We start from the raw sequence: 220,671 nt of genomic DNA on the forward strand, positions 1-220,671 counted from the left end.
GCCCAGGGCCCGTTCGAAGGATGACCGCCGTGAACGCCAGCGCGGAACTGGTGCTGGATGCGCGCTGCGCGACGGGCGAGAGCCCGGTGTGGCGCGCTGCCGGGCAGGCGCTGTACTGGGCCGACATTCCCCAGGGCGTGCTGCATCGCTGGTCCGCGCAGACCGGCGAGCAGGCGCAGTGGAAGGCCCCCGAGATGGTCGCCTGCATCGCTCCCTGGGCCGGGCAGCCCGGCCGATGGCTTGCCGGTTTGGAAAGCGGCTGGTTCCAGCTCGACCTGCCGCCGGGCGGTGCCGCATCCGGCCCGCTGCAGGCGCAGCGCCTGGCCACGGCCGACCACGCCCGGGCGGGCATGCGCTTCAACGACGGCCGCTGTGACCGCCAGGGACGTTTCATCGCCGGCACCATGCTGCAGGACATGGGCGCCGCCGCCCGCGTGGGCAAGGTGTACCGGTTCGGTGCGCAGGAGCTGGCGGCCGGCGCAGGCACCGACCTGGCGCTGGGCGATTTGATCGTGCCCAACGGCATCGCTTTCAGCCCCGACGGGCGCACGATGTACCTGTCCGATTCGCACCCCCAGGTGCAGGCGATCTGGGCCTTCGACTACGACACCGAGACCGGCACGCCGAGCCGCCGGCGCCTGTTCGCCGACATGAATCCGCTGCCGGGGCGCCCCGATGGCGCGGCGATCGATGTGGATGGCGGCTACTGGATCTGCGGCAACGACGCGGGCCTGGTGCATCGCTTCACGCCCGATGGCCGGCTCGACCGGTCCCTGGCCGTGCCGGTGAAAAAGCCCGCTATGTGCGCCTTCGGCGGCCCGCAGCTCGACACGCTGTATGTCACCTCCATCCGCCCCGCAGGCGTGGACCTGTCGGACCAGCCGTTGGCCGGCGGTGTCTTCGCATTGCGCCCGGGTACGCAGGGCGTGCCGGAGCCAGAATTCACCGCCCCTGTCTGAACGGGGCCTGGGTCCCTCTACCGATTTCTCCCCCAAAACGTATTTCCAACAGCAAAAGAGACGAGGCAGACAAATGAAATTCCTGAAGACCACCCTGGCCACCCTGGCCGCGCTCACACTGGGCTTCGGCGCCGCGCAGGCGACCGAGCTGCGCTCCGCGGACATCCACCCCGACGACTACCCGACCGTGACGGCGGTCAAGTTCATGGGCGAGCGCCTGAAAGCCCTGTCGGGCGGCAAGCACACCATCAAGGTGTTCAACAACGGCGCCCTGGGCAGCGAGAAGGACACCATCGAGCAGGCCAAGATCGGCGCGCTGCAGCTGGTGCGCATCAACATCGGCGCGATGAACAACATCTGCCCCGAGACCGTGGTGCCCACGATGCCGTTCCTGTTCCGCTCGGTCGAGCATCTGCACAAGGTGCTGGACGGCCCGATCGGCGAGGAAATCCTCAAGGCCTGCGAAAAGCAGGGTTTCGTGGGCCTGGCCTACTACGACAGCGGCGCCCGCTCGATGTTCACCGCCAAGAAGCCCGTGCGCAGCTTCGCCGACATGAAGGGCCTGAAAGTGCGCGTGCAGCAGTCCGACCTGTGGGTGTCGATGCTGGAGGCCATGGGCGCCAACGCCACCCCCATGCCCATGGGCGAGGTGTACACCGGCCTCAAGACCGGCCTGATCGACGCGGCCGAGAACAACTACCCCACGTACGAGAGCTCGCGTTCGTTCGAAGTGGCTAAGTACTACACCAAGACCGAGCACTCCATGGCCCCCGAGATGCTGCTGTTCTCCAAGCGCGCCTGGGACCGCCTGTCGCCCGAAGAGCAGGGCTGGATCCGCCAGGCCGCCAAGGAGTCGGTGCCCTACATGCGCAAGCAATGGGCCGAGCGCGAGATCAAGTCGCTGGCGACGGTGAAGGCTGGCGGTGCCGAGATCATCGAAATCGACAAGGCCCCGTTCCAGGCCGCGATGAAGCCCGTGTACGACAAGTTCATCCCGGACGCCAAGCTCAAGGACCTGGTCAAGCGCGTTCAGGACACCCAGTAAGTCCCTTTCCGCCCACTTCCTGAAGTGGGCTTTTTTTGCTCTTAAATCAATAGCATGGTGCCCTAGTGGATATTGCGCCAGGGGCCTTTTTTACTCATAACAACATGTATACCCAAATTTGCCGCACGCTCGCCCGCGTCTGCATGTGGCTGGGCATCCTCGGCCTGGTCGCAGTGATCTGCGCCGTGAGCTGGCAGGTGTTCGGACGCTATGTGCTCAACAACACGCCCACCTGGGCGGAAAGCCTGGCCCTGCTGCTGGTGATCTACGTCACCATGTTCGGCGTGGCGGTGGGCGTGCGCGATGCCGGCCACATCGGGCTGGAATCGTTCCTGGTGCTGGCGCCCGACTGGCTGCGCCTGAAGATGGAATACCTCATCCATGCGCTGGTGCTCGTGTTCGGCGCCGTGATGGCCTACAGCTGCGCGTCGCTCGCGCAGTCGGTGTGGGACTACCGGCTGCCCACGCTGTGGATCTCCGAAGGTTGGAAATACGTGCCGGCCGCGATCGCGGGCGTCCTGATCGTGATGTTCTCGATCGAACACATCATCGCGCTGGCCCAGGGCCGCGAAGTCGAACCTGCCTGGGGCTGAGAAAAACCATGACCGTGCCACTTTTGATCCTGAGCGTGTCGTTCACGCTGTTCCTGCTGCTGGGCGTGCCCGTGGCGTTTTCCATCGGCCTGTCGGCCCTGGCCACCCTGCTGTACGAAGGCCTGCCCCTGGAGGTCGGCTTCCAGCAGATGACCTCGGGCATGGGCATCTTCTCGTTCCTGGCGATTCCATTCTTCATCTTCGCGGGCGAGCTGATGCTGTACGGCGGCATCGCCGACCGCATCGTCAACTTCGCGCGCAACCTGGTGGGCCACGTGCGCGGCGGGCTGGGCATGTCCAACGTGGTGGCCTGCACGCTGTTCGGCGGCGTCTCGGGCTCGCCGGTGGCGGACGTGTCGGCCATGGGCGCCGTGATGATCCCGATGATGAAGAAGGAGGGCTACCACGCCGACTACGCCGTCAACGTGACGACGCACGCGGCGCTGGTGGGGGCGCTCATGCCCACCAGCCACAACCTCATCATCTATTCGCTGGCGGCCGGCGGCAAGGTGTCCATCGCGGCGCTGATCCTCGCGGCGCTGATTCCCGCGCTGGTGCTCACCATCAGCAACCTGGCCGCGGCCTACCTCGTGGCCGTCAAGCGCGGCTACCCCGCGGGCACGTTCCCGGGCTGGCAGATCGTCGGGCGTTCGTTCGCCGCCGCGCTGCCGGGGCTGTTCATCGTCGTGCTGATCCTGGGGGGCATTCTTTCGGGCATCTTCACCGCGACCGAATCGGCGGCCGTGGCCGTGCTGTATGCGCTGGGCCTGACCGTGTTCCTGTACCGCACGTTGAAGTGGGAGCACTTCATCAAGGCGGCCTCGAAGGCGGTGCGCACCACGGGCGTGATCCTGCTGCTGATCGGCATCTCCAGCACCTTCGGCTACCTCATCAGCCTGTACGGCGTGGCCGAACTCACGGGCCAGATGCTGTCGCAGGTGACCAGCACGCCGTGGGTGATCTTCCTGCTGATCAACATCATCCTGTTCGTGCTGGGCACGTTCCTGGACATGGCGGCCACCATCCTGCTGTGCACGCCGATCTTCCTGCCCATCGCCCAGCACTACGGCATGAGCTCGGTGCAGTTCGGCATCGTCATGCTGATCAACTGCGCGCTGGGCCTGAACACGCCGCCCGTGGGCACCACCCAGTTCGTGGGCTGCGCAATCGGCGGCGTGTCGGTGGGCACGGTGATGCGCACGATCTGGCCTTTCTACGGTGCGCTGATCTTCGCGCTGGCCCTGGTGACCTTCGTGCCGGCCTTCTCGACCTGGCTGCCCAGCATGTTCATGGTGGTCAAGTGACCCCGGAAAGAGAGCGATCCATGGCGATTTCTTCTGCCTTCCTGCGCGCGGTGGCGCTGGCCCCCGTGGCCGCCGCCGCGCTGATGGCGGCCAGCGGCGCGGCCTCGGCCGCCACCTGGGTCTATGTGTCGAACGCCGACAGCCAGGACATCTCGGTGTACGAACTGGACCGCGCTGCCGGCCAACTCCAGCCGGTGGAGACCGTGACCGTGGGCGGCCAGGCCATGCCCATGGCGGTCTCACCCAACAAGCGCCAGCTTTACGTGGCGCTGCGCTCGCAGCCTTTTCGCGTGGTGACGCTGGCCATCGATGCGGCCAGCGGCCGCCTGAAGAAGCAGGGCGAGGCCGCCCTGGCGGACAGCATGGCCAACATCGACACCGATGCCACCGGCCGCTGGCTGTTCGCCGCGTCCTACCCGGGCCACAAGATCACCGTCAACAGCATCGACAAGGACGGGCTGGTGGGCGCGGTGCAGCAGCTCATTCCCACGGCGCCCAACGCGCACGCCATCCATGCCGACGCGGCCAACCGCTACGTGTTCGCCACCAGCCTGGGTGGTGACCATCTGTCGAGCTGGCGCTTCGACGCCACCACCGGAAAGCTGACCGCCAACGAGCCGGCGCTGACCGCGGTGGCCCCGGAAAAGGCCGGCCCGCGCCACTTCGTCTGGGACAAGGCGCAGCGGTATATGTACGTGGTGGACGAGCTGGACGCGGCCCTGCACGTGATGGCGTACGACGCCGAGCGCGGCACGCTGCGCGAGGTGCAGCGCACCACCACCTTGCCGCCAGGCTTCACCGGCAAGCCCTGGGCGGCCGACCTGCACCTGTCGCCCGATGGGCGCACGCTGTATGCGTCCGAGCGCACGTCGAGCACGCTGTCCACCTTCCGCGTCGATGCGGCCACCGGGCAGCTCGAGCCGCTCGGCCAGGTGCCGACCGAGAAGTCGCCGCGCGGCTTTGCCGTCGATGCCTCGGGGCGCTTCCTGATCGCGGCGGGGCAGGAATCGCACAGCGTTTCGCTGCACCCCATCGATCCAGCCACCGGCGTGCCGGGCACGCCCACGCGCGTGGCGGCGGGCAAGAACCCCAACTGGGTCGAGATCGTCGACCTGCCGTGAAGTATCGACGCCTTGGTGCTTGGGCACGCATGCGCCTGCCCGCCCGCGCGGCTTTGGGGCCTGGGGCCCGCCGCGCTTCCTGAAAACACGACCGGAGACAAAACCCATGCAAAGAGCGACACAAGACGCCTCCCCCCAGACCCCGCCATCGCGCCGCCGTTTCATGGCCGGCGCGCTGGCCGCCACGGCCACGGGCCTCGCGCAGGCCCAGGCGTTCGACTTCAAGCCGCAGCAGCGCTACCCCGATCCCTCGGTGCAGATCCTGGATCCGTCATTCGCCAAGTACCGCCTGTTCAGCAGCAGCGTGGAGCAGATCGCCACCGGCTTTCGCTGGGTCGAAGGCCCGGTGTGGTTCGGCGATGGGCGCTACCTGCTGTTTTCCGACATTCCCAACAACCGCATCCTGCGCTGGGACGAGGCCACGGGGCAGACCGGCGTGTTCCGCCAGCCCTCCAACTTCTCCAACGGCCTGGGCCGCGACCGCCAGGGCCGGCTACTGGCGTGCGAGCACCTGACCCGCCGCGTGACCCGCACCGAGTACGACGGCAGCATCACCGTGCTGGCCGACCGCTTCGAGGGCAAGCGCCTGAACTCGCCCAACGACATCGTCTGCCCAAGCGACGGCTCGGTCTGGTTCACCGACCCGCCGTTCGGCATCGGCGGCCACTGGGAGGGCGACAAGGCCGTCTCCGAGCTTCCGCATGCGCTGTACCGCATCGATCCGTCCGGCCGGCTGGATCGCGTGCTGGAGGCGCGCTTTCCCAACGGTCTGGCGTTCACGCCGGACGAAAAGCAGCTCTACCTCGTGGCGCGCACCGCCGACAACCGCCGCCAGATCGTGCGCTACGACGTCACCGCCCGCCAGGGTCTGGCCAACCCGACCGTGCTGATCGAGGGCGGGGCGGGCGCGCTGGACGGATTCAAGGTCGATGAAGACGGCAACCTGTGGTGCGGCTGGGGCAGCACGGGCGCGGCCGACTCGGTCGCCGCGGACCTGGACGGCGTGATGGTGTTCAACCCGGCCGGCAAGGCCATCGGCCATATCCGCCTGCCCGAGCGTTGCCCGAACCTCGTGTTCGGCGGCCCCAAGAAAAACCGCCTCTTCATGGCCAGCAGCCACTCGATCTATTCGCTCTACGTGGAAACGCGCGGAGCGGTCTGATTTTTCAAAACCAGGAGACAACGCACATGCAACGCAGAACCTTCATCGCCGCCGCGGCCGCTGCGGCCGCCGCCGGCAGCTTCATCGGCCTGCCCGCCTTCGCGCAGGGCACCTGGCCCACCGGCAAGACCATCACCTACCTCGTGCCGTTCGCGGCCGGCGGCACCACCGACACGCTGGGCCGGCTGATCAGCCAGCAGCTCGGCACCGCCCTGGGCACGACCGTGGTGGTGGACAACAAGGGCGGGGCGGGCGGCAGCGTCGGCTCGGAAATCGCGGCCCGCGCGGCACCGGACGGCTATACGCTGCTGGGCGGCACCATCAGCTCGCACGCCATCAACGTGAGCCTGTACCCGAAGCTGGGCTACGACCCGGTGAAGTCGTTCGCGCCCGTCACGCTCATCGGCACCAACCCGGTGGTGCTGGTGGTGGCGGCCAGCAGCCCCTACAAAACCCTGAAGGACGTGCTGGACGCGGCCCGCGGCAAGTCGGGCGGCCTGTCGTCCGCCTCGGCCGGCACCGGCACCTCGCAGCATCTGGCGCTGGAGCTGCTGGCCTACAAGTCGGGCGTGAAGTTCACCCACGTGCCGTACAAGGGCAGCGGTCCGGCCATCCAGGACGTGATCGGCGGGCAGGTGGACATGATGTTCGACACCACCGTCGTGGCCGCGCCGCACATCCAGAGCGGCAAGCTGCGCGCCATTGCCGTCACCTCGGCCAAGCGCCTGGGCTCGATGCCCGACGTGCCCACCGTGGCCGAATCCGGCTTGAAGGACCTGGCCGACTTCGAGGTGCAGTCGTGGCAGGCCATCTTCGTACCCGCCGGCACGCCCGAGCCGGTCGTGACCCGCCTGCACACCGAGATCCGCAAGATCCTCGCGCAGCCGGACATGCAGACCCGCCTCAAGAGCTTCGGCATGGAGCCGGCCGACATGACGACCGCGCAGATCGCCACCTTCCAGAAGGCCGAAGTCGCCAAGTGGGCGCAGGTGATCAAGGCCGCCAACATCAAGGTGGACTGACACCGCGCGGTGGCGTGACGCGGCCCGGTGCCCTGGCGCCCGGGCCCGCTGCATGCCGGAGAGGAGAGGGGAGGGGATGGGAGACCCGTCCGGCGCATTCGCGCCCATGGCTGACAGGGGCGGTGGTGCCAGCGCGGCACACTGGCCCGCATCGCGGCGCATCCGCCGCGATCGGCACCCCAACACAGCACAGAAGGCAGGTTCTCCCATGCACGCGCGACGCTCCCATCTCCCCCCGTTTTCAACCGCCCGCTGGCCTGTCGCCGTCCTGTGCTGCGCGCTGGCTGGGGCCCTGGCCGGCTGCGGCGATACGGCACGGCTGCCGCCCGAGGCCGGCGTGGGCCCGTCGCCCACGCTGCCCGAACCCCACAAGACCCTGATCCCCACCGTTCACATCGCACCCGCCAAGGGGTGGCCCGACGGCATGCAGCCCACGCCCATGGCGGGCATGCAGGTCACCGCGCTGGCCAAGGGGCTGGACCATCCGCGCTGGGTGTACGTGCTGCCCAACGGCGACGTGCTGGTCGCGGAGAGCAACACGCCGGCCAAGCCCAAGGAAGACCAGGGGCTGGTGAAGAACGTGCGCAACTGGGTCATGGGCAAGGTCATGGGCCGCGCAGGCTCGGGCGCGCCGTCGGCCGACCGCATCACCTTGCTGCGCGACACCGACGGCGATGGCGTTGCGGAAACGCGCAGCGTGTTCCTGCAGGGCCTGCATTCGCCGTTCGGCATGGCGCTGGTGGGGAGCGATTTCTACGTCGCCAACACCGATGCGGTGGTGCGCTTTCCCTACACGGCGGGCCAGACCACCATCACCGCGCCCGCCACCAAGGTGGTGGACCTGCCCGGCCTGCCGTTCAACCACCACTGGACCAAGAACCTCATCGCCAGCCCCGACGGCCGCAAGCTCTATGTGACCGTGGGCTCCAACAGCAACGTGGCCGAGAACGGCATCGAGGCCGAGCAAGGCCGCGCCGCCATCTGGGAGGTGGACCGCGCCAGCGGCACCCACCGCATCTTCGCCAGCGGCCTGCGCAATCCGAACGGCCTGGGCTGGGCCCCCGGCAGCGGCGCGCTGTGGACGGTGGTGAACGAACGCGACGAGATCGGCAGCGACCTCGTGCCCGACTACCTCACCTCGGTGAAGGAGGGCGCGTTCTATGGCTGGCCCTACAGCTACTACGGCCAGCATGTGGATGTGCGGGTGAAGCCACCCCAGCCGGACCAGGTCGCCAAGGCCATCGCACCCGACTATGCGCTGGGCAGCCACGTGGCACCGCTGGGGCTGGCCTTCTCGGGCCCGCCCTCGGCCGGCAACGGGTTGCCGCAGCAACTGGCCCAGGGGGCCTTCGTGGGCCTGCACGGCTCGTGGAACCGCAAGCCGCGCAGTGGCTACAAGGTGGTCTTCGTGCCGTTCGAAAACGGCCAGCCCAAGGGCCAGCCGATCGACGTGCTGACCGGATTCCTCAGCCCCGAAGGCGATGCCTATGGCCGTCCCGTCGGCGTGGCGCTGGATGCGCGCGGCGGGCTGCTGGTGGCCGATGACGTGGGCAACGCCATCTGGCGGGTTTCGGGCACACCCCGATAGGGATGGTGGAGGCTGCTCAGCGCCAGATCGCCTGAATCGGCACGTCGGCGGGCATCATGTTGATGTACTGCACCAGACGGGGCCGCGCACCGCGGTTGGGGCTGGCGCCGTGGGGCAGTGCCTGTTGCCAGATCACCAGATCGCCGGCCCCCGCGCCGATGGGCCGGGCGCCCAGCGCCTGGAAATCCTGCCTGCGCGGATCGGCGTTCGGCGGCAGTCCGGCCAGCCACCCTTCCACCTGGCGGTGAAAGCCCGGCACCACGGTGAGCGCGCCCTGTTCGGGCGGCGTGTCCGTGAGGTACAGGATGCCCTGGGTGCAAAACGGGATGGGTGGCTCCAGGCTCACATCCCAGTGCAGCCCCTGCGCCTGGTAAGGGTGGCCGGGGCGCTCCGGCACATTGAAACCGCAGCGGTCCGTGCTGCGCCACAGGTCGGCGGTGCCCCACAGTTGCGCGAACGCCTTGTGGATGCGCAGCGACCGGCGGTTCGCGTCGAACGCGGGGTGCTGGAACAGTTGCACCATGATGTTGCGCGGGGCGTTGCGGTACCACGATTCGACATCGTCCGGCGTGGCGCCCACCGCCTCCCACACCACTTGCGCCGCGGCGGCGCTGTCGTCGGGCGCCACGGCCTGCCGCACGATCACGTAGCCGTGCTCGTCCCAGTGCGCCAGGTCGTCGGCATCCAGCACGGGCGGCATGGCGTCGACCTGGGCGTGCAGCCAGGCCACGGCGTCGGGCACGGGCCCGCCGTCCACCAGCGCCTGGATGCGGGCGATGGTGGCGGCATCGGGCGCCCCGGCGGTGCGCACGATCCAGTCCTCGAAGTCCGCGAACTCCGGCGCGTGCCACAGCACGTGCTGCATGGTCTGCTCCAGGCCCAGGCCCATTGCCGCGAGCACGATCTGCGTGCGATGGGATTCCGCGTACTCGCCCGTGGGCAGGCCCTGGCGCGCCGCCATCCAGCGGGACCAGCAGCGCTTGAGGTAGGGCACCTGCAAGGCGCCGCGCTCGCCGGGCGGGCAAAGGGAATCGGCTCGGTTCAATGATGGGGTGGTCATGCTGGGAGTTGTGCTTTCAGTTCCGTGTGAGCGCGACACCGCCTGCCAGGCGCTCCGCGACCGACCGGCGCATCGCGGGCGGTGCGTCGGCGATGCGCTCGGGCCATGTCTGCTGGGCCAGGCGCACCGAATCGCGCAGCAGCGCAAGATGGCGCGGCGCCCGCAGCAGGCCGGCGGCCTTGATCAGCCCCTCCATGTCGTCCCATGAAAAGGCGCGCAGGGTTTTGTCGATGGCCCGGTTCACCGCGTACTGGCTTTCGGGCATGCCCTCGAAGAACGCGGCGACGCACACGGGGTCGTACAGCGGCGACAGCTGCGGTGCGCGCCCGTCAGGGTAGACCAGCGCCCAGTTCTTGAGGTGCGCATCGGTGTTGCCCATGAGGATGAAGGCGACCATGCGGGCGAGGAACTCGCGGGTGTCGTGCACGGGCTGGTGGCTCAGGCGGTCCAGCACGCGCAGCATGGTGGCGTAGTCCTGCAGGATGCCCTTGCCGTACTTTTGCCGCGGCGTGTAGCCCAGCACCTGGTTGAACTCTTCCATGTGCACCCGCTGGCCGCCGGGCAGGTGGTCGAACCGCTGCACGGCCAGGATCTCGTCGAAGGGCACGGCATCGGGCAGATCGGCCTCGGCGCGGGTGATGACATCCGCCTGGGCGCAGTCCAGGCCGAGCGCCCGGCACAGCTGGTAGCCGGCGTGTTCGTTGGCCACCAGGTCGGGGTGGGCGGTGGTGGGCAGCTTCAGGATCACGCTGCCGGCCGCGCCCTTGCGGTGCACGGTGTAGCGCCGCCCTTCCTGCACCGCGCTGAACTTGGTGACCACGCCGGGCAGCGAGGCCGCGTCCTCCACGGGGTATTCGACGAAGCCCGGCTCCAGCACGTCCAGGCCCTGGGTGGTGTGCCAGTGGCGAACCACGTCGGGCACGCCGTCCTGTGCGGGTACGGGCTCCACCTCCAGCGCGCCCATCAGATCGTGGCCCGCGGCGGCCAGCAGCTCGAACTCGTCGTCGGGCGTGCAGCCGCGCTCGCGCGCGAGGCGCTCGCGGTTGTGGCCTTCGGGCAGCAGGTTCTGGAAGTACACCGGCCAGCGGCCATCGGTGCGCACCAGCCGGGCGTCGCGCGCCGAAGCCAGGATCTGCTGCGTGGCGGCCTCGGTCTCGCCCTGAAAGCTGAGCGACAGGGTGGGGCGGCCGGGGTCGTTGATGTAGCTGGCATCGAACGACACGCGCAGGATGTCGCCGTACTGCGAGAGGTAGCCGATCGCCATGCGGCCGGCACCCTGGCCGGCCGGGCGGTGCAGGTACAGGCGCAGGTAGCGGATGGAGGTGCTCATGGCGGGTCAGCCGGCCGCGCTCAGCCTTCTTTGCGCAGGCTGTCGATCACCGAAGGCGGGGCATCCACGCCCTGGGGCTGTCCCAGGAATTTGCCGCCCGACTGGATGAAGGCCTGCAGGCTCGGCCGAAGGGTGCTGGGCACGGCGATGATGTCCATTCCCAGCACGCGGGCCATTTCCGTCAGGGTGGAATAGCGGGGGTCCAGGTCGCCCCCTTCGGTGCGCTGCACCGTCATGCGCGAGAGGCCGGCCCGTTCGGCCAGCTCCGCCTGGGTGAGCTGGCTGGCCTTTCGGGCCATGGTCAGGCTGTGGATCAGATCGTTGGTCATGATCCTGTTTATACTCTTTTTTGGCTAAAAGAGTATTCCAAGTTTCACCTGTCGGTGGTTTGGGTGAATCAGATCGCGGCTTTCACCATAAGACCGCCTCCCCGTAAAGCGCCGGCCCCTCAAGGCCGCCGGCTCAGGCGAACGTGTTGACCTGGGTGCCCAGCGCGCCGGAGGTGGCCAGTGCCGGTTGGGGCATCGATTGCTTCATCGACTCGATCAGCAAGGTGGCGGAGGCCTCCTGCGTGTCCAGCGCCTTTTTCAGCACCCGGATGTTCAGGGCATCGGAATTCTTCTGGCTGGCCATGGCCGTTGCGGTGTTGACGACCGACTGGGAAAGCGCGACATCCATGGGGTGCTCCTGTTGGGGCCTCGGGGCGAGGCGAAGGCAAAGACCCCTCCTTTTTCGGCACCCCCGCCCGGAACTGAAGCCCGGGCGGAGGCGAAATATTCAATCGAGCGCGCTGGCCCCATAGGCGGAGCAGGCCGACAGGTCCGAAGCGCTGCCGCTGGGCAGGTGCGAAGCCGCATCGCGCAGCGCGGTGCGCAGGCCTTCCTCCAGGACCGGGTGGTAGAACGGCATGCGCAGCAGGTCCTGCACCGTGAGCGACCGGTCGATGGCCAGCGCCAGCAGATGCGCCATGTGCTCTCCGCTGGGGGCGCAAAGCTCCGAGCCCAGGATGCGGCCGCTTTCGCGCTCCGCATACACGTTCAGGCGGCCCTGGTTGTGCTGCGCCACGCGCGCGCGGCCCTGGCGGGAGAAATCCACCGAGCCCGTCACGAATTCGCCGTCTTTCAGGTCCTTCCAGGCCTGGCCGATCACCGCCGCGTTGGGCTGGGTGAACACGATGGACAGCGGCGTGCGCCGGCGAAAGCATTGCGGCTCGGGTGCCATGGCGTTCAGGGCGGCCATGTGGCCCTCGTCGGAGGCCTCGTGCAGCAGCGGCCGGCGGTCGTCGGCATCGCCGGCCATGAACACGGGCAGGTCCGCGATCTGCATGGTGCGTGCATCCACGGGCGGCTTTCCGTGCGCGTCCAGGGGGATGCCCAGGGTATCGAGGCCGAGGTGTTCGATGTTCGGCCGCCGCCCCATGGCCGCCAGCACCTGGTCCACCACCACCGTGGTGCTGCCGTTGCTGACCTCGATGCCGCCCGGAACTTCGCGCAAGCGGGCCTCCTCGCCCACGCTGACGACGAATTCGTCTTTCAGCACGTCCTTCAGCGTGTCGAGGATGTCGGGATCGGACAGCCCGGCCAGCGATGGCCCGGTCGAGAACGCCGCCACCTCCACGCCCAGCCGCGACAGGGCCTGCGCCAGTTCCGCGCCCAGCGGTCCCAGCCCGATGACCGCCATGCGCGGCCCCAGGGTGGGCTGCTCGAAAAGGGTGTCGGTGGTCAGGATGCGGTCGCCGAACGCCAGCCATTCCTCGGGAATGATGGGGCGCGAGCCAGTGGCGATGATGACGCTGCGTGCGTGGTAGGTATTGCCTCCCACTTCCACCGTGCCCGGGCCGCGCAGCCGCGCGTGGCCCGAAATGCCCTGGTCGCCGACCGCCGATGCCTTCTCGGTGCCCGCCACGAACTCGTCGCGCAGGGCGCGCACGCGCTCCAGCACGGCAGGCATGTCGACGGAGAGGCCGTCCCCGCCGCGCAGGCCGAAGGTGTCGAATGCGTGGCGCCGGTGGTAGGCGTTGGCCGCTTCGATCAGCATCTTGGAGGGCATGCAGCCCACCCGCGCGCAGGTGGTCCCCCAGGGGCCATCGTTGACGATCCGCACGCGGTCGGTGCGTTTGCGAACCTCGCGCAACGCGGCAAGGCCTGCCGATCCCGCGCCGATGATGATGGCGTCCAGGGGTGGGCTCATGGGTCGATCTCCTCAGGGGTGGCGAATGGCTGAGTGTCCCCGGGCCGCAGGGTGGGGCCTGTAGGTGCAGGGCACTTTCGGCGCAGGCGATGGCGGCGTTACGGCGCGATCCAGCCGATCCGGCCCTGGCAGGCGTCGTTCAGCCGCTGCACGAACGCCGCCTCCTGTGGCTGAGGCAACTGGATGCGCACGGCCACCAGCGAGCCGTGGGCCACCTCGCCCAGCGTGGCGCCGGCCGCCTCGACCTCGCGGCGCACCAGGCCCTCCAGGGCGTAGGGCACCTCGCACTGCAGCACCACCATGCGCTGCAGCGGCACCTTCTCGGCCGGCAGCAGCGCCTGCGCGATGGTGTCGGTGTAGGCCCGCACCAGCCCGCCCGCACCCAGCTTGACGCCGCCGAAATAGCGCACCACGGTGGCCAGCACGCCTTCGAGGTCCTGGTGGCGCAGCACCTCCAGCATCGGCCGGCCCGCGGTGCCGCCGGGTTCGCCGTCGTCCACCGCAGCCGACTGGCCGCCCGCCAGCAGCGCCCAGCAGACGTGCGCGGCACCGGGGTGCTGCTGCCACAGCGCATCGACGGTGGCCTGGGCCGACGCGCGGTCCGCCATGGGCTGCACGCAGCCGATGAACCGGCTTTTCTTGATGACCAGTTCGCTGTGGGTGGGGGTTCGCACGGTGTAGGGCATGGGCGGCGGAGCTTAACTGCATGCCGGCTCCATGGACGGCGTTCGGCACAAGGCTTGATGCACCTCAAGGCGCTGCAGGCGCCCCGCACATACGCTCCCTGCATCGCGCTGTTGCGTCGCCCGGCTGCATGGAGCAGCCCGGCAACGCCAGGCGCAAGCACCTGTTTTATGAAGAAGGAAGACCTCATGGCAAACCACTGGAAATTCGCGGCGCTGGCCCTGGTATTGGCGGCTGGCCCCACCTGGGCCGCCGACTGCACGGCCGAGATCGACGGCAACGATGCGATGCAATTCAACAAGGCGACCCTCGCGGTGCCGCAAAGCTGCAAGCAATTCACCGTAAAGCTCAAGCACGTGGGCAAGCTTCCCAAGACCGCCATGGGCCACAACTGGGTGCTGAGCAAGGCCGCCGACCTGCAGGCCGTGGCCACGGACGGCATCGCTGCCGGGGCCGCCAAGAACTACGTGAAGGACGCGGACGCCCGGGTGATCGCGCACACCAAGATCGTGGGCGGCGGCGAGAGCGATTCGGTGACGTTCTCCACCCAGGCGCTCAAGGCCGGCGAGTCGTATGCCTATTTCTGCTCCTTTCCCGGCCATTCCGCGCTGATGAAGGGCACGCTGACGCTGGCGAAATAACCCTTCGCTTCCCGGCGGTGTGGCCGTTGGCACACAAAGGGCGCCCTTTTCGGCGGGCCCTTTTTCGTTGACACGAAACAGTCACCCCGCCGCCATACGCTGGCGGCAACCCCGCATGAAAAGGACCCGCCATGCTTGCCGCTGCGCTGACCCACGTGATGAACGCCATGGTGTTTCCCGCTGCCCTGGCCGGTGCCAACGGGCCGGGCCGTGTGGAGGAGGGCGCCTTGGCCGCTATTCCTACCGCCTGGACCGCCAGAGCCACCGAACTGCACTCGCCCTACGGCGAGCCGCCCGCACCGGATCTGGACCAGCGGGTGCGTGCCTCCGGCGAATGGTGAAGGGCCGATCGGGGCCCGCCACGCCGCGCACCGAGACCGCCGCCAGGCCGCTCGCCACCCGCGGCTGACCCCCTGCGGCGCAGGGCGCGGGCACGCGCCTTGGCCCTCGGTTTCGACAGGAAAGGCCCGAAAGCCTAAAATCGCGGCTTCCCCACGCCTTGCCCTCCATGAACGCCCCCGTTGACGTTTCCTTTTTCGCGCGCGCCGCGAAGCCGCTGACCAGCTATCGCCCGTATTGGGCGAAACGTTTCGGCACGGCCCCGTTCCTGCCCATGAGCCGCACCGAGATGGAGCGCCTCGGCTGGGACAGCTGCGACGTGATCCTGGTGACGGGCGATGCCTACGTCGACCACCCCAGCTTCGGCATGGCCGTGATCGGCCGCACGCTGGAGGCGCAGGGCTTTCGCGTGGGCATCATCGCCCAGCCCGACTGGCAGAGCGCCGATGCCTTCAAGGCCCTGGGCCGCCCCAACCTGTTCTGGGGCGTGACGGCGGGCAACATGGATTCCATGATCAACCGGTACACCGCCGACCGGAAGATCCGCAGCGACGACGCCTACACTCCTGGCGACGTGGGCGGCAAGCGCCCCGACCGCGCGGCCATCGTGTACAGCCAGCGCTGCCGCGAGGCCTACAAGGACGTGCCCATCGTGCTGGGCGGCATCGAAGGCAGCCTGCGCCGCATCGCCCACTACGACTACTGGAGCGACAAGGTGCGCCGCTCCATCGTGGTGGACGCCAAGTGCGATCTGCTGCTGTACGGCAACGCCGAACGCGCGCTCGTCGAAGTGGCCCACCGCCTGGCCGCGCGCGAGCCCGTGGAGCAGATCACCGACGTGCGCGGCACCGCCTTCGTGCGCCGGTCCGACGACGAAACCGGCCAGGGCTGGTTCGAAATCGACTCCACCAGCGTGGACGAGCCCGGCCGCGTCGAGGCGCACGTCAACCCCTACATGACGACCAGCGAGCAGGCCGCCGCCCAAGGCAGCACCTGCAGCAAGGAGGATGCTCCTGATTCAATAGCATCCATGCCAATGGATACTAGGGCGCAAGGGCAAAATGGCTCGAAATCCGCCGAACCCAACCCCGCCATCCAGCCGATGCTGTTCGTGGCCAACCCGAACCTCAAGGCCAAGCTCAAGGTGCCGCCGCGCGAACGCAGCGTGATCCGCCTGCCCAGCTACGAGCAGGTCAAGAGCGATCCGGTGCTCTATGCCCACGCCAACCGGGTACTGCACCTGGAGACCAACCCCGGCAACGCCCGTGCCCTGGTGCAGGCCCACGGCGAAGGGCCGACGGCGCGCGATGTGTGGATCAACCCGCCGCCCATCCCGCTGACCACGGCCGAGATGGACTATGTGTTCGATCTGCCCTACGCGCGCGGCCCGCACCCGAGCTACGCCGACGAGAACGGCAGCCACGACGGCGCGACCAAGATCCCGGCGTGGGAGATGATCCGCTTCAGCGTGAACATCATGCGCGGCTGCTTCGGCGGCTGCACTTTTTGCTCGATCACCGAGCACGAGGGCCGCATCATCCAGAGCCGCTCCGAGGACTCCATCATCCAGGAGATCGAGGACATCCGCGACAAGGTGAGCGGCTTCACCGGCACCATCTCCGACTTAGGGGGGCCCACGGCCAACATGTACCGGCTGGGCTGCAAGAGCCCGGAGATCGAGGCCGCGTGCCGCAAGCCCAGCTGCGTGTACCCGGGCATCTGCCAGAACCTCACGACCGACCACGGCCCGCTCATCAAGATCTACCGCCGCGGCCGCGCGCTCAAGGGCATCAAGAAGATCCTGATCGGCTCCGGCCTGCGCTACGACCTGGCCGTGAAGTCGCCCGAATACGTGAAGGAGCTGGTGCAGCACCACGTGGGCGGCTACCTCAAGATCGCGCCCGAGCACACCGAGCAGGGCCCGCTCACCAAGATGATGAAGCCGGGCATCGGCAGCTATGACAAGTTCAAGCAGATGTTCGAGCAGTTCAGCGAAGAGGCGGGCAAGAAGCAGTTCCTGATCCCGTACTTCATCGCCGCGCACCCCGGCACGAGCGACGAGGACATGATGCACCTGGCCATCTGGCTCAAGAAGAACGGCTTTCGCGCCGACCAGGTGCAGACCTTCTACCCGAGCCCCATGGCCACGGCCACGGCCATGTACCACTCGGGTAAGAACCCGCTGCGCAAGATCGGCCGCGACAGCGAGGCGGTGGACATCGTGCGCGGCGAAAAGCGCCGGCGCCTGCACAAGGCCTTCCTGCGCTACCACGATCCCAACAACTGGCCGCTGCTGCGCGAGGCGCTGAAGACCATGGGCCGGGCCGACCTGATCGGCAACGGCAAGCACCACCTGATCCCGACCTTCCAGCCGATGACGGACGGCAGCTACCAGAGCGCGCGCCGAAAGAACAGCACCGTGGCCCCGGTGGCGCCACAACGCAAGGCGCCGCCGGCCAAGGGCGTGGCATTCAACAAGGCCGCGCAGCAGCCCGTGGCCGGCCGCATGCTGACCCAGCACACCGGCCTGCCGCCCCGCGCCGGCCTAGCCGGCAAGCCCGCCGGCGGGACCCCTTCCGGTAAAACGTTCCGCAAGGGGCGCTGAGCCCTCCGGCGCCGCCGCGCCCGGCCCGCCCGCCGGGGCCGTGCCCTGGACGGCGGCCCGGGGCATCGGTTCCGGGCGGCTGATGGCATGGCCCTGTGCATGGTCCACGCCCATGGCGCGCAGCGCCTCCACGATGGCCGGCGTCTCGGCGAACTCGGCGATCGTCTGCTTGCCCATCACGTGGCCGATGTGGTTGACCATCTCCACCATCGCCCGGTTGGCCGGGTCCTCCAGCATGTCGCGCACCAGGGCGCCGTCGATCTTGAGATAGTCCACTGGCAGATGCCGCAGGTAGGTGAACGAAGACATGCCCGCACCAAAGTCGTCCAGCGCGAAATGGCAGCCCTGCTGCTTGAGCTCGCGGATCAGGCGGATCGCGTTGGGCAGGTGGGCGATGGCCGCGGTCTCGGTCACCTCGAAGCACAGCTGGTTGGCCTGCACGCCGTAGCGGGCCATCTGGTCGCGCAGGTACTCCAGCAGGCTCTCGTCGCCCACGCTGGTGCCGGACAGGTTGATGGCGCACAGCGTGATGGGCCGCTCCTGCGGCTGCTGCCGGCGGCGCTCGGCCAGTGCGGCAAAGGTGTGCTCGACCACCCACCGGTCCAGGGCCTGTGCGAGGCCGAAGCGCTCTGCGGCTGGCACGAATTCGCCAGGGAAGATCGCCTGGCCGCCGTCCCCCTGCAGGCGCAGCAGCACCTCCACATGAATGCCGCCGTCGTTCGGCGCCCGCAGCGGGGCGATCTCCTGCATGTAGAGCTGGAAGCGGTCCTGCTCCAGCGCCTGGCGAATGCGCTGCACCCAGTGCATGTCGTCCAGGTGGCGCGACATGGCCGCGTCCTGTGGCTGGTAGACATAGACCGTGTTGCGCCCGCGCTCCTTGGCGCCGTAGCAGGCCATGTCGGCCACGCGCAGCACCTCCTGCAGGCTGGTGAGGTCGGCCGTCAGGTGCACGAGACCGATGCTCAGGCCCGTGCGCAGGGTGCGGGCACCCCAGGGCAACCGCAGTTCCTGCGCATGGTGGCGGATCTGCTCGGCGATCCGCTCGGCCACCTCCTGGGGGCAATCGTGCAGCAGCACACCGAACTCGTCCCCGCCCAGCCGCGCCAGCGTGTCGCCCTCTCGCAGGCCGCGCTGCAGCATGCGGCAGACCTCGCGCAGCATCTCGTCGCCCGCGGGGTGGCCGCAGGTGTCGTTGATCACCTTGAACTGGTCCAGATCGATGTACAGCAGCGCGCCCGCCACCTCGGAGGACCGCGGCCGCGCCAGCATCTGGCCCAGGCGCCGCTCGAACTCGCGCCGGTTCGCCAGGCCGGTGAGCGTGTCGTGGCTGGCCTGCCACGCAAGCTGCTCCAGATACTGCTGCTCGCGCGTCACGTCGTGCAGCACCAGCACGGCGCCGGCCAAATGGCCCTGGTTCATCAGCGGCGATCCCACCAAAGTGACGGGCACCGTGCTGCCGTCCGGCCGCACGATGCGGTGCGGGTGTTCGTCGTGCAGCCCGACGGTGCCGTGCAGCGCGCGCTCGAGCAGTTGGGTGATGCTGCTGCCGTGGGTGGCGGGTGGCTCGGCGCTGCCGGTGGCCTTGGCGCCGTCTGGGGGGCCCGTGTGCAGCAGTTGCGCCAGCGGCATCCCAAGGCTGTCCTGGCCGGCGCGGGCCAGCAGGCTTTCCGCGGCGGGATTCATGTAGCGCACGTTGCCGTGCAGATCGGTGGTGACGATGCCGTCGCCGATGGCCGCCAGGGTGGTATGCGCCTGTTCGCGCTCGGCCTCCAGCGTGGCCTCGACCTGGCGGCGTTGTCCCATCAACTGGCGGGTGTGCGCCAGGGTCAGGGCGATCAGCGCCAGCACCGTGGCCACGTTCAGCCACAGGAGCCACCCCATGATGCGCCGTGAGCTGTCGCCCATCGCCGCGCTGAAGTCGGTGGCGGCCGGCGTGACGCCGACGTCGATCTCATCGACCTGACGCTGCCAGCGCTGCACCATGTCAGGCGTCACGCCCCCGGCCACATAGCCGGCACGGATCTCGCGCGACAGGGCGTCCAGCCGCTGCAGGTATTCGTCGCCCAGCATCCAGTGCCGGATGGGCTCGCGCAGGATGTCATGGTCCCGGAACAGGTGGAGCATCCAGATCAGCCCCGTCACGTCGCTCGGGTGGTTGCCGCCGCGCAGGAACGCGTCGCGGGCGCCGGCCAGATCAGGCTCGGGGGCCTCGATGAGCAACCGTGCCTCCCGGTCGGCCAGGGGAATCTGCAAGGCCTGCTGGAACTGCTCGTACAAGCGCCCCTCGCCCGTGGCGACGTATTGGCCCAGGTGGTGGATGGCGTCCTTCTGGCCCTTGGTCCACTGGCTCTCGCCTGCGACGAACGCGCGCACGGTGGACAGCACGTACAGGCTGGCGGAGGCCACGACGGCCTGCAGGATCAGGATCGCAATGAAGGGGCCGGTGAGGCCGGACGTCCACGGGCGCCGACGGTTTCCTTGCAGGGGAGTCGGCGTGTCCATGCAGTCACCAGGAAGGAATGCCGATGTTCGGTGGCGGGCGGCGCCAGCCCTGCGGGAAGGCCATGCCCGGCGCCCCCATCGCGAGAGGGGCGCATCCGGCAGACGACGCAGTGAGGCAGGCCATGGCGAACTATATCGGCAGGGGCGCCAAAGTCCAAGGTGCCTTGCCGGTCAGTCCGGTGCATGCTGCTCGCCCGGTCAGGGCACGGGCTGCGGAATCAGGTCCTCGATGATGAGCCGGCGGTAATAGAAAGCGGCTTGCGCGCCGTGCGGCTCCAGCGCGGCCTGCAGGGTTTCCGCGTCGTCGTCGTCACCCACCTTGACCAGCAGGCCATGGTGCCCGGCCGCGGCCAGGTCAGAGATGCGGCGAACGATGGTGCCTTCCGCGCCCACCGAGGGCAGGGGGGTGTCGGCATTGCCCAGCGTGCGCACCACATGCTGCAGGATGGCGTCCGGCGTGGCGTGGGAGATGTCGGTGCGTTCGCCATCGGCCCCCAGGGCTTCGGCGGCATCGCGGGCGTGGGCCTCGTCGGGAAAGAGGGCGAAGACATGGCCGGTAGGGTAGAAGGTGCCGGCCGAGGACGTCATGTCCGGGTCGAGGACAAAGGGCTTCATGGGGTTCCTCTCGCTGTGGATTCAGCGGCCATTGGGCCCGGGCCCAGACGCCGGCGCTGTAGGGCGGGGCAAGGCCGCCGTGTGGGACGCGTCCCAGTCGGGCGTTGCCGGACCGGCGCAGACCCGGCATCGAAATGGCCTGCGGCGCAATGAAATCGCCGGCATGCCGCTACTAAAAACGTAGCAATATGCCCGACTGATGGGCCAGCACCGCGGCCAGCGCGGCGCAGTGCACGGCCACGGTGAGCCAGTAGACCGCGCGGAACGATGCCTTGCTCGACTTGTGCCGCAGCCACTGCTGTGCCCACCACGCGGCCGGCCAGCCGCCCAGCACGGCGAGCAGGTGCAGCCGCTGCTCGCTGGTGCGCCATCCCCCGCTGCGTGCGGCGTCCTTGTCGCTGGCATACACGGCGAAGGTCACCACGTTGACGGCCACCAGGGCCGCCAGCCATCCCGTGGAGATTCGCTGCGTCCAGACGCCCCAGGCCACCAGCGCCAGCCACGCGGCCATCCACGAATAGGCCACGCCATGGTTCGCCGCGGAGGGGGCATCGCGCGAAGGGGGGCGCCGCCGGGCCGGTGGCGACGCAGCGGCGCGTGCCTGGGCGCCTCCGGCAGGTCCACGCTGGTTCGTTTGCCGGGGCGGTGCGCGGCCAGGATCAGTCCGGGCGGGCGGGGCCGATGCCGGGGACGGGGGGCGCGGCCCGCGTCGCGCCACCAACTGAGGACCTCCACCCGCCTGAAACGGCCCGTGGGCGGCCCGCACGGCCATCGCCCGCGGCCCTTTTCCGCCCACATGGATTTCCTCGTACACCACGGCCAGGCCGGGCCGCGGCTCCGACAGGCCCTGCAGGTCCCGCACATGAAAGAACACATCCACGCCCGTATCGCCGCTGCGCAGAAAGCCGAATCCGCGCGTGGCGTCCCAGCGCAGCACCGTGCCTTGCTTTTGCATCGTTCAGTCCAGCGTGTGCAGGGGGATGTCCTCTCCCGTGGCCAGCCCGTCGAGCGTGGCGCGCGTCTGCCCCTGCAAGAACGCTGCGATCGCGGCATGGGTGCCGGGCGCCCGGGGATCGGCCTCTGGCGGCAACCCTGCCGCCCGGGCCAGGCGCGCGAAGAAATGCGGCTCCAGGGCCGCCACCGCCACCCGCCCGTTGACGCAGGCATAGACGCGGTAGCCCGCATGCGCGCCGCCCACATCACCATCCGGCAGGGTCAGGCCCCAGTCGCGTGGCTGGGCCAGCCACTCGGCGGCGTCCGACAGGGCCACGTCGATGCACGCGCCCTGGCCGGACGCGGCGCGCGCCAACTGCACCTGCAGCACGGCCTCGCTGGTCATGAGGGCGCCGCCCATGTCGGCATACAGCGTGGGCGGCAACGTGGTGCCGGTGACCAGCCCTGCATCGGCGAGGTAGGTGAGATCGTGCCCCGGCTCTTCCGCGTGGCTGCCCGGCGCGCCCACGATGCGCACCATCGACAGCCGGGGGTGGCGTGCGTGCAGCGCGTCCCAGCCCAGCCCGAGCTTGGCCAGCGCCGACGGCCGAAACGAGGTGATGAGCACATCGGTGCGCGCCAGTTCCGCCTGCAGCACGGCCTGGCCCGCATCCGTCTTGAGGTGGGCGTGCACCACGCGGACCTGGGCATGCATCGCCGCGTAGGCGGGCGGGCTGTACATCGCCATCGGGTCCGCGCTGGAATGGCCATCGGGCGGTGGCGGCTCCAGCTTCGTGCATTCGGCGCCCAGGCGCTGGCAGCGCAGCAGGGCGGCGGGGCCGGGCAGGTTCAGCGCCAGGCTCAGGAGCCGGACGCCACGCAGAGGCAGCAGGGAAGGTGCAGTCATGGGCGGAAGGCGAGGTGAATGGAAAGCGCGGCGCGGGGTGGAACAATGCATGGCCCAGGCCGGCCGTGGAACGTGGCGAACCGGCCGGAACTTCGGCCCACCGTGCCGCTCCGTCCCGCGGTTATACAAAATCCCATTCCATTGCCCCTTTCGCATGCAACGCAGAACGTCCGTGGCCGCCCTGGCCGGCTTTGCCACCCTTCCAGGAGCTTTCCTCATGTCGCCCTTGTCCAGCGCTGCCACGGCCAACGCCCTGGAGCGGCTCAAGCCCTCGCCGCGCATGCCGGTGCTGTTCGTGGGCCACGGCAGTCCGATGAACGCCATCGAGGACAACGCTTGGCGCCGGGCTTGGCAGAGCATGGGCACCGAGTTGCGGGCGCGCGGCACGCCACCGCAGTTGATCCTGTGTATCTCGGCGCACTGGCTCACCCGGGGCGGGTGGCAGCTGACGGGCATGGCCGCCCCGCGCACCATTCACGATTTCGGTGGGTTCCCACAGGCGCTGTTCGACCAGCAGTACCCCGCGCCGGGCGCACCGGTGGTCGCCGCGGGCCTGGCGGGCGAGTTGCGGTCGCCGGCCACGGGCCAGCCGCTGGGGGTGGATGCGGGCGAGTGGGGCCTGGACCATGGCACCTGGTCGGTGCTCAAGCCCATGTACCCGGCGGCGGACATCCCCGTGCTGCAGCTCAGCATGGACTACGGCGGCCCGCCGGCTGAGCACTATGCGCTGGGCCGGCAACTGCGCAGGCTGCGCGAGCGCGGCGTGCTCATCGTGGGCAGTGGCAACATCGTGCACAACCTGCGCGTCACCCGCCGGGGCACGGCGCCCACCGAGGCATACGACTGGGCGGTGGAGTTCGACATCGTGGTGCAGAACCAGATCAAGCAGGGCGAGCTGGATGCGCTGCAGCACTTTCAGCGGCTGGGCCCGGTCGCGCAGCAGGCCCACCCCAGCCACGAGCACTACCTGCCGCTCCTGTATGCCGCCGCCGCGGCTGATGCGCGCGAAATGCCGCGCTTCTTCAACACCGGCTACCAGTCGGCCTCGATCTCGATGCGGTCGGTGCTGTGGGGTTGATTGCTATATTATTTATAGCGATATGCCCTAGAAGATATTGCGCTGGAGGCCTGAAACACCCTTAATAAAAAACCGCCCGAAGGCGGTTTTTTATTGGCGGCCGGGGCAGGGGGTCATACCACCTTGGCGATCGACTGGCAGACGTAGTCGATGTTCTTGCTGTTGAGCGCGGCCACGCACATGCGGCCGGTGTCGGTGCCGTACACGCCGAACTCGCTGCGCAGGCGCACCATCTGGTCCTTGGACAGGCCGGAGTAGCTGAACATGCCGATCTGCTGCGTGATGAACGACATGTCCTGCTTCACGCCGGCCGCCTTCAGGCCGTCCACGAGCTTCTGGCGCATGGCCTTGATGCGCACGCGCATCTCGCCCAGTTCCTTTTCCCACAGCGCGCGCAGCTCGGGGTTGCCCAACACGGCCGCCACCACCGCGCCACCGTGGATGGGCGGGTTGGAGTAGTTGGTGCGGATGGCGATCTTGAGCTGGCTCAGCACGCGGCCGGCTTCTTCCTTGTCGGCGCACAGCACCGACAGGCCGCCCACGCGCTCGCCGTACAGGCTGAAGCTCTTGCTGAACGAGGTGGACACGAAGAAATTCAGGCCGGCGGCGACGAACTTGCCGATCACCGCGCCGTCTTCGGCGATGCCGTGGCCGAAGCCCTGGTAGGCCATGTCCAGGAAAGGCGTCAGGCCCTTGGCCTTGACCACCGCGATCACCTGGTCCCACTGCTCGGGCGTGATGTCGTAGCCGGTGGGGTTGTGGCAGCAGGCATGCAGCACGACGATGGTGCCGGCCGCGGCCGCGTTCAGGCTGGCGAGCATGCCGTCGAAGTTGACACCGCGCTTGGCCGCGTCGTAGTAGGCGTAGGTATCGACCGTGAAGTCGGCGTTGGTGAACAGCGCGCGGTGGTTTTCCCAGCTGGGGTCGGAAATCAGCACCTTCGCATCGGGGCTGACCTTCTTCAGGAAGTCGGCGCCGATCTTGAGGCCGCCCGTGCCGCCGATGGCCTGCACCGTGGCCACGCGGCCGGAGGTGACGGGCTCGCTGTCCGCGCCGAACACCAGGGCCTTGACCGCATTGTCATAGGCCACGATGCCGTCGATGGGCAGGTAGCCGCGGGCGGCGGGCTTTTCCATCATGGCCTTTTCGGCGGCCTGGACACATTGCAACAGGGGCAGCTTGCCGTTGTCGTCGAAATACACACCCACGCCCAGATTGACCTTGTGGGGGTTGGTGTCCGCGTTGTATTGCTCATTTAGACCCAGGATCGGGTCGCGGGGGGCCATTTCGACGGCGGTGAACAGAGACATTGAATAGTCCTTGGAGGTTGGAAAACTGACGTTGCGCCCCAAGCTGCGATAGGCTTTCGGGTCAACCGCCGATTTTAGCGGCCCATGCAAGCGAGTCGCCCCCACACCATGCACCCAGTCATCACCGAACCCGTGACCGGCCAGTTCGTCAGCTTCGCGGACTCGCCGTTCGAGTTGTACCAGCCGTATCCCCCCGCGGGCGACCAGCCCGAGGCCATCGAAAAGCTCGTGGAAGGGGTCAGGGACGGCGAGGTCTTCCAGACCCTGCTGGGGGTAACCGGCTCCGGCAAGACGTTCACCATGGCCAACGTGATCGCGCGGATGGGGCGTCCGGCCATCGTTTTCGCGCCCAACAAGACCCTGGCCGCCCAGCTCTACAGCGAGTTCCGCGAGTTCTTCCCGAAGAACGCCGTGGAGTATTTCGTGAGCTATTACGACTATTACCAGCCCGAAGCCTATGTGCCGCAGCGCGATCTCTTCATCGAGAAGGATTCCGCGATCAACGAGCACATTGAGCAGATGCGCCTGTCGTGCACCAAGAGCCTGATGGAGCGGCGCGATGTGGTGATCGTCGCCACCGTGTCGGCGATCTACGGCATCGGCGAGCCCGAAAGCTACCACCGCATGGTGATGACGCTGCGCGTAGGCGACAAGCTCAGCCAGCGCGACGTGATCGGGCAGCTCATCCGCATGCAGTACCAGCGCAACGAGCAGGACTTCAGCCGCGGCAAGTTCCGCGTGCGCGGCGACACCATCGACGTGTTTCCGGCCGAGCACTCCGAGCTGGCGATCCGCATCGAACTGTTCGACGACGAGATCGAAAGCCTGCAGTTGTTCGACCCACTCACCGGCCGCGTCAAGCAGAAGATCCCGCGCTTCACGGTGTACCCGAGCAGCCACTACGTGACCCCGCGCGACAAGGTGCTGACGGCGGTGGAGACCATCAAGCTCGAACTGGCCGAGCGCCTGGGGCAGTTCGTGTCCGAAGGCAAGCTGGTGGAAGCGCAGCGCCTGGAGCAGCGCACCCGGTTCGACCTGGAAATGCTCAGCGAAGTGGGGCACTGCAAGGGCATCGAGAACTACACCCGCCACCTGTCGGGCGCTGCGCCGGGCGATCCGCCCAGCACCCTCACGGACTACCTGCCCAGCGATGCGCTCATGTTCCTGGACGAGAGCCACCAGATGATCGGCCAGCTCAACGCCATGTACAGCGGAGACCGCTCGCGCAAGACCACGCTGGTCGAGTACGGCTTCCGGCTGCCGTCCGCACTGGACAACCGCCCGCTCAAGTTCGAGGAATTCGAGACGCGCATGCGCCAGGTGATCTTCGTGTCCGCCACGCCGGCCGATTACGAAAAGACCCATTCCGGCCAGGTGGTGGACCAGGTGGTACGCCCCACCGGGCTGATCGATCCCGAGGTCGAAGTGCGCCCCGCCACCCATCAGGTGGACGACGTGCTGCAGGAGATCCGCATCCGCGTGGACAAGGCCGAGCGCGTGCTCATCACGACGCTGACCAAGCGGATGGCCGAGCAGTTGACCGACTACCTGAGCGACAACGGCGTGAAGGTGCGCTACCTGCACTCGGACATCGACACGGTCGAGCGCGTGGAAATCATCCGCGACCTGCGGCTGGGCGCCTTCGACGTGCTGGTGGGGATCAACCTGCTGCGAGAGGGGCTCGACATTCCCGAGGTCTCGCTGGTGGCGATCCTCGACGCCGACAAGGAAGGCTTCCTGCGGGCCGAGCGCAGCCTGATCCAGACCATCGGCCGCGCCGCGCGCAATCTGAACGGCAAGGCCATCCTGTACGCCGATCGGGTGACCGAGTCCATGAAAAAAGCCATCGGCGAAACGGAACGCCGGCGCATCAAGCAGATCGCACACAACGAGGAAAAGGGAATCACGCCCCGCAGCATCGTCAAGCAGGTGAGAGACCTGATCGATGGGGTGTACAGCGAGAAGGCTGGCAAGGACGCCGAACGGCTGGAGCAGGAATCGATGCGCCGTGCCCAGGTGGAAGACATGTCCGAAAAGGATGTGGCCCGGGAAATCAAGCGGCTGGAAAAGCTCATGCTGGAGCATGCCCGCAACCTGGAGTTCGAACGGGCCGCCCGTGTGCGGGACCAGTTGGGCCAATTGAAATCGCAGGCGTTCGGGGCCTCCGGGGGCGACCAAGTGGCGCTGTAACGGCCAAGTTGGCGACGGTTGGGGAGGAAAGGTGACTGATGGGTTTTGTTACCCGACAAAAACAATAGGGATTTGTGCTATACTTGGGTGAAACACTCAACAAAACAGCCCAACGATGAAGGGCTCCCAAAGTCTCTTCGCTTTCATGCGAGAGGTGCACGGAGTTAGGGGCGGAGACGGTGCCTCAGGCGGCAATCATGTTGCCTCGGGGCGTTTCTATAACGGACAAGCCTGACGACAAGGAGCTTGCGATGCGTCTCACTACCAAAGGCCGTTTTGCGGTCACTGCCATGATCGATCTGGCCCTGCGCCAGAACAATGGCCCCGTCACTTTGGCGGCAATCAGCCAGCGGCAACAAATTTCGCTCTCCTACCTGGAGCAGCTTTTCGGCAAGTTGCGCCGGCATGAATTGGTCGAATCCACCCGTGGCCCCGGCGGCGGCTACACGCTGGCCCGCAAGGCGGCGGACATCACCGTGGCGGACATCATCGTCTCGGTGGACGAGCCCATTGATGCCACCCAGTGCGGCGGCAAGGAAAATTGCCTGGGTGAAGCCGGCCGTTGCATGACGCATGAACTGTGGGCGTCGCTCAACCAGCGCATGGTCGAGTTTCTGGACTCTGTCACGCTTCAGAAGCTGGTGGACGACCAATTGGCCAAGGGCGTTCAGATCGAAGACAAGCCCGTCGTGCGCCGTGCCATCTCGACCACGCCGGTCGTGAAGCCGATTCGCGTCAATGCGCCCAACTCGGTTTTCGCGTTGGGCAACGTGTTCGCCAAGTCGTGAGTGGATGCCCGGCTTTGGCCGGGCAGTCGCATACGCCGGATTTTGACTTCTGACTCTCGCCAGCCAGACCCCCTTACTGAGCCAGCCATGGACATGACCCCCCACTTTCCCATCTATCTCGACTACGGTGCCACCACGCCAGTGGACCCGAGGGTCGTGGATGCCATGATTCCATGGTTGCGCGAGCATTTCGGCAACCCGGCTTCACGGAGCCACGCCTGGGGTTGGGAGGCGGAAGAGGCCGTTGAAAAAGCCCGTGTGGAAGTTGCTCGCCTGATCAATGCAGACCCGCGTGAGATCGTCTGGACGAGCGGCGCCACCGAGTCCAACAACCTGGCCATCAAGGGTGCAGGGCAGTTCTACAAAGGCAAGGGCAAACACCTGATCACGGTGAAGACCGAGCACAAGGCCGTGCTGGACACCATGCGCGAGATGGAGCGCCAAGGCTTCGAAGTCACCTACCTGGACGTGCAGGAAAACGGCCTGCTCGATTTCGAGGTGCTCAAAGCGGCCATTCGCCCAGACACCATCCTGTTGAGCGTCATGTTCGTGAACAACGAAATCGGGGTGATCCAGGACCTGCCGGCGATCGGTGCCCTGTGCCGTGAAAAGGGCATCATCTTCCACGTGGATGCTGCGCAAGCCACGGGCAAGGTGGACATCGATCTTTCGACGCTGCCTGTCGATCTGATGAGCCTGGCCTCCCACAAGACATATGGCCCCAAGGGCATTGGCGCGCTGTATGTGCGGCGCAAGCCCCGCGTGCGGCTGGAAGCGCAGATGCATGGCGGTGGGCATGAGCGCGGGATGCGTTCCGGCACATTGCCGACCCATCAGATCGTGGGCATGGGAGAGGCTTTCCGCATCGCCCGCGAAGAGATGGCGCAGGATCTGGCAAAAGCCAAGGCACTGCAAAAGCGCCTGCTCGATGGTTTGCACGACATCGAGCAGGTGTTCGTGAACGGCGACATGGAGCGCCGTGTGCCGCACAACCTGAACATCAGCTTCAACTACGTCGAAGGCGAGTCGCTGATCATGGGCATCAAGGGCCTGGCGGTGTCGTCGGGCTCTGCCTGCACTTCCGCCAGCCTGGAACCCAGCTACGTACTGCGCGCTCTGGGCCGCAGCGACGAGCTGGCACACAGCAGCCTGCGCATGACGATCGGCCGCTTCACCACAGAAGAAGAGATCGACTACGCGGTATCCACCATCCGACACAACGTGGCCAAGCTGCGCGAGTTGAGCCCTTTGTGGGAAATGTACAAGGACGGCGTTGACATCAGCGCCATCCAGTGGGCCGCCCATTGATGGCGTCGGTCAGCAGATTCAAGAGGTAAACATCATGGCTTATTCAGACAAAGTGATCGACCATTACGAGAACCCCCGCAATGTGGGCTCGTTCGACAAGGGCGACGATTCGGTGGGTACCGGCATGGTGGGCGCACCGGCGTGCGGCGACGTGATGAAGCTGCAGATCAAGGTCAACCCCGAAACCGGTGTGATCGAAGATGCCCGCTTCAAGACGTATGGCTGCGGTTCGGCGATTGCATCGTCGTCCCTGGTCACGGAATGGGTGAAAGGCAAGACGCTGGATGAGGCGGCTGCCCTCAAGAATGCGGAAATTGCGCAAGAACTGGCCTTGCCTCCGGTCAAGATCCATTGCTCCATCCTGGCGGAAGACGCGATCAAGGCGGCCGTGCAAGACTACAAGGCCAAGCACACCGCTATGGCCGCTGCCTGAACGGGGCGAGGTGACATGGCGATCACATTGACCGAAGCTGCGGCCCGACATGTGAGCCGCTATCTCTCCCGTCGCGGCAAGGGCGTCGGGGTTCGGCTGGGCGTGAAGACGACGGGCTGCTCCGGCTTGGCTTACAAGCTGGAATATGTGGACGAACAGGGCCCGGAAGACATGGTGTTCGAAGACCATGGCGTGAAGGTGCTCATCGATCCCAAGAGCCTGGCCTACATCGATGGCACCCAGTTGGATTTCGTGCGCGAGGGGTTGAACGAAGGCTTCAGATTCAACAATCCCAACGAGCGCGACCGGTGTGGCTGCGGAGAGAGCTTCCGGGTTTGACCTTTCCATCCACGCTGGTTGCAGTGAACCGCCAACGCGTTCCGTGCTGGCGGTTTTTTTCTTGACATGAACCTTCAATCCGACGACTTCGAACTCTTCGGCGTGCCACGCCAATTCGCGCAGGATCGCCCGGCCCTGGATGCCCGTTGGAAAGAGTTGCAGCGCGAAGCCCATCCTGATCGATTTGCCATGCATGGCCCCTCGGCGCAACGCCTGGCAATGCAATGGTCGGTGCGCATCAACGAGGCATACCAACGCATCAAGGACCCCCTCAAGCGCGCGGCCTATTTGTGCGAACTGGGCGGCGCGTCGATCCGGGCCGAAGACAACACGGCCATGCCCACTGATTTTCTGATGCAGCAGATGGAATGGCGCGAGGCGCTCGACGACGCAGTGGATCCTTCTTCGTTCGATGCGCTGGAGCAAGCCGTTCGAGACGCGCGCGCTACGGCCCTGCAGCGGTGCGAGCAGCTTTTGGATGGGCAGCGCGACTACGCTGCCGCCGCGAACGAAGTCAGAGCCCTCATGTTCATTGCGCGATTTGCCGACGATATCGACCGCCGCAGAGACGCACTGGGACAATAGCGCCTGCCTTTATTGATTGATCGATCGAATGGATGCGGCAGCCAGTGCATGCCGCCTCCCACCTAGAAAAAGACCCCATGGCGCTTTTGCAGATTTCAGAACCCGGCCAATCCCCCGATCCGCACCAGCGGCGCATTGCCGTGGGCATCGATTTGGGCACCACCCATTCCCTGGTGGCGGCTGTGCGCAACGGCGTGGCCGAGTGCCTCCCCGACAACCAGGGTCGTGTGTTGCTGCCGTCTGTCGTTCGCTACTTGGCAGAAGGCCGTCGCCAGATCGGCTACGAAGCGGTGGCAGCCCAGGCGCAGGACGCGGGCAATACCATTGCCTCAGCCAAGCGGTTCATGGGGCGCAGCCTGCAGGATATTGCCCATCCCGAAAAGCTCCCCTACGACTTTGTCGAAGCGCAGGATGAAGGCGGCGGTGGCATGGTCTCTCTGAAAACCGTGGACGGCGCCAAGTCGGCGGTGGAGGTCAGCGCGGAGATCCTGGCGACATTGCGCTTCCGTGCCGAAGATAGCTTTGACGACGAGATTTTCGGTGCGGTCATCACCGTCCCGGCTTATTTCGATGATGCGCAGCGCCAAGCCACCAAGGACGCAGCGCGTTTGGCGGGCTTGAATCTGCTGCGGCTCATCAACGAGCCGACTGCCGCCGCCATTGCCTACGGCCTCGACAATGCCAGCGAAGGCGTCTATGCGGTGTATGACCTCGGTGGGGGTACGTTCGATGTGTCGATCCTGCGGCTGACCCAAGGGGTGTTCGAAGTGATCGCCACGGGAGGCGACTCGGCTCTGGGTGGCGACGACTACGACGCGGCGCTGGCCGACTGGGTGCTTCAGCAGCAGGGCCTGGTGGCTGCCACCGCCCGAGACAAGGCCGCCGTTCGGCTGGCCGCCCGCGCATGCAAGGAGGCGCTCAGCGCTGCCGAGACTGCAGCCTTCGTTGCCGAGGTGTCCGGCGCGAGCATTGACGTCGCCGTGCACCGGGCCGATCTGGAAGCGGCCACGGCGCCACTCACCCAGCGTTCAATTGCGGCGGCGCGCCGCACCCTTCGCGATGCGCAGCTGTCTCCCGAAGAGGTGCAAGGCGTGGTCATGGTGGGTGGCTCCACGCGCATGCCGCAAGTGCAGCGCGCAGTGCAAGCGTTCTTCGGAACGGAACCACTGAACAACCTGAATCCGGACGAGGTCGTCGCACTGGGTGCCGCCCTTCAGGCCAACCAGTTGGCGGGCAACAATCCATCGGGCGACATGCTGCTGCTGGACGTGATTCCTTTGTCGCTCGGCATCGAAACCATGGGCGGACTGGTCGAGCGCATCGTGTCTCGCAACGAAACCATTCCCACCGCCAAGGCGCAGGACTTCACCACGTACAAGGACGGCCAGACCGCCCTGGCCATTCATGTGGTGCAAGGCGAACGCGATTTGGTGGCGGATTGCCGGAGCTTGGCGCGGTTCGAGCTGCGCGGCATTCCACCGATGGCCGCAGGCGCGGCCAGGATCCGGGTCACGTTCACCGTCGATGCCGATGGCCTGCTCAACGTGAGCGCGAAAGAGCAGGGCAGTGGCATCGAAGCGCGCGTCGACGTCAAGCCTTCCTACGGCCTGTCGGACGACCACATTGCACGCATGCTGCAAGAAGGCTTTGCAACGGCCGCGCAGGACATGCGGGCGCGGTCGCTGGTCGAGGCGCGGGTGGATGCCGATCGCATGTTGATGGCCACCCGCAGTGCGCTGGATGCCGATGCCGATCTGCTCGAAACCGACGAACGCGAAACCATTGAAGCACTGATGCTGGCCTTGCAGCAGGCGCGTGAACTGGACGACGCGGCAGCGATCGAGGCGGCGACCCAGGCCCTGGCCCACGGGACCGAGGCATTCGCGGCGCACCGCATGAATCGCGGAATCCAGCAGGCCCTTGGCGGCAAGAACGTGCAAACCCTTTAAACGACGATCCAGCCCCATGCCCGTCATCAAAATACTGCCCCATCCAGAGTACTGCCCTGCGGGCGCCGACATCACGGCGCCTTCCGGTACCTCGATCTGCGAAGCCTTGCTCGACAACGGCATCAAGATCGAGCATGCCTGCGACATGAGTTGTGCCTGCACGACCTGCCATGTGATCGTGCGTGCCGGAGGAGCGTCCCTCAATGAGGCCGAAGAGGAAGAAGAGGACCTGCTCGACCGCGCCTGGGGCCTGGAGCCACAGTCGCGTCTGAGTTGCCAGGCGATTCTTGCCCAGAGCGACGTGACGGTGGAGATCCCCAAGTACACCATCAACCACGCCAAGGAGAACCACTGATGTCGCGTCAGATCGTTCTGGACACGGAAACCACTGGTCTGTCGGCCGAAGGCGGCGACCGCATCATCGAACTGGGATGCGTGGAGTTGCTGAACCGCAAGCTCACCGGCAACAACCTGCACCTGTATTTCAATCCAGGGCGCGACAGCCATGAAGACGCGCTCAAGGTGCACGGCATCAGCAACGAATTCCTGCGGGACAAGCCGAAGTTTGCGGAGATGGCCGACGACATCCTGCAGTACCTGCAGGGTGCGGAAATCATCATCCACAACGCAGCCTTCGACGTGGGCTTCCTCAACAAGGAACTGGAACTGACGGGCCGCCCGGGCTTCAAGACGTACGTCGAGAGCGTGACCGACACGCTGGTGATGGCCAAGGAGATGTTTCCTGGCAAGCGCAATTCGCTGGATGCCCTGTGCGACCGGCTGGGCGTCGACAATTCCGGCCGCACGCTGCACGGCGCGCTGCTGGATGCGGAACTGCTGGCTGATGTCTACATCAACCTGACGCGCGGGCAGGACCCGTTGCTGATCTCTGACGAAGAGAGCGACACCAAATCCGGCATTCGTGTGGCGCCGATCGATCTGAGCGCGCTGGTCTTGCAGGTGCTCACCGCCAGCGAACAGGAACTGTCGTTGCACGAGGAGACGCTGGCCCATATCGACAAAGCCAGTGGTGGAAAAACAATTTGGCGAATTGAGTCTTCGGTCGAAAAAGCTGTGCAATAATCATGGGCTTGTCGCAAGACAACACGGGTGATTAGCTCAGCGGTAGAGCACTGCCTTCACACGGCAGGGGTCACATGTTCGATCCATGTATCACCCACCAGTGTTTTTTTGAACCAGAAGTGCGTCGCATGGCTGATTCAATGGGTGATTAGCTCAGCGGTAGAGCACTGCCTTCACACGGCAGGGGTCACATGTTCGATCCATGTATCACCCACCACATCAACCCCTGCAGGCTTTGTCTGCAGGGGTTTTTTGTTGCCTGCTTCGCGATGGATGGGGCCTCGCCGGATGCCCGCCGCCAACGCGTTCGGCGCGCTGCGTTCGGCCACAATCGATGGTTTCGATTCCCGAGGCCGCCAGACGATGCTCACCTTTCACAATCCCCTGCACAACGCCCATGCCCCGGTGCATGAGTTCTTTCGCGGCGAACGGGTGCCGTGCTTCGAGAAGCCGGCGCGCCAGGATTATGTGGAGCAACGTTTGAAAGAGTGCGGCCACGCGCTCTTGGCACCCAATGTCGACAGCGCTGCCGTGTTGAAGCAAATTCATGCGGAGCGGTATCTGTCGTTCCTGCAGACCGCGTGGCAGCAGTGGCTGGCGCAAGACCCGGCGAATGCCGCTGTGCAGCCGTTTCCCTCCGTGTGGCCGGTTCGCACCTTGCGGTCGGACATCGAACCCGCGAATTTCACGGCGCGCTATGGTCTGTATTCCATGGACAACGGAACTCCGCTGGCCGAAGGCACCTGGGCCGCGGCCAAGGCGGGCGCGGACGCGGCTGCCAGTGCCGCGTCCGCGGTGGCCAGCGGTGCCGCGGGTGCATCGTTTTGCGTGACGCGGCCGCCCGGCCACCATGCGGGGCCGGACTTCATGGGAGGCTACTGTTTCCTCAACAATGCGGCCGTCGCAGCCCAGACGCTGCGCAACTCCGGCATGCCTCGCGTGGCGGTGCTGGATGTGGACTACCACCACGGCAATGGCACCCAAAGCATTTTTTACGAGCGTTCGGATGTGCTGTTCATCAGCATCCATGGCGACCCAATGACTGAATACCCTTTTTATCTGGGCCATGCGGACGAGACCGGCCACGGCGCCGGAGCAGGCTTCAACCTGAATCTTCCGCTGCCCGCCGGCACCGGGTTCGACGCATGGTTTGCCGCATTGGAAAAGGCCTGCGTGGCCATCCTGGCTTACGGGCCGCAGGCGGTGGTGGTCTCCCTGGGCTTGGATACGTTCGAGGGGGATCCCATCTCCCGCTTCTCCTTGGCATCCCGGGACTTTTCTCGGATCGGGCAGCGCCTGGCACAACTGAACCTGCCGACCGTGTTCGTGCTGGAAGGCGGCTATGCCGCCGCAGAGCTGGGTCTCAACGCAGTGAACGTGATCGATGGGTTCGAAGCGCAAGGCAGGCAGTCATCATGACCGAGTCGGTGGATTGCGTTGTCGTTGGCGCGGGGGTGGTGGGCCTGGCCGTTGCGCGCGCCCTGGCCCTGCGGGGCCGCGAGGTGCTGGTGCTCGAAGCCGCCAATGCGATTGGCACGGGAACCAGCTCCCGCAACAGCGAAGTGGTGCATGCGGGGATCTATTACCCCCCAGGATCGCTCAAGGCCCGGCTGTGCGTGCAGGGCCGCGACATGCTCTACGCGTATTGCGAGGCAAGGGGCATCGCGCACCGGCGCTGCGGCAAGCTGATCGTTGCCACGTCGGACGAGCAGCGGGCATCGCTGGAAAGCATCCAGCAAAAGGCGCATGCCAATGGCGTCACCGACCTGCAATGGCTGACGCGGGAGCAGGCCCGGGCGTTGGAGCCCGCGCTGGAATGCGTGGCCGCATTGCTGTCGCCCAGCACCGGCATCGTGGACAGCCATGCCTTCATGCTCTCGCTCCAAGGCGATCTGGAGAACCAGGGTGGCATCGTGGCACTGAATTCGCCTCTGGCGCATGCAGTACTAGGGGGTGATGCTATCGTTTTGGAAGCGAGCGACGGTACGCGCTTGGGTGCCCGCACGCTGGTGAATGCCGCAGGCCTGCAGGCGCCCGATCTGGCCAAGCGGTTCCATGGGCTCGATCCGCGCCATGTGCCAACGGCCCGGTACGCAAAGGGCAGTTACTTCACGCTGACGGGCGCATCGCCGTTTTCCCGCTTGATCTACCCCGTTCCCGAAGCGGCTGGCCTGGGCGTGCACCTGACACTGGACATGGGACGCCAAGCCAAGTTCGGTCCCGACGTGGAGTGGGTGGGCTCGGCTGACGACCTGTCGGTCGATCCTGCGCGCGGCGAGGCGTTCTATGCGGAGGTTCGCCGGTACTGGCCCGGCCTGCGGGATGGCGCTCTGGTGCCTGGCTATGCAGGCATTCGGCCCAAGATCCACGGGCCGGGCGAGCCCGCAGCGGACTTTTGCATCCAAGGCCCTGAAACGCATGGCATGGGTGGGCTCATCCAGCTGTTCGGCATCGAGTCGCCAGGCCTTACCAGTGCGCTGGCGTTGGGCGAGCATGTCGCAGATCAAGTCTCCCGCTGACTTTCTCATCCAAGCGGCCATGGCCTACGGCCGTATGTAAAGCGTGTGACTAAGATGGGGCATCCGCCTACAGCCCGGCTGTATGGGGCGGATTACCTTTATTCCATGCTATGAAAGGCTCTTCATGACTTCTGCATCCAACACGCTTTCTTCCGCGCAAAACGAACTGGAAAAGCTGGTTTCTGACTTGCGTGGCCTTTTGTCCAGCAAGGACCTGGACAGCGTTCCGGAAATCAAGCAACTGCGCCAGCGCCTGGACGATGGCATCCACTCGGTGCGTGACTCCGCTGTGCGCGCTGCCCAGGATGCCGCCTACCAAGCCAAGGAAGCCGCCCGCGCCGCTGACCAATACGCCCATGACGAACCTTGGCGTGTGGCCACCGCTGCCCTGGCAGCAGGTGCCTTGGTCGGCTTCTTGCTGGCTCGCCGCTGATCCCCGTTAAAAACAATGACCTGATGGCTCAAGAGAGGCTCGCATGAATTGGTTGGCACTTCTGGGATTGGACGGTTGGGTTGCGCGATGGCGCGCTGCCGTCATCGAAGGGGCCATTGCTGCGGAAGACCGGCTGGATCTGGTGAGGCTCGAATGGGCCGAGCAGAAGCGGCGCTTGGGCTTGATGGTCATGCTGGTGGTTGCCGTGGGCGGTCTCACGGTCGTCACCCTGGTGCTCGCGTCACTCGCCGTGCTGGTGCAATTTTGGGATTCACCCCAGCGCACGATGGTGGGCTGGCTGGTGGCGGGCACCTGGCTGGTGCTGTGGGCCGGTGCCTTGATCGGATTGATCTCGGTGGCCAAGCAGGCGGGCAACGCTTTCGTGCTGACGCGGCAAGAACTGGCTCAGGATTGGCGTGATATCAAGGAAAGGCTCTGAACCCATGACTTCCACATCGCAAGATGGATCCGCTTCCTTGAGCGATCGCCAGCAAAAGGTTTTAGAGCGCATCGCCATGCAACGTCAGCGCGTGCGCGCACGGCGCGCCGCTCGATCGCAGGCCATGCAGGTGCAGGCCGCACAAGACCAACGGCAAGCTGCTGACTCAGACACTTCGATGACCATCCGGCTACTCGCCTTCGCGCGATCGCATCCGGCCGCTGTTGCCGTGGTGGCCGGACTGGCGGTGGTGGCGGGGCCAGCCCGGCTGATTCGGTGGGCGGGTCTGGCCATGCCGCTGATCATGCAGATGCGGCGTTGAGGCCGCGCCTCGCACGCGTCGTAAGCCTTGCGTGGAACATTCGAAAGGACCCTGTTGGGTCCTTTTTGCATTGGCTTCAGCGCATGGCCTTGATCGCCCGGGCTGCCTGCGGAACCAGCGAAGGGCCTTGGTAGATGAGGCCGGTGTAGATCTGCACCACATCGGCGCCCGCCTTGATCTTGCTCACCGCGTCGTCCGCACTCAGAATGCCGCCCACGCCAATGATCGGAAATTGCGGCCCCAGTGCCTGCCGCAATTGGCGGATCACCCGATTGCTGGCTTCCAGCACCGGCGCGCCGCTGAGCCCGCCAGTTTCCTCGGCATGCTGCATTCCTTTGACGGCATCGCGGGCGATCGTGGTGTTGGTGGCCACGACGCCATCCATCCCGTGGCGCTGCAGTGTGGCCGCAATCAGCTCAACCTGGGCCGCGTCCAGATCGGGGGCGATCTTGACGAACACTGGTACGCGGCGCGGAGCGCCCTGTGCGTTGGCATGGCGCTGGGCAAGGGCTTCTCGCCGCTCGGCGATGGCGCCCAGCAGTGCATCCAAGGCCTCATCGCTCTGCAAGGCGCGAAGGTTTTGTGTGTTCGGTGAACTGATGTTCACCGTGACGTAGTCCGCATGGGGATAAACGCCGTCCAGGCAGGCCAGGTAGTCCGCAGTGGCGTTCTCGATCGGCGTGGTGGCGTTCTTCCCGATGTTCAATCCCAGCAACATGGGGTGTTTGCGCGCCTGGGTGCGAAAGCGCGCCTGCTGCACATTGTGCAGGAAAGCGTCCAGCCCTTCGTTGTTGAACCCCAAGCGGTTGATGAGCGCGTTGGCCTGCGGCAGCCGGAACATGCGTGGCTTGGGGTTGCCCGGCTGGCCCTTGGGCGTGACGGTGCCGACCTCGACGAAACCGAAGCCCATGGCACCCAGTGCGTCGATGCAGCGGGCGTTCTTGTCGAGGCCCGCGGCCAACCCGACCCGGTTGGGAAAGGTCACGCCTGCCAGCGTCACGGGGTCGTCCACGGTGTCGTTGCACCAGGCCCATTGCAAGGGCGTGCGTTGGCCGCGCGACAGCATGTCCATGGTCATGTCGTGGGCGGCTTCGGCATCCATGCCGAAAAGAAGAGGACGGGCGAGGGCGTAGGGGATCAAGGACATGGGGATAATTCGGTGAACTACTCCCGATTTTCCCCCATGACGACACCCTCACCCCTCACCCAAGAAGAACTCAAGGCGCTGGTCGGCCAGGCGGCCCTGCAATACGTCGTGCCTGGCGAGATCGTCGGCGTCGGCACCGGCTCCACGGTGAACCATTTCATCACCGCGCTGGCCACCATCAAAGACCGTATCCGGGGCGCCGTGTCCAGTTCCGAGGCCAGCACCCAGCGGCTGAAGGCCTTGGGGATCCCCGTGTTCGATGCGAACGAAGTCGAGTCCCTGGCGGTCTACATCGACGGCGCCGACGAGATCGACGGCCAGGGCCACATGGTCAAGGGCGGCGGCGCTGCGCTCACGCGCGAAAAGATCGTGGCGGCGCTGGCCCGGCAGTTCGTGTGCATTGCCGACGAGTCGAAGCGGGTGGATGCACTGGGCCAGTTTCCGCTGCCCGTGGAAGTGATTCCCATGGCGGCACAGCAGATTGCCCGCCGCTTCGCGGCCCTGGGCGGCCAAGCCACGCTGCGCCAGAAAGACGGCGCGCCTTTGGTGACGGACAACCAGCAGCACATTCTGGATGTGCGTGGTTTGCGCATCACCGATCCACTGGCTTTCGAGTCGGAGGTGAACCAGTGGCCGGGCGTTGTGACCGTGGGCGTGTTCGCGCACCAGAAAGCCCATGTGTGCCTGCTGGGCACGGCGCAGGGCGTGCGCACCGTTCAATACTGAACACCCTCAGGGCCGGGCCGCCGCCGGCCTGATGGCCCAGTACCGAATGGCACTGCAGACCGTTTTGCAATCTGCGGGAGTGACGCCGCGCCCGGCCTGTAGTGCCGGATATTGCGTCAGAACGTGATGCCTGCCGGGTTGCTTGGCGTTCTGCCACCATTGCCGCTCGGTGCGGCGGGGCGTGGTGCTTCGGCCGGCGCGGCAGGTGCCGCCGCCGCTGCGGGGGTTGCCGGCTTGGCGGCGACCATCGGTGCCGCAGGGGCGCGGCGATAGTTCGGAGGCAGCTGCGATTGCTTGGGGTAGCCTGCCGCGTCCAGGTACTGCACCCACTCGCTGTCCGAAAAGCCGACGAGCTGTTGCGAGCCGATGGTGCCGAACGGCAGGTTGGTCGAGCCGCTGAGGCGCTTGAGCGCATCGGCATCTTCTTCGGTGTTCACCGTGCGTTCGGTGAATGGTACGCCGCGGTTCACCAGCAGGTTGCGCGCGCTCACGCAAGGCGCGCAGTCATTGCCGGTATAGAGCGTGACCGGAAAACGGGTGGTGACCTGCTGCAGTTCATAAGGCAGGGCCGGGCCGCTGGCACGGCCGCCGCCGACCTGGGCCGGTGGCGTCTTGGCATCGGGCGCGCGGTCCGAGAAGGTCACCTTGCCATCGGGGCCGACGATGCGGTACACCTGCTGTGCCTGGGCGGGCAGGGCGGTCACGGCCAGGAAGGTCGAAGCCAGCGCGAGGGCAAAGAGCGGTTGCTTCATGTCGTAGGACTCCAAAGGGAACAGTCTCGGGTATCGATGGGCTCAGGCGTTGCCGGCCATGCCCTGGTGGCGCAGCAGCGCATCCAGGCTGGGCGCGCGGCCGCGGAACGCCTTGAACGACTCCATGGCCGGGCGGCTGCCGCCCGCTTCCAGAATGGCCTGGCGGTAGCGGCGCCCGGTCTCGGCGCTGGGCAGGCCGTCCGCGCCGGCCGTCTCCTCGAACGCGGCGTAAGCGTCCGCGCTGAGCACTTCGGCCCATTTGTAGCTGTAGTAGCCTGCGGCATACCCGCCTGCGAAGATGTGGCTGAAGGTGTGGGCGGTGCGGCTGAAGGCCGGCGGCGTCAGCACCGACACCTCGCTGCGGACCTGGGCCAGAAGGGGCATGAAGTCCTGCGACGGGTCGTGCGAGGTGTGCAGCAGCATGTCGAACAGTGCGAATTCGATCTGCCGCAGCGTGCCCATGCCGCTCTGGAAATTCTTCGCCGCGATCATCTTGTCGAACAGCGCGCGCGGCAGCGGCTCGCCAGTTTCCACATGGGCGGTCATGTGCTTGAGCACGTCCCACTCCCAGCAGAAGTTTTCCATGAACTGGCTGGGCAACTCGACCGCATCCCATTCGACGCCGCTGATGCCCGAGACATCGCGCTCGTTGATCTGGGTGAGCATGTGGTGCAGGCCGTGGCCGAACTCGTGGAACAGCGTGATGACGTCGTCGTGCGTCAGCAGCGGCGGCGCGCCGTTCACGCCTTCAGCGAAGTTGCACACCAGGTGCGCCACGGGGGTTTGCAGCTTGCCCGTGTCGGGGCGCAGCCAGCGGGTGCGCACATCGTCCATCCAGGCGCCGCCGCGTTTGCCGTTGCGCGCCGGCTGGTCCAGGTAGAACTGGCCCACGAGCTCCGTGCCGCGCTCGATGCGGTAGAACTCCACGGCCGGGTTCCAGACGGGCGCGCTGTCGCGGCGAATGGCCACTTCGAACAGCGTCTCAACGATCTTGAACAGGCCGGCCAAGGCCTTGGGCGCGGTGAAATACTGTTTGACCTCCTGCTCGCTGAAGGCGTAGCGCGCTTCCTTGAGCTTCTCGGAGATGTAGGGCCAGTCCCAGGCCTGCGGATCGGCAATGCCGAGATCCTTCGCGGCGAACTCGCGCATGTCGGCGACGTCTTTTTCGGCGTAGGGCCGGGCACGGCGGGCCAGGTCACGCAGGAAATCGATCACCTCCTGGGGCGAGTCGGCCATCTTGGCGACGACCGACACCTCGCCGAAATTGGCGTAGCCCAGCAACTGGGCCTCTTCCTTGCGCAGGGCAAGGATCTCGCGGATGAGGGCGCTGTTGTCGAAGCGTTTGGCATCGCCTTCGGCCTGGTCCGAGGCGCGGGTGACATAGGCGCGGTACAGCGTTTCGCGCAAGGCGCTGCTGCGGGCGAACTGCATCACCGGCAGGTAGCAAGGCATCTTGAGGGTGAGCTTGTAGCCGGCCTTGCCCTCGGCTTGCGCGGCGGCCAGTGCGGCCTGCTTTACGTCGTCTGGCAGCCCGTCGAGCTCGTCTTCCCGGGCGTAGTAGGCGAAGGCGTCGGTGGCGTCGAGCGCGTTTTCGCTGAACTTCTGGCTGAGTTCCGCCTGGCGTTCCTGGATTTGCGCGAATCGTTCGCGCGCCGGGCCCTGCAGCTCGGCGCCCGACAGCACGAAGTTGCGCACGGCGTTGCGCAAGGCCTGGCGCTGCTCGGTGTTCAGCGTCTGCGGATCGATGGCTTTGTACTTGGCGTACAGGCGCTCATCGGCGCCCAGGCGGGTCCAGAACTCGGTGACGCGGGGCAGGGCCTCGTTGTAGGCCGCGCGCAGTTCGGGGGTGTCGGCCACGCTGTTGAGGTGGCTCACCGCGCCCCAGGAGCGCCCCAGCGCTTCGGTCGCGACATCCAGCACCTGGGCAATCGATTCCCATCGCGCCGGAAAGTCGGGCGCCGTGACGGTTTCCAGTGCCGCGCTCGCACGTTGCAGCAGCACATCGACCGCCGGAGCCACGTCGCTGGGCTGGATGCGGTCGAACAGGGGGAGGTCGGAGGGGGCGAGGAGGGGATTGCTCATGCGCGGATAGATGGCGTTGGATGGGTCAGGTTCAAGCCGGCCGTGGCAGCAAAAATGGTCAGGCGGCTGCGCGCTCCGCGGCTTCGAGCGTGTTGACGAGCAGCATGGTGATGGTCATGGGGCCGACGCCGCCGGGCACGGGCGTGATCCAGCCGGCCACCTCGCTCACGCCGGCGAAGTCCACGTCGCCGCAGAGCTTGCCTTCGTCGTTGCGGTTCATGCCCACGTCGATCACCACCGCGCCGGGCTTGACCATGTCGGCCGTGAGCACGTTGCGCTTGCCCACGGCGGCCACGATCACGTCCGCCTGCAGGGTCTGCGCCTTCAAATCTTGCGTGGCGCTGTGGCACACGGTCACGGTGGCGTTCTTTTGCAGCAGCATGAGCGCCATCGGCTTGCCCACGATGTTGCTGCGGCCGATGACCACCGCATGCTTGCCCTGCAGCGAGTAGCCGATGGATTCGAGCATCTTCATGCAGCCATAGGGCGTGCAGGGCCAGAAACCGGGCATGCCGGTCATGAGCGCGCCGGCGCTGGCGATGTGAAAGCCGTCCACGTCCTTGGCGGGCGAGATCGCCTCGATGACCTTCTGCGCGTCGATGTGCGCGGGCAGCGGCAACTGCACCAGGATGCCGTGGATGGCCGGGTCGTTGTTCAGGGCCTCGACGCGGGCGAGCAGCTCGGCCTCGCTCATCGTGGCATCGTACTTTTCCAGCACCGAATGCAGCCCGCTGTCCTCGCAGGCCTTGACCTTGTTGCGCACGTAGACCTGGCTGGCAGGGTTGTCGCCCACCAGCACCACGGCCAGGCCGGGGACGGTGCCGCGCGCTTTCAGGGCCGCGGCGCGCTGGGCCACTTCGGTGCGCAGTTGGCGGGAGAGGGCGTTGCCGTCGATCAGTTGGGCTGTCATTCGTCGAGAAACTCAGGTTGGCAATGAAAACGGCTGCCTGCCGGCGGTTTGATTGTGCTGGCAGCTATCAAATCAGGAGCAATCAGCCTTTGGGCGCATTCTGGCCGAGGGCGATCTTGAGCAGGTCGGCCACGGTGTTGGCGTTCAGCTTTTCCATGATGTTGGCGCGGTGCGCCTCCACGGTCTTGATGCTGATGCCCAGGTCGTCGGCGATCTGCTTGTTCAGGCGGCCGGCGACGATGCGCTCCAGCACCTGGGCTTCACGGCCGGTGAGCTTGGACAGCAGGGCGTCGCGGCTGGCGGCCTGCTGGTGGCCGGCGAACGATTCGCGCGCCCGGTCGAGCATGCGGTCCACCAGGCCCACGAGCTCTTCCTCGTTGAACGGCTTCTGGATGAAATCGAGCGCGCCTTTCTTCATGGTGTTGACGGCCATGGGCACGTCGCCGTGGCCGGTGATGAAGACGACGGGCAGGGGGGACTTGCGTTCGAGGAGCCGGTCCTGCAGTTCCAGGCCGGTCATGCCGCCCATGCGGATGTCCACGATGAGGCAGGCGACTTCGCGGGGGTCGTAGCGCGAGAGGAAGGATTCCGCCGAATCAAAGCAGCGCACCCGATAGTCCTTGCCTTCCAGCAACCACTGCAGGGAGTCGCGGACGGCTTCGTCGTCATCCACGACGTAGACGGTGCCTTTTTTCGGAATCAAGCTCATGCAGGGGTCCTTGGATGTGATGCGTTTGCTACAGAATTCGTAGTGGCATCCGCAGGCTGCGCCAGCGGAAGCCAGAAGGAGAACCGGCAGCCGGTGACCTCCGGGCCATTGTAGAGGTTCTCCGCCTGCATCCTCCCCTGGTGGGACTCGACGATGCTGCGGCACAGGTTCAGGCCCATGCCCATGCCTTCCTGCTTGGTGGAGAAGAAGGCCTCGAACAGATGCTCCAGCACTTCGGGGGCCAGGCCCTTGCCGGTGTCCTGCACCGTGAACTCGATCACCTCGCGGCCTTCGAGCTGGCGGGGAACGACACGCAGCTCCACGCTGCGCCGGGGCGGCGGGCGCTGGGCGTGCTCGATGGACTCGGCGCCGTTCTTCATCAGGTTGACCAGCACCTGCTCGATCAGGATGGTGTCGGCCATCACCTGGGGCAGCCGCGCCGCCACGTAGTGGGTCAGGCGCACGTTGTGCCGGCGCAGTTCGATGTCGGCCAGCTCGACCGCCTCGCTGACCATGGTGTGGACGTCCGCCAGGGCGCGGTTGGGCTCGCTGCGCTTCACGAAGGCGCGGATGCGCTGGATGATCTGCCCCGCCCGCTGCGCCTGGTGGGCGGTCTTTTGCAGCGCGGACAGCAGCGCCTCTTCGGTGATCTGTCCGCTTTCGATGCGCGAGACCATGCCGCTGCAGTAGTTGCTGATGGCGGTGAGCGGCTGGTTCAGTTCGTGCGCCACGCTGGAGGCCATCTCGCCCATGGTGATGAGCCGGCTGACCGACTGGGCGCGCTCGGCCTGCCGCGCGGCCTGTTCCTCGGCCTGGCGGCGCGGCGTGATGTCGGTGGCAATCACCATCTGGGCCAGTCGTCCGTCCACCCAGTTCAGGTAGCGCGATCGCACTTCGAGCCACTTGCCGAGGTCCGGCAGGTAGATCTCGGCGTTTTCGGACCGGGCGCTGGTGAGCGGGTCGGTGGGCAGGCCCATCAGTCCGTCCTCGTCGTCCATGCCGCGCGCGCTGGCGGTGGTGGAGGGCAGCACGCCCGCCTGCGCGACCAGTTGCAGATGCCCGCCCGTCTGCGAGCCGAACCACTGGCGGTACAGCTTGTTGGCGAACAGCAGTTCCTCGCTGCCCAGCGGCGCGACCGACACCGAGGCATCGAGGGACTCCAGCACGATGGTGAAGCGCTCGTGCGATGCGGACAGCTGCTCGCGCACGCGATTGGGCTCGGTGATGTCGGTCATCGACGTCATCCAGCCGGTCTGATGGCCATGGGCGTCGATCAGGGGCGAGACATACAGGCGCGCGTCGAACAGCGTGCCGCTCTTGCGCTTGACCCGCACCTGGAACCCGCCCAGCGTGACCTTGCCACTCAGCTCGTCGCGCAGCTTGGCGTGCAGCGCCTCGTGGTCGCTCTCGGGCCAATAGGTGTAGGGCGGCGACTGGCCGACCAAATCGGCCTCGTTCCAGCCCGTCATCTGGCAGAACGCGGCGTTCACGTAGGTGATGCGCCCCTGCATGTCCAGGGCGCGCATGCCGGTGAGGATGGAGTTTTCCATCGCCCGGCGGAAGTTGGTTTCGGCCACCAGCGCCTGCTGGGCCTGCATGCGCCGGCGGGTGTGGCGCCAGGTGGCGATCAGCAGCCAGGCCGTCATGGCGCTCAGCGTGCCCACCAGCCAGAACAGCCCGCTGCCCACCACGCCGAGCGAGGTGCGGTAGGCCTGCGCGCGAAGCACGAGGCCGTTGCCCACGGGCGAGACCGGCACCTCGTATTCGTTGGCGCGCGCGGTCCACGGCAGCAGCCCGGAGGCGCTGCGCGGCGTGAGCGCGCTGCCCGCCAGCACCTGGTCGCGCCCATCCAGCATGGTGACGGCGTAGCGCGCCAGCACCTCGGTCGGCGTGCCGTAGCGCAGCAGGCTGTCGATGGAATATTCCGCCAGCACCACGCCGGTGAACTTGCCCTGCGCGGCCAGCGGCACCTGCAGCTGCAGCAGCGGGGCGGTTTCGCCTTCGGTGCCGTTGGGCTGGGCGTACACGGGCTGCTGCAGGTCCCGGGCGAGGCTGAAGGTGTCGGCGGTGTCGCCGTTCTTGAGCACCTCGCCCGCCACGCGCAACTGGCCGCTGGTGACGGTGGGCGCCGCATGGCTGGCGCGGATGCGGCGGCGGTCGTCGATCCAGCTGATGGCCTGCAGTTCAGGGTACTGGCTGATGAGGCCCTCGGCACGCGCCACGAAGTCGGCGCGCTCCAGGTCCTGGTTGGAGAGGTCGCGCGCGATGCGCATGATCTGCTCCTGCCGCTCCAGCAGGCGCAGCCGCACGCGCTGCTGCGCGTATTCCACATCGCGCTTGAGGGCTTCCTGCTCGCGCTCGCCTTCTTCCATGCGCAAATACCAGAACGCCGCCACGATGGCCGCCAGGAACATCAGCACGGCGGCCAGTGGCGCCAGGGCCGCGAAGCGGTCCTGGCGGGTGGGGGAAAGGCTGCGCCACCAGGTGCGCCACCAGCGCACGGGGGCGACCACGGCGGGCCCGGTGGCCGGGGGCGGAGAAGGCGGACGTTCCATGGGCGGAGTGTAGGGGAGCACTGGAGGCCTTCTTCCGGTATGAAAAATGTGCACTTGCAGCAATATTTTGCATTATGAAAATGAAAAGCACAATTTGAAATACCAAAAAAATATGAGACACTCGCCCGAAATTTCCAACGCCAGCACCCATAAAGGAGACAGGCATGTCAGCTCAGACCGACCCCCAGGCCGGAAACCCGGCGTCGTCCACCCCCGACACCGATCAGCAGGAAACCCGTGAGTGGATGGATGCGCTGAGCGCCGTCATCGACAAGGAAGGTGCAGAGCGCGCCCACTTCCTGATCGAGCAACTGCTCGAACATGCCCGCCAAAGCAGCATCGACCTGCCTTTCTCCGCCAACACCGGCTACGTGAACACCCTGGAGTCGAACCAGGAAGCCCGCTGCCCCGGCAACCTTGAAATCGAAGGCCGCCTGCGCGCCTACATGCGCTGGAACGCCATGGCCATGGTCGTCAAGGCCAACCGCCACCATCCGCCCGAAGGCGGCGACCTGGGCGGCCACATTGGCTCGTTCGCCTCGCTGGCCAACATGTTCGGCGCCGGCTTCAACCACTTCTGGCACGCCGAAAGCGAAAACCACGGCGGCGACCTGCTGTACATCCAGGGCCACGTGTCGCCCGGCATCTACGCCCGCGCTTACCTGGAAGGCCGCCTGTCCGAAGAGCAACTGCTCAACTTCCGCCAGGAAGTGGACGGCAAGGGCCTGTCCAGCTACCCGCACCCCAAGCTGATGCCCGAGTTCTGGCAGTTCCCCACGGTGTCGATGGGCCTGGGCCCGCTGATGGCGATCTACCAGGCGCGCTTTCTCAAGTACCTGCATGCCCGCGGCATCGCCAACACCGAAAACCGCAAAGTCTGGGTGTTCTGCGGCGACGGCGAGATGGACGAGGTCGAATCGCTGGGCGCCATCGGCCTGGCCGCGCGCGAGAACCTCGACAACCTGATCTTCGTCATCAACTGCAACCTGCAGCGCCTGGACGGCCCGGTGCGCGGCAACGGCAAGATCATCCAAGAGCTGGAGAGCGAGTTCCGCGGCTCCGGCTGGAACGTCATCAAGCTGCTGTGGGGCAAGGGCTGGGACGACCTGCTGGCGCGCGACAAGGACGGCGCGCTGCGCAAGATCATGATGGAGTGCAACGACGGGGACTATCAGTCGTTCAAGGCCAACGACGGCGCCTACGTGCGCAAGCACTTCTTCGGCCGCGATCCGCGCACGCTGAAGATGGTCGAGCACATGAGCGACGACGAGATCTGGAACCTGCGCCGCGGCGGCCACGATTCGCAGAAGGTCTACGCCGCCTTCCACGCCGCCAACGAGCACAAGGGCCAGCCCACCGTGCTGCTGGTCAAGACCGTCAAGGGATTCGGCATGGGCAAGATCGGCGAGGGCAAGAACACCGTCCACCAGACCAAGAAGCTCGGCGACGAGGACATCAAGGCCTTCCGCGACCGCTTCAACATCCCGATTCCGGACAGCCAGATCGCCGACCTGCCGTTCTACAAGCCGGCCGACGACACCCCCGAGATGAAGTACCTGCACGAGCGCCGCAAGGCCCTCGGCGGCTACCTGCCCAAGCGCCGCGTGAAGGCCGACGAAAGCTTCACCGTGCCCGCGCTGGAAACGTTCAAGGCCATTCTCGAGCCCACGCCCGAAGGCCGCGAAATCTCCACCACGCAAGCCTACGTGCGCTTTCTCACGCAGTTGCTGCGCGACCAGGCCCTGGGCCCGCGAGTGGTGCCCATCCTGGTGGACGAGGCCCGCACGTTCGGCATGGAAGGCCTGTTCCGCCAGATCGGCATCTACAACCCGCACGGTCAGCAGTACACCCCGGTCGACAAGGACCAGGTCATGTACTACAAGGAAGACAAGGCCGGCCAGATCCTGCAGGAAGGCATCAACGAAGCCGGCGGCATGAGCAGCTGGATCGCGGCCGCCACCTCGTACAGCACCAACAACCGCATCATGGTGCCGTTCTATGTGTACTACTCGATGTTCGGCTTCCAGCGCATCGGCGACCTGGCCTGGGCGGCGGGCGACATGCAGGCGCGCGGCTTCCTGCTGGGCGGCACCTCGGGCCGCACCACGCTGAACGGCGAAGGCCTGCAGCACGAAGACGGCCACAGCCACATCCTGGCCGGCACCATCCCCAACTGCGTGAGCTACGACCCGACGTTCGCCCACGAAGTCGCGGTGATCATGCACGACGGCATGAAGCGCATGGTCGAGCGCCAGGAAAACGTCTTCTACTACCTCACGCTGCTGAACGAAAACTACCCGATGCCCGGCCTGCAGCCCGGCACCGAAGAGCAGATCATCAAGGGCATGTACCTGTGCAAGCAGGCGCCGGCCCTCAAGAAGGACGCCCCCACCGTGCAGCTGCTGGGCAGCGGCACCATCCTGCGGGAATCGTTCTTCGCGCAGGAACTGCTGGAAAAGGACTGGGGCGTGGCCGCTTCCGTGTGGAGCTGCCCGAGCTTCAACGAGCTGACCCGCAACGGCCAGGACGCCGACCGCTGGAACCTGCTGCACCCCACCGAAACGCCGCGCGTGCCGTTCGTGGAAGAGCAGCTGTCCAAGACCACCGGCCCGGTCATCGCCTCCACCGACTACATGAAGGCCTACGCCGAGCAGATCCGCCCCTTCATCCCCAAGGGCCGCGCCTACAAGGTGCTGGGCACCGACGGGTTCGGGCGCAGCGACTTCCGCCGCAAGCTGCGCGAGCACTTCGAGATCAACCGCCATTACATCGTCGTGGCGGCGCTCAAGGGCCTGGCGGACGACGGCGTGGTGCCGGCGGCCAAGGTGGCCGAGGCGATCCAGAAGTACGGCATCAACACCGACAAGATCAACCCGCTCTACGCTTGAACACCGATCGGAGACGCACGGTGAACCCCCACGCTCATATTCATTCGCTGCCCTCCAAGGGGGCACATGCCTCCTTTGAGGCGGCTCGGCAGGAGGCATAAACATGGCATTGGTAGATATCCAGGTCCCGGACATCGGGGATTTCGACGAAGTGGGCGTGATCGAGTTGCTGGTCAAGCCCGGCGACACGGTCAAGGCCGAGCAATCACTCATCACGGTGGAATCGGACAAGGCCTCGATGGAAATCCCGTCGAGCCACGCCGGCGTGGTGAAAGAGCTGAAGGTCGCCGTGGGCGACAAGGTCAAGCAGGGCTCGGTCATCGTGGTGGTCGAAGCCGCCGATGGGGCCGCTGCCGAGTCCAAGCCGGCCCCAGCGCAGGCCGAGGCCGGGCAGGGCGCAGCCCGATCGGCCGCACCCGCGCCCGCCCCGGCTGCGGCGCCTGCCGCCGCCCCGGCACCCGCTCCCGCAGCGTCGGGCCCGGTGGAAGTGCACGTGCCCGACATCGGCGACTTCAAGGACGTGGCCGTCATCGAACTGCTCGTCAAGGTGGGCGACACGGTCAAGGCCGAGCAGTCGCTGTTCACCGTCGAATCCGACAAGGCCTCGATGGAAATCCCGTCGCCCGCGGCCGGTGTGATCAAGGAACTCAAGGTCAAGATCGGCGACAAGCTCAATGTGGGCGATCTCGTGGCGATCATGGAAGGCGCCGCAGGTGCAGCCCCAGCGGCGGCGGCCCCTGCGCCTGCTGCTGCGGCCCCCGCACCGCAGGCCGAGCCGAAAGCATCGGCCGCCGAAGAGGCTGTGCCCCAGGCCAGCGCCAAGCCGGCTGCAGCGCCCGCGCCGCACGCCCCGGGCGCCGCGCCCGTCGGCCTGCCGCACGCCAGCCCCTCGGTGCGCAAGTTCGCCCGCGAACTCGGCGTGCCGCTCGAAGAGCTCAAGGGTTCCGGCCCCAAGGGACGCATCACGCAGGATGACGTGCAGGCCTTCACCAAGCAGGTGATGAGCGGCGCCACCCAGACCAAGGCCCAGGCCGCCAAGGCCCCGGCCGGTGGTGGCGGCTCCGGTGCCGGGCTGGACCTGCTGCCCTGGCCGAAGGTGGACTTCGCCAAGTTCGGCACGGTCGAGCGCAAGGACCTGTCGCGCATCAAGAAGATCAGCGGCGCCAACCTCCACCGCAACTGGGTGATGATTCCCCACGTCACCAACAACGACGAGGCCGACATCACCGAGCTGGAAGCCTTCCGCGTCTCCACCAACAAGGAGAACGAGAAGTCCGGTGTGAAGGTGACCATGCTCGCCTTCGTCATCAAGGCCGTGGTGGCCGCGCTCAAGAAATTCCCCGAGTTCAACACCAGCCTGGACGGCGACACGCTCGTCTACAAGCAGTACTACCACGTCGGCTTCGCGGCGGACACGCCCAACGGCCTCGTGGTGCCGGTGCTGAAGGATGCCGACAAGAAGGGCATCCTCCAGATCAGCCAGGAAATGGGCGAACTGGCCAAGAAGGCCCGCGACGGCAAACTCGGCGCAGCCGACATGCAGGGTGGCTGCATGTCGATCAGCTCGCTGGGCGGCATCGGCGGCACGCACTTCACGCCCATCATCAACGCACCCGAAGTGGCCATCCTCGGCCTCTCCAAGGGTCAGATGAAGCCGGTGTGGGACGGCAAGGCCTTCGTGCCGCGCCTGGTGCTGCCGCTGTCGCTGTCGTACGACCACCGCGTGATCGACGGCGCCAGCGCCGCGCGCTTCAACGCCTACCTCGGCCAAGTGCTGGCGGACTACCGCCGCATCCTGCTGTAAAGGAGCATCCCCTATGGCAGTGATCGACATCAAGGTGCCCGACATCGGCGACTTCGCCGAAGTGGGCGTGATCGAGTTGCTGGTGAAGCCCGGCGACACCATCCAGGCCGAGCAGAGCCTCATCACCGTGGAATCCGACAAGGCATCGATGGAAATCCCGTCGAGCCATGCCGGCGTGGTGAAGGAGCTCAAGGTCAAGATCGGCGACAAGGTCGCGGAAGGCTCCGTGCTGCTCACGCTGGAGGCGTCCGACGCCGCCAGCGCGCCGGCCGCGGCGCCCGCACCTGCAGCGGCGCCTGCGGCAGCTTCCGAGCCAAAACAGGCTCCAGCACAATCAACACCAGGGCATGCTGCTACAAAAAGCGTAGCAACTGCTCCGGCGGCCAGCTACGGCGGCACGGTCGACCTGGATTGCGACGTGCTCGTGCTGGGCGGTGGCCCCGGCGGCTACAGCGCCGCGTTCCGTGCGGCCGACCTGGGCCTCAAGGTGATCGTGGTTGAGCGCTACGCCACCCTGGGCGGTGTCTGCCTCAACGTGGGCTGCATCCCGTCGAAGGCGCTGCTGCACGTGGCGGCGGTGATCGACGAGGTCAGCCACCTGAAGGCGGCGGGCATCGATTTCGGTGCGCCCAAGGTGGACATCGACACGCTGCGCGGCCACAAGGAAAAGGTCATCGGCAAGCTGACGGGCGGCCTCGCGGCCATGGCCAAGATGCGCAAGGTGACCACCGTGCGCGGCGTGGGCCAGTTCGTGGGTGCGAACCACCTCGAAGTGGAAGAGACTACGGGCGCCACGGGCCAGGAGAAGACGGGCAGCAAGAAGGTCATCGCCTTCAAGAACGCCGTCATCGCCGCCGGCTCGCAGGCCGTGCACCTGCCGTTCATGCCCAAGGACCCGCGCGTGGTGGACTCCACCGGCGCGCTGGAACTCAAGGCGGTTCCCAAGCGCATGCTCATCCTGGGCGGCGGCATCATCGGCCTGGAAATGGGCACGGTGTACAGCACGCTCGGCGCGCGCCTGGATGTGGTCGAGATGATGGACGGACTGATGCAGGGCGCCGACCGCGACCTCGTCAAGATCTGGCAGAAGATGAACGCCAAGCGCTTCGACAACATCATGCTCAACACCAAGACGGTGGGCGCCGAAGCCACGCCCGAGGGCATCAAGGTGACGTTCGCCGCGGCGCAAGAGGGCGGCACCGCGCCGGAACCCCAGGTGTACGACCTGGTGCTGCAGGCCGTGGGCCGCACGCCCAACGGCAAGAAGATCGGCGCCGACAAGGCCGGCGTGGCCGTCACCGACCGCGGCTTCATCGACGTGGACATCCAGATGCGCACCAACGTGCCGCACATCTTCGCCATCGGTGACATCGTGGGCCAGCCCATGCTGGCGCACAAGGCGGTGCATGAGGCGCACGTGGCGGCGGAAGTCATCGCCGGCGAACTGCAGGGCAACAAGGAGCTGGCCGCCGCCGCCTTCAACGCCCGCGTGATCCCGAGCGTGGCCTACACCGACCCCGAAGTGGCGTGGGTGGGCCTGACCGAAGACCAGGCCAAGGCGCAAGGCATCAAGGTCAAGAAGGGCCTGTTCCCCTGGACAGCCTCTGGCCGTGCCATCGCCAACGGCCGCGACGAAGGCGTGACCAAGCTGCTGTTCGACGATTCGCCCGAGGCCCATGGCCACGGCCGCATCCTGGGCGGCGGCATGGTCGGCACGCATGCCGGCGACATGATCGGCGAGATCGCCCTGGCGATCGAGATGGGCGCCGATGCGGTGGACATCGGCAAGACGATCCACCCGCACCCCACGCTGGGCGAGAGCATCGGCATGGCGGCGGAGATTGCGCACGGTTCGTGCACGGACGTTCCGCCGCAGAAGAAGTAAGCCCAACCGAGCCGATGGGCTGCTGAAAACGCTACGGATTCAGTAGCTGGCCGCGCAGATTCCGTAAGGGCTGCGCGGCTTTTTGTTTATAAAATTTCCGCTTTTCCGGCAAAGCCGGAAAATCAGAAAGCGGGCCCCAGGCCAACCCGGCACAATCGCAGGCGCATTGAAACCGCAGGGCCCGCGCCAGCCCGGCTGACACGTCTATCGCCTCACCATGCCTCCAACCCCCCCCAGCTACGTCCCGGCACCCGTCACGCCAAGCCCCGCCGTCAAAGAGGAGCAGATTGAATACGGCTTCATCGGCAAGCTCCAGGGCCTCAAGTACGAATACCGCCCCGACATCCGCGACCGTGCCGCACTGGAGCGCAACTTTCGCGAGAAGTTCGAGGCCCTGAACCGCGTGCACCTGACCGATGGCGAATTTGCCCGCCTGCTGGACGAAATTGTCACCCCTGACGTATTCACCGCCGCAAAAACCCTGCGCAGCATCAACGCCTTCACCCGCGAAGACGGCACGCCGCTGAACTACACCCTGGTTAACCTCAAAGACTGGTGCAAGAACACCTTCGAGGTGGTCAACCAGCTGCGCATCAACACCGACAACAGCCACCACCGGTATGACGTGCTCATCCTCATCAACGGCGTGCCGTGCGTGCAGGTGGAGCTGAAAACGCTCACCATCAACCCCCGCCGGGCCATGGAGCAAATCGTTGACTACAAAAACGACCCCGGCAACGGCTACACCAAAACGCTGCTGAGCTTTTTGCAGCTCTTCATCGTCAGCAACCGCACCAACACCTACTACTTCGCCAACAACAACGCCCGGCACTTTGCGTTCAATGCGGACGAGCGGTTTTTGCCCATCTACCAGTTTGCGGACGAACTCAACAAAAAGATCACCCAGCTCGACGAGTTTGCCGACAAGTTCCTGGGTAAATGCACCCTGGGCCAAACCATCAGCCGCTACATGGTGCTGGTGGCGTCAGAGCAAAAGCTGTTGATGATGCGGCCTTACCAGATCTACGCCGTCAAACGTATCGTCGAGTGCATTGCCCAAAACAACGGCAACGGCTACATCTGGCACACCACGGGCAGCGGCAAGACGCTCACGTCCTTCAAAGCGTCCACCCTGCTCAAAGACAACCCCGATGTGGAGAAATGCCTCTTTGTGGTGGACCGCAAAGACCTGGACCGCCAGACCCGCGAGGAATTCAACCGCTTTCAAGAAGGCTGCGTAGAAGAAAACACCAACACCGCCACCCTGGTGCGCCGCCTGCTGTCTGACGACTATGCCGACAAGGTCATCGTCACCACCATCCAAAAGCTGGGCCTGGCGCTGGACGAAAACAGCAAGCGCAACAAGCAGCAAAAGAAGGACGGCAAGGCCACCTACAAAGAACAATTGGCACCGCTGGCCAACAAGCGCATCGTCTTCATCTTTGACGAATGCCACCGCTCGCAGTTTGGCGACAACCACCAGGCCATCAAAGAATTCTTCCCCAAGGCGCAACTGTTTGGCTTTACCGGGACGCCCATTTTTGAGGCCAACTCCAGCCGCACGCAGATTGAGGACGAGCAGGCCTCCATGAAGACCACGGAAGACCTGTTCCAAAAACAACTGCACGCCTACACCATCACCCACGCCATTGAAGACGCCAACGTGTTGCGCTTCCACGTGGACTACTACAAGCCCGAGGGTAAAAACCCACCCAAGCCCGGCGAGGCCCTGGCCAAAAAGGCAGTCATCGAGGCCATTTTGGCCAAGCACGACACTGCCACCGCCCACCGCCGCTTCAACGCCGTGCTGGCCACCGCCAGCATCAACGACGCTATTGAATACCACCGCCTGTTTGACGAAATTCAGCAAACCAAGCAAGCGGCAGACCCCGCCTTTGTGCCGCTTAACATCGCTTGCGTGTTCTCGCCCCCGGCAGAGGGCGATGCCGATGTGCGGCAGATTCAAGAAGACCTGCCCCAAGAAAAAGAAGACAACCGGGTGGACCCCGAGGGCAAAAAAGCCGCCCTCAAAGCCATCCTGGCAAGCTACAACGTCCGCTACGGCACCAACCATTCCATCAGCGAGTTCGACCTGTACTACCAGGGCGTACAAAAGCGCATCAAAGACCACCAGTGGCCTGACGCAGACTTACGCAAGGCTTATCCGGCAGCCCCGCACCACAAAATCGACATCACCATCGTGGTGGACATGCTGCTCACCGGGTTTGACAGCAAATACCTCAACACCCTGTATGTGGACAAAAACCTCAAGCACCACGGCTTGATACAAGCGTTTTCGCGCACCAACCGCGTGCTCAACGGCACCAAGCCCTACGGCAACATCCTCGACTTTCGCCAACAGCAAGCCAATGTGGACGCCGCCATTGCCCTGTTCTCGGGCGAAAAGACGGGCGAGCAAGCGCGCGAGATCTGGCTGGTAGACAAGGCCCCTGTCGTCATCCAAAAGCTCGACGCCGCCGTGCAAAAGCTGGCCGACTTCATGCAAAGCCAGGGCCTGGCCTGCACCCCCGAGGCCGTACACAGCTTGAAGGGCGACGACGCCCGCGCCGCCTTCATTCAAAACTTCAAAGAAGTGCAGCGCCTGAAAACCCAGCTCGACCAATACACCGACCTGACGGAGGACAACGCCACCGCCATCGAACACATCCTGCCCGCCGAGCAGTTGCAAGCCTTTCGCGGTGCTTACCTCGAAACCGCCCAGCGCCTCAAAGCGCAACAAACCCAGCACGACAAAGGCAGCGAAGGGCAGGGCGGCGCAGCAACCGATGCGGTGGACCAGCTCGACTTTGAATTTGTGCTGTTTGCCAGCAGCGTGATCGACTACGACTACATCATGGGCCTCATGTCGCGCTTCTCACAGCAGGGGCTGCAGGGCGGCGGCAAACAAAAGATGACCAAGGACGAGCTGCTGGGCTTGATCTTGTCTGACGCCAAATTCATGAACGAGCGCGAAGACATCGCCGCCTACATCCACACCCTGAAGGCGGGCGAGGGCCTGAGCGAGGCCGCCATCCGCGAGGGCTACACCCAGTTCAAGAAGGAAAAAGACAGCGCCGAGCTTTCCGACATTGCCACTCGCCACCAACTGGCCCCCGCTGCGCTGCAAACCTTTGTGGACGGCATCTTGCAGCGCATGATTTTTGATGGCGAGGCGCTTAGTGATCTGATGGCCCCGCTGGACTTGGGCTGGAAGGCCAGGGCGCAGGCAGAAACGGCGTTGATGAAAGAGCTGGTGCCGCTGCTGCAAAAGCGTGCGCAAGGGCGGGATATTTCGGGGTTGAGCGCGTATGAGTAATACGGATAAGTCGGGGCTGGTGCCTAATCTGCGGTTTCCTGAGTTTTTAACGGCTGAGGGGTGGCAGGTAGCGCCTCTGAGTCAATTGGCAACGCGCACCAAGAAGAAAAATCGCGATCAAACTATTACCCGCGTATTAACCAACTCAGCCGAGTTTGGCGTGGTAGACCAGAGGGACTTTTTCGACAAAGACATTGCTACGCAAGGAAATCTCGAAAGCTATTTCGTCGTTGACCTCGGGAGTTATGTTTACAACCCTCGCATTTCTGCAACGGCACCCGTCGGCCCGATTTCGAAAAATAAAGTCGGAACAGGCGTCATGTCGCCGTTGTATACCGTCTTCAAGTTCGAGAACGATAGCAACGAGTTTTATGAGCATTACTTTAAGACGACAGGCTGGCACACCTATATGCGGCAGGCATCCAGTACAGGCGCACGGCATGATCGAATGGCCATTTCAAGTGATGACTTCATGGCAATGCCTTTGCCAGTGTCGTCGCCCGCTGAGCAACAAAAAATCGCCAACTGCCTGAGTTCCTTGGACGAACTGATCGCCGCGCAAGCCCGCAAAGTGGACGCGCTCAAGACCCATAAAAAAGGGCTGATGCAGCAGCTTTTCCCCCGCGAAGGCGAAACCCAACCGCGTCTGCGGTTTCCTGAATTCAATAACTCAGGATCATGGACGGAGCGTTTGTTGGGAGGCTGCCTTGAGGAGTACCGAGAGAAGTCAACTAAGCAAGATGAATACGAGGTTATGACATCGGCTCGAAGTGGATTAGTGAGACAGCGCGACTATTATGACAACGACCGAATAACTGAGCGCGACAATATTGGATTTAACGTTTTGCCGCCAAGCTACATAACTTATCGAAGTAGAAGCGATGATCGTCAATTCTACTTTAATGAAAACAATTTGGGGATAACCGGAATTGTTAGTGTCTACTACCCAGTATTTCGAATAATTAATGGTTCGAACAGGTATTTCATTGAGCTATTGTCTGCATTCTCTAGGGTCGTTGGAAAATATAGTGTGGGAACTTCGCAAACGGTTCTTTCGCTCAATCAGCTTGGAAAGATAAGACTTCCGTTTCCGCCGACGGTAGAAGAACAACAGAGCATTGCCGACTGCCTCACTTCAGTCGAAACCCTCATCACCGCCGCCACCCAAGAACTAGAAACCCTCAAAACCCACAAGAAAGGGCTGATGCAGCAGCTTTTCCCTTCGCCAGAGGCGCTTGAGGCATGAGCGAGAAACCTAAGATCTATCGCGTCACCAGTCTGAGAGGGCTTGCAACTCGGTTGCGAGATGACCTCAGCAGCGGCAATCAAGATTTTGTGCTGCTCTATGCTTACAACGGCACGGGTAAAACCCGGCTGTCCATGGAATTCAAGGACGCTGGCAAGCGCAAAAACAAGGGTCAGCCTGACACCTTGTATTTCAATGCCTTTACTGAAGACTTGTTTTCTTGGGATAACGATCTGGAGGAAGGCAAAGAGCGGCGGCTGCACATCAATGCGGATTCAAAATTCTTCAAGGGACTGAAGGATTTGGCGCTGGATGAGCGAATTGGTTACTACTTGGGCCGCTACGCCGATTTTCTTTTTGATATTGATTACGACCAGTGGACGATCAGCTTTCGCAAAGGTGAAAATGCTCGCCACATCAAGGTTTCGCGCGGCGAGGAAAATATCTTCATCTGGTGCCTGTTCATGGCCATTTGCGAGCGGGTGATTGATGGGCTGGAAACCTATGCGTGGGTCAAATACCTCTACATTGACGACCCCATTACTTCGCTGGACGACAACAACGCCATCGCTGTAGCCAGCGATTTGGCCAAGCTGCTGCGCAAGGCCAAAGGTAGAACCCGACCAGAGGCTGTGGTGGCTGATGGGCCTGGGGGTGCGGAGAACGCGCCACGCTTGGTGCCTGCGCCCATCAAGGCCGTGGTGTCATCCCACCATGCGCTGTTCTTCAATGTGGTGTGCAACGAACTAAAGAAGGGCACACACAAAAAATACCTGTTGCAGCGGCCTGAACGTGGCACGGTGTACACGCTGCGCGCGACAGACGACACGCCGTTTTTCCATCATGTTTCCATGTTGGCCGAACTGCAAAAGGCTGCGCAAAGCGGCAAGCTCTACACCTACCACTTCAATATGCTGCGCAGCATATTGGAGAAAACGGCGACCTTTTTTGGTCGGGATGATTTTTCGGCCTGTATCCATGGGCTGGACGATGCGGATTTGTTCTCCCGTGCGCTCAATTTGCTCAGCCATGGCAAGTACGACATTTACCAGCCTTCGGAGATGGTGGACGACAACAAGAAGCTGTTCAAAGAAATTCTTCAGGCATTTTTGGGGCGCTATGAGTTCGCGTTACCAGAGATGTTTGGACAGCCTGAACAAAGAGCTGTTGTGCCCCAGACGCCATGAATAATTTGATTCTTTACACCACCGACGACGGCAAGAGCCAAATCCAACTGCGGGCTGACCTAGGTACGGTTTGGCTCACCCAGTTAGAGATGGCCGAGCTGTTTGACGCCACCAAGCAGAACATCTCGCTGCACCTCAAAAACATCATTGAGGACGGCGAATTGGACGCGGCGGCAACTATCAAGGAATCCTTGACAGTTCAAACCGAGGGTACGCGCCAGGTGCAGCGGCCTGTCACGCTCTACAACCTCGACGCCATCCTGGCCGTGGGCTACCGCGTGCGCTCGCCGCGTGGCGTGCAGTTCCGCCGCTGGGCGTCCACGGTGCTCAAGGAGTATCTGGTCAAGGGCTTTGTGCTGGACGACGAGCGGCTGAAGAACCCCGACGGCCGCCCGGACTACTTTGACGAGATGCTGGCGCGCATCCGGGACATTCGGGCCTCGGAAAAGCGCTTTTACCAAAAGGTGCGCGACCTGTTTGCCTTGGCGGCGGACTACGACAAGACGGATGAAGCCACGCAGACCTTTTTTGCGACGGTGCAAAACCTGCTGCTGTATGCGGTGACGCAAAAGACGGCGGCAGAACTCATCGTGAACCGCGCCAACCCTGCCGACCCGCATTTCGGCCTGCTGACCTGGAAGGGCACCCAAGTGCGCAAGCAGGACATTGTGGTGGCCAAAAACTACCTGACCGAAGACGAGGTGGACACCCTGAACCGGCTGGTGGTGATCTTCTTGGAAACGGCAGAGCTGCGCGCAAAGCGGCAAACCATCACCAGCATGGGCTTTTGGCGCGAGAACGTGGGGCAGATCATTGTGTCCAACGGGTTCCCGCTGCTCAGCGGGGCGGGCACCGTCAGCCACGCCCGCATGGAGCAAAAGCTGGAGCCGCTGTATCTGGACTTTGACCAGCGCCGCAAGGCGGAAGACGCCCGTGCCGCCGATGCGCAGGATGAAGCCGAACTAAAGGCGTTGGAAAACACCATCAAAAATCGCCCTAAAAAATGACTGAACAAAACCAAACCAAGCTGGGCAAAACGCTGTGGGCGATTGCCGACCAACTGCGCGGCGCCATGGACGCGGATGACTTCCGCGATTACATGCTGTCGTTCCTGTTTCTGCGCTATCTGTCGGACAACTACGAGGCTGCAGCCAAGAAGGAGCTGAGCAGCGACTACCCCGCACAGATCGACAGCTCGGTATCGACCCCCTTGCAGCTTTGGTACGAAGGCAATCTGGATGATGTGCCCGAGTTTGAAAAGCAGATGCGCCGCAAGGTGCACTACGTGATTGAGCCGCAGCATCTGTGGAGCAGCATTGCCAACATGGCGCGCACGCAAGACGCCGAGTTACTTCACACCTTGCAGGCGGGATTCAAATACATCGAGACCGAATCGTTTCAGAGCACGTTTCAGGGCTTGTTCTCCGAAATCGACTTGGCCTCGCCCAAGCTGGGCAAGAACTACACGGAGCGCAATGCCAAGCTGTGCGCCATCATCCACAAGATCGCCGATGGGCTGGCAGAGTTCTCCAGGGAGATGGACGCGCTGGGCGACGCCTATGAGTACCTGATTGGCCAGTTTGCGGCGGGCTCGGGCAAGAAGGCGGGCGAGTTTTATACGCCGCAGCAAATCTCGGACATCCTCTCCACCATCGTGACGCTGGACAGCCAAGAGCCCAAGACAGGCGTGAAACAGCGGCTGGAAAGCGTGATGGACTTTGCCTGTGGCTCGGGCTCGCTGCTTTTGAACGTGCGCAAGCGCATGGGGCCGCATGGCATTGGCAAGATTTACGGCCAAGAGAAGAACATCACCACCTACAACTTGGCGCGCATGAACATGCTGCTGCACGGGGTGAAGGACACGGAGTTCGAGATCTACCACGGCGACACGCTAGTCAACGACTGGGACATGCTGCGCGAGCTGAACCCGGCCAAAAATCCTGCGTTTGATGCCATCGTGGCTAACCCGCCCTTCAGCTATCGCTGGGAACCCAATGAGGCAATGGCGGACGATGTGCGTTTTAAAAGCCACGGTCTCGCCCCCAAGTCGGCGGCGGACTTTGCCTTTTTGCTGCACGGCTTTCACTTTCTGAAAGACGAAGGCGTGATGGCCATCATCCTGCCGCACGGGGTGCTGTTCCGCGGCGGGGCAGAGGAGCGCATTCGCACCAAGCTGCTGAAGGACGGGCATATTGATACGGTGATTGGTTTGCCATCGAACCTGTTCTATTCCACCGGCATCCCCGTGTGCATCCTGGTGCTGAAGAAGTGCAAGAAGTATGACGATGTGCTGTTCATCAATGCTGCCGAGCACTTCGCCAAGGGTAAGCGCCAGAACCAGCTGACGGATGAGCACATTGCCAAGATCATCAAGACTTACCAGTACCGCGAGGAAGAGCAGCGCTATGCGCGCCGGGTGGAGATGGCCGAGATCGAGAAGAACGATTTCAACCTGAACATCTCGCGCTACATCAGCACGGCGGTGGGCGAGGCGGAGATCGATCTGGCGGCCACGCACGCCCAATTGGTGGAGATTGAAAAATCTATCGCCGAAGCGAAACAAAAGCACAACGCTTTTCTGAAAGAGTTGGGCCTCAGCCCATTGCCATAGGCAGGACCGCGTAACTTGGCTCCAGCCGCACCATCGCCAACGGCCGCGACGAAGGCCTGATCAAGCGAGGTGAATCCGGCGCCGCCGCCGCGCCTGCATCCGGCAAGGCAGCTTCGGCTGCCTTTTTTCATGGGCCGGAAGGTCGGGATTCGCTGGGACGCAGGCGCCGAGGGGCCGCCAGCGGCGGCCTATCATGGGTCGAAGTTCGGGCCAGGCGCAACAATGCACTTGCCGCCACGCGCTGCGATGGACTCGAATCCACCACAGGAGACATTTCCCCATGCGATTGAAATTCTGCGCGCCGGCCGTTCTGCTGGCGCTGTCCAGCGCCGCCATGGCGGCTTGGCCCGAAAAGCCCATCACCCTGGTCGTGCCCTTCCCACCCGGCCAGGCGACCGACATCTTCGCCCGGGCGCTGGCCGAGAAACTGGGCACCCGCCTGGGGCAGCCGCTGGTGGTGGACAACAAGGCCGGCGCGGGCAGCAACATCGGCACCGAGCAGGTGGTGCGCGCCAAAGCGGACGGCTACACGCTGGTGATGGCCGGCAGCGCGATGGCTGTGAACCAGACGCTGTACCGCAAGGTCAACTTCGATCCGCGCAAGGATCTGCAGGGCATCAGCCTCGTCGCCAAGGTGCCGCTGGTGTTCCTGGCGCACCCCCAGTCCGGCATCAAGACCATGAAAGACTTGGTGGACAAGGCCCGGGCCGAGCCGGGCAAGCTGAGCTATGCCAGCGCGGGCATCGGCGGTACGCAGCACCTGAGCGGGGAAATGGTCAAGGCGCGTGCCAGGATCGAGATCGAACACATTCCCTACAAGGGCAGCGGGCCGGCGCAGGCCGATTTCATCGGCGGGCAGGTGCCCTTGATGGTGGATTCGGTGACGGCGGGCCTGGCCAACATCCAGGCGGGCAAGGCCGTTGCGCTGGGTGTCACCTCTGCCACGCGCTCCAGCCAGTTGCCAAACGTGCCAGCGATCGCCGAAACCGGCCTGCCGGAGTTCAAGGGCTTCGAAGCCGTGGGCTGGCTGGGCCTGATGGCACCGAAGGGCACGCCGCGTGCCATCGTGGACCGCTTGAACCACGAGGTGGTGGACATCCTCTCCAGCGCCGAGATGCAGAAGTTCATCCGCGACCGCGGCTCCGAGCCGTCGCCCAGCACGCCCGAGGCCATGGACCAGTTCGTCGCCCGCGAAATCGTGGAGTGGGGCAAGGCCGTGAAGCAATCCGGCGCGTCGGTGGACTGATCCGGTGCGCTCGCGGGGCGGGCCGGGCAAGGGATGGCCAGGGTGAAAGCGTGAGCAGGCGGCCCTGCGCTTCGGAGTGGCGGCAGTTCGTTGGCGCACCGGCCCGCGAACGCGATGGGTGGGCACGCCAGGGATGGCGGTTGCTATGGAATTGGTAGCTGGTGGGTTCGGGTCGGCAAGTGGCGGAGGGCTTTTCGCCCTGGTTTCTTTGCCACAATCGCACCATGCAACCCTTGCTTGACGCCATCGCCACGATGGCCCTCCCCACGGACGCCCAGCGCATCTTCCACGGACGCGGCGGCCGGTTTCCCGGCTGCGAACATTGGTCGCTGGATGCCTACCCGCCGGTCTTCGTGCTCACCAGCTTCCAGCCCGTGGCCGAAGAAGACCTCGCCACCATCGGCGCCGCATTGCAAAGCCGATGGGAGGCGATCGCGCCGGGCGAGCCGCTGAACTGGGTGTTCCAGTGCCGCCACGAGCCACTGCGGTTGCAGGGCCGCGCAGAAACCAAGCTGATGGCAGGCGCCGTTCCGGACCCGCATGTGGTCACGGAGCAGGGCGCGCGCTTTCGCGTGCACGTGCTCAAGGGGCAGAACCACGGCCTGTTCCTGGACATGGCGGAAGGCCGGCGCTGGGTTCGGCAATGCGTCGCAGCGCACCAGGCACGCGAACCGCGCGGTGCCAAGGTGCTGAACCTGTTCGCCTACACCTGCGCGTTTTCGGTGGTGGCACTGCAGGCGGGCGCCCGGCAGGTGGTGAACGTGGACATGAGCCACGGCGCCATCGCCATCGGGCAGCAGAACCACCAGCTCAATGGACTGACCACGGGCGCAGGCTTTCTGGCCCATGACATCTTCAGTACCTGGGGCAAGATCACGCGCGGCGGCCCCTACGGCCTGGTGATCGTGGACCCGCCCAGCTACCAGAAGGGCAGCTTCGTCGCCACCAAGGACTACGCGCGGCTCATGCGGCGGCTGCCGGACCTGCTGGCGCCGGGCGGGCACGCGCTGCTGTGCCTGAATGCGCCGGAGCTGGGCCTGGATTTCCTGAAAGGGCAGATGCAGGCGCTGGCGCCGGACTTGGCGTTGGTGGAGCGGTTGGCCAACCCCGAGGTGTTCGCGGACGTGCAGGCGGAGCGGGCCCTGAAGGTGCTGGTGTACAAAGCGCCGGATTGATGCCCGGTAGAGGGCCCATGCTTCTGCGCGGGTGGCCGAATCGCCTCGTGGGCGGGCCGCTTCAGCCGCCGCTCTGGATGTAGCGCGTGAGGCCCGCAGCCAACGCGGCGAAGGTGGCAGCGCAGCGCGGGCTCTCGCGCAGGTCCTCATGCATGGCGATCCAGGTGTCCAGCGCGGGCGAAAACACCGGCTGCAGCACGCGCACCAGCGACTTGTCCCGGGCCCCCAACCCGACCTGGCAAGCACCGATGCCGAAGCCTGCCCGGATCGCTGCCAGTTGCGCCAGATCGCTGTCTGCCCGAAACGCGAGCCCGGGGCGAGCGAACACCGGGAATTGCGCCTGCATCCTGCGCAGAAAAGGCGTCTCGTGGTCGAACCCAATCATCGCGTGGCCGGCCAGATCGTCCATCGACTTCGGCACGCCGTGGGCCGCCAGATAGCGCTTGTGCGCATACAGCCCCAGTTCCACAGCACCGATGCGCCTGGCCACCAGGGCCTCCTGCGTGGGCTGGAACATGCGCACGGCAATGTCGGCCTCCCGGTGCAGGAGGTCGTCCGCCGCATTCGACAGCACCAGCTCGATGGTCAGTTGCGGGTGCGCGCTGCGCAGGGCCGACAGGATCGGGGGCAGCACCTCGACCCCGACGATCTCGCTGGCCGTGAGGCGCACCGTGCCGCGCACGCCGGATCCATGGCTGCTGGCCACGCGGCGCAGCGCCGCCGCGGTGGACGCCAGGCCGGCCGCATAGGGTTGCAGCTCCAACGCGGCTTCGGTGGGTTTGAAGCCATCGAACGAGCGCGTGAACAGCTTCAAGGCCAGGGCGTTTTCCAGGCTGTCGACATGGCGGCCGACGGTGGGCTGCGTCAAGCCCATCGCCCGGGCGGCCGCTGACAGCGAACCGGTTTCCAGCACCTGCAGGAAGGTCCGATACCACTCCCAACTCGGTTCGGGATCGGCCATGGTATGCATTGATGAATAGTGGGGATGCGATTTTAGGCAATTTTCTTTGACCCACTCCGCTCGCAAACTGCAGGCTCGCACCGCTGAAGTACCGGCGGTCCAGATTCAGCAGGACATCACCATGCCCCCCATCGCACTCTTCGGCGCCGCAGGCGCCATTGGACAAAGCATCGCCGCTGCGCTTCGCGCCAAAGGCCAGCCCTATCGCGTCGTCGGCCGGACCCGATCCAGCCTGAGCCAGGCTTTCGGCGCCGATCCGCTGGCCGACATCGTGACTTGGAATCCCGACGACCCGGCTTCGGTGCAAGCGGCCGCGTCGGGCGTGGAGACGCTGGTCTACATGGTGGGGGTGAACTACTGGCAGTTCGGGCTGCACCCGGACGTGATGCGCAAGACGCTGGCGGGCGCCATCGCGGCCGGCGTCCGGAACATCGTTCTCATCGGCACGGTGTATCCGTACGGCCGCCCGCGGACACAGCCGGTGCGCGAAGACCACCCCCGGGCGCCGCACACGTTCAAGGGCCGAATGCGCAAGGCACAGGAAGACTTGGTGATGCAAGCCCATGCCGAGGGCCGTATCCGCGCCACGGTGCTGCGCCTGCCGGATTTCTATGGCCCCGGCGTGCAGGCCAGCCTGCTGCATGGGGCTGCGCAGGCCGCCGTGCAGGGCGGCACCGCCGACATGGTGGGGCCCATCGACCGCCCGCACGAGTTCGTTTACGTGCCGGATGTGGGCCCGGTGGTCGTCCAGATGGCGAACACTCCTGCGGCATTCGGCAAGATCTGGAACCTGGGCGGAGCCGGCGTGACCACGCAGCGTGAAATGGTGTCCGAAATGGAGCGCCAGACCGGCAGGGTGCTCAAGCGCAGGGTGGTGGGCAAGACCATGCTGCGCCTGATCGGCCTGTTCAACCCGTTCATGCGCGAGATGGTGGAGATGCACTACCTGCTCACCGACCCGGTGCTCATGGACGACTCGGCCCTGCAGCAACTGCTGGGGCCGATCCACAAGACGCCTTATGCGCAAGGCATCCGGCAAACGCTGGCGGCTGCGGCAGGGCGCGGGGATTGATGCCTGGATCTCTCATGCATGGCGTGCAAGTGGTTCAGACGATGGCCTAGCCCTTGGCGTACAGCACGTCCGAACGCAGCACGTACTTGGTGCCGTCCACCAGCGTGCCGCCTTCGTGCCAGGTGTCGTGGATGAACAAGATGGCCGTACCTTGCCTGGGTTGTATCTGGAAGGTCTTGAAGTCGGTGGCGCCTCCCTCGAAGCCTTCGTTCAGGTACACGAGGAACGTGAGAGCGCTGGTCAGGCCGCCTTCATGCCATGGGCCATCCTTGTGCATCTTGAACCGCTGGCCGGGCGTGTATTGGTAGAAGCGCAGATCCTTGGGCAGGCCCACAGCACGGGCACCCTCGATCTCCGGCAGTTCCACCTGCGACAGCCTGTGCCACAGCAGCGCCACCCAGTCCGGGCTTTCCACCATGGTGCGCTGGTTGTTTCGCACCTGGGGCAGGGGACGGGGTCCACCGTGGGTGCGCACCTCCGCCGCGATGAAACCCGTGTCCTCAGCCAGCTGGATGAGTTGACCGCATTCGGCGGGCGTCAAAAACTGGGGGATGGTGAAAACGCGAGGACTCAGTGTCACCCGATGCATGGTTCGATCTCCGCCAAAAAAACGTCTGAAGCGCAGCCGAAGACCAGCGCGCAGACTGTGTGCTTCGATGGTCTCACAGTGCGTGGAGATGCCGGCTCTGGGCTACTGCACATGCCCATCCGCACTGGCGGCGATGCTGGCTTGCAGCTCGCCAAGGACGGCGCTGAGCCGCTGAAGCGTCTGGGGGTTGTCCTCGGCCTGCGCCTGGTCCATGCCCGTTTCGACGACGGCCTGCGCGCGCTCCGCCAGGTCGCGCCACGCACCCGGCTCCAGCACAGCATGGGCCGCCTGAAGCCAATCGCAAGGGGGCGAATAGGCTGCCGACAGCTTGCGCACGGCGTTGAGCGCAAACGGCGGGCACAGGATGGCCTGCACCGCCACCGAGTGCGCGGTGTGCCGTGGCGTATGGCCGCGTCGCCCCTGCCGCAGGGCCAGCAGCGCGATCCAGAACGCAAACCCGTAGATCAGCGCGAGGCAGCCCAGTTGCGCGGCCTCGCTCGGCCAGAGGAACAGCGCCGCAGGCAGCAGCATGAACAAGGTGGCCCCGAGGCCATACAGCGGCCACGCGAAGCCAGCGAAACCCTTGGCGTGCTGGCGCAGGCTCTCGATCGCCCGCGCATCGCCCGGCAGGTGGACACGCTCCGCGTCCCACCGCAGGGTGTAGACGGGCTGGTGCGGCAGCAGCAAGGCAGGCCAGGCCAGGTAGGCCCAGCGGACCTCGAAACCCTGCGTCGCCAGCAGCCCGTGCCAAACCCGCCGGCCCCGGCGCAGCAAGCCGGCATCTGCGGCCAGCGGCACGCAGGCGTCATACGCGTAGAAGGCGCAGATGGCGAGCATCACCTGCGCTTCGGGGCCCAGCAGCGTGAACACGGGGTGTCAGAGGTTGGCGGTGAGGGGGCCGTAGCGGTCGCGGTGCTCAGGCTTCCTTCTTGCCGCGGCCGAACAATTTGCCGATGGCACCGAAGACAGCGGCCACGCCGACGAGCAGGAACTTCCAGAACGCGGCGATGAAACCGCCGATGACCGTCCACAGGCCCTTCTTGGACGCCACGGCCGCTGCGCCGCCCAGCACCAGTGCACCCAGGCCGATCTTGGCGAGCTTGTCGCCGTTCTTGAATTCGGCGTAGGTCTGGCCGCTGTTGTAGTTGAATCCGGTGAGCACCTGCTTGAACTGCTCGGTGTCCTTCGCGAGGTTTTCGGGATCGGACACGAGGATGGCGCTCATCACGCCGGTGCGGCCCAGGATGCGCGAGGTGTAGTTGATCGCCTGGTGGCCGCTTTCATCGCGCAGGCGCAGGCCCCATTCCAGGCGCTTGCTCTGCGCGTCGTAGTGCGGCTCGACCTGCCAGCCCTCGGTGTACAGGGCCTCCATGCCCAGCTTCTTGCGCTGCTGGTTGCCCTCTGCATCGGCCGCCTTGATGGACGACAGCAGTTCGGGGGCATTGATTTTCTCGTCGTCCTTGATGTAGCCGGTGTCGTCGAACGAGAACACCGCGAACCAGTCCAGCGAGCGCGGGGCGATCAGGTAATGGTTCGGCGTGGGCGGATTGCCATACAGCTGCAGCAGTTTGGCCGTGTCCTTGTCGTCCAAAAAGGCGTATCCCTTCGGGATCTTGACCGTGGCGTTGCTGCCGATTTCGCCCTGGCCCTGGTCGATCCAGTGCAGTGCCTTGACTTGCTCCGCGAGTTTTTCCTGGCGCTGCTGCGATTCCGGCGCCTGGGCCCAAAGGGCCATGGACATGCTGATGCCCACGATGGCCGTAGCCAACGACTTGATCATTTCTTACCCTGTTATGAATTGGTTTTTGGTGTGTGCGCACGGGCCTTGCGCCCAGCCCCAGGCTGGAGCGGACACCTCTGCCGCCCGGCACCAGGGCAAATGTACCCGGTGCGCCGCACCACAAAACCGCTCGGCCTAGGGTAGGAAGATGCCCATGAGCCGTTCGACATTCAAGGGTTTGGTCAGGGCATGACTGAAATCCGGACCGCCCTGGTGCTGCGCCACTTCAGCAACGCTGCCCGACAGGGCGACCAGCACGGGCGCCTTGCCGCCGAGCTTCGCCCGGATCTCACGGGCCACCTGGATGCCGCTCATTCGGGGAAGCATGAGGTCAAGAATGACTACATCGAAATGTCCACTGAGCGCCTGCTCCAGCCCGGACAGGCCGTCGTAAGCTGCCTGCACAGACAAATCGGGATTTCGGATCATCAGCAGTTCGCAGAGCATGTCTGCGGAGTCGCGGTGATCATCGACAACCAGGATGCGTTTGGGCTTCATATTTTCCTGGTAACGGCACACGTTACTTTTCTTCAAGGCCAATCGGAGTATCGCCATGCGCCTTGCGCAGTTCATTCGCCAAGCTCGGGAAGAGATCCTCGCCGAGTCGTTTGCCTATGCAACCCAGATTCCCGCGCTGCAGGGCTCCGCCGCCAGCGTTTTGCGCAACCATCTGCCACTGGTGCTGAACACCATAGCACTGGATCTGGAGCAGCCGCAAAGCCGGGAGCAGTCCATCGACAAATCCCTGGGGCACGCGGCGCCTCCCGCCGAAGAATCGGCTGCGCAGTCCCACGGCACGCTGCGCGCCCGCATTGGGCTGGACATCGAGCAACTGGTGGCCGAATACCGCGTGATCCGCTCCTGCGTGCTGCGGCTGTGGACGGAGGCATGCGAGCCCAATGAGTTCGTCATCCAAGACACGGTGCGTTTCAACGAGGCCATCGACCAGGCGGTCGCGGAATCAGTGGCTTTCCATGCCGCAGAAATTGCCAAATGGCGGCATATTTTTCTAGGGGTGCTGGGCCATGACCTGCGCGGCCCGCTGAACGCCATGATGCTCACCGCAGAGTTGCTGGAGCGGGTCGAGAGCAAGAGCAATGGGCAGGCGATGTACCTGGTCGGCGCGCTGCTGCGCAATGGCCGCCGCCTGAATGCGCTGCTCGACTCGCTGCTCGAATACAACAAGGCCACGCTGGGCGTCGGCATGCAGTTGAATCGCGAGGCGGTCGATCTGGGCGCGGAATGCCAGGAAGAGTTCGAGATGTTGCAGCGGGCCTTTCCCAAACGGCAGATCCAGCTGCAGATCACGGGCGATACGCGCGGCGCCTTCGACAGGTCGCGCGTGCGGCAGGCCGTCTCCAACCTGGTGTCGAACGCGGCGCAGCACAGCCCGGAGGGCAGCGCGGTGGCCGTGATCGTCATAGGCCAGGAGACGGCGGTGGAGATCACCACGGAGAACGTTGCCGATCCGATTCCACAGGACGTGCTGAACACCTTGTTCGATCCCTTGCGGCGCAACGCCAGCGAGGCCGGCGCCTCGTCCGGACACTTGGGCCTGGGCCTGTTCATCGTGCGGGAGATCGCCAGGGCCCACCAGGGCGAGGTAACGGCCACGACGGCGGATGGCGTGATCCGGTTCAGGATGGTGCTGCCCAAATCCCCAAGGACGGCTTGAGGGGCAGGCGCTGTCGGCGAGCCCGGCCGCAAGGGCTCGACGCACCGTTCAGCGGTGACGGCTTGCCGAACTCGCCGATCCGGGCCGGCGCGGGCAGCCTCTGTCAAACATAGCGCCGCTCCAGGGCATCCCATGCGGGCTTGCCCACCAGGCGCTGGCGCTCTGCAAAAGAGGCCACCAAGGCCGGGTCTTCGCCGAGGCGCTTCGTCTCGCGCAGCACGGTGAGCGCTTTCTGCATGCCGGCCACCGCGCCCTGCAGCGCTGCATTGGCATACAGCACGATCCCGTAGCCCAACTGGCCCAGTTCCTCTGCCCCGACGATGGGCGTGCGCCCGCCGATCACCATGTTCATGAGCTGCGGCGTGGCCAGGCGTCCGGGCAGCGCGCGAATGTCCTCGGCCGTGGTGACGGCCTCGATGAACAGAAGATCGGCTCCGGCTTGCGCGAAGCGTTCGGCACGCTCGATGGCCGCCTCCAGGCCCAGCGTTGCGGCCGCGTCGGTGCGCGCCATGATGAGCAGGTCGGGATCGGTGCGCGCATCCACCGCCGCCTTGATCTTGCCGACCGCCTCTTCGCAGGCGATCACCTCCTTGCCGGCAAAGTGCCCGCAGCGCTTGGGCGCGACCTGGTCTTCGAGCTGGATGCAGTCGGCGCCGGCCCGCTCCAGCACGCGCACGGTGTGCCGCACGTTGAGCGCGCTGCCAAAGCCCGTGTCGGCATCGACGATCAGGGGCAGTGCGACCGCGTCGCGGATGCGCGCCGTGTGGTCGGCGATCTCGTGCAGGCCCATGAAGCCCTGGTCCGGCAGGCCGAACCACATGTTGGTCACACCGGCACCGGTGACGTAGAGCGCTTCGAAGCCCAGGTCTTCGACGACCCGGGCCGACAGCGCATTGAAGGCGCCCGGCACCAGCACGCCGCGGCGGGCCTCCACCAGTGCGCGCAGGTGTTTGCGTGGGGTGTGGGCCATGGCGTCAGATCACGTAGAGATCGATGTATTCGTGCACCGGCAGGGCCTCCAGCGTCTGCGCATCGAGCGAGGCCGCCAGGATCGCGTCCTGCTGCTTCGGGGGGAAGCTGCGCGCGAGGTTGCGGCGGAACTTGGCCTCCAGCAGTGGAATGCCTTCGGCGCGCCGGCGCCGGTGGCCGATGGGGTATTCGACCGCCACTTCGGGCAGGGCGCTGCCGTCGTTGAACACCACCGTCAGCGCATTGGCGATGCTGCGCTTTTCCGGGTCGTGGTAGTCGGCGGTGTAGCGGGGGTCTTCCACGCAATGGATCCTGGCGCGCAGCGCGTCGATGCGCGGATCGGCCGCCACGCCGGCTTCATAGTCGGATGCGGTGAGCCGGCCGAAAATCAGCGGCACCGCCACCATGTACTGGATGCAGTGGTCGCGGTCCGCCTCGTTGTTCAGCGGGCCCTGCTTGTCGATGATGCGGATGCAGGCCGCGTGCGTGCGGATGGTGATGCGCTGCACGTCGTCCACGGTCTTGCCTGCGTCCCGCAATTGCTGGTGCAAAGCCATGGCGGCTTCGACCGCGGTCTGGCTGTGGAACTCGGCCGGAAAGCTGATCTTGAACAGCACGTTCTCCGCCACATAACTGCCGTAGGGGCGCTGGAAGCGGAACGGCTGGCCCTTGAAGCACACGTCGTAGAAGCCCCAGGTTTTCGCGGTCAGTGCCGAGGGGCAGCCCATCTCCCCGGTCTGCGCGATCAGCGCCAGACGCACGGCACGGCTGGTGGCGTCACCCGCTGCCCAACTCTTTCGGCTGCCTGCGTTGGGTGCGTGGCGGTAGGTGCGCAGGCTTTGTCCATCGACCCAGGCCAGCGACACGGCGGCCAGCGTCTCGTCACGCGACAGGCCCAGCAACTGGCAGACGACCGCGGTCGACGCCACCTTGACCAGCACCACATGGTCGAGCCCGACCTGGTTGAAGGCGTTTTCCAGCGCGATCACGCCCTGGATCTCGTGGGCCTTGACGATGGCGGTGAGCACGTCGCGCATCACCAGCGGTGGCTTGCCCGCCGCCACGGCGTTGCGGCTGAGCCAGTCGGCCACGGCCAGGATGCCGCCCAGGTTGTCCGACGGATGGCCCCATTCGGCGGCCAGCCAGGTGTCGTTGAAGTCGAGCCAGCGGATCAAAGCACCGATGTTGAACGCGGCCTGCACCGGGTCGAGCTGAAACGGGGTGCCCGGTACCTTGGCGCCGTGGGGTACGGACGTGCCCTTGACGATGGGACCGATGAGCTTGCGCGCCGCGGGGTACTCCAGCGCCTCCAGCCCGCAGCCCAGGGTGTCGATGAGGATGTGGCGGGCGGTGGTGAGCGCGAGGTCCGAGGTCACCTCGTAGCGGAGCGCGTAGTCGACGATATCGACGATGACCTGGTCGTATTCGGGGCGGATGTTGCTGATGGGCGCGGACATGGGGGGCAGGGGTGTCGGGTAGTGGTGAAAAGAAAAGGTGGGATGCGCCAATGCGGCTTCAGGTGCGGTCCGCCAGGGCGACGAAGGCCTGGTCTTCGGGCCCCGTGTAGTTCGCGCTGGGCCGGATGATCTTGTTGTCGATGCGCTGCTCGATCACGTGCGCGGCCCAGCCGCTGGTGCGGGCGATGACGAACAGGGGCGTGAACATGGCCGTGGGCACGCCCATCATGTGGTAGCTCACGGCGCTGAACCAGTCCAGGTTGGGGAACATGTTCTTCGCATCGCGCATCACCGCCTCCAGCCGTTCGGCGATGTCGAACATGCGGGTCGATCCCGCCTCCTGTGACAGGGTTTTGGCCACGCCCTTGATGACCGCGTTGCGCGGATCGCTCACGGTGTAGACCGGGTGCCCAAAACCGATCACCACCTCCTTGGCCTCGACGCGGCGGCGGATGTCGGCCTCGGCTTCGTCGGGGTTGTCGTAGCGCTTCTGGATCTCGAAGGCCACCTCGTTGGCGCCGCCGTGCTTGGGACCGCGCAGCGCGCCGATGGCGCCCGAGATCGACGAATACAGGTCACTGCCGGTGCCGGCGATGACGCGCGCAGTGAAAGTGGAGGCATTGAACTCGTGCTCGGCATACAGGTTGAGCGAGGTGTGCATGGCGCGCTCCCAGCTCGCCGGCGGCTTGCGGCCATGCAGCAGGTGCAGGAAGTGCGCGCCGATGGAGTCGTCATCGGTTTCGACGTCGATGCGCCGGCCCTGGGTGGACCAGTGGTACCAGTACAGCAGCATCGAGCCGAGCGATGCCAGCAGCCGGTCGGCGATGTCGCGCGCGCCGGGCGTGGGGTGCTCGTCCTTTTCTGGCAGGGTGCAGCCCAGCGCCGACACGCCGGTGCGCATCACGTCCATCGGGTGGGCATGCGCGGGGATCTGCTCCAGCGCCGACTTGACGCTGGCCGGCACCCCGCGCATCGCGCGGAGCCGGGCCTTGTAGGCGCGCAGCTCCGCGGTGGTCGGCAGTTTGCAGTGCACCAGCAGGTGGGCAATTTCCTCGAACTCGCAGACCTCGGCGATGTCGAGGATGTCGTAGCCGCGGTAGTGCAGGTCGTTGCCGGTGCGCCCGACGGAGCACAGCGCCGTGTTGCCGGCCGTGACGCCGGACAGCGCCACGGATTTCTTGACGCGGGCGCCGGGGGGGGCGATGGGGGTTGCGAGGGTCATGCGATTTCCTTTGCAAAGGGGAGGGGGTCGGTGGGCAGGGCGGCACCGGAGCGGGGGATGGTTGCGGGGCGCCCGGCGGCGTCCACCGCCACCATTTCGAACACCCCCCGAAGCACCTCCTCCTGCGGACCGCCCAGGGCCTGGGCCAGGCCGGTCACGCAGACGGTCATCGAGCTGCGGCCGACCCGGCTCACGCGGGCTTGCAGCGTGAGCACATGGCCCACCGGCACGGGCGACACGAAGTCGATGCCGGTCACGCTGGCCATCACCACATCCCGCTGAGCCACGCTGCGTCCCACCAGGAACGCCGCTTTGGCCATGGATTGCAGCGCATGGCCTGCGAACAGCGTGCCGTGGTGGTTCGCCTGGCTGGGAAAGACGATGTCCTGGAGCGCGAGGATGGGGCCGCTGGGGGTTGTCATGCTTCGCAATCTACGCACAATGAAGGCATTGATAAAGCACTGAAAAGGCGAAGCTTTGCGAATGAAAAACAGCCAGTTTGCAAATTCTGCGAATTTTTCTTCTGGGTGGCGGGCGACGCGATGAAGAAAACCTTCATGGGCGTGCGCCTGCGCAAGCTGCGCGCCGAGCGCGGCCTGTCCCAGATCGCCATGGCGCAGGCGCTGGGCCTGTCGCCCAGCTACCTGAACCAGCTGGAACAGAACCAACGGCCGCTCACCGTGGCCGTGTTGCTCAAGGTCAGCCGCACGCTCGGGGTGGACGTGCAGCAGTTCTCCGAAGACGAAGAGGCGCGCATGGTGGCGGGCCTTCAGGAGGCGCTGGCGGACAACCCCGGGGGCGAGTCGGTCGCGCTGCCGGAGCTGCGGGAGATCGCCTCGCAGATGCCGGCCGTGGGCCGTGCGTTGCTGGCGCTCCACCGGCGCCACCTCGAAGCCACGCAGCGGCTGGAGGCACTCGCCGTGCGGCTGGGCGATGGCCGGGGGGAAGAAGGGGGGCCGGACAACGGCCAGGCTCCCCTTGCACCCGTGCAGCCCATGGCCTTCGAGCGCGTGCGTGACTTCTTCCTCTCGCACCAGAACTACCTGGATTCCATCGACCGCGCCGCCGAGCAGCTGGCCGCCGAGGCGAAGGCCGAGGGCGGACTGCTGTCCGACTGGCTGGCGCAGCGCCTGCAACAGCAGCACGGCGTGCGCACCGTGCCATCGCAGGACGACATGGGCACGCACCTGCGCAGCTATGACCCGGGCAGCAAGGTGCTGCGGCTGTCCCCGTCGCTCGACCCCGGCCAGATCGCGTTCCAGTTGGGCACGCAGTGGGCGCTGCTGGCGCATTCAACGCTGCTCGATGCGCTGGTGGACCTGCCGGAATTCCGGCACGACCCGCAGGCGCGCGCACTCGCTCGCATCGGCCTGGCCAACTACTTCGCTGGTGCCTTGCTGCTGCCCTACGCCGTGTTTCTGCAGGCCGCCGAAACCACGCGCTACGACATCGACCGGCTGGCGCGGCGCTTCGGGGTGGGCTTCGAAACCATCTGCCACCGGCTCAGCACGCTGCAGCGGCCCGGTGCGCCGGGCGTGCCGTTCTTCTTCATCCGCGTGGACCGGGCCGGCAACATCTCCAAGCGCCAGTCCGCCACCCATTTCCATTTTTCGAAGACGGGTGGCACCTGCCCGCTGTGGAACGTGTACGAGGCGTTTTCGCAGCCCGGCAGGATCCTGCCGCAACTGGCGCGCATGCCGGACGGGCGCAGCTACCTCTGGATCGCCCGGACGGTCTCCACGGGCCAAGGCGGCTTCGGCGCGCCGAGCAAGACCTTTGCGGTGGCCCTGGGCTGCGACATCCGCCATGCGCCCCGGCTGGTCTATTCGCGTGGCATGGACCTGGACGATCCTGAGATCGCCACGCCCATCGGAATGGGCTGCAAGGTGTGCGAACGCATCGGCTGTCCGCAACGGGCCTTTCCATTCCTGGGCCGGCCGCTGGATGTGAGCGAGAACGAAAGCCGCTTCACCCCGTACCCGGCAGGGGACACGGCGGGCCGTGGGTAGCCGCGCACCGTGGCACGGGCCGATGAACGCATCGGCGAACATGGTGCATGCAGTTCGAAGTGAATCTCATTTACCGCATCTCCTATACTGCAGCCTTCACTTGCCTCTTTGCGCCATCGATCCTGCGTTCGCGGGGTCTGGCCATGTCGATGGGCATGGCCCATTCCCCGGTTCAGATTTCCGTGTTCGCGCGCTATTACCGAGAGTTGCTGAGGTTCCTGCAGGGGTCCGTCCAGGATCGCGAGATGGCGGCCGACCTGGCGCAGGAAAGCTATGCGCGGGTGCTGGCCGTGCAGCAGTCGGGCGAGACCATCGCCGAACCCCGGGCGTTTTTGTACCGCACGGCGCGCAACCTCGTCATCGACCAGCACCGCCGCGACGCGGTGCGCGGCCAGCATGCCCCGCTGGAGGGCGACGATGGCTTTGAGCAGGCCGCTCAGGCCCTGGCCGGCCCACGGGCCTGCGAGCCCGAGGTGGCGGCCATGTCATCCCAGACCGTGAACGCTTTGCTGGCTGCCATCGGCGAACTGCCGCTGCGCTGCCGCGAGGCGTTCATCCTGCACAAGTTCGATGGTCTTGCCCAGGCGGACATCGCGCGCCGCATGGGCATCTCGGTGACCATGGTGGAGCGCCACATCCAGCGGGGCATGCAGGCCTGCCGCGATTGCCAGGACCGGCTGGGCGGCTCCCCCCGCGCACCGGCACAGCCCACGCTACCGGAAGGTCCGCGATGACGCGCTGCCCATTCCTGGATCCGCAAGGTTGGGATGGCGCCGTGCCGTGCGTCTACTGCCAGGTACCCTTTTGAAATGTCCATGACCGATCCCCACCGCGCGGCCCCCTCGTCCAGTGACCTCGATACCGAGGCGCTGGCGTGGTTCGCGCGCCTGGACCGGGAACGGGGCGCCGAGCAGAACGCCGAATTCCAGGCCTGGCTGGCCCGGCACCCGGGCCGGCAGGCGGCATTCGCCCGCTGGCAGGCCGACTGGCAGCGGCTGGACCAGTTGCCCGCTGCCGGCGTGGCGCAATTGCGGCGGCAACTGGCGGCCGAGCAGGCACAGGCGGACCGCCAATCCGCGCCGGCGCCCACCGGGCGCAGGGCGTGGCTGCAGGGTTGGTCGGTCCTGGTGCCGCAGGTCGCCGTGGCGGCAGTGGTGGTGCTGATGGCCGGCGGCGGCGGCTATCTGGCCTGGGACCACTGGCAGCAGCAGCCGGTTTTCGTGCAGAACTTCTCGACGGAACGCGGCCAGCAGCTGGACGTGCAGCTGCCCGACGGCAGCCGCCTGCGGCTCGATACCGCCACGCGGCTGGAGGTGGCGCTGTACCGCCAGCGGCGCGAGGTGCGCCTGCCCGAAGGGCAAGCCGTGTTCCAGGTGCAGGGCGACGCCACCCGGCCGTTCGATGTGCTGGCCGGCGCCGTGAAGGTGACGGTGGTGGGCACCCGGTTTTCCGTGCGCCACACCGCCAGCGTGCCCGGCGACAACGGCGTGCGCGTGGCCGTGGAGGAGGGACGGGTGCGCGTGGCGGCGGCTGGCGGCGCCGTGAACCCACCCGGGCAGACTGGCGCGGCCGCGGTGGTGCTCACCGCCGGGCAGCAGGTGTCGGCCGATGCCGCGGGCCGCATGGCGCCGGTCGGCCCGGTGGCGACGGCTGGGGTCGCCCCTTGGCGCGACGGGCGCATCACCTTCGACGATGTGCCGCTGGCGCAGGCTTTGGCGGAGTTCGAGCGCTACGGGCCGACCGGCCTCGTGGTGCGCGATGCGGCCGTGGGCGCGCTGCGCATGACCGGCACCTTCGACCCGCGCCGCCTGGACAACTTCCGGCAGGCGCTGCCCAAGGTGCTGCCGGTGCGCCTGCAGGGCGAGGCGCCGCACACCGAAATCGTCGGGGCGCACTGAGCCGGCCTTGCGCCAGGCGTGCGCGCACGTGCGGTCCGACCCCGGGGACAAGCCACTGAATCGCCTTTCGAAAAAAAGCGCAAAACCCAGGTTGGGGTTTTACCAAGCCATGCGTCTACCTGAGAAGGCTTCTTATTCCCAACCTTCCGGAGATCGTTCGCATGTCCCGTTTTCGTTTCCATCCTGCCCCGTTGGCCGTGGCGGCCGCCCTGGCGCTGGGCGCCTTGCCCACCCATGCCCAGCCGGGGGCCGGTGCGCAGGCTGCGGCATCCGTGCCGGTGGACATCCGCATCGCGGCCCAGCCCCTGGCCCAGGCCCTGGATGCGCTGGCGCGGCAGGCGCGCCTGGAGCTGATGGTGCAGCCCGCACTGGTGGAGGGCAAGGTGGCGCCGGCCGTGCAAGGGCGCCTCACCGCCCGCGAGGCCCTCAACCGCCTGCTGGCGGGCAGCGGGCTGTTCGCGGAGATCGAAGGCACCTCGGTGGTCGTGCGCCGCGTGCCGCAAGGCGCAGGCACGGCCACGCTCGCGCCCGTGACGGTATCGGCCCAGGCCGAGCGTCCGGTGGCGACCGAGCACACGGGCTCGTACACCACGCGCGCCGTCACGGTGGGCAAGGGCGCCCAGGCGCTCAAGGACATTCCCCAGTCGATCAGCGTCGTCACGCGCCAGCTGATGGACGAGCAGAACATCACCTCGGTCTACGACGCGCTCGCCAGCACCACCGGCATCACGCTGGCGCAAAGCCCGCAGGGCGGCAAGTACATCTATTCGCGCGGCTACGACCTGACCACGGTGCAGTACGACGGGGTGCCACTCAACCGCGGCATGTACGGGCGGGCGAGCAACTATTCATCCAGCATGGCGATTGAAGCGCGCCGCGAAAACTGAAGGCTCCGAGCTGTGATAACTCGGAGCCTTTGACGTTTCACCCGGTGCAAAGGAATTACGTTGCGGCGATTGTCGCTCGGAGTTCATCCTCCACTCTGTTGCACGCCACCTCGAAGTAGTGCGGCGACTGCTCGACACCGATAAACCGCTGACCGCGCCGGATCGCGGCAACACCAGTCGAGCCGCTCCCCATGAAGGGGTCCAGGACGAGACCGCCAGGCTGTATCGCTTGGACCAAGCTGTCCATCACACCGAGGGGCTTGCCAGTCAAATGGTGCTTCTCGCGGGGGTTGACGCGCTCGCGCACCATGCCGGGCCAGGGACCACCATGCGTTGCTGGGCTCAGGGGTCCGTTTGTTCCCCACACCACGTACTCGCATTGATGGCGAAAGTAGCCTTTGTGGGGCGCCCTCGCCGAGTCCGTCTTGTCCCACGGAATCAAGCCTCTCCAGACAAAACCGCCGGCCTGAAATGCGTCGGTCAGAGACGGTAGCTGGCGCCAGTCAGTGAAGACCATCGCATAGCCGCCTGGTCGAACCCTGGCCAGGGCCAGCGTCATCCAGTGCGACACCCAAAAGGCCCAACTGCGCGCATCCCGGTTGTCGCCGCCGAAATGGACATTGTGGGCGGCTTGCTGTGCCGGGCCGCTCTGGATGTATTTGGACAAGGGGGACTGCATGCGGTCGCCCCGCACCAGTCCTCCGCTGCTGTAAGGCGGATCGGTTACGAGCCCATCCACCGGCTCCTGCAGTTCCTGCAGCACCTGCAGCGCATCCCCCAGGTACAAGGTGGCCGGGCCGATCGTGCGGCTTTGGATCATATGGTCGCCCTCAGATGCTCGGCGATCCACCGGGCCACGGGAACACAGACCGCGTTTCCGGCCGCCCGAACCTCTCGGTGATCGGTCGCATCCAGTCCGAAGGGAAGCCCTGTAGCTTCAGACACTCCGGCCCGCTCAACCATCGCACCCCGTCCGCCTCGGTGACAGACGAGATTCTCGCAACCGATACCGATGAGGCTGGCTGCATTCTTGGCCAAGAGACAATTGGCAGGCCATCCATCCGCTGGCCGTGACTCTTGCTGCGGGCCAAGCGTGCCAGGTATTGCGTCCACTGGCGCGGCATCAGAAAGCAGCCCAGCGGGGGGTTGTCGTCCAAGACCAGCGACCAGGAAAACCCGGCGGCGACGCTGGGCGACTCCGAAATACTGAGCATCAAGCACCCGCCAGCATCCCACATACCCCCGGTCGGCAAGGGCCTGGAGGACGACGCCAAAGTCTTGCCCACCATTGCTAGTGAGCAGGCCAACGACGTTTTCAAGGACCAGCCACTGGGGCCGTATTTCCTCGACGATGCGGCAGACCTCCCAGAACAGGCCGGTGCGGTTGCCGGCGAGGCCGGCGCGTGCGCCCATGCTGGACACGTCCTGGCATGGGAAGCCGCCGATGAGCACGTCGACGGGGCTGAGGTTGTGGGCGCCGACCTCGCGCACGTCGGCGAACTGCCGGGCGTGCGGGAAGCGCAGCGCGAGCACCTCGCGCAAGTGCGGCTCGATTTCGACCTGCCAGGCCGTGGTGTATCCCGCTTGTTCGAATCCAAGATCAAACCCTCCTATCCCTGCAAACAGACTGCCCACAAGGGGCGATGAGGCCATGGTGGCCGGTGTGCGGCTGCTGGGTGCAGCCAAGGTGCCTTGCGACATGCATAACGCTTTCGTCGTTGGGCGCTCCCTGGCGCTCGGATGGGGGGCTCGCGGCCCTCAGGTGATTCATGGCCCCGCAGCGGGGGCACTTGATGGCGAGGACGGTGTATTCGCCCTCACCGAGTTTGCGGCGGCAGGCGCCGCAGCGGATTTCATTCATTGCAAGCCAGTTTCTACGGTTGAAACATCCGATAGACTCGCCGCACTCCGCGCGGAGTGGCGGGCCTTGTCGGCTTGCAGGCTCGTTCTGCAGGTTGGGGCTCCTGCCGGTGTTACCGCACCGGCAGGGGTCGCCCGTCTTTTAGTGTTGCCTCACCTCGCCTCGGGTCACAGCGTGGCGGCATGCAGGAACAGGCCATCCAGGTCCAGATCGAGGGCCGCGCCCAGTTGAGCGACAAGGGGGCTGTCCCGGCGCACCGTGGGGCGGTAGTCCCATTCGATGCGCGCCCTTGTCCGCGCGGGCTCGGGCATGGCATTGAGCAAGGCCTCCACGGCGGCCAGCTTGTCGTGCTCGTAGAGCGCCAGGCGGGCCTGGCCCATCGAGACCTCCTCGGGCACCCGCACAACCGGCACGGGCGGCACGTAGGGGGCGGGATCGTTGCCCTCGTCGCACCAAGCCAGGTAGGCCACGTAGTCACGGTTTTCCAGGTCAGGAGGGATACACGCCCCATCGTCCGTGCGGATCACGATGGCGGTGTCGGTGAGTTGGTAGGCGGCCATGGTCACAGCTCCGCAGAAATTTCGATGCGCGCATTGCCCGAAAGCAGCGCAAGGCAAGCCTTGCTATCGCTTGCCAGCCCGGCACTGGTGCTCGGGAGGATCACGAAAGCGGACTTGACCCCCGCGGAGCTGACGAACGGTCGGGCCGTGCACGACGCAGTGCCGCCGCCCAGTTGGAACTGGTATTTATCGATATCGCCGGGAAACGTGAGGGTCGGCGATGCGCGTTTTTCTGAGTAGTTGAGAGGCACCCACACCTGGTTGTTGTTGGGGACCATCCCCACCGCATACGTGTAGCCGTTGGCGTTGTTGAGCTGTTCGTAGTAGCGCTTGCACAGGTCGAGTTCCAGGGAGTGCGGCCGGTGTTCGAAGCGGCTGGCAAACGAGCCGCGCTTGAGCTCAAAGCCGGTGATCGCGAAGACATTCCCCGCCGTGTCGAGGCAGTTGACCTGGTTCGGCGAACCCAGGTACAGCGACTCGCGCCAGGCGCCGGCCTGGGTTTGGTAGGTCGCACCCACGCCAAGGCCCCAGCGAACATACAGCCCCGCCCCGTTGGTCGTATTCCAGCCCCCAGTGGTGGGCAAGCCGCCGAAGACCGTGACGGCCTTGGATTCCCACGTGTTCGGCGCGTTGACCGTGTATTCGCCCACGAAGGAACGATCGAAGCTGGCATTGAACAAGGCCAGGCAGTGCACGCCGGCTTTCGCGGACCGCACCATGAACGTCACGGTGAAGGTCACGCCGAACAAGTCGGCGATGTTGTAGCCCTCGATCACTTGCTGCAGCCCTGCCGACTTGGCCCCGGTCATGGCAGCGTCGGCCGTCGTGACCGTCACCCGGGCATTGCGGCGCAGCCCGGCCTCTGGGCCGTCAATGCCTTGCTCCAACGTGACGACAGCGGTCGTGGATGAGCCCGTGAACGTCAGTCGATCCACAGGGTAGTTGCCCGTGGCCACCGTGGCGCCAGTGAAGCTGCTGCCGCGTTGCGCCTGCGCGCAATTGCCGTTGATGAGCCGGTTGCGCAGGGCTGGCTGCGCGCCCGCCTGGTCTAGCGGGAGCCAGTTGGCGGACACGCCCGGCACGTGGGCCTGCACGTCGGCTACAGGCACTTTCAGGAGCCAGATTTGCTGGTCGTGCAAGACGCTGGCAGGCGGCGCCAGCGGGCCGGCCAGGTTCGCCCAGGCGCCCTTGAAGCCCGCCGTCGCCATGGCACTCGCGCTGGCGGCGGCTGCGTCCTGGGCGACCGCATCGGTGGCGGCGCGCAACTGGTTGACCTCATCGCGGGCCGTCACGGTCCACGTCCGGAACGAGGCCAGCCAGTTGCGGAAGCCGGCCAGCCACGCCATGTAGTTGTCGCTCTTGAGGTCGAAAACCTCCTGGCTGTCGTTGCGCCGAGAGGGAATGTCTGCAGCGACAGCAGGGTCGCCCGGGGGCGGCGTCAAAATCATGTGGTGATCTCCAGTCCATTGATGGTGAGGTTGCAGTCCGAGATGCCATGGGTCACCAGCACTTGCTCAAACCCCATGAGGTATCCGTAGGTCATCAGGGCAGTGACGCCACGCGCTCCGATCCAGACGATCGGGCGCTTGCGGAACGCCACGACCTGGGAGCGGGTGCGCTCGTACTGGGTGCCCTGCACCAGCACCTGCAGCTTCATCCAGTCGGAATAGGCGCCATCGGTGACCATCCAGCCGCCCCAGGCATCGCGTTTCTTTTCGCCGAACTCGTCGAAGCCGATCGACGGCCGCCAGTACGTGTTGCCCAGCCACACAGCCCGGCCTGCCACGATCTCGCCGCACCGCGCGATCGCGCCGGGCGACTTGATGCGGACGATGGTCGTGGCCTGCGTATAGGCTGGGAGCCCAGAAATCAACAGGCGCTCGTCGCGCTCGATCGGGTTGAAGAAGTACCCCCAGTGCGAATTGCCCGAGGGGCGCAGCATGGAGACGTCCCCCGAGTCGAAGACCTGGCCGTCATTGGCGTCGATCATCACCACCTGGACGGACGTGGCCCGCACCCCGAAAAGCGCAAGGTCGGTGATGACCCGGCCAGGCTTGAGTTGCACCTCGATCATGTCGGCGCGCTCGGTGTACGAGCCCAGCGATGCGTCGAACATGCGCAGGCGTTCTTCCACGCCGATGGCCTGCCAGGCGCCCGCGCTCGTGGTGCCGCTCAATGCCGGCACGTTGCCGACGTTGTTGTCCTTGAGGCTGCGGTAGATGATGCGGCTGGCGCCATCGATGACCTGCACGCCGCTGGCGTAGCTGGTGGCTGCAGCCCAGGCCGGCAAGGTGCTGGCCGCCACGTTGATGACCATGTTGGCCAACGTGAAAGCGATCGGGGCGATGAACCCCATCCCGCGCGTGTAACCCTGCGGCTCGCTCATGCCGTGACTCCTGTTGTCTCTGTGGTCCGCTGCTTGATGCCGATGGCATCGAGCTTGCGCACGGTGCTGTCCACGCTCTTGATGGACGAAAGCATTTCGCGCTGCAGTGCATAGCTCTGGCTCTGCAGCGCTCCGATCGCCGCCACCACGTCCGCGTTGCTGCCGGTGCCCCAGGGCGTGGAGGCGCCCGGGTTGAACGGGTTGAACCGCGCCGGCAGGACCAACTCGTCCTTGTGGATGCGGGCGGGCATGTCGTAGGGCACGCGGTTGATGCCCACATCGAACGCGGGCAGGTTGGAGCCCACCAGCGCCTGGACCTTCGCCCAGTCAGCCTCCCAGAACCCACTCAAGCGCGACATGTCCCGCAACGTGGCGCCCTTGGCTTCCATCGCCGCCATCAGGCCCGCCAGGTCCTCGGTGCCGTCGAAGGAGTGGTAGGTCGGGGCCAGGGAATCCAGGCGGGCGATCAGTGTCTTGTCGGTGATCGGAGACCGTCCCACCCCGGCGGTTGCCAAGTACATAAGGTCGACGTACCGGGCCTGGGCCGCAGGGGTCGTGCCATCGCCGCTGTTGCCACTCGTGCCGCCGAAGACAGCGCCCCCGGAGTTCGATCCGCTGGTGGGCACGGTGGCGCCGGGCTTTTCGGTGACCAGGGCCGCGTGGAAGTTGCGCACGGCCGTGGCGGTGTCCAGGATGCCGATGTACTGCCCACGCGCAATGTCCAGGGCGTCCTTGTTGGACTTGAGCAGCTGGTCCAGGCGATCGGCCTCGGCCTTGCTGGCATTGAGCAGCAATTCTTCGGTGGACAGCTGCGCCTGGCCGAGGTCGCCCATGGTGTCCAGCTTGTTGGCCAGCATGAGCTGGGCCGCCTCGTAGTCCAGGCGGTTCGTGAAGGCGCGCTCCGTGATGCCTCCCCGCGCCGCGGTGATCGCCTCGGCGAGCTTGCCGCCCTCGTTGGCACGCTGGCCCGAGCGCAGCGCGGCCAGGGCCTGGTCGATCGCCGCATTGCCTTCGGCGGCCTGCAGGGCGGCGGTGGCCGCGACCTGGCCGCGCAGTTCGCGCGCCTGGTTGCGGGCGAGCTCGACCAGTTCCTTGGCCGACGCCACCCGGGCCTCGCGCAACTCGATCTCGGCTTGCACGGCCTCTTGCGCCGCGCTGATGGACTTCTCCAACACCGCATAGGCTTTGTCGGTGGCTGCGGTGCGGGCTTCCTCGGCCTGGCGGCGTTCCTCTTCGGCCTTTCGTGCTGCCTCCGCAGCGTCCTCGGCCTTGTAGATCTCGATCACCATCGCTGCGAGCGCGGGATTGAGATTGAGCAGTGCGTAGTACTCCTGCAGGCGGCGCAAGTCCAGGGCCTCGCGGTCCTTGCCCTGCGCGATCAAGAGGCGCTGTTCCAGGTCGCGGCCCTTGTCCGCGATCTGCGCCTGGCGCTCGGCATTGCGGCGCGCCACCTCTTCGGCGGACACCGTGACGCTGGCGAAGGTGCCTTCCAGCGCCAGCAGCATGGCGATGGCCTTGCGGCCGGCTTCGGTGCTGTCGTCCTGTGCCTCGATCATGGCGCGCAGCTGGGCGCGGGCGTCGTCGGCGTTGATGTCCGGCAACGTGAGGTCCAACGAGGCGAGCTGCTCGGCCATCATCCGCTGGGCGTTGGCCCGGCGCTCTTCCTCCGAGAAGTAGTTGGCGTAGTAGCTGGACAGGCGGCCCTGCAGCTGCTCGAAGCCACCGCTCAACTCCGCGATGCCCGAGGCCGCATCGAAGCTCATATCCGCCAGGGAGGTGAGGCCCATGGCGTTGACGGCATCCTTGAACGCATTCACGCCCGCGATCTGCGTGTTGATGGCCGTCAGCAGCTGGTCCACGGCCTCGGATGTCATGGCCTCGGCGTTCTTGCCATCAACCATCTTCCGGATCACCTCGGGCCCATCGGTGACCTTTTGGAGCGCCTGGATCGCCGACTGCTTGAGATCGAGCGAGAAGTTTTCGACGGCGGTCTTGTAGTCCGGGCTGCGCGTCGAAAACACCTCGTAGAGGGTGCCCGCGTAGTTGTCGCCTTCGCCGCTTTCCCCGAATGAGGCGCCGTTGCTGAGCTTGCCGCCGACGTAGTTGCCGCCCCGGTCCTTGGAGCTTGTCTCGAAGCCGCCGAAGAAGTCCGTGAGGCGGACGGCGCTACCGATGCCCTTGAGCATCTCATTGATGCCCTTGGCGGTACCGGAGATGGCCTGGCGGATCGTGTCCTCGTCGTTGACCTTGTCGCCTTCCAGGCGGTAGGCCTCGCCGTCCGTGAGGCCGATGCGCTGGCCTCCGGAGAAATCGCGGTCGTACTGTTGCCCGACATAGGTGTACGACTGGCCGCGGCGGTTGTTGGTGACCGAGCCGTCGAAGGCCACGCCGAACTGGCCCCCGGTCCTCGTTTCGCCCTTGAACGAACTGGCCAGGCCGGCCAGGGCCGCGATGCCCGCGAGCGCCCAGCCCCAGCCCGGCACGGCGGCCAGCATGTTGCCGACGCCCATCATCCCGGTGGCCCCGGCCGTGGTGGGCCCGGCCAGGCCCGCGGCGAGGGACGCGCCCTGGTAGCCGGCCATCAACTGGGTGGCACCGGAGCCGATGGACATGAGCGAGCCCGCGTTGTTCAGCAGGCCCATCGCGCCGCCGCCAGAGCCGCCACCCAGGCCCAGGCTGTTGAGAGCGCTGCCCACCACGCCGTTGATGACCAGAGAGACGGGCTGCATGATGGCGCTGATGACCGGGCGCAGCACCAGCGTGTCGAACATGTTCTTCGTGCTGTCCGCGAGATTGCGGAAGAAACCTTTGCCGGCCTCGGCGCCGCGCATCAGGGCATCGGTCAGGCTGCGATTGATCTCGTCGGAGCCCTTCGCCCAGTCCGCCTGGATGATCTTGGCTGCAGCCGCTTCGCTCTCCGTGCGCTTGGCTCGCTCGAAGATGGCCCGCTGTTCCGCCTTGCTTTCCTCGGAGGCGCTCGACCGCTCCACCTCCGCCAGTGCCTTGGCGTATTTCAGTTCGATCTGGCGCTGGGCAACGACTTTTTCCCGCTCCAGGGCGGTCATGCCGGAAAGCGCCAGCTCGTCCGCATAGACCTGGGCAAGCTCCTGCGCAGAGCGCAGCATTTCCTCGGCACGGGCCATGCCGGCCTTGCCGTCGCCGTCCTGGAGCGTTGCGACGTATTCCCTCTGAGCCGCGGTCTTCTCGCGCAGACTCGCCACGAACCGGGGATTGAATTTGTCGGAGTTCTCCGCCTCCCGAAGCCTGTTCTCCAGCGTTGCGAGCGTCACCGCCTCGATGGCGGTCTTGCTCTTGCCGTACACCGAATTGGCCGCTTCCTGCTGCAGGGCGCGTTCCCTGATCGATTGCGCGTCTTTGTAGTTCGCATCGATCTGTGATTCCTGCGCAGCGATGGAGCCCTTGAGTCCCTCATTGGTGCGCAGTTGCACGCCCAGCGCATCCGCCGTCGCCTGCATCTCCCTGAGCTTGGCGACGGTCTTTGCATCGGTGGCCAGCTTGATCTGCTCGGCCAGGCGCAGCGATTCGCGCTCCCCCGCGTTGAGTTCATCGGCCTGGGCGCCGTTGGTCACCAGCTGCTGGTAATAGGCCCGCGCCGCGTCCAGCTGGGCATTGAGCGCGGCCACCTGGCCATCGGTGGCCGAGATGCCGCCCGCGGCCTTGGGGTCCTTGTACTTCTCCCGAATCGCCGCCAGCCGCTCGCGCAGGCCGGCCTCGGTGATGAGGCCCAAGGTAAGTAGCTGCTGCCCCTCCGCCTCGGCCTTGCGAATCTCTTCGTCGCGCTTGGCCGCCTTGCTGCGGAAGGCATCGCCCTGTTTGTCCCACTCGATGTACAGCCGCTCGTTCGCGGCGCGCTGGGCCTGGGCCTCGGCTCCGCGCTTCATCATGCGTTCCTGCTCCTGCAGGAGGCCGATCTCTTCGCGCAAGCGCGCGTTGCCCTTTTCCCAGTTGCTGCGCACACCTTCGTTCAGCGGGCCGCGCTGCATGCGGTCGGCCAGGTCAGCGCGCTTGCTGTCCAACTGGGTGAGCATCGTGTCGTCACGGCCGACGCCGAGCATCTTGTCCCAGGCCCACTTGGCCGAGTCGCCCAGGCCGCGCCAGGCGCGCTCCAGAAAACCCAGCCGGCCTTGCATGGTGTCCGCCACCCGAGCCATGGCTTGGTCGTAGGCCTGCTGCGCGACCGTGGCGGCCTCGGTCACCCGGCCTTGTTCCTGCAGGGCCTTGATCTGGTCGTACACCGCCTTGGTGAGGTAGTTGTGGCGCTCGTTGAGCTTGATCGACGCCTCCACGGGCTTTTCGCCGAGCTCGACAAACGCCTTGACCGTGTCCTTGACGGCCACGCCCACGTCGCGCTCCATGCGGATCGTGGTTTCCGCAAAGCGCTGCAGGTCCGAGCCGGCCACCTTGCCCGATTCGCCCAGCTCGGCAATCACACGGGAGGCTTCCCGCTGGGTGCCCACGGAATCGGAAACGGCCTTGGCGGCCTGCTGCATCTGCGCGGCGGTGGTGCCGGCTGCGTTACCGGACAACGCGATCGAGCGCGTGTAGCCGTCCGCCTCGCCCTTGCCGCTCAGGTACGCGAAGGTCAGCACCGCCACCGCGCCCGCCGTGAGGGTGAACGGGTTGACCATGCTCAGCACGACCGAGCCCAGCGCCCGGGCGGCCGGCACGATGCCGCCGAACATATCGCGCAGCTGCCCGCCTTGCTGCATCAGGACCGTGATGGGCGACATGCCGCCCTGCAGGGAGACCACGATATCGGTGATCTGCGCGGGCACTCCGCGCAGGGCCGCCGCGGTGGCGCGCGCCGACATGCCCAGCTGCTGGGTCTTGGCCTCGGCCATTCCCGTCGCGGCGCTCATGCTCTGCATGGCCGAGCCCAGGGCCTGCGCCGGGGGGATGGTGGATTTCAGGGCCGCGGCGGTCTGGGTGGATGCCGTCTGGGCCGCCTGGCCCAGTGTGCCGACCTGGGCGGCGGCGGCTTGCACCGCGGCGCCCACGCTGGTGGATGCTGCCGCAACCTGGGCGACGGAGGCCTGCGCCACTTGGCCGGACTGGGCCACTTGGCCCATGGCGCTGGTTGCCTTGTCGCCTACGCCTTGCAGGGAGGTGCCAACGGCCTGCACTGCAGGCACGGTGGCCTGCAGCGCCGCGGCGGTCTGGTTGGATGCCGTCTGCGCGGCCTGGCCCAGCGTGCCGACCTGGGCGGCGGCAGCTTGCACCGCGGCTCCCGTGCTGGTGGACGCGGCCCCCACCTGGGCCATGGACGCCTGGGCCACCTTGCCGGCCTGCGCGGCCTGGCCCAGGGCGGTGGTGGCCTTGTCGCCCACGCCCTGCAGGGCGGCACCCACGGCCTGGGCTGGGGACACGGTGGCCTGCAGCGATTGCGCCGCCTGGCCGGCCGCGGCGGAGGTGACCTGGCCGAGGGTGCCGGCCTCCTTGGCCGCCGACTGCACCGCGGTGGCGGCGGTGGTCGAGCTCGACGCGACCTGCGCGGCGAACTCCTGTGCGGTCTGCCCGGCGCCCTTGAACTCGGCGGTGTACTGCTGCGCATTGGCGCGCAGTTCCACAGATACCGCGAATTCGTTTTGTCCCATGGGTGCCGTCTTCTTTCCTGGTTACCGCTTGTTGAGCCACTTACGGGCTTCGTCTTCCATGACCCGCACCATCCAAAACACCTCGCTGCGGCGCTTCTGCGGCGTGCCGAGCATCTGCATGGCGGCCTGCAGCGATCCGTAGTCGATGCCCTCGTAATGCACGGCGCCCCAGGTGGCGACGATCCGCCAGTTGGTCCGCACGGCGCCGAACACTTCCCAGGCTCGCCATTCCCGCGGCGAGAGCTCGACCACCTCGTCCGACTCGGGGGCCACGCCGGCCTCTGCGTTGGCCTGCCTGGCCTGCTCGGGGTCCACGCCGAGTCGCGCCCACTGGGCCCGCAGATCGGCGTCCTCCGCTTCATCTGCAGGCGCTTGTGCGCCGTCGCTTAGGCAGTGGTTGCGGACGGCGCGGCGGAGTTTTTTTCGATCTCGGCCGCCTCCCGCGACTTGCGCCCGGCATCGAAGAAGGCCTGCACCAAGGCGACCTCGAACCCGTCCCAGTCCTCCACCAGATCGGCGCGCGTGGCTTCGGTGTAGGGCACCGCCTGACCCCGCACGTCCTTGAGTTCCCAATCCGTCAGCACCCGGTCGAGGAACACCTTGTCGTCGATTTCCTTTTTGGTCAGCTGGTCTTCCAGGGCCTGCCGCTCGGAGCGCTTCAGGCGCTTGAAGCGCACCCGGAAATCGACGTGGCAGGGCTTGGCGTCATCGCCGACGAGGGTGTAGCGGGCGGGTGCCCAGTAAGCGGCGGAGGCGAGCACGATGGTCATGGAACAGGACTTTCTTGAAACGAGATTGCGGGGAGGGAAATGGAGGAGCGCGGGCTCAGGTGGTGATCGACCACTCGTCGTTGCCGACGCTGCTGGGGATGCCGCGGAAGGGGACGGTGATCATCTGGATGCCGTCCTGGTCGGCGAAGGTGGGCTTGCCCACCTGGGCGTTGGGAACCGAGAGGGAGACCGTGTTGGTCGCGGCCTGGCCGTGCTTGATGAGCAGCGGCACCTTCTCGCCCTTGCGTGCGAGCTCGATCCAGTTCTTTTCCGCAACAGTGGTGTTGCGGAACGTGATCGAGCCCGTGGCGTTGCGCCCGGTGATCTCGGTGCTGTCCACGTTCATCAAGTCCTGCTTGACGACCTGGCAGCCGAAGTCGAACTGGAACGAGCTCGCGGCCACGGCGATGCCGGCGAACATGGCGGTGGTGTTGGCCTTGTTCACGCCCAGCGGTCGCTGGAACCCCGTGAACACCGTTGCGGGCATGGCGCCCAGGTCTTCCACCGGAACGAACGAGCCGGTGAACTCGAACTGCCACTTCGGGATTTGCTTGGCATCCACCGTGGCCTTGCAGTTGCCCCGCGAGCCGGCCATCTTGTAGAGGGTCTTGTCGATCACGGCGTAGATCGAGACGCTCTCGATGCCATCGGTGACCGGATCGAACACCGTCTTGGCGTCGGCATCCGGCGCGGGCGTGTTGGTGACGCGCGCGGCGCACCCCCGCATGAGCGGCGCCCAGCCGGGAATGTCGCCCTTGGCGGCCACGCCGGCAAAGCCCACGCTGAACGCGATCTTGCGGTACTCGGTCACCAGCGTGGATTCGGAGGCGCCGAAGTACGGCCGCACGATGCCTTGCTCCACCTCGTCGCCTTCGATCGGTGTCAGCGTCACGTCGCTGACCTCGATGGCATTGGCAGCGACGGGCACCACGAAGGTGCCTACGATTTGCTCGACGGCCACGAGGATGGCCAGCTTTCGCATGAATTTGGGATCGCTCATGGCTGCGGCTCCTTTTGGGTTTCAGGGGGTGGCGTGGTCTGGGTGCGCTCCACGAGCTGGCGCTGGCCCGCGATCACGGTGTAGAAGCCGCCGTGGCCGTGGAAGTCATCGGGGCCCGGCGCGGGCGGCGGCGCCTCGGTGCTGGCGCCGGCCGGCGTGGGCTGAACCACGGCCAGGCTGTTGCCGGTGTCTCCGCTGGCGGCCGGGGCCGGCGCGGTCGATGGCGTGCCGCCGTCCGCGGCGGGGCCCGAAGGGGTTGGGTCTTTGGCATTGGGCTTGCTCATGGGTTGCTCCTGTAGTAGCCGGTTTCAAGGAATTCGTCGCTCCACACCAGGCGACCGTCGCCTTCCATCTGGACCAGCTCGCCGCCCAGGAAAACGACCGGCTCGCCAGTGGTTTCGTCGGGGGTCCAGCCGATGAGGGCCTGCTTGGTGGCCGCCCGCACGGTCGCCAGGTCAACGAGGCCGGCGCCACCGGTGGCTGCGCGGGTGTCGATGACGTACAGCACGCCGATGACCCGCCGCTCCAGCTGGTCAAGGGGGCCGGTGTGGGGCAACTCGGTGGCGCGTTCGGACAGCGGAATGACGTAGGCGGCCGGCGCGGCCAAGTTGCCGCGCATGGCGGCATCCAGGCCCGCGGCTGCGTCGATCTCGCGCAGCTGCAGAGACTGGAGCCGCTCCTGCAGGCGGGTGACGAAGTGCTGCACTTCCATGGCCGATTACCGGAAGTACCGCAGTTGCTGGCGGCCGAACACGGGGGCATCGCCATCGAAGCGCACGTCGGTGCTGGCCGTGTTGGCCGCGGCTTCGGGGTCCGCCGCGCCCAGGCTGAATTTGCCCTGGGCCAGCAGGCCAAGCATCTTGAGCGCTTCGCGGTAGTCGCGGGCGATGGGGTCCTTGGATTCGTCGGTGACCCGGTTTTGGTTGAGCAGGTAGCGGGCGATGGCGCGGGCCCAGGAGGTCAGCACGCTCTTGCCGGTGCTGGTGGGAGGCAGCTGCAGCGGCAGCGCGTAGCCGCGCTGTACCAGGTAGCCGTCGATCAATGCGCCGGCCTCGGCCAAGGCGTCCTGCACGCGCTTGAGGGCCGCATCAGCCGCGGCGATCTGCTCGGCCGTCCAGGCGCTGCGGTCGGCGCCGCGCAGGGTGGCGTCCATCAGCGCTTCGTCGCGGACAGGGTGCGTCTGGGTGCTGGCCACCATCGCGATCTCGCGGGCGCCGGGACGTTCGGCCAGTTCTGCGGTGGTGATGTAAGGCATATGAGAAATTCGATTGCCGGGGCTTTCGTCCACATATGTCCCGTTATCCAGCCCCGGCTGAGAGGTTGGCGGTGAGGGCTTGCGCCCGTTCGCTTCGCTGGCGGTTGTCAGGTGGCCGCGTCGGCAGCCGGCGCCGCTTCGATGTCTTTCAGGTAGGTGACCAACATCGGCTCGGTGGTGAGTTGCTCGTACTGGCGGTCGTCCAGTTCATCGAGCGGGATGACCGTTTCGCCGTCCGGGAAGGCGTAGCCGGCGCGCCGGAAACCGGCGACCTTGGGCGTCACGGCCAGGCCCTTGCCGGCAGTGCCTTCGGGCTTGGAGACGGCGGACGCGGCGCGCTGCGCTCCGCGGCGGGTGGTGCTGTTTTGCTTGGTAGCCATGTGGTGCTCCGAGGTGGGGGAAGTGAGTCGCCCGGGGTCAGGCCGTCAGCCAGGGGCAAACGACCACGGTGGACAGGTTGCGCATGACGTTGGTGGCGCCGTTGGCCAAGCGCTCGGCCTGTACGACCTGCAGGGCCGCTTGTTCGAGGTTGGGCGGCACCAGCAGCACCTTGCTCTGAATGACCAGCGGATTGCCGTTGTCGCCCTTTTGCGATTGGTGGGAGGCCCGCGCATCGGCGTAGGACTGCGAATCGAGCGGTTCGCGGCTGGCGTACGCCAGTTGCCACAGGCCCAGGCCCGCGTTGCCGCGGCCATCGGCGCCCCAGACGAATTCCCTGCGACTGAACACGTTTTCGTCCGTCAGGTTGGTCTTGGACGTGAAGGCGTAGTCGCGGCGCTTTTGGTACAGGATGGGCTTGATGACCTTGGAGGTGTCCAGCAGGTACCACGGCGTGCCCGTGCCGCCCTGGAAGTTGCTGACGCTGACCTGCGAGCCCGGCGCGCCGACCGGGTGATCGGTGTCGAAGAAGTACTGCCCGTCGTAGCACTGCGTGGTGAAGCCGGCATTGAGCAGGCTGAACACCATCTCGTCAGGGTGCTGCGCTGCGTCCTGCCCGAGCTGCTGGATCACGGGCGTGTAGATGCCGTACAGGTCGTCTTCGATTTCCTCGCGCAGCACGCCCACGGTGTTCTCGAACGTCTTGTTCTTGATGGCGTAGTCGTGCAGGGCCAGGTTCTGGATCTGGCGCTCGCCGATCCACTCACGAAAGCGCGTGATCTTGCCCAGCCAGGCGTATTTGTTTTCCGCCGTGGTGCTGGGCACCATCGTGGCGACCTGGTCCCACATGGGCGTGGCCGAGGTCAACGCGCCGCGGAAGGCGCCGCTGAACGCCTGGTTCAGGATGGCGAGGTTGCTGTGATTGATCTGCATGGTCTGGATGGCTCCGGTTGAAACAGGGTTGCGATCAGCGGAAGTCGATCCAAACGCCATCGGCGTCCACGTCGAACACCTTGCCGGCGCGGCTGCGGGTGTTGCCGCCGTTGGTCTTGGCGACGGTCTGGTCGTCCACGATGAAACAGTCGCCGCCGAGGTCGGCGAGCGTGATCGCATCGGCGGCGGCACTGTTGGCAAAGCGCGCGGGCCGCTTGTCTACCCGCACGCGGATGGCCCCGGCAATGCCCAGGGTGTTGTCGGCGAAGGTCAGGGCCGAGCCGGCGCACTTGAGCGTGGCGGCGGTGCTGCCCGGCACGGCCAGGCCGGCCGCGTTGATGGCGACGAGTGCGCCGGTGAAGATGCGCGTGTTGGCGGCGACGGGCGGCTCGATGAGCGTCCCGTCGCGGCGCAGGGTGTTGCGGTCTTGGGTGAGTGCTGCCATGGTGGTTCCTGGATGGGTGAGGGGCGGGCCCGGATCAGGCCGCGGCCACTGCGGCGCCGGCCTTGTATTGCTCGGGCGTCAGGTTCATGGCAGTGCAGATGGCCAGCTCGTCCTTGGACAGTTGCGCATTGCCCTTGGCGGTGCCAGCCGGAGGGAGGCCGCCCGTCTGGGTCGAGGTCAGGGCCGCGATGGGTTGCGCGGTGCCCAGGTAGCTCGTGAGGGCGGCCAGGTTGGATTTACCGAGGTCGCGCGCCCACGCTTCCTGCGCGGGCAGCAGGCGGCCATCGGCCAGCGCGGGGGCGACGGCGGCGTCGATGTCGGCGGCCTGCTGGCGGGCCGTGAGCGCGGCCAGGTTGGTCTGCAGGTCGGTGACGACAGAGATCGGCACGTACTTGGCGGGGTCGGGCACTGCTGCCGTGCTGGCCGTGCGCAGGCCGGTGCATGCCGCCGTGACGGCATCGGCCGTGGCATCTGCAGGCAGGCTCAGGGCCGTGCAGGCGGCGGTGGCGACGCTGGCGCGGGCCTGCAGGGGCTGCAGCGGGCCGAGGGCCGTCAGAGCGGCCATGGCGGCCGTCTCGGTGGTGTTCTCGGGCAGGCCGAGGGCGGCCAGCAAGGCCTTGAGCAATGGGTTCACGGGGGTCTCCGGATCAGAGGGCAGGAATGCAGCCGTGGCGGCCGCGACGAGGGAAAGCGGGGACATGCCGGCGATGCCGGGGTCGTTGGTGAGCGCACCCATCCGGACTTCGAGCACGGTGCCGTCGGTCTGCGAGTAGGTGAAGACCGGGCTGAAGTAGAGGTACTCCTTGCCGTCGATGGCAGCAGCAGCGCGCGCCGTCATCTCGACCATGCCGAACAAGCCTTCGCCCTCGACCCATTCCAGCGAGCGCGGCCAGCCAGCAGCCGGAGCGGGCTGGCCGTTCTTTTCCTTGTGGAGGGTCTGGTGCTCGTAATCGACGACGAGCGGCTTTTGGCGGGCGTTGAACCGCTGGATGACGGCTGCGGCACTGGCCGCGTCGATGCGCCAGGCGGGCACTTCCTCGGGCCGCACGTCGCCCGAGCGGAACTCGCCTGCTGGGAAAAACTGGACCCGGCGCATGAGCCCATTGCCCCCCGCCGCCTGCACGGCGAAGGTGCAGGCGGCGACGGCTATGGCGCTACGGTGGGTGTTGGGGGAAGGCATGCCGCCATGGTCGGCGGCGGCGGGCGTGGCGTCTTGGGAACCAGGACCTTATCTGAGGCGCGCAGCAGTAGCGGTGCTCGGGCTACTGCGCCCGGTCGTCCTAGACCTTGGAATGCCTGGCTTCAGATTCACTGTCACTAAGGAATCGGTTGCAGAGAACGTAGGGAATGAGCGACGGAACCAGCCACCACCATGAATGGAAATAGGCAAGAGCCCAGCAGGTCCAGGCGAAGACGGCACTGAACCAGCGGGCGTAGAAGGCGAATCCGCGAGACTTCATTTCGCAATCTTGAGGCCGCGACCGCCCCAGCGCACATAGACCAGGTAAGGGAGGATGCGAACCGTGCCAGCCGGTGTGGGCAGATGAATGGGCACTGTCGCCACTTCCTTGATCATCATGTTCAATGGCGGACCCAATCTCGCCATATACACGCCCGGGCCAAAAACCCCATTCGCTCCGGCGCGGCTTGCGTGGATGACGCCCGTGCGCGCAATGCCCGCTGCCCCCGCCGTCGTCGTGAAGTGAATCAGGTGTTTTGGCAGCGCAGCGAATCCGTAACCCGCTGCACCCAGCACGGTGGCGGTGGTCGGCGCCACATCCGGCGTCCAGAGGGCCGCGAACACACCGGGCACATGCGCCAGCGGAGCGAGCGAACTGTCCGAGGTGGTGGCAACGTTCGCCCAGTACTGCGCCGCCTCATCCGCCGCCAGGGTGGATTGTCGATAGAGCTGGCGCAACTTGAACATGAGATGGCTGATGGTGCCCGCGTCGGAAACCTCCACGGGCGTGCCGCAACCTTCGCGGCGGCAGGTAAGGGCAATGTCGGGCATGGGTGTTCTTTTTCTGCAAACGCCGCAGGCACAGTGCCGCAGCGTGCCGGCCTCCCGCCAGCGCTGGGCATTACCGCCCTGCGACCTTGCGCGACCCTTACAAAGCCACCGCAAAATTGTTGTGATTGGCAACGCCCCCAATCGGCGGCCATCAAGCCCCTGGCCGCGACCCTGCCACGCCTGGGCTTGGGTCACACCGACCGCCCCAGGCTGCGCTCCACCACCCACTCGCGGATGATCTCCCGAATCTCCGCATCGTCCGCCGCGCTGATGCCCAGATAGGGCCGCGCCGGCATCTTGACCTTGTGCGCCGGGATCGTCACGGCCCGCTCCGTAGCGGTCTTGTGCTTCTTGCCCGCAAACAGCACCTTGCCCGCCACGCTGCGATAGCGCACGGTGGCGGCCCGCTCGGGTTGGTCGATCTCGCCGCCAAACTGGTGGATCGCGCCGTATTTGGCGTTGGTGCCGACCGCCACGGTGTTGTCATCCACCACCTGGTAGTGGATGCCGCTGCGCAGGTAGCCGCGCAGGGTCAGCACCTTGTCCTGGTGGTACTTCTTGCGGCGGGCGTAACGGGGTTTCAACGGAGCCCAGGGCGTGCCGTCCGGGGCCGTCTGCGTTTTGAAGCGTGCCTGCGTGGACGACTGCAGGTATTCGCCCAGCCGCGGGGCGAGCGGGCCGGTGGACGGCAGCGCCTGGCGCGCGAGCATGGCGCGGGCGAGCCGGTCCTCCACCGTCATCGTGATCTGGGTGCCTGCCATGTCTCTCTCCTTTTCGTCAGAGCGCTTCGCGCCGGTACAGCAGCGCGCCGATGCGCCAATCGTCCGCGGCCTGGGCGGCGTCCTGCAAAACGGTGACCCCGCTCCAGCCGTCCGCGCCGACCTCGAACACCGCCAGCGACGGCGCGGGCTCGCCCTCGACCAGGAAGCGCGCGACGTACCGGCGCCGCACCACGGCGCGCTCCTGCGCGGGCAGCCATTCCACCCGCGTCCAGATCTCGTCGGGGTCCAGCAGCGCGCGGGCCAGCAGCGGCAAGCCGCGCCCGTTGGCCTCCAGGGCGCCCTGGCCTTCCAGGAACATTTCGCGGCCCACCACGACGCGCTCGCCGATCACGTCACGCACGATGGCCGGGGCGCTGGGCTCCACGCCCAATGCGCCCAGGAAGGCATCCACGGACGCGGGCGCGTCCAGGCCCGCGGGCAGCAGCTCAGAGGCCGGCAGCAGCCGCGGCGGTGGCAGGGGATCGACCGGGCGGCGGTTGGGAACGCCGGGCCCGCCTGCACCGCCAGGCACCAGGGGGCCGGGACGCTCGGGTGGGATGGCGCTGCGCAACCGCGCGCTGCCAGGCGCGTACTCGAACCCCGGATCGATGCCCTCGGGCACGCGCACCGTGCGCGGGCCGTTGAGGCTGCGCTGACCAATGATGCGATCGACGTACTTGAAGGCTGGAGCCTGGTCGGGCCCGGACTTGCCCAGGCGCACCAGGTCGCGCAGCCACAGCCCGCGCACCTTGCAATGGCACCCCCAGCCGTTGGGCGGGAACATGACCTCCCAGGCAGGGTCGCCTTTCTCCAAGACGAGGCCGTTCCAGCTCACGTGGATCGGCCGGGGGTGCTCCACCCAGTCCTGATGTTCGTACTGCCAGTAAGGTGCCGCCTGCAGCTGCTGCCAGCGCCCGGCCGCGTAGCTGGTTGACAGGTTGGTGTCGTAGATCACGCGGCTGCGCCAGTTGCGCCCGCCGTTGTAGTCCCAGCCGTGTGTGGCCACGATGCGGTCGAAGTCCTTGCGGAAGTCCTCAAGCGTGGACTGGCCCGCGATGGCCCGCTCCACCGCGGCGCGGAAGTCGGCCACGATTGCATCCCGGTTGGCCCCGGCCACGACAAAGGACCAATCGTGTCCGCTGTTGTAGAGGTCGGTCCAGCCATCGGTGGGCAGGTTGAGTTTGCGGCGAAAGAATTCCGCCTGCTCGCGGAACGGCAGACTGCCGTAGGCTGCATCAGCCACCGGACCCCCGGCAGACCCGTTTATAGGCGTTTACAGCGCCTGTCGGGGCGCAAGGATGGGCGACGGGGGCGGCAGCATGCCAACGGGCCTCCAATCCGCCGATGTCAGGGGTTGGCATTGGCGGCCTCCTGCAGCACCTCATAGCGGCCGGCGAGCTCGGCGGCGCGCAGGGCCTCGGCCATGGCGGCGGCGTACTGTTGCAGGCCCATGCCAGGCAGCAGCGCGTCGAGGCCGTCGCGGATTTCCGCGAGGGACTGCGCGCGCTGCACGAGCTCGCGCACCTGGTCGATCCAACCCGCCACGACCGGGGCGGCGCTTGCGGCCAACTGCGGTTGCATCTGCAGGTAGGGCGGCATCGGCACAGGCACCGCAGCGCCTGGCACTTGCGAGGTGGTGGCCGCGGTGCCGACGGGATGGAGCACAGGCAATGGCGGCTGGCCTTGGGCCATCAGCACCGGCTCATTGCCCTGGGCCACGGGAATGCCCAGTTTCTCGTGCACCCAGGCTTGTGGCGGGCGCAGGCCCATTTGCACCAACGGGGGCAAAGACGTTGCGAAAGCCGCGAGGTCTTCGCGCTCTTCGGCGTTGAGCCGCATGCGCGGGGCGCGGCGCATGCCGCCCGGTGCCAGGCCGTTGATGGCAGCGATGGCATAGACCAGATCGCGCGTGAGGGTGGCATTGGCCTGGCGCACGTCGCCGTCGCGTAGGTCCTTGCGCACTTCGTTATGAACGTTGCCCAGGGCATTGGTGCTGCTCGCACCGTCCGCGCCGCTCGTGAGCGTTCCACCCAGGATAACCTTGCTCTGATTCTTCTCGCACCAATCGATCATGAGCGCGAATGCCTTCGGATCGCCGGGCGCCACGTCGTGGAAGTCGATCAGCATGCCCTCGGGGATGATGCCGCTGGCGTTGTGGCCGATGGCGGAAAGCGCACGCAGCAGCGTGGCCTTCTCCTTCTCGCTGGCGTTGGGCGGGTACTTGCCCAGGCGCAGCACCCCGACCAGTTCCAGGAACTCGGCCAGGTCACCCACGCTGTAGTTCTTGAACAGGTACGTCCAGACCAATTGACGGAACAAGGCCGAGCGCTCCAGGTAGCCGCTCTTGGCCTTGTGCACGTGGGTGATCCAGCCAAAGGGCTGCAGCGGCGCACCGGGCGCGCCATCGACGTTCTCCATGGTGCGCAGCCGCAACTCCTGCCGGTAGCCGCGGTGCAGCGTGAACCACGTCTGCGGCCGGTGCGTGATGGTCTTGGGCACCCAGTAGCCCTCCAGCCGGTGCCACTCGATCTCCAGGCAGACGTAGCCCTTGCCGATGGCGTCGGTCAGGTCGAACACCACGTCTTCGAAGTCCGGGATCTCGCACATCAGCTCACCGAGCTGCTCGGCCGTCTTTTTCTCGGCCGCGCTGGCCCCATCGGCGGGCACCACGTCCCACTCCAGTACGCAGGCGCGGCGGCGCTTGCCCATCTCGGCGGCGATGTGGCCGTCCTTTTCTTCCATGTCCTCGAACAACTCGAACTGGGCGATCAGGTCGCCCTGCTCGGCCGCGTCGAGGATGCGCGCCAGGCGCGAGGGGGTGAGCCCGCGCGTGGGGTGGGACTGCATTTCGTTTTGCAGGTGCAGGAGCCGCGATGTTTGCGGCTCCTGCAGGTCGGGCATGGTCATGGGCTGGCCGTCGGGGCCGAGGATGCGGGACATAGCCATTGCACTGCTACCAGGAAGCGCCGCGCTCCATCAGGCCGAGGAGGTCTCCGTCCTGGTCCTGGTCGCTGTCGGCGGTGAGGTTGTCGAAGCCGCGCGGCAAGGATGGCGCGGCGGTGAAGTCCATGGGGGCGGACAGGTTCAGCGTGGCGAACCAGCCCAGGCACAGCATCACGGCGCTGTCGCCGTGGCGGTACAGGTCGGGGTCTTTGATGTCCTTGCTGCGGGCTTTGCTGACCATGGCGATACCGTCCACCTCTTCGATGGCGCGCAGATCGCCCGCCATGTCCGGGTCGGCAGGAATCTCGATCATCCCGTCTTCAAAGCCCTGCACCAGCTTGGGCATGTATGTGCCGTACCAAGCGCGATTGAGCTTGACCTGGTGCACGTGACGATGGCCGAACTTGCCAGCGGTTTCCTCTGCCAGCGGCTCACCGGAACCGGTGGCGTCCATGGCGCCGCCGCAGCAGCGCGGCAGGTGTTTGATGGCGTACCAGGTGATCTGCCGTTGCTGGGCATAGGGCACGTTGTGCATCTCGATAGACAGAGGCACCTGGCGGCGCATGCCGGGCAGCAGGGCGGTCGCCCCCCAAACGGAGAAATCGCGGTGGCGGGCGTAGTCGTGGCTGAAGACGTGGCGCACGTGCGGATCAAGCCTGCGCAATTCGGGGTCGAGGTAGCGGGCGATCCAGTCATCCACCCAGGCCTCGCGCTCTTCTGGGCTCTTGAGAACGAAATCGTCAGGCAGCGCCAGGCGCAGGACGCGCTCGGGCGGCAGCACCATGGCCTGCTCGATCCACACGCCGGGCAGGCACACGCCGCGGCCATCGCGCGGGATCACATCCAGTTCCTCGTGCATGGCCGCTTTGCGTACGCCATAGGCGTTGCGAATCCTTGCGTACCAAGCCTTCTTGCCTTCAACGGTGGGCTGGATGCCCTCCATCATGCAGTACCGCTCGAAGAGACCGTTGGTCACGGCATCATCGAACGTGACGGTCAACACCACGGCATCGGTGCCATACCGGCCGGCCTCGATGTCGCGGCAAAACTGGGCGAACGGGTTGCCTTTGCCGTTGTGGGAACTGATGACGGTGATCTGGCCGCCCCAGATCAGCAGCGCGGTGGCCGCATCGAGCACGCCCTGCACGTCCGGGTGAAACGCTGCCTCATCGATGACCACGTGGCCCTGCAGGCCGCGGATGTTGGCGGGTCGGCTCGATAGCGCGCAGACCTGGTATCCGCTGGCAAAGCGGATGCGGTAGGCGTTGATATGGCGGGTCTCGCCTTGCTCGTCCTGGTCCTCGAACAGGAATTCCTCGATGCCCGAGACGCCCTGGCCCTGGGCCTGTGCGATCAGCCGGGAGAACTTGGCGCAATAGCCGATGGCCTCCAGGCCCTTTTCCTTGGTGTCGCCGATGTAGTACACGTTGTTGCCGCCCGCGCTCTTGCGGGCAGCCGCCACCAGCGTCTTGCGAAGCATGATGGCGAACGTGATGCCGGTGCGGCGTCCCTTGGGGATCGCAACGATCGCGGCCTGGGTGGCGGCCACGTCGCGCTGGTGCTTCATCAGCACGCCATCGGCCAGCGGGTTGAAGCCCTCTTTGATGCTGCGCACGCTGGCCGGGAGGTCATCCCATTCCAGCGTGCGCAAGGTGGACGACAGCGGCTTGATGGCGCTCATCCTGTGGCCCCTGGCTTTTTGATGCCCAGGAACTTCTCGGCCCAGAAACTCACCTGGCCATCATCCAGGCCCTGAGCCTTGGCGATCTCCTGCAGGTTGGCCTGCTGCTCGGCCAGCAGCTTGCGCCGGGTGGCGTCTTCCACCTTGGCCTGGAATTCCTTCAGGTTGATGCTGGATCGGGTGAGCGTGGCGATGTTCTTCGCCGCAGCCGACAGCATGCCCACGCGCTCGGCGGGATCGATGGGGTTTTCTGGATCGTCCGCGGCCTCCTGAATGTCCAGGATGGCCTCGAACAACTCTGTCTGGATGAGGGCGGTCAGCGCTCCGCTGCGGGCGTCCTGGTCGTCGCCAGCGTGCGCCTGGATGATCTTGGCGGCTTCCGTACTGGCGCGAATCGCTGCGAGGCGCCGGTCCAGCTTGGAGCCATAGCGGTGCAGCGCGGCGCGGCTGGGCAACTGGCCCGCGCTGGCCTCTCCGGGAAACCGTTCCTGCAGGTCGGCGATCATCTCGTCGAGTGTCTGCGCGCCAGTGGCGAGCATGGCCTCGATGTACGTCTTGATCTCGGCAGGCAGGCGGCTCACGCTGCTCTTTCGCCCCATTTACACGCCACCCCAATACTTCGCCGGCCGGGCAATGCCTGGTTCGCAGTTGATCGTGTACTCGGCCACGTCGGTGCCGATGCGCGTGAGGTCGGCATGCCACTTGCCCGAGGGCTGCTTGTCGATCCGCACCAGCTCGCGGTCGGCGAGGTAGTCCAGTTCGCGGCGCAGTTCCATGGGCGTGGCGTCCGGGTATTCGCTCTGCGCGACGGACAGGATCGGACCCTCGAACGCGCCGATCGGGCGGGCGTTGTTCAGTGTGAGCAGGACAAGCCAGCGCAATGCTTCGCGCCGGATGCGTGCCTGGTCAATGGCGGGGTTCATAGATGGGAGGCTCCCTGGTTGTGGTTGATGACGGCGCGCAACTGGGCGTTTTCCAGCTTGCCCGCCAGCCCATCGAGCTTGGCTTCGATGATCGATTGACCCCGGATGTAGTCGTCACGCATGACGTACTTCACAGGCAGTTCCGCCATGTGCTTCAAGAATTCCCGCTCCACGCGCTGCCACTGCAGCGTCTCGTCGCGGTTCACTTGCTCCAGGCCATCGAGCCGCGCGGTCAGCTGCTTGTGCTGGTCTTCGCGAGCCCGGTCCTGGTTCGCGGAGCGTTCCTCGCGCATCTTTTCCTGCATCGCGAAGCGCTCGTCCAAGTGCTTTTGCACCTGATTGAGCAGCAGCCCACCGCCAGCACCGCAAGCGCCCAGGAAGGCCACCAGCAGGCCCACCAGCTGCCAAAAATCCACTTGTATGTTCATCGCCGTCCCTTGGTTCTTTCGCGCCGTGCCTGGCAGTCCACGCACAGCTGGCACCCCGGCAGCGCCTGGCGGCGCACCAGCGGTATCGGCTCATCGCACCCGGCCTGCTGGCAGACCTTGGCCGAGTCGGCCAGGGTCTTTCCGGCCAGGCCTGCACGGCGCGCCTGCTCGCGCAGTGCGATGGCCAGGTCTTCTTCCTCGCGCTCGCTGGCGCGGTCGATGTCATCGGCCAAGAGCGACTCCCTGCAGCCCGGCCGGCCGGCCAGCGCGGCACACGTTGAGGGCGAAGTCCTGCAAGCCGGTCACCTGGTCTCGGAGTCCGTCAGCCTCTGCTGCCAGCCCTTGATACGCAACGCTGCTTTCTCCGAGAAGCTCTCGGGCGGCGGCGGCTTCGCGAGTGCAGGCGACAAGGCCGGCATCTCCTGCTGGGTAGGGATCGGTGCGCTTGTTGAGGCGGGCGATCTCGCCGCGCAACCCGCGCACAGCATCAGCGGCAGCAGCATCACGGGCCAGGCGCTTGGCCTCGCGTTGAGCATCTTCATGGGCGACTCTTTCGGCGTTGCGGAACTTGGTGGCGTTGTCGCGGGCGGTGGCGGCATTGCGGGCGTTTTCCTGGGCGTCCCAGTCGGTTTGCACGCGGGCTGCGCCCTGGGCATCGCCGCGGGCGATGAGGCTTCCTTCCCAGCGCTTGACGCCGTAGATCGCTGCGCAGATCAGCACAGCAATGGCGATGAGGCGGTACTGGCCGGTCACAGGCCTGGCCCCCAGTCCAGGTAGCGGGGCTGCAGGACCACCAGGATGCGGTGGGGGTAGCCCAGGTTTTCCGCGCAGTGCACGGGCGCACGACGGGCCAGCCCGCACGCTGCATCGACCTGAAGGCGATCGGGCAAGCGCAGGCCCGTAGCGGCGGCTTCCTGCTGCCAGTGGCCCAGGCCGCCGTTGTAGCTGCGAAGCGCGACCCACATGCGATCCCGCGGCACGTATCGGTCGGGCGTGCGTTCGTAGAGCCACAGGTCGTAGGCGACCAGCGCGCGCAAGGCCCAGGCAGGGCTGTAGGGCTGCTGCGCGGCCAGTTCGGGGTAGAGGGCGGCGATCCACTTCGTGGTGCTCGGCATGAATTGCGCCAGGCCCTGCGCACCCACGTGCGAGACGGCATTCGGGCGCCAGCCGCTTTCCTGATGCACCTGGGCAGCGAACACCGCCACCGGGGCGTCGAGGCCCCACACTGCATGCGCCGAGCGGATGAGCAGGGAGCGGTGTTGCTGCGCTGCCGTAGGCACCTGGGCCTTTGCAACGGAGAATGCCGCCGACAGGACGAAAATCCAAAGCGCAGCAGTGAAAGCGCAGAACAAGGCCACGACCCGGCGCAACAGGTATTGCTGCATGGTCACAGGCCCGCCGCCACGCCGAGGACCACGAAGCCGACCACAATGGCGCGGCGCACCATGGCGGCGATGTACACATGCTGGTAGCCCGGCACGACGGGATAGTCCACATCCCCGAGGGGTTCGTCCGTGCCCAGTCGCCAGTCCTGGAAAAGGAAGCCGTCAGGCCGGGCGTAGGGGAACAGCACACGGTCGAGCCAATAGCCCAGCACCGCCGCCAGCGCAATGAGCGCGGCCTTGTACAGCACCACAGGTAGTTGGGCCGGAGACACCAGCGTTATCAGCGCCAGCAGAAGCACCGCCAGCAGCAGGAACAGGCTATTGCGCGGCGCGCGTAACCAAAGGGGGATGACGTCTTTCACAGGCACTCCTTGCAGGACGACGATGGTGGAAAGCCATCAGTGTTCCTGCGCAGGGGTGTCGTGTATTGGGAACCGGGACCCTATTTCAACGGGTGGGGCCGCTCAGTCAGGGACTGCTTGTAGTCCCCGGCGAAGCCGAATGCAGGAGCAGGCGCGCGCTCTGAAAACCAGAAGTTGGTATACGCGGCCACATTGGGCATGCAGTACCAGTGGGCCTGGCCGTCAGCATCCATGGCCCACCAGCGTGCGAGCCGGGGCTTGCTTCCAGTCCACGCCAGGGTGACCTACCGGCTTCATTCGGGAAGCCTCAAGGCTGGTGGGACAGATCGCTTTGGCAGTGTCTGCACTTGACGGCCTCGCGCCGCACGGGCTCGGCGCAGAAGGGGCATTTCTTGAAGTCACCGTGCTCTCCGTTCTCCACCGCCAACTGCTGGCTGGTACTGCTTGACAGCGCCCAAACCAACGCAGCCAGTGGAGCGAGGAAAGCGCCGAAGGCCGCACCCGCTCCACCGCCTCCAGCGCGGCTTACCAAGATGACCATGAGAAAGCCACCGCCCGCACAAGCGAGAAAGACAAGCCAACCGGATCGCCCTCGTTTGGACGCGACGATGGTCGCTATCAGCGTTGCCACGAAAAAAAGAATGAAGCCAAAGATCGGTTCCATACCACTCCCTCCTATCGTTTGAAATTTCCATCATCTTCGTTGGCCGCATCACGCGGCTGGTCGAAGCGTACACGGGCAGCCTCTCGCTCTTGCCGTGCAAGGTTGGGTGCCGCCGAGATCATGAGCGTCAAATAAATTTCGGCCTGCGCCTCTGGACTGCAATGCCGATAGTTGTCCAAGAATGCGAACGTCTTGCGGTCCATGCCTTCGGGTCGCGGCGATGGGAACTCTCCCGTGGTGAGATAGGCCACCTCTAGCCCGGCATCGGCAAGCGCTTGCAGGTATCGGGCATTGGGACCGACTAGCCCAGCTTCATAGGCTTGCTGACTTTCATATGAAATGCCGCACACCTGAGCCAGAGCCTGAGGACTCAACTCCCGCATCTGCCGCAGGTTGCGAAGACGATCGGCGAAATCAGACATGCCGGAACACCTCGTCGTTGGACGCGTCAAGCGGCTTTTCCGCGTCGCGCACTACCCGAAGTTTCGAACGCGCCTAGCGTGATCTTGATACCTGCCTGGACTTGTGCCGGCGCCGAGTGAAAGTCTTCCAGCAGTTTGCGGTCACCCGCTGGCAACTCTGCCGTTGCTGGCACTGGCTGGCTGCGCTGGCCGGTGAGGATGTAAAGCACGTCTACCCCTTGCGGCACCAGCGCGGCCAGCACCTCACCACCCAGCACGGCCAGTCCTCGCTCGCATCGCCCCCAGTGCTCCCTGGTAACTCCAACCAACTGGGCGGCCTGATCTTGATTAAGCCCAAGGGCTTTCCGCTCCTCTTTCAGGCGTGCGCCAAAAAGAGATTGAAAAGTCTCATTCATATCTTGAAAAAGAGATGTTTTGATCTCATAATTCATCCCAACACGTTTTCACACCACATCACCAGCGCCAACTGGTGACAACAAAACAGGACGCACCACCATGCCCCTAAAAACCCGTCAACAAGTCCGCAACGAGTTCGCCAGCCGTGGCTGGTCTTACTCGGACTGGGCCAAGCAGCGTGGCTATTCGGCCGCGCTGGTTTGCATGATCGTCAACGACGACGACCGCGCTCCCCAGCGCAAGTGCCTGCGGGGTGAGAGCCACAACATCGCCGTGGAACTGGGCCTCAAGCAGGGCCAGGTTTCGCGGCAGCAGGCCAAGCCCCGCATGCAGCTGGCGGCGGCATGAACGGTATGTCCAGCAAGCATCTTACTGGCGCTCGTGCTCTGCGCCGCGCCCCTTTCACGGGCGCCCTGAGCCTGGAAGACCGGGGCGATACAGGTCTTGCACAGCGCGCAGTTCATCCCAACCCGGAATCGCGCCATCAATCGACGCCGCAATCTGGCGTAAGCCCTGCGCACTCATTGGACGATCAGGCTCCTCCCGCTCCATCTTGCCCGCCAGCTGCCGCATCTCCGAAGTCAGCGCGGAGGCCTCAATGATTCGCGCTCGGTGCAACTGTGCGACCAGTACGCCCAAGGCACGGTATAGCGCGTCGTCGCTGTCACTGAGTCGGATGAAGTCTTCGTCGTTATCCATTGCTGGCCCGTTGGCTGGTGGTGTTGGTGCCGGACTGTACGGCCCGCCAACCGTAGCGGCGCGTGGCACAGCCGGCATTTGTTTGGACGTCGCTTCGCGGAGGTGCTTCCAATGAGCCGCCGCAACTGGAAACACCTGCGTGCCAACAGCCTGGTGCATGCGTTGCGCCTGTGCAAAGAGTTCGCCCAGGAGCGCCGGAACCTTTCGGTGGAACGCATTGCGGACCGCATGGGCGTGACCCACGACAGCCTCTACAAGTGGCTGGGCACCGGCCGCATGCCGGCCATCCTGGTGCCGGCCTACGAGCTCGCCTGCGGCTGTCACTACGTGACCGACTGGTATGCCGCGGCAGCGGGGCGCCTGTCCATTCCCATGCCCACGGGCCGCAACGCAGGACAGGCCGATCTGCTGGCCGTGAACAGCAGTTGCGCCGCCGCGCTGCAGTTGCTGACCGCGTTCTATGCCGACCCCGCTGCGGCCAACCCCGCCGCCACCCTGGACGCGCTTCGCACGCACCTGGAGCAAGTGGCTTTCCATCACCACAACGTGGCGCGCTACGCCGCGCCGGAACTGGAGCTTTGACCATGACCATCGATTCCAACTGGGCCAGCGTAATGACGCCCGACTACGTGTATGTCGGCATCGTCAAGCGCGACGAGTTCGACCGCATTGCCCTGCCTGCGACGGACCACGGCGCGGCCAATCCCGACCGCCTGCTGCTGACGAAGACGGCGCGCGACCCGAGCGGCTGCACCGTGGTGTTTCAGCACTGGTACGGGCCGACCCCTGCAGAACGCGCCGCCGCCGAGGCAGCAGCCCAAGCCGTGGAACTGCTGCGGGCTGGTCGCAAGGTGCCCGCATGAGCAACCCGCAGCACCACCAGCCCGTCCGCCGCGCGCTGCGCCTGCTCTGGCTGCTGCAGGGCCATGCGTTCGACGGCCTGCGCCTGAAGCAAGTGTCGGAGGCGCTGAAAGTCTCGCCGCCCATGGCGCTGCGCGATCTTGAACTGCTGGCGGATGAAGGCGTTGCAGAGCGAATCCCCGGCAACGAAGAGTGCTGGCGCCTGACGCCGAAGCTGATCCAGCTTGCCCGCGCCCATGACGACGAAATGCGCCGTGTGCGCCAGCGCATTGACGACATCGACCAGCGCTACACGCGCGCCATCTGAATCACCCCATCAAGAGAGGAAATAGCCCAATGGCACGACCCCAACTGTCAGACGCTCAGATCGAAGAGCGCTTTCTCAAGAGAGGCCGCAAAGCCTTGCCCCCGGCCGAGCACATCGGCCCTGATTTCGTGGGCGCAACGCCCGCCGATATGGCCGTCCAGGAAGCCGCGGCGCGGGGTGCGCTGGAGGTGGTAGAGGCCAAGGCCACAGCCATGGCCCAAGAACTGGGCTACCAGGGCGCGTTGACGGTGGGCACGCTGGAAGACGAGATTCGGTTCTACCAACGGCGCACGGTGGAGGCCATCCTCGAAACGGGTAAGCGACTGCTTCTGCTCAAGGAGCTGACACCCCACGGCGAATTTCAGCAGCGCGTCGAGATGCTCGGCTTTGCGAAGACGACCGCATTCCGCTTCATGCAGGCAGCTGCAAAGACCGTCAAAAGTTCCAAATTGGAACTTTTGAGTTCCCAGGTCAAAAATGCCAGCGCCTTCCTGGAACTCGTCACCCACGACGATGACGTCCTGGAGAACCTCTCCGAGATGGATGACATTGACCGTCTGAGCGCGAGCCAACTGCGCGAGCGGCTGCGCCAGTCCGAACAGGATGTGAAGTTCGCCAATGAGAAGCGCGCCAAAGCCGACGAGCGCGCCGACAAGGCCGAGAAAAAACTCGCCGGCAAGCGCCCGGTGGTCGTTCCCCTGGACGAACGCATCCTGCCCTTCAAAGAGGAGATCGCGGATCGCCAGTCGCTGATCGAGAACGGCATCGAAGCCCACCACCAGGCCACGCTGGCGCTGGAGCAATGGTGGACGGAGGAGGTGACCCAGGCAGAGAACTACGACCCCACGGAGCCGGCGCCGCTGCCCCGCAGCGTGGCCCTGGTGGCACTGAGCCTGCAGGACAGTCTGAACCGCCTCGCGGAACTGGTGGGCGCCGCGCAGCATGCCTTTGCCGAGCGCTTCGGCGATGACCTGGCCGAAGCTCGCCAGTACCTGATGCAAGTGCCTGAGGCTGCGAATGCAGCGGTTTGAAGTGTTGGACGACATGGCTGCACTCTCCCCCGAAGCCTGCGACTACCTGCGCCAGACGGCCCGGCGCCTGGACGCTGCCGAGCATGGGGGTGCCACCCCCATCGTGCAGGAAGCGGCGCAGTTCCTGGGCCTGTCGGTGCAGACGATGTACCGGCACCTCAAGAGCGTGGCCGGCTGGTCGTCGGGTCGCAAGGCGCGATGCGACAAAGGCTCCACCAGCGTTTCCAGCGAGGCCCTGGTGACGCTGGGTTCTGCCCAGCGCGAGGCCATCCGCGCCAATGGCAAGCAGACGCTCTTCACGACCACGGCGCGCGGCATCCTGGAACAGAACGGGCATGCGTTCGGTGTGAGCAACGGGCAGTTGAACCGGCTCATGCGCGACCGCAAGCTCAACGTGGCTTCCCAGCGCGTGGCGGCGCCCGTGCAGGCGCTGCGCGCTCCCTACCCGAACCACACGCACCAGATCGACCCGTCGCTGTGCCTTGTGTACTACCTCAAGGGGCGCCAGTACATCATGCGCGATGACGAGTTCTACAAGAACAAGCTGGACAAGATCGCCAAGCTCAAGTTCAAGTGCTATCGGTACGTGTGCTACGACAAAGCCAGCGCCACCGTGATCCCCTGGTACACAGAAGCCGCGGGCGAAGACCAGTACAACCTGTTCCGCTTTCTGATGTTCGCGTGGGGACTGCAGGCAGGCCGGCCGTTCCAGGGCGTGCCGCGCCACCTGCTGTGGGACAAGGGCAGTGCCAACACGTCCGCGGCGGTGCGCTCGCTGCTGGACGCGCTGGGCGTGAACCACATCACCCACGAGGCCGGAAACAGCCGCGCCAAGGGTGGCGCGGAGAACGGCAACAACATTGTGGAGACGCAGTTCGAGAGCCGGCTGCGGTTCGAGCCCGTGGAAGACGTGGACCAGCTCAACGCTGCCGCGTTCGCTTGGACCAATGCCTACTGCGCCAACCTGATCCCGGGCCAGGACACGCGGCTGCGCCGGCCGGGCCTGCAGCAGCCGGTGGCCCGCTACGACCTTTGGCAGCTCATCACCCCCGAGCAGTTGCGCGTGCTGCCTCCGGTGGAGGTGTGCCAGGCGTTCATGCGCTCCAAGGAGGAAGAGCGCCAAGTGAAGCCCAACCTGTCCATCACGTTCCGCCATCCGTCTGCCGGTCGCACGCTGGCTTACAGCCTGCGCGGCTTCGATGGCATCAATGTGGGCGACCTGGTGAAGGTGCGCGGGCTGGTGTTCGGTGAGTGCGCCGTCCAGGTGCAGGTGGAGCGCTACGACGGCGAGCCGCTGATCTACCGCTGCGAGCCTGAGCGCGACTTCGACGAGTTCGGCCAGCAGGCCGATGCCGCCGAGATCGGAGCCGAGTACAAGCGCGCGGCGAAGACGGGCGCCGAGCATGCAGCCACGTCGATGGACGAGGCGGCATATCCAGGCCTCTCTGCAGATGAAGTCAAAGCAGCCCGCGCCAAGCGCGCTACGCCTTTCGGCGGTCAGCTCAACGCCCACGGCTACCTCAAGGACGTGGCACTGCCGGCCTACCTGCCACGGCAGGGCGCCGAGATCGCCACGCCGGCACACGCCGCCCCGGCAGGGCCCGAACTGCTCGACCCGGTGACCGCGATGCTGCGCATCGTCAAGGCCATCGGCCGCCATCTGGCGCCCGAAGAAAACGCCTTCTTCATGAAGCGCTACGAGGCCGGCGTGCCGGAAGACCAGGTGGATGCGCTGATCGCGCAGTACGCGGACCAAGCCGAAGCACCGCAACCCATGCGCGCCGCTGGCGGGCTGAGGGCCGTGTGATGGTCGCTTCGATGTTGAACCTTCGCGCTGACCTGGCCGCCGTGGGCCGGTCCGCTGCCGACTGCGCCCGCCACACCGGCGTCAGCACCGCCACGATTTCACTAGCCATCAACTACGACCGCTGGCCCAAGGCCTGCGGAGGCGAAGCCGCGCTCAAGGAGCGCATTCGCAAATACCTCACGGCGTGCGGCGCCTCCCCGGAAACGGTGGCGGCGACGTTCGACGAAGCACCTACAGCCCCGCGCGCCAACGCGGAGCTGCAGGCGATGGCGCAAGCCACTCACTCCGGCCCCCAGCCAGGCACTACCCAAGGAGAGGACCCCTTCATGCTACTACGGCACTACAAACTGACCCCGGACGCGCGGCGCCACTTCAAGATTCCACGCGACCCCTTCGTCGATGAAATGCGCGACGAGGGCGATGTGTTCGTGACGGACGAAATCCGCTACGTGCGCAGCGCCATGCGCCAAACCGCCAAGTACGGCGGCATGCTGGCCGTGGTGGCCGAGTCGGGCGGCGGCAAGAGCATCTTGCGCAAAGACCTGAACCAGTGGATCGTCGACACGGGCGAGCCGATCACGGTGATCGAACCTTTCGTGCTGGGCATGGCCGCCAACGAGCGCGACGGCACGCCGCTGAAGGCCGCTGACATCGTGGCGTCGGTCATCCGCAATGTGGCACCCGGCACGGCGCTGCGCCAGCGCCTGGACGACCGCAGCGACCAGATGAAGCGCGTCCTGCAGGGCGCGGCTCAGGTGGGCCGCAAGCACGTCGTCATCATCGAAGAGGCCCATGCCCTGGCCAAGCCCACGATCAAGTGCCTGAAGCGCTTCTACGAGCTGGAGGACGGCTTCAAGAAGCTCCTTTCGATCATGCTGATCGGCCAGACGGAGCTGGAAGAAAAGCTCTGCGAGAACGACCCCGAGGTGCGCGAGGTGGTGCAGCGCTGCGAATTGATCCACCTGCCAGCCCTGGACAACCATGTGCATGCCTACCTGCAGCACAAGTTCGCGCGGGCCGATATGGACATGGCCTCGGTGCTGGAGCCGAGCGCGATCGATGCCATCCGCGATGCGCTGCGCATCTCCGAGACGCGCACCCATCGCGGTCAGCGCGAGGTGCGGGAGAAGTCGCTGTGCCATCCGCTGGCCGTGAACAACCTCGTCACGCTGGCGATGAACGAGGCCGTGAAGATCGGCGCGCCCAAGGTGTCGGCGCCGCTGATCCTGGCGGCAGCCAGGGGGAAATGATGAAGTCCTACCTTGTATTCATCACGATGGACGATGGAAGCCGCGGCCGGATGCGGGGCATCTTCGGCAGTGACTGGGAGGCCATCACTGCAGCACTCCACCTGGAAGGCGTCAGGTCCGTTGTACCGCGCAGGGAGGCCGCATGAACACGCGCCGCTATCCCCGCATCCCCCTGGTCGTCGTGCTGAGCGCGTTGGTCATGGTGCTGATGACCATGCTGCTGATCGCCGCGGCTGAAATCTACAAGCTGGACACCCGCATGGACCGCGTGCATCTGCAGGGCATGGCCGTGGGCCAGCAAATGTGCCTGGGCATGCGCCCCGAGTCGGACCGGCTTCCGGCCCGACGCATCGGTGGAGGGCTGCTCTGATGACCACGGCACGAATCCTTCCCGGCCGGGGGCGGCCCCGCGACAGCGAGCGGCCTTCGCTGCGCCCTGCAGACCCTGTGCCGGCCGCGCAGTACGACCTGATGCGCGCACCCGTCTGGACGACCAGCCCCGCCCCGGCCACCCGCGCCGGGGCGGACGACCACAAGCGCATCGATAGCCGCGGCTACCGCTGCTGAGGAGTTTGCAATGCCTGAAACCATGTCCAAAGAATTCACGCAGGCCGACCTGCAAAACCAAGCCGGCGCCCTTGCGACCGAAATCATCGACTGCGTGCTGCGCCAGCCGGAGCCGCCGCGCACTGTGGTGGTTCTGGAGGCGCTGGTGATGCTTTATCGCATCCATGCGCAATCCCTGTCACCCCATGGCATCGGCCTGTGCGCCATGACCCTGGGCCAGCTCGCGGGCGAAATGCTCCAAGCCTCGACCGCCACAAAAGTCCCCGGCTGCAACGCCATCCATTGATCCAGAGGTAACCCCATGTCCCTTCAAGAAATCCAGAAGCGCGCCTCCGCTCTCAGCGAACACCGCGACCGCCTTTCCGCCCTGTTCCTCACGCTGCAGAGCAATCTCGACACCGTGAAGAATGGCTCGCTCGCCGATATCAAGCGCGTAGCGCGCCAGGTTGCCAAGGAGCACAACGAGCTGGTGGACCATATCAAGGCCCACCCCGAACTGTTCGAGAAGCCGCGCACCTACGTGGTGGACGGCATCAAGTTCGGCATGCTGCTGTCCAACGGGTCCCTGCAGTGGGACGACGACGAAAAGGTGTGCGACCGCATCCGCCGCCTGGTCGATGCTGGCGAGATCACGGCGGAGCAGGCCGACTTGCTCATCAAGACCACGGAAAAGCCGGTGGCCAGCGCCTTGGCCCAGCTGGACGCGAAGGTCCTCAAGCGCCTGGGCGTCTCGGTGGAGGGCGCAGGCGACCAACCGCTCATCAAGAGCGTGGACAGCACTATCGAGAAGGCCGTGACCTCGGTCATCAACGCAGCGATCAAAGAAGCCAACGCGGAGTTGTCGTGATGGTGTTCCGCACAACCCCCATCGACAACAAGAAGGCGGCCATGGGCTACCTGAACGCCAACCAGCGCCCGTGCTGCCGCAACTGCAGCCACGGCGAGCAGGCTCCCCGCAGCGGCGCCTACAACGATGTCTATCCGTGGCGCTGCACCCTTGGCGGGTTCGGTGTGACGGCCCAGGCGGTGTGCAAGGAACACAACGCGCCAGAGCGCAAGGGAGCGACCGCATGAGCATGACCGAAGATCACCTGCGTCTTTTCGAGCGAGTGGTGGCGCACCTCCTGCAGCGCATCAGGAGCGACCCGCGCATGGCTTTTCTCGCGGGACCCGGATCGGAGCTCTTCGATCTGGCCACTGCGGCGGCAGCCGCTGCGGGCGGCTTCGACGAAGAGTGGTACAGCAGCCAATTCGCTGAGAACCTGACTTATCAGGCTGTCCCTGCGATCCATGGCAGCGGCGAGCCTGCAGCCCGGCAATATTGGGCTGTCTTCGCGCCATGCGGTCAAGGCGTCATCTTCACCAATGCTGCGGATGCCCGTTGGACGCATACAGGCATCGGCACTGGCAGCGACGGCTTCGGCGTGCCGAGGATCGGGTTCGACTTCCGAGAAGCCTATGGCACCGATCCGCTGACGCTGGAGCGGGTGCAGATCGTCCCGGCCGACAGCGCCGCCAACGCAACGCAGGAAGGCGGCACGGCATGACGCAGCCCTACACCCCCCGAAAGGATTCCGTGCCCGGCCAGGTGGTCCGCTTCCTTGGGGCCAACCCGACAGAGAAGCTCGATGCGGGCACCATCTCCGAGAAATACGGCTGCTCGCGCAGCAACGTGCACACGCTGATGGCTTCCGCTGTGCAGGCGGGCCTGGTCATTCGCTTCGAGGACCTGGACAGTGGCGAACTGGCGTATTGCAAGGGCTCTGGTAAGCCACTGGTGGAGAGCAAGCAGACGGCCCAGTCAGCATTCCATGGATGGCTGGCCCGCAAGGGCGAAACCTCGGCGGAAGGTGGTGCCGCGCGCCGTGCGGAAGCAATAGCGCCGCCGCCGGAACCCACTGCTCCAACCCCGCAACGCAGGAAGCCGGCCCCGCGCTTCACGATGGATGCGCGGACAGTGCCCATTGAGAAGGTCGTGCCCCTGCCATCGGGCGTGAAGGTGATGGATTGGTCGCCGCTGCTGGACAAGCTGGAGCCGGGCGATTCGTTCCTCGTTCCCTATGCCGCCCGGTCTTCGATCAGCACCGCCGTGAAGGCCTACAAGGACGCGACGGGCAAGACCCTCACGACCCGCACGCTCGAAGCCGGTATCCGGGTTTGGAGGACCAAATGACCAACAACCCTTTCAAGGCCGGCGTGTACGACGGCGTGCCGACCTATCACGTCACGGCGGACGACCGCCTTCGCGTTGTGAGCGCTTTTGAACGGGCTCAGTGCGACGCGGCGCTGCTCGTGCCTGGCCTGCAGAAGACTGTGGCGAGCGCTGTGCATCGGCGCATCCGCCATCTGGACAGGGTGGCTACGGTGGTGGCCTTCGAAGACCACGGCCAGGACTTCCTGCGCTGGGAACTGGATGCAAAGGGCACCGTGATCGGGTGCGAGCCCTTCCAGGCGTCGATATGGTGCGGCAACGTGGTTATCGATCACGGGAAGCTGGTGGTGGGCGGCACGCTGCGCTACAAGACCCCTGGTGATGCGAGCTCAACCGACAGCATTCGCTACCCCTTGGTCCGCATCGAGCGCAAGGAAGGCGGTGCCGCATGACCCGCGACGAAGCCCTGCAGAAAATCCGTAAGTGCCTGGCACTGGCGCAGAGCAGCAACGAACACGAAGCCGCTGCCGCCATGCGCCAGGCGCAAAAGCTGATGGAGCAGTTCGACCTGGGCGAGATCGACGTCAGCCTGGCTGACGTGTCAGAGACGGCGACGGAGGCCCGTACTGCTGACCTGGTGGAGTGGGAAGCCATTCTGGGCACCATGGTGGCCGAAGCCTTTGGCTGTGACTTCTATCGCTCGCAGCGCCGAAAACTCGGCCCAGCACTGACCTATCGCCGCCTGAGCATGTTTGTTTTCGTCGGCGTCGGCCCGGCGCCGGATATAGCAGCCTATGCCTACGAAGTGCTGAGCCGCCAGTGCGCCAAAGACCGGCGCGCGCACATTGCCCGCCAGCCCAAGAACTGCAAGTCCAGCACGAAGACGGCTCGGGGAGACCTCTATGCAAAAGCGTGGTGCACGGGTGTGCGATCAAAGGTCGAAGCGTTCGCAGGCAGCGAGCGCAATGCCGCCTTGATCGCGCAGTACATGGAGCAGCGTTATCCGGGTATGGACTCGTTGAAACCCAAGGACAGGACCGAGGGCCGCAACGTGAAGCACAACGACTGGAGCGCCGGGCTGCGGGCTGGCCGCAGTGCGCGCCTGGACAGGGGCGTCGGCGCACCGGAACCGCAGGCGCTCTTGAAAGGCGGTGCTGCATGACTGCTTTGGAGCGCGCCATTGCTCAAGCACGCGCTGCGCTTGCCGGGGAAATCCCCGTGAGCGCTGGCGTGTTGATTTTGGTGCCGGCTGACGCACTGCAGGCTCTGGTCGCCGCTCATGGCGACCTAGGCGGTGATGTTGGTCGCACCGATGACGAGATCGTGGACCAGACCGAGCAAGTAGCGCAGCGCCTGATGGCCTGGTTCTTCCGGCAGCACGTCGCTCCTGGCACGTCACTGCGCCATTCCGAGAATCCTCGCGCCCGGAGTTGCTGGGACATGGCGGTGGAACTGCAGGACCTGCTGACTCAATCAGACGCCCAGTCCGCTGCCGACGTGGTGGACGGGTCACTCGCACGGCAGCACAGCTGACCAGCCGTCTTTCTGCAGCCCCCTCTGGGGGCTGCGGTGAGCCACCTGGACCCAAGCCATGACGACAAAACAAAAACCTTCCGCCGATGCCGGCCGCGCCCGCCTCATCAAGCTGGTTCACGTGGCGCGGGGCGATCTGGAGCGTGCTGGAACGCTGGACGAGCCTGGCTACCGTGAAATCTTGCGGGCCGCTTCGGGCGGGCGTCACGATTCGTCGGCCGCAATGAGCTATGCGGACCTCAAGGCCGCACTGGAGCGGCTCAAGCGCGCCGGATTCAAAGTGCGCAAACGGACCGGCTCGCGCCCGATGACGGTCAACCCGGACGCATCGAAGGTGCGCGCGCTGTGGCTCTTCCTGCACGCGCTCGGCGAGGTGCGCGATCCTTCCGAGACGGCACTGGCCGCTTACGTCAAGCGCATCGCCAATGTGGATGATCTGCGCTGGGCTCGCGGCGAGGCTGTGGAGACGCTTGTCGAAACGTTAAAGAAGTGGGCCATGCGCCGCCTGCCCTCTGCGGTGGCAGCGCTGCGCACCGAAGTCATCGCGGCACATCGCAATTCGCCCTTGTCCCCGGCGCAGGCGGAACTGGCATTGCAGGCGCAGCGCTATCTGAATCGGGGCGAGGGCTTCGATATGCACTGGTGGGCGTGGGAATGCCTCATGGAAGCGCTGCAGCGGCCCGTTGCGGCCGATCTTGCGGCTCTGCCCCGGAAGGAGGTCGTGCGGTGAGTGTTGACGTCTCTCGGGCGCTTTTGAAGCGCCACGAATTGCTCGCTGAGATGCTGGACGTGGTCGAGCGTCAGCTTGTCGATGTTGGCGTGCCTGCAGAGGCTGCAGGTCTGGTGGCCGCTTATCTGGTTGACTACCTGAGCACCTATTGGGCGGGCCAGGTGGTGTCCTTCCCGAAGGACGCCTTCTACAAGCTCACCCTCAAAGAATTGGAGGTTTTGAACCTGTTTACGGGCGACAATCACGACAAGCTGGCCCGGCAATACAAAATGACTCCGCGCGGCATGCGTAAGCTGATTGGCCGGATCAATGCACGGATCAAAGAGCAGCGCAAGGCGATTGCAGCCCCAGGCCAACTCGATATGCTTGGGCATCCCGAGCCAAGATCCGGGCTCGATTGACCTCCCCGGCGGGTTACACGGGTTGCAATGCGATTTCAGCGGCCCGTTTCGGTTGGTTTCGCCTCATCCCCCTAAATCTCGATTTTTCGCACACCGAGGGCTGGGTTTATCTCAACCCCCCTCAGGCGATCATCGACCGGGCCGAGGTCCTGCGCGGCGCCGCCGGCCTGCTGCAGGGCGAAGGCAGCCCCGGTGGGGCGGTCAACCTAGTGCGCAAGCGTCCTCTCGGCACCAACGCCACCACGGTGGAGGCCCGGGTGGGCTCGTGGGACCGCTACGGCGCGCAACTGGACGCCAGCCGCGTCCTGAACGAAGAGGGCACGCTGCGCGGCCGCGCGCTGATCGACTACGAAGACCACCACTCGTTCATGGATTATGTGAACCGCCGCAGCCCGACCGTGTACGGCACGCTGGAATACGATGTTTCGGCCGCCACGCGCATCAACTTCGGGGCCAGCTCCGAAGAAACGCGGGGCCGCCCCTCCATGAACGGCCTGCCGCGCTACGCCACCGGCGGAGACCTGAACCTGCCCCGCTCGACCTACCTGGGCGCCACCTGGAACCGGCAGGAGTCGTCCAACCGCGGGCTGTACTTCGATGCGGCGCACCAGCTCAACGACGACTGGAAGCTGCAGTTCACGGCGATGCACCTCAAGGAAGAGCACGATCTGAAGTACGCCGGGGTCAACCGGGCGGTCAATCCGGCGCTGATGCAGAGCGCCAACATCGTGGCCCGGTCCATCGCCGACATCGAGACCTCGGGCATCGACGCGAACCTGACCGGAAAATTCGACGCCTTCGGCCGGCGGCACGAACTGGTGAGCGGGGTCAACTACACGCACACCACGAACGACACCATCTACGGCTTTCGGACCAACTACAACATCTTCGGCCTGAACAGCTACAACCCCGACTTCCGCGAGCCCACGGACGCCGAGATCTACACCGGCACCCGGGAGGCGCGGCAGGGCAAGGCCCGGCAACTGGGCTTCTACAACGCGGTGCGCCTGCAGCTGACCGACCCGCTCAAACTGGTCGTCGGCGCGCGCGTCAGCTGGTTCCGCACCGACTGGGACACCGTCACCACCGGGGCGGCGCCGTCCACCTCGGCCACCCACAGCCGCGAGAACGCCAAGGTCAACCCCTATGCCGGGCTGATCTACGCGCTCGATCCGCAATGGTCCGCCTACGTGAGCTATTCCGACATCTTCAAGCCGCAGTCCGAACTGAACGAGGCGGGCCAGTTGCTCAAGCCCATGGTGGGCGCCAATTACGAAGCGGGCCTCAAAGGCGAGCTGATGGACGGCAAGGTGAATGCCTCGTTCGCCCTGTTCCGCGTGGACCAGAAGAACCGCGCGCAGGAAGACTTCAGCACCAGCCCCACCTGCCGCAGCGACTACTACTGCTACACCGACACGGGCGAGGTGCGCAGCCAGGGCCTGGATGCGGAGGTGAGCGGCGAAGTCGCGCGCCACTGGAACCTGTTCGCCGGCTACACCTTCAACCAGACCAAGTACCTCAAGGACGTGAGCAGCCAGGGCCTGTCCTTCAACAGCTACACGCCCAAGCACCTGTTTCGCCTGTGGAGCACCTACCAGCTGCCGGGCGAGTGGAACGCCATCACCCTCGGGGGCGGCGTCAACGCGCAAAGCGGCAGCTACCGCCAGATCGGTGCCGTGCGCGCCACCAACGGCGGGCGGGCGGTGTGGAATGCGCTGGTCAAGTACCAGATCAACCGCCACTGGACCGCGGCGCTGAACGTGAACAACGTCTTCGACAAGCGCTACTACAGCTCGGTCACCGCGCTGGTCAACGGCAGCTACTACGGCGACCCCCGCAATGTGATGCTGACCCTGCGCGGCGCCTTCTGACCGTGCGCAGTCGATCGCGCGGCGAATGGCAAGGGATGGGGCCCGCATGAAGGGCAATGGCAATTTCCGCCAGTCCATGTCGTGGCTGCACACCTGGTGCGGCCTCGTCTGCGGATGGCTGCTGTGCGCCATCTTCCTCACGGGCACGCTCAGCGTGTTCCGGGAGCCGATCACCCGCTGGATGGAGGCCCGGCCCGTGCTGGCGGATGCCGGGGCCGGCACACAGGGGGCCGTGCCACACGCGCTGGCCCAGGCCGTGCGGCACCTGGCCGCGCAGGCACCCGGCGCGCGCTTTTGGCGCATCGAGCTGCCCCAGCGTCCGGGCGATGCCCTGCTGCTGGCGTGGCGCGATGGCCGTGTCAACCAGACGGCCGCGCTGCATCCGGTGACCGGTGCCGTGCTGCCCCTGCCCTGGGGCCGGGCGACCGAAGGCGGACGCCACTTCATGTCATTCCACTACATGCTGCAGTGGAACGCGCTCGGCTTCTGGGTGGTCGGCTGGGTGTCGATGGCCATGCTGGTGGCGCTGGTGTCCGGCGTGGTCGTGCACCGGCGCATCTTTCAGGATTTCTTCACGTTCCGGCCGGGCAAGGGCCAGCGCTCGTGGATGGACGCCCACAACGCCACCGCCGTGCTGACGCTGCCCTTCCTGTTCATGATCGTCTACACCGGGCTGGCGATCTTCTACACCTCGTACATGCCCTGGCCACTACAAGCGGCCTACGGCAGCGGCGAGTCGGCCCATGCCCGGTTCCAGGCCGAGCTGCACCACGGCGAGGGCGAAGCGCTGCGCCGCCCCCGCACGGGCCGGCCCGCGGCCTTGCACGATCTGGCACCGCTGCTGCAAAGGGCCCGCGACCTGACGGGTCAGCCACCGCGCATGGTGGTGGTCGAGGCGCCGGGGGATGCGAATGCCACGGTGCGCGTGCTCGGCCCCCGCGGAGCCGAGCCAGGCGCAGGCCAGCGCCGCGCCTTGCTGAACCCGGTGGCCACCGCGGTGTTCGACGGCGTGAGCGGCGCCGTGCTGCAGGTGCGCCGGCCGGACCCCGACGCGGCCTTCGCCTCGGAGCAGGTGCACGCCGTGATGGAGTCGCTGCACTTCGCCCGCTTCGGTGGCTGGCCGATGAAGTGGCTGTATTTCGCCAGCGGGCTGCTCGGCACCGTGATGGTGGCCACCGGCACCGTGCTGTTCAGCGTGAAGCGGCGCCGCGCCTGCGGCAATGAGTTCGGCCGTGCCACGGCCGGCGTCTACCGCGCCATCGAGGCCCTGAACGTCGCGGCCGTGGCAGGCATCGGCGTGGCCTGCATTGGCTACCTCCATGCCAACCGCCTGCTGCCCACCGAACTGCCCGGCCGCGCGCTGTGGGAGATCCGGGCCTTCCTGGCGGTCTGGCTGGCCACGCTGCTGCACGCCGCGCTGCGCCCGCCGCGCCGGGCCTGGGTGGAGCAGCTGGGCGCGGCAGCGGCGCTGTGCGTGGCGCTGCCCGCGCTGAACGCCTGGACCACCGGCCAGCACCTGGGCCGCTACGCCCTGGCGGGCGATGGACAGCGCGCCGGCGTGGAGCTCGTCGCGCTGGCCTTCGGCGCGGCGCTGGCGTGGGCCGCGTACCGCACCAGGCAGGGCTGGCACGGCGCGCGCAAGGCGGTGCCGGGCGCCCCCCGGCGCCCTGCGCCGCACGGCGGGGTGCAGGGATGAGCCGCCCCCTTCGGCCCGCGATGCGTTCGGCCGGCCGGCTCGGCGTTGCCAGCCGGGTGCTGGCCGCGTGTGTGGGCGGGTACGCCGTGGCGTCCCTGCTCGCCGCCGTGCTGGCGCTGGCGGCGCCGCGCCTGTGGGGAGGGAGCCGCGCGGATGGCGTGCTGCTGGCGACGTTGCTCAGCTTCGCGGTGTACGCGGCCATCGCGCTGTGGGTGTTCTGCGCGCGCAGCGCGGCGCGGGCCTGGCTGGGCCTGGGCGTGGCGGCAGCGCCCTGCGCTGGCCTGCTTTGGTGGTGGCGGTGACCCCATGGGCCGCTAGCATCGCTGCCCATGCAACGTCGAAGAATCCTCGCGGCACTCGCTGCCGCCTTTTTGTGCCTCGCGGTTTGGCTCGGTGCGGGCGAAGTCCTGAGCCAGCCGCACCACCGGCCCGTGGGCGCGGCCCCGGGCGATCTGCCCGCGAGCCCGGTGCGGTTCGATACCGTCACGGGCCAGTCCCTTGCGGGCTGGCTGGTCCGTGGCGATGCCGGGGCCGGGGCGGTGCTGCTTTTGCATGGCATCGGTGCGGACCGGCGGCAGATGCTGGGCCGGGCCCTTTTTCTCCATCGCCTGGGCTATTCGGTGCTGCTCATCGATCTGCCCGCGCATGGCGAGAGCGCCGGGGACCGGGTGACTTTCGGCTGGAACGAATCGCAAGGCGTGGCGGCGGCCCTGGACTACCTGTCCGACGCGCTGCCCGACGAGAAGATCGGTGTGATCGGCGCATCGCTCGGGGCGGCCTCGCTCGTGCTGTCCCGGCCCGACGTGTCCCTGGAGGCCGTCGTGCTGGAGTCGATGTTCCCCACGATCGAAGACGCGGTCTCCGACCGCCTGGCGATGTACCTGGGGCCGGCGGGCCGGTGGCTCACGCCGCTGCTGCTGTGGCAGCTTCCCGTGCGGCTGGGCGTTTCCGCGGATCAGCTGCGGCCCATCGCCGACCTGCCGTCGCTGCACGTGCCGCTGCTGATCGCGGCCGGATCGGAGGACCGCCACACCCCCCTGGCGGAAACCCGGCGCATCTACGCGGCGGCCGACGATCCGAAGGCGTTGTGGGTGGTTGATGGTGCGGCGCATGTCGATCTGCATGCGTTCGATCCGCCGGCCTACGAGGCGCGGATTTCGGCGTTCCTCGCGAAACACCTGCGCGATAGCGAATGAGGCGGTGCGCCGTGCCGGGCGGATCTCGTGCGTGACGGGGGGCGAGCGGGCAGGGGAGCGCTGCCTCATCCCCCTTCAGTGCCCGCTGGCGGCTGTCGTGGCGGACCCTCCGTTGTCGGCCGGGTCACCACCAGGCGCGTGGTGCGCCATTCCCATCCCGCCGCCGTTCCCGCTTTCGCCCATTCCACCGCCGGCGCCGCCCCCACTGCCTCGCACACCGCCATCGGCATTGGCGCGCCGGGCGCCCGTGCCACCGCTTCCACCGGGCCGCAGCGGCCCCTGCACGGGAATCGGCACGTGCTCCGCAATCGGTTCCAGGTCCAGCGCCGCCCGAATGAACTGCCGCAGCGACACCACCAGCTGCGCCGTTTCGATGCTGCGGCCGGCCACCATGTCCTGCGCGGCCTGGGCGGCGAGTTGGACCTGCTCCTCGGTGCCCAGCAGGATCACGTCGGACAGCGCGGCTTCCACCGCATCGCGCACGCGGCGTTGGCGCTCGGTGCTGGTCAGCGGTGCCAGCGCCTCTTCCACGGTGGCCGGATCGCCTTCGGCAGGGGGCAGCGATGGCGTTGGGCTGCCAGCCGGCCGGCGCAGGTCGCGCATGTGCGTCGGGCTCACCTGCAACTGCCCGGTGAACGAGCCGCCCAAGGTCTTGTAGGCGGCGATCAGGGTCTTGAGCCGCTCGTTGATCTGCCGGTTTTCGCGTTGCTGGCGGCGCTGGATGGTCTGCATGAAGACGAGCCGGATGCCCACCATGAGCAGCGAGGCCAGCAGCAGCCCCAACGCGGTGGTGAGCAGGGTGTGCCAGGAACTGAAGTCGAGCATGTTGCGCATGGCGGACGCGGGGCGCTGGCGCCGCCGCGAAAGGGGAGTGGAGGGCAGGCCATGATAGGCACGGGCACCAGGTGCTGCACCGGTGGCCGGGCGGCACCGTTGGGCCCTCGCAGGGCGCGGCTCAGGCGGGCGGCGCCGCGTCCAGCACGTCGACGACCCGCTTCCAGTCCGCCGCATCGACCGGCGTGATGGACAGGCGGCTGCCTTTTTGCAGCACCTGCAGGCCGGCCAGTTCCGGCCGGGCGCGCAATTCGGCCAGGGGCAGCAGGCGGGTCTTGCGCACCGCCTGCACGTCCAGCAGCAGCCACCGCGGTTGGTCCGGGCGGGATTTGGGGTCGTGGTAGGGCGATTCGGGGTCGAACTGCGTCGGGTCCGGCCGGGTGGCAGATGCCACGCGCGCCAGGCCGGCAATGCCCGGCTCCGGACAGCTGGAGTGATAGAACAGCACGCCGTCGCCCACCTGCATGCCGTCGCGCATGAAGTTGCGCGCCTGGTAGTTGCGCACGCCGGTCCAGGGCACGGTGGCATCCGGGGCGGCCAGGGCGTCGTCGATGGAGCATTCCTGCGGCTCGGACTTCATGAGCCAGTAGCGGGGTTCGGGGGGCGGGGTCGTCGTCATGGCGCCATTCTGGCGGGATGCGGCGCAAGGATCGAGCCCTTCCTGCCGCCAGAGGGTCGTTGCTATTTATTTAATAGCAATGAAGGCATGATTCACTAGGGCATGGGGCCAAAAACACCCTTATTCGCGAATTCACCGCATGCTCGCCGGTCCCGTGCCGCCCCACCGGATCGCATCGTGCGCCGGGATGGCCAGTGGGTTGTCCTGGGGTTCCGACAAGGGGGCGAGCAGGGCGTTCAGGTCCGCCTCGCTGAACTTGGCCGCACCCGCGGCGTCGTGCCCCAGCACCCCCTGCGCCAGCGCCTGCTTGCGGGCCTGCAGTTCCAGCATGCGTTCCTCGATGCTGCCTTCCACCACGATTTTGTAGACGAACACCGGCTGGTCCTGCCCGATGCGGTGGGCACGGGCGGTGGCCTGCTCCTCCACGGCGGGGTTCCACCAGGGGTCGAGATGGATCACCGTGTCGGCGGCGGTCAGGTTCAGGCCCACGCCGCCGGCCTTGAGGCTGGCCAGCAGGACGGGCGGCGCGCCCGCATCGCCGCGGTCCTGGAAGCGCCGCACCACGGCGCCGCGCGCGCGGGGCGGGGTGTCTCCGGTCAGCGCGAGGAAGGGCAGGGCGAGCGCCTCCAGCGTTTCGGCCACCAGGGCGAGCATTTCGGTGAACTGCGAGAACACCAGCACGCGGCGCCCTTGCGCGACCAGGGCGGGCAGCGCGTCGGCCAGCCATTCGAGCTTGGCGCGCTCCATGGTGGCGGGCTGCGCCCGGGCGGCCTCGCTGCCCTTGACCAGGCGCGGATCGCAGCACACCTGCCGCAGCTTGAGCAGCGCATCCAGCAGGGTGATCTGCGCGCCGTCGAAGCTCTGGCGCTGCAGCACGCGGCGCACCTGCTGGTCGGCGGCGGCACGCACCGCCTCGTACAGCTCGCGCTGGCGGCCCTGCAGCGGCAGCCGCAGCACGACGTCGGTGCGCGGCGGCAGTTCGGTGGCCACGTCCTGCTTGCGGCGGCGCAGGATGAACGGGCGCACGCGCCGGGCCAGCACCTCGGCCCGCAGGGTTTCGCCGTTCTCCTCGATGGGCTTGCGCCAGCGCTGGGAGAAGCTGCGCGCATCGCCCAGAAAGCCGGGCATGAGGAAGTCGAACTGCGCCCACAGCTCGCCCAGGTGGTTCTCCAGCGGCGTGCCGGTCAGGCAAAGCAGATGCGCAGCGTTCAGGCGCCGCAGGGCGCGGGCGCTGCGGCTGCCGGCGTTCTTGACCATCTGCGCCTCGTCCAGGATCAGCAGGTGCCACGGCTGCGCGGCCAGCGCGTCAATGTCGCGCCACACCAGCGGGTAGGTCGTCAGCACCAGGTCATGCTGGCCGATGCGGGCAAAACGCTCGCGCCGGTCCGCGCCGTGCAGGCTGAGCACGCGCAGGCCCGGGGCCATGCGCTGCGCCTCCGCCTGCCAGTTGAAGACGAGCGAGGTGGGCAGCACCACCAGCGCAGGGTGCGCCAGCCGGCCCGCTTCCTTTTCGGTGAGGACATGGGCCAGCGCCTGCGCGGTTTTCCCCAGGCCCATGTCGTCGGCCAGGATGCCGCCCAACCCTTGAGCGCGCAGGTATTGCAGCCATGCGAGGCCGTCGAGCTGGTACGGCCGCAGCGGCACCTGCAGCCCGGCCGGCGCGGCCACGGGCGCGGGCGTGCCGATCGCCTTCAGCCGCCGCGCCAGATGGGCCAGGCCGGCATCGCCCTGCAACTGCCAGCCGTTGTCCCAGCCGTTGTCCCAGCCGCTGACCGTGCCCACGCGGTGCGCTTGCACCAGGCCCGCGCGCAGGGCCTCGATGCGCCGCATCTCCCAGGGACCCAGGCGCAGCGGGTCGCCGTCCTGGCGCTGCCGGCCGGCGTTGCGCAGCGGATCGGTGAGCAGGTCCACCATCGCGCCGACGATGGCCTTGAGCGGCGCCGCGGGCGCATCGATGCGGCGCCCGCCGGGCGCGCGCAGCGAGACGGTGGCGTGGTCGTCGATGGCGGCCATCTGCGCGGCGTTCAGCCAGCGCGGCTCGCGCCGGAGCAGATCGGCCAGCAGGGGCGCCAAGTCCAGCGTCTCGCCGTCCACCTCGATGCCCAGGCTCAGCAGCCACGCCCCTTCGCGTTCGGGCAGATGCAGCTTTTGCACCGGGCGTTCGCGCGGGCCGAGCGGGCCGGCGAGGTCCTTGCCCAGCAGCTCGCCGGTGTCGGGGTCCAGGCGCAGCGTCCAGCGCTGCACGGGAACGCTCTCGTGCGCGAAGCCAGGCAGTACCGACACAGCCCAGCCGTGGGCCTGCAGGCGCGGCACCTGCTCGGCCCAGAAGTCGCCGAAGGCCGCCTCCTGCGGCAGCGTCCAGACAGGGCCCAGCACGGGAGCACCCGCACGGTCGCGCCACTGCAAGGCCGTTTCGGGCACCGGCAGCAGGCCCAGGTCGCGCACGAGGTCGATGGCGTCTGCCTCGGCCGCCCCATCGCGCTGCAGGCGCAGCACGGGGCCGCCGGTGTCGTACAGCTCCTGCACGGCCGGCGGGCGGCTGTTGAGCACCGAGGTGGGGGCGGGCGTTTCCCAGGCGGCGCCATCCAGCGTGCGGTAGGTCCAGTCGATGCGGGCCAGCGTGACCTGGTCGCCGCGCGGGCCGATCGGCCCGTGGGGCCGCAGGCCCAGCAGGCCGTCGCCACGGCCCAGCGTCTGCAGCGTGATGCGCGGCTGGAATCGGCCCGGCGTGGCGAGGGTGCCGTCCGCCGGGCCCGGCGGGGCAGACGGGGCGGCGGCGCGGGGCGCATCGCCGCGCATGCGCGCCATGACCTGCGCGGCCTCGGCATCGGACAGGGTGGGCAGCCGCGCCAGCGTGGCGGCATCGGCCCGGCGCTGCAGCGCGGAGACCCAGGCGCCGATGGCATGCTCGCGCGCAGCCGAGGCAACGGAAGGGCGCTTGGCGCGAGGGGAGTCAGCGGGGGGGCGCGGCGGCATGGGCGGCCATTGTGCCGGGCGAGCGGCCGCGTTCGAATGCTGGGCCGCCGGGCGGGGATTCAGCGCTTCGAATCGGCCTGTGGCGCCGGCAGGGTGAGTTGGGCCGCCTTGGCGACTTCCACGCAATCGCGCAGGTGCTGCTCGCCGAGCAGGCGCAGCGTGGTGTAGCCCAGCACGGCCGCCACGGCCTGGCCGGCCAGCGGCACATATTTGGCCGCCTGCTTGGCCGTGAGGCGCATGCCCACGGCCTGGGTAGCCCGGATCACCAGCTCGCGGGTGACGAACTTGCCGATCAAGGCCGACCCGACGAGGCCGACCGCCTTCTGCACCTGCTCGCGCTTGTGGGGCGTGAGCCGGTCGATCTGCTCGGGCGTCAGGCCGAATTCCGCATTGATCTGCGGCACCAGTCGGGACAGCAAGGCCGCGTCCACCGCCCAATCGAGGCCCGGAATGGGCACGGTGCCCGCCGCGGCGGCCATCAGTGCGCGCCAGTGCAGCAGGCGCCGGCTGCGCTGCACGGCTGCCAGAAGATCGGGGTCGTTGCCGGCCAGGGCCGAGGCGCTGGGAACACGTTTCGCCACGGGGCGGCCGCCTTTCAGTTCTTGCTCTTGAAGAAGCTATACACCACCAGCAGCAGCATCGCGCCCAGGATGGAGGCGATCCAGCCGGCTGGCTCGCCCTCCTGGTACCAGCCCATGGCGAGTCCGATGTAGGTGGCCAGGAACGACCCGGCCACGCCGAGCAGCGCCGTCATGATCCAGCCGAGCTTGTCATCCCCTGGCTTGAGCGCACGGGCGAGCAAGCCCACCACGAGACCGACGAGAAGAACACCGAGGACGGAAAACATGGGCAGGCACTTTCTGGTTGAGATAGGGCGAATCTACCCGGCGGCTCCCAAGGCGCCATGTCGGACGAAGCGCACTGTGCTGCCGGCCGAAAATAGGGGTTTTTCGGGGAAGATCAGGCAGCGGGGAAACGGCGTGCGGGGTGTGGGAGCCGGCCGACAAGCCGACGCGCGTGAATCCCGCGCCTGGCGAATTGCGGGCTGGATAAGGTCATGGCTCTCCCACAAGAAAAGAAAGGAAAGCCCATGCCCATCCGATCCCCCCGCACTTTCTTGTCCGCCACCGTGTTGGCACTGGCCGCGGCCACCGGGGGCGCCATGCTGCCCTCCACGGCCCTCGCACAGAGCGATCAGGCATCGCTGGATCGCGGCGCACGGCCGGACACCACCCCTGCGCAACGCTATCAGACCGCGATCCGTGAAGCGGGCGGTGGTTTGAAAGTGGGTTTGGAAGAATGCCGTGCGGGTGAAGCGGGTGCCCGCAAGTCGTGCGAATCACAGGCCCGGGCGCGCTACCAGGCCGACATGGCTGCCGCCAAGGAAATGCTGCGCAATCCCGATGCCCGTCCCGTGAATGTGGTGGGCGAACCCATTCGCAGCACGGAAACAACGACCGTCATCAAACCCTGACAGGCCCAGGCGGCTTCACCATGCGCACGCGGTGCACCAGGCCAGAGCGCTCAGTTGGCGGAGCCGTCCTTGCCGCCGTCTTCGGTACTCACGCGGCGGGCGCCGTTGAAGCGCCGCTGCCAGTAAGAGGCGCCCATGTCTTCCACGCGGACTTCCGCACCGCTGCGGGGCGAGTGGATGAACTTGCCGTCACCCACGTACATGCCGACATGGCTGAAAGCGCGGCGCATGGTGTTGAAGAAGACAAGGTCGCCCGGTTGAAGGTCTTTCTTCTCGATCTTCTCGGTGGCGGCCGCTTGCTGGTCAGCCCGGCGCGGGAGTACCAGGCCCGCCGCCTTGCCGTAGATCGTGCGGATGAAGCCGCTGCAATCAAAACCGGTTTCGACGTCATTGCCACCCCGGCGGTAGGGCACGCCGAGAAATCCCATTGCCGTGGCAACGACTTCTCCAGCCTTGTCCTGCACGTTGTGCCGGGCTTCCTGGAATTGCGAAAGCATCGTCCTTTCGCGGACAAGACGGTCTAAATCATCGGAGGGCGCATTGTTGGGGGCGGCGTGGGCGCTGGCGCAGGCCAGCAACAAGAGGCAGATCCATCGAGACATGGGGCGCGAGGTTATCACGCATGTTCCGGCTTCCATTAGCAAAAAGTGTCGCAAAACCAAAGCCCCATGGCTTTTGGCTATGAAGCCGCTGCGTGGCATGCTCTTCCCGCTCGCAACGAAATTCGGCGAGTCCTACTTTTCCCTGGGGACGCGATGACTGGCAGGCCCTTGTGTTACAAAATTTCCGCTGTATGAAATTCGATAAATCTGGCTCTCTGTCTTCTGTTTTTTACCGGCTGTTATTGGTTACATCTGGCGCTGCGGCAATGGTGGCCGGCGTGGAGGCCCGCGCCCAACCGGCTACTCCCGTCGTGCCGCAGGCAGCAAAGACGCAAGGCCAGGCGGTGACTGTGGCCCAGGATCTGGCCAACCCCTGGGCGGTGGCGTTCCTTCCGGGCGGACGGTTCCTGGTGACGGAGCGCTCCGGCCGTCTGCGGGTGATCGAGGCCAATGGCCGGATCCATTCGCCCGTGTCCGGCCTGCCGCCGGTCGTTTTCGGCGGGCAGGGCGGCCTGCTCGATGTGGTCACCGACGCGGATTTCGAACGCAACCGGCGCATCTTCTTTTGCTACTCCGAGCCTGCGCCGCAGGGCGAGACCGGCAACAGCACCGCCATGGCGAGCGCGGTGCTGCCCCCCGGCGAAACTGCCTTGACCGACGTGCGGGTGATTTTCAGCCAACGGCCCAAGGTGCAGAGCTCGCTGCACTTCGGCTGCCGCATTGCGCAGGCCCGGGACGGATCCCTCTTTCTGGCCGTGGGCGAGCGCTCCTCCCGCAAGGAAGACGCCCAAAAGCTCGACGGCCACCTGGGCAAGATCATCCATGTGCAGCCCGATGGTTCGCCAGGTCCGGGCAACCCGACCGGCGCCGGCGCGCTGCCAGAAATCTGGAGTTGGGGCCACCGCAACCCGCAGGGCGCGACCATCGCCCCGGACGGGCGGCTGTGGATCCACGAGCACGGCCCGCAGGGGGGCGATGAAATCAACGTGCCCCAGGCCGGGCGCAATTACGGCTGGCCGGTCGTCACCTACGGCGAGAACTATGGCGGCGGCAAGATCGGAGAAGGGCTCACGCACAAGGCGGGCATGGAGCCGCCGCTGCACTACTGGGTGCCGTCCATCGCGCCGTCGGGCATGGCCTTTCTGACCAGCGACCGCTATGGCGCCGACTGGCGGGGCAGCCTGTTCATCGGCTCGCTCAAGGTCAGCCGGCTGCACCGGCTGGAGCTGGCGAACGGCAAGGTGGTGCGCGACGAATACCTGCTCGGCGGCCTGGCCGAACGCATCCGCGACGTGCGCCAGGGTCCGGACGGCTGGCTGTACTTGCTGACCGATGGACCCCAGGGCCGGCTGCTGCGCCTGACGCGCTGACTACCACTGGGCGGATCGGGCGTTCCCGCGCCAGTCCACCCCCGTCGCACGCCCCCAAGGAACCTGCGCCAAGCACGGCTGCGACAATCCCCGCATCTTTCACCTTTTGCCCAGCGCACCCCGCCCATGCTGCTCGACGCCTCCGAATCCCAACTCGTCCTGGTCGATTACCAGGAACGCCTGATGCCCGCCATCTTCGAAGGCCCGGCCGTGCTGGCCAACGCGCTGCGCCTGGCCCGGGCGGCCCAGTTGATGGAGGTGCCGGTATGGGGCACCGAGCAAAACCCCTCGCGCCTGGGGCCCAACGATCCGGCGCTGCGTGCGCTGTGCCGCAAGACCCTGGCCAAGATGCATTTCAGCGCGGCCGAGGAAGGCCTGGGCGAATGGTTGCGCCCCGAGCCGAAGCCGCCTGCCGGCAACGCCCGCAGCCTGCCCAAGCACCTGCAGAAACCCCAGCCCACGGCCGAAGAGCCCGGCGCCATCGTGATCGCCGGCTGCGAGGCCCATGTGTGCCTGCTGCAGACGGCGCTGGACCTGCTGGAGGACGAATTCGACGTGTGCGTGGTGACCGACGCCTGCGGCTCGCGCACCGAGCGCAACCGCGACGCCGCCTTCGACCGCCTGGCCGGCGCGGGCGCCGAACTGGTCACGACCGAGATGGTCATCTTCGAATGGGCGCGCACGGCGGAACACCCGGCCTTCAAGGATTTGCTGGCGCTGGTGAAGTGAGCCTGGGGTGGGAGAGCGGGCGGGGGAGCCTGCCCCTGGCCCATCCCTGGGCAGCGCCCGGCGACCGGGTTGATAGGATCTGATCGCGTCCTTCGCAGCCGCCCCCTCCGGTGCGGCTGGAAGGTTTGGAGTTTTATCCCACAAGGAGTTTTCACCCCATGCATTGGAAGTCCGCTTTCGCTTTGCTCGCCCTGTCTGGTGCGACCCTGCCCACATTCGCGCAATCCGACCGGCAGGTGGCCGAAGACATGGTGACCCGCTCAGCCAATGTCTGCCCCGGCCACAGCACCGAGCGCACCACGCCCACGGTCAAGGCCGTGCCCGTCGGCGCATTGCGGGTCATGCGGGACCGCGGCCTGGTGATGTGCCCGGACCGTCGCCTCGATGCCGACGCGCCGGCCGTGTTCTACGGCAGGGTCGGCGTGTTCGCATGGAACCCGGAAGTGGCGGCTGCTTCGGCTGTGATCGTCCAGCAGATCGGCGCCATGACCCGCAAGGACGAGTACCCGGTGGAGACGCTGGTCTGGGATGCCAAGGGCGCCCCCCTGAAACAACGCACCGTGCCGGCCTTCGAACCCAGGCCCGGGGCGGCGGTGCTGTACAAGATCCGTTGAGGCGAGGGTGACCGCTGTGGCGGCCGGGTCCTGTGCCTCGGCGTGAATTGATCTGCCGCAATGCAGATTGGCAAGCCAGCCGCTACAACCGAGGTGGGCGGGCTTGGCGGAAACGGGGCCGTAAGGGCCGGCCTCCACCCTCACATCCCCGAACGGGAGTTCTCATGTTCGACCACATCGGTATCCGCGCCAGCGACAGCGAGGCCAGTGCATCCTTCTTCCTGCGCGCACTGGCGCCCCTGGGGATCGCCGTCGCCATGAAGGGGCCGCACGGGGCGGGGTGATATCGGTTTTTGTGCAGAAACAGAAATCTCTGGAAAAAACACTCTTTAAATCAACTACTTAGGCTTGCTTTTCGGGGGCGTGAAGGAGTCGGGCTACGGGCGCGAGGGATCGACGCACGGGCTGGAGGATTACCTGCACACGAAGTATGTGTGCCAGGGGGGGTTGGGCTGAGGGTAGGGCGCTGGGGGCGCTTTCAGTTGAGCGCGATGCATGGCCCAGGGAGCCATGTTTATTCCGGCCATTGAGCACGACTGTCCACGAGCGCAGGGAAGAGGCGCAGCGGTTGGGACTTCAAAAGCTGCGCGCAACGATCACTACGCTGGAAACTGTGGGTCTTCGCGCTACGAGACCTCATCTGCGCCGTGGCCGAAGGCGTCCTGAGACGAGGGCCACGAAGTTGGCTCGGATTATCATTCTCTGGTGATCTATGTACTCATCGATACGTGCGTTTGGCTCAAACTCGCAGAAGACCACAAGCACACTCCGCTTTTGCAAGTGGTACGCGGAGCCGTAGCCCTTGGCAAAATGAAGCTGGTGGTGCCGCGCCAGGTAGCCGATGAGTTCGCTCGCAACCGAGCGAGAACACTCAAGTCCGCCGACAAGAGTTTTGCCGGGCACCTTCAAGAAGTGCGCAAAGCCATTGCAAAGGTCGGCGGCGACAAGAAGAAGAACCAGATGGTCTTGGCGCACTTGGCCGAGGTCAACCACAAGCTGCCGCAGCTTGGCAGGCCAGTTGAGAGCACGTTGGACGAGATCGAGAAACTCCTGTCGGCAGCCACCATCGTCGACCCGAGCGACGCGGTGATGCGTAAGGCGGCCGAGCGAGCGCTGCGTCTCGAAGCCCCGTGCCACAGGTCCAATAAGAATTCGATCGCCGATGCGGTGATTTTTGAAACCTACGCCGAAGTTTCTCGCGCCGGCCGCGCGAGAGACCGTTTCGCCTTCGTCACCGACAACCACAATGATTTCAGCGTCCCGGACGGCGACTTCAAGCTGCCGCATCCGGACATCGCTAAACATTTCAGCAAGATCAAGTCAATGTATTTCGTCAACTTGGCGGAGTGCTTACGAAGAGTCGACCCGTCCTTCGTCAGCGAGGTCCAGGGGCTGGCGTTGCAGGAGAAGCCGCGCGGTATCTCGGAACTACTCAAAGAACACGAGATCTTGAGGGACAAACTCTGGTATGGCCATCACAAGCATCTCGAATGGCAGATCGAGAAGGGCAAGGTCAAGCTGGTTACGAAGGCTGAATGGGACGCGCTGATGGCGAAGGATCACCGCAGTCATTCCAAGCATGTCGTCGAGAGCGGCATCAAGCTCGGCCGCGCCGCCGCAAAGCGGATGGAAAAGAAATATGGGAGCGAAAATCTTGGACCTTGGAGCGCGTTCGAATGGGGGATGATGAACGGGAAGCTGTCGGCGTTGCGTTGGATGATGGGCGAAGAGTGGGACATGCTCGATCTATGATCCCGCGCGCCGTACACGGGAAAATTTTTCACTTTTGTCCTGATGGCTCCGAGAGTGATGACGACATGGCGGGGGCGCTGCTGCTTCCGCCCGACTTCCCTTACGACGAGCTGGTGACCCTGGGCCAAGATTTGGAAACTGCGGACGTTCTGACGCCGGGCTACATTCCTCCGCCCGTGGGGCTATGCCATCCCGACGGCTTCATCTACGAGATGAATTTCGAACAGATCAAGACGGTGCTGCTCCCTGACCGCAATGTCGCATCGCGCTTCGCGCAAATTGCAAAGGGCGCCAAAGTTGAAGAGTCGATGCGCCCGGTCGCCGCGCTCCTTGCCTTCGCGCATTTTCTGGACATTGAGGTGGAACCCTTAATCGCATTTCACGAGCTAGCGCATAAGCAGGGAAATGCGGTCGCAAACGACGAACTCTCCTGGCTGCGTCAAGCGGACAACGCGAATGCATTCGCGAAAATGGACATTGCTATGGGCAGAGCGGCGCGCCTTGAAGGCTTCGTGGCGCCCGCGTCGATCGGCGACCTCGACTTGGCGAAGCCCATCGGCCGATGGCGCCGGAACTACATCGTGGCGCTCAAAATTGGCGAGCTCGAACTCGCTGGCCTTCCGCACTTGGAGCGCATCCTTGCATTGCTCAATTGGATGCACAAGGAATTCATCATCGCCGGCCCCGCCGCGATGCTGGCCTGCATTTACTACGCGCCAAACTCGCCTCCTCGAAAGGGACTCCTCAAACAGTTGCAGTCTGCCGATCGCGAAAGAGCCCTGGAAGGTGCGAAGAACGCTGCGTGGGACATCACCCATCTCAGTGACTTTGTGCGTCGTGTGAACAAGGCGGCCGCGGCTGGAACGCCAAGATACCTTTTCGCCAGCATGGATAGAAATCTTCACTACATTGCCCGGAGCATGTTCGATTTCGGCGCGGATGGCATTCGGCAGGATGCCATCGTCAGCGAATTGAGCAAATGGTGGCCGGAGTCCTCCGCGCGCGTGATCGCCAAACGCATGGCGGCCTTGTTCGAAAACGCCGACGATCCCGCGCGAGCGGTCAATCGGCCACAGGTCTCTTCATATGTTGACGACCTAATCGCAGTAGGTGAGCGAATCCTGGTGCAATGGCGGCCGCCGTCGATTGGGATCGGGGCCTAGGCCGCGTGTGTCAATGCACGCTTCTGACCGATAGTAGCTGGTCAATTTTGGTCTGCTGAATGCTGCAATCCGCCTTCTATTGCCGTAGTAGGCAGTCAGCCTCAGGGACTGTTAATCATCCCGCCTCGCCATAAGAAAAGTGATCCTTGCTCATCACCACATCCACGCGATGCACCTGAGCCGCCTCGGCAAGGATCGCATTCATCCGCGCCACGTCGCGAAAGATATCGCCCCCTCCGCCATCGAGATGCGCCTGCCGCCCCGCCAGATCGGGAAACGCTTCGAAGATGGCAAACCGTGTTTCCGAAAACCGAACGGCGAACCACGGGCCCGTGGCAGGCTCGGCTTCGACGCAGGCCCAAATGTTCCGCAGCATCTGCAACTCAAGCCAACAGATTTCGCTCCGCCTGAATGGCCGCTACCAAGCGGTCCAGCTCTTCGGTGGTGTTGAAGAGCGATGGGGTCACCCGCATCACCGGCCCGGAAGCCAACCCCGACTTCGCGACCACCAGAACGCCGTGCTTTGAGATGAAGCGCTCCTGGACCTTGCGCGCCTGCTCCATGGTGCGCAGGCCCGCTAAGCGAAATGCGCTGATCGCGCCATAGTTGTCGCGCTCCTGCGGCAGCATGAGCTCGACACCAGGCACATCCCGCGCCCTGCTGACCCAGTAGTCGCGCAAGGCACGCAAGTGGGCGAACTTGCGTTCCAGGCCGATGCGCTCTTGCACGGCCAAGGCCTTGGGAATGCTGAGCCGGGCTGCCACGTCCACGGTGCCTGTCGGAATGCGCGAGCGCAGGTCCTCCGCTTTGTAGATCTTGTTGCCCAGCCACTGCTGGATGTCTGCCTGTCTTTCCTTCTTGATGTAGATTGCGCCGGTACCCAGCGGCGCGGCCACCCATTTGTGCAGCGAAAAACCGACGAAATCCGCGCCATAGGTCTTTACATCGAAGGGCATATGGCCCACCGCCTGGGCACTGTCCAGAATGACATCGACGCCCCGCGCTTTGGCCATGGCCACGATCTCGGCGACGGGTGGCACAAGGCCGTTGCGGTTGGAGACATGGGTCAGCAGCAGCAACTTGGCGCGCGGTGTGTTGCGCAAGATGCTGTCATAGGCTTGCAGCACATTGGCGCGGGTGTGGGGCTCAGGCAGATTGAAGCGCACGACCTTGGCGCCCCGGCTTTGCTCCAGATAGTCCATGGCGTACTGCATTTCGTCATAGTCGGTGTCGGCATAGATCACCGCGTCACCCGCGCTGAGTGGCCGGTAGTTGACGATGAGTGAATACAGGGCCTCCGTCCCCCCGCCGCACAGCGTGACCTCGTCTTGTGTGGCGCCGATGAGGTGGGCCACGGCTGCGCGCGACTTGTTGAGTTCGGGATCGCGCGGAATGCCTTGTACCGCGCTGCGCAGGAACGTGGAGTTGTACCGGTTCACCCACATCGAACGCTCGAAGTAATGGGCTTGAACCTCACGGGTCATGGCCCCGTAGTACGCCGCGTCCAGGTTGATCACCGTGCGGTCCACGTCGTAGAGCCCGGCCAGTTCCATTTGCAGTGCGCTGGAGCCTGCGGCGGCAGACATCGAAGTTGCGCCAGTGCCTGTTGCAGTGCCCGTCATGGCAGGCGTCGTTGCGGATGCAGTGCCCATGGCCGCCGCCAGTGAGCTGGCGGTGGCGTAGCGGAAAAAGTGGCGTCGTTCAATCATGGATGGCTCTTTTCTCTTTAGGGATTGGAGGTCAGGACGGCAGTGCGCCAGCGGCATGCAGCGCTTGCTCAAGGTCTGCGATGAGCTTGCCCGAAGGCTCCAGCCCAATGGACAGTCGGACGATGCCCGCACTGAATGCGCAGTGCTTGCGTTTGCGTTGCTCTGTTTCGGGGTAGTACGCCGCCAGGCTGTGAACTCCGCCCCAGCTGGCCCCAATCTGGAACACCCGCAGTGCCGAGAAGAACTGGTGAATGGCTGCATCACCGTGGAAGTGCGGAACAAAAGACAGCACGCATCCACCACCGGTGAACGAAGCTGCCCAGCGCGTGTGGCTACGGTCTCCGGGGCGCGGCGGAAAGAGGACCTCTGTCACCGCGTCATGGCTGGTGAGCGCCGAGGCCACGGCCAGCGCACTGGCGCACTGGTGGGAATAGCGCACTTCCAGCGTGTCCATGCCCCGCAGGGCGAGGAAACAGTCTTCGGCACTCACCGCCTGCCCCAGAACACTCTGCGTGGTCCGAAACGCCTCGTACAGCGATCGGCTGTCCGTTGCGATGGTGCCGAGGAGCAGATCGGAGTGACCGCTCAAAAGTTTGGATGCAGCTTCCACCACGATGTCCACGCCCGCTGGAATGCCGCGAAACCCGAGGGGGGAGGCCCAGCTGTTGTCGAGCACCGTGCGCACGCCGGCTGTCCGGGTCACCTCCACGATGGCCGGAATGTCCTGCATCTCCATCGTGATAGAGCCTGGGGATTCGAGAAACACCAGCTTGGTTTGGGGGCGCAGCAAGCTCGCAAGGTCGGCCCCGGCCAAGGGATCGAATGTGTCGTGTTCTATGCCGAAGCGCTGCAGGTAGTCGCGGGCGAAGGTGCGCAGTGGACCATAGGCGGAGTCTGCGATGAGCACATGGTCTCCCGCCTCAAGCAGGGAAAGGGCGATCAAACACAGCGCCGCTTGCCCGGAAGGCACGGCGACACAATGGTGGGCTCCTTCCAGCGCCGCCACCCTTTCTTCCAGCGCGCGCGTGGTGGGGGTGCCAGTGACGCCGTAGGTGTAGCCGTCGAACAGGCGGTCTTTGCGGGAAGTGAAGTCTGCGACGGTGTCGAACAGGACGGTGGAGGCGCGCCAGACGGCGGGTGACAGGCTGCGAAACTGGTCGTTGGGCGCTTCGGGAGAAACGTGGGCTTGTGGGGGCATGCGGATGGCTCTTGCTGGCTGCTTATTCGGGCTTGATGCCCAGGCTGTTGACCACCTTGGCCCATTTGATGGCTTCGGCGCGTATGAAGGCCTGGGCCTCATCGGGAGAGCAACTGCCCAGCTGGATGGCAAGGCTGGAGATCCGGGACTGCACCTGCTTGTCCGCCAGCGCAGTGGCCGTCGCCTTGTGCAGCGCGGTGATGATGGGCTTGGGCACTTTGACCGGCGCCACCAACGCCCACCACTGTCCAAAGTCCATGGTGTTCAGCCCCAGCTCGCTGGCAGAGGGCACATTTGCAAGCTGTGGCACGCGCCGATTGCCCGTCACCATCAGGGGCACGATTTTTCCGGCACTGAACAGGCTGCTCGCGCTTGCCAAGGTGCAGAAGTGACCGCTCAGAACACCCGCCGCCACATCGGTCAATGCGGGCGCTGAGCCTTTGTACGGAATCATCTGCAATTCCAGCTTGGCCTCTTTGGCGTACAGACCCGCCGCCAGATGGCTGATGCTGCCCGTGCCGCTGGTGGCGATGCTCAGAGGCTCTGCCGCCTTTTTCGCATCGGCCACGAATTTCTGGTGCTGCCCAGCCTGGTACTTCTGCGCATCCACGAAAAGGACCAAGGGAGAGACTCCGAGGGTGGAGATCGCCGCCGAGTCGTTCATGATGTCGTAGGGCATCTTCTGATAAATCGACGGTGCAATCGCGTGCGCCAGTTCGATGATGGCGACCGTGTACCCGTCCGCTGCCGACTTCAACATTGCGTCCACACCCAGGCGGCCTGCAGCGCCGGGACGGTTGTCGATCACCACCGGTTTGCCCAGCCCATCGGCCATGCTCTGGCCGACTGCACGGGCCAGCACATCGGTGCTGCCGCCCGCAGACCAGGGGACGATCAGTTTGATGGGCCTGTCGGGGTATGGCGCCTGCGCCCACAGCGAAGCACCGGGCAGCAACATCGCTGCGCTGGCAGCGCCCCCCTTTTGCAACAACGATCTGCGATCCATGGCTGTGGTCCTTTCAATGTTGGTGGGCCGACCCATCAGCACCAGCGGGCAGTGCGCGTGGTCCGTAGGCCGGCGAATGAGAGAACTTTAGAATCCAGATCGATAACAATCAATGATGCGATCGATGGGGTCTATGCAAAAAGCTGATAGGTGGTGAATGAACTTTCGTCAGATCGAAGCCTTTCGCGCGGTGATGGTGACGGGCTCTGCGTCCCGCGCTGCAGACCTGCTGCAGATCAGCCAACCGGCCATCAGCCGCAGCATTCTGGAGCTGGAGAAGACCACCGGGTTCGCGCTGTTCGACCGGGTCCGTGGTCGGCTGGTGCCCACCGCCGAAGGCCATCTTTTCTTTCGTGATGTGGAGACCACGTTCCAGGGCCTGGACAGACTGCGGATCAGCGCAGCGCGTATTCGGGACTTTGGGACGGGCGACATCCGCATTGCCAGCCTGGCGGCGATGGGATCGACCCTGGTGCCCCATGCGCTGCGCTTGTTTCGGCAAAAGCACCCGTCGATTGCCGTCACCTTGCAGGTGGCCAGCTCAGCCACCGTGCGCGAGCTGGTGGTGAGCAGCCGTTTCGAGGTCGGTCTGGCGGCTGACGAAATCGATGTTGCGGGACTGGAGCACCAGTTGTTCGCCACGCCCAAAGCAGTCTGTGCCATGCCCGAGGGGCACAGGCTGTGCGCGCGCAAGGTGGTCAAGCCGGAGGACCTTCACGAGGAGGCCTTCATCGCGCTCTCGCCGGAGGACACTGTGCGCAGAAAACTGACGCGAATTCTGGAGGCAAGCGACGTCAGGCCCAAGGTGGTGGCAGAGACCCCCAATTCATCCACCGTGTGCGCGCTGGCGATGGAAGGGCTGGGCGTGGGGCTGGTCAACCCCTACGCCACAGACGGCTATGCGGCCCGGGGCGTGGTGTTTCGCCCATTCTCGGCAGCGCTGCACTTTCGAACCTTGCTGATCTTTCGGCCGGATCTTCCCAAGTCACGCATCGTGCGTGACTTGGCGGCTTGTCTGCTGAGTGCGCGCAACGCCAAAGCAGATCGGTGAACTCTCGATGGATGTGAAATGCGTCCACGTTTGCTGAACAGATGACCCCAACCAGCCTGTTTTGCCTTATTTGACAGTCAGCCTCACGGCTTTTTACTCATCCCGGCAATAAGAAAAATAGTCCTTGCTCATCAACACATCCACGCGATGCACCTGGGCCGCCTCGGCAAGGATCGCATTCATCCGCGCCACGTCGCGAAAGATATCGCCCCCTCCGCCATCGACATGCGCCTGCCGCCCCGCCAGATCAGGAAACGCTTCAAAAATGGCAAAGCGTCTTTCCGAAAACCGAACGGCGAACCACGGACCCGTGGCAGGCTCGGCCTCGACGCAGGCCCGGATGTCCCGCAGCATCTGCACCACCGCCTCCTCCTGGCCGGGGCGGGCCTCGATCTCGATGAAGAAGGCCTTGCGGCCCTCGGCGCCTTGTTCTCCCAGCACCTGCACACCCCGGTGCGGTGCGCGGGCAGGTTCGGCGGCGGGCGGGTTCTTGTGCGGGGGCGACAGCGGAGTCATGGGTGCCTTTCGGGGTTCGGTGCAACGCAACGACTGTAGGGTCGCGCCCACTCCGTTGCCTGCCCGAAGATCGGCAATCCTTGCCTGATCGTCCAGGCCCGTTGTGCCGGGCCGGCCTTCCTGGCCAGAATGCGCCATGGCGGACGACGAATTGACGCAAGCGGTCTTGCGCTACACAGGCACCACGCACCAACGGACGGGCGGCATCACCGCCACGCCGGTGCACGGCCTGTACCTGGTCCGGCGCACGGCGCCGAGCGCGTTGGAGCACGCGGTGGAGCAGCCCCTGGTGTGCCTGGTGCTGCAGGGGCGCAAGCGGGTCGCCATGGGCTGCCGCACGGCGTCCTATGCGGCGGGCGACACGATGATCGTCACGGCCAACGTGCCCACCGCCAGCCGCATCAGCCAGGCCAGCATTGCCCAGCCCTATCTGGCCGTTGCGCTGGAACTGGACCCGGCGGTGATCACCGATCTGGTCCTGGGATCGCCGGCGTGCGATGCGCCTCCCGCCGCGCCCGACGCGGCCGACACGGGCGATGATGATCTGCGCGATGCCGTGCGCCGGCTGGTGCGGCTGCTGGACCGGCCCGAATCGCTCGCGGTGCTCCAGGACGGCTTGGTCCGGGAGATCCACCATTGGTTGCTGCGGGGCCGCCAGGGCGCTGCGATCCGCCACCTGGGCTTGCCAGACAGCCACGCGCGCCGCATCGCGCGCGCGGTAGCGATCCTGCGTGCCGAGCCCGCGCGGCCGGTGCGTATCGAGCAACTGGCAGCGGCGGCCGGCATGGGCCGCTCGGCGTTCCATCGGCACTTTCGGGCCATCACCTCGCTGTCGCCGCTGCAGTTCCAGAAAGCACTGCGGTTGATGGAGGCGCGGCGGCTGATCCTGTCGCAGGGCAAGAGCATGCGCCAGGTCGCTTTCGAAGTGGGGTACGAGAGTGCCTCGCAGTTCAGCCGCGAATACGCCCGCATGCATGGTCAGCCTCCCACCAGGGACAAGCGGCAGGCATCCGGCCGGGTGGGCATGGTCCGCACTGCGGGTATCGCCAAGGGCTAGCTAGCCCATCGGACTTGCAGGCGTTTGCTATCAAATATGTAGCGGTATGCCCTAGTGCTGATTGCGCTGGAGCCCGAAAAGGCAGAAAGCGCCGCCCGCTCGCCTGCACCGGCAGGCAAAGCAATGAGCTACCACCAGCGCTGAACCAGCAGGTACCCCGCAACGCCGGCCCCCAGCCAGACCCCCAGAACCAGAAACACCCCTGCTCGGCTGCGAGGCTTCTTGCCTTCCGTGCGCATCCATTCTTCCGCCTGGCTTCGGCAGGAAGCCAGCACGGGCGCGGGCAGCAGCTTCACCGTGAGCCAGATCAGCGCCGGCAGCAAGAGGACGTCGTCCACATAGCCCAGGACGGGGATGAAGTCCGGAATCAGGTCGATCGGGCTGAGCGCATAGGCCACGACGAACATGCCCAGGGCTTTCGCGTGCCACGGCGTGGCGGGGCTCTTGCAGGCGAACCAGAGCGTGACGCCGTCTCGCTTGATGCGCCAGGCCCAGGCCTTCAGGGTTTCGTGGACGGACATGGTGCGGGCAGGGGTTGGTAGACCGATTTTGCGGCAGAAGCCGCAGAGCGCCCGCGGCACGGAAAAGAGGGGCCAAGGCCCTGGCATCATCGCGCGCATGAATCGCCACTATCTGACCGCCGTCGCCGCCGTGGCGGCAGCGCTGCTGTTGCGCTACCTGCTCAATCCGGTGCTGGGGCAGCAGGGGCCGTACCTCATTTTGACGGTGCCGATCGTGGTGGCCGCGATCTATGGCGGGTTCGGCCCGGCACTGCTGGCCACGGTGCTGGGCACGTCGGTGGGCACGTACCTGTTCATCGAGCGCGGCGCTGGTTTGCGCGAGGTACTGCAGCCAGAGAACGTGGCCCGGCTTCTGCTTTTCCTGGCGATCGGCCTGGGCATCGGTCTGATGGGCGGGCAACTGCGGCGCTCGCGCGTGGCGCTGGCGGAAAAGATGCAGCAGCTCAAAGCCAGCAACCGTGCCAAGGACAACGCCATGGCCATCCTCGGCCATGAGATCCGCAACCCGCTGTCCGCCATCCATTCCGCGCAGGCGGTGCTGCAGCGCTCGCCCGGCGATGAAAAACGGGTGCTGCGGGCCAGCGAGATGATTGGCCGCCAGGTGGCGCAACTCACGCGCATGGCGGACGACCTGCTCGACCTGTTCGGGCTGATGCGCGCAAGCCCGCCGCCGAAGGTGCTGGTGGATCTGCAGCAGGTACTGCGACAGGCGCTCGAGCAGAGCGCGCCGCTGGTGGCCAAGAAGGGCCACCGGCTCGACGCCGATCTGGGCGATGCGCCCGTGGTGGTCACTGGCGATGCGGTGCGGCTGGTCCAGGTGTTCGCCAATCTGTTGACCAACGCCGCCAAGTACACCGATCCCGGTGGCGAGATCGCCCTGCAGGTGCAATGGCGCGGCGAGCGCCAGGTGGCGGTGGCGATCCGGGACAACGGCGTGGGCCTGCCTCCAGGCTCCGTGGCCGACTTGTTCGAGCCGTTCGTCCAGGCGCCGGGCGCCGCCTCGAATGCGGAAGGCGGGCTGGGCCTGGGACTGGTGATCGTGCGCAAGATCGTGCTGGCCCACGGGGGCGAGGTGGTGGCCGAGAGCCAGGGACTGGGCCTGGGCAGTGAGTTCACGGTGGTGCTCCCCCTGGCCCGCACGGGTGCCTGAAGGCGCCGCCGCCCGGCGCGGCAGCCCGCGCTGCACCAGGGTCAGGAGGCCGGGCGGATGCGTTCGAAGAGGCCTTCATAGCGCTCGACGAAACCGTTGGCATCCACCGTCAGGAGGGCTTCGAATCCCCTGAAAAGGCCCAGGTCCACATAGCGCAGCTGCCTCGGTCCGAGCCGGTCGTACCGCTGCCGCGACCGCGTGACGGTCCACTCCAGTGCGTCGATGAAGGCGGTTTCCAGGCGGAGGCTTTTGCCGGTGGACAGCGGCGTGCGCAGGATCGGGAAGGTGTTGCAGAAAGGGGTCGCGGACAGGTCGGGTTCTTCGGCGCCGTCCAGATCGGTGCGCGGCTTGCCGTCGACGGTCCAGCCGCTGCCGTTGCGTTCGAGCGCCAACCGCCGGTGGCCGTTGGCGTTCCAGCGCTCGACCTCGACCGACTGCGTGCGCCAGTCGGGTGTGATCCGCCAGCGATGGGTGAGCTGGAAGCCGCCGCCCTCCAGGCCGATCACCGTGGCGGATGCGGTGATGCCGTCGTGCGCGACGTGCAGCGCCAGCCGCTCCAGGCTGGCATTGGCCGTTCCGCGCCAGAACAAAACGGATGTGCCGGGTGCGGCACAAGCGGGTGCGGGAGTGGGGTCGGAAGCAGGGGCGATGGGCATGTGCGGGCTCCTTCAGGCGGCTGCACCGGCGAAGAAGCCGGGTCCGCTGTTTCGGTTCTGGTGCAGGATGGTGCGCAGATTCCATTAAGATGGAAACATATTCCACTTTACTGGACGGGGCGATGGTGGCATGAAAGGCAACAGGGCCGGCGGGCCGCTTTCGCAGGGCGTTCTGCCGATGCCGCCGGGTTGTTCCAAAGCGCTGAAGTCCGCCCGCCGTTCGGCATGTTTCCCATGAATCACACCCCCATCCCCGAGGTTCGACTGATCGACTGATCGACTGATCGACTGCGACGAGGCCGCCCATGCGGGCGCAATTCTCGACATTCTGAACGAGGCCATCGCTCATTCGACGGCCCTCTACGACTATGCGGCACGCCCGCCATCGGCGATGTCTGCCTGGTTCGCCACGAAGCGCGCGAACGGCTTTCCCGTGGTGGGAGCGGTCGACGCGCAAGGCGCGTTGATGGGTTTTGCCTCGTGGGGCACGTTCAGGGCGTTTCCGGCCTACAAGTACACGGTGGAGCACAGCGTCTACGTGCACAAGGACTGCCGTGGGCGCGGGTTGGGCGCGCTGCTGATGCGAACCCTGGTGGAGCGAGCCCGGGCCGCGGGCCTGCATGCGATGGTGGGCTGCATCGACGCGGCCAACGAGGGGAGCATCCGGCTGCACCGGCAATTGGGGTTCGTCCATACGGGCACGATGCCGCAGGTGGGGTTCAAGTTCGGCCGGTGGCTGGATGCGGCGTTCTACCAGCTCACGCTGGAGACGCCGCTCGATCCGGTGGACGGTTAGGCGGCGGACCGTTCGGTGCTGGTGAGAGGGCGCGCCGCGCCGCGCCGTCCTCAAGCCGCCGGAGCCGCGCGCGCTTCGCCGCAATCCGGGTATTGCCGCAGCCGCTCGATCAGCCATCGGCCCGCAGGCCCGGGCAGCGCGTCGCGCCGATAGACCGCTTTCATCTCCAGCATGGGATCGCCCTGCACGCCGGTCTCCACCTGGATGCGCACCAGCCGCCCGTCGCGCAGGTCGTCTTCCACCATGGGCCGGGGCATGTGCCCCCAGCCGAGGCCGGCGCGCAGGAAGGCGTGCTTGGCGCCGATGTCCGCCAGGCGCCACACGGTGTCGCCCAGCACGCCGAAGTCGCGGCCGGCGGTGAGGGGCGAGCGGTCGGTGAGGACGAGCTGAACATGGCCTTTCAGCTGCTGGCGCGTCAGCCGGCCCGGCTGCTGGGCCAGCGGCGATCCCGGGGCCGCCACGGTGACCATGGGCACGCCCATGAGCGGCACCTGTTCGAACTCGGGCGGAATGACGGGCAGCGAACCCATCACGCCCACGCGGCAGCGCCCGTCCAGCACCCATTGGGCCGCGGCGCCGAGTGCCTCCACCTGCAGTTGCAGCGTGGTGCCGGGAAAGGCGAGGGCAAAGGCGCCGATGGCGTCGGTCAGCGCCGCCATGGGGAACATGACATCGACCACGACCGACAGTTCGGGCTCCAGGCCGGCGGCCATCGAGCGTGCCTCGGCCTTGAGCGTGTCGGCCGCGCGAACGATGTCGCGGGCGCGGCCGGCCAGGGCCTGACCCTCCGGGGTGAGGGCGGGCAGTCGCGCCGCCCTGGTGAACAGCGTGACGCCGAGTTGCGCCTCCAGCCCGGCGATGGCCTGGCTGACGACCGACTGCGCCCGGCCGACGCGGCGGCCGGCGGCCGAGAAGCTGCCGGTTTCCACCGCGGCGACGAAGATGCGCAGGTGGTCCAGGGAGACGCCATCGAGCATGGTGATGTCCTCAATCCATCGTTAAAGCAGATGGATCATATTCAATCAAATAGGCTTCGCAGATGGAAGGCGCGTCTCTACATTGAGTGGGCAGCGGCGCCACGGCAAACCGGATGTGGCACCGGCGCAGATTTGTCCAGCACTTCTTTTTCAGGAGCACCCCACCATGTCCGCCTTGCTTTCCCCCTCCGCCCAGCGAACCATCGTGCGGCGCACCCGTGGCCGTGGACACGGTCCCATCACCCGGCTGATGAGCCCTGGCGACCTGGGCCAGGTGCTCAAGCCTTTCGTGTTTCTGGATCTGTTCCAGGGCGAATCGTCGTTTGCCGCTGGCATGCCCATTCACCCGCACTCGGGGCTGGCCACTGTCACGGTTGTGACCGAGGGCGACTTTCGCTTCGACGACGCGGTCTCGGGCGAGGGGGAATTGGCCTACGGCGGCGTGGAGTGGATGCGCTCCGGGGGCGGCGTGTGGCATGGCAAGGAGCTTTCACCAGGGCAGTCGCCGCGCATCGCGGGTTTCCAGCTATGGCTGGCCCTGCCGCCCGAACTGGAAAACGGCCCGGTGGACAGCCAGTACATCGAGGCCAAGGCCATGCCCGCCAGCGGCCCGGTCACGGTGATCCTAGGCGAATACGCCGGCCTTCGCAGCCCGGTGCGGGCACCGGAGGGCGTTCACTACCTGCTCGTCACGCTGCAGCCCGGCCAGGCATGGACGTATGCGCCGCCCCAGGGGCACGATGCGGCCTGGCTGGCGGTCAGCCACGGCCAACTGGTCGGTCCCAACGCGGTGGCCACGGGCGAGATGGCGGTGCTTGGCGCATCCGGCACGATCGAGCTGCAGGCCTCGCAGGAGCGCAGCGCGGTGTTCGTGATCGGGTCCGCCGAGCCGCATCCGCATGATCTGGTAACGGGCACGTATTCAGTGCACACCAGCCGGGCGGCCCTGGCGAAGGGGGAGGCAGGCATTCAGGCACTGGCCGAGCGCATGGCACTGCGCCCTGCGGGGCCGCAGCGGCGCACGGCGGTGTTCAGCGGCTGACGGCATCGCGCCGCCGGGCGAGCACGGTGGGCACGGGCCCGTTCAGTTCGCGCCGCCCACGCGCTGCAGTGCTTCCAGGTGCAGCAGTTCGATGCGCCGGTAGCGCAGGCCGATCAGGCCTTCCTGCGCCAGGGCGTTGAGTTCTTTCGACAGGGTCTGCCGCGTCACGCCGAGCATCATGGCCAGCGCCTCCTGCGGCACGGCCACGCTGGGCCGCAAGGTGGCGGACTGGGTGGCGTCGCCGCGCGCCAGGGCCAGCAGGCGGTGCACCACGCGCACGCGCAGCCCGCGCAGGGTGGCGTCTTCCATCATGCTGTACAGGCCCCGCACCCGTGAGGCGAGCAGGGTGGCCATGGCGTTGGCGAACACGGGGTCGGCCATCTGCGCGGCGAAGGCGGCGGGCGGCACCACCAGCAGATCGACCCCGGTGAGCGCGGTGGCGTCGTGCGTGCGCGGCGAGCCGTCGATGAGGGTGATCTCGCCGAACCAGTTGCCCGGCTCCAGCAGCACCAGGATGGCTTCGCGCCCGTCGTCGCGCAGCGTGGAGATCTTGAGGGTGCCGGCCAGCAGGCCGTAGAACCCGCTGCCGGCCGCGCCCACTGGGTCGCCCTGGCGAAACGGCATGGCGCCACGCTGCAGGTGCACCAGTTCCGCCGTGCCCAGCAGGCCATTGCGCTGCGCTGCGGGCAGGGCCGCGAACCAGGGATTGCCTTCCAGGGTGCGGCGTTGGGCGGGTGACAGCGGGGGCGTGTGGGGCATGCAGGGCGTTGTGCGGTCCGGCGCGGGCGGGTAAACCAAGGGGTCGAACTGTCAATTATTGGACAGTTGGCGGGGCAGGGCGCGCCTACAGTGGCCCGGTTCCCCCACGGAGACAACACGATGCAGACCCCAAAAAAGGCGACCTTCGTGCGCATGCAGGACAGCACGCGCGAAGACTGGCAGACCATCGGCGGCGAGTTCATGCAGTTCTCGCGCGGCCTGGCGGACCGGGTGGCGGCGCACCTGCGCATCCTGGAAGGCGACTACGGCGGCTTTCCGGTGGACCGCTATACCCATTCGCTGCAGACCGCCACCCGCGCGCTGCGCGATGGCCAGGACGAGGAATACGTGGTGTGCGCGCTGCTGCACGACATCGGCGACACGCTGGGCTCGTTCAACCACCCCGACATCGCGGCGGCCATCCTGCAGCCGTTCGTGAGCGAGGCCAACCACTGGATGGTCCAGCATCACGGCATCTTCCAGGGGCACTACTTCTTTCACCACATCGGGCTGGACCGCCACCTGCGCGACCAGTTCGCGGGGCACCCGCACTACCAGCAGACGGCCGAGTTTTGCGAGCGCTACGACAACCCGGCGTTCGACCCGCATGCCGAGACGCTGCCGCTCGACACCTTCATGCCGATGCTGCGGCGCGTGCTGGCCCAGCCGCGCCAGAGCCTCTACAAGGCAGCGCTGCAGCAGCCGCCGCAGCCGGCCGCGGCCTGACGGCTGCCGCCGCCCTCTGTCCCATGCACCCACCCCAAGGAATGTTCATGAATGCGATCACCCCGTCCGAAGTCCGGCAACTCGTCTCCGCCGAAGAGTGGCAGTTGCGCGTCGATCTGGCCGCCTGCTACCGCCTGGTGGCCCTGCACGGCTGGAGCGACCTGGTGTTCACCCACATCAGCGCGCGGGTGCCGGGGCCCGAGCACCACTTTCTCATCAACCCCTACGGCCTGATGTTCGACGAGATCACGGCGTCCAGCCTGGTCAAGGTGGATTCGCAATGCAACAAGGTGATCGACTCGCCCCACCCGGTGAACCCGGCGGGCTTCGTGATCCACAGCGCGGTGCATGCGGCGCGCGACGACATCCAGTGCGTGCTGCACACCCACACCCGCGCCGGCATCGCCGTGAGCGCGCAAAAGGACGGCGTGCTGCCCATCAGCCAGCAGTCGACCTTCGTGCTGGCCTCGCTGGCCTACCACGACTACGAAGGCGTGGCGATCCGCGACGACGAGAAGACCCGCCTGCAGGCCGATCTGGGCCGTGCCAACTTCCTCATGCTGCGCAACCACGGCCTGCTCACCTGCGGCAAGACGGTGGCGGATGCGTTCCTGGCCATGTACACGTTCGAATCCACCTGCCAGATCCAGATCGCCGCGCAGTCGGGCGGCGGGGAGCTGACGCGGGTGCACCCGCAGATCGTGCAGGGGGTGGGCCATGCGATGAAGGTGCAGACGGGCGGCCTGGGCGGGCAGTTCGTCTGGCCCGCTCTGATCCGCAAGCTCGACCGCACCGACCCGGGCTACCGCGACTGAGCGCGGCGGCCCCGATGGACAGCACCCTCATCGTCACGCGCTTTCTGTTCGGCGCGCTGGCACTCGTCATGTTCGGGCTCGGCCTCACCCTGCGGGTGGCCGACTTCCGGCGGCTGCTGCACAGCCCCAAGGCCGTGGGCATTGCGCTCGGCCTGCAGGTGATCGGCCTGCCGATCCTGTGCTACGCGATCATTCGCGCCTTCGGGTTGTCGCCGACGTTCGCCATCGGCCTCATGCTGCTGGCCGCGTCGCCGGGCGGCATCTCGGCCAACCTGTTTTCTCACTTGTTCGGCGGCAACGTGGCGATGAACATCTCGCTGACGGCGGTGAACACGCTGCTGTCCATCGTCACGCTGCCGATCATCGCCAACGCGGCCATCGCCCACTTCGCCCAGAGCGGGCAGGTGGTGCCGATCCAGACCGGCAAGCTCCTGGAGGTGATCGCCATCGTGCTGGTGCCGGTGGGGTTGGGCATGGCCGCGGCGGCCCGCTGGCCGGCCTTCGCGGCGCGCATGGAAAAGCCGGTGAAGGTCTTCAGCGCGCTGGTGCTGGCGGTGGTGTCCATCCTGTCCATCGCCAAGGAGTGGAGTTCGATCGCGAGCACCTTCGCCGAGATCGGGCCGGCGGTGCTGGTGTTCAACCTGGCGAGCCTGCTGTCCGGCTACTACCTGAGCCGCGCGGCCGGGCTGGACAAGCCGCTGGCCACCGCGGTGAGCTACGAGATCGGCATCCACAACTCGACGCTGGCTATCTTCATCGCCCTGAGCGTGCTGGGCAGCTACACGCTGGCGCTGCCCGCGGCCATCTACTCGGTGCTGATGTACATCACGGCGCCGCTGTTCGGCTGGCTGCTGCTTCGCCGTCCGGCGCCTGCGGTGCCGGCTCACAATTAGTGCGCCTGCGGTGCCGGCTCAGAGCTAGAGCGCCTGCGGTGCCCGTTTCACGCGAGGGTGCCGCTGCGCACACCACCCAGAACCATCTGCCCCCCGCGGGCCGCCGGCGCCGTGCCGGCCAGCCCGCGCTGCGGGCCTGGTCAGGCGCGCAGCAGGCGGGTGGAAGGCCGTGGCGAGACCTTGGGCGCCGGGGCCGGCGTGGGGTGGTGCTCGGCCGCAAGGGCGGCGGCCTCGCCCAGCTGGAACACGGCCAGCGCCTCGCGCAGCACGGCCACCTGCGAGGCCATGGCCGAGGTGGCGGCACTGGCTTCTTCCACCATGGCGGCGTTCTGCTGCGTCATCTCGTCCATCTGCGAGACGGCGCGGTTCACCTCTTCGATGCCGGCCGTCTGCTCCACGTTGGCCGAGGCGATGCCTTCCATCAGGCCCGAGATGCGGTGCACGGACTCGACCACTTCGCCCATGGTCTTGCCGGCTTTCTCGACCAGCTCGGAGCCGGCGTGGACCTCGTTGACCGATTCGCTGATGAGGGTCTTGATTTCCTTGGCGGCGGCCGCGCTGCGCTGGGCCAGCCCGCGCACCTCGGAGGCCACCACGGCGAAGCCCCGGCCCTGCTCGCCGGCGCGGGCGGCTTCCACCGCCGCGTTCAGCGCCAGGATGTTGGTCTGGAAGGCGATGCCGTCGATCACGCCGATGATCTCGTTGATCTTGCGCGAGCTGGCGCTGATGGAGCGCATGGTCTCCACCACCTGGTTGACCACCTGGCCGCCCTGCACGGCGGTCTGGGCGGTGCTGGAGACGTACTGCGCGGCCTGGCGGGCGTTGTCGGCGTTCTGGCGCACGGTGGCGGTCAGCTCTTCCATGCTGGAGGCGGTCTGCTGCAGCGAAGAGGCCTGCTGCTCGGTGCGGCGCGACAGGTCGCCGTTGCCCTGGGCGATCTCGCTGGCCGCATGGTCGATGGTGCTGGTGGCCTGCTGGATGCGGTGCAGGATGCTGGCGAGCCGGTCGCGCATGAAGCCGATGGCGTACATCAGGCTTTGTTCGTCGCGGGCGCGCAGCGGGATCTCCGCCTGCAGGTCGCCGTCGGCCATGCGCATCGCGGCGCCGGCGGCGGCGCGCGGCTCGCCGCCCACGGAGCGTTCGATGTCGCGCACCACCAGCCCGGTGAGGGCCGAGATCACCAGCCCCAGCAGGGCCAGCAAGCCGATCGCGCGGTACAGCGAGGCGCGGTAGGCCTGTTCGATGTCATCGACGTAGTCGCCGGCCACCAGGTCCCAGTTCCAGGGCTTGAAGCGCACCACGTAGCCGATCTTGGGGCTGGGGGCGTCGCTGCCCGGGCGCGGCCACCAGTATTCGAGGAACCCGCGGCCCTGCGCGCCGGCGGCGGCGATGTTCACGTAGAGCAGGTTGCCTTTGGCATCCTTGAAGGCGATCATGTTCTTGCCGTTCAGCTCGGGCTTGATGGGGTGCATCGCCATGATCGAGTCGGAGCCGATCACGGTGACGTAGCCGTCCTTGCCGTAGCGCTGGGAGGCGATGCGTGCCAGGGCGGCGCTGCGGGCTTCCTCCTGGCTCATCTTGCCGGCCTGGGCCTGCTTTTCGTAATCGCTGGCCACGGTCAGCGCCATGTCGGTGATGTCGGAGAGGGCCGATTGCCGGGCCTGGTACTGGATCTGCCGGGTCTGCCACGCGTTCACGAAGGTCAGTGCCAGCAGCCCCAGCAACGCGAGGACCAGCGGGAGCCAGAGCTTTTGCCGCAAGGTCAGTTTTTTCATGGAAGGGGTCCTTTCAGGAGGGCGTACGGAAGGCATTGGGATGGGTCGCAGTATGGCCGTGAACACCCCTCGTCTGGCAGTCGGGCTACCCCTTTCTGTCAGGTGTTCGCAACGGTTGGATACATATGCAAGTTACGTGCTCGATCCGCACCCCGCGGCCTGCCGCCCCATGAAAACGGGTTCCCTTTTTGCCCTTTTCCGCACCGCGCAATGGTGGCTCAGTGGATGGGCGCGGCCTCGGGGCTCAGTTCCCGGCCCAGCGTTTCGGGCAGGGCGAGCGCCGCCACGATCACCAGCCCGTAGCAGATGGCGGTGATCCAGCCGATCGTCTGGCCCAGCGGCAGCGTGTTGCTCAGCGTGCCGACCAGCGCCGGGCAGATGGCGCCGATGGCGCGGCCGAAGTTGTAGCAGAACCCCTGGCCCGAGCCCCGCACGTCGCTGGGGAACAGTTCTGACAAAAATGCGCCCATTCCGGAAAAGATGCCTGACAAAAAGAACCCCAGCGGAAAGCCCAGCACCAGCATCCACCCGTCCGTGATCGGGATCTGCGTGTACGCCAGCACCAGCGCCATGCCCATCGCCGCGAACAGGATGAAGCAGCGGCGCCGGCCGATCACGTCCGACAGCCACGCGCTGATGAGGTAGCCCACGAACGAGCCGGCGATGAGCACCAGCAGGTAGGTGCTGGTGCCCAGCACGGACAGGTGCCGCTCGGTCTTGAGGAAGGTCGGCAGCCAGGTGGTGACCGAGTAGTAGGCGCCCTGCATGCCGGTGGCCAGCAGGCTGGCCAGCACCGTGGTGCGCAGCAGCGAGGGGTGGAAGATGCGCAGGAAGCTGCCCTGCGTGCCGGCGGCGCGGGCACGGGCCTGGGCCGCCAGGTACACCGGCGGCTCCTGGATGTTGCGGCGGATGTAGATGATGAGCACGGCGGGCACGATGCCGATCCAGAACAGCACCTTCCAGGCGATCTCCGGCGGCAGCACCGAATAGACGCCCCAGAACGCCAGCGCCGAAGCGGCCCAGCCCACGGCCCAGCTGCTTTGCACCAGCCCGGCCGCCTTGCCGCGGTGCTTGGCCGAGATGGTTTCCGCGATCAGCACCGAGCCCACCGCCCATTCGCCGCCGAAGCCGAAGCCCTGCATGGCGCGGGTGAAGAACAGCTGGCCGAACGATTCGGTGAAGCCGCTCAGGAAGGTGAACAGCGTGAACCACAGCACTGTCCACTGCAGCACCCGCACGCGGCCGTAGCGGTCGGCCAGCACGCCCGCGGCCCAGCCCCCAATGGCGGAGGTGAGCAGCGCGCCGGTGGCGATGTAGCCGGCTTCCGCCTTGGACATGTTCCACGCGGCCAGCAGCGTGGGGATGAGGAAGGTGTAGATCATGTAGTCGAAGCCATCGACGCCATAGCCTGCGAAGGTGGCGGCCAGGGTGCGCCGCTCGGTGGGGGAGGTGTGCCGGAGCCACATGGTGCGAAGTCTTTCTTGGAAGGGGGGGCAGGAAGGGCGGCGTCAGGCGGTCACCAGATCGCGGTTGAGCAGATCGGTGACCAGCATGTGCCCCGGCGCGTGGGTGATGCAGAAGGCGGGGCGGGCCGCCGCGATGGCGGCCTGGGGCGTCACGCCGCAGGCCCAGAACACCGGCAACTCATGCGGCTGCACGGCCACGGCGTCTCCGTAGTCGGGCCGGGACAGATCGTGGATGCCGATGAGCGCCGGGTCGCCCAGGTGCACGGGGGCGCCGTGCACCTGCGGCATGCGCGAGGTGATCTGGATGGCGCGGATCGCGTCCGCGGCGGCCATGGGGCGCATGGAAACGACCAGCGGCCCGCGGAACGCGCCGCTGGGCTCGGTGGCGCGGTCGGTGCGGTACATGGACACGTTGCGGCCCTGCTCCACATGCCGCAGGCGAATGCCATCGGCCAGCAGCGCATGCTCGAACGAGAACGAGCAGCCGATGGCGAAGGTCACGAGGTCGTCGCGCCAGTGCTGGAAGAGGTCGGTGGGCGTGTCCACCTGCACGCCGTCGCGCCACACGGCATAGCGGGGCAGGTCGGTGCGGATGTCGATGTCCGCGCCCAGCGCGGGCAAGGCGGGCGAGCCGGGCTCGCTGACCGCCAGCACCGGGCAGGCGCGCGGGTTGCGCTCGCAGTAGCGTTGGAACTCGGTGGCCAGCGCCTGGGGCAGGATGGCCAGATTGACCTGCACGTAGTCGCTGGCCAGGCCGCTCGTGTGGTCGGACAGGTGCCCGGCGCGGGCGGCCGCGCGCACGTCTCGGGCGGTGGACCGGGCGGTCAGCCCGGCGGCGGCGCCGGGGGAAAGAACAGGGGATGGCATCGTCGTGAAAGCCCTGGAATGCGGGCCTGCGGTGGTGGCAATGCCGCGAATTCTGAAAGCCGCACGACGGCGAATCCAACGCAAAATTTTGCGTTCACGTCATCGAAAAAATCGATGGTGACCACTGAATTTTCAATATTGCGAAAAGCATGCCAATGCCATCCGGGCTTTCCCGGGGGCGCGTGCACTGCGACGGTGCGGTCAGCGCGGCGTGCGCTTTTTTCGGGCAGTCTGGGTCTGGGCCACGTACGCCTGGGCCGATTCCAGCACCGATTCGGTGATTCCCGAGCCAGGGTCTTCGCGGTAGCTGGCGTGGATGGGCAGGGCGGTGAGCGCGCACGAGGCCCGCAAGATGTGCAGCGGCATGCGGTGCGACAGCCGCTGCGTCACGGCGCGCGGCAGCACCGCGATGCCGAATCCCGCTTCCACGAGCTGAAGCATGGCTGAAATCGACGAGATGGCGTGCATGCGCGGCACGGCCACGCCCGATTCCTGGAACAGCTGGAGCAGGCTCTGGTGCGGGTGCGAGCCCTTTTGGAAGGTGATGAGGTCGTGCTGCGCCAGCCGCTGCAGGTCGTACCGCCCCGCGGAGTGCAGAGTGCGGTGCCCGACGAACACCAGCTCCAGCGGCGGCATGGTCCGTGTGCGCACCGCGGTGTCGGTGGCGGGCAGGGAGGTGAACACCAGGTCCTGCGCCCCGCGCCGCACCTGGTCCACCAGCACGGGCGAGGTTTCCACGGTCAGCTCCAGCTCGAAGTCGGGGCGGGTCTTGCGCATCTCCTGCAGCCAGCCGGTGAGCCAGCTGTGCACGACCGATTCGATGGCCCCGATGCGCAGCGCCACTGGCGCGTGCGGGCTGGTGCCCAGTTCTTCCTTCACCTGCCGCTGCAGCTCCAGAAGGCGAACGGCCAGCAGCTGAAAGCGCTGCCCCGCGGCGGTGAGGCGGAACAGACGCTCGCGCCGGTCCAGCAGGATCACGCCCAGTTCCTCTTCCAGCGCGGCGATGCGGCTGGACAGGGCGGACTGCGTGATGTGCAGTTTTTCGGCCGCCCGCGTGATGCTCTTGAGCGAGGCGGCCCAGTGGAAGGCTTCGACAAACCGCAGGTTCATGGGCGCGATTGTCGCCGCGCGGCGGGGGTCAGCCTGCGGCGGCCACGCCCCGGCAGGTGGCGAACATGTCCTTCGACGCCTCGTAAACGCTGGTCTGCACGTCCATCAGCCCGAGGATGGAGTGAAAGTAGTTGTCGTGCGACAGGCGCCGCTCGCCCAGGTCCTTTTGCAGGCAGGCGGTGGCCGTGCGGGTGCGCGACTGCATGGCGGGCGACAGCCAGGTGATCCACGGCACATGCTTTTGCACATCGGGCGCGATGGCGTAGGGCATGCCGTGCAGGTAGATGTTGTTCTCGCCCAGCGACTCGCCGTGGTCGGCCACGTACATCATCGCGGTCTGCGCGGTGCCCGACTGCGCGGCCAGCCACTGGATGGTGGCATTGAGGAAATGGTCGGTGGACACGATGCTGTTGTCGTACGCGTTGACCACTTCCTGGCGCTGGCATTCCTGCAGCGCCGAGGTCCGGCATTCGGGCTGGAAGGGCTTTTGCGAAGGCAGCGACCGCTTGAAATACGCCGGGCCGTGGCTGCCCATCTGATGCAGCACCACCACGGTCCCGCGCGCCCGCTGATCGGCCGGCAGCGCCGCGATGCGGGCGTCCAGGCCCTTGAGCATCACGTCGTCCAGGCATTCCTTGCCGTCCGCGCACCAATGGGGGTCGTCGGGCTTGGCCGAGGTGCTGGCCTCGGCCACGCGGTCGCACACGCCCTTGCAGCCCGACTGGTTGTCCACCCACAGCACGGCCAGGCCGGCATGCTGCAGCACGTCCAGCAGCCCCTCGGAGCGGATGTGGCTAGCCTCGTAGGCGGTGCGCCCCAGGTTGGAGAACATGCAGGGCACGGAGGCCGCCGTGCTGGTGCCGCAGGACCAGGCGTTGCGGGCACTGGCGAGGTCGTTGCGCGCGGACAGCTCGGGCGTCGTCGGGCGGCCGTAGCCGTTGAGGCCGAAATTGCCGCTGCGCCCGGTCTCGCCCAGCACCAGCACCAGCAGCGGCGGTTGGCCCTGGCCGGCATAGGACGCCCCCAGCCTGGCATCGCGCCCCAGTGGCATCAGCGGGCCGGCATCCCGGCGCAGGGGGCGCGCAGCGGCATTGCCCACGGCATAGATGCTGTTCAGGGGGTTGATCAGGTAGCGCAGCTGCGTGTGGTTGCGCATGGCGGAGGAAAAATCCTGGAACACCAGGAAGACCGAGCCGGCGGCCAGTGCGATCGAGCCCAGCAGCAGCAGGCCGTGGAACGCGATCTGCCGGGCAACGCCGAGCGGTTTCACCCGGGTGCGTGCCAGCCACCACAGGGGCGGCCCTGCCAGCGCCACGATCGTGAGCGGCATGCGCCAGTCGAGCAGGTCGGCGGCTTCGCGCGGATCGGTCTGCAGCACGTTGGTGACCATGCCGGTGTCGATCACGATGCCGTAAGCCATCATGAAATACGTGCCGAACGCGGCTGCCAGCACGGCCATGCCGAGCACCGGCTTGAGCAGCCGCCCCCAGGCCAGCAGCCCGAGCACGGCGGCATTGGCCGCCGCCACGGCCACCATGAACATGAGCAGGAAGCCCCAGGCGCGCAACGCCCCCGATTCGTGCAGGCCCAGCACGATCTTCCACAGGTGCACGTTGCAGACGGTGGCCAGCCAGAGGCTGACCAATCCGATCACCGCAGCGGGATGCCATGGCCGCCGGGCGGGGGCGAAGGCGGGTTCGGATTCGGTGCGGGCGGCGGTAATAACCCGCAACGGTGGCTGCAAGATGTCAGGCATGGCGCGGATTCTTTTCCGCGTGCCTTAAGTCAAGATTAAGAGCCTCCTGTCGTTGCGGGCCCCCGTCGCCAGCGGATCAGGCGGCGGTGTTTCCGGCGCTCAGAACGCCGGCGTGGTGCGCCAGATGGTCCTCGATGAAGGTCTGGATGAAGTAGTAGCCGTGGTCGTACCCCTCGTGGCGACGCAGGGTGAGCGGCTGGCCGATGGCCTCGCATGCGGCTTCGAAGCGCTCGGGGTAAAGCTGCTCGGCGAGGAATTTGTCGCCCAGCCCCTGGTCGATCAGGATGCCGGCCGGGTAGGGGGCCAGCGGCTGGTTTTCCATGAGCACCGTGGCGTCATGCTCGCCCCACGCCGTGCGGTCCGCGCCCAGATAGCCGGTGAACGCCCGCTCTCCCCAGGGGCACTGCGTGGGCGCGCAGATCGGCGCCAGGGCCGAGAGCGACCGGAAGCGGCCGGGATGGCGCAGCGCCAGCGTCAGCGCGCCATGGCCGCCCATGGAGTGGCCGAAGACGCCCAGGCGGTCCAGGTCGATCGGCAGGTGCCGGCCCAGCAGGGGCAGCAGTTCCTGCACCAGGTAGCTTTCCATGCGCCAGTGCGTGCGCCAGGGCGCTTGGGTCGCATCGAGGTAAAAGCCCGCGCCGATGCCGAAATCCCAACGGGCCGTGGCGTCCGGCAAGGACTCCACCGCGGCGCCGCGGGGGCTGGTGTCGGGCGCGATCAGTGCCAGGCCCAGCTCCGAGGCCCGGCGTTGCGCGCCGGCCTTGACCATGAAGGTCTCTTCGTTGCACGTCAGCCCCGCCAGGTACAGCACCGCGGGCACCGGGCCGTGGGCGGCCTGCGGCGGCAGGTACACCGAGAACTTCATCGGCAGGCCGATCTCGGTGGAGTCATGTTGGTAAAAGCGCTGGGTGCCGCCGAAGCTGCGGTGTTCCGACAGGGTCTGGAGGGGATGGGTCATGGCGTGGGAAGTGAATAAGAAGGCGTGGCACGGACCAGTTCGAGCACCGCATCGGCAAAGGCTTCGGGGGCCTCCTGCGGCAGGTTGTGGCCGGCGCCGGGCACCCAGCGGTGCGTGCGCAGGCCGCTGAACTTCGCGGCATGGGCCGAGGCATCGGCCGGCGGGCGAACCCCGTCGTCCACGCCGTCGAAGGTGATGGCCGGCACGCGGATGGCCGGCTGCGCCGCCAGGCGCGATTCGATCCCGGCGTACGCCGGATCGCCCGTGACCAGGCCGAAGCGGTGGCGATACGAGTGGATCACCACGTCCACGAAGTCGGGGTTGTCGAACGCGGCGGCGCTGCGCTCGAAGGTGGCCTCGTCGAACGTCCAGGTCGGTGACCACGACTGCCACAGCAGGCGGGTGAGGGCCCGCCGGTCGTTCGCCAGGCCGGCCGCGCCCCGTGCGCTGTGAAAGTAGTACTGGTACCACAGGCGCTGTTCGTTGGCCGGCGTGTCGGGCGCCATGGCCCGGCCGATGTCCTGGATGTTGTAGCTGTTGAGCGAAACCAGCCCCGCGCACCGCTCGGGCCACAGCGCCGCGACCACGCAGGCCGCGCGCCCGCCCCAGTCGTAGCCGGCGAGCACCGCGCGCTCGATCGCCAGCGCATCGAGCAGCGCCAGCAGGTCCGCGCCCAATGCCGCCTGCTCGCCCGAGCGGGGCGTGGCCGTGCTCAGGAACCGCGTGGGCCCGTACCCCCGCAGGAACGGCACCACCACCCGGCACCCTTGCGCAGCCAGCCGCGGCGCGACCTCGGCATAGGCATGGATGTCGTAGGGAAAGCCGTGCAGCAGCACGACGGGCGGCCCCCCGGCGGGGCCCGCCTCGAAATACGCGACGTCGAGCACGCCGGCCTCGATCCGGCGCAGGGGTTCCATGCGGTCCATGGCGGGCACCATCGGGGTCTGTCGCGGGGCGGTCAGTAGATGACCACGCCGCGGATCGACTCGCCGCGCTTCATCAGGTCGAACCCGTGGTTGATGTCGGCCAGGGGCATGGTGTGGGTGATCAGGCTGTCGATGTCGATCTTGCCCTCCATGTACCAGTCCACGATCTTGGGCACGTCGGTGCGGCCCCGGGCGCCGCCGAAGGCCGAGCCTTCCCACTTGCGGCCCGTCACGAGCTGGAAGGGGCGCGTGCTGATCTCGGCGCCGGCCTCGGCCACGCCGATGATGATGCTGCGGCCCCAGCCCTTGTGCGTGCACTCCAGCGCCTGGCGCATCACCTTGGTGTTGCCGATGCATTCGAAGGAATAGTCCGCGCCGCCGTCGGTCAGCTGCACGATGGCGTCCACCACGTTCTCGACCTCATTCGGGTTGATGAAGTGCGTCATGCCGAACTGGCGCGCCATCTCCTGGCGGGCGGGGTTGATGTCCACGCCGATGATCTTGTCCGCGCCCACCATCTTGGCGCCCTGGATCACGTTCAGGCCGATGCCGCCCAGGCCGAACACCACCACGTTCGCGCCGGCCTCCACCTTGGCAGTGAACAGCACCGCGCCGATGCCGGTGGTCACGCCGCAGCCGATGTAGCAGACCTTGTCGAACGGGGCGTCCTCGCGGATCTTGGCCAGCGAGATCTCGGGGGCCACGGTGTAGTTGCTGAACGTGCTCGTGCCCATGTAGTGGAAGATGGGCTGGCCGTCGATGCTGAAGCGGCTGGTGGCGTCCGGCATCAGTCCCTTGCCCTGCGTGCCGCGGATCAACTGGCACAGGTTGGTCTTGCGCGACAGGCAGAACTTGCATTGGCGGCATTCGGGCGTGTACAGCGGGATCACGTGGTCGCCCTTCTTGAGCGTGGTCACGCCCGGCCCCACGTCCACCACGATGCCGGCGCCTTCGTGGCCCAGGATGGCGGGAAAGATCCCTTCCGGATCGGCGCCGGAGAGGGTGTAGTAGTCGGTATGGCAAATGCCAGTGGCCTTGATTTCGACCAGCACCTCGCCGAATTTCGGGCCCTGCAGGTCCACGGTTTCGATGGTGAGGGGTTCTCCGGCCTTCCAGGCGACGGCGGCTTGGGTTTTCATGGGATGGGGCTCCTGTCAGTGGGTGGTTCGGTGGCTCGCAAAGGGGGGCACGGCGGCGTTTTATGCCGGCGGGCGCGGCGCCTCGGGCGGCTGCAGCAGTCTTTCTAGCAGATGCGGCAGGTCCGGCCGCCTTGCATGGCCGGATCGGCCGGCGACAATCGCTGCGCCAATCCGGCCCGGGCGGCGCCCGGACGGTCCTGCATGCCGGTGCCGCGAGCGTAAAAGCGTTTGGCCCGCTCCGCCGCGCGCCGCGCGGGCCCCGGCCGTGTTTGGCCGCCGTGCCGGGCATCTTGGCCGCTGGAGCGGGTCGTGCCGCCCGCCGTCTTTTGATTTCTTGGTTTCTGCCCGTCATGTCCACTCCCTACACCGTCGATATCGTCGTCTACCCCGGCTTCAAGGCCCTGGAGGCGATCGGCCCCATGTCGGTGTTCGACTATGCCAACGTGCACCTGGCGCGGCGCGGCCAGCCGCCGGGCTATGCGGTATCGGTGGCGGCTGAAGGGCTGGGCGACGTGCCTTCCGACACGGCCATGTCGCTGCGGGCCACGCGCCAGCTGGGGCAGGGGCCCGATCCGCACATCGCGCTGGTGGTGGGGTCGCGCGACATCGAGACGGCGCTGGCGGCCTCCCCCGGCGTGGTGGCCTGGGGGGCGGCCACGGCGCCGCGGGTGCGGCACATGGTGGCGCTGTGCTCGGGCAGCTTCTTCCTGGGGGCGGCCGGCCTGCTGGACGGCGCGCAGGCGGCCACGCACTGGAGCGTGGCCGATCTGCTGCAGCGCCGTTTCCCCGCCGTGCGCGTGGATGCCGACGCGATCTACGTGCGCAGCGGCAACCTGTGGACCTCGGCCGGGGTCACCGCCGGCATCGACCTGGCGCTGGCCCTGGTGGAGGAGGACTTCGGCCGCACCCTGGCGCTGGAGGTGGCGCGCGACCTGGTGATGTACTTGAAGCGCCCCGGCGGGCAATCGCAGTTCAGCATGCACCTGGCCAGCCAGGGCACGCGCCACCCGGGCATCCGCGAGGTGCAGGCGTGGGTGCTGTCGCACCTGGCCGAGTCCCTGCCGCTGCAGCAGCTCGCTTCGCGGGCGGCCATGAGCGAGCGCAACTTCCGCCGGGTGTTCCTGCAGGAATGCGGGCAAAGCCCCTCGGACTTCATCGAGACCGCCCGGCTGGAAGGCGCCCGCCGGCTGCTGGAGGAAGAGAACGGCCTGCCGCTCAAAACCGTGGCGGCGCGGGTGGGTTTCCGGTCGGACGAGCCGCTGCGCCGGCTGTTTCTGCGCCGCCTGGGGATCACCCCGCAGGCCTACCGCGAGCGGTTCGGCGGGCCAGGCTGAGCCCCGGCCCGGCGGCCCGGCGGGTCGCCGGGCCTTTTGGAAAAAAGGCATGATGACAAGCTGCGCAGCGCTGCGAGACCGCCGGCAACGGCCGGGCCCGACTGCACATCGACACCCAACGAGCGAGCGATTCAAAGGTTTTTTCTCAATGCACACCGTCCCCGGCCCAGCGGCCGCCGGCTCTGCCGATTCCCCGGGTAGCCGCCCCGACGCGCGAGCGATCTCCGAGTTCGATTGGTCCCTGACCCCCCTGGGGCCCGCCGTGCACTGGCCGCAGTCCGTGCAGGCCGCGATCGCGCAGTGGAGCGAGGCCGCCGCGCCATCGGCACCTTTGCCGGATACCGACATCCGCAACCGCCAGATCCTGGACAGCGCCATCGACTACGCCATCATCGCTTTCGACCTGCAGGGCCAGGTCACGCGGTGGAACGAAGGGGCCCGCCGCGTGCTCGGCTGGACGGAATCAGAAATGCTGGGCCACGACGCCGCCCGGATCTTCACCCCCGAGGACCGCGCCGCGCACCGCATGGAGATGGAAATGCAGGCCGCGCTCACGCGGGGCGTGGGCACCGACGAGCGCTGGCACGTGCGCAAATCCGGCGAGCGCTTCTGGGCCAACGGCGAGATGACGCCGATCCGCGATGGTGACGGCACGCCGATCGGCTTCGTGAAGGTGCTGCGCGACCGCACCGAGCAGCATCGCGCGGCCGAGGCGCTGCGCCAGTCCGAAGAACGCCTGCACCGCGCGCAGAAGGCGGGCGGCGTGGGCACGTTCTCCCTCGAACTGGCCACCGACCTGCTGTACGGCACGCGCGAGTTCTATCGCATCTTCGGCGTGCCCGAGGCCGAGACCATCCCCGCCAAGGCGCTGGAGGCGCTGGTGATTCCCGAGGACGCCGAGGTGCGCTCCGCCCGCGAAACCCGCAACGCCGAATCGGCCCCGCTGGATGTGGAGTACCGCATCCGCCGCGCCACCGATGGCGCCCTGCGCTGGATCGCCCGCAAGGCCGAATTCGTGCGCAGCCCGGACGGTGCGATCGTTCGCATGGTCGGTGTGGTGCAGGACATCACCGACCGCAAGGCGGCGCTGCAGGCGGTGGCCGACAGCGCGGCGGAGTTCCGCACCTTCGCCCAGTCACTCCCCAGCCACGTGTGGACCGCCCGGAGCGATGGCCAGCTGGACTGGTTCAACGACCGGGTGTATGAATACAGCCAGGCCGAACCGGGCACGCTGGATGGCGACGGATGGAAGAGCCTCGTGCACCCCGAAGACCTGCCGGCGGTGTCCCAGCTGTGGCAGGCGAGCGTCGCCTCCGGCGAGCAGTATGAAACCGAGTTCCGCATCCGCCGCGCGGACGGCGAGATGCGCTGGCACTTGGTGCGGGCGCTGCCCCTGCAAACGGGGGGCGGGGCCATCAGCCGGTGGATCGGCACCAGCACCGACATCCACGAGCAAAAGCTGGTGCAGGCCGAAAGCGTGCGCGACCGCAACCGCTTGTGGGCGCTCTCGCGCGAACTCATGCTGGTGTGCGACTTCCAGGGCGTGATCGCCGCCGTCAATCCCGCCGCCACGCGCCTCCTGGGATGGGAAAAGCCCCAGATGGCCGGCCATGCCGTGGCCGAATTCATCCACCCCGAAGATGCCGAGGGCATGGCCGCCGAACTGGCCAGGCTGGAGGCCGGCGCGCCCACGCTGGTGTTCGAGAACCGCTGGCGCAAGGAAGACGGCAGCTACCGCCTGCTGAGCTGGACCGCCGTGCCCGAGGAGGGCCTGGTCCATGCGGTGGCGCGCGACGTGACGCGCGAGCGCACGGCCGAAGAGGCGCTGCGCCAGTCGCAAAAGCTCGAAGCCATCGGCCAGCTCACCGGCGGGGTCGCGCACGATTTCAACAACGTGCTGGCGGTCATCCGCACGTCGATCGACCTGCTGCGGCGCGTGCAGCTCACCGACGAGCGGCGCCACCGTTTCATGGAGTCCATCTCCAACGCGGTGACGCGGGCGACCAAGCTCACGGGCCAGCTGCTGGCCTTCGCGCGGCGCCAGGCCCTGCAGCCCACGGTGTTCGATGCCGGGCACAACACCCGGGCGGTCAGCGACATGATCGCCAGCCTGGCGGGCGCGCGCATCGAGATCGAGCTGAACTTGGCGGAGACGGCCTGCTTCGTGCATGCCGACCCGAGCCAGTTCGACACCGCCCTGGTGAACCTGGCCGTCAATGCCCGCGACGCCATGCAGGGCAGCGGCAAGCTCACCATCGAGGTGCGGGCCGTGTCCGAGATTCCCGCGCTGCAGTCGCAGCCCGCGGTGCCGGGCAAATTCGTGGCCGTGTCCATCATCGACAGCGGCACGGGCATCGCGCCCGAGCACCTCACGCAGATCTTCGAGCCCTTTTTCACCACCAAGGGCGTGGGCCACGGCACGGGGCTGGGCCTGTCGCAGGTGTTCGGCTTCGCCAAGCAGTCCGGCGGCGACATCCGTGTGGAAAGCACGCTGGGTGAGGGCAGCCGTTTCACCCTGTACCTGCCGCGGGCCGCGCGCCCCGGCTACGACGCGCAGGCCGCCGAAGGCGACGACCGGCTGGCCCTGGGCAACGGTGGCTGCGTGCTGGTGGTGGAGGACAACGCGGAAGTCTCGGCATCCGTCGAGCAGACCCTGCACGAACTGGGCTACACCACCGTGGTCACGGCCAGCGGCGAGAAGGCGCTGGAGGCCTTGAAGGCCGGCCCGGGCCGCTTCGTGGCGGTGTTCTCCGACGTCGTCATGACCGGCATGAGCGGCATCGAGCTGGGCCGCGAGATCCGCCAGCGCTACGGCGCGGCCCTCCCCATCGTGCTGTCCAGCGGCTACAGCTACGTGCTGGCGCAAAGCCCCGACCATGGCTTCACGTTGCTGCCCAAGCCTTATTCGCTGGACGAACTGGCGCAGGTGCTGCACGACAGCATCCACCGCGGCGCGGACGCCGCGCGGCCGCGCCGCCGCAAGGTGCGCGCGGCACTGCCCCCATCGGCCGCGGCGGATGCGGCGCAGTCGGAACTGCTGCGCCAGGCCGAACTGGAATCCATGCGCATCCTGGACACGGACGAGGAAGCGGCCTTCGACGAGTTCGCCCGGCTGGCGGCGGCCCTGTGCCAGACGCCCATCGCGCTCGTCTCGCTGGTGGATGCCGACCGGCAGTGGTTCAAGGCCAAGGTGGGGCTGGCAGCGCGGCAGACGCCCCGCGCGCATTCCTTCTGCGCCCACGCGATCCAGGTGCCGGAAAGCGTGATGATCGTGAGCGATACCTCGCGGGACGAACGCTTTGCCGACAACCCGCTGGTCACAGGCGAGCCCAACATCAAGTTCTATGCCGGCGCGCCGCTCATCACCTCGACCGGGCAGGCGCTCGGAACGCTGTGCGTGATCGACCGGGTGCCGCGGGAACTGGAGGCCCGGCAGGTGGAGATGCTGCAGTTCCTGGCCGCCCAGTTGGTCGAACGGCTGGAATCGCGCCGCGCCGCATTGCCGGATGCGCCGGCACGGCAGGCCCCGCCGCAGTAGCCCGTCTGCCGCATTCCGCCCGGCCACCGGACCGTGATCCGCCTTTGATCCGCCAGCCGGCGGAGAAGGGGGCGGGGCGCGGGTGGTGTCGGATTGCGCCTACGCCGGCCGGCCCGGCCTTCCGACGCACCGCTCTGCGGTGCGGGCGCCCAATGGCAGCCCCAGACGACGGGTCTGTTTTTGGAGGGTTTTCCCATGTTTTCCAACCCGGCTGTTCCCTCGCCGCTGCGTTTCGGCGAAAGCGTCCCCTCCGCCCAGATGGGGGAATTCGGCGGCTTCGGCCTCCAGTGGCAACAAGGCGATGGCGCCATCGACGGAGACGGCCAGCAGGCCTTCCGCTCTGCCGCATCCGAATACCAATACGGCGACAGCTGCCGTTTCGAAACCCAGGCCCAAGGCTGAAGCCAGGGGGGCGACAACGCAGGCGCGATCCGCGTGTAGCGGGTGGTTGATTCTTCCCTGACGCTACTGCCGGAAAGCGGTTTTCACTGGGAATGGATGGCCTGCCCGGAGGGACTCGAACCCCCGACCTATTGCTTAGAAGGCAATTGCTCTATCCGGTTGAGCTACGGGCAGACGGAAAAAGAAAAAGACGCGGGGCCTGCAGGCCCTGCAGCACGGACTGGACGCCGTGTGGCACATCGGGACGATGGCAGGCGGGTCCGTGCGAGGCGTGAATGATACCTGCCTGCCGGGGCCTCCCCGGTCTTTTTGGCCCCTGGCGTTTTGCGGCAACCGGGGGCTTGCGGGTATAACGCAAGGGCAGGCGCCCATCGGGTGCGCCCGCTCCCCCATCACCCCATGCCGCACAGCCTCTCACTCATCAACACCATTGCCGCGGCGCTGGGCCTGGCGCTCGTGCTGGGCTTCATCGCGACCCGGATCCGCCTGCCGGCCCTGGTGGGCTATCTGCTCGCGGGCGTGGTGATCGGCCCCTTCACCCCGGGGTTCGTGGCCGATGGCGAAATGGCCAGCCAGCTGGCGGAAATCGGGGTGATGCTGCTGATGTTCGGTGTGGGGCTGCATTTTTCGCTGGGCGACCTGCTGGCGGTGCGCAAGATCGCCGTGCCCGGGGCGCTGGTGCAGATGGCGGTGGCCACGCTGCTGGGCATGGGCCTGGCGCTGTGGTGGGGCTGGGGCCTGGGCGGGGCGCTGGTGTTCGGCCTGGCCCTGTCGGTGGCCAGCACCGTGGTGCTCTTGCGGGCGCTGGAGACGCTGGGCATCCTGGATTCGTACACCGGGCGCATCGCCGTCGGCTGGCTGGTGGTGGAGGACCTGGCCATGGTGCTGGTCCTGGTGCTGCTGCCGCCGCTGGCGCAGTGGCTGAACGGCACCGCCGGGGCGGGCAGCACGGGCGAGCTGTGGAAGGCGCTGGGCTGGACCATCGCGCAGGTGGGCGGCTTCGTCGCGCTGATGCTGGTGGTGGGGCGGCGGGTGTTCCCGTGGATCCTCTGGCAGGTGGCGCGCACCGGCTCGCGCGAGCTGTTCACGCTGTGCGTGGTGGCGGCGGCGGTGGGCATCGCCTTCGGCTCCGCCGCGCTCTTCGGCGTGTCGTTCGCGCTAGGGGCGTTCTTCGCCGGCATGGTGATGCGCGAGTCGGAGTTCAGCCACCGCGCCGCCCAGGAGTCGCTGCCGCTGCGCGATGCGTTCGCGGTGCTGTTCTTCGTCTCCGTGGGCATGCTGTTCAACCCCTGGGTGCTGGTGGAGCGCCCCTTCCAGGTGCTGGCCGTGGTGGCCATCATCATCCTGGGCAAGACGCTCGCGGCGGCCGCACTGGTGCTGGCCTTCCGCTACCCGCTGAACACGGCGCTCACGGTGTCGGCCAGCCTGGCGCAGATCGGCGAGTTCTCGTTCATCCTGGTGGGCCTGGGCGCGTCGCTGGGGCTGCTGCCGCCGGAAGGGGCCAGCCTCGTGCTGGCCGGTGCGCTCATCTCGATCGCGGTCAACCCGCTGCTGTTCCATGCCATCGCCCCGCTGCAGGACTGGCTGCGCGCCCGCTCGGCCCTGGCGCGCCGGCTGGAGCAGCGCGACGACCCGCTGGCGGAGCTGCCCCTGAGCACGCACCGCCGGTACCTCGCGCGCCAGGTGGTGCTGGTCGGCTACGGCCGCGTGGGACGGCGTATCGCGGCGGCGCTGTCGGAGAGCGACATTCCCTTCGTCGTGGCCGAGCAGAACCGCGACCTGGTGGAGACGTTGCGCAACGGCGGCATGGCGGCGGTCTACGGCGACGCGGTGGAGCCGGCCGTGCTGATCCAGGCGCACATCGCCCGGGCGCACATGCTGGTGATCGCCACGCCGAACACGCTGGACGTGCGCCAGATCATCGCGACGGCGCGCACGCTCAACCCGGAGATCGAAACCGTGGTCCGCAGCCACAACGAGGCCGAGGCCCGGCTGCTGGAGCAGGAAGAGGGCGTGGCCAAGGTGTTCCTCGGCGAGGAGGCGCTGGCCGCGGCGATGACCACGCATGTGCTGGGCCGCGCCGGCGAGCGCCAGGCCGAGGCGACGGCGCCGGGCGCGATGGAGGAGCGGCACGCTTCGGTTTGAGCCAAATCGGGCTCCACGGCATGATTGACTAGGGCATATTGCTACTATTTTTGTAGCGATCTGCAGGGGCCTTGGCGCGCCTCATCCCGTCTGTCCGTCTGCCGTTAGGTCGTCTGCAGGCTGGCCGACGCCGTGGCGCTGGCCCCGCGCCTGTCTTTCCCCGGCTTCAGTCAGCCTCTTCGAACACCAGCGACGGCGTGGCCATGACCCGGGCCGTGTCGCCCAGCGCCGGGATCAGGTGGTTGGCGAAGTAGCTGTTCTGCGTGTCGGGCTCCAGCGCGGCGACGGCCAGGTTGGCCAGGGGCTGGTTCAGCGGCACGTAGTAGCTGCCTTCGGGCACGTCGATGGCGGTGCGCACCGTGGTCACGCGCACGCGGGTGATGTCCTGCTGGCCGGCGATGGTGCCGCGCACGTCCTGGCGCACGCCTTCCTCGCGGCCGGTTTCCTGGTAGCTGTCGCTCAGGAGCGAACCCGGCTCGGCCACCCGCATGACCTGCAGCCCGAGCAGCTTGAGCCGCTCGGCCGCCTGGCCCGCCGTGGGCGAGAGCCAGTAGCCGCAAGGGCGGGGGCGCGAGGCGACGGTGCGCAATTCGAGCGACGAGTTCCAGTCCACGCGCACGGTGCGGTCCGCACCCGTCGCGGGGTCGAGCATGACGAGGTCGCGCTGCGTGGCGGTCGGCCCCGCCTCGATGGCGACCTGGCCGCGGCAGGCCTGCGCCGCGGTGTCGCGCACCACGAACGAACGCACCTGCTCCAGGTTGCCGGCCCGCTCGGCCGTGCTGCGCAGCGCGCTGGACAGCGCGGTCACCTGGGCATGCACGCGGCGCTGGATGTCCAGCCGCCCGATGCCCACGCCGCGCGTCTCCACCAGCAGGCTGACGGCGTTCTTGAGGCCGTTCACGTTGCGGCCCGTGTCGGGCTGCGTGCCGCCCATCGACACGCGGCGGTCCTGCGGGTCGGTGGAGGTGGTGTAGTACCACTCGCTGGTCAGGCCCTGGCCCTGCAGAGCGGCCGCCATGGGCTGGTGGTACCACTCGCGCGCCGCCTTGGTGAGGAACTCGGGCACGTTGGCCGTGGTGGCGTACTGCAGCAGCGCGTCGTACTTCTGGATGGCGCCGAACTTCTCCAGGAAGCGGCCGGCGACGGTGTATTCGTGCGCATCGAGCACGGCGATGGGGCGGTAGTCCCGCGTGAGCCGCGCCAGGGCCTGGGCTTCGGGCGTGTTCAGCAGCAGGTGGTCGCGGTTCATGTCCGTGCCGTTGGCCGTGGCGCGGGTGCCGGCCTCGGCGCCGTCCGGGTTGGCGCGCGGCACGACGACCACGTTGATGCGGTCCAGCAGCGGTTCCAGCAGACCCTGCGACAGTTCGCGCGCCATCACCAGCAGGGCTTCGCCGCCGGCGGGCTCGTCGCCGTGCTGCTGCCCGATGAGCAGCACCGTGGGCTTGCCGCTCGCATCCAGGCTGGCCACGTCGGTGTTGGGCGCATGCGTGAGCACCAGGGCCTGCAGGGGCGTGCCGCGCTGGGACATGCCCAGGTCCAGCACCGTGGCCTTGGTGGCGCCCTGCGGCGTGGCGGCGAGTTGCCGCAGCCACTGGGCGGCCTCGGCATTGGTGGTGAAGGCGCGGCGCCCGTCGGCCAGGCCAGGGGTGTCGTAGTGCACGGCCGGCGCGGGGAAGCGGGCGGCGACCGCCGCGCTGTAGGGCAGGTCGGCCGGGGGCGCGGCCGCGGCGGGCGGCGTGGCGCCGGGCGAGGGCTCCGCGCTGGGAATGATCGGGGTGGACAGCACCGGCGAGGTGACGACCTCGGCGCGCTGGGTGCCCAGCGGCGGCGGCACCACGCGCGCGGTCTGGGGCCGGGGCGCCGCGGGCACCGTGGCCTGGGGCGGCGCGGAGGAGGGCCAGGGCGGCAGCGGGGTGCTGCTGCATGCCGCCAGCACGGCCGAGGCGAGGACCGTGCTGCAAGTCCACAAGGTGCGCGCTTTCCAAGGCTCCGCGCCGGCAGGGCCGGCCAGGGGAGGCGATGAAAGGGCACGTTGGTGGGGAATGGGCTGTTTCATGGTCTGTGGGTCCGGCCAAGGGGGCTGCTATGGGGCTGCGCCGATGTTACCCGGCGTTGCAGACGGGGCCTGTCGGCCAAACACGCGGCTCTGCCGGGTTTTCGCGCAGGGCCGCGGCGGCGCGGCCGGGCGGCGGACGGCGGTCGCCGGTCAGGCCGCAGGCGGCACGGCGGATGTCGTGGGCCTCGTGGGCGTGGTGGCGGGCATCGGCAGGCGCAGCAAGGCGCGGACGAAGCCGTGGTCGGAGCGCGTGCGGTCGCGCCCCTCGTGCAGGTGGTCGTTGAAGTAATCGACCCGCCGCACGTCGCCGGTGTTCGGGCCCGACCGGGCGCTGGGCACGAACTCCTCGCTGACCAGGATCTGGTCCAGCACCGCGGGCATGCCCTGGTGGATGTGCGAGTAGGCCACGTCCTTTTTCAGGGCGGCGTCGCCCTGCACGTCGTAGGCGTTGTACAGGGCCACGTCGCGCGCGCTGCGGTCGTAGGCGACCTCGGTGGTCGCGCAGATGAGCTGCGTGGTCACGCTGTCGGGCGTGTCGTTGAAGTCGCCCAGCAGCACCAGCGGCACGTCGGTGCGCTGCAGCAGGTCCACGACCAGGCAGCGCAGCGCCGCCGCTTCCACGCCGCGCATGATGAGCGAGCGCAGCGAAGCCAGGGCCGCGACCTTGCGGTCGTCGCGGTCCTCCAGTGGCTGCCCGAGGGCGTCGAGCAGGAACTTGGGGCGTTTGGATTTGAGGTGCGCCGTGACCACGTTCACCGTCTGGCCGTGCTTCATGCGCAGGGTGGCCAGCAGGGGCGGGCGTTCGAACCGGTGGTGCGTTCCCAGGCCCGGCACATCGACCGCCAGCGCGGGCGGAAACTCCGCTATCGAGCGCAGCGATTCGACGCGCAGCCGCGTGGCGATGCCCACGCGCGGCGTGCCCTGGGCGCCGTGCGAGGCGCCGGTGTTCTCGGCGCCGGGCACGCTCACGAAGTCGTAGCGCAGGCCGCTGCGGCCGATGGCCGTCTGCAGCGCCTGTTCGTCCCACACCTCCTGCACGGCCAGCACATCGGCATTCAGCGCGCGCAGGCGCCCGCCGAGCCAATCGACCTTGCGTTCGAATTCGGCCTGGGTGTAGGCGTCCTGGTTGGGATAGAACACCCGCCCGGGCAGGGCGAGGTTCAGGGTGTTGCAGGTGGACACCAGCAAGGTGTCCATGGGCCGCGCGGGATCGGCAGGGCGCATGCGTTCCTCAGGATCGGGGCGCGGGCCGGCTGCGGCCGTGCACGGGCGGGGCCGGTGCTTCAGCGGCCGTAGCCGCCACCGCCACCACCCCGGGGGCCGCCACGCGAGCCGCCACCGGAATTGCCGCGGTTGCCGCCACCGCCATAGCCGCCACCACCACCGCCGCCACCGCTGCGGTAGCCACCGCCGCCGCGGCGGCCGGAGCCGGCCATGCTGTCCACGCTCGTGCGCATGGGATCGGGTTGGCCGCCGCCGGTACCGGCATGGCGGGGGGCGCCGAGGTGGCCGCCCGTCTGGGTGCCCAGGTGCGCGTTCTCACGGCGCGGCTGGCCGTCGTCGAAGCGGTTGCCACCGCCACCGCCACCACCGCCGCCGTTGCCACCGCCGTAGCCGCCAGCACCGGCATTGCCGCCGCCGGGGCCGCGGCCGCCACGTCCGGCCGCCTGCGCGCCGGGACCGCGGGGATTGCCGCCAGGACCGCCGGCACGCGGGCCGTTGCCGCCGCGCCCGCGGGGAGCGCCATTGCCGCCGCCTTCGCCGGCCGCGGCGCGGGGGCCGCCGCCGGAGCGTGCGCCGCCGCCTGCGGGCTTGCCGCCCCGGTCGCCGCCGCCACCGCCCTGCGTGGCCTTGTTGGTGCGGATGCGGTCCATCATTTCACTGCGGGCGGCCTTGGCGGCGGCCTGCATGACTTCGCGGCTCGGGGGCTTGCCCGCGCCGCCCCAGATGGTCTGGCGGCCCATGGCGATGGGCTCGGCCTTCTCGCCGGGCTCGGGGCCGAAGCCGTCGAGGATCTGGACCGGGATCTCCTGCTTGGTGAAGCGCTCGATCTCCATCATGAAACCCTCTTCGTCCATGCAGACCAGGCTCACGGCCTGGCCGCTGGCGCCCGCGCGGCCGGTGCGGCCGATGCGGTGCACGTAGTCTTCCGACACGTTGGGGATTTCGTAGTTGACGACGTGCGGCAGCTCATCGATGTCGATGCCGCGGGCCGCGATGTCGGTGGCCACCAGCGCACGGATGTCGCCGCTCTTGAAGCCGGCCAGGGCCTGCGTGCGGGCGCTCTGGCTCTTGTTGCCGTGCAGCGCCATGGCGTTGACGCCGTTCTTGGTGAGGAACTCGGCCACGTTGTTGGCGCCGAACTTGGTGCGGGTGAACACCAGCACCTGGCTCCAGTCGTGCTCCTGGATGATGTGCAGCAGCACCTGCTTTTTCTTGCCTCGGCCCACGGGGTGGATCACCTGCGTGATGCGCTGCACCGTGGTGTTGCGCGGCGTGACCTGGATGCTCTGCGGGTTCTTGAGCAGCGTGTTGGCCAGCTCGCGGATCTCGTCGCTGAACGTGGCGGAGAACAGCAGGCTCTGCTTGTCCTTGGGCACCAGGGCGAGGATCTTCTTCACGTCGTGGATGAAACCCATGTCCAGCATGCGGTCGGCTTCGTCCAGCACCAGGATCTCGACCGTGGACAGGTCCAGGAAGCCCTGCTGCTGCAGGTCCAGCAGGCGGCCGGGGGTGGCGACCAGCACGTCCACTCCGCGCTTGATGCGGTCGATCTGCGGGTTCATGCCCACGCCACCGAACACGACGGTGGACGAGATGTCGACGTATTTGCCGTAGTCGCGCACGGATTCCTCGACCTGGGCGGCCAGTTCGCGCGTGGGCGTGAGCACCAGGGCGCGCACGCCCTTGCCGCCGAACTTGCTCTTGGGGGCCGTGCCCTGCGAGAGGCGGTGCAGCATGGGCAGGGTGAAGGCGGCGGTCTTGCCGGTGCCGGTCTGTGCGCCGGCGAGTAGATCGTGGCCCTCGAGCACGGCGGGGATGGCCTGTGCCTGGATGGGGGTCGGGGTTTCGTAACCCTGTTCGTGCACGGCCTTCAGAATGGCTGGGGCCAGATTCAGTTCGTCAAAGTTCATTCAAGGAAACGCCCTGTCCGGGCGCTGGGGGCATCGGCCTGTCGCAGGACCCATGTCGGGGCTGCGGCCAGTCAAGGCAGATGGGATTCACGAATGGGAGCCAGAACACCGCATGGCGGCTTCGTCGTCCCCAGCAGGTTGCTGAGGCCACCGATCACTGGAGCCGGTGGCTGGGCGCTATTGTGGCACGAGATGCCCGCCGGCGGTCGGGGCTTTACGCAGGCGGCGCGGGCGGGCCGCCCCTGGGGCAAACTGTCGCGCGCGGGCACCGCGTTGCGGGGTTGCCGAAAGCGCCGGCGCCAAAGCATCCGATAATCCGCCTGAACGCGCTTTTCCGGCAGGCCTCCCCGGCCGCTCGTGCACCCCCGGCAGCGCAGCCCCCATCTAAGGAAAGAAAGCCAATGGCCCAATACGTGTATTCGATGAACCGCGTCAGCAAGACCGTGCCGCCGAAGCGGCAGATCTTGAAAGACATCTCCCTGTCGTTCTTCCCCGGCGCCAAGATCGGCGTGCTCGGCCTGAACGGCTCGGGCAAATCCACGCTGCTCAAGATCATGGCCGGCGTGGACAAGGAAATCGAAGGCGAAGCCATTCCGATGCCGGGCCTGACCATCGGCTACCTGGAGCAGGAACCTAAGCTCAACCCCGAGCACACCGTGCGCGAGAGCGTGGAAGAGTCGATGGGCGCGGTGTTCGCCGCCAAGGCGCGCCTGGAGGAGGTCTATGTGGCCTATGGTGCCGAAGACGCCGACTTCGACGCCCTGGCGGCCGAGCAGGCCCAGCTGGAGGCGATCATCGCCACGGCCGGCACCGACTCCGAGCACCAGCTGGAAATCGCCGCCGACGCCCTGCGCCTGCCCGCCTGGGACGCCAAGATCGGCCTGCTGTCCGGTGGCGAAAAGCGCCGCGTGGCCCTGTGCCGCCTGCTGCTGTCCAAGCCCGACATGCTGCTGCTCGACGAGCCCACCAACCACTTGGACGCCGAGTCGGTCGAGTGGCTGGAAGTGTTCCTCAAGCGCTTTTCCGGCACCGTCGTGGCCATCACCCACGATCGCTACTTCCTCGACAACGCCGCCGAATGGATCCTGGAGCTGGACCGCGGCCGCGGCATTCCATGGAAGGGCAACTACAGCACCTGGCTGGAGCAAAAGGGCGACCGCCTGGCGCAGGAGCAAAAGAGCGAGGAAGCCCACGCCAAGGCCCTGAAGAAGGAGCTGGAATGGTCGCGCCAGAACCCCAAGGCCCGCCAGGCCAAGAGCAAGTCGCGCCTGGCCCGCTTCGAGGAGCTGAGCGATTTCGAATACCAGCGCCGCAACGAAACGCAGGAAATCTTCATCCCCGTGGCCGAGCGCCTGGGCCAGCAGGTGTTCGAGTTCCATAACGTCAGCAAGTCCTTCGGCGACCGCGTGCTGATCGACAACCTCAGCTTCAGCATTCCCCCGGGCGCCATCGTCGGCATCATCGGCCCCAACGGCGCCGGCAAGTCCACGCTGTTCAAGCTGCTGGCCGGCCGCGAGCAGCCGGACAGCGGCCAGGTGGTGGTGGGCTCCACCGTCAAGATGGCGTTCGTGGACCAGCACCGCGACGAGCTGGGCAACGACAAGACCGTGTGGGAAGACATCTCCGGCGGCCTGGACATCCTGAACGTCGGCAAGTTACAGATGGCCAGCCGCGCCTACGCGGGCCGCTTCAACTTCAACGGCTCGGACCAGCAAAAGAAAGTCGGCAGCCTGTCGGGGGGCGAACGCGGGCGCCTGCACCTGGCCAAGACGCTGATCGCGGGCGGCAACGTCCTGCTGCTGGACGAGCCCTCCAACGACCTGGACGTGGAAACCCTCCGCGCCCTGGAAGACGCGCTGCTGGAATACGCCGGCACCGTGCTGGTGATCAGCCATGACCGCTGGTTCCTGGACCGGATCGCCACGCACATCCTGGCCGCGGAAGGCGACAGCCAGTGGGTGTTCTTTGACGGAAACTATCAGGAATACGAAGCCGACAAGAAAAAACGCCTGGGCGAAGAGGGCGCAAAGCCCAAGCGCATGCGTTACAAGGCACTCAAGTAAGCAACAACCCGTTAGGATCGTCGCTGCTGCCGCTTTTCCTCGCCCGCCACCATGTCCCTGCCCGCGTCCCGGTCCAGAACGGTCTTTCGTGCCTGCGTCGTCAACGCGGTGCGGCAGGGCGAGGCGTTGATGGGACGGCTGACCAGCGTGACCCAGGGGGCGCTGGCCAGCGATGAGTCCACCGAGCGCAACATCCAGCAGCGCACGCTGCTGGCCGATGCGCTGCGGCTGATCAAGCAGTACGAGGACGCCCTGGCCAAGGCCTACCCCATGGCCTTGCTGGAGGTGTTCGCCGAAGGCCCCTCCAACCCGCGCGCGCGTCCGGGCGACGAAACGGGCATGGACTTCGGCGAGCTGTCGCTCATGGACGAGTCCGAGGTGCTGGCCCAGGTCGAGCTGTCGCGGGCCCAGCAGATCGCGGTGCATGCCACCGAGGCCACGCTGGCCGAGCTCAACACCCTGGTCAGCTCCGCGCAGGGCCTGCAGCGCGTGCAGCCCGAGCGCAATCCCCTGCGCCCCGAGAACTACATCCGCGCCCTGCAGCAGGTGGTGGGCGACACGGGCGTGTCCGCCGAGGTCCGCCAGGTGTGGATGGCCCACATGCGCAAGGTGCTGGGCGACGAACTCGTCTCCGTCTACCAAACCGCCGCCCAGAGCCTTCGCGACAACGGCATCGTCCCGGTGGGCTATGCGGTGGCGGGTCAGGCCGGCCAGTCAACGGGGCGTGCCACCGGCTACGGTGGCGCCTACCCCAGCAGCCACGGCGGCGGCTACGGCGGCCCGGCGAGCAGCTACGGCGCGCCCCATCCCGGCGCGTACCCCAGCCAGTACGGCATGCCCGGCGGCATGGGCGGCGGTGGCGGCCCGGCCTCGCTGGGCATGCCGCTCGCCGCCGAGGCCGAGGAAGCCCTGCTGACCGTGGGCATGCTGCGCCAGATGCTCGCCAGTTCCGGCGATGCCTTCGCCTACGGCATGGCGCCCGTCGCCGCGTTCGGCGGCGTGCCCTCGCAGCCGGCCGCCTGGGCCGAGGCCCGCAGCGGTGGTCCGGCCAGCTCGCAGATGGGTGCCGGTGGCTCGGACTACTTCGCGCCCAGTTCCGCGGCGGCCGCCGAGGCGATGGAAGACATCGCCCAGCTGGAGCGCCTCGTCGGCCGGCTGGCCGGCAGCCAGCCCGCGGCGCTGGGGGCCTGGAGCGGCGCTGCGGCCGTCGCGGTCCCGGCGCCGGTCGCGGCCCCCGCGCCGCCCTCGCCGTCGCGCACGGCCACCGAGGTGGTGAGCCGCATGATGGACAACATCGCGCAGGACCAGCGGCTGCCCCCGCCCATCCAGCGGGCCGTGCAGAACCTGCGGCCCGCCATCAAGCAGCTGGTGCGGCACGACCGGCGGTTCTTCACCGACGACAAACACCCCGCGCGCCGCCTGCTGGACGAGCTGACGCAGCGCGCGCTGGACTTCGAATCCGATGCCGACCCCCGTTTCGACCGCTTCATGCGGCTCGTGGACGAGGCGGTGAGCCACCTGGCCACCAGCGAAAGCCAGGACGCCGACACCTTCGCCACCGTGCTGACGGCGCTCGAATCGGCCTGGGCGTCGCAGGAGCGCCAGTTGCGCGAGGCCCAGGAGGCCGAGCGGCAGGCCGCCCTGCGCGTGCAGCAGCGCGAGGCCCTGTCCAAGCGCATCGCGGCCGACATCCGCGCGCTGGCGGGGGCGGACCAGGTGCCCCGGGACATTCTCGATTTCGCCGCCGGTCCCTGGGCCGACGTGGTGGCGCTCGCGCAGATGGACGACCCCGGCAGTGCCGATGGCGACCCCGGCGGCTACCTCGCCCTGGTGCCCGAACTGTTCTGGATCGCCCAGCCCGAGGTGGCCGCGGCCGAGCCCGAGCGGCTGGGCGGCACCGTCACGCGCATGCTCGGCACCGTGCGCCAGGGCCTGGACAGCGTGGGCCATGCCGAGGCCATGGCGGGCGCCGTGCTCGAGCGCATCGCCGGCCTGCACCAGGCCGCGATGGAGCGCGCCGCCAGCCTGGCCTTGCAGCCGGCCGATGCGTCCGCCGAAGAGCCGGACGGCATGGAAACCATCGTGCCGCCGGAATCGCTCTATGGCTCGCTGCACGAACCCGGCGTGGCCGACGAGGGGGGCGATGCCGCCGCCAGCGGCGCCGAGGCCACCAACGACTTTCCGCTGGGCAGCTGGGTCGAACTGATCTCCAACCAGCGCGCCGTGCACACGCAGCTGACCTGGTCGAGCCCGCACCACACGCTGTTCCTGTTCACCGCGGCCGACGGCAGCACGCAGTCGATGACGCGCCGCATGCGCGACAAGCTGATGGCCGAAGGAGCGTTGCGGGTGCTGCCCGGCCCGCCGCCCGCGGTGGCGGCCGCCCACGGCCGCGCGCAGCGCGGCAAGGGCGCCGGCAAGCCCGTCAGGCCGCGCTAGCCGGCGCGCCGCCCGGCGCCGCGCGCAGCTTCTTGCGCACCAGTTGGATGTGGTTGCGCAGCGCGTACAGCTCGTCGGCATACGACAGCGGCACGCTCACCTTTTCCACCTGCGCCTCCAGCCGGTCCAGGGCCTCGTGCAGCGCCTGGGGCGCGGATTGTCCGGCGTCCATTTCGTCCTCGATCTCGCGCAGGCGGCCATACCAGCGGAACACGCGCGAGCGCACGCGGAACTGGTATAGCGGCGGCACCACGCGCGACAGCGGCAGCATGGCGGCCAGCAGGATGCCCAGCACCAGCCACATGCGCTCGATCAGGTTGGCCATCCAGAAAGGCAGGTAGCGCTGCAGCAGCGGCGCGGGCTCGTTGATGGCGCGCTCGCCCTCGGCGGCGATGGGCAGCTCGCTGTGGCGGGTGCTCGGAAACTCGCGAGCCCGGTTGAACCAGCCGGCGCTGCCGTGCAGGGACTGCGCGTTCTGCGCGAACAGCTGCAGCAGCGCCGGGTGCGTGCCCTCGCGCGCCAGCAGCGACGTGGTGGAGGCCACCAGCCGCACGTCGGCGGGCGGCACGTTGCCGGCCAGGTCCACCACGCCGCGCGGCAGCGTGACGGGCGTGAGGAACGGAAAGCGCCGCCCGTAGGCCTCGTGCTGCGGAAAGTCCATGAGACGCACGCCCGGCGTCTGAAGCAGCATCTGCACCATGAGCGACTGCGGCGCCGAGGCGAACACCAGCGCGTCAAGCCGGCCCGCGAGGAACTCCACCGTCGCCGGCGTCTGGCCCAGCTCGGACAGCCGCAGCGCCCGGGGCTCCATGCGGTTGGCCTCCAGCAGCTTTTCCATCAGCGTGGGCACGCCGCTGCCCGCGGTGCCCACGTTCACGCGCAGGCCGCGCAACTGCGCCAGGCTGTCGAGCCGGCCGCTTTTGACCACGCGGCGCGCGGCCTCGGTGCGGTAGAAGATCCACACCGGTTCCACGAACAGGCTGCCCAGCGATTCCAGGGCGTCGGCGTCTTCGGGCCGCAGTTCGCCGGTGCCGCCCTGCACGAAGGCCAGGTCGGCCTCGCCGCTGCGCAGCAACTGCAGGTTGGCGGACGAGCCTTCCGTCTCGCGCAGGACGACCTCGATGCCGTCGGCCGCCAGCGCCTTCTGGTAGCGCTGGCCGAAGTCCGCATAGGCGCTCTGCGCGGGTCCGGTGGCCAGGGTGACGCGCTTCGGGGGCGCGGGCTGCAGCCACCAGTAGGCCAGCACCAGCAGCCCCACCGCCAGGAAGGCGAGCGGACCGGCGGACAGGATCAGGTCGCGCAGGTTCAGCAGCGCCGTGTGCACCCGTCGCGTGACGGTGCGGGAGCGGGCGGCAAGGGCGTTCATCGACCGAGGTCCGCCGCGCTCGGCAGGTACAGGCCTTCGTGGGTGGTGAGGGACTGCGCGGCCTGCACGGCGCGCAGCGTGGCGCGGGCCACGGCCTCGGCCGCCATGGTGGCCAGCACCAGCATGCCCGCGTGGCGGCCCGTGGCGCCGGTGGCCAGGGTGAACAGCGTGTCGCCGTCCAATTGGGTGTGTACGGGGTTGATGCTGCGCGCCAACCCGTCGTGGCCCGACACGGCCAGGCGATGGGCCTGGGCCTTGGTCAGCACCGCGTCCGTGGCGATCACGCCGATGGTGGTGTTGGTGCCGGGCAGCACGGGCTCGGGCGGCACGCCGCCCAGCAGCGCACGCCGCGTGTCCATCAGCCGCTGGCCGTCTTCCGAGCGTGCGCCGGCCACGGGCCGGGCGGTGTGCGGGTCGACCACGTCGCCCACGGCGTTGCAGGCGATCAGGGCGCCCACGGTGATGCCGTCCAGCGACACCGAGGCCGTGCCGATGCCGCCCTTCATCGCGCGCCCGATGCCGAAGAGCTTGCCCACCGCGGCCCCGGTGCCCGCGCCCACGTTGCCTTCGGCCGGATCGTCGCGCGATGCGGCGGCGCAGGCGGCATAGCCGGCCGCGGCGTCGGGGCGGATGCGCATGTCGCCCACCAGCAGGTCGAACAGCACGGCCGCCGGCACGATGGGCAGGCGGCCCACGGCCACGTCCAGGCCGACGCCGCGCTCCTCCAGCCAGCGCACGGCGCCGGTGGCGGCCTCCAGGCCCCAGGCGCTGCCGCCGGCGAGCACGATGGCATGCACCTTCTCGACCAGGTTGGAGGGGGCGAGCAGGTCGGTCTCGCGCGTGCCCGGCGCGGCGCCGCGCACGTCGACGCCGCCCACGGCGCCCTCGCGCGCGAGGATGGCGGTGCAGCCCGTGGGGCGGCGGGCGTCGGTGTAGTGGCCGACCTCGATGCCCGCCACGCGGGTGATGCTGCCAGCGTCGCTGGCCGAACGGGTTGCTGCGGTCATATGGGCGGCGATTATGGCGCCGCGCCGGCGGCCTTCAGCGGGCCGCCTCGATGCGGGTGATGACGAGCGCGCCGCGCTGGCTCTCGGCATGGAAGCGCACCGGCGTGCCGGGCGCGAGCGGCAGGTCCGGCGCCGGATCCTGCAGGCGGAACACCATGGTCATGGGCGGCATGGCGAGGTTCTTCAGTTCGCCGTGGCGCAGCGTGAGCCGGGCGGCCGACGGATCCCAGCGCACGACCTCGCCCTGGGACAGTTCGGCGTCCACCGCGGTGGCGGTGGCCGCAGCGGACGCCGCATCGGACGGGGCGGCTGCCGCGGCGGTGTGGCCGGCATGTCCATCGTGTCCGCCGTGCCCGGCCTGGCCGTGCGATGACGCCTGCGCGGGGACCGTGCCCGCCAGGGCAAAGACGGCGATGGAGGCGATGGCGGCGATGAAGGGGGACAGGGCGGCACGGCCAGGGGTGGAGGGGCGGCGGGTCATGCGGGCTCCTTGGATGGCGGGTAGTGGCTGAAAACGCGGGTGCTGGCGCCGCCGTGCGCCACCAGCAGCACGTCATAGGCGTCCTTGCGCCCGCCGTAGATCGCGCCGTCCATGCCCGGCGAGCCCACCGGCATGCCGGGCACGGCCAGGCCCAGGGCCTTGGGCTTCTCGCGCAGCAGGCGCTGCACGTCCGCGGCCGGCACATGGCCCTCGATGAGGTAGCCGCCGACGAGTGCCGTGTGGCACGAGCCCAGCTTTTGTGGCAGGCCCAGGCGGCTGCGCACGGCGGCGTTGCCGGTCTCATGCACCGTGGCGCGAAAGCCGTTGGCCTGCATGTGGTCCACCCAGTCCTGGCAGCAGCCGCAGCTGGGATCCTTCCAGACCTCGATGGCGGTGGGTTGCGGGCCGGCCGCGAAGGCCGGCCAGGGCAGGGCGGCGGCAGCGCCCCAGGCGGCGATGCCGTGCAGGGTGCGGCGGCGCGCGGCCAGCGGGGTCGGGGTGCCGCCAGCGGCGGGAGGGGTCAGGGGCATGGCAGGGTCCTTTCGGTGGGTGGGGGTGTCCACCCGGGTTTCAAGTAAAAAACGGCTCCAGTGCATATTCTTCTAGGGCATATTGCTATTTAATTAATAGCAAAAAGAGTGCCTGCATGGCCGGTCAATGGGCGTGGCCGGTGCCGCCTGGGCCCGGTTTGCGCACGGTGGCGGCCCCGGCCTGCGGCGCGGTGGAGGCGGCCGGTGCCGCCGGCGCGGGGGGCAGGTCCGCCGCGGCGCCCTGCCATTCCCAGGCCTGGGTGCCGGGCGGCTGCACGTAGTCGCCCGGGTCGCGCCAGTCGCCGGCGGCCAGGTGCTCGCGCACCTTGAGCACGCTGAACATGCCGCCCATCTCCAGCGGGCCGTAGGGGCCGGTGCCGGTCATCATGGGCAGGGTGTTCTCGGGCAGCGGCATCTCCATGGCGCCCATGTCGGCCATGCCGCGCTCGCCCATCACCATGTAATCGGGCACGATCTTCTGGATCTTCGCCACCAGCCCCCGGTGGTCCACGCCGATCATGGTGGGCACGTCGTGGCCCATGGCGCCCATGGTGTGGTGGCTCTTGTGGCAGTGCACGGCCCAGTCGCCGGGCTCGTCGGCGACGAACTCGATCTGCCGCATCTGGCCCACGGCGATGTCGGTGGTCACCTCGGGCCAGCGGGCGCCGGGGGGCACCGCGCCGCCGTCGGTGCCGGTCACCTCGAATTCGTGGCCGTGGATGTGGATGGGGTGGTTGGTCATGGTGAGGTTGCCCACGCGCACCCGCACCCGCTCGCCGCGCCGCGCGACCAGCGGGCTGATGCCCGGGAACACGCGGCTGTTCCAGGCCCAGATGTTGAAGTCGGTCATCTCGTTCACGCGCGGCGTGCGCGTGCCGGCCTCCACGGCGAAGGCGTTGAGCAGGAAGGCGTAGTCGCGGTCGGCCGTGGCGATGAGCGGGTGGCGCCCGCGCGCATCCAGCCGCGGGTGGGTGATCCACAGGCCCATCAGCCCCATGGCCATCTGCGTCATCTCGTCGGCATGCGGGTGGTACATGAAGGTGCCCGGGCGCCGCGCGGTGAACTCGTACACGAAAGTCTTGCCCGCGGGAATCGCTGGCTGGTTCAGGCCCGAGACGCCGTCCATGCCGTTGGGCAGGCGCTGGCCGTGCCAGTGGACGCTGGTGTGCTCGGGCAGGCGGTTGGTGACGAAGATGCGCACCCGGTCGCCCTCGACCACCTCGATCGTGGGACCGGGGCTCTGCCCGTTGTAGCCCCACAGGTGGGCCACGAAGCCGGGCGCGAACTCGCGCACCACGGGCTCGGCGACCAGATGGAATTCCTTCACGCCGACGTTCATGCGCCAGGGCAGGCTCCAGCCGTTCAGGGTGACCACGGGGCGGAACGGGCGCCCGGTGGGCGGCGCGGGCGGCACGGCGGTGTCGGCCGATCCGTGCTGGGGGATTTCGGGCAGCGCGGCCAGGGCGGCGCGGCCCACGGAGGCGGCGGCCACGGCGGTGGCGGCGCCGGAGAAGAAGTGGCGGCGTTTCATGTCAGTGGCCTTGGGATTCGGGGTTGGCGGCGCGGCCGGCGGCGGCACCGGGCAGGGCGGCGGATGCGACGGCGCTGGACGCACCGCCCGAGGTGCCGGCCAGGGCCCGTTGCAGGTCGGCCTCGGCGAGCCAGAAGTCGCGCTGGGCCTGCAGCGCACCGGCCACGGCCTGGCTGCTGGCGCGGGCCTCGGTGAGCATCTGCCAGACGCTGGCGAGCATGCCGTTGTAGCGCAGGGTGGTTTCCTCGCTGATGAAGCGGCGCAGCGGCACGACCGCGTCGCGCTGCTGGCGCGCCAGGTCGTAGGCGGTGCGGTAGCCCAGCCAGGCGGTGCGCGCCTCGCTGCGGGCGCGCAGGGCCACGTCCTGCAGCTGCGCCGCGCTCTGCAGCGTGCGGCCCCGGGCCTGGGAGCGTGCGGCGCCGCCCCAGTCGAACAGGGGCACGGCCAGTTCCACCTCCCAGCCGCGCTTGACGTCGGCGTGGCCGGTGTCCTGCTCGGTCGTGGTGTTGCGGGTGTAGGCCAGGCCGATCCCGCCGGCCCAGGGGGCCACGCCGGCAAAGCCTTCGGTGTCTGCCACGCGGTCCAGCTCCAGCCGCGCGGCGCGCACGTCCAGCCGTTCGCGCAGGGCCCGGGCCTCGATGCCTTCGCTGGCCTCGGGCTGTGCCGGTAGGTCGGGCAGCTGGTCGGGCAGCGTGTAGTGCGCATCCGGTCCCCACAAGCCCATCAGCCGCGACAGCTGCTCGCGCTCGGTGGCGGCGTCCAGCCGCGCGCGGGCCAACTGGGCGGCGCTGTCGGCCCACAGCGCCTGTTCGCGGGCCTGCTGCAGCCGGCTCCAGTTGCCGACGCGGGCCATGCGGCGCGCCAGTTCGGCACCGGCGTCGGCCGCCTCATGCATGCGCTCCTGCGTGGCCGCCACCTGCTCGGCCGCCACGGCGCGCAGCCAGGCGCGCCGCGTGTCGAAGGCCAGGCGCACCACGTCCTGCGCGGCGTCCAGCGTGGCCTGCTCCATCTGCTGGCCCTGCCAGCGTGTGCGCCAGGGCAGGGTGACGAGATCGATCAGGCCCATGCCCAGCGTGCGCTCGATCTCGCGCTCGTGCCCGCTGCGAAAGCGCCCCAGCGTGAGCGTGGGGTTGGGCAGGGTCAGGGCCTGCACGCGCTGCGCATCGGCCACGCCCAGGGCCGCCAGCCGCGCCTGCAGGCCCGGGTTGCGCAGCAGGGCGATGCGCACGGCGTCGTCGGCGGCGAGCGGCCCGGCCAGCCACTGCGCAATGGCCGCGTCGGCCTGTGCGCGCGCAGCGGGGTCGGCGGAGGGCAGCGCGGGCGCGGCCACGCCGGCGCTGCGGCCATCGGCCAGCGTCTGCACCTGGCTGCGCAGGCCGTCGGGCGACACGCTGGCGCAGCCGGCCAGCAGCAGGGCGGCGGCCAGCGCGCCCCAGGCGGCGGTGCGGGGCGCGGTCATGGCGTCCCCCGCGCGGGCGTGGGGTCGGACGGCGGGTGGTGGTGCGCACCGTGGCCTGCTGCCGGCGCTGCCGATGCCGCCGAGGGCGCGGCCTGGCGGGCTTCCCACGCCACGATGTCGGCATGGCCGCGCGGCGTGGCCGCCACGGCGGCCTGCGCATCGCGCCAGGCCACCGTGCCGGTTTCGACGGGCGGCGCGGTGGCGGTGAATACGCTGCGGTGGACCAGCGCACCGGCAGGTGCCAGCGGGTCGGCTACCGGCCCTGGGGCCTGGGCCAGGGCCGGCCATGGCGGCAAGAGCGCGGCGGCGGCCAGGGCACCGCGCAGGAGCGAAGAACAAACGGAAAGGGATGAGGGGGCGCGCACGGCGATCTCCTGAGCAAGGGCGAAACCAGCGGCCACCGATCCGCGCGCCGCCGGTGGCGGGTGCGGATCGCGGACGCACTTCGGGCGTCGGGGCTCAGGAAATGGGTGGCTTGATGGCCTGCGCGGTCAGGGCGCTGGCAAAGCGGCGCTCTGCCAGGGGCAGGGGCGCGCGGGGCAGCGCGGTGCGCGCGGGGTCCGCCAGCGGGGGCGTCAGCATGGCCGAGTGGCAGATGCCGCAGGCCGAGCAACCGCCGTCATGGGCGTGGTGGCTGGTGTGGGGGGACGCATCGCCTGTGCCACCGTGGGGCGCCTGCGCGGCTTCGGCCGACGGGGCGCTGGCCTCGCCATGGCAGGGCGGCAGCGCCGCGGCATCGGAGGGTGCGGCGGTGTGGAGGGTGTGCGCCGGTGGCGTGCCGGATCGCGGTTCGGCCGCTGCATGGGCCGCGTGCGCCGCCGTGCCCACCGCCGGCAGCATGCCGGCCGCCATGGCATTGCCCGCCAGACCCCGAAGGGCCATGAGCACGATGAGAAAGAGGAACATGCCGCGGCGCATAGGCGGGAATGATAGCCCCGCGCTGCGGGAGTTCCGGGCGGAGCCTGCGCCGGCTACATGGCCATGTAGCGGCCCGGGCGGTGGTTCATCGCCACGACCAGGTTGAGCGCCACGGCGCCCGCGATGGACCAGAGCACGCGCATGGGGTCCACCGTGAACAGCGCCAGCAGCACGATGCAGCAGTCCACCGCCATCTGGACCTTGCCCGCGCGCCAGCCGTAGCGGTCCTGCAGGTACAGCGCCAGGATGCCCATGCCGCCCAGGCTGCACCGGTGGCGGAACAGCACCAGAAAGCCCGTGCCCGTGATGAGCCCGCCCGCCACCGCGGCATAGAGCGGCTGCAGCGCGACGAATTCCATCAGGCCCGGCTGGGCCTCGGTCAGCACCGACAGCAGCACCACGGCCACGAAGGTCTTCAGGGTGAAGCTGCGCCCCATCTTGCGCCAGGCCAGCCAGTAGAACGGCAGGTTGAGCAGGAAGAAGAGCTTGCCGAAGCCCATGTCGGTCGCGTAGTGCAACAGAAAGGCCAGCCCCGCCGTGCCGCCCGTGAGCAGGCCGGCGCTGCCGAAAAATCCCACGCCCACCGAAATGAGCAGCACACCCGTGAACAGGGCGGCGGTGTCTTCGGTGGCGGTGTGGGGAACCATGGTCGGCGGGGATGTCGGGGTGGGCGGGGCGGGGGTGCTCATGCGGGAAGAGAAGGCGGCGTGGCCGGGGACCGGGGGCCGTTCGAGTGGCTGGCGGCCCGGTACCGGTGAAATGGGGCGGATTCTAGGGGGTGTCGAACCCATGATTACCCCACGGGCCGCCTGCGCCCGCACGCGAATGTGCGAAGCGCGACGTTCAAATCGCGAAAGCCGGCAAGGCCACGGGCCGGTCCCTCCCCGTGCCGGCCGGTGGCGCGCCGCAACTTCAGCAAAAACCGGCCGGTGCCGGGATTTCGATTGTGCCGGGCGCTATTTTTTTGATAGCGATTCGCTGCGCAGCATGCGCAGGCCGTTCGCCACCACCAGCAGGCTGGCGCCCATGTCCGCGAACACGGCCATCCACATGGTGGCGTGCCCGGCCAGCGCCAGGCCGAAGAACACCGCCTTGATGCCCAGTGCCAGCACGATGTTCTGCATCAGCACGGCATGCGTGCGGCGCGACAGGCGCACGGTCTCGGCCACGCGGCGCAGGTCGTCGTTCATGATGACCACGTCGGCCGTCTCCATCGCCACGTCGGTGCCGGCGCCGCCCATGGCGAAGCCGATGTCGGCCTTGGCCAGTGCGGGTGCGTCGTTGATGCCGTCGCCCGCCATGGCGGTCATGCCGTGCTTTTGCTGCAGCGCGGCGATGGCCGACAGTTTCTGTTCGGGCAGCAGGCCCGCCTGCACCTCGTCGATGCCGGCCTCGCGCGCGGCCGCCTGGGCCGCTGCGGCGTGGTCGCCGGTGAGCATCACGGGCACGATGCCCAGCGCGCGCAGGTCCGCCACGGCCTGCGCCGACTGTGCGCGCAGCGTGTCGGCCACGGCGAACAGCGCCCGCACGGCCTGGCCGTCGGCCAGCAGCGTGACGCTGCGCCCCTGGGCCTCGTGCGCGGCGGCGGCGGCCTCCACGGCGTCGGTCCACAGGCCTTTTTCCTGGGCCAGCCGGCGGTTGCCCAGCAGCCAGGTGGCGCCGGCGATGCTCGCCTGCACGCCGCGCCCGGGCAGGGCGGTGAAATCCTCCACCTCGGGGATGCCGGCGGGGGTGCCCAGCCCGGCCGCGATGGCTTTCGAGACGGGGTGGTCCGAGCGCCCGGCCAGCGCCGCCGCCACATCCTGGGCGCCATCGCTGCCGAAGGACTCGCGGCCCACCAGCACGGGGCGCCCTGCGGTCACGGTGCCGGTCTTGTCGAAGGCCACGGCGCGCACGCCGCGGGCCAGCTCCAGCCAGTTGCCGCCCTTGATGAGAATGCCGCGCCGGGCGCCGGCGGCCAGGCCGCTCACCACGGTGACGGGCGTGGCCAGCACCAGCGCGCAGGGGCAGGCGATCACCAGCAGCACCAGCGCGCGGTAGATCGCATCCAGCCAGGTCCAGCCGAACAGCAACGGGGCGCCGATGGCCACGGCGACGGCCATGGCGAACACCGCGGGCGTGTACACGGCGGCGAAGCGGTCCACGAAGCGCTGGGTGGGCGCGCGGGCGCTCTGGGCCTGCTCCACGGCGCGGATGATGCGGTCCAGCGTGGTCTGGCCGGCCGCGGCCGTCACGCGGAACTCCAGTTCCGACTGCGCGTTGAGCGTGCCGGCGTACACCGGATCGCCCGGGGCCTTGTCCACGGCCAGGCTCTCGCCCGTCACGCTGGATTCGTCGACCGCGCTGCGGCCGGTGGTGACCACGCCGTCCAGCGGCACGCGGCCCCCGGGGCGGATGCGCACGGTGCTGTCCACGGCCACGTCGGCGGCGGGCACCGTGCGCCACTGGCCGTCCGGGCCGCGCACGTCGGCCTGGTCGGGGCTGAGCGCCAGCAGGGCGCCGATGGCGTCCCGCGCACGGCCGACGGCGCGGTCCTCGATGCGCTCGGCCAGGGCGTACAGCGCCATCACCATGGCGGCCTCGGGCCATTGGCCGATCAGGAACGCGCCCGTCACGGCCACCGCCATCAGCGCGCTGATGCCCAACTGGCCGCGCATCAGCGAGCGCAGGCCGCTGCGGTAGATGCCCAGCCCCGCCAGCAGGATGGCCGCCGCGGCGACGCCCATGCCCGCCACGCGCCACGGCGTGGTGTCCGGCCCCAGCAGGTGCAGCAGTTCGGCGCCGGTGGCCGCCACCAGGGCGGCGGCGAGGCGGCCCCAGCCGGGCAGGGCGCCGTGGTCGTGCCCGTCGTGGTCGCTTTCGGAGGCATGGCCGTGGTCGCCGTGCGCTTTGCCCGCCGGGGTGGCTGCCGCCTTCGTGCCGGCCTGGGGCGCGGTGCTTGAGCACCCACCGCCGCAGCAGGACACATCGATGCGGGGCGCGGTGGCCGGCCGGGCGGAGGCTGGGGCCGGGGCAGGGATATGGTCATGCCCCGCGTGGTCATGGCCGTCGTGGCCGGCATGGGAAAGGTCGTGGCTGTGTTTTGTCATGGTTTTCCTGGTGTGTCGGGGCGCGCGCGATGCCGCCGTGCCATGATTGAAAACCTTGAAGCCGCTCGAAGGTCAAGCCATGTCTGCCCAAAGCCCCTGCCACCGTATCGGAGATGCCGCCCGCCTGTCGGGCGTGCCGGCCGCCAACATCCGCTATTACGAGAAGGAAGGCCTGCTGCCCCAGCAGGCCCGTGCCGACAACCGCTACCGCCTGTACAGCGCGGACGAGGTGCACCGCCTGCGCTTCATCCGGCTGTGCCGGGCCATGGACATGTCGCTGGACGAGGTGCGCACCCTGCTGGCGCTGGACCACAGCGGCGCAGCGGCCGACCACGCGGCCTGCGACACCCTGGACGACCATCTGCAGCATGTGCGCACCCGGCTGCAGGAGCTGCGCACGCTGGAGGAAGAGCTGCTGTCGCTGCGCGGCCGCTGCGACGGCACCGATGCCGGCCGCTGCCGCGTGATCGAGGCGCTGCACGCGCGCGCCGATGCCGAAACCGTGCCGCCGCCCGCGCCGATGGCCAAACGGCACGTGTGACGCCAGGCCACGCCACCCCCGGTCACCACCCGTATTGCAATGAAATTGATAGCGGAACACCCTAGTGGAATATGCGCTGGAGGCCAATTTTGTTACGCATCGTCGCTGGCCCGTCCACTATGATGGCCGCATGATCGCCGGCCTGCCATCCCCCTCGCTGATCGACCGCATCTGGCGCGCCGCGCGCGGCTGGGCGGTGGCCTGGTGGCGCATCGTGCACCTCGGGTCGGTGGCGCTGGTGCTCATGCTTTCGCCGTCCAGCTACGGGCGCGCCACGCGCTGGCGGCTCGCGCGGCACATGTACCAGGACACGGCGCCCATCCTGCTGGGGTTCACGGTGCTGGCGGCGCTGGTCAGCCTGGTCATCACCCGCATCGTCGTCGTCACGGCGCTGAGCTACGGCCTGTCGCGTTACGCGCTGGAGATGGTCATCCGCGTGCTGGTGCTGGAGCTGATCCCGCTCACCGCCGCGCTGTTCGTCGCCATGCGCACCACCATCCCCAACGGCACCCAGCTCGCCCTCATGCGCCAGGCCGGCCGCCTGGACAGCCTGCGCCGGCACGGCGCCGACCCGATACGCGTGGAGCTGCTGCCCCGGGTGGTGGCCGGCATCTACGCCAGCATCACGCTTGCGGCGCTGTCGTGCGTGGTCGCGCTCGCCATGGCCTATTTCGGGGTGTATGGGCTCAACACTGCGGGGCTGCCGAGCTACACGCGCATGTTCGGCCAGGTGTTCACGCCGGCCGTCACGCTGGTGTTCGTGCTGAAAACCCTGTTCTTCAGCCTGGCCGTGGCCCTCATTCCCATGGCGGCGGGGCTCTACGAAAACGGCGACGGCCGGGGCCGCCACGGCTCCGAACTGGGCGGGCTCGCGCGCATGTTCGCCGTGCTGCTGCTGATCGAAGTCGCGTCCCTGCTGGGCAATTACTACTAACCCGTTCCGTGACCCATCCCACGACCGACACCGGCCATGGCCCGCGCTGCGCGCCGTGGCCTCACCGAGGAAACGCTTTCATGCCCGACCCAGAGACCTTCCCCGCCGGCGCTTTCGGCCCGCGGGCCCACGGCGGTGCGCACCATGGCTGAGCGGCCCCCTTCCCACGAAGCGGACGATGCCGCCAGCGAGGCGCTGCTCGAAGCCCAGCGCCCGGTGGCGAACCTGGAGCGCAAGGCCGCGGCGCTGCTCCTGTTCACGCTGGCGCTCATCGTGGGCTCGGCGTTCTATCTGCTGTATGCACGCGGCGTGTTCGAGCCCACGCAGCGCCTGGTGCTCACGGCCGACGACTCCGAGGGCGTGGTGGTGGGCATGGACATGACGTTTTCAGGCTTCCCGATCGGGCGGGTGCGCGGCATCGAGCTCTCGCCCGACGGCAACGTGCGCATCCTGATCGACGTGCCGCGCAAGGACGCGCACTGGCTGCGCGAGTCCAGCGTCTTCACGCTGGTGCGCGGCATCGTGGGCGGCACCACCATCAAGGCCTACAGCGGCATCCTTACCGACCCGCTGCTGGCCGACGGCGCCGAGCGCCCGGTGCTGCGCGGCGATGCCACGGCCGAGATCCCGCAGCTCATGGCCTCGGCGCGCGAACTGCTGTCCAACCTGCAGGCGATGACGGCCCAGGACGCCGCGCTGGGCGGCACGCTGTCCAACGTGCGCACGCTGACCGAGCGGCTGAACGCGCCGGGCGGGGCGCTCAACGTGCTCATGGGCAGCGAGGCGGATGCCAAAAAGATCACCGCCACGCTGGACCGCACCAACCAACTGCTGGCGCGCATCGACGGCATGGCCGCCAAGGCCGACCGGCAGGTGTTCGGAGCGGCCGGCGATCCTGGGCTCGTGCCCGAGGTGCGGGCCACGGTGGTGCAGCTCAACGGCCTGCTGGCCGACACGCGCCAGAGCCTGAAAAAGGTCGATGCCGTGCTGGCCGAAGCCCAGGCCATCGGCGCCAACGCACGAGAAGCCACCACCGATCTGGGCAGCTTGCGGGCCGAAGTGGAGAGCAACCTGCGCAAGGTGGAGGGCCTGGTCAACGACATCCAGCGCAAATGGCCGTTTGCGCGCGACACGGAACTCAAACTGCCATGAAACCCCTGCTGTCTTCCCCGCTGCGTACACCGGTGTTGCGTGCCGCCGCGCTGCTCCCCTGCCTGGCCCTTTGGGCCTGCGCGGCCAAGCCGCCCACGCCGCAATGGCAGATGAATGCCCACGGCGCGGCCCGCAAGGCCACCGAGGCTGACCTGTCGGGCGAGCCCCGCATCGCGCAGCTGGAGTGGGACCGGGCCCGGGCGGAAGTCGCCCGCACAGGGCGGCCCGACCTGCTGGCACGCGTGGAACTCATGCGCTGCGCCGCCCAGGTCGCCAGCCTGGTGGTCGAGCCGTGCACGGCCTTCGAGGCCCTGCGTGCTGACGCCGCGCCGCAGGACCAGGCCTATGCCGATTACCTGGCCGGCACCATCGACAGCACCGCCGCTGCCCACCTGCCCGAGCCGCAGCGCAGCGCCTGGGCGGCCGGCCCGGCTGCGCAAGCCGACCTGGCGGATCCGCTATCGCGCCTGGTGGCCGCGGGGGTGTGGGTGAAAACCGGCCGGGAGACGCCGCAGGTGGTGGACTCCGCTGTGGAGGCCGCCTCTGCGCAGGGGTGGCGACGGCCGCTGCTGGCCTGGCTGACCCTGGCGGCGCAGCGTGCCGATCAACGGGGCGATGGGCCCGCCGCTGCCGCCGCCCGCAGGCGGTTGGCGGTGTTGGAACAGGGGCTCAGCGCTGAAAAGCGCTGACGCAGAAACCCAGAGGGGGCGGAGGGGGATGGCGCGGAGATTCAGGGGACTGCCCCGGCCCGCGCCATGCCGGGAAGCCGGACTCAGTTGAGGAACGATTCCGCGGGAAGAATCTGCTCGAGGTTGCCCGGCAGATTCACCAGCGAGTCGGCGGCCTGCACCGCCTCGTCCGGTACCAGCGTCATGGCGGTGGCAGCCACCGCGAGAAGCACTGTCACCGTAAAGGCTGCGAAAGCGCGGGTTCCGGAGTGGATTTTGCGTTTCATGACAGAGTCCTTTAAAAGGGGTGGGCCTTGCACGGCGGTGGGAGTGAACGCATTACACCGCTTGCCTTCGGGCCGGGTCTGTCAGACAAGGCCTTTTGGAAGGCTGTTGCGACGACAGTTACGGTTGGTTGCGCTCCGTTGACGCAAGTCAACGGTTTTGGGTTCCATTCACCCAGGCGTCAGCCGCCGGGCAAGCGCCGACGCCGTCAAGGCGGTGCCGTCAGGCCATTGGTCCGCCACCTCGCCGTGCATCCAGCAGGCTGCCATGGCCGCATCGAAGGCGGCGCTTGGCGCGTCGGACGCCGCGGCCAGCCGCGCACCCACCAGTCCCGCCAGCACATCCCCCGTGCCGCCCGTTGCCAGGCGTGCGTTGCCGGTCGGATTGATGCAGGGCGTTTGCCCCGCGGCCGCGATCACGCTGCCCGACCCCTTGAGCACCACCGCGCAGCCGAATTGGTCCGCCAGCCGGCAGGCCGCAGCCAGCCGGTCGGACTGCACGCCTGGCGTGTCCACCGCCAGGAGCCGGGCCGCTTCCAGCGGGTGGGGCGTGAGCACGGTGTGCCGGCCCGGCTGCGCCGCTCGATCGCGCAGCGCCTTCGCCAGGGACGGGTCGCCCGCCACGGCATTGAGCGCATCCGCATCCAGCACCAGGCGGTGCGCCTCGGCCAGGACCTTCGGCAGCACCGCCCGGATGGCCTCGCCCCCGCCGCATCCGCAGACCACGGTGCCTTGCTCCAGGTGCAGCGCGTCGAAGCGCCGGAACATGCATTCCGGCTGCATGGGGTCGAGGGACAGGTCGGCCCCGTCCAGCAGGGCCACCATCACCCGCCCGGCGCCCGCGTGCAGCGCCGCCGATGCCGCCAACAGCGCTGCGCCCGCCATGCCCATGCCCCGGGCCCGCAGCCCTTCTCCGCCCACCACCGCCACATCGCCGTAGCTGCCTTTGTGACTGGCATGCGCGCGGTGGGCGGGCGGTGGCGCTGCCGCCAGCCAGGCGCAGGGCGCCACGTCCGTCGCGCCGCGGCCCAGGTCGTCGAACCAGACCTGTCCGGCCGCGTCGCGCCCGTTCCCGGTGAACAGCCCGGGCTTCAAAGTGAGCAAGGCCAGGGTGTGCCGTGGCGACGCCGCGGCGCCAGGCGGCGGCGCCAGTCCGTCCGCGAACTGGCCCGTGTCGCCCGACAGGCCGGAGGGCGTATCGACGCACAGCACCGGCGCCGGTGTGGCATGCAGTTGGGCCAGCAGTTGCTGCATGCGTGGGTCAGCCGCGCGGGATTTGCCGCTGCCCGCCAGGCCGATGCCCAGCAGCGCGTCCACGCACACGTCATCGGGCCCCATGCCCGGCGGCGGGCCATCGGAAAAAACGACACCCGCGGCCGCGGCACGCCGATAGGACGCGAGCGCATCGGGGGGCACCGTGTCCGGCCGGCCCAGCCAAGTCACCGTGGCGATACGCCCCGCCCGGTGCAGGTGGAACGCCGCTTCCAGGCCGTCCCCGCCGTTGTTGCCCGCACCGCAGACCACCCATGCGTTGCGCGCGTGCGGGGCGATGGCCTGGGCCAGCCGGGCCACCGCCCAACCGGCCCGCTGCATCAGGGTGTGCGGGGGGCATTGCGCTGCCAGGGCCTGTTCGATCCGGCGTGTGGCCTGTGTATCGAACAGGGGATGGGGCCGATCGGCCGTGATCCGGCGAAGGGCGGGCTGCGGCGCTGTTGCTGCGGGCGGCTCGGAGCGCATGGCGTCGGGTCCGGCTCAGAAGCGGCGCAGCGCGAAGTGCTGCAGATCCACCTCGGGCGCGCGCTGGGCCATCAGGTCGGCCAGGGCCCGAGCGCTGCCACTGGCGAGCGCATAGCCGCAGCCGCCATGGCCGGCGTTGACCCACACCCCCGGCAGGCCGCTCGGACCCACGACCGGGGCACCGTCCGGCAGGGTGGGGCGGGCACCACGCCACACCTGCACCTGGCCCGACGAAACCTGCACCCCGCCGGGAAACCAGCCGGAGATGGCTTGGTAGAGCGTTTGCAGCGTGGGCGCATGGTGCGCGCCATCGCCCCGGCCGAGTTCTGTGCCACCCGCGATGCGCACACGTTGGCCCTGGCGCGTGATCGTCACCCGGTGGAGCGGGTCCACGACCGATCCTTGCGGGGCATGGGAGTCTTCGCGCACGGGCGCGCTGATCGAGTAGCCGTGGAGCGCAGCCATCGGCAGCTCGGCACCCAAGGGGCGCAACAGCGCCGCCGCCGCCACGCCAGCGCAGACGACGACGGCATCGAACCGGCGGGGCAGCGTCTCGCCGGCGATCCGGAGACCCGCGGGCGCCGCATCCAGCCCGGTGACCTGGGCATTGAAATGGAACTGCGCCCCGCGCTCCTGCGCGGCATAGCGCAGCATCTGGGCGAAGAGGCGGCAGTTGCCGGACTCGCCATCGGGAATGTGCAGGGCGCCGATCAGGGGGGTGTCGGGGGACAGGCCTGGCTCGATCTGGCGGGCGGTCTCGGCATCCACGTCGTGGATGACCATGCCCGCGTCCCGCAGCAGTTGCAGGGCCGGCTGCACGTGCGCCAGGTCTTCGACTGTGCGCAGCAGGACCAGCGCGCCGCGGCCGGTTTCCGCGTCCACCTGCAGCTGCTCCGACACCCACCGCATGCGCGCCTGGCTGTAACGGCCCAGTTGCTCCAGTGCGGAAAGGGCCATCGGAAGGGCCGGCGAGCGGCCAGCCTTGCGCCAACGCCAGAGCCATCGCAGCTCGGAAGCCGTTACCCCTTTCGCGAGCCGCACCGCCGCATGGCGTCCCCACAGCCGGGTGCTTTGCGGGCCACCGATGCTGGGGGCCGCCAGGGGAATGAGAAGGGCAGGTGACGACAGGCCGGCATTGGCGAAGCTCGATTCCTCCGCCGCGGCGCTGCGTTGTTCGAAAACCGAAACCTCGTGGCCGTCGCACGTCAGTTCGTAAGCAGTGGTGACGCCGACGATCCCGGCGCCCACGATGGCGATGTGCATTTGGTTTCTGAGTTCTTTCAGGCACCGGCGCTAATGGACACTGCGCTGGCTGCTACTGTTTTTGTGTTTTCCAAGGGCCTGTTTCCAGGCGGGCCCTGCCGGCGCCGGCCGCGCCGATGGCGCAAGGGTCCGTTTGGGCTCGGTCAATCTGCCATGCTAGAATCTTTGGGTTTTGCTGGTGGCTGCGCAGTGCGTGGCCGACAACCTGGCAAGACAAATCGCAAACCAGCCCTTTCAAGGTGCTGCCTTCTTCTTGCAAGCCGGCAGTTATTGGGGCTGGATTTTAGACCCAACCTTCGGAGAAATTCTCATGTCCGTCACCATGCGCGAAATGCTGGAAGCCGGTGTCCACTTCGGTCACCAAACGCGTTTCTGGAACCCCAAGATGGCCCCGTACATCTTCGGCCATCGCAACAAGATCCACATCATCAACCTGGAAAAGTCGCTCCCGCTCTTCCAGGACGCCCAAAAGTTCGCCAAGCAGCTCACCGCCAACCGCGGCACCATCCTGATGGTCGGCACGAAGCGCCAGGCCCGCGAAATCCTCGCCACCGAAGCGCAGCGCGCCGGTGTGCCCTATGTCGACCAGCGCTGGCTGGGCGGCATGCTGACCAACTTCAAGACGGTCAAGACATCCATCAAGCGCCTGAAGGACATGAAGGCCCAGCAAGAAGGCGGCCTGGACGCCATGAGCAAGAAGGAACAGCTCACCTTCACCCGCGAAATGGAAAAGCTGGAAAAGGACATCGGCGGCATCCAGGAAATGAATGCACTGCCCGATGCCATTTTCATCATCGACGTGGGCTTCCACAAGATCGCCGTGGCTGAAGCCAAGAAGCTGGGCATTCCGCTGATCGGCGTGGTGGACTCCAACCACTCCCCCGAAGGCATCGACTATGTGATCCCCGGCAACGACGACTCGGCCAAGGCCGTGGCCCTGTATGCCCGCGGTATCGCCGACGCGATCATCGAAGGCCGTGCCAATGCCGTGAACGACGTGGTCAAGGCCGTGGCTGCCGAAGGCTCTGACGAATTCGTGGAAGTGGAAGAAACCGCTGCCTGATTCCCGGCCGCGCGACCTGTCGCGAATGAAAGCGGGGCTCCTGGTTAGCCCCCTTTTTTTTAGCCCGAATGCTGTAACGAACTGAACTGAGACTGGAGAAAAAGATGGCTGCAATTACCGCAAGCATGGTCGCCGAACTGCGCGCAAAGACCGATGCCCCCATGATGGAATGCAAGAAGGCCCTGACGGAAGCCGAAGGCGACCTGGCCAAGGCGGAAGAGCTGCTGCGCGTGAAGCTGGGAACCAAGGCCGGCAAGGCCGCCGCCCGCATCACCGCGGAAGGCGTGGTCGCCAGCTACATCGACGGCACGACCGGCGGGCTGATCGAAGTGAACAGCGAAACCGACTTCGTGAGCAAGAACGACAGCTTCCTCGCGCTGGCCAAGGCCGCTGCCGAACTGGTGGCCAAGCACAATCCCGCCAACGTGGAAGCCCTGGGTGCCCTGCCTTACAGCCAGGACGGCTTCGGCCCCACCCTGGAAGAAGTGCGCAAGGGCCTGATCGGCAAGATCGGCGAGAACATGTCGTTCCGCCGCTTCAAGCACTTCTCCGGCAACAAGCTGGCCTCCTACCTGCACGGCACCCGCATCGGCGTGGTGGTCGAGTTCGAAGGCGACGAAACCGCTGCCAAGGACGTGGCCATGCACATCGCGGCCATGAAGCCGGTCGCGCTGACCAGCGCCGACGTGCCTGCCGACCTGATCGAGAAGGAGCGCTCGGTCGCCGCTGCCAAGGCCGCGGAAGACAAGGCCAAGGCGGAAGCCGAGGGCAAGGCCGTACAGTCCGACGAAATCGTCAGCAAGCGCATCGAAGGCGGCGTGCAGAAGTACCTCAAGGAAGTGTCCCTGTTCGACCAGGTCTTCGTGAAGGCCGCCGACGGCAAGCAGTCCGTGGGCCAGATGCTCAAGGGCGCCAACACCACGGTCAAGGCGTTCACGCTGTACGTGGTCGGCGAAGGCATCGAGAAGAAGGTGGACGACTTTGCTGCCGAAGTGGCCGCCCAGGTGGCAGCCGCCAAGTCTGCCGCTTGATCGCAGACCCCATCGCCACCTCACCCGCCATTCCATTGCCCCACGGAGAAGTCCCCATGTCCATCGCTGCACCAGCCCACAAGCGCATTTTGCTCAAGTTGTCTGGCGAGGCGCTCATGGGGGACGATGCCTTCGGCATCAACCGTGCCACCATCGTCCGGATGGTGGAGGAGATCGCTGAGGTCACCCGCATGGGTGTGCAGGTGGCCGTGGTGATCGGTGGTGGAAACATCTTCCGCGGCGTGGCCGGCGGCTCGGTCGGCATGGACCGCGCCACCGCCGATTACATGGGCATGCTGGCCACGGTCATGAACGCGCTGGCACTGGCCGACGCCATGGACAAGCAGGGACTGACTGCGCGTGTGATGTCGGCGATCGCCATCGAGCAGGTCGTCGAGCCCTACGTGCGCCCCAAGGCCCTGCAATACCTGGAAGAGGGCAAGGTGGTGGTGTTCGCCGCCGGTACTGGCAATCCCTTCTTCACCACCGACACCGCGGCAGCGCTGCGGGGTGCCGAAATCGGTGCCGAGGTGGTTTTGAAGGCGACCAAGGTGGACGGTGTGTACACCGCCGATCCCAAGAAGGACCCAACGGCGACCCGCTACACCAAGCTCACGTTCGACGAGGCCATGTCGCGCAATCTGGGAATTCTGGATGCGACGGCGTTTGCCCTGTGCCGTGACCAGAAGTTGCCGATCCGCGTGTTTTCCATCATCAAGCACGGCGCGCTCAAGCGCGTGGTCATGGGTGAGGACGAAGGCACGCTGGTGTACGCTTGAGCGTTGGGCGCGCTCCGGCGCGCCTGGCTTCATGCTGAGGAGAAAAACATGACCATTGCCGATATCAAGAAGAATGCAGAAACCAAGATGGACCAGTCCATCGTGGCGTTCAAGAACAATCTGTCCAAGATCCGCACCGGCCGCGCCAATCCAGCGCTGCTCGATTCCGTGCAGGTCGAGTACTACGGCTCGTTCGTGCCGTTGTCGCAAGTGGCGAACGTGGCCCTGATCGACTCGCGCACCATCAGCGTCCAGCCCTGGGAAAAAGGCATGGGTGCCAAGATCGAGAAAGCCATCCGCGAAAGCGATCTGGGCCTGAACCCCGCTTCCATGGGCGACCTGATCCGCGTGCCCATGCCTCCCATGAGCGAAGAGCGCCGCAAGGAAATGACCAAGCTCGCGCGCAACGAAGGCGAGAGCGCCAAGATCGCCGTGCGCAATCTGCGCCGTGACGCCAACGAAGCCGTCAAGAAGCTGGTCAAGGACAAGCTGGCCTCCGAAGACGACCAGAAGCGTTCGGAAACCGAGATCCAGAAGGTCACCGACAAGCACATCGCCGAAGTCGATGCGCTGGTGTCCGGCAAGGAACAGGAAATCATGGCGGTCTGATCCCCGGTTCCGGGAATCGATCGTTGCCCTGCATGTCCGCCTCTTCGGTCATTCCGCACCACGTTGCCATCGTCATGGATGGCAATGGCCGCTGGGCCACGCGCCGTTTCCTGCCGCGGCTGGCGGGGCACAAGCAGGGCGTGGAGTCTCTCAAACGCTGCGCGCAGGCCTGCGTGGAGCGGGGCGTGGCCGTTCTGACGGTGTTCGCTTTCTCTTCGGAGAACTGGAACCGGCCTGCCGATGAGGTCTCGGGACTCATGGACTTGCTGGCCAAGGCGCTGTCCCGGGAAGTCCCCCAACTGCAAAAAGACGGAGTGCGCCTGCATTTCGTGGGCGAGAAAGCCGGGCTGTCGGAGAAGGTGCGGGCGGGCCTGCGCCAGGCCGAGCTGGACACCGCGCACAATACCCGCCTGGTCCTGAACGTCTGCTTCAACTACGGCGGCCGTTGGGACATCGCGCAGGCCGCTGCGGCCGTCGCGGCGCGGGGCGAGCCCATCACCGAGGCCAGCCTGCATGCGGCCATGGGCCTGGCGCACGTGCCGGATCCGGACCTGGTGATCCGCACGGGTGGAGAAATGCGCATCAGCAATTTCCTGCTGTGGCAGTCTGCCTATTCCGAGTTCTACTTCAGTGACCGGCTTTGGCCGGACTTCGACGGCAAGGCCCTGGATGAGGCCATTGCCGCCTTCAATGCCCGAGAGCGCCGTTTCGGCAAGACATCCGAGCAAATATTGGCGTCGTCACCTGCCTCGCTGCAGGTCTGAAAGGGCTTTTCCATGCTTCGACAGCGCGTCATCACTGCCATCGTCCTGCTGGCCATTTTGCTGCCTGCGCTTTTTTACCCGTCTCCGTGGCCCTTTGCCACGGTCATCCTGGTCTTGATGGCCGCGGGTGCCTGGGAGTGGGGTCGGCTTCAAGGGCTGGGCTCTGGCGCGGCCGTGGGGGTGGGGGCCGCTTGCGTCGCGCTTTGCGCGGCGAGCTGGTCAATGGGCTGGCTGCAGCAACCGCTGGCCTGGCTGTGGACCCTGGGTGGCGCCGCTTGGGTGCTTGTCGGCGCCTGGATGCTGCGCGCGGGTGTCCAGGGCTGGCCCCAGGTTCCCAAGGCCGTGCGGCTGGTCGGCGGCGTGTTCGTGCTGTGGCTGGCGTGGCTGGCCGCGGTGCAGGCGCGCATGGCGGGCATCAATTTTCTGATGTCGATCCTGGTTCTTGTCTGGGTGGCAGACATCTTTGCGTATTTCGCAGGCCGGGCCTTCGGCCTGCGCTTCACCAAGAACAAGCTGGCCCCCTCGATCAGCCCCGGCAAGAGCTGGGAAGGCGTGTGGGGCGGCATGGCCGGTGTGGTGGTTCTGGCGGTGGCCTGGGTGGTCGCCGACGCGTCTGCCAGTGCATCGGTCGCGAGTTTCTATACCCACCTGTTCGCGCGCGGCTGGTGGCTGCTGTTGCTGGGTGCCGTGTTCATGGCGGCCATGAGCGTGATGGGCGACCTGACCGAGTCCCTCGTCAAGCGCAGCATCGGCGCCAAGGACAGCAGCGGTTTGTTGCCGGGCCACGGCGGCGTGCTCGATCGCGTGGATGCGCTGTTGCCTACCTTGCCGCTGGCCATGATGTTGACCCACTTCGCTTCCGCATGAAACAACGCATCACGGTCCTGGGATCCACGGGGTCCATCGGTACCAACACCCTGGATGTGGTGGCACGCCATCCCGAGCGCTACGAGGTGTTCGCCCTGAGCGCTGCCACGCAGGTCGACGCCCTGCTGGCGCAATGTGTCCGTTTCCAGCCCCGCTTCGCCGTGATGGCCAGCGCGCCGCATGCGCGCCTGCTGGAGGAGCGGCTCGCGGCGCATGGTCTGGCAACGCGGGTCTTGCAGGGCCCGGACGCGCTGGACACCATTGCCTCCCACGAAGAGGTGGACGTGGTGATGGCCGCCATCGTCGGCGCTGCGGGCCTGGGCCCCTGCCTTGCGGCGGCCCGCGCCGGCAAGCGCCTGCTGCTCGCCAACAAGGAGGCGCTGGTGGTGGGCGGTGAGGTCTTCATGTCCGCCGTCCGGGAGGGCGGGGCCATGCTGCTGCCGATCGACAGCGAGCATTCGGCGATCTTCCAATGCCTGCCCGAAGACCCGCAGACCTGGGCCCGCCGCGTGGACCACATTCTGCTCACCGCATCCGGCGGGCCGTTTCGCACCCGGGCGCCGGCCACGCTGCGCGATGTCACGCCGGAGCAGGCCTGCGCCCATCCCAATTTCTCGATGGGGCGAAAGATCTCGGTCGATTCGGCCACCATGATGAACAAGGCCCTGGAGGTCATCGAGGCGCGCTGGCTCTTCGATCTGGCGCCGGAGCAGATCAAGGTGGTGATCCATCCGCAGCAGATCATCCATTCCATGGTCCAGTTCGTGGATGCGTCGGTGCTGGCGCAACTGGGAACGCCGGACATGCGCGTTCCGATCGCCTGCGGGCTGGCCTGGCCGGAGCGCATCGAGAGCGGAACGCCGCGGCTGGATTTTTCCACCCTGTCCGCGCTCACCTTCGAGGAGGCCGATGCCACCCGCTTCCCGGGACTGCACCTGTCCTGGCAGGCGCTGCGCGCGCAAAGCGGCACCACGGCGGTGCTCAATGCCGCCAACGAGGTGGCTGTGGCCTCGTTCCTGGAGCGCCGCATCCGTTTCGATCAGATTCATCGGCTGAACCTTGCAACTCTGGAGGCGGTGACACCCTCCAACCCCGAATCGCTCGGGGCCCTGCTGGCGCTGGATGCCGAAGCACGGTCCGTCGCTCTGCGCAGTGCGCAGCGGCTGGCCGCCTGAGCCATCGCCTCCGGGCAGAAAGACACCATGTTGCTGACCGTCATTGCCTTCATCGTCGCGCTGGGCGTGCTCATCGCCGTCCATGAATACGGCCACTACCGCGTAGCGGTCGCCTGCGGCGTGAAGGTGCTTCGTTTTTCGGTGGGTTTCGGCAAGCCCCTGCTGCGCTGGCAGCCCAAGGGATCGCCCACGGAATTCGTCATCGGCGCGTTTCCCCTGGGCGGGTATGTGCGCATGCTGGACGAGCGCGAGGCTCCCGTCGAAGCCCATGAGCGCCACCTGTCGTTCAATGCCAAGCCGTTGCGATCCCGCGCTGCGATCGTGGCGGCGGGTCCGGCGGCCAATCTGCTGCTTGCCGTGCTGCTGTACGCCGCAGTGAACTGGATGGGCGTGGAGGAGCCGAAGGCGGTTCTCGCCAGCCCCGTGCCCGGGTCCGTGGCCCAGAAAGCCGGCCTGCAAGGCGGCGAGCTCGTGCTGGAAGCGGCCCTCGGCAACGAAGAATCCGAGCCGGTGCGATCCTTCGAGGACCTGCGCTGGCTCCTGACCCGCGGTGCGCTCGACGGCACCGACGTCCGCCTGCAGGTGCAGCCGTCGCCCGGGGCGCCGCAGCGCCAGATGGTGCTGGAACTCGCCCAGTTCGATGCCCGGGAAGCGGACGCGCAGCTGTTTCGCAAGATCGGCATCGTGGGGCCGTGGACACGGCCCGTGCTCGGCGAGGTGGTCCAGGGGGGGGCGGCGCAACGCGCTGGATTGCGGCAGGGGGACTTGGTCGTTAGGCTCGGTGCGACGAATGTGGTGGATGGCCAGCAGCTGCGGGAGCTCATCCGTGCATCGGTCAGTGGCGGGGTGGCCGTATCCCAGCCGTGGCGCATCGAACGTGGCGGCCAGACCTTGACGCTGGATGTGCTGCCGGACTTGCACAGCGAGCCTTCCGGCCCGGTCGGACGCGTGGGAGCGTTCGTGGGCGCTCAGCCAGAGTTCGTTACCGTGCGGCACGGGCCGCTCGAAGGATTGTGGAACGGAGTGGTGCGCACCTGGGAGGTGTCGGCCCTGACCCTGCGCATGATGGGGCGCATGGTGATCGGCGAAGCCTCGCTCAAGAACCTCAGCGGCCCGCTCACCATCGCCGATTACGCGGGCCGTTCGGCCAGCATGGGGCTCACGCAGTACCTGGTGTTTCTGGCCCTCATCAGCGTGAGTCTGGGTGTGCTGAACCTGCTTCCGCTGCCGGTTTTGGACGGTGGGCACCTGATGTATTATCTTTGGGAAGGCGTGACCGGCAAGGGCGTGTCCGACGCCTGGATGGAGCGATTGCAGCGCGGCGGCGTGGCGGTGCTTCTCCTGATGATGTCCATCGCCCTGTTCAACGATATCACCCGGCTTTTTGGCTAACCTTTTTGCCGCGCGCGTTCACCGCGCGGTACCAGTTCACTCATGAAAAAACAATTCAATCGCTTGGGCGTGCGCAAGGCTTGTGCCGTGGCCGCCATGGTTTTTGCTGCCAATGCGGCATGGGCCCTGGAGCCGTTCAAGGTGCAGGATATCCGGGTGGAGGGTTTGCAGCGCGTCGAGCCGGGCACGATCTTCGCATCGATGCCGCTTCGGGTGGGTGACGACTACAACGACGAGAAGGGCGCTGCGGCGATCCGTGCGCTGTTCGCGCTGGGCCTGTTCAAGGATGTGCGCCTGGAGGCCAGCGGCAACGTGCTCGTGGTGGTCGTGGAAGAGCGTCCCACCATCGCCGACGTGGACTTCGCCGGTGCCCGCGAATTCGACAAGGACACGCTCAAGAAAGCCATGCGCGATGTGGGCCTGACCGAAGGCCGGCCTTTCGACAAGGCGCTGGCCGACCGCGCGGAGCAGGAGCTCAAGCGCCAGTACATCAACAAGAGCCTGTACGGCGCCGAGGTCGTGACCACGGTCACCCCCATCGAGCGCAACCGCGTCAACCTCACGTTCACCGTGACCGAAGGCGAGCCCGCGCGCATCAAGGAAATCCACCTGGTGGGCAACAAGGCCTTCAGCGAATCGACGCTCAAAGGGCTGTTCGACCAGGACACGGGCGGCTGGCTCAGCTGGTACACCAAGTCGGACCGCTATTCCCGCACCAAGCTGAACGCCGATCTGGAAACCCTGCGTTCCTACTATCTGGCGCGCGGCTACCTCGAGTTCCGTATCGACTCCACGCAGGTGGCCATCTCCCCGGACAAGCAGGACATCACGATCACCGTCAACGTGACCGAAGGCCAGCGCTACGTGGTCTCCGGCGTGAAGATCGAAGGCAATTACCTGGACCGCGACGACGAGTTCAAGTCGCTGATCACCATCCAGCCCGGCGAGCCCTACAACGCCGACAAGGTGGCCGAAACCACCAAGGCATTCACCGACTACTTCGGCAATTTCGGCTTCGCGTTCGCGCGTGTCGAAGCGGTGCCCGAAGTGGACCGCGAGAACAACCGCGTGGCCCTGGTGCTGCGCGCCGAGCCGGCCCGCCGTGCCTACGTGCGCCGCATCAACGTGAGCGGCAACAACCGCACGCGCGACGAAGTGATCCGCCGCGAGTTCCGCCAGTACGAAGCCTCCTGGTACGACGGCGACAAGATCAAGCTGTCCCGTGACCGCGTGGACCGCCTGGGCTTCTTCACCGAAGTCAATGTGGAAACGCAGGAAGTGCCGGGCTCGGCCGACCAGGTGGACTTGGTGGTGAACGTGGCCGAAAAGCCCACCGGATCGCTGCAGCTGGGCGCAGGCTTCTCGAGTGCGGAAAAGGTCTCGCTGTCGTTCAGCATCAAGCAGGAGAACGTGTTCGGTTCGGGCAACTACCTCGGGGTGGACGTCAACACCAGCAAGTACCGCCGCACGCTGGTGTTCAGCACCACCAACCCGTACTTCACGAGAGACGGCATCTCGCGCACGCTCGATCTTTACTACCGCACCGACAAGCCGTACGAGGACCAGGGCGGCAACTACGAGCTGATCACCGCCGGTACCAGCGTGCGTTTCGGCATCCCCTTCAGCGAAACCGATACCGTGTTCTTCGGGGGCGGCCTCGAACAGACGCGGATCAAGCTGGGCACCAACATTCCCGCCGCGTACCTGTCGTATGCCACGACCTATGGTTCCAGCAGCACCGCGATTCCGCTCACGATCGGCTGGTCGCGCGATGACCGCGACAGCGCCTTGGCACCCAATTCGGGCCGCTACCAGCGCCTGAACACCGAATGGTCGGTGGCCGGCGATGCGCGCTATGTCCGCGGCAATTACCAGTTCCAGCAGTATGTGCCGCTGAACAAGAAGTTCACCATGGCCTTCAACAGCGAGTTCGGCTGGGGCAAGGGCATGAACGGTCGGCCGTTCCCGGTGTTCAAGAACTACTACTCGGGCGGCCTGGGCTCCGTGCGCGGTTTCGACCAGGGCACGCTGGGTCCACGCGACGTGACGGGTGCGTCGCTGGGCGGACCGAAGAAGGTCACGCTCAATGCCGAGTTGATCGCACCGTTCCCAGGTGCGGGCAACGACCGCACGCTGCGCGTGTTCACTTTCGTGGATGCGGGCAACGTGTATGGCGAAGATGAAAAGGTCACCCTCAGCGACATGCGTGTCTCTGCCGGCCTGGGCCTGAGCTGGATTTCTCCGCTCGGTCCGCTTCGCCTCGCTTTTGCGCAACCGGTGCGCAAGTTCGCCGGCGATAGAATCCAGAAACTGCAATTCCAGATCGGAACGTCTTTCTAATGAAATCTCTCTCCCGCCATATTCCCCTCGTTCTCTTGCTGGGCACGCTCGGTGCAGCCGTGCCTGCACAGGCGCAGGAGTTCAAGGCCGGCTTCGTCAACACCGACCGCATCTTCCGCGAGGCCAGCACCGCCAAGGCGGCCCAGGCCAAGCTGGAGCAGGAGTTCTCCCGTCGTGAGAAGGACCTCGTGGAGCAGGGCAACAGCCTGAAGTCCGCCACCGAGAAGTTCGAGCGCGAAGCGCCCACGATGGCCGAGAGCCAGCGCACGGCCCGCCAGCGCCAGCTGGTCGACCAGGACCGCGACTTCCAGCGCAAGCGCCGCGAGTTCCAGGAAGACCTGGGCGCCCGCAAGAACGAAGAGCTGGGCCAGGTGCTCGAGCGCGCCAACAAGGTCGTCAAGCAGGTCGCCGAGGCCGAGAAGTACGACGTGATCCTTCAGGAAGCCGTCTACATCAACCCCAAGCACGACATCACCGACAAAGTGATCAAGGCACTGAATGCCGCTGCTGCCACGCCCGCCAAGTGATGGCCGTCGGCTGACGGGGCGCGCGGCGTGAGCCTCTCTCTGGGGCAGATCGTCGATGCGCTGGGCGGCACGCTGGAGGGGGGCGAGAGGGACGGAGAGATCCGCCGCATCGCTCCCCTGGAGTCTGCAGGTCCCGGTGACCTGGCTTTTTTAAGCCATCCGCGCTACCAGCAGCAACTGGCCGCCTCCCGGGCGGCCTGTGTCATTGTGGCGCCATCGATGCGCGAGGCCGGGCTGGCCCGGGGGCCGTGCATCGTCGCTGACGAGCCGTACGTGTATTTCGCGCGTGCCACGCAACTGTGGAAGCGCGTGCACGCCGTGGCCGTGCCGCAGGGCATCCATCCCAGCGCGGTGGTGGACCCGGACGCCACGGTGCATCCCACGGCCTTCATCGGCCCGCTGTGCGTGGTGGAGCGCGGTGCGCGCGTGGGTGCAGGCACGGTGCTCAAATCGCGGGTGACGCTGGGCGAGGACTGCCACATCGGCGAGCGCTGCATCGTGCATGCCGGCGTGGTGATCGGGGCCGACGGCTTCGGCTTCGCTCCGCAGGGCGGCGAGTGGATCAAGATCGAGCAGCTGGGGGCCGTGCACATCGGCAACGACGTCGAGATCGGCGCCAACACCTGCATCGACCGCGGCGCACTGGAAAACACGGTCATCGAAGATGGCGTGAAGCTCGACAACCTCATCCAGATCGGCCACAACGTGCGCATCGGCCGGCATTCCGCCATGGCGGGGTGCGTGGGGGTGGCGGGCAGCGCGACCATCGGCGCGCATTGCACGGTGGGGGGCGGAGGCATCGTGCTGGGGCATCTCGAATTGGCCGACCACGTGCACGTGTCGGCGGCCACGGTGGTCACGCGATCGCTGACCCGGCCGGGTCAATACACCGGCATGTTCCCCATCGACGAAAATGCGAAGTGGGAAAAAAACGCGGCCACGCTCAAGCAGCTTCACAGCCTGCGCGAACGGATCAAGGCCCTCGAACAAACTCGAAAAGACGGTTAGACCGCATCTTCCAATGATGGATATCCACCAAATTCTCAAGCTCTTGCCGCACCGCTATCCGTTTCTGCTGGTGGACCGCGTGGTCGAACTCGAAAGGGGCAAGCGCATCCAGGCGCTCAAGAACGTCACGATCAACGAGCCTTTCTTCACGGGGCATTTCCCGAGCCGGCCCGTGATGCCCGGCGTGCTCATGCTCGAGGCCCTGGCGCAGGCCGCGGGCCTGCTGTCGTTCGACATGATGGGCGAGGCGCCCGGCGACGACAAGGTGTTCTATTTCGTCGGCATCGACGGTGCGCGTTTCAAGCGCCCCGTGGAGCCGGGCGACCAGCTCATCCTGGAAGTGGATCTGGACCGTATCAAGGGCGGCATCTACAAGTTCAAGGGCCTGGCACGCGTGGGCGACAGCGTGGCCTGCGAGGCCGAGATCATGTGCACCATGCGCACCGTGGGCTGACGCTGCGAGGGCAGGGCGGCACGTGACCAGCAGCATCCACTCCACAGCCATCGTCGACCCCGCAGCGCGGATCGACGCCTCCGCGGCCATCGGCCCCTATGCGGTGATCGGCCCGCACGTGACGATCGGTGCGCGCACCTCGGTGGGCGCGCACTGCGTCATCGAAGGGCGCACCACGATCGGCGAAGACAACCGGATCTTCCAGTTCGCCTCCCTGGGCGCCGCGCCGCAGGACAAGAAGTACGCCGGCGAGCCCACCGAGCTGCGCATCGGCGACCGCAACACGATCCGCGAGTTCTGCACGTTCAACACCGGCACGGCGCAGGACCGGGGCGTGACCACGATCGGCAACGACAACTGGGTGATGGCCTATGTGCACATTGCCCACGACTGCGTGGTCGGCCACCACACCGTTCTGGCCAACAACGCCACGCTGGCCGGCCATGTGCACGTGGGTGACCACGCCATCATCGGCGGCCTCACGGGCGTGCACCAGTTCACCAAGGTGGGCGCGCATGTCATGGCGGGGTTCGCCAGCCACATCTCGCAGGACGTGCCCCCCTTCATGATGGTGGACGGCAACCCGCTGTCCGTGCGCGGGTTGAACCTTGAAGGCCTGCGTCGGCGCGGATTCTCGGCCGACCGGCTCGCCGCGATCAAGCAGGCGCACCGCCTGCTGTATCGCCAGGGCCTCACGCTGGACGCGGCGCGGCAGGCGATCGCCGAGTTGCCGTCGGTCCACGGCGAGGCCGCGCCCGACATCGCGCTGCTGCTGGATTTCATCGCCAACTCCTCGCGCGGCATCGCGCGCTGACCGCGATGGCGCCTTCCCTCCAACCGGCACCGCGCATCGCGATGGTGGCAGGCGAAACCTCTGGCGATCTGCTGGCGGGCCTGCTGCTCGACGGCCTGCAGGCACAGTGGCCGGGCGTGGTGGGGCAGGGCATCGGCGGGCCACAGATGCAGCGGCGGGGCTTCACAGCCTGGTGGCCCAGCGAGCGCCTGGCCGTGCACGGCTACAGCGTCGAGCTGCTGCGCCGGCTCTGGGGCATCGTGCAGATCCGCAAGCAATTGAGGCGGCGGCTGCTTGCGGACCCGCCGCAGGTCTTCATCGGCGTGGATGCGCCCGACTTCAACCTGGGGCTCGAATCCGACCTGCGCGTGGCCGGCATCAAGACGGTGCACTTCGTGTGCCCTTCGATCTGGGCCTGGCGTGCGGAGCGCATCGACAAAATCAAGCGCAGCGCCGACCACGTGCTGTGCATCTTCCCGTTCGAGCCCGCGCTCCTGGCCCGCCACGGCATTGCGGCCACTTACGTCGGCCATCCGCTGGCGAATGTGATTCCCATGCAGCCGGACCGCGAGGCGGCGCGTGCCCGGCTTGGGCTGGCCCGCGGCGACGAGGTGTTGGCCATCCTGCCGGGCAGCCGTTCGGCCGAGGTGGACTACATCGCCACGCCGTTCCTGCGGGCGGCGGCCTTGCTGCGCCAGGCGCGCCCGGCGCTGCGCATGGTCATCCCGGCTGTGCCGGCGCTGCGTGCGCGCATCGAGCAGGTGGTGCGCGAATGCGGCATGGCCGAGGCCGTGCAGGTCGTCGAAGGCCAGTCGCACACCGTGCTGGCGGCCTGCGACTGCACACTGATCGCCAGCGGCACGGCCACCCTGGAGGCAGCCCTGTTCAAGCGGCCCATGGTGGTCGGCTACCACATGCACCCCATCAGCTGGCGCCTCATGCGGCGCAAGCAATTGCAGCCGTGGGTGGGGCTGCCCAACATCCTTTGCGGCGAATTCGTCGTGCCCGAGCTGATCCAGGACGCCGCCACCCCCGAGGCGCTGGCCGCGGCCGTGACGCAGTGGCTCGACGCGCCTACGCAATCTCCCGACACGCTGGCGGCGCTGGAGCAGCGCTTTACCGCACTGCACGAAACCCTGCGCCGCGACACCCCCCGATTGGCCGCCGATGCGATCCAGAAAATCCTTGCCGCCTGAGCAGGCGGCCCTGCCGTGGCATCCCCCGGGCCTGGTGGCCGGGGTGGACGAGGCTGGGCGCGGGCCGCTGGCCGGCCCGGTGGTGGCCGCCGCCGTGATCCTTGACGATCTGAATCCGATCGCCGGTCTGGCCGATTCCAAGACATTGACCGCTGCGCGCCGCGAAGCGCTGTACGACGAGATCCGCGCCAAGGCCCTGTGCTGCGCGGTGGCCGAGGCCAGCGTGCAAGAGATCGACACCATCAACATCCTGCAGGCGACCATGCTGGCCATGCAGCGCGCGGTGCAGGGGCTGCGCCTGAAGCCCGTGCGCGTGCTGGTGGATGGCAACCGTCTGCCCGTGCTGGAAGTGCCCGCGGACGCCATCGTCAAGGGCGATGCGCTGGTGCAGGCCATTTCTGCGGCGTCGATTCTGGCCAAGGTCACGCGGGATCGCTGGTGTGCGCAATTGCACCTGGAATATCCCCAATACGGCTTTGCCGGCCACAAGGGATATGGGACGGCCGAACACATGGCGGCGCTGCAGCAGCATGGCGCTTGTCCGTACCACCGCCGCTCGTTTTCGCCCGTGGCCGCGGCCCTCGTGCGGGGCAACGCGGCGGTGCTCCCAATGCCTGCGGTGCCTACCGTGGATGGAGGGCACGCGTTGCCGGCGCCGCGGGGCCTGGTGCAGTCGGAGTGGCAACCGGCATGACCTCGGACAACGTCACCTTCGTTCAGTCGCGCGACAACGCGTTCGTCAAGGACCTGCGGCGCCTGGCGCAGGACAGCAGCGCTTACCGCAAGCAGGGCCGGGTATGGCTGGAAGGCGACCACCTGTGCCGTGCGGCGCTGGCCCGGAGGCTGCAGCCGGCGGTGGCCGTGTATGCGGAGTCTTTTTGGCCTGAAGCGCAAGAAAGTTACCGGCATGCTGCTATCAAAAACATAGTAATCGCCGACCCTCTCTGGGCGGACGTGAGCGGCCTCGAATCCCCGGCGCGCATGGGCTTCGTGCTGGAGATGCCGGCGGCCGCCGCCTTGGTGCCCGGTGTGTCCACCGTGGTGCTCGACCGCCTGCAGGACGCCGGCAATGTGGGGTCCATCCTGCGCAGTGCATCGGCATTCGGTTTCGGACAGATCGCGGCCATCAAGGGTACGGCGGCGCTGTGGAGCGCCAAGGTGCTGCGGGCCGGCATGGGGGCCCACTTCGGCCTGCGGCTGGTGGAGGGGCTCGATGCGACGGACATCGATGCGCTCGGCCTGCCCCTGCTGGCGACCAGTTCGCACGGTGGGGAATTCCTGCACCGGGCGCAACTGCCCTGGCCTTGCGGCTGGATCATGGGGCATGAAGGGCAGGGCGTGTCACCGGCGCTGCAGGAGCGCGCGAGCCGCCTGATCCGCATTGCCCAGCCGGGCGGGGAAGAATCGTTGAATGTGGGTGCGGCGGCCGCGATCTGCCTGCATGCGAGCGCTGCGGCGGCGGAGACGGGCCGCACCTGACGGCCTGGCCCACAGGCTTTCAGCAGACGCTGGTCAGGGCGGCGGCGAGAGAGGGCGGTAAGCGCCTCGCAGCGCCGACCCTGCGGCTCGCGGCAAGGCCGCCCTGAGGGAGGGCGACCCGCCAGGGTCGTCAGGCCATTGCTTCTTCACCCGCCATCAGCTCTTCCTTGCGGGCTTCGAGCGTTTCGCGCATGGCCACGAGGTCGAGCTTGCGGGCGGCACGTGCCTTCGGAAAGATCTCGTTGCGCTCTTCCTTCACGTGGTGGTCGATGTACTCGCCCAGCACGGTCACCTTGGCATCGAACATTTCATCGGCGGCGCTGGCGGCCTCGATCTGCGCAATCAGGTCCTTGGCGCTGGCATGCTCCACTTCGGCTTCGGCGAGGAGGTCGGTGTCCTTGATGGCATCGCGCAGGGCGGGGTAGAAGATCTCTTCCTCGATCTGCGCATGCACGGCCAACTCGCGGCAGATCTGGCGCGCCAGTTCGAACCGCTGGGTGGCGGCCGCCTTGGAGCGGGACTCCATCAGCGATTCGTATTCCTTGAACATTTTCTTGACGGCGCGATGGTCCGCATCGAGCAGGGAGCAGGCGTCTCGGGGTGCACGGGTGGTGGTCATGGGATTTCCTTGTGGATGGTGTGTGTGGGGAAGGCCATGCTGCACGGGTGGTCTACCCCCTGCCGTAGGACGCCAAGCCACGGGCCTGCGCGGGTTCGCCTTCGGCCGACAGGCCGTTGGGGCAGGGCCATGGGCCCCATCGATCATTGGATTGGCTGCGGGGATCGTGCTGGCGACGCACGTTGGTCGCCACCGTTCAGCCGCTGGATGCCGGGATGCTGTGCAGCGCCGGCACACGCAATGCAAGGCCCAAAAGAAAAACCCCTGACTCTTGCGAATCAGGGGTTTCCATTTGGTGCCGGAGAGATGAATCGAACACCCGACCTTCTCATTACGAATGGAAAGGTGTGGCTTTATTTTGCTGGTGATTTATGGATATGATGCCTTTATTGGCACATTTTTGGCACAGTCGGCAGCGAGTAGCGTTTTCAATGGCAGCAATCAACAAGCGTGGTCCGTATCAGTGGCGGGCGCAGATCCGTAGGCATGGCTTTCCCCCTCTGAGCAAGACCTTCACCACCAAGGCCGAAGCCGAGGCTTGGGCGAAGATGAACGAGTCGGAAATGGCGCGTGGCGTCTGGGTCAGCAGGGGCGAGGCCGAGGCCACGACCCTTCATGAAGCTCTGGAGCGCTACGAGGAAGAGGTGACGCCAGGAAAGAAGAGTGCAGCCGGCGAGAAGTCGTTCTTGCGCATCTGGCGGGCCACCACGATGGCCAAGCGGCCGCTGGCGTCGATCCGCAGTGCGGACGTGGCCAAGCTGCGCGATGTGTGGCTCAAGGAGTACCAGCCGGCCACGGTGCTCCGGCGCCTCGCTGTGTTGTCCCACGTGTTCACTATCGCGCGTAAGGAATGGGGCATGGAGAGCTTGTCCAATCCGGTCGAGTTGGTGCGAAAGCCGCAGCCGGACAATGCCCGGACCCGCCGCATTGCCGTCCAAGTGCCAAAGGCTGATCCTCTGCAAGCGGCTGATGAGCCGGCTCCGCGTAACGCCAGCGAAGGGGAACTGGAGCGCGTCGTTGCGGCAAGTGGCTCGGTGATGCTGCCTGCGATCGTCAGGCTGGCCGTCGAAACGGCCATGCGACGCAGTGAAATCGTGGGGTTGCGATGGGAGCACATCGACCTGGATCGTCGGGTGGCGCATCTGCCAGCAACCAAGAACGGCAGCTCGCGTGATGTGCCGCTGTCCTCCCGTGCAATCCAAGTTCTCGCCGATTTGAAAGACGACGGGATCGATGCCAAGGAGGACGGGGAGGAGCCCGGCGAATCAGGCACCGACGACGGGGCAGTGTTCAGCATCCGCAGCGATGCCGTTACAAGGGCCTTTGAACGCGCTGTGACGCGTGCCCGCAAGGGCTACCTGCATGAGTGCAAGGAAAAGCGCCAGAAGCCCGATGCGCGCTACCTCACCGATCTGCGCTTCCATGACCTACGACACGAAGCCACTTCGCGCCTGGCCGAGATTTTTCCGCTGCATGAACTCACCAAGATCACCGGCCACAAGGACCCGCGAATGTTGATGAGGTACTACCACCCGCGGGCTGAAGACCTAGCCAAGCGGCTTGCATAGAGGATTCCATCCGTAGCTGGATATTTCGGCTGACGATCAGGCACCTCAAAGGCTAGTGGGGGTGATGTAAACTGATGCAATTTTTCTGAAGGCGTCCATGACCATGGCTAGGTCCATCCGTACGACAGTTTCGGTACCCGAAGAGTTGTACGCAGCGCTTGCGAAAGTCGCTGAGTCAAGCCATGTGTCAACTGCTTGGGTAATCCGTGACGCTTTGCGTCTGTATCTTGGCAAGCAGTCGGGCTCTGAGGTTGCGCTTAATCGCGGTCCGGCGCGGACGAAGCTAGCAAGCAAGAAAGTGATGAACGGATGATGCGCACCGAAGACTTTCGGAGCGCGGCCTGTTCAACACATGGGCAAGAATCGGTATTGGCCAGCGACAGCGGCAAGGCAAAGTCATCCCGAAACACGCTGCCGAAGATTGTCAGCCTTTTCTCAGGAGCTGGGGGATTAGATCTTGGCTTTAAGAATGCCGGATTCACTATCTCCGTTGCAATTGATGTATCCGACGCAGCAATCCGTACCCACAAGAAAAACTTTCCCCGCACCAAAGCGGTGGTGGGCGACTTGATCAAGCTGCAGCCAGTAGGTGTTCTTGATCACGTGAAAACCAAGCTTCAACCTGGACAGAGTATTGCTGTAATAGGCGGACCTCCCTGTCAGGGATTTTCGCGAGCGAATACCGGCTCGCTCAGTAGTGATCCGCGCAACCGTCTTCCCACGCTTTATCTTGAAATAGTGAAAGAACTTCAGAGCCTGTACAAGGTCGAGTTCATCGTGTTTGAAAACGTGCTCGGTATTCGCGATAAGAAGCATGTGCAAACTTACAAGGCATTGATTAAGGGAATCTCCGACCTTGGCTTTGAGGTTACAGAGAAGGAGTTGTGTTCAGCTGATTTTGGTGTGCCGCAGAACCGTCGACGCATCGTGCTCTCTGGTATGCGAGCTGGGCAAGGATATACCCAAGTAAAGCCGAGAAAACGCGCGGGGCTGCAAACGGTTCGCGAGGCTATCGGCGAATTGGAGGAGCCAGCTTTCTTCAGGTATGGCCTTGAGCCGAAGGATATCCCGGTGCATCCAAACCATTGGACGATGCAGCCAAAGTCTCCCCGTTTCTTGAATCCTGAAGTTGAAACTGGTGACGGGCGCAGCTTCAAGCGGTTGAAGTGGGGCGCTGCAAGCCCGACGATTGCGTTTGGGCATCGTGAGATTCATATCCATCCTGATGGACGCCGCAGACTCAGCATTTACGAGGCGATGCTGCTGCAGGGATTTCCGGAAAAGTTTGTGTTGGAGGGCAACTTGTCTGAACAAGTCGAGCAGGTGTCCAACGCGGTGCCTCCGCCACTTGCGCATAGCGTTGCACTGGCTGTTAAACGTGCGTTGGACGGTCGGTAGCCATGTCAACGCAGCAACCTCAGATAACCGAAGTTCACGATGAGCTCGGGCTCGTCGCTTCAATCCGAGCAAGTCATGGTACCGAAAACATCGTTCAGACAACGCTCAGAACTGACGAGCGTGTAATTGCGCGCGTTACCGATGGCATCTATCGCCAGCCCGGTTCCGCGCTGCGTGAACTAATATCCAATGCCTATGATGCTGACGCAACCCGCGTAGTTATTAACACAGATGCACCGCGTTTCGAGCGCATCTCTGTTGAAGACGACGGACACGGCATGGGTCCTGAAGCACTTGCCCACTTATTGCTGCATATAGGCGGAAGCGCGAAACGAAGCGAGGCTGGACCTGGGCTCGGAGTTACTGCGCCGCATGACCCGATGTGCAGTCCCGGCGGTCGCCGCCTGATAGGCAAGATTGGCATCGGGCTGTTTTCCGTTTCCCAGTTGACTCACACTTTCCAGATCATCACCAAAGTCAAAGACGATGATCACAGAACAGTTGCTACTGTCGCTTTGCGACAGTATGCGGACGAGGAATTGGCACTCAGCCAGGATGGAGAAAAGAGGAAGTTCGAGTCAGGGAAAGTGAACATCTGGCGTGAGAAAGCGGCAGACGTCAATTCACACGGTACTACGATCATTCTCACCAGCATCCGGCCGCAAGCGCGAGACACCTTGCGCAGCCGCGAAATCTGGAATGCAATTGAGCAAAACGAGGCGCAGTCTAACGCTGAAGAAAAACAGGCAATTGAGCCGCCACAATTTCACATCGGACGGGTTGATCCAAGTGGTGAACTACTAAAAAAGACTGCCGGAAAAACTTGGGCATTACCTTGGGAAAAGGGCGATCCGCCAACTGACGCATTTGCCAAACTGGTTCAGTGCGTCTGGGATGAGGTTGAACGGTCAACGCCAAACCCGCAGCTCGACCGCATCTTCGACTATTACTTGCGTATGGTCTGGCAGTTGAGCCTTGCGGTGCCGCTGCCTTATGTCGATGGCCACTTGTTCGATATGGACCTCGAAGGCTGGGCAGAGGCGTTCACGCTGTCGAACCAGCCCAAAGGGGCGGCGCAGCGGCTCGATGTGGCCGGCGCTCCGCTGCGCGACAAGGCAGGACTGCAGGACCCAGTTGGCCGGATAGGAAAATTTGATGTTTTCTTCGATGACTTGAAGCTGGCACGACCACTGAAGTTCAAAGGTCTGCCTTCGACAAACAATGCACTCAAGAATCCGCTCGTTTTTATTGGCAAGTGTCGGGAAGAGTTTAAAAAGCTTCCACGGGAATTGAGCGGCGGGCCACTGGCCTTTGAAGCCTACTTATTCTGGACGCCGAAGGTTGCGCCGGTTGAGCACCAGGGCTCCCTGATACGCATCCACGGGTCGAGCGGTACTTTGTTTGATTCCACATTCATGCGCTATCAAGTATCCGAGCAAACCCGTCTGCGGCAGATTACTTGCGAAATATTCGTTAGCGAAGGACTAGATAGCGCTTTGAACATCGACCGGGAGTCGTTCAATAACGCGCACCCGCATTCCGTATATATCACTAAATGGCTGCATAGCGCGTTACGGCAGCTTGCCTCCGCTCAGAAGCGTCTAGCAAGCGAGGTTCGTGCGCATTCACGCGACGAAAGCAAGGGCGTGGCGGTGTCTGAGATTCAGCGGGTTGCCAGCGAGGTATGGCAACTGGAAGCAGATGATCCGGCCGCGCAGCCGCCCTCCATTGAGTTGTCCTCCACGGGGAAGAAGGTCGAAGCTGCGGGCGAGTCCTATGTTTACTCCCGCACCGCAGTCCTCCCCTTACGGACCGGCGCACAGACAGCTAAAACCAAGGCTCGGGATTCCATCCTTGAAGAAAAGCTCAAAGCGATCGCCCAAGTGCTCGCATCATTTGGGTTGCTAGACGCAGTGCCCAAGCGTAAGCAGGAGAAGCTCCTGAAGGCGATTTATGAAATTCTCGATGCACCTGGAGAATGATGAACGACGCAGCACCCGATGAAGAAGAACATGCTGACGATATCGTTGATATGGTTGCCTATGAGGCGCCAATGCCGGCGTCCGCAAAGCTGTTCTTGCCTTGGCACCGACCGCGCAAGCAATACGTTCGTCACCACCAGTGGTGCCGCGAGATCATCCTTATGGTCACCGACAGTCCGCCTGTTGGTGGGGTGCTGAAATACTTAGGTTTGCCCGGTGTCGATCTTTTGGATCTGCGGCATTTCCACTCCGCAGTTTGCGAAACGCAGCATATTGACATGCGTTTCTTGGGTTTTATCAGCGGCGCCCACCCAGCCAGCAAGGCGCAGACCGAATTGAATATCTCTCTGGATGAGGTACGCCGCCTGCCGCGAATTAATGCGATGTCAGACGTTATCGGCGACAATTTTGCACGTGTTGCTAATCAGTCATCTTTGGCTTTTATGAAAGCGAAGGCGCTGGGACCATATGATGTTATCAACCTCGATTTGTGCGATGGCTTCAGCGCCCAAGCTCCGGGGACGCTTGATAACAGTTACTACGAAGCAGTCCGCAGTCTCCTCGCCCTGCAAGCTCGCACGATGAATCCTTGGCTGCTTCTGCTGACAACGCGTGCGGACAAGCCCAATATCGATGCCGGAGTTCTGCAAAAGCTACTTGAGAAGTACATCTCCAACTTGACGGAGTGTGCCCCGTTCCGTGAAGCATCTCGTGATCATTTTGACATCGAAACTGAAGAAGCGCTGGCCGCGGCCGTAGATGCCCCAGCAGGTTTGCTCCCAGTGTTTCTGACAGGTCTGTGCAAATGGTTTGTTGGTTTGGCGCTCGAGCAGCAGCCGCCAACTTCAGTTGAACTACGTAGTGTTTTCGGCTACCGCGTGGACACCGATGCAGAACATGAAGATTTAATCTCCCTGGCGTTCAAATTTACACCGACGTTCATTCCAGCTGCTGATCCCATGGGTCTCGCAAGTCAGCAAGTAGCCGCGCCTGACGAGGGTACGCTGGCCACCCGGGCTCTAAAGCGTGTATCTAAGCGCATTGATGCGGATAAGAAACTGGCAGCTGATGCCGACCTCCAGCAGAGTATGGTCGACGCCACTGCGTACCTGCTGGGCCTGGCACGCTATGACATCGAGGCATATAAGGCTTGGCTGCAAACGAACTAGTTTGGTTGACCAACCGGGCACCATCGCTAGCTAAAGGCTGTGTGTCCCGAGAGGTTGAGCTGTTGCCCTGTTCTCTTTTTAGCCGCTAAAAATTTAGGCCCGATTCCCGCTACGCTGAGCGCGTTCCTGCCTAGCAATTTCATCCGGCCATGCGGCGAGATCGGCGTCTGGTAGGCCGGTCAAAATTTCGCGAAGCCGATGTGTTGACACATGCGTCGGCGGCTCGAAAACGTACCCAGAAGCCCGCATTTCTGCCTCGACTTCCTCCGTGATGAAAAACGGCTCAGCTTCCGAACGCTTGTTCATGTCTTGACCTCTTGGTGTCGAACCGATTATCTCAGGCGAGGGTCAGGTCACTTGCCACAACGCATGGCAATAGTTGGCGCAAAAGCTGCCCACGGCCACAGTTTGGTACTTGGCGCTTGTGGGCGTCCTAGTGAACCTTCAACGATCGCCTTAGGCCAGATTTTGCGGCAAGAAAATCGTGTTTTGTCGCATGCCCGGTTTCGGCCTGGTAGTAGACGATCATCAGCATGTTCACAACTGCCTCGATCAGCGGCGACACATGCAGCGCCATCTCTTGATCCAATAAATCGAAGTCGATTCCTGCGAGTTGCGTAGCCGCTTGCTGAACTGCCTTTGTAGCTTCTGTACTATTCCGAGTTGCCATGATTCACCTCTCCATCAGGTGTTAAGTGGAAGTGCCGGCCGGTTCCACCCGGCCGGTGCGATTTGCTCTACTGAGGGCGTCCGCTGACGAACGCTGCAACCTCGTCGTCAGCGACGGGAGCCTTGCCAAGACTGTTGCTGTCGAACGTGGCGGTGTCTTGTGACGCACCCTCGTGATCTCGGCTTGCCCGGATCGCAGAGGCAATCTTTCCGCCCGTGGTTTCGCTGATGCGATCAAAGGCCGACTCGCGCATGCTTGCGGCCTTGGTTTTGGCCACGTCCCAGGAGCCTTGCGCCAGGTTGCCCGCAGTACCCGCAGCAATGGCCGCCGCACAGCCCAACATGCTGCCGGTGGAGCGCTGTTCGCCAGGTGCCCGGCCGGTGCCCTGCCCCCCTCCCTTGGCGTCAGAACCAGCGGCCTTGCCGCCTGCGTCGGCGTTCCTTTCGGCACCAGGTACCGCGCCACCTCCCGAGTCCTTGCCCTCGGCGGCCGGGGCGCTACTCTTGCCGCCCGAGCTGCTGCCGCTGTCCATGCCAGCGAAGACGCTGCCACCGCTAGAGCTGCTGCCACCAGGGCCTGCAGCGGCCATAGCAACACCGCCCATCGTGTCGCCCATGCCACCACCACCGCCGCCCTCGCTGGAGGCTGCAGAGGCTTTGCTGTAAGCGGCCTTGATCGCCGATGCACCGCCAGCGGCCGAGGCCGCACCACCCATCACAGCCGCTCCAGCCATGCTTGCTGCACCTGCGGTCATGGTGGCCGCGCCCATTACGGCACCCATGGCCGCGCCGGCACCGAAGCTACCAATGCCACCCGCACCGCCAACACTTGAACCGGTAATGACGCCGGCGACAAGTGGCGGCACGCGATTGACCAACATCAGTAACGCCAGACAGAAAACCAGCATTACACCCAGCTCTTCAAAGTTCAGCGTGCCTGTGTTCATCTTGGCGTAGAAGCTGGACAGCAGGTCGTTTCCAATGCCAACCAGCAGCACCATCGTCATGATCTGCACAGCCACGCCCAATACGGTCTTGTAGTAGTTGATTGCCATGTCCGAAGTCCACCGCGACCCACCGAACCCCAGGAAGAAGATCCCGGCGTAGGAGAGTAGCCAGCCCGATACAAGGAGCAGCAGCATGTTCACGGCGATAACGGCCAGCAGCAGCAGGATGCCAGCGCTCAGGACCGCGCCAATGAAGCTGTCGATGGGCGACCAGGCCGAGAGGTTGCGGATGGCCTGCTTCCAGATCATGAAGCCGACATCGACGATGCTGGACGGCGTGATCGAGGAGAAGCCGGAAGCCTGCTCGCCGATCCTCGCCATTGACTGGATGATCGAGGTTGCGAAGTTCGGGCCGTTACGCAGGAGCCAGAGGAAGAAGCCGAAGAACAAAATGAATTTGATGAACTCGGCAAAGAACTCGCCAATGTCGGCCTTGCGCAGCGCCATGAAGCCGAACGTGATAACCATGGAGATCGTGCCCAGCGTCCAGAACAGGAACATCGCGGCGTTCATCACCACGGTTTGCCAGGCCGCGGCACGCGTGGCGAACTCCGTCACCACCTGGTCAAGCATCCCTTGGTTGGTGAGCTGGGCCGATGTCGCTGTGCAACAGAGCGCGAGGAACGCACCGATCAGCAGCGCTGGCTTGTGCAGTGTTTTCATGGCTTCACTCCCTTCTGGTCTTTCGGGTCCGCCAGCTCAAGCCAGTTTATGGGCTTCTCGGTCGGCGCAATGCCGCCGCCAGTTGGGGATCGGTGTGAGCACAACCCGGCGAAGGTTTCGCGTGTCGCCTTGTCCTCGATCTTCTTGATCTTCTCTAGCTGGCAATTGGTGTCATCGACAACGGGCATAGGCAAGGTCGCCGGTTTGTTGTCGCATCCGGCCAGCAGCGCCGCCGCAAGGCCGACGAGCAGCATCGTTTTTCTCATGATGCGCCTCTCTGGTCAGCGGGTCAGTTCGAGCCAGTTTTTGGGACTGCTCGTCTTGCCGATACGGGACTCCGTCGAAGTGGCGTGTGTCGCCTGCTGTCGGGCTTCAAGATCGGCCTCGGCTTGCATCCTGGTCGTGACAGCGTTTTGCTGCGCGATCAACAGGCCGCGAATCTGCAGGAGCTGGTTGGCTTGGTTGCTGGCGAGCTGGTTTGCAAACCCGATGGCCTGCATCTGGCCAGTCGCACCCTGCGCCGCCGACTGGAGCCGTTCCAGCGTGCGCGAGTCGGAGGCGAGGTTTCTCTGCTGCTGTTCCAAGCCCTTGAACAGCGCGTCATTGGCCTTCTTCTGGCTCTCGCTTGCCAGACGCCGGTTCTGTTCCATCGCTGCGCGCTCGGCGTCGCTGCATCCGCTGGCAGAGAAGCAGGGCGAGGATTTGTAGTAGCTCACGTCCTGGAACTTGCCGATGTAGCTGTCCAGGCTGCCGAGCTGGTTTTTGTAGTAGTCAAGCGTGTTGACGGCGTTCATCAACCCACTGATCGTTGACTGCGCTTGATCCCAGATATACGCGGCCGGTGCGACCGTGTTCTGGATCATGTTCTCGTACTGCTGGAGCTGGGTGCGGTACTGCTCAATTTGCTTGAGCGTCTGCGCAACGTTCTCCACCGCCGACATGACGGTTTGAGTCAAGTTCGCACCGTCGATAACCGGGATTCCAGCCTGCACCGGAGTGACAACAATGCTGCCAGCCAGCAAAACGGTGAGGGCAATTTTAGCTGCCAAAAAGCGATGATTATTCATGTCGATATCCTTTTTGAAAGTGGCTTTCACGATCGTCGAATAGCTGTGCCATGTGTAGCTAATCGGTACTTGACCAGGGCTACACCGAAACCCGGACTTTTGTATTGATGTCACGGCGTCAGAAAATCTAGCGGCTAAAGTCGCTCACTACAGATGGCGGTAGCCGTCAGCTCTCGCAGAACAGGATTCCCCGTTGAGCACGAAGTGCGAATAAGGGGATAGTGAAGATAGATAACCGGCTTGCCGGTTAGCTAACCTCACCTATCCTGCCCGCACTTCCGCGCCACGAAGTTCGCTGTTGTTGCGTCAACTTCACCTCCTCGATCACGCTGCTGAACGAATGCAGCGAGGCTGCAGGGCGAAAATAGCGCTGACTGATCGAAAGTGTTGTGCCAGTAGCATTCACGCAGTGCGCTGATAGTGCATTGCCTGAGTGGAAACAGCGATTCGTCACAGCAGTTCATCCTTCTTTGGGTTTGGACTGAATGAGAACGAAGTGGACGCATTCGCTGTTTTTGCTTGGCTTTGGTTTTTCGCTTTTTTTGTACTTGTGCTTTTCTTGATATGGCGATGAACGTATTTGAGGAACGTTTCATAGCGGAATGAAATTCTCTTTCTTTCACGCAAGTGTTCCCATATCGTTTTCAGCTCGAAGCCGGCATCTATTGCTTCGCGGACATTTTCAGAAACTGCAAGGAAAGATGCCAAAGTCGTAGCATGTGTGGATTTATTTCCTCCGCGCTCACTTAACCATTCGGATAGGTCGTTTGGATAGTTTCCCATTACTCAGTTCCTTTTTTAATTAGATCGCCGGTGAGTAATTCGGCAACCGAATCGGTTGGAAAATGAACTCTTCGTCCAATGTAAATCTTCCGGCTATTCAAGTTGATGGCCCATTCCTCTGTTCGCATGGCCAGGACTACACGAACTCCGCCAGGCTTCCGTTTCAGAACGGCCGCAAGTTCTCTAGGGTCATTGTTGGTCCGTACTTTTGAAGAAGAAAATCAAGAGTCGTGCTCACCAAATGCTCACTTATGACAGTTAATCGAAGTTAATTTCGAAGAAGTTTGTGCTGTCTGGCGTTATATTTACAGGGACTTTCAGGCCAAATTTCTTACCCGGACAAATTGCCCTAATGATCACGAAATCGACCGCAGAAAGACGTCGGCAGATCGCGCGCAGCGTGGCGCTACTCCGCACGCTGAGCAAGCGTGAAGGCACCACATCGGTTTATGGCTTTGCAGAGAAGTACGATTCTTTGGCATCCCCCATGCACCCAACTCGGGACCAGGGAAAAAATGGATGGCAGGCGTTGTTTAACGGTACGCGGCCAGTGTCTGCAGCTCGGCTGCGTTCGCTCTCTGCAGTAGAGGCGTGGTCAGATGCGACCACCGTCTATCAGAATGGCCCTGCGAATCTCTGGAAAGCGATGTGGGGACCGTCCGAACAGCTACATCTCGTCATTTCTGAAGAGTTGACTGAATGGCGAAGTTTCGATCAAGCTGTCGCGGAGTTTGAGGGCGAATTACTGCTGGCCCATCAATATCGTGCGCCGCTGACCCTTTTGCATCTTGCAAAGGCAATCGCACTTTATCGATTGCAAAATGACATTCTTGGGCTGGGTGATGCAAGCGTTCGTGACGGTGTTTCGCAGTGCTTGTGCGATGAGGTCGTGCAGGCGGAGATGGAATGCCTCGGAGTCAGGCAAACGGTCACTGATGAGCTAGCGAAATACTTCAGAATTGAAGTCAATTACCAATTGAATTGTTCATCGGTGGCTGCTCGATGGGATGCCGTAGCAGCAAGGCTGGATTGGGTCGGTTAGACGCCAAGAGGGGCGAGGCGGCCCGCGTGCTGAACTTAAAAAATTTTAGCGGCTAAAGTTTGCCCGCCCCCCAAGTGTCAACGAAGCAGAAGTTCTGATCGGTCTTGCGCCAGGACTATCACTTGAGAGGCTTGGAAACGTGTGACATCGCACCTGAGGCCCGAAGCCGAGCCTTGTATATTTCTACGATGTCATCGATGCTAGCTTCACCGCGCACCCATTTTTCGCAATCCTGCAGCACTTCGGCATCTGGCTCAAGTCCTTCCATGCGCTGACTTGCCAAATTGCTTTGAATCGTGGCTCGGCGTTCTAGTTGCTGCCATGCAGATATGGGTCGGAGAACCATCTTGATATTTTAGCGGCTAAAAATTCTTAGCGATTTTGACACTTGAGGGGCGTTTTCAGCGTTCGGGATGGATCGTTGCGGTAAGAATAATAATAAGAATATTATTATTCTTACCATTACTCAGGGGCGGTGCTGTTGAAGAAGTCTTTTGCGAGAACCGAAACCCTCCTTTGGCGTTAAAACGGATTTCAAGCCGCTTCACTCTTGCAAAAACTTTCGTGATATGTGCGCGAGAAGAGGCTGTGGTTGCATGTTCGGACAGTGCTCGTGATCAGGTTATCCGCATTGTTGTCCACTCTTGCATCCGTATTGTTTTTATTAATTCAACTTCGTTCTGTACCGGTTTCCGGTACAGAACTAGCGCTGTACCGGGTGTCGGTACAGAACTAGCACC

At 66.5% G+C, this 220,671-nt stretch carries 219 protein-coding genes, 3 tRNA genes and 1 pseudogene (1 of these 223 only partly in view); 116 read left to right on the forward strand and 107 right to left on the reverse strand.

The genetic code is table 11. The annotated features are described in order from the left end of the window. The 9 genes from R1Z03_RS06690 to R1Z03_RS06730 form a co-directional block, all read left to right on the forward strand. Nucleotides 1-24 carry the 3' end of an NAD(P)-dependent oxidoreductase gene (locus tag R1Z03_RS06690; protein WP_317357981.1) on the forward strand. Its footprint begins 789 nt before the window's first position, so the window shows 24 of its 813 coding nt (coding positions 790-813); its start codon lies off the left edge, out of view; the stop codon is at nt 22-24. A 5-nt stretch (nt 25-29) separates the two neighbouring features. Beyond that, nucleotides 30-959 carry an SMP-30/gluconolactonase/LRE family protein gene (locus R1Z03_RS06695; RefSeq protein WP_372588241.1) on the forward strand — a complete coding sequence of 310 codons (930 nt, stop codon included), beginning with the start codon at nt 30-32 and terminating at the stop codon, nt 957-959. 73 nt (nt 960-1,032) lie between these two features. Then, complete coding sequence (locus R1Z03_RS06700; RefSeq protein ID WP_284401250.1) at nt 1,033-2,004, forward strand: TRAP transporter substrate-binding protein; 972 nt, start codon at nt 1,033-1,035, stop codon at nt 2,002-2,004. A 104-nt stretch (nt 2,005-2,108) separates the two neighbouring features. Continuing rightward, the gene (locus R1Z03_RS06705; protein ID WP_272569100.1) at nt 2,109-2,597 is read left to right on the forward strand and encodes a TRAP transporter small permease; all 489 of its coding nucleotides are present in this window, start codon (nt 2,109-2,111) and stop codon (nt 2,595-2,597) included. Nucleotides 2,598-2,605: 8 nt separating this feature from the next. Further along, nucleotides 2,606-3,901: a TRAP transporter large permease gene (locus R1Z03_RS06710; RefSeq protein WP_272569102.1), complete on the forward strand. Its 1,296-nt coding sequence runs from the start codon at nt 2,606-2,608 to the stop codon at nt 3,899-3,901. A gap of 20 nt (nt 3,902-3,921) precedes the next feature. Continuing rightward, nucleotides 3,922-5,022, forward strand: coding sequence for a beta-propeller fold lactonase family protein (locus R1Z03_RS06715; protein WP_317357988.1), 1,101 nt, complete (start codon nt 3,922-3,924; stop codon nt 5,020-5,022). A gap of 106 nt (nt 5,023-5,128) precedes the next feature. Further along, nucleotides 5,129-6,184, forward strand: coding sequence for an SMP-30/gluconolactonase/LRE family protein (locus R1Z03_RS06720; RefSeq protein WP_372588242.1), 1,056 nt, complete (start codon nt 5,129-5,131; stop codon nt 6,182-6,184). Nucleotides 6,185-6,210: 26 nt separating this feature from the next. Next, nucleotides 6,211-7,206 carry a tripartite tricarboxylate transporter substrate binding protein gene (locus tag R1Z03_RS06725; protein ID WP_317357991.1) on the forward strand — a complete coding sequence of 332 codons (996 nt, stop codon included), beginning with the start codon at nt 6,211-6,213 and terminating at the stop codon, nt 7,204-7,206. A gap of 208 nt (nt 7,207-7,414) precedes the next feature. Then, nucleotides 7,415-8,794, forward strand: a complete 1,380-nt coding sequence (locus tag R1Z03_RS06730; RefSeq protein WP_317357993.1) for a sorbosone dehydrogenase family protein — start codon at nt 7,415-7,417, stop codon at nt 8,792-8,794. A gap of 16 nt (nt 8,795-8,810) precedes the next feature. Here the strand turns inward: R1Z03_RS06730 and R1Z03_RS06735 are convergent, their stop codons facing one another. The 6 genes from R1Z03_RS06735 to R1Z03_RS06760 all read right to left on the reverse strand — a co-directional run bounded on the left by R1Z03_RS06735 (nt 8,811) and on the right by R1Z03_RS06760 (nt 14,060). Continuing rightward, nucleotides 8,811-9,854: a phytanoyl-CoA dioxygenase family protein gene (locus R1Z03_RS06735; RefSeq protein ID WP_317357995.1), complete on the reverse strand. Its 1,044-nt coding sequence runs from the start codon at nt 9,852-9,854 to the stop codon at nt 8,811-8,813. Between the two features lie 16 nt (nt 9,855-9,870). Beyond that, nucleotides 9,871-11,184, reverse strand: coding sequence for a HipA domain-containing protein (locus R1Z03_RS06740; protein ID WP_317357998.1), 1,314 nt, complete (start codon nt 11,182-11,184; stop codon nt 9,871-9,873). Between the two features lie 20 nt (nt 11,185-11,204). Then, the gene (locus R1Z03_RS06745; RefSeq protein ID WP_317358001.1) at nt 11,205-11,513 is read right to left on the reverse strand and encodes a helix-turn-helix transcriptional regulator; all 309 of its coding nucleotides are present in this window, start codon (nt 11,511-11,513) and stop codon (nt 11,205-11,207) included. Nucleotides 11,514-11,646: 133 nt separating this feature from the next. After that, nucleotides 11,647-11,862: a YjfB family protein gene (locus R1Z03_RS06750; RefSeq protein ID WP_272569111.1), complete on the reverse strand. Its 216-nt coding sequence runs from the start codon at nt 11,860-11,862 to the stop codon at nt 11,647-11,649. Nucleotides 11,863-11,961: 99 nt separating this feature from the next. After that, nucleotides 11,962-13,374 (reverse strand): dihydrolipoyl dehydrogenase, encoded by a 1,413-nt coding sequence (locus tag R1Z03_RS06755; protein ID WP_317358003.1) that lies wholly within the window; start codon nt 13,372-13,374, stop codon nt 11,962-11,964. Nucleotides 13,375-13,472: 98 nt separating this feature from the next. Then, nucleotides 13,473-14,060: a YigZ family protein gene (locus R1Z03_RS06760; protein WP_284428452.1), complete on the reverse strand. Its 588-nt coding sequence runs from the start codon at nt 14,058-14,060 to the stop codon at nt 13,473-13,475. A gap of 186 nt (nt 14,061-14,246) precedes the next feature. Here R1Z03_RS06760 and azu point away from each other — a divergent pair, with 186 nt between their 5' ends. From azu to R1Z03_RS06775, 3 genes are all read left to right on the forward strand, one after another. Next, the gene (azu, locus tag R1Z03_RS06765) at nt 14,247-14,699 is read left to right on the forward strand and encodes an azurin (protein ID WP_317358005.1); all 453 of its coding nucleotides are present in this window, start codon (nt 14,247-14,249) and stop codon (nt 14,697-14,699) included. A 131-nt stretch (nt 14,700-14,830) separates the two neighbouring features. Further along, the gene (locus R1Z03_RS06770; RefSeq protein WP_284401284.1) at nt 14,831-15,040 is read left to right on the forward strand and encodes a hypothetical protein; all 210 of its coding nucleotides are present in this window, start codon (nt 14,831-14,833) and stop codon (nt 15,038-15,040) included. 167 nt (nt 15,041-15,207) lie between these two features. Beyond that, nucleotides 15,208-17,643 (forward strand): YgiQ family radical SAM protein, encoded by a 2,436-nt coding sequence (locus tag R1Z03_RS06775; RefSeq protein WP_317358007.1) that lies wholly within the window; start codon nt 15,208-15,210, stop codon nt 17,641-17,643. On the opposite strand, the gene R1Z03_RS06780 is transcribed toward R1Z03_RS06775, so the two are convergent. The 4 genes from R1Z03_RS06780 to R1Z03_RS06795 form a co-directional block, all read right to left on the reverse strand. Further along, nucleotides 17,584-20,145 (reverse strand): EAL domain-containing protein, encoded by a 2,562-nt coding sequence (locus tag R1Z03_RS06780; protein ID WP_317358009.1) that lies wholly within the window; start codon nt 20,143-20,145, stop codon nt 17,584-17,586. The genes R1Z03_RS06775 and R1Z03_RS06780 overlap by 60 nt on opposite strands. A 198-nt stretch (nt 20,146-20,343) precedes the next feature. Beyond that, nucleotides 20,344-20,760 (reverse strand): hypothetical protein, encoded by a 417-nt coding sequence (locus R1Z03_RS06785; protein WP_272569117.1) that lies wholly within the window; start codon nt 20,758-20,760, stop codon nt 20,344-20,346. A gap of 172 nt (nt 20,761-20,932) precedes the next feature. Then, nucleotides 20,933-21,715, reverse strand: a complete 783-nt coding sequence (locus R1Z03_RS06790; RefSeq protein ID WP_317358012.1) for a cold shock and DUF1294 domain-containing protein — start codon at nt 21,713-21,715, stop codon at nt 20,933-20,935. 3 nt (nt 21,716-21,718) lie between these two features. Continuing rightward, nucleotides 21,719-22,600 carry a CoA transferase gene (locus tag R1Z03_RS06795; protein ID WP_317358014.1) on the reverse strand — a complete coding sequence of 294 codons (882 nt, stop codon included), beginning with the start codon at nt 22,598-22,600 and terminating at the stop codon, nt 21,719-21,721. Between the two features lie 172 nt (nt 22,601-22,772). Between R1Z03_RS06795 and ygiD the strand changes: the two genes are divergently transcribed. Beyond that, nucleotides 22,773-23,678, forward strand: a complete 906-nt coding sequence (gene ygiD, locus R1Z03_RS06800) for a 4,5-DOPA dioxygenase extradiol (protein WP_317360273.1) — start codon at nt 22,773-22,775, stop codon at nt 23,676-23,678. Between the two features lie 113 nt (nt 23,679-23,791). On the opposite strand, the gene R1Z03_RS06805 is transcribed toward ygiD, so the two are convergent. Next, nucleotides 23,792-24,988 carry an amino acid aminotransferase gene (locus R1Z03_RS06805; RefSeq protein ID WP_317358017.1) on the reverse strand — a complete coding sequence of 399 codons (1,197 nt, stop codon included), beginning with the start codon at nt 24,986-24,988 and terminating at the stop codon, nt 23,792-23,794. Nucleotides 24,989-25,096: 108 nt separating this feature from the next. Here R1Z03_RS06805 and uvrB point away from each other — a divergent pair, with 108 nt between their 5' ends. The 16 genes from uvrB to R1Z03_RS06885 all read left to right on the forward strand — a co-directional run bounded on the left by uvrB (nt 25,097) and on the right by R1Z03_RS06885 (nt 37,376). After that, a complete protein-coding gene (gene uvrB / locus R1Z03_RS06810) occupies nt 25,097-27,178 on the forward strand; it encodes an excinuclease ABC subunit UvrB (protein ID WP_317358019.1) in 2,082 nt (693 codons plus the stop codon). 251 nt (nt 27,179-27,429) lie between these two features. Continuing rightward, the gene (iscR, locus tag R1Z03_RS06815; RefSeq protein ID WP_092739258.1) at nt 27,430-27,966 is read left to right on the forward strand and encodes a Fe-S cluster assembly transcriptional regulator IscR; all 537 of its coding nucleotides are present in this window, start codon (nt 27,430-27,432) and stop codon (nt 27,964-27,966) included. A gap of 87 nt (nt 27,967-28,053) precedes the next feature. Then, on the forward strand, nt 28,054-29,274 hold the full coding sequence (locus tag R1Z03_RS06820; protein WP_284404008.1) for an IscS subfamily cysteine desulfurase: 1,221 nt from the start codon (nt 28,054-28,056) through the stop codon (nt 29,272-29,274). A 34-nt stretch (nt 29,275-29,308) separates the two neighbouring features. Beyond that, nucleotides 29,309-29,707, forward strand: a complete 399-nt coding sequence (gene iscU / locus R1Z03_RS06825; protein ID WP_272553075.1) for a Fe-S cluster assembly scaffold IscU — start codon at nt 29,309-29,311, stop codon at nt 29,705-29,707. A gap of 15 nt (nt 29,708-29,722) precedes the next feature. Next, a complete protein-coding gene (gene iscA / locus R1Z03_RS06830; protein ID WP_317358024.1) occupies nt 29,723-30,046 on the forward strand; it encodes an iron-sulfur cluster assembly protein IscA in 324 nt (107 codons plus the stop codon). 66 nt (nt 30,047-30,112) lie between these two features. Next, on the forward strand, nt 30,113-30,631 hold the full coding sequence (hscB, locus tag R1Z03_RS06835) for a Fe-S protein assembly co-chaperone HscB (RefSeq protein ID WP_317358027.1): 519 nt from the start codon (nt 30,113-30,115) through the stop codon (nt 30,629-30,631). Between the two features lie 77 nt (nt 30,632-30,708). Next, entirely contained in the window at nt 30,709-32,580 is a 1,872-nt protein-coding gene (gene hscA, locus R1Z03_RS06840) for a Fe-S protein assembly chaperone HscA (RefSeq protein WP_317358029.1), read from the forward strand. 16 nt (nt 32,581-32,596) lie between these two features. Continuing rightward, nucleotides 32,597-32,935, forward strand: a complete 339-nt coding sequence (gene fdx, locus R1Z03_RS06845; protein WP_272569129.1) for an ISC system 2Fe-2S type ferredoxin — start codon at nt 32,597-32,599, stop codon at nt 32,933-32,935. Then, nucleotides 32,935-33,663 carry a DNA polymerase III subunit epsilon gene (dnaQ, locus tag R1Z03_RS06850; RefSeq protein WP_272569130.1) on the forward strand — a complete coding sequence of 243 codons (729 nt, stop codon included), beginning with the start codon at nt 32,935-32,937 and terminating at the stop codon, nt 33,661-33,663. Before fdx ends, dnaQ begins: the two co-directional genes overlap by 1 nt. A 25-nt stretch (nt 33,664-33,688) precedes the next feature. Beyond that, a tRNA-Val gene (locus tag R1Z03_RS06855) sits at nt 33,689-33,763 on the forward strand. A 42-nt stretch (nt 33,764-33,805) separates the two neighbouring features. Next, a tRNA-Val gene (locus R1Z03_RS06860) sits at nt 33,806-33,880 on the forward strand. Between the two features lie 146 nt (nt 33,881-34,026). Next, nucleotides 34,027-35,082 (forward strand): histone deacetylase family protein, encoded by a 1,056-nt coding sequence (locus R1Z03_RS06865; RefSeq protein ID WP_284413252.1) that lies wholly within the window; start codon nt 34,027-34,029, stop codon nt 35,080-35,082. Next, nucleotides 35,079-36,182, forward strand: a complete 1,104-nt coding sequence (locus R1Z03_RS06870; protein ID WP_317358034.1) for an NAD(P)/FAD-dependent oxidoreductase — start codon at nt 35,079-35,081, stop codon at nt 36,180-36,182. Before R1Z03_RS06865 ends, R1Z03_RS06870 begins: the two co-directional genes overlap by 4 nt. A gap of 124 nt (nt 36,183-36,306) precedes the next feature. Next, nucleotides 36,307-36,615 carry a YqjD family protein gene (locus R1Z03_RS06875; RefSeq protein WP_272553263.1) on the forward strand — a complete coding sequence of 103 codons (309 nt, stop codon included), beginning with the start codon at nt 36,307-36,309 and terminating at the stop codon, nt 36,613-36,615. Nucleotides 36,616-36,658: 43 nt separating this feature from the next. Then, nucleotides 36,659-37,054 (forward strand): phage holin family protein, encoded by a 396-nt coding sequence (locus R1Z03_RS06880; protein ID WP_284404019.1) that lies wholly within the window; start codon nt 36,659-36,661, stop codon nt 37,052-37,054. A 37-nt stretch (nt 37,055-37,091) separates the two neighbouring features. Beyond that, nucleotides 37,092-37,376 (forward strand): hypothetical protein, encoded by a 285-nt coding sequence (locus R1Z03_RS06885; protein ID WP_317358037.1) that lies wholly within the window; start codon nt 37,092-37,094, stop codon nt 37,374-37,376. Nucleotides 37,377-37,452: 76 nt separating this feature from the next. On the opposite strand, the gene R1Z03_RS06890 is transcribed toward R1Z03_RS06885, so the two are convergent. Continuing rightward, on the reverse strand, nt 37,453-38,523 hold the full coding sequence (locus tag R1Z03_RS06890; protein ID WP_317358039.1) for a quinone-dependent dihydroorotate dehydrogenase: 1,071 nt from the start codon (nt 38,521-38,523) through the stop codon (nt 37,453-37,455). Nucleotides 38,524-38,559: 36 nt separating this feature from the next. Here R1Z03_RS06890 and rpiA point away from each other — a divergent pair, with 36 nt between their 5' ends. Next, nucleotides 38,560-39,249, forward strand: a complete 690-nt coding sequence (rpiA, locus tag R1Z03_RS06895) for a ribose-5-phosphate isomerase RpiA (protein WP_317358042.1) — start codon at nt 38,560-38,562, stop codon at nt 39,247-39,249. Nucleotides 39,250-39,365: 116 nt separating this feature from the next. On the opposite strand, the gene R1Z03_RS06900 is transcribed toward rpiA, so the two are convergent. The 5 genes from R1Z03_RS06900 to R1Z03_RS06920 form a co-directional block, all read right to left on the reverse strand. Continuing rightward, nucleotides 39,366-40,001: a glutaredoxin domain-containing protein gene (locus tag R1Z03_RS06900; protein WP_317358044.1), complete on the reverse strand. Its 636-nt coding sequence runs from the start codon at nt 39,999-40,001 to the stop codon at nt 39,366-39,368. 42 nt (nt 40,002-40,043) lie between these two features. Then, nucleotides 40,044-42,083 (reverse strand): M3 family metallopeptidase, encoded by a 2,040-nt coding sequence (locus R1Z03_RS06905; protein WP_317358046.1) that lies wholly within the window; start codon nt 42,081-42,083, stop codon nt 40,044-40,046. Nucleotides 42,084-42,141: 58 nt separating this feature from the next. Beyond that, the gene (gene folD, locus R1Z03_RS06910; protein WP_272569139.1) at nt 42,142-42,993 is read right to left on the reverse strand and encodes a bifunctional methylenetetrahydrofolate dehydrogenase/methenyltetrahydrofolate cyclohydrolase FolD; all 852 of its coding nucleotides are present in this window, start codon (nt 42,991-42,993) and stop codon (nt 42,142-42,144) included. An 82-nt stretch (nt 42,994-43,075) separates the two neighbouring features. Further along, nucleotides 43,076-43,702, reverse strand: a complete 627-nt coding sequence (locus R1Z03_RS06915; RefSeq protein ID WP_092739228.1) for a response regulator transcription factor — start codon at nt 43,700-43,702, stop codon at nt 43,076-43,078. Beyond that, entirely contained in the window at nt 43,699-46,257 is a 2,559-nt protein-coding gene (locus R1Z03_RS06920; protein ID WP_317358050.1) for a PAS domain S-box protein, read from the reverse strand. Before R1Z03_RS06920 ends, R1Z03_RS06915 begins: the two co-directional genes overlap by 4 nt. Nucleotides 46,258-46,421: 164 nt before the next feature. On the opposite strand from R1Z03_RS06920, the gene aceE reads away from it, so the two are divergent. The 10 genes from aceE to R1Z03_RS06970 all read left to right on the forward strand — a co-directional run bounded on the left by aceE (nt 46,422) and on the right by R1Z03_RS06970 (nt 63,615). Then, nucleotides 46,422-49,145, forward strand: a complete 2,724-nt coding sequence (gene aceE / locus R1Z03_RS06925; protein ID WP_317358053.1) for a pyruvate dehydrogenase (acetyl-transferring), homodimeric type — start codon at nt 46,422-46,424, stop codon at nt 49,143-49,145. A gap of 103 nt (nt 49,146-49,248) precedes the next feature. Next, nucleotides 49,249-50,949: a dihydrolipoyllysine-residue acetyltransferase gene (aceF, locus tag R1Z03_RS06930; protein ID WP_317358056.1), complete on the forward strand. Its 1,701-nt coding sequence runs from the start codon at nt 49,249-49,251 to the stop codon at nt 50,947-50,949. Between the two features lie 13 nt (nt 50,950-50,962). Next, complete coding sequence (lpdA, locus tag R1Z03_RS06935; protein ID WP_317358058.1) at nt 50,963-52,834, forward strand: dihydrolipoyl dehydrogenase; 1,872 nt, start codon at nt 50,963-50,965, stop codon at nt 52,832-52,834. Between the two features lie 217 nt (nt 52,835-53,051). Next, nucleotides 53,052-56,150, forward strand: coding sequence for a type I restriction endonuclease subunit R (locus R1Z03_RS06940; RefSeq protein ID WP_317358061.1), 3,099 nt, complete (start codon nt 53,052-53,054; stop codon nt 56,148-56,150). After that, the gene (locus R1Z03_RS06945) at nt 56,143-57,396 is read left to right on the forward strand and encodes a restriction endonuclease subunit S (protein WP_317358064.1); all 1,254 of its coding nucleotides are present in this window, start codon (nt 56,143-56,145) and stop codon (nt 57,394-57,396) included. The genes R1Z03_RS06940 and R1Z03_RS06945 overlap by 8 nt, the downstream gene beginning before the upstream one ends. Continuing rightward, complete coding sequence (locus R1Z03_RS06950) at nt 57,393-58,583, forward strand: anticodon nuclease (protein ID WP_317358065.1); 1,191 nt, start codon at nt 57,393-57,395, stop codon at nt 58,581-58,583. The genes R1Z03_RS06945 and R1Z03_RS06950 overlap by 4 nt, the downstream gene beginning before the upstream one ends. After that, nucleotides 58,580-59,590 carry a virulence RhuM family protein gene (locus R1Z03_RS06955; protein ID WP_317358067.1) on the forward strand — a complete coding sequence of 337 codons (1,011 nt, stop codon included), beginning with the start codon at nt 58,580-58,582 and terminating at the stop codon, nt 59,588-59,590. Before R1Z03_RS06950 ends, R1Z03_RS06955 begins: the two co-directional genes overlap by 4 nt. Next, complete coding sequence (locus R1Z03_RS06960) at nt 59,587-61,194, forward strand: type I restriction-modification system subunit M (RefSeq protein ID WP_317358069.1); 1,608 nt, start codon at nt 59,587-59,589, stop codon at nt 61,192-61,194. The genes R1Z03_RS06955 and R1Z03_RS06960 overlap by 4 nt, the downstream gene beginning before the upstream one ends. A gap of 280 nt (nt 61,195-61,474) precedes the next feature. Further along, complete coding sequence (locus R1Z03_RS06965) at nt 61,475-62,440, forward strand: tripartite tricarboxylate transporter substrate binding protein (protein ID WP_317358072.1); 966 nt, start codon at nt 61,475-61,477, stop codon at nt 62,438-62,440. A gap of 224 nt (nt 62,441-62,664) precedes the next feature. Beyond that, on the forward strand, nt 62,665-63,615 hold the full coding sequence (locus R1Z03_RS06970) for a class I SAM-dependent methyltransferase (RefSeq protein ID WP_317358075.1): 951 nt from the start codon (nt 62,665-62,667) through the stop codon (nt 63,613-63,615). 61 nt (nt 63,616-63,676) lie between these two features. On the opposite strand, the gene R1Z03_RS06975 is transcribed toward R1Z03_RS06970, so the two are convergent. Further along, nucleotides 63,677-64,576: a LysR family transcriptional regulator gene (locus R1Z03_RS06975; protein WP_317358078.1), complete on the reverse strand. Its 900-nt coding sequence runs from the start codon at nt 64,574-64,576 to the stop codon at nt 63,677-63,679. 121 nt (nt 64,577-64,697) lie between these two features. On the opposite strand from R1Z03_RS06975, the gene R1Z03_RS06980 reads away from it, so the two are divergent. Then, nucleotides 64,698-65,648, forward strand: a complete 951-nt coding sequence (locus R1Z03_RS06980) for an NAD-dependent epimerase/dehydratase family protein (protein ID WP_317358081.1) — start codon at nt 64,698-64,700, stop codon at nt 65,646-65,648. Nucleotides 65,649-65,694: 46 nt separating this feature from the next. Here R1Z03_RS06980 and R1Z03_RS06985 read toward each other — a convergent pair whose 3' ends face one another. The 4 genes from R1Z03_RS06985 to R1Z03_RS07000 form a co-directional block, all read right to left on the reverse strand. Beyond that, the gene (locus R1Z03_RS06985) at nt 65,695-66,237 is read right to left on the reverse strand and encodes a 2OG-Fe(II) oxygenase (RefSeq protein ID WP_317358083.1); all 543 of its coding nucleotides are present in this window, start codon (nt 66,235-66,237) and stop codon (nt 65,695-65,697) included. Between the two features lie 102 nt (nt 66,238-66,339). Next, nucleotides 66,340-67,107 carry a hypothetical protein gene (locus R1Z03_RS06990; protein ID WP_317358086.1) on the reverse strand — a complete coding sequence of 256 codons (768 nt, stop codon included), beginning with the start codon at nt 67,105-67,107 and terminating at the stop codon, nt 66,340-66,342. Nucleotides 67,108-67,153: 46 nt separating this feature from the next. Further along, nucleotides 67,154-68,017: a DUF2167 domain-containing protein gene (locus R1Z03_RS06995; RefSeq protein ID WP_317358088.1), complete on the reverse strand. Its 864-nt coding sequence runs from the start codon at nt 68,015-68,017 to the stop codon at nt 67,154-67,156. Between the two features lie 135 nt (nt 68,018-68,152). Beyond that, nucleotides 68,153-68,515 (reverse strand): response regulator, encoded by a 363-nt coding sequence (locus tag R1Z03_RS07000; protein WP_317358090.1) that lies wholly within the window; start codon nt 68,513-68,515, stop codon nt 68,153-68,155. 55 nt (nt 68,516-68,570) lie between these two features. On the opposite strand from R1Z03_RS07000, the gene R1Z03_RS07005 reads away from it, so the two are divergent. Beyond that, on the forward strand, nt 68,571-69,692 hold the full coding sequence (locus R1Z03_RS07005) for a HAMP domain-containing sensor histidine kinase (RefSeq protein WP_317358093.1): 1,122 nt from the start codon (nt 68,571-68,573) through the stop codon (nt 69,690-69,692). Nucleotides 69,693-69,795: 103 nt separating this feature from the next. On the opposite strand, the gene R1Z03_RS07010 is transcribed toward R1Z03_RS07005, so the two are convergent. Genes R1Z03_RS07010 through R1Z03_RS07025 form a run of 4 tightly spaced genes read right to left on the reverse strand, consistent with a single transcriptional unit; the run spans nt 69,796 to nt 73,762 of the window. Further along, nucleotides 69,796-70,662 (reverse strand): isocitrate lyase/phosphoenolpyruvate mutase family protein, encoded by an 867-nt coding sequence (locus tag R1Z03_RS07010; RefSeq protein WP_317358095.1) that lies wholly within the window; start codon nt 70,660-70,662, stop codon nt 69,796-69,798. A 4-nt stretch (nt 70,663-70,666) separates the two neighbouring features. Further along, on the reverse strand, nt 70,667-72,118 hold the full coding sequence (locus R1Z03_RS07015; RefSeq protein WP_317358097.1) for a bifunctional 2-methylcitrate dehydratase/aconitate hydratase: 1,452 nt from the start codon (nt 72,116-72,118) through the stop codon (nt 70,667-70,669). A 58-nt stretch (nt 72,119-72,176) separates the two neighbouring features. After that, entirely contained in the window at nt 72,177-73,340 is a 1,164-nt protein-coding gene (gene prpC / locus R1Z03_RS07020) for a 2-methylcitrate synthase (RefSeq protein ID WP_317358099.1), read from the reverse strand. Beyond that, entirely contained in the window at nt 73,337-73,762 is a 426-nt protein-coding gene (locus tag R1Z03_RS07025) for a hotdog domain-containing protein (RefSeq protein ID WP_317358101.1), read from the reverse strand. Before R1Z03_RS07025 ends, prpC begins: the two co-directional genes overlap by 4 nt. A gap of 120 nt (nt 73,763-73,882) precedes the next feature. On the opposite strand from R1Z03_RS07025, the gene R1Z03_RS07030 reads away from it, so the two are divergent. The 4 genes from R1Z03_RS07030 (at nt 73,883) to R1Z03_RS07045 (ending at nt 78,134) form a co-directional block, all read left to right on the forward strand. After that, nucleotides 73,883-75,349 carry a short-chain fatty acyl-CoA regulator family protein gene (locus tag R1Z03_RS07030; RefSeq protein WP_317358103.1) on the forward strand — a complete coding sequence of 489 codons (1,467 nt, stop codon included), beginning with the start codon at nt 73,883-73,885 and terminating at the stop codon, nt 75,347-75,349. Between the two features lie 155 nt (nt 75,350-75,504). Beyond that, nucleotides 75,505-76,083, forward strand: a complete 579-nt coding sequence (locus tag R1Z03_RS07035; RefSeq protein WP_317358106.1) for a sigma-70 family RNA polymerase sigma factor — start codon at nt 75,505-75,507, stop codon at nt 76,081-76,083. 81 nt (nt 76,084-76,164) lie between these two features. Continuing rightward, complete coding sequence (locus tag R1Z03_RS07040; RefSeq protein ID WP_317358108.1) at nt 76,165-77,247, forward strand: FecR domain-containing protein; 1,083 nt, start codon at nt 76,165-76,167, stop codon at nt 77,245-77,247. A 161-nt stretch (nt 77,248-77,408) separates the two neighbouring features. After that, nucleotides 77,409-78,134 (forward strand): TonB-dependent receptor plug domain-containing protein, encoded by a 726-nt coding sequence (locus tag R1Z03_RS07045; protein ID WP_317358110.1) that lies wholly within the window; start codon nt 77,409-77,411, stop codon nt 78,132-78,134. Nucleotides 78,135-78,189: 55 nt separating this feature from the next. Here R1Z03_RS07045 and R1Z03_RS07050 read toward each other — a convergent pair whose 3' ends face one another. From R1Z03_RS07050 to R1Z03_RS07205, 32 genes are all read right to left on the reverse strand, one after another. Then, on the reverse strand, nt 78,190-78,954 hold the full coding sequence (locus tag R1Z03_RS07050) for a DNA methyltransferase (RefSeq protein WP_317358112.1): 765 nt from the start codon (nt 78,952-78,954) through the stop codon (nt 78,190-78,192). Then, the gene (locus R1Z03_RS07055; RefSeq protein WP_317358114.1) at nt 78,951-79,835 is read right to left on the reverse strand and encodes a DNA (cytosine-5-)-methyltransferase; all 885 of its coding nucleotides are present in this window, start codon (nt 79,833-79,835) and stop codon (nt 78,951-78,953) included. The genes R1Z03_RS07050 and R1Z03_RS07055 overlap by 4 nt, the downstream gene beginning before the upstream one ends. Next, entirely contained in the window at nt 79,735-79,995 is a 261-nt protein-coding gene (locus tag R1Z03_RS07060) for a Com family DNA-binding transcriptional regulator (protein ID WP_317358116.1), read from the reverse strand. Before R1Z03_RS07060 ends, R1Z03_RS07055 begins: the two co-directional genes overlap by 101 nt. Nucleotides 79,996-80,162: 167 nt before the next feature. Beyond that, a complete protein-coding gene (locus R1Z03_RS07065) occupies nt 80,163-80,555 on the reverse strand; it encodes a hypothetical protein (protein WP_317358118.1) in 393 nt (130 codons plus the stop codon). Nucleotides 80,556-80,557: 2 nt separating this feature from the next. Beyond that, the gene (locus tag R1Z03_RS07070) at nt 80,558-82,003 is read right to left on the reverse strand and encodes a hypothetical protein (protein WP_317358121.1); all 1,446 of its coding nucleotides are present in this window, start codon (nt 82,001-82,003) and stop codon (nt 80,558-80,560) included. After that, complete coding sequence (locus tag R1Z03_RS07075) at nt 82,000-82,941, reverse strand: hypothetical protein (RefSeq protein ID WP_317358123.1); 942 nt, start codon at nt 82,939-82,941, stop codon at nt 82,000-82,002. Before R1Z03_RS07075 ends, R1Z03_RS07070 begins: the two co-directional genes overlap by 4 nt. Further along, nucleotides 82,938-88,556, reverse strand: a complete 5,619-nt coding sequence (locus tag R1Z03_RS07080) for a phage tail length tape measure family protein (protein ID WP_317358125.1) — start codon at nt 88,554-88,556, stop codon at nt 82,938-82,940. Before R1Z03_RS07080 ends, R1Z03_RS07075 begins: the two co-directional genes overlap by 4 nt. Nucleotides 88,557-88,577: 21 nt before the next feature. Next, complete coding sequence (locus R1Z03_RS07085) at nt 88,578-88,871, reverse strand: DUF1799 domain-containing protein (protein ID WP_317358128.1); 294 nt, start codon at nt 88,869-88,871, stop codon at nt 88,578-88,580. 71 nt (nt 88,872-88,942) lie between these two features. After that, nucleotides 88,943-89,326, reverse strand: coding sequence for a hypothetical protein (locus tag R1Z03_RS07090; protein WP_317358130.1), 384 nt, complete (start codon nt 89,324-89,326; stop codon nt 88,943-88,945). Nucleotides 89,327-89,381: 55 nt separating this feature from the next. Beyond that, complete coding sequence (locus R1Z03_RS07095) at nt 89,382-90,326, reverse strand: hypothetical protein (RefSeq protein WP_317358132.1); 945 nt, start codon at nt 90,324-90,326, stop codon at nt 89,382-89,384. Continuing rightward, nucleotides 90,323-90,610, reverse strand: coding sequence for a hypothetical protein (locus R1Z03_RS07100; RefSeq protein ID WP_317358134.1), 288 nt, complete (start codon nt 90,608-90,610; stop codon nt 90,323-90,325). Before R1Z03_RS07100 ends, R1Z03_RS07095 begins: the two co-directional genes overlap by 4 nt. Beyond that, nucleotides 90,607-91,038, reverse strand: coding sequence for a hypothetical protein (locus R1Z03_RS07105; RefSeq protein ID WP_317358137.1), 432 nt, complete (start codon nt 91,036-91,038; stop codon nt 90,607-90,609). The genes R1Z03_RS07100 and R1Z03_RS07105 overlap by 4 nt, the downstream gene beginning before the upstream one ends. Before the next feature lie 6 nt (nt 91,039-91,044). Next, nucleotides 91,045-91,581, reverse strand: a complete 537-nt coding sequence (locus R1Z03_RS07110; RefSeq protein ID WP_317358140.1) for a DUF1320 domain-containing protein — start codon at nt 91,579-91,581, stop codon at nt 91,045-91,047. Nucleotides 91,582-91,688: 107 nt separating this feature from the next. Next, complete coding sequence (locus R1Z03_RS07115) at nt 91,689-91,961, reverse strand: HI1506-related protein (RefSeq protein ID WP_317358142.1); 273 nt, start codon at nt 91,959-91,961, stop codon at nt 91,689-91,691. A 37-nt stretch (nt 91,962-91,998) separates the two neighbouring features. Continuing rightward, on the reverse strand, nt 91,999-92,892 hold the full coding sequence (locus R1Z03_RS07120; RefSeq protein ID WP_317358144.1) for a Mu-like prophage major head subunit gpT family protein: 894 nt from the start codon (nt 92,890-92,892) through the stop codon (nt 91,999-92,001). Nucleotides 92,893-92,926: 34 nt separating this feature from the next. Beyond that, nucleotides 92,927-93,337 (reverse strand): hypothetical protein, encoded by a 411-nt coding sequence (locus tag R1Z03_RS07125; protein WP_317358146.1) that lies wholly within the window; start codon nt 93,335-93,337, stop codon nt 92,927-92,929. A 34-nt stretch (nt 93,338-93,371) separates the two neighbouring features. After that, nucleotides 93,372-94,517: a phage protease gene (locus tag R1Z03_RS07130; protein ID WP_317358147.1), complete on the reverse strand. Its 1,146-nt coding sequence runs from the start codon at nt 94,515-94,517 to the stop codon at nt 93,372-93,374. A gap of 276 nt (nt 94,518-94,793) precedes the next feature. Then, nucleotides 94,794-95,348, reverse strand: coding sequence for a hypothetical protein (locus tag R1Z03_RS07135; RefSeq protein WP_317358149.1), 555 nt, complete (start codon nt 95,346-95,348; stop codon nt 94,794-94,796). Between the two features lie 191 nt (nt 95,349-95,539). Then, nucleotides 95,540-96,109 (reverse strand): phage virion morphogenesis protein, encoded by a 570-nt coding sequence (locus tag R1Z03_RS07140; protein ID WP_317358152.1) that lies wholly within the window; start codon nt 96,107-96,109, stop codon nt 95,540-95,542. A gap of 16 nt (nt 96,110-96,125) precedes the next feature. Beyond that, the gene (locus tag R1Z03_RS07145) at nt 96,126-97,352 is read right to left on the reverse strand and encodes a PBECR2 nuclease fold domain-containing protein (RefSeq protein WP_317358155.1); all 1,227 of its coding nucleotides are present in this window, start codon (nt 97,350-97,352) and stop codon (nt 96,126-96,128) included. A gap of 104 nt (nt 97,353-97,456) precedes the next feature. Further along, nucleotides 97,457-99,049, reverse strand: a complete 1,593-nt coding sequence (locus R1Z03_RS07150) for a DUF935 domain-containing protein (protein WP_317358157.1) — start codon at nt 99,047-99,049, stop codon at nt 97,457-97,459. Nucleotides 99,050-99,062: 13 nt separating this feature from the next. Then, nucleotides 99,063-100,733 (reverse strand): hypothetical protein, encoded by a 1,671-nt coding sequence (locus R1Z03_RS07155; protein WP_317358160.1) that lies wholly within the window; start codon nt 100,731-100,733, stop codon nt 99,063-99,065. Beyond that, complete coding sequence (locus tag R1Z03_RS07160) at nt 100,730-101,314, reverse strand: phage protein Gp27 family protein (protein ID WP_317358162.1); 585 nt, start codon at nt 101,312-101,314, stop codon at nt 100,730-100,732. Before R1Z03_RS07160 ends, R1Z03_RS07155 begins: the two co-directional genes overlap by 4 nt. An 18-nt stretch (nt 101,315-101,332) precedes the next feature. Further along, nucleotides 101,333-101,656, reverse strand: a complete 324-nt coding sequence (locus R1Z03_RS07165) for a hypothetical protein (RefSeq protein WP_317358165.1) — start codon at nt 101,654-101,656, stop codon at nt 101,333-101,335. Further along, complete coding sequence (locus R1Z03_RS07170; RefSeq protein WP_317358169.1) at nt 101,653-102,084, reverse strand: hypothetical protein; 432 nt, start codon at nt 102,082-102,084, stop codon at nt 101,653-101,655. Before R1Z03_RS07170 ends, R1Z03_RS07165 begins: the two co-directional genes overlap by 4 nt. Then, nucleotides 102,081-102,317, reverse strand: a complete 237-nt coding sequence (locus R1Z03_RS07175) for a TraR/DksA C4-type zinc finger protein (protein ID WP_317358172.1) — start codon at nt 102,315-102,317, stop codon at nt 102,081-102,083. Before R1Z03_RS07175 ends, R1Z03_RS07170 begins: the two co-directional genes overlap by 4 nt. Then, nucleotides 102,307-102,837: a hypothetical protein gene (locus R1Z03_RS07180; protein WP_317358175.1), complete on the reverse strand. Its 531-nt coding sequence runs from the start codon at nt 102,835-102,837 to the stop codon at nt 102,307-102,309. The genes R1Z03_RS07175 and R1Z03_RS07180 overlap by 11 nt, the downstream gene beginning before the upstream one ends. After that, a complete protein-coding gene (locus R1Z03_RS07185) occupies nt 102,834-103,469 on the reverse strand; it encodes a transglycosylase SLT domain-containing protein (RefSeq protein WP_317358176.1) in 636 nt (211 codons plus the stop codon). Before R1Z03_RS07185 ends, R1Z03_RS07180 begins: the two co-directional genes overlap by 4 nt. 2 nt (nt 103,470-103,471) lie before the next feature. Next, nucleotides 103,472-103,831, reverse strand: coding sequence for a putative holin (locus R1Z03_RS07190; protein ID WP_317358178.1), 360 nt, complete (start codon nt 103,829-103,831; stop codon nt 103,472-103,474). Between the two features lie 307 nt (nt 103,832-104,138). Next, the gene (locus R1Z03_RS07195) at nt 104,139-104,495 is read right to left on the reverse strand and encodes a hypothetical protein (protein WP_317358180.1); all 357 of its coding nucleotides are present in this window, start codon (nt 104,493-104,495) and stop codon (nt 104,139-104,141) included. An 11-nt stretch (nt 104,496-104,506) separates the two neighbouring features. Next, nucleotides 104,507-104,917 carry a helix-turn-helix transcriptional regulator gene (locus R1Z03_RS07200; RefSeq protein ID WP_317358182.1) on the reverse strand — a complete coding sequence of 137 codons (411 nt, stop codon included), beginning with the start codon at nt 104,915-104,917 and terminating at the stop codon, nt 104,507-104,509. A 26-nt stretch (nt 104,918-104,943) separates the two neighbouring features. After that, the gene (locus R1Z03_RS07205) at nt 104,944-105,348 is read right to left on the reverse strand and encodes a helix-turn-helix transcriptional regulator (protein ID WP_317358184.1); all 405 of its coding nucleotides are present in this window, start codon (nt 105,346-105,348) and stop codon (nt 104,944-104,946) included. A 64-nt stretch (nt 105,349-105,412) separates the two neighbouring features. On the opposite strand from R1Z03_RS07205, the gene R1Z03_RS07210 reads away from it, so the two are divergent. Next, nucleotides 105,413-105,661 carry a DNA-binding protein gene (locus R1Z03_RS07210; protein WP_272569185.1) on the forward strand — a complete coding sequence of 83 codons (249 nt, stop codon included), beginning with the start codon at nt 105,413-105,415 and terminating at the stop codon, nt 105,659-105,661. A 54-nt stretch (nt 105,662-105,715) separates the two neighbouring features. Here the strand turns inward: R1Z03_RS07210 and R1Z03_RS07215 are convergent, their stop codons facing one another. Next, nucleotides 105,716-106,012 carry a hypothetical protein gene (locus tag R1Z03_RS07215; RefSeq protein WP_317358190.1) on the reverse strand — a complete coding sequence of 99 codons (297 nt, stop codon included), beginning with the start codon at nt 106,010-106,012 and terminating at the stop codon, nt 105,716-105,718. A 111-nt stretch (nt 106,013-106,123) separates the two neighbouring features. On the opposite strand from R1Z03_RS07215, the gene R1Z03_RS07220 reads away from it, so the two are divergent. From R1Z03_RS07220 to R1Z03_RS07325, 22 genes are all read left to right on the forward strand, one after another. After that, nucleotides 106,124-106,594, forward strand: coding sequence for a hypothetical protein (locus tag R1Z03_RS07220; protein WP_317358192.1), 471 nt, complete (start codon nt 106,124-106,126; stop codon nt 106,592-106,594). A 2-nt stretch (nt 106,595-106,596) separates the two neighbouring features. Next, on the forward strand, nt 106,597-106,875 hold the full coding sequence (locus R1Z03_RS07225) for a hypothetical protein (RefSeq protein WP_317358194.1): 279 nt from the start codon (nt 106,597-106,599) through the stop codon (nt 106,873-106,875). Beyond that, complete coding sequence (locus tag R1Z03_RS07230) at nt 106,872-107,180, forward strand: hypothetical protein (protein ID WP_317358196.1); 309 nt, start codon at nt 106,872-106,874, stop codon at nt 107,178-107,180. The genes R1Z03_RS07225 and R1Z03_RS07230 overlap by 4 nt, the downstream gene beginning before the upstream one ends. A gap of 29 nt (nt 107,181-107,209) precedes the next feature. Further along, on the forward strand, nt 107,210-108,211 hold the full coding sequence (locus R1Z03_RS07235; RefSeq protein WP_317358198.1) for a hypothetical protein: 1,002 nt from the start codon (nt 107,210-107,212) through the stop codon (nt 108,209-108,211). Nucleotides 108,212-108,224: 13 nt separating this feature from the next. Continuing rightward, nucleotides 108,225-110,018, forward strand: a complete 1,794-nt coding sequence (locus tag R1Z03_RS07240; RefSeq protein ID WP_317358201.1) for an integrase — start codon at nt 108,225-108,227, stop codon at nt 110,016-110,018. An 11-nt stretch (nt 110,019-110,029) separates the two neighbouring features. Beyond that, nucleotides 110,030-111,268: an AAA family ATPase gene (locus R1Z03_RS07245; protein ID WP_317358204.1), complete on the forward strand. Its 1,239-nt coding sequence runs from the start codon at nt 110,030-110,032 to the stop codon at nt 111,266-111,268. 142 nt (nt 111,269-111,410) lie between these two features. Beyond that, entirely contained in the window at nt 111,411-111,638 is a 228-nt protein-coding gene (locus tag R1Z03_RS07250; RefSeq protein WP_317358207.1) for a hypothetical protein, read from the forward strand. Beyond that, nucleotides 111,638-111,835, forward strand: a complete 198-nt coding sequence (locus R1Z03_RS07255; RefSeq protein WP_317358209.1) for a hypothetical protein — start codon at nt 111,638-111,640, stop codon at nt 111,833-111,835. The genes R1Z03_RS07250 and R1Z03_RS07255 overlap by 1 nt, the downstream gene beginning before the upstream one ends. A gap of 22 nt (nt 111,836-111,857) precedes the next feature. After that, nucleotides 111,858-112,121, forward strand: coding sequence for a hypothetical protein (locus R1Z03_RS07260; RefSeq protein WP_317358211.1), 264 nt, complete (start codon nt 111,858-111,860; stop codon nt 112,119-112,121). Between the two features lie 15 nt (nt 112,122-112,136). Further along, nucleotides 112,137-112,682 carry a hypothetical protein gene (locus tag R1Z03_RS07265; protein WP_317358214.1) on the forward strand — a complete coding sequence of 182 codons (546 nt, stop codon included), beginning with the start codon at nt 112,137-112,139 and terminating at the stop codon, nt 112,680-112,682. After that, nucleotides 112,682-112,909 (forward strand): hypothetical protein, encoded by a 228-nt coding sequence (locus R1Z03_RS07270; protein WP_317358216.1) that lies wholly within the window; start codon nt 112,682-112,684, stop codon nt 112,907-112,909. The genes R1Z03_RS07265 and R1Z03_RS07270 overlap by 1 nt, the downstream gene beginning before the upstream one ends. Beyond that, complete coding sequence (locus R1Z03_RS07275) at nt 112,906-113,382, forward strand: hypothetical protein (protein ID WP_317358219.1); 477 nt, start codon at nt 112,906-112,908, stop codon at nt 113,380-113,382. Before R1Z03_RS07270 ends, R1Z03_RS07275 begins: the two co-directional genes overlap by 4 nt. Then, a complete protein-coding gene (locus R1Z03_RS07280) occupies nt 113,379-114,008 on the forward strand; it encodes a hypothetical protein (protein ID WP_317358222.1) in 630 nt (209 codons plus the stop codon). Before R1Z03_RS07275 ends, R1Z03_RS07280 begins: the two co-directional genes overlap by 4 nt. Further along, nucleotides 114,005-114,439 (forward strand): hypothetical protein, encoded by a 435-nt coding sequence (locus R1Z03_RS07285; RefSeq protein ID WP_317358225.1) that lies wholly within the window; start codon nt 114,005-114,007, stop codon nt 114,437-114,439. Before R1Z03_RS07280 ends, R1Z03_RS07285 begins: the two co-directional genes overlap by 4 nt. Continuing rightward, complete coding sequence (locus R1Z03_RS07290; protein ID WP_317358228.1) at nt 114,436-115,149, forward strand: DUF2786 domain-containing protein; 714 nt, start codon at nt 114,436-114,438, stop codon at nt 115,147-115,149. Before R1Z03_RS07285 ends, R1Z03_RS07290 begins: the two co-directional genes overlap by 4 nt. After that, on the forward strand, nt 115,146-115,520 hold the full coding sequence (locus R1Z03_RS07295) for a hypothetical protein (RefSeq protein ID WP_317358231.1): 375 nt from the start codon (nt 115,146-115,148) through the stop codon (nt 115,518-115,520). The genes R1Z03_RS07290 and R1Z03_RS07295 overlap by 4 nt, the downstream gene beginning before the upstream one ends. A gap of 58 nt (nt 115,521-115,578) precedes the next feature. After that, nucleotides 115,579-116,250 (forward strand): regulatory protein GemA, encoded by a 672-nt coding sequence (locus R1Z03_RS07300; protein WP_317358234.1) that lies wholly within the window; start codon nt 115,579-115,581, stop codon nt 116,248-116,250. Next, nucleotides 116,247-116,651 carry a Mor transcription activator family protein gene (locus R1Z03_RS07305; protein ID WP_317358237.1) on the forward strand — a complete coding sequence of 135 codons (405 nt, stop codon included), beginning with the start codon at nt 116,247-116,249 and terminating at the stop codon, nt 116,649-116,651. Before R1Z03_RS07300 ends, R1Z03_RS07305 begins: the two co-directional genes overlap by 4 nt. Further along, a complete protein-coding gene (locus tag R1Z03_RS07310) occupies nt 116,648-118,522 on the forward strand; it encodes a TonB-dependent siderophore receptor (protein ID WP_317358240.1) in 1,875 nt (624 codons plus the stop codon). Before R1Z03_RS07305 ends, R1Z03_RS07310 begins: the two co-directional genes overlap by 4 nt. Before the next feature lie 46 nt (nt 118,523-118,568). After that, nucleotides 118,569-120,218, forward strand: a complete 1,650-nt coding sequence (locus R1Z03_RS07315) for a PepSY-associated TM helix domain-containing protein (protein ID WP_317358243.1) — start codon at nt 118,569-118,571, stop codon at nt 120,216-120,218. Further along, entirely contained in the window at nt 120,215-120,520 is a 306-nt protein-coding gene (locus R1Z03_RS07320) for a DUF3649 domain-containing protein (RefSeq protein ID WP_317358245.1), read from the forward strand. Before R1Z03_RS07315 ends, R1Z03_RS07320 begins: the two co-directional genes overlap by 4 nt. 27 nt (nt 120,521-120,547) lie before the next feature. Next, a complete protein-coding gene (locus tag R1Z03_RS07325; protein WP_317358248.1) occupies nt 120,548-121,414 on the forward strand; it encodes an alpha/beta fold hydrolase in 867 nt (288 codons plus the stop codon). 75 nt (nt 121,415-121,489) lie between these two features. Here the strand turns inward: R1Z03_RS07325 and R1Z03_RS07330 are convergent, their stop codons facing one another. From R1Z03_RS07330 to R1Z03_RS07350, 5 genes are all read right to left on the reverse strand, one after another. Then, the gene (locus tag R1Z03_RS07330) at nt 121,490-122,248 is read right to left on the reverse strand and encodes a hypothetical protein (protein WP_317358250.1); all 759 of its coding nucleotides are present in this window, start codon (nt 122,246-122,248) and stop codon (nt 121,490-121,492) included. Nucleotides 122,249-122,369: 121 nt separating this feature from the next. Then, nucleotides 122,370-122,867 carry an EVE domain-containing protein gene (locus R1Z03_RS07335; protein WP_272569252.1) on the reverse strand — a complete coding sequence of 166 codons (498 nt, stop codon included), beginning with the start codon at nt 122,865-122,867 and terminating at the stop codon, nt 122,370-122,372. 132 nt (nt 122,868-122,999) lie between these two features. After that, on the reverse strand, nt 123,000-125,843 hold the full coding sequence (locus tag R1Z03_RS07340; protein ID WP_317358253.1) for a DEAD/DEAH box helicase: 2,844 nt from the start codon (nt 125,841-125,843) through the stop codon (nt 123,000-123,002). A 59-nt stretch (nt 125,844-125,902) separates the two neighbouring features. After that, nucleotides 125,903-126,424: a hypothetical protein gene (locus R1Z03_RS07345; protein WP_317358255.1), complete on the reverse strand. Its 522-nt coding sequence runs from the start codon at nt 126,422-126,424 to the stop codon at nt 125,903-125,905. Between the two features lie 14 nt (nt 126,425-126,438). Next, nucleotides 126,439-126,690: a GlsB/YeaQ/YmgE family stress response membrane protein gene (locus R1Z03_RS07350; RefSeq protein ID WP_272569255.1), complete on the reverse strand. Its 252-nt coding sequence runs from the start codon at nt 126,688-126,690 to the stop codon at nt 126,439-126,441. Nucleotides 126,691-126,960: 270 nt separating this feature from the next. On the opposite strand from R1Z03_RS07350, the gene R1Z03_RS07355 reads away from it, so the two are divergent. After that, a complete protein-coding gene (locus R1Z03_RS07355) occupies nt 126,961-127,317 on the forward strand; it encodes a hypothetical protein (RefSeq protein ID WP_317358257.1) in 357 nt (118 codons plus the stop codon). Nucleotides 127,318-127,367: 50 nt separating this feature from the next. On the opposite strand, the gene R1Z03_RS07360 is transcribed toward R1Z03_RS07355, so the two are convergent. Next, the gene (locus R1Z03_RS07360) at nt 127,368-127,919 is read right to left on the reverse strand and encodes a C40 family peptidase (protein WP_272569691.1); all 552 of its coding nucleotides are present in this window, start codon (nt 127,917-127,919) and stop codon (nt 127,368-127,370) included. Nucleotides 127,920-128,185: 266 nt separating this feature from the next. Between R1Z03_RS07360 and R1Z03_RS07365 the strand changes: the two genes are divergently transcribed. The 6 genes and pseudogenes from R1Z03_RS07365 (at nt 128,186) to R1Z03_RS07390 (ending at nt 133,547) form a co-directional block, all read left to right on the forward strand. Beyond that, on the forward strand, nt 128,186-129,289 hold the full coding sequence (locus tag R1Z03_RS07365; RefSeq protein ID WP_317358260.1) for a PQQ-dependent sugar dehydrogenase: 1,104 nt from the start codon (nt 128,186-128,188) through the stop codon (nt 129,287-129,289). A gap of 126 nt (nt 129,290-129,415) precedes the next feature. After that, entirely contained in the window at nt 129,416-130,018 is a 603-nt protein-coding gene (locus R1Z03_RS07370) for an isochorismatase family protein (RefSeq protein ID WP_272569259.1), read from the forward strand. Nucleotides 130,019-130,176: 158 nt separating this feature from the next. After that, on the forward strand, nt 130,177-130,632 hold the full coding sequence (locus R1Z03_RS07375; protein WP_272569261.1) for a hypothetical protein: 456 nt from the start codon (nt 130,177-130,179) through the stop codon (nt 130,630-130,632). A gap of 354 nt (nt 130,633-130,986) precedes the next feature. Beyond that, nucleotides 130,987-131,088: pseudogene (locus R1Z03_RS07380) on the forward strand (aldehyde dehydrogenase family protein); the annotation flags it as partial. Between the two features lie 249 nt (nt 131,089-131,337). Further along, nucleotides 131,338-132,384 (forward strand): PIN domain-containing protein, encoded by a 1,047-nt coding sequence (locus R1Z03_RS07385; protein WP_317358263.1) that lies wholly within the window; start codon nt 131,338-131,340, stop codon nt 132,382-132,384. Continuing rightward, nucleotides 132,381-133,547 carry a hypothetical protein gene (locus R1Z03_RS07390; RefSeq protein WP_317358265.1) on the forward strand — a complete coding sequence of 389 codons (1,167 nt, stop codon included), beginning with the start codon at nt 132,381-132,383 and terminating at the stop codon, nt 133,545-133,547. Before R1Z03_RS07385 ends, R1Z03_RS07390 begins: the two co-directional genes overlap by 4 nt. A 115-nt stretch (nt 133,548-133,662) precedes the next feature. On the opposite strand, the gene R1Z03_RS07395 is transcribed toward R1Z03_RS07390, so the two are convergent. Genes R1Z03_RS07395 through R1Z03_RS07410 form a run of 4 tightly spaced genes read right to left on the reverse strand, consistent with a single transcriptional unit; the run spans nt 133,663 to nt 137,496 of the window. After that, nucleotides 133,663-133,923 (reverse strand): hypothetical protein, encoded by a 261-nt coding sequence (locus R1Z03_RS07395; RefSeq protein ID WP_317358267.1) that lies wholly within the window; start codon nt 133,921-133,923, stop codon nt 133,663-133,665. A gap of 7 nt (nt 133,924-133,930) precedes the next feature. After that, on the reverse strand, nt 133,931-135,256 hold the full coding sequence (locus R1Z03_RS07400; protein ID WP_317358269.1) for an aminotransferase class V-fold PLP-dependent enzyme: 1,326 nt from the start codon (nt 135,254-135,256) through the stop codon (nt 133,931-133,933). A 31-nt stretch (nt 135,257-135,287) separates the two neighbouring features. After that, on the reverse strand, nt 135,288-136,454 hold the full coding sequence (locus R1Z03_RS07405) for a PLP-dependent aspartate aminotransferase family protein (RefSeq protein WP_317358273.1): 1,167 nt from the start codon (nt 136,452-136,454) through the stop codon (nt 135,288-135,290). Between the two features lie 22 nt (nt 136,455-136,476). After that, nucleotides 136,477-137,496, reverse strand: a complete 1,020-nt coding sequence (locus R1Z03_RS07410) for a tripartite tricarboxylate transporter substrate-binding protein (protein WP_317358276.1) — start codon at nt 137,494-137,496, stop codon at nt 136,477-136,479. A gap of 121 nt (nt 137,497-137,617) precedes the next feature. Between R1Z03_RS07410 and R1Z03_RS07415 the strand changes: the two genes are divergently transcribed. Beyond that, a complete protein-coding gene (locus R1Z03_RS07415) occupies nt 137,618-138,511 on the forward strand; it encodes a LysR substrate-binding domain-containing protein (RefSeq protein ID WP_284406125.1) in 894 nt (297 codons plus the stop codon). Nucleotides 138,512-138,604: 93 nt separating this feature from the next. On the opposite strand, the gene R1Z03_RS07420 is transcribed toward R1Z03_RS07415, so the two are convergent. Further along, nucleotides 138,605-139,027, reverse strand: coding sequence for a hypothetical protein (locus tag R1Z03_RS07420; protein WP_317358280.1), 423 nt, complete (start codon nt 139,025-139,027; stop codon nt 138,605-138,607). 136 nt (nt 139,028-139,163) lie between these two features. On the opposite strand from R1Z03_RS07420, the gene R1Z03_RS07425 reads away from it, so the two are divergent. Next, complete coding sequence (locus R1Z03_RS07425) at nt 139,164-140,084, forward strand: AraC family transcriptional regulator (RefSeq protein WP_317358285.1); 921 nt, start codon at nt 139,164-139,166, stop codon at nt 140,082-140,084. Between the two features lie 128 nt (nt 140,085-140,212). Here R1Z03_RS07425 and R1Z03_RS07430 read toward each other — a convergent pair whose 3' ends face one another. Next, complete coding sequence (locus R1Z03_RS07430; RefSeq protein WP_284426678.1) at nt 140,213-140,605, reverse strand: YkvA family protein; 393 nt, start codon at nt 140,603-140,605, stop codon at nt 140,213-140,215. 97 nt (nt 140,606-140,702) lie between these two features. Between R1Z03_RS07430 and R1Z03_RS07435 the strand changes: the two genes are divergently transcribed. Continuing rightward, nucleotides 140,703-141,755 (forward strand): HAMP domain-containing sensor histidine kinase, encoded by a 1,053-nt coding sequence (locus R1Z03_RS07435; RefSeq protein WP_317358289.1) that lies wholly within the window; start codon nt 140,703-140,705, stop codon nt 141,753-141,755. A gap of 41 nt (nt 141,756-141,796) precedes the next feature. Here the strand turns inward: R1Z03_RS07435 and R1Z03_RS07440 are convergent, their stop codons facing one another. Further along, nucleotides 141,797-142,411: a putative glycolipid-binding domain-containing protein gene (locus R1Z03_RS07440; protein WP_317358292.1), complete on the reverse strand. Its 615-nt coding sequence runs from the start codon at nt 142,409-142,411 to the stop codon at nt 141,797-141,799. A gap of 280 nt (nt 142,412-142,691) precedes the next feature. On the opposite strand from R1Z03_RS07440, the gene R1Z03_RS07445 reads away from it, so the two are divergent. Next, nucleotides 142,692-143,207, forward strand: a complete 516-nt coding sequence (locus tag R1Z03_RS07445; protein WP_317360278.1) for an N-acetyltransferase family protein — start codon at nt 142,692-142,694, stop codon at nt 143,205-143,207. A gap of 50 nt (nt 143,208-143,257) precedes the next feature. Here the strand turns inward: R1Z03_RS07445 and R1Z03_RS07450 are convergent, their stop codons facing one another. Continuing rightward, nucleotides 143,258-144,184 (reverse strand): LysR family transcriptional regulator, encoded by a 927-nt coding sequence (locus R1Z03_RS07450; protein WP_317358295.1) that lies wholly within the window; start codon nt 144,182-144,184, stop codon nt 143,258-143,260. A gap of 166 nt (nt 144,185-144,350) precedes the next feature. Here R1Z03_RS07450 and R1Z03_RS07455 point away from each other — a divergent pair, with 166 nt between their 5' ends. Further along, nucleotides 144,351-145,226, forward strand: coding sequence for a pirin family protein (locus tag R1Z03_RS07455; protein WP_317358297.1), 876 nt, complete (start codon nt 144,351-144,353; stop codon nt 145,224-145,226). 42 nt (nt 145,227-145,268) lie between these two features. Here the strand turns inward: R1Z03_RS07455 and R1Z03_RS07460 are convergent, their stop codons facing one another. Continuing rightward, nucleotides 145,269-145,985, reverse strand: a complete 717-nt coding sequence (locus R1Z03_RS07460; RefSeq protein ID WP_317358300.1) for a Crp/Fnr family transcriptional regulator — start codon at nt 145,983-145,985, stop codon at nt 145,269-145,271. A gap of 120 nt (nt 145,986-146,105) precedes the next feature. Between R1Z03_RS07460 and R1Z03_RS07465 the strand changes: the two genes are divergently transcribed. From R1Z03_RS07465 to R1Z03_RS07475, 3 genes are read left to right on the forward strand one after another with little or no spacing between them, the layout of a single operon-like run. Beyond that, a complete protein-coding gene (locus tag R1Z03_RS07465; protein ID WP_317358303.1) occupies nt 146,106-146,711 on the forward strand; it encodes an HD domain-containing protein in 606 nt (201 codons plus the stop codon). Nucleotides 146,712-146,758: 47 nt separating this feature from the next. Next, complete coding sequence (locus R1Z03_RS07470; protein WP_317358306.1) at nt 146,759-147,526, forward strand: class II aldolase/adducin family protein; 768 nt, start codon at nt 146,759-146,761, stop codon at nt 147,524-147,526. A 14-nt stretch (nt 147,527-147,540) separates the two neighbouring features. Beyond that, nucleotides 147,541-148,419, forward strand: coding sequence for a bile acid:sodium symporter family protein (locus R1Z03_RS07475; protein WP_317358308.1), 879 nt, complete (start codon nt 147,541-147,543; stop codon nt 148,417-148,419). Between the two features lie 140 nt (nt 148,420-148,559). On the opposite strand, the gene R1Z03_RS07480 is transcribed toward R1Z03_RS07475, so the two are convergent. The 8 genes from R1Z03_RS07480 to R1Z03_RS07515 all read right to left on the reverse strand — a co-directional run bounded on the left by R1Z03_RS07480 (nt 148,560) and on the right by R1Z03_RS07515 (nt 158,416). Further along, nucleotides 148,560-150,194 carry a methyl-accepting chemotaxis protein gene (locus R1Z03_RS07480; protein ID WP_284431463.1) on the reverse strand — a complete coding sequence of 545 codons (1,635 nt, stop codon included), beginning with the start codon at nt 150,192-150,194 and terminating at the stop codon, nt 148,560-148,562. A 218-nt stretch (nt 150,195-150,412) separates the two neighbouring features. Then, nucleotides 150,413-151,660, reverse strand: coding sequence for an MFS transporter (locus tag R1Z03_RS07485; protein ID WP_317358311.1), 1,248 nt, complete (start codon nt 151,658-151,660; stop codon nt 150,413-150,415). A 42-nt stretch (nt 151,661-151,702) separates the two neighbouring features. After that, a complete protein-coding gene (locus R1Z03_RS07490; RefSeq protein WP_317358314.1) occupies nt 151,703-152,527 on the reverse strand; it encodes a putative hydro-lyase in 825 nt (274 codons plus the stop codon). 201 nt (nt 152,528-152,728) lie between these two features. Beyond that, complete coding sequence (locus R1Z03_RS07495) at nt 152,729-153,637, reverse strand: LysR family transcriptional regulator (protein ID WP_317358316.1); 909 nt, start codon at nt 153,635-153,637, stop codon at nt 152,729-152,731. A 28-nt stretch (nt 153,638-153,665) separates the two neighbouring features. Continuing rightward, complete coding sequence (locus R1Z03_RS07500) at nt 153,666-155,393, reverse strand: phosphoethanolamine--lipid A transferase (RefSeq protein WP_317358318.1); 1,728 nt, start codon at nt 155,391-155,393, stop codon at nt 153,666-153,668. 76 nt (nt 155,394-155,469) lie between these two features. After that, the gene (fghA, locus tag R1Z03_RS07505) at nt 155,470-156,351 is read right to left on the reverse strand and encodes an S-formylglutathione hydrolase (protein WP_317358321.1); all 882 of its coding nucleotides are present in this window, start codon (nt 156,349-156,351) and stop codon (nt 155,470-155,472) included. Further along, on the reverse strand, nt 156,348-157,277 hold the full coding sequence (locus tag R1Z03_RS07510) for an alpha/beta hydrolase (protein WP_317358325.1): 930 nt from the start codon (nt 157,275-157,277) through the stop codon (nt 156,348-156,350). Before R1Z03_RS07510 ends, fghA begins: the two co-directional genes overlap by 4 nt. Before the next feature lie 32 nt (nt 157,278-157,309). Beyond that, nucleotides 157,310-158,416 (reverse strand): S-(hydroxymethyl)glutathione dehydrogenase/class III alcohol dehydrogenase, encoded by a 1,107-nt coding sequence (locus R1Z03_RS07515; protein WP_092744641.1) that lies wholly within the window; start codon nt 158,414-158,416, stop codon nt 157,310-157,312. Nucleotides 158,417-158,766: 350 nt separating this feature from the next. Here R1Z03_RS07515 and R1Z03_RS07520 point away from each other — a divergent pair, with 350 nt between their 5' ends. The 3 genes from R1Z03_RS07520 to R1Z03_RS07530 all read left to right on the forward strand — a co-directional run bounded on the left by R1Z03_RS07520 (nt 158,767) and on the right by R1Z03_RS07530 (nt 163,690). After that, nucleotides 158,767-159,750, forward strand: coding sequence for a helix-turn-helix domain-containing protein (locus R1Z03_RS07520; RefSeq protein WP_317358329.1), 984 nt, complete (start codon nt 158,767-158,769; stop codon nt 159,748-159,750). 148 nt (nt 159,751-159,898) lie between these two features. Continuing rightward, the gene (locus R1Z03_RS07525) at nt 159,899-163,288 is read left to right on the forward strand and encodes a PAS domain S-box protein (RefSeq protein ID WP_317358331.1); all 3,390 of its coding nucleotides are present in this window, start codon (nt 159,899-159,901) and stop codon (nt 163,286-163,288) included. A 195-nt stretch (nt 163,289-163,483) separates the two neighbouring features. After that, complete coding sequence (locus R1Z03_RS07530) at nt 163,484-163,690, forward strand: hypothetical protein (protein ID WP_272568429.1); 207 nt, start codon at nt 163,484-163,486, stop codon at nt 163,688-163,690. A 97-nt stretch (nt 163,691-163,787) separates the two neighbouring features. On the opposite strand, the gene R1Z03_RS07535 is transcribed toward R1Z03_RS07530, so the two are convergent. Continuing rightward, nucleotides 163,788-163,864, reverse strand: a tRNA-Arg gene (locus R1Z03_RS07535). A gap of 225 nt (nt 163,865-164,089) precedes the next feature. On the opposite strand from R1Z03_RS07535, the gene ybaL reads away from it, so the two are divergent. Next, entirely contained in the window at nt 164,090-165,835 is a 1,746-nt protein-coding gene (gene ybaL / locus R1Z03_RS07540; protein ID WP_317358334.1) for a YbaL family putative K(+) efflux transporter, read from the forward strand. Between the two features lie 166 nt (nt 165,836-166,001). Here ybaL and R1Z03_RS07545 read toward each other — a convergent pair whose 3' ends face one another. The 3 genes from R1Z03_RS07545 to R1Z03_RS07555 all read right to left on the reverse strand — a co-directional run bounded on the left by R1Z03_RS07545 (nt 166,002) and on the right by R1Z03_RS07555 (nt 171,025). Further along, on the reverse strand, nt 166,002-167,891 hold the full coding sequence (locus R1Z03_RS07545; RefSeq protein ID WP_372588243.1) for a M14 family metallocarboxypeptidase: 1,890 nt from the start codon (nt 167,889-167,891) through the stop codon (nt 166,002-166,004). A 150-nt stretch (nt 167,892-168,041) separates the two neighbouring features. Then, nucleotides 168,042-169,115 (reverse strand): endonuclease/exonuclease/phosphatase family protein, encoded by a 1,074-nt coding sequence (locus tag R1Z03_RS07550; RefSeq protein ID WP_317358341.1) that lies wholly within the window; start codon nt 169,113-169,115, stop codon nt 168,042-168,044. A 59-nt stretch (nt 169,116-169,174) separates the two neighbouring features. Further along, nucleotides 169,175-171,025: a DEAD/DEAH box helicase gene (locus R1Z03_RS07555; RefSeq protein ID WP_317358344.1), complete on the reverse strand. Its 1,851-nt coding sequence runs from the start codon at nt 171,023-171,025 to the stop codon at nt 169,175-169,177. Nucleotides 171,026-171,426: 401 nt separating this feature from the next. Here R1Z03_RS07555 and ettA point away from each other — a divergent pair, with 401 nt between their 5' ends. Both ettA and R1Z03_RS07565 read left to right on the forward strand, forming a co-directional pair. After that, on the forward strand, nt 171,427-173,088 hold the full coding sequence (gene ettA, locus R1Z03_RS07560; RefSeq protein ID WP_317358347.1) for an energy-dependent translational throttle protein EttA: 1,662 nt from the start codon (nt 171,427-171,429) through the stop codon (nt 173,086-173,088). A 51-nt stretch (nt 173,089-173,139) separates the two neighbouring features. Beyond that, nucleotides 173,140-175,527, forward strand: a complete 2,388-nt coding sequence (locus R1Z03_RS07565; protein WP_317358350.1) for a DUF1631 family protein — start codon at nt 173,140-173,142, stop codon at nt 175,525-175,527. Here R1Z03_RS07565 and R1Z03_RS07570 read toward each other — a convergent pair. From R1Z03_RS07570 to R1Z03_RS07615, 10 genes are all read right to left on the reverse strand, one after another. Beyond that, a complete protein-coding gene (locus R1Z03_RS07570; protein ID WP_284406152.1) occupies nt 175,514-176,893 on the reverse strand; it encodes a TAXI family TRAP transporter solute-binding subunit in 1,380 nt (459 codons plus the stop codon). The two genes, R1Z03_RS07565 and R1Z03_RS07570, sit on opposite strands and share 14 nt — an antisense overlap. Then, a complete protein-coding gene (locus R1Z03_RS07575; RefSeq protein ID WP_284398801.1) occupies nt 176,890-177,900 on the reverse strand; it encodes a P1 family peptidase in 1,011 nt (336 codons plus the stop codon). The genes R1Z03_RS07570 and R1Z03_RS07575 overlap by 4 nt, the downstream gene beginning before the upstream one ends. A gap of 34 nt (nt 177,901-177,934) precedes the next feature. Next, complete coding sequence (locus tag R1Z03_RS07580) at nt 177,935-178,381, reverse strand: copper-binding protein (RefSeq protein WP_317358357.1); 447 nt, start codon at nt 178,379-178,381, stop codon at nt 177,935-177,937. Then, entirely contained in the window at nt 178,378-178,911 is a 534-nt protein-coding gene (locus R1Z03_RS07585) for a DUF411 domain-containing protein (protein WP_317358360.1), read from the reverse strand. Before R1Z03_RS07585 ends, R1Z03_RS07580 begins: the two co-directional genes overlap by 4 nt. Before the next feature lie 124 nt (nt 178,912-179,035). Then, entirely contained in the window at nt 179,036-180,442 is a 1,407-nt protein-coding gene (locus R1Z03_RS07590; RefSeq protein WP_317358363.1) for a copper oxidase, read from the reverse strand. A gap of 1 nt (nt 180,443) precedes the next feature. Further along, nucleotides 180,444-181,901: a TolC family protein gene (locus R1Z03_RS07595; protein ID WP_317358365.1), complete on the reverse strand. Its 1,458-nt coding sequence runs from the start codon at nt 181,899-181,901 to the stop codon at nt 180,444-180,446. Continuing rightward, entirely contained in the window at nt 181,898-182,266 is a 369-nt protein-coding gene (locus tag R1Z03_RS07600; RefSeq protein WP_317358367.1) for a hypothetical protein, read from the reverse strand. Before R1Z03_RS07600 ends, R1Z03_RS07595 begins: the two co-directional genes overlap by 4 nt. Nucleotides 182,267-182,360: 94 nt before the next feature. Beyond that, a complete protein-coding gene (locus R1Z03_RS07605; protein ID WP_317358370.1) occupies nt 182,361-182,807 on the reverse strand; it encodes a hypothetical protein in 447 nt (148 codons plus the stop codon). Between the two features lie 65 nt (nt 182,808-182,872). Beyond that, complete coding sequence (locus tag R1Z03_RS07610) at nt 182,873-183,508, reverse strand: YitT family protein (RefSeq protein ID WP_284431484.1); 636 nt, start codon at nt 183,506-183,508, stop codon at nt 182,873-182,875. A 267-nt stretch (nt 183,509-183,775) separates the two neighbouring features. Further along, on the reverse strand, nt 183,776-185,908 hold the full coding sequence (locus R1Z03_RS07615) for a heavy metal translocating P-type ATPase (RefSeq protein ID WP_317358373.1): 2,133 nt from the start codon (nt 185,906-185,908) through the stop codon (nt 183,776-183,778). 79 nt (nt 185,909-185,987) lie between these two features. Between R1Z03_RS07615 and R1Z03_RS07620 the strand changes: the two genes are divergently transcribed. The 4 genes from R1Z03_RS07620 to R1Z03_RS07635 all read left to right on the forward strand — a co-directional run bounded on the left by R1Z03_RS07620 (nt 185,988) and on the right by R1Z03_RS07635 (nt 189,224). Next, nucleotides 185,988-186,449: a MerR family transcriptional regulator gene (locus tag R1Z03_RS07620; protein WP_317358376.1), complete on the forward strand. Its 462-nt coding sequence runs from the start codon at nt 185,988-185,990 to the stop codon at nt 186,447-186,449. Between the two features lie 130 nt (nt 186,450-186,579). Next, nucleotides 186,580-187,383, forward strand: a complete 804-nt coding sequence (locus R1Z03_RS07625; protein ID WP_284398774.1) for an ABC transporter permease — start codon at nt 186,580-186,582, stop codon at nt 187,381-187,383. A gap of 144 nt (nt 187,384-187,527) precedes the next feature. Beyond that, the gene (locus R1Z03_RS07630; RefSeq protein WP_317358379.1) at nt 187,528-188,535 is read left to right on the forward strand and encodes an MlaD family protein; all 1,008 of its coding nucleotides are present in this window, start codon (nt 187,528-187,530) and stop codon (nt 188,533-188,535) included. Continuing rightward, nucleotides 188,532-189,224: a hypothetical protein gene (locus R1Z03_RS07635; RefSeq protein WP_317358381.1), complete on the forward strand. Its 693-nt coding sequence runs from the start codon at nt 188,532-188,534 to the stop codon at nt 189,222-189,224. Before R1Z03_RS07630 ends, R1Z03_RS07635 begins: the two co-directional genes overlap by 4 nt. Before the next feature lie 83 nt (nt 189,225-189,307). Here R1Z03_RS07635 and R1Z03_RS07640 read toward each other — a convergent pair whose 3' ends face one another. From R1Z03_RS07640 to R1Z03_RS07650, 3 genes are all read right to left on the reverse strand, one after another. Further along, nucleotides 189,308-189,490 carry a hypothetical protein gene (locus R1Z03_RS07640; RefSeq protein ID WP_272568478.1) on the reverse strand — a complete coding sequence of 61 codons (183 nt, stop codon included), beginning with the start codon at nt 189,488-189,490 and terminating at the stop codon, nt 189,308-189,310. A 168-nt stretch (nt 189,491-189,658) separates the two neighbouring features. Next, complete coding sequence (locus R1Z03_RS07645) at nt 189,659-191,224, reverse strand: NAD(P)H-hydrate dehydratase (protein ID WP_317358384.1); 1,566 nt, start codon at nt 191,222-191,224, stop codon at nt 189,659-189,661. A gap of 15 nt (nt 191,225-191,239) precedes the next feature. After that, a complete protein-coding gene (locus R1Z03_RS07650) occupies nt 191,240-192,487 on the reverse strand; it encodes an FAD-dependent oxidoreductase (RefSeq protein WP_317358387.1) in 1,248 nt (415 codons plus the stop codon). Nucleotides 192,488-192,797: 310 nt separating this feature from the next. On the opposite strand from R1Z03_RS07650, the gene rpsB reads away from it, so the two are divergent. The 16 genes from rpsB to R1Z03_RS07730 all read left to right on the forward strand — a co-directional run bounded on the left by rpsB (nt 192,798) and on the right by R1Z03_RS07730 (nt 207,964). Further along, entirely contained in the window at nt 192,798-193,550 is a 753-nt protein-coding gene (gene rpsB, locus R1Z03_RS07655) for a 30S ribosomal protein S2 (RefSeq protein WP_272568482.1), read from the forward strand. A gap of 104 nt (nt 193,551-193,654) precedes the next feature. After that, entirely contained in the window at nt 193,655-194,581 is a 927-nt protein-coding gene (gene tsf, locus R1Z03_RS07660) for a translation elongation factor Ts (RefSeq protein ID WP_284398757.1), read from the forward strand. 56 nt (nt 194,582-194,637) lie between these two features. Then, nucleotides 194,638-195,360, forward strand: coding sequence for a UMP kinase (pyrH, locus tag R1Z03_RS07665; protein WP_272568484.1), 723 nt, complete (start codon nt 194,638-194,640; stop codon nt 195,358-195,360). Nucleotides 195,361-195,408: 48 nt separating this feature from the next. Then, a complete protein-coding gene (frr, locus tag R1Z03_RS07670) occupies nt 195,409-195,969 on the forward strand; it encodes a ribosome recycling factor (RefSeq protein WP_272568485.1) in 561 nt (186 codons plus the stop codon). A 32-nt stretch (nt 195,970-196,001) separates the two neighbouring features. Continuing rightward, complete coding sequence (gene uppS / locus R1Z03_RS07675; RefSeq protein ID WP_284431490.1) at nt 196,002-196,733, forward strand: polyprenyl diphosphate synthase; 732 nt, start codon at nt 196,002-196,004, stop codon at nt 196,731-196,733. A 12-nt stretch (nt 196,734-196,745) separates the two neighbouring features. Then, nucleotides 196,746-197,600 carry a phosphatidate cytidylyltransferase gene (locus R1Z03_RS07680; RefSeq protein ID WP_317358394.1) on the forward strand — a complete coding sequence of 285 codons (855 nt, stop codon included), beginning with the start codon at nt 196,746-196,748 and terminating at the stop codon, nt 197,598-197,600. Beyond that, complete coding sequence (gene ispC / locus R1Z03_RS07685; protein WP_284431492.1) at nt 197,597-198,775, forward strand: 1-deoxy-D-xylulose-5-phosphate reductoisomerase; 1,179 nt, start codon at nt 197,597-197,599, stop codon at nt 198,773-198,775. The genes R1Z03_RS07680 and ispC overlap by 4 nt, the downstream gene beginning before the upstream one ends. A gap of 27 nt (nt 198,776-198,802) precedes the next feature. After that, entirely contained in the window at nt 198,803-200,167 is a 1,365-nt protein-coding gene (gene rseP / locus R1Z03_RS07690; RefSeq protein WP_317358397.1) for an RIP metalloprotease RseP, read from the forward strand. A gap of 42 nt (nt 200,168-200,209) precedes the next feature. Then, a complete protein-coding gene (gene bamA / locus R1Z03_RS07695) occupies nt 200,210-202,507 on the forward strand; it encodes an outer membrane protein assembly factor BamA (RefSeq protein WP_272568493.1) in 2,298 nt (765 codons plus the stop codon). Continuing rightward, the gene (locus R1Z03_RS07700; protein WP_272568495.1) at nt 202,507-203,034 is read left to right on the forward strand and encodes an OmpH family outer membrane protein; all 528 of its coding nucleotides are present in this window, start codon (nt 202,507-202,509) and stop codon (nt 203,032-203,034) included. The genes bamA and R1Z03_RS07700 overlap by 1 nt, the downstream gene beginning before the upstream one ends. 27 nt (nt 203,035-203,061) lie before the next feature. Further along, nucleotides 203,062-204,042 carry a UDP-3-O-(3-hydroxymyristoyl)glucosamine N-acyltransferase gene (gene lpxD, locus R1Z03_RS07705; RefSeq protein ID WP_317358400.1) on the forward strand — a complete coding sequence of 327 codons (981 nt, stop codon included), beginning with the start codon at nt 203,062-203,064 and terminating at the stop codon, nt 204,040-204,042. 13 nt (nt 204,043-204,055) lie between these two features. Then, nucleotides 204,056-204,496: a 3-hydroxyacyl-ACP dehydratase FabZ gene (fabZ, locus tag R1Z03_RS07710; RefSeq protein WP_092744676.1), complete on the forward strand. Its 441-nt coding sequence runs from the start codon at nt 204,056-204,058 to the stop codon at nt 204,494-204,496. Nucleotides 204,497-204,518: 22 nt separating this feature from the next. Beyond that, complete coding sequence (gene lpxA / locus R1Z03_RS07715) at nt 204,519-205,310, forward strand: acyl-ACP--UDP-N-acetylglucosamine O-acyltransferase (RefSeq protein ID WP_284411994.1); 792 nt, start codon at nt 204,519-204,521, stop codon at nt 205,308-205,310. Nucleotides 205,311-205,315: 5 nt separating this feature from the next. Then, nucleotides 205,316-206,485 carry a lipid-A-disaccharide synthase gene (gene lpxB, locus R1Z03_RS07720; protein WP_317358404.1) on the forward strand — a complete coding sequence of 390 codons (1,170 nt, stop codon included), beginning with the start codon at nt 205,316-205,318 and terminating at the stop codon, nt 206,483-206,485. Next, nucleotides 206,457-207,179 (forward strand): ribonuclease HII, encoded by a 723-nt coding sequence (gene rnhB, locus R1Z03_RS07725; protein WP_317358406.1) that lies wholly within the window; start codon nt 206,457-206,459, stop codon nt 207,177-207,179. The genes lpxB and rnhB overlap by 29 nt, the downstream gene beginning before the upstream one ends. Then, nucleotides 207,176-207,964, forward strand: a complete 789-nt coding sequence (locus R1Z03_RS07730) for an RNA methyltransferase (protein WP_317358408.1) — start codon at nt 207,176-207,178, stop codon at nt 207,962-207,964. Before rnhB ends, R1Z03_RS07730 begins: the two co-directional genes overlap by 4 nt. 130 nt (nt 207,965-208,094) lie before the next feature. Here R1Z03_RS07730 and R1Z03_RS07735 read toward each other — a convergent pair whose 3' ends face one another. After that, entirely contained in the window at nt 208,095-208,583 is a 489-nt protein-coding gene (locus R1Z03_RS07735) for a hemerythrin domain-containing protein (RefSeq protein ID WP_317358411.1), read from the reverse strand. Nucleotides 208,584-209,014: 431 nt separating this feature from the next. Between R1Z03_RS07735 and R1Z03_RS07740 the strand changes: the two genes are divergently transcribed. The 5 genes from R1Z03_RS07740 (at nt 209,015) to R1Z03_RS07755 (ending at nt 214,700) form a co-directional block, all read left to right on the forward strand. Continuing rightward, nucleotides 209,015-210,151, forward strand: coding sequence for a tyrosine-type recombinase/integrase (locus tag R1Z03_RS07740; protein ID WP_317358413.1), 1,137 nt, complete (start codon nt 209,015-209,017; stop codon nt 210,149-210,151). A 103-nt stretch (nt 210,152-210,254) separates the two neighbouring features. Then, nucleotides 210,255-210,464, forward strand: coding sequence for a ribbon-helix-helix domain-containing protein (locus R1Z03_RS24930; protein WP_372588244.1), 210 nt, complete (start codon nt 210,255-210,257; stop codon nt 210,462-210,464). Then, nucleotides 210,461-211,549 carry a DNA cytosine methyltransferase gene (locus R1Z03_RS07745; protein WP_317358415.1) on the forward strand — a complete coding sequence of 363 codons (1,089 nt, stop codon included), beginning with the start codon at nt 210,461-210,463 and terminating at the stop codon, nt 211,547-211,549. Before R1Z03_RS24930 ends, R1Z03_RS07745 begins: the two co-directional genes overlap by 4 nt. 2 nt (nt 211,550-211,551) lie before the next feature. Next, nucleotides 211,552-213,531 carry an ATP-binding protein gene (locus R1Z03_RS07750; protein ID WP_317358418.1) on the forward strand — a complete coding sequence of 660 codons (1,980 nt, stop codon included), beginning with the start codon at nt 211,552-211,554 and terminating at the stop codon, nt 213,529-213,531. Continuing rightward, nucleotides 213,528-214,700, forward strand: coding sequence for a hypothetical protein (locus R1Z03_RS07755; protein ID WP_317358421.1), 1,173 nt, complete (start codon nt 213,528-213,530; stop codon nt 214,698-214,700). The genes R1Z03_RS07750 and R1Z03_RS07755 overlap by 4 nt, the downstream gene beginning before the upstream one ends. Nucleotides 214,701-214,793: 93 nt before the next feature. Here the strand turns inward: R1Z03_RS07755 and R1Z03_RS07760 are convergent, their stop codons facing one another. From R1Z03_RS07760 to R1Z03_RS07785, 6 genes are all read right to left on the reverse strand, one after another. Then, nucleotides 214,794-215,006 carry a hypothetical protein gene (locus tag R1Z03_RS07760; RefSeq protein WP_317358423.1) on the reverse strand — a complete coding sequence of 71 codons (213 nt, stop codon included), beginning with the start codon at nt 215,004-215,006 and terminating at the stop codon, nt 214,794-214,796. Between the two features lie 127 nt (nt 215,007-215,133). Then, on the reverse strand, nt 215,134-215,370 hold the full coding sequence (locus R1Z03_RS07765; protein WP_317358425.1) for a type I toxin-antitoxin system ptaRNA1 family toxin: 237 nt from the start codon (nt 215,368-215,370) through the stop codon (nt 215,134-215,136). 67 nt (nt 215,371-215,437) lie between these two features. Beyond that, the gene (gene trbL / locus R1Z03_RS07770) at nt 215,438-217,039 is read right to left on the reverse strand and encodes a P-type conjugative transfer protein TrbL (RefSeq protein WP_317358427.1); all 1,602 of its coding nucleotides are present in this window, start codon (nt 217,037-217,039) and stop codon (nt 215,438-215,440) included. Continuing rightward, nucleotides 217,036-217,305, reverse strand: a complete 270-nt coding sequence (gene trbK, locus R1Z03_RS07775) for an entry exclusion lipoprotein TrbK (RefSeq protein ID WP_317358430.1) — start codon at nt 217,303-217,305, stop codon at nt 217,036-217,038. Before trbK ends, trbL begins: the two co-directional genes overlap by 4 nt. A gap of 15 nt (nt 217,306-217,320) precedes the next feature. Then, nucleotides 217,321-218,106, reverse strand: coding sequence for a P-type conjugative transfer protein TrbJ (gene trbJ / locus R1Z03_RS07780; RefSeq protein ID WP_317360280.1), 786 nt, complete (start codon nt 218,104-218,106; stop codon nt 217,321-217,323). A gap of 450 nt (nt 218,107-218,556) precedes the next feature. Continuing rightward, entirely contained in the window at nt 218,557-218,889 is a 333-nt protein-coding gene (locus R1Z03_RS07785) for a TraK family protein (protein WP_317358433.1), read from the reverse strand. Between the two features lie 352 nt (nt 218,890-219,241). Between R1Z03_RS07785 and R1Z03_RS07790 the strand changes: the two genes are divergently transcribed. After that, on the forward strand, nt 219,242-219,931 hold the full coding sequence (locus R1Z03_RS07790; RefSeq protein ID WP_317358436.1) for a hypothetical protein: 690 nt from the start codon (nt 219,242-219,244) through the stop codon (nt 219,929-219,931). Nucleotides 219,932-220,049: 118 nt separating this feature from the next. Here R1Z03_RS07790 and R1Z03_RS07795 read toward each other — a convergent pair whose 3' ends face one another. Then, nucleotides 220,050-220,277 (reverse strand): antitoxin VbhA family protein, encoded by a 228-nt coding sequence (locus tag R1Z03_RS07795; protein ID WP_317358439.1) that lies wholly within the window; start codon nt 220,275-220,277, stop codon nt 220,050-220,052. Between the last annotated feature and the right edge of the window lie 394 nt (nt 220,278-220,671).

It is taken from the genome of Acidovorax sp. BLS4, from assembly GCF_032929295.1.
GTDB lineage: Bacteria > Pseudomonadota > Gammaproteobacteria > Burkholderiales > Burkholderiaceae_C > Paracidovorax.

What these genes read in the sequence shown, in the direction of transcription:
- R1Z03_RS07650 (WP_317358387.1), bottom strand. Translation starts at nt 192,487, where the DNA reads ATGCACATCGCCATCGTGGGCGCCGGGATCGTCGGCGTCACCACTGCT.
- R1Z03_RS06755 (WP_317358003.1), bottom strand. Translation starts at nt 13,374, where the DNA reads ATGAGCCCACCCCTGGACGCCATCATCATCGGCGCGGGATCGGCAGGC.
- R1Z03_RS06945 (WP_317358064.1), top strand. Translation starts at nt 56,143, where the DNA reads ATGAGTAATACGGATAAGTCGGGGCTGGTGCCTAATCTGCGGTTTCCT.
- R1Z03_RS07055 (WP_317358114.1), bottom strand. Translation starts at nt 79,835, where the DNA reads ATGTCGCAAGGCACCTTGGCTGCACCCAGCAGCCGCACACCGGCCACC.
- R1Z03_RS07150 (WP_317358157.1), bottom strand. Translation starts at nt 99,049, where the DNA reads ATGTCCCGCATCCTCGGCCCCGACGGCCAGCCCATGACCATGCCCGAC.
- R1Z03_RS07000 (WP_317358090.1), bottom strand. Translation starts at nt 68,515, where the DNA reads ATGAAGCCCAAACGCATCCTGGTTGTCGATGATCACCGCGACTCCGCA.
- R1Z03_RS07635 (WP_317358381.1), top strand. Translation starts at nt 188,532, where the DNA reads ATGAAACCCCTGCTGTCTTCCCCGCTGCGTACACCGGTGTTGCGTGCC.
- R1Z03_RS06865 (WP_284413252.1), top strand. Translation starts at nt 34,027, where the DNA reads ATGCTCACCTTTCACAATCCCCTGCACAACGCCCATGCCCCGGTGCAT.
- R1Z03_RS07640 (WP_272568478.1), bottom strand. Translation starts at nt 189,490, where the DNA reads ATGAAACGCAAAATCCACTCCGGAACCCGCGCTTTCGCAGCCTTTACG.
- R1Z03_RS07605 (WP_317358370.1), bottom strand. Translation starts at nt 182,807, where the DNA reads ATGTTCCTCTTTCTCATCGTGCTCATGGCCCTTCGGGGTCTGGCGGGC.
- R1Z03_RS07455 (WP_317358297.1), top strand. Translation starts at nt 144,351, where the DNA reads ATGTCCGCCTTGCTTTCCCCCTCCGCCCAGCGAACCATCGTGCGGCGC.
- R1Z03_RS07435 (WP_317358289.1), top strand. Translation starts at nt 140,703, where the DNA reads ATGAATCGCCACTATCTGACCGCCGTCGCCGCCGTGGCGGCAGCGCTG.
- R1Z03_RS06705 (WP_272569100.1), top strand. Translation starts at nt 2,109, where the DNA reads ATGTATACCCAAATTTGCCGCACGCTCGCCCGCGTCTGCATGTGGCTG.
- trbL (WP_317358427.1), bottom strand. Translation starts at nt 217,039, where the DNA reads ATGAAAACACTGCACAAGCCAGCGCTGCTGATCGGTGCGTTCCTCGCG.
- R1Z03_RS06750 (WP_272569111.1), bottom strand. Translation starts at nt 11,862, where the DNA reads ATGGATGTCGCGCTTTCCCAGTCGGTCGTCAACACCGCAACGGCCATG.
- bamA (WP_272568493.1), top strand. Translation starts at nt 200,210, where the DNA reads ATGAAAAAACAATTCAATCGCTTGGGCGTGCGCAAGGCTTGTGCCGTG.
- aceF (WP_317358056.1), top strand. Translation starts at nt 49,249, where the DNA reads ATGGCATTGGTAGATATCCAGGTCCCGGACATCGGGGATTTCGACGAA.
- R1Z03_RS07610 (WP_284431484.1), bottom strand. Translation starts at nt 183,508, where the DNA reads ATGAGCACCCCCGCCCCGCCCACCCCGACATCCCCGCCGACCATGGTT.
- rseP (WP_317358397.1), top strand. Translation starts at nt 198,803, where the DNA reads ATGTTGCTGACCGTCATTGCCTTCATCGTCGCGCTGGGCGTGCTCATC.
- folD (WP_272569139.1), bottom strand. Translation starts at nt 42,993, where the DNA reads ATGACAGCCCAACTGATCGACGGCAACGCCCTCTCCCGCCAACTGCGC.
- R1Z03_RS07080 (WP_317358125.1), bottom strand. Translation starts at nt 88,556, where the DNA reads ATGGGACAAAACGAATTCGCGGTATCTGTGGAACTGCGCGCCAATGCG.
- R1Z03_RS07460 (WP_317358300.1), bottom strand. Translation starts at nt 145,985, where the DNA reads ATGCCCCACACGCCCCCGCTGTCACCCGCCCAACGCCGCACCCTGGAA.
- R1Z03_RS07030 (WP_317358103.1), top strand. Translation starts at nt 73,883, where the DNA reads ATGAAGAAAACCTTCATGGGCGTGCGCCTGCGCAAGCTGCGCGCCGAG.
- R1Z03_RS07340 (WP_317358253.1), bottom strand. Translation starts at nt 125,843, where the DNA reads ATGCCGCCGCGCCCCCCCGCTGACTCCCCTCGCGCCAAGCGCCCTTCC.
- R1Z03_RS07330 (WP_317358250.1), bottom strand. Translation starts at nt 122,248, where the DNA reads ATGCGCAACATGCTCGACTTCAGTTCCTGGCACACCCTGCTCACCACC.
- R1Z03_RS06875 (WP_272553263.1), top strand. Translation starts at nt 36,307, where the DNA reads ATGACTTCTGCATCCAACACGCTTTCTTCCGCGCAAAACGAACTGGAA.
- R1Z03_RS06745 (WP_317358001.1), bottom strand. Translation starts at nt 11,513, where the DNA reads ATGACCAACGATCTGATCCACAGCCTGACCATGGCCCGAAAGGCCAGC.
- trbK (WP_317358430.1), bottom strand. Translation starts at nt 217,305, where the DNA reads ATGAGAAAAACGATGCTGCTCGTCGGCCTTGCGGCGGCGCTGCTGGCC.
- R1Z03_RS07375 (WP_272569261.1), top strand. Translation starts at nt 130,177, where the DNA reads ATGCATTGGAAGTCCGCTTTCGCTTTGCTCGCCCTGTCTGGTGCGACC.
- R1Z03_RS07320 (WP_317358245.1), top strand. Translation starts at nt 120,215, where the DNA reads ATGAGCCGCCCCCTTCGGCCCGCGATGCGTTCGGCCGGCCGGCTCGGC.
- R1Z03_RS06790 (WP_317358012.1), bottom strand. Translation starts at nt 21,715, where the DNA reads ATGCAAAAGCAAGGCACGGTGCTGCGCTGGGACGCCACGCGCGGATTC.
- ybaL (WP_317358334.1), top strand. Translation starts at nt 164,090, where the DNA reads ATGCCGCACAGCCTCTCACTCATCAACACCATTGCCGCGGCGCTGGGC.
- R1Z03_RS07360 (WP_272569691.1), bottom strand. Translation starts at nt 127,919, where the DNA reads ATGTCTCGATGGATCTGCCTCTTGTTGCTGGCCTGCGCCAGCGCCCAC.
- R1Z03_RS07325 (WP_317358248.1), top strand. Translation starts at nt 120,548, where the DNA reads ATGCAACGTCGAAGAATCCTCGCGGCACTCGCTGCCGCCTTTTTGTGC.
- R1Z03_RS07510 (WP_317358325.1), bottom strand. Translation starts at nt 157,277, where the DNA reads ATGGACCGCATGGAACCCCTGCGCCGGATCGAGGCCGGCGTGCTCGAC.
- R1Z03_RS06720 (WP_372588242.1), top strand. Translation starts at nt 5,129, where the DNA reads ATGCAAAGAGCGACACAAGACGCCTCCCCCCAGACCCCGCCATCGCGC.
- R1Z03_RS07290 (WP_317358228.1), top strand. Translation starts at nt 114,436, where the DNA reads ATGACCCGCGACGAAGCCCTGCAGAAAATCCGTAAGTGCCTGGCACTG.
- R1Z03_RS07350 (WP_272569255.1), bottom strand. Translation starts at nt 126,690, where the DNA reads ATGTTTTCCGTCCTCGGTGTTCTTCTCGTCGGTCTCGTGGTGGGCTTG.
- R1Z03_RS07475 (WP_317358308.1), top strand. Translation starts at nt 147,541, where the DNA reads ATGGACAGCACCCTCATCGTCACGCGCTTTCTGTTCGGCGCGCTGGCA.
- R1Z03_RS07555 (WP_317358344.1), bottom strand. Translation starts at nt 171,025, where the DNA reads ATGAACTTTGACGAACTGAATCTGGCCCCAGCCATTCTGAAGGCCGTG.
- R1Z03_RS07680 (WP_317358394.1), top strand. Translation starts at nt 196,746, where the DNA reads ATGCTTCGACAGCGCGTCATCACTGCCATCGTCCTGCTGGCCATTTTG.
- R1Z03_RS07215 (WP_317358190.1), bottom strand. Translation starts at nt 106,012, where the DNA reads ATGGATAACGACGAAGACTTCATCCGACTCAGTGACAGCGACGACGCG.
- R1Z03_RS07450 (WP_317358295.1), bottom strand. Translation starts at nt 144,184, where the DNA reads ATGCTCGATGGCGTCTCCCTGGACCACCTGCGCATCTTCGTCGCCGCG.
- iscA (WP_317358024.1), top strand. Translation starts at nt 29,723, where the DNA reads ATGGCGATCACATTGACCGAAGCTGCGGCCCGACATGTGAGCCGCTAT.
- R1Z03_RS07585 (WP_317358360.1), bottom strand. Translation starts at nt 178,911, where the DNA reads ATGCCCCTGACCCCTCCCGCCGCTGGCGGCACCCCGACCCCGCTGGCC.
- R1Z03_RS07430 (WP_284426678.1), bottom strand. Translation starts at nt 140,605, where the DNA reads ATGTCCGTCCACGAAACCCTGAAGGCCTGGGCCTGGCGCATCAAGCGA.
- R1Z03_RS07570 (WP_284406152.1), bottom strand. Translation starts at nt 176,893, where the DNA reads ATGAACGCCCTTGCCGCCCGCTCCCGCACCGTCACGCGACGGGTGCAC.
- R1Z03_RS07035 (WP_317358106.1), top strand. Translation starts at nt 75,505, where the DNA reads ATGGCCCATTCCCCGGTTCAGATTTCCGTGTTCGCGCGCTATTACCGA.
- R1Z03_RS06985 (WP_317358083.1), bottom strand. Translation starts at nt 66,237, where the DNA reads ATGCATCGGGTGACACTGAGTCCTCGCGTTTTCACCATCCCCCAGTTT.
- azu (WP_317358005.1), top strand. Translation starts at nt 14,247, where the DNA reads ATGGCAAACCACTGGAAATTCGCGGCGCTGGCCCTGGTATTGGCGGCT.
- uvrB (WP_317358019.1), top strand. Translation starts at nt 25,097, where the DNA reads ATGCACCCAGTCATCACCGAACCCGTGACCGGCCAGTTCGTCAGCTTC.
- R1Z03_RS06740 (WP_317357998.1), bottom strand. Translation starts at nt 11,184, where the DNA reads ATGAGCACCTCCATCCGCTACCTGCGCCTGTACCTGCACCGCCCGGCC.
- uppS (WP_284431490.1), top strand. Translation starts at nt 196,002, where the DNA reads ATGTCCGCCTCTTCGGTCATTCCGCACCACGTTGCCATCGTCATGGAT.
- R1Z03_RS07245 (WP_317358204.1), top strand. Translation starts at nt 110,030, where the DNA reads ATGTTGAACCTTCGCGCTGACCTGGCCGCCGTGGGCCGGTCCGCTGCC.
- lpdA (WP_317358058.1), top strand. Translation starts at nt 50,963, where the DNA reads ATGGCAGTGATCGACATCAAGGTGCCCGACATCGGCGACTTCGCCGAA.
- R1Z03_RS07440 (WP_317358292.1), bottom strand. Translation starts at nt 142,411, where the DNA reads ATGCCCATCGCCCCTGCTTCCGACCCCACTCCCGCACCCGCTTGTGCC.
- R1Z03_RS07590 (WP_317358363.1), bottom strand. Translation starts at nt 180,442, where the DNA reads ATGAAACGCCGCCACTTCTTCTCCGGCGCCGCCACCGCCGTGGCCGCC.
- R1Z03_RS06900 (WP_317358044.1), bottom strand. Translation starts at nt 40,001, where the DNA reads ATGAAGCAACCGCTCTTTGCCCTCGCGCTGGCTTCGACCTTCCTGGCC.
- fghA (WP_317358321.1), bottom strand. Translation starts at nt 156,351, where the DNA reads ATGACCCATCCCCTCCAGACCCTGTCGGAACACCGCAGCTTCGGCGGC.
- fdx (WP_272569129.1), top strand. Translation starts at nt 32,597, where the DNA reads ATGCCCGTCATCAAAATACTGCCCCATCCAGAGTACTGCCCTGCGGGC.
- R1Z03_RS07090 (WP_317358130.1), bottom strand. Translation starts at nt 89,326, where the DNA reads ATGACCATCGTGCTCGCCTCCGCCGCTTACTGGGCACCCGCCCGCTAC.
- R1Z03_RS07220 (WP_317358192.1), top strand. Translation starts at nt 106,124, where the DNA reads ATGAGCCGCCGCAACTGGAAACACCTGCGTGCCAACAGCCTGGTGCAT.
- R1Z03_RS07550 (WP_317358341.1), bottom strand. Translation starts at nt 169,115, where the DNA reads ATGCGCCCTGCCGATCCCGCGCGGCCCATGGACACCTTGCTGGTGTCC.
- R1Z03_RS07045 (WP_317358110.1), top strand. Translation starts at nt 77,409, where the DNA reads ATGTCCCGTTTTCGTTTCCATCCTGCCCCGTTGGCCGTGGCGGCCGCC.
- R1Z03_RS07130 (WP_317358147.1), bottom strand. Translation starts at nt 94,517, where the DNA reads ATGCCTTCCCCCAACACCCACCGTAGCGCCATAGCCGTCGCCGCCTGC.
- R1Z03_RS07115 (WP_317358142.1), bottom strand. Translation starts at nt 91,961, where the DNA reads ATGGCTACCAAGCAAAACAGCACCACCCGCCGCGGAGCGCAGCGCGCC.
- R1Z03_RS07790 (WP_317358436.1), top strand. Translation starts at nt 219,242, where the DNA reads ATGATCACGAAATCGACCGCAGAAAGACGTCGGCAGATCGCGCGCAGC.
- R1Z03_RS07225 (WP_317358194.1), top strand. Translation starts at nt 106,597, where the DNA reads ATGACCATCGATTCCAACTGGGCCAGCGTAATGACGCCCGACTACGTG.
- R1Z03_RS07470 (WP_317358306.1), top strand. Translation starts at nt 146,759, where the DNA reads ATGAATGCGATCACCCCGTCCGAAGTCCGGCAACTCGTCTCCGCCGAA.
- R1Z03_RS07565 (WP_317358350.1), top strand. Translation starts at nt 173,140, where the DNA reads ATGTCCCTGCCCGCGTCCCGGTCCAGAACGGTCTTTCGTGCCTGCGTC.
- R1Z03_RS07235 (WP_317358198.1), top strand. Translation starts at nt 107,210, where the DNA reads ATGGCACGACCCCAACTGTCAGACGCTCAGATCGAAGAGCGCTTTCTC.
- R1Z03_RS07015 (WP_317358097.1), bottom strand. Translation starts at nt 72,118, where the DNA reads ATGTCCGCGCCCATCAGCAACATCCGCCCCGAATACGACCAGGTCATC.
- hscA (WP_317358029.1), top strand. Translation starts at nt 30,709, where the DNA reads ATGGCGCTTTTGCAGATTTCAGAACCCGGCCAATCCCCCGATCCGCAC.
- R1Z03_RS07410 (WP_317358276.1), bottom strand. Translation starts at nt 137,496, where the DNA reads ATGGGTCGGCCCACCAACATTGAAAGGACCACAGCCATGGATCGCAGA.
- R1Z03_RS07630 (WP_317358379.1), top strand. Translation starts at nt 187,528, where the DNA reads ATGGCTGAGCGGCCCCCTTCCCACGAAGCGGACGATGCCGCCAGCGAG.
- ispC (WP_284431492.1), top strand. Translation starts at nt 197,597, where the DNA reads ATGAAACAACGCATCACGGTCCTGGGATCCACGGGGTCCATCGGTACC.
- iscU (WP_272553075.1), top strand. Translation starts at nt 29,309, where the DNA reads ATGGCTTATTCAGACAAAGTGATCGACCATTACGAGAACCCCCGCAAT.
- R1Z03_RS06870 (WP_317358034.1), top strand. Translation starts at nt 35,079, where the DNA reads ATGACCGAGTCGGTGGATTGCGTTGTCGTTGGCGCGGGGGTGGTGGGC.
- R1Z03_RS07525 (WP_317358331.1), top strand. Translation starts at nt 159,899, where the DNA reads ATGCACACCGTCCCCGGCCCAGCGGCCGCCGGCTCTGCCGATTCCCCG.
- R1Z03_RS06915 (WP_092739228.1), bottom strand. Translation starts at nt 43,702, where the DNA reads ATGAGCTTGATTCCGAAAAAAGGCACCGTCTACGTCGTGGATGACGAC.
- R1Z03_RS07250 (WP_317358207.1), top strand. Translation starts at nt 111,411, where the DNA reads ATGAACACGCGCCGCTATCCCCGCATCCCCCTGGTCGTCGTGCTGAGC.
- R1Z03_RS07135 (WP_317358149.1), bottom strand. Translation starts at nt 95,348, where the DNA reads ATGCCCGACATTGCCCTTACCTGCCGCCGCGAAGGTTGCGGCACGCCC.
- R1Z03_RS06890 (WP_317358039.1), bottom strand. Translation starts at nt 38,523, where the DNA reads ATGTCCTTGATCCCCTACGCCCTCGCCCGTCCTCTTCTTTTCGGCATG.
- R1Z03_RS07595 (WP_317358365.1), bottom strand. Translation starts at nt 181,901, where the DNA reads ATGACCGCGCCCCGCACCGCCGCCTGGGGCGCGCTGGCCGCCGCCCTG.
- R1Z03_RS07200 (WP_317358182.1), bottom strand. Translation starts at nt 104,917, where the DNA reads ATGTCTGATTTCGCCGATCGTCTTCGCAACCTGCGGCAGATGCGGGAG.
- R1Z03_RS07530 (WP_272568429.1), top strand. Translation starts at nt 163,484, where the DNA reads ATGTTTTCCAACCCGGCTGTTCCCTCGCCGCTGCGTTTCGGCGAAAGC.
- R1Z03_RS07490 (WP_317358314.1), bottom strand. Translation starts at nt 152,527, where the DNA reads ATGCCATCCCCTGTTCTTTCCCCCGGCGCCGCCGCCGGGCTGACCGCC.
- R1Z03_RS07730 (WP_317358408.1), top strand. Translation starts at nt 207,176, where the DNA reads ATGACCTCGGACAACGTCACCTTCGTTCAGTCGCGCGACAACGCGTTC.
- R1Z03_RS07700 (WP_272568495.1), top strand. Translation starts at nt 202,507, where the DNA reads ATGAAATCTCTCTCCCGCCATATTCCCCTCGTTCTCTTGCTGGGCACG.
- R1Z03_RS07300 (WP_317358234.1), top strand. Translation starts at nt 115,579, where the DNA reads ATGACGACAAAACAAAAACCTTCCGCCGATGCCGGCCGCGCCCGCCTC.
- R1Z03_RS06735 (WP_317357995.1), bottom strand. Translation starts at nt 9,854, where the DNA reads ATGACCACCCCATCATTGAACCGAGCCGATTCCCTTTGCCCGCCCGGC.
- R1Z03_RS24930 (WP_372588244.1), top strand. Translation starts at nt 210,255, where the DNA reads ATGGCTAGGTCCATCCGTACGACAGTTTCGGTACCCGAAGAGTTGTAC.
- R1Z03_RS07005 (WP_317358093.1), top strand. Translation starts at nt 68,571, where the DNA reads ATGCGCCTTGCGCAGTTCATTCGCCAAGCTCGGGAAGAGATCCTCGCC.
- R1Z03_RS06795 (WP_317358014.1), bottom strand. Translation starts at nt 22,600, where the DNA reads ATGACTGCACCTTCCCTGCTGCCTCTGCGTGGCGTCCGGCTCCTGAGC.
- R1Z03_RS07185 (WP_317358176.1), bottom strand. Translation starts at nt 103,469, where the DNA reads ATGCAGCAATACCTGTTGCGCCGGGTCGTGGCCTTGTTCTGCGCTTTC.
- R1Z03_RS07110 (WP_317358140.1), bottom strand. Translation starts at nt 91,581, where the DNA reads ATGCCTTACATCACCACCGCAGAACTGGCCGAACGTCCCGGCGCCCGC.
- R1Z03_RS07070 (WP_317358121.1), bottom strand. Translation starts at nt 82,003, where the DNA reads ATGATTTTGACGCCGCCCCCGGGCGACCCTGCTGTCGCTGCAGACATT.
- R1Z03_RS06725 (WP_317357991.1), top strand. Translation starts at nt 6,211, where the DNA reads ATGCAACGCAGAACCTTCATCGCCGCCGCGGCCGCTGCGGCCGCCGCC.
- R1Z03_RS07140 (WP_317358152.1), bottom strand. Translation starts at nt 96,109, where the DNA reads ATGGCAGGCACCCAGATCACGATGACGGTGGAGGACCGGCTCGCCCGC.
- R1Z03_RS07580 (WP_317358357.1), bottom strand. Translation starts at nt 178,381, where the DNA reads ATGACCCGCCGCCCCTCCACCCCTGGCCGTGCCGCCCTGTCCCCCTTC.
- R1Z03_RS06980 (WP_317358081.1), top strand. Translation starts at nt 64,698, where the DNA reads ATGCCCCCCATCGCACTCTTCGGCGCCGCAGGCGCCATTGGACAAAGC.
- R1Z03_RS07495 (WP_317358316.1), bottom strand. Translation starts at nt 153,637, where the DNA reads ATGAACCTGCGGTTTGTCGAAGCCTTCCACTGGGCCGCCTCGCTCAAG.
- R1Z03_RS07740 (WP_317358413.1), top strand. Translation starts at nt 209,015, where the DNA reads ATGGCAGCAATCAACAAGCGTGGTCCGTATCAGTGGCGGGCGCAGATC.
- R1Z03_RS06710 (WP_272569102.1), top strand. Translation starts at nt 2,606, where the DNA reads ATGACCGTGCCACTTTTGATCCTGAGCGTGTCGTTCACGCTGTTCCTG.
- R1Z03_RS07625 (WP_284398774.1), top strand. Translation starts at nt 186,580, where the DNA reads ATGATCGCCGGCCTGCCATCCCCCTCGCTGATCGACCGCATCTGGCGC.
- rpiA (WP_317358042.1), top strand. Translation starts at nt 38,560, where the DNA reads ATGACGACACCCTCACCCCTCACCCAAGAAGAACTCAAGGCGCTGGTC.
- R1Z03_RS07270 (WP_317358216.1), top strand. Translation starts at nt 112,682, where the DNA reads ATGGTGTTCCGCACAACCCCCATCGACAACAAGAAGGCGGCCATGGGC.
- R1Z03_RS06820 (WP_284404008.1), top strand. Translation starts at nt 28,054, where the DNA reads ATGGACATGACCCCCCACTTTCCCATCTATCTCGACTACGGTGCCACC.
- R1Z03_RS07075 (WP_317358123.1), bottom strand. Translation starts at nt 82,941, where the DNA reads ATGAGCGAGCCGCAGGGTTACACGCGCGGGATGGGGTTCATCGCCCCG.
- R1Z03_RS07095 (WP_317358132.1), bottom strand. Translation starts at nt 90,326, where the DNA reads ATGAGCGATCCCAAATTCATGCGAAAGCTGGCCATCCTCGTGGCCGTC.
- fabZ (WP_092744676.1), top strand. Translation starts at nt 204,056, where the DNA reads ATGATGGATATCCACCAAATTCTCAAGCTCTTGCCGCACCGCTATCCG.
- R1Z03_RS07230 (WP_317358196.1), top strand. Translation starts at nt 106,872, where the DNA reads ATGAGCAACCCGCAGCACCACCAGCCCGTCCGCCGCGCGCTGCGCCTG.
- R1Z03_RS06975 (WP_317358078.1), bottom strand. Translation starts at nt 64,576, where the DNA reads ATGGCCGATCCCGAACCGAGTTGGGAGTGGTATCGGACCTTCCTGCAG.
- R1Z03_RS07255 (WP_317358209.1), top strand. Translation starts at nt 111,638, where the DNA reads ATGACCACGGCACGAATCCTTCCCGGCCGGGGGCGGCCCCGCGACAGC.
- rnhB (WP_317358406.1), top strand. Translation starts at nt 206,457, where the DNA reads ATGCGATCCAGAAAATCCTTGCCGCCTGAGCAGGCGGCCCTGCCGTGG.
- R1Z03_RS07275 (WP_317358219.1), top strand. Translation starts at nt 112,906, where the DNA reads ATGAGCATGACCGAAGATCACCTGCGTCTTTTCGAGCGAGTGGTGGCG.
- rpsB (WP_272568482.1), top strand. Translation starts at nt 192,798, where the DNA reads ATGTCCGTCACCATGCGCGAAATGCTGGAAGCCGGTGTCCACTTCGGT.
- R1Z03_RS06715 (WP_317357988.1), top strand. Translation starts at nt 3,922, where the DNA reads ATGGCGATTTCTTCTGCCTTCCTGCGCGCGGTGGCGCTGGCCCCCGTG.
- R1Z03_RS07765 (WP_317358425.1), bottom strand. Translation starts at nt 215,370, where the DNA reads ATGGCAACTCGGAATAGTACAGAAGCTACAAAGGCAGTTCAGCAAGCG.
- R1Z03_RS07265 (WP_317358214.1), top strand. Translation starts at nt 112,137, where the DNA reads ATGTCCCTTCAAGAAATCCAGAAGCGCGCCTCCGCTCTCAGCGAACAC.
- R1Z03_RS07195 (WP_317358180.1), bottom strand. Translation starts at nt 104,495, where the DNA reads ATGGAACCGATCTTTGGCTTCATTCTTTTTTTCGTGGCAACGCTGATA.
- R1Z03_RS07420 (WP_317358280.1), bottom strand. Translation starts at nt 139,027, where the DNA reads ATGACTCCGCTGTCGCCCCCGCACAAGAACCCGCCCGCCGCCGAACCT.
- R1Z03_RS06780 (WP_317358009.1), bottom strand. Translation starts at nt 20,145, where the DNA reads ATGGACACGCCGACTCCCCTGCAAGGAAACCGTCGGCGCCCGTGGACG.
- prpC (WP_317358099.1), bottom strand. Translation starts at nt 73,340, where the DNA reads ATGACCCTCGCAACCCCCATCGCCCCCCCCGGCGCCCGCGTCAAGAAA.
- R1Z03_RS06730 (WP_317357993.1), top strand. Translation starts at nt 7,415, where the DNA reads ATGCACGCGCGACGCTCCCATCTCCCCCCGTTTTCAACCGCCCGCTGG.
- R1Z03_RS07105 (WP_317358137.1), bottom strand. Translation starts at nt 91,038, where the DNA reads ATGGAAGTGCAGCACTTCGTCACCCGCCTGCAGGAGCGGCTCCAGTCT.
- R1Z03_RS07755 (WP_317358421.1), top strand. Translation starts at nt 213,528, where the DNA reads ATGATGAACGACGCAGCACCCGATGAAGAAGAACATGCTGACGATATC.
- trbJ (WP_317360280.1), bottom strand. Translation starts at nt 218,106, where the DNA reads ATGAATAATCATCGCTTTTTGGCAGCTAAAATTGCCCTCACCGTTTTG.
- R1Z03_RS06770 (WP_284401284.1), top strand. Translation starts at nt 14,831, where the DNA reads ATGCTTGCCGCTGCGCTGACCCACGTGATGAACGCCATGGTGTTTCCC.
- R1Z03_RS06805 (WP_317358017.1), bottom strand. Translation starts at nt 24,988, where the DNA reads ATGTCTCTGTTCACCGCCGTCGAAATGGCCCCCCGCGACCCGATCCTG.
- R1Z03_RS07240 (WP_317358201.1), top strand. Translation starts at nt 108,225, where the DNA reads ATGGCTGCACTCTCCCCCGAAGCCTGCGACTACCTGCGCCAGACGGCC.
- R1Z03_RS07485 (WP_317358311.1), bottom strand. Translation starts at nt 151,660, where the DNA reads ATGTGGCTCCGGCACACCTCCCCCACCGAGCGGCGCACCCTGGCCGCC.
- R1Z03_RS07400 (WP_317358269.1), bottom strand. Translation starts at nt 135,256, where the DNA reads ATGATTGAACGACGCCACTTTTTCCGCTACGCCACCGCCAGCTCACTG.
- R1Z03_RS07365 (WP_317358260.1), top strand. Translation starts at nt 128,186, where the DNA reads ATGGTGGCCGGCGTGGAGGCCCGCGCCCAACCGGCTACTCCCGTCGTG.
- R1Z03_RS07425 (WP_317358285.1), top strand. Translation starts at nt 139,164, where the DNA reads ATGGCGGACGACGAATTGACGCAAGCGGTCTTGCGCTACACAGGCACC.
- R1Z03_RS07465 (WP_317358303.1), top strand. Translation starts at nt 146,106, where the DNA reads ATGCAGACCCCAAAAAAGGCGACCTTCGTGCGCATGCAGGACAGCACG.
- R1Z03_RS07785 (WP_317358433.1), bottom strand. Translation starts at nt 218,889, where the DNA reads ATGGGAAACTATCCAAACGACCTATCCGAATGGTTAAGTGAGCGCGGA.
- R1Z03_RS06995 (WP_317358088.1), bottom strand. Translation starts at nt 68,017, where the DNA reads ATGATCAAGTCGTTGGCTACGGCCATCGTGGGCATCAGCATGTCCATG.
- R1Z03_RS07155 (WP_317358160.1), bottom strand. Translation starts at nt 100,733, where the DNA reads ATGAGCGCCATCAAGCCGCTGTCGTCCACCTTGCGCACGCTGGAATGG.
- R1Z03_RS07065 (WP_317358118.1), bottom strand. Translation starts at nt 80,555, where the DNA reads ATGGCCGCCTACCAACTCACCGACACCGCCATCGTGATCCGCACGGAC.
- R1Z03_RS07515 (WP_092744641.1), bottom strand. Translation starts at nt 158,416, where the DNA reads ATGAAAACCCAAGCCGCCGTCGCCTGGAAGGCCGGAGAACCCCTCACC.
- iscR (WP_092739258.1), top strand. Translation starts at nt 27,430, where the DNA reads ATGCGTCTCACTACCAAAGGCCGTTTTGCGGTCACTGCCATGATCGAT.
- R1Z03_RS07370 (WP_272569259.1), top strand. Translation starts at nt 129,416, where the DNA reads ATGCTGCTCGACGCCTCCGAATCCCAACTCGTCCTGGTCGATTACCAG.
- R1Z03_RS07545 (WP_372588243.1), bottom strand. Translation starts at nt 167,891, where the DNA reads ATGAAACAGCCCATTCCCCACCAACGTGCCCTTTCATCGCCTCCCCTG.
- R1Z03_RS07100 (WP_317358134.1), bottom strand. Translation starts at nt 90,610, where the DNA reads ATGAGCAAGCCCAATGCCAAAGACCCAACCCCTTCGGGCCCCGCCGCG.
- R1Z03_RS07390 (WP_317358265.1), top strand. Translation starts at nt 132,381, where the DNA reads ATGATCCCGCGCGCCGTACACGGGAAAATTTTTCACTTTTGTCCTGAT.
- R1Z03_RS07795 (WP_317358439.1), bottom strand. Translation starts at nt 220,277, where the DNA reads ATGGTTCTCCGACCCATATCTGCATGGCAGCAACTAGAACGCCGAGCC.
- R1Z03_RS07120 (WP_317358144.1), bottom strand. Translation starts at nt 92,892, where the DNA reads ATGCAGATCAATCACAGCAACCTCGCCATCCTGAACCAGGCGTTCAGC.
- R1Z03_RS06880 (WP_284404019.1), top strand. Translation starts at nt 36,659, where the DNA reads ATGAATTGGTTGGCACTTCTGGGATTGGACGGTTGGGTTGCGCGATGG.
- lpxB (WP_317358404.1), top strand. Translation starts at nt 205,316, where the DNA reads ATGGCGCCTTCCCTCCAACCGGCACCGCGCATCGCGATGGTGGCAGGC.
- R1Z03_RS07415 (WP_284406125.1), top strand. Translation starts at nt 137,618, where the DNA reads ATGAACTTTCGTCAGATCGAAGCCTTTCGCGCGGTGATGGTGACGGGC.
- R1Z03_RS07040 (WP_317358108.1), top strand. Translation starts at nt 76,165, where the DNA reads ATGACCGATCCCCACCGCGCGGCCCCCTCGTCCAGTGACCTCGATACC.
- R1Z03_RS07060 (WP_317358116.1), bottom strand. Translation starts at nt 79,995, where the DNA reads ATGAATGAAATCCGCTGCGGCGCCTGCCGCCGCAAACTCGGTGAGGGC.
- R1Z03_RS06785 (WP_272569117.1), bottom strand. Translation starts at nt 20,760, where the DNA reads ATGAAGCCCTTTGTCCTCGACCCGGACATGACGTCCTCGGCCGGCACC.
- R1Z03_RS06775 (WP_317358007.1), top strand. Translation starts at nt 15,208, where the DNA reads ATGAACGCCCCCGTTGACGTTTCCTTTTTCGCGCGCGCCGCGAAGCCG.
- R1Z03_RS06940 (WP_317358061.1), top strand. Translation starts at nt 53,052, where the DNA reads ATGCCTCCAACCCCCCCCAGCTACGTCCCGGCACCCGTCACGCCAAGC.
- R1Z03_RS06700 (WP_284401250.1), top strand. Translation starts at nt 1,033, where the DNA reads ATGAAATTCCTGAAGACCACCCTGGCCACCCTGGCCGCGCTCACACTG.
- hscB (WP_317358027.1), top strand. Translation starts at nt 30,113, where the DNA reads ATGAACCTTCAATCCGACGACTTCGAACTCTTCGGCGTGCCACGCCAA.
- R1Z03_RS07500 (WP_317358318.1), bottom strand. Translation starts at nt 155,393, where the DNA reads ATGCCTGACATCTTGCAGCCACCGTTGCGGGTTATTACCGCCGCCCGC.
- tsf (WP_284398757.1), top strand. Translation starts at nt 193,655, where the DNA reads ATGGCTGCAATTACCGCAAGCATGGTCGCCGAACTGCGCGCAAAGACC.
- R1Z03_RS07395 (WP_317358267.1), bottom strand. Translation starts at nt 133,923, where the DNA reads ATGCTGCGGAACATTTGGGCCTGCGTCGAAGCCGAGCCTGCCACGGGC.
- R1Z03_RS07010 (WP_317358095.1), bottom strand. Translation starts at nt 70,662, where the DNA reads ATGGCCCACACCCCACGCAAACACCTGCGCGCACTGGTGGAGGCCCGC.
- R1Z03_RS06920 (WP_317358050.1), bottom strand. Translation starts at nt 46,257, where the DNA reads ATGGAACGTCCGCCTTCTCCGCCCCCGGCCACCGGGCCCGCCGTGGTC.
- R1Z03_RS07520 (WP_317358329.1), top strand. Translation starts at nt 158,767, where the DNA reads ATGTCCACTCCCTACACCGTCGATATCGTCGTCTACCCCGGCTTCAAG.
- R1Z03_RS07280 (WP_317358222.1), top strand. Translation starts at nt 113,379, where the DNA reads ATGACGCAGCCCTACACCCCCCGAAAGGATTCCGTGCCCGGCCAGGTG.
- R1Z03_RS07025 (WP_317358101.1), bottom strand. Translation starts at nt 73,762, where the DNA reads ATGACAACCCCCAGCGGCCCCATCCTCGCGCTCCAGGACATCGTCTTT.
- R1Z03_RS07620 (WP_317358376.1), top strand. Translation starts at nt 185,988, where the DNA reads ATGTCTGCCCAAAGCCCCTGCCACCGTATCGGAGATGCCGCCCGCCTG.
- frr (WP_272568485.1), top strand. Translation starts at nt 195,409, where the DNA reads ATGACCATTGCCGATATCAAGAAGAATGCAGAAACCAAGATGGACCAG.
- R1Z03_RS07125 (WP_317358146.1), bottom strand. Translation starts at nt 93,337, where the DNA reads ATGGCAGCACTCACCCAAGACCGCAACACCCTGCGCCGCGACGGGACG.
- R1Z03_RS06955 (WP_317358067.1), top strand. Translation starts at nt 58,580, where the DNA reads ATGAATAATTTGATTCTTTACACCACCGACGACGGCAAGAGCCAAATC.
- R1Z03_RS06905 (WP_317358046.1), bottom strand. Translation starts at nt 42,083, where the DNA reads ATGAGCAATCCCCTCCTCGCCCCCTCCGACCTCCCCCTGTTCGACCGC.
- R1Z03_RS07170 (WP_317358169.1), bottom strand. Translation starts at nt 102,084, where the DNA reads ATGAACATACAAGTGGATTTTTGGCAGCTGGTGGGCCTGCTGGTGGCC.
- R1Z03_RS07285 (WP_317358225.1), top strand. Translation starts at nt 114,005, where the DNA reads ATGACCAACAACCCTTTCAAGGCCGGCGTGTACGACGGCGTGCCGACC.
- R1Z03_RS07210 (WP_272569185.1), top strand. Translation starts at nt 105,413, where the DNA reads ATGCCCCTAAAAACCCGTCAACAAGTCCGCAACGAGTTCGCCAGCCGT.
- R1Z03_RS07295 (WP_317358231.1), top strand. Translation starts at nt 115,146, where the DNA reads ATGACTGCTTTGGAGCGCGCCATTGCTCAAGCACGCGCTGCGCTTGCC.
- R1Z03_RS06970 (WP_317358075.1), top strand. Translation starts at nt 62,665, where the DNA reads ATGCAACCCTTGCTTGACGCCATCGCCACGATGGCCCTCCCCACGGAC.
- R1Z03_RS07315 (WP_317358243.1), top strand. Translation starts at nt 118,569, where the DNA reads ATGAAGGGCAATGGCAATTTCCGCCAGTCCATGTCGTGGCTGCACACC.
- R1Z03_RS07480 (WP_284431463.1), bottom strand. Translation starts at nt 150,194, where the DNA reads ATGAAAAAACTGACCTTGCGGCAAAAGCTCTGGCTCCCGCTGGTCCTC.
- pyrH (WP_272568484.1), top strand. Translation starts at nt 194,638, where the DNA reads ATGTCCATCGCTGCACCAGCCCACAAGCGCATTTTGCTCAAGTTGTCT.
- R1Z03_RS07760 (WP_317358423.1), bottom strand. Translation starts at nt 215,006, where the DNA reads ATGAACAAGCGTTCGGAAGCTGAGCCGTTTTTCATCACGGAGGAAGTC.
- R1Z03_RS07205 (WP_317358184.1), bottom strand. Translation starts at nt 105,348, where the DNA reads ATGAATTATGAGATCAAAACATCTCTTTTTCAAGATATGAATGAGACT.
- R1Z03_RS07645 (WP_317358384.1), bottom strand. Translation starts at nt 191,224, where the DNA reads ATGCGCTCCGAGCCGCCCGCAGCAACAGCGCCGCAGCCCGCCCTTCGC.
- R1Z03_RS06760 (WP_284428452.1), bottom strand. Translation starts at nt 14,060, where the DNA reads ATGCCCTACACCGTGCGAACCCCCACCCACAGCGAACTGGTCATCAAG.
- dnaQ (WP_272569130.1), top strand. Translation starts at nt 32,935, where the DNA reads ATGTCGCGTCAGATCGTTCTGGACACGGAAACCACTGGTCTGTCGGCC.
- R1Z03_RS07575 (WP_284398801.1), bottom strand. Translation starts at nt 177,900, where the DNA reads ATGACCGCAGCAACCCGTTCGGCCAGCGACGCTGGCAGCATCACCCGC.
- R1Z03_RS07405 (WP_317358273.1), bottom strand. Translation starts at nt 136,454, where the DNA reads ATGCCCCCACAAGCCCACGTTTCTCCCGAAGCGCCCAACGACCAGTTT.
- R1Z03_RS07335 (WP_272569252.1), bottom strand. Translation starts at nt 122,867, where the DNA reads ATGACGACGACCCCGCCCCCCGAACCCCGCTACTGGCTCATGAAGTCC.
- R1Z03_RS07165 (WP_317358165.1), bottom strand. Translation starts at nt 101,656, where the DNA reads ATGAACCCCGCCATTGACCAGGCACGCATCCGGCGCGAAGCATTGCGC.
- R1Z03_RS06965 (WP_317358072.1), top strand. Translation starts at nt 61,475, where the DNA reads ATGCGATTGAAATTCTGCGCGCCGGCCGTTCTGCTGGCGCTGTCCAGC.
- R1Z03_RS06950 (WP_317358065.1), top strand. Translation starts at nt 57,393, where the DNA reads ATGAGCGAGAAACCTAAGATCTATCGCGTCACCAGTCTGAGAGGGCTT.
- R1Z03_RS07615 (WP_317358373.1), bottom strand. Translation starts at nt 185,908, where the DNA reads ATGACAAAACACAGCCACGACCTTTCCCATGCCGGCCACGACGGCCAT.
- ettA (WP_317358347.1), top strand. Translation starts at nt 171,427, where the DNA reads ATGGCCCAATACGTGTATTCGATGAACCGCGTCAGCAAGACCGTGCCG.
- R1Z03_RS07735 (WP_317358411.1), bottom strand. Translation starts at nt 208,583, where the DNA reads ATGACCACCACCCGTGCACCCCGAGACGCCTGCTCCCTGCTCGATGCG.
- R1Z03_RS07260 (WP_317358211.1), top strand. Translation starts at nt 111,858, where the DNA reads ATGTCCAAAGAATTCACGCAGGCCGACCTGCAAAACCAAGCCGGCGCC.
- R1Z03_RS07050 (WP_317358112.1), bottom strand. Translation starts at nt 78,954, where the DNA reads ATGATCCAAAGCCGCACGATCGGCCCGGCCACCTTGTACCTGGGGGAT.
- R1Z03_RS06960 (WP_317358069.1), top strand. Translation starts at nt 59,587, where the DNA reads ATGACTGAACAAAACCAAACCAAGCTGGGCAAAACGCTGTGGGCGATT.
- aceE (WP_317358053.1), top strand. Translation starts at nt 46,422, where the DNA reads ATGTCAGCTCAGACCGACCCCCAGGCCGGAAACCCGGCGTCGTCCACC.
- R1Z03_RS07750 (WP_317358418.1), top strand. Translation starts at nt 211,552, where the DNA reads ATGTCAACGCAGCAACCTCAGATAACCGAAGTTCACGATGAGCTCGGG.
- R1Z03_RS07745 (WP_317358415.1), top strand. Translation starts at nt 210,461, where the DNA reads ATGATGCGCACCGAAGACTTTCGGAGCGCGGCCTGTTCAACACATGGG.